The organism is Clostridium sp. X, assembly GCF_055755365.1.
The window spans coordinates 2,417,302-2,647,987 of sequence record NZ_CM146912.1; the positions used below are offsets into that span (position 1 = coordinate 2,417,302).

Genomic DNA, 230,686 nt, shown 5'->3' on the forward strand with positions numbered 1-230,686 from the left:
CTTAAAAGAATGGAAGATGGAAAACAATTTGAAGTGAGTTTAAATAATTTAGATGAAATAGTGAATATAATTAATGGCTAGTATTTATAAAAAACGAGGAGGACGAAAATATGGGAGAAACATTAGCTGGACTTAAAAGAACCGTAATGTGTGGAGAATTAAGAGAAGGTAACATAGGTGAGAAGCATGTTGTAATGGGATGGGTTCAAAGAAAAAGAAATCTTGGAGGATTAGTTTTTATAGATTTAAGAGATAGAGAAGGTATTCTCCAAGTAGTATTTGGAGAAGAAATAAATAAAGAAGCTTTTGAAAAAGCAGACTTAGTTAAATCAGAATATTGCATAGCTATTGAAGGTGAAGTAATAAAAAGACAATCACCTAATGAAGCATTACCTACAGGAATGATTGAATTAAAGGGAGAAGGAATTAAAATATTATCTGAATCTGAAACACCTCCTATATACATAAAGGAAAATTTAGATACTGATGAAACAATTAGAATGAAATATAGATACCTTGATCTTAGAAGACCTGATATGCAAAAAATACTTAAGGTGAGACATAAAGCTTCAAAAATAGTAAGAGACTTTTTAGATGAAAATGGTTTTCTTGAAGTAGAAACTCCAATACTTACAAGAAGTACACCAGAAGGGGCTAGAGACTATCTTGTTCCTAGTAGAAATTATTCTGGAATGTTCTATGCATTGCCACAATCACCACAATTATTTAAGCAATTATTAATGGTTTCAGGATACGATAAATATTTTCAAATAGCAAAGTGCTTTAGAGATGAAGATTTAAGAGCAAATAGGCAACCGGAGTTTACTCAAATTGACATGGAACTTTCATTTGTTGATATGGAAGATGTTATTGGATTAAATGAAAAATTGATTCAAAGAATGTTTAAAGAAATAATAAATGTAGATGTTCAGCTTCCTATTCAAAGAATGCCTTATAAAGAGGCTATGAATAAATACGGTTCTGATAAACCAGACCTTAGATTTGGTATGGAAATAAACGATATAAGTGAAGCGGTTAAGAATGCCGATTTTAAAGTGTTTAAAGATGCTTTAGAGGCTGGTGGAAGTGTAAGAGCTATAAAAGCTCCAAATTGTGCTGATATGGGAAGGAAACAAATTGATAAGTTAACAGAATTTGTTAAAACTTTTAAAGCAAAAGGACTTGCTTGGATATCCTATAAAGAGGATGAAATAAAGTCACCTATATCAAAATTCTTAAAAGAAGAAGAAATAAATGATATAGTTAAAACCATAGATGCTAAGTATGGAGATTTAATACTAATTGTAGCGGATAAAGATAGTGTAGTATTGCAAACACTTGGAGCGTTAAGACTTGAAATGGCTAAAAAGTTAGAACTATTAAAAGATAGTAGTGAATTTAGATTTGTGTGGATTACAGAATTCCCACTAGTTTCATTTAACGAAGAAGAAAATAGATATCAAGCAGAGCATCATCCATTTACGGCCCCTATGGATGAGGATATTCAGTATCTTGAGAGTGATCCAGGAAAGGTTAGAGCAATAGCATATGATATAGTTCTAAATGGAGAAGAACTTGGAGGAGGAAGTGTTAGAATACACGATACTAACCTCCAAGAGAAGATGTTTAAAGTGCTTGGTTTCACTAAAGAAAGTGCTTGGGAGAGATTTGGATTTCTGCTTGATGCATTTAGATTTGGACCACCACCACATGCAGGATTAGCTTATGGATTAGATAGGATTATTATGTTCTTAACTGGAAATGAAAACATAAAAGATGTTATAGCATTTCCTAAGAATCAAAATGCTTTCTGTCCATTAACGGAAGCTCCAAACCTAGTAGAAAACAAACAGTTAAATGATTTAGGATTAATTTTACAAGAAAAACAATAGTTTCATATTATATTTTTTGAAAGAATGTAGCATAATATAATTATAAAAGTTCCTACTATATATGTAATGCAAGTGTGTATTGACCCAACATTTTATTTGAAAGGGAATCTAACTCTTTTTGCGTAATGAAACTTTTAAGTACATTAGTACAATATAAAGGACGTGAAACAAAAAGGAGATACCCACCTGTTGAAAACAGGTTCAATTATTACTTGTAAAACGATATGGTGGGAGCTTTTTATATAAAAATATAATAATATGTGATGAATTTACTGTGTTGAATATATAAATTATTATTGATATAATTACACTACGGGGTATAGGTATAAATGAGCATTCGAGAATGGGAGAATTGTATATGGATAAGAAAAAAGATCCTAAAAAGGATATACAAGTAAGACTAAGGAAAATAGAAGGTCAAGTTAAAGGAATCGAAAAGATGATTGATAGTAATGCTTGTTGTAAAGATGTATTAGTGCAAGTTGCAGCAGCAAGAGCAGCTATGAATAAGGTAGGTGCATTAATATTAAAGAATTATGCTAAAGAATGTATGGCTAATGAAGAAAAAAATTATGAGCATGATATGAAAATGGATGATTTAGTTGAAACGTTAACAATGTTTATAAAATAGGCAATCTAAATTATAGTTTAGATTGCCTATTAATATTTTCTAATATTTGATTTTCTATTTTTTAAAGCAATTATAACTTTTATAGTTGATGAAACTAAAACTGTAGCTACGGCAATAGCCCCGGCACTACTTATGGTTTCAATGCCTAAGATTATAGATTTATCTAAATTTCCTTTAATAGTCTCAAACATTGTGTAATACATTCCTGCACCTGGTACTAGTGGAATTATTGCACAAATCATAAAGACGGTAACGGGAGATTTTAGTACTCTGGCCATTATCTCAGAATATATGCTACAAGCTAGAGAACCTATAAACAGAGCAAATAGAGCGGAAAAGCCATGATTTATAGAAAAAGAATAGAAAAACCAACCTAATGATCCTCCTAAAGCAGCAAAAAAAAGATTTTTACCTCTTATGTTAAATATAATCCCAAAAAATAAGCTAGCCAATAGAGCGTAGAGTGAACTTAGTATCATTATATTACTCCCCCTATATACATAAACCAAAGTTTCATAACTATACCACTTCCGATTGCTATTGCAACGGCTACAAAAATTGCTTCTATGGCTCTGGAAATTCCTGAGATTAAATCACCGGCTATAGTATCTCTTATAGAATTAGTAATAATAAGTCCTGGAACAAGAAGCATAATAGAACCTATAATAATCTTATCTTCGTGATTGCCTAAATTTAATCTAACACTAATTAAAGCTAGTAAAGTTGCAACAGATCCACCAAGTGAATTAATAAAGAAGTCATTAAGTTGCATATTATTAAGAGTAATGGAAATGATTTTAATTATAATACCAATAAAAATAGATACTACAAAGTCCTTAAAAGTTCCTCCGAATAATAGTGTGAAAAAAGCTGCAATAAAAGCTGATGCTATTATTAATGTATTATTACTATAACCAGGTGTAGTATCAATTTCTATTAATCTTTGTTCAACTAGCTCTAGAGAAATAGGATTAGTGCTAATTTCTCTAGATAAATTATTTACCTTTGAGATTTTTTCTAAATTGACAGTTCTGTTATTTATTCTTTTTATTAAAGAAATAGTTTCGTTATTCTTATCTATTAAAGATATCATTATTCCAGTAGGGGTAACAAAGCTATCCGCATGTTTTACTTTAAAAGCATAGCAAATTCTGAGCATTGTTTCTTCGACCCTGTATGTCTCTCCGCCGCTTTGGAGAATTATTCTCCCGGCCTCTGCTGCAATATGTAATATTTTATGACTTTCATTCATATTGTAAACCCTCTCTTAAAATCATCAGCTATTCTCATACCTTATTATATCATAGATTAATTTAATAATTTATTATAAATTTAAAGGAAAAAAATTTTTATTATTGATATTTATGATACAACACTTTATAATTTAGTAAACAAAAGTGAGGAGGGGCATAAATGAAATTTCTAAACTTAAAGAACAATGATCCAGATATATTCTCCCTAATAGAGAGAGAAAATAGTAGGCAAAACAATAATATTGAATTGATTGCTTCAGAAAACTTTACTAGCAAAGCTGTAATGGAAGCTATGGGGACTCAGCTTACTAATAAATATGCTGAGGGTTATCCAGGAAAAAGATATTATGGTGGATGCGAAGAAGTAGATAAGGTAGAAGCTTTAGCAATTGAGAGACTTAAAAAATTATTTGGAGCTGAACATGCTAATGTTCAACCACATTCAGGTTCTCAAGCAAACATGGCAGTATATCTTTCGGTTTTACAGCCAGGAGATACTATACTTGGAATGGATTTAAGTCATGGAGGACATTTAACTCATGGTAGTCCGGTAAATTTTTCGGGAAAGCTATTTAATTTCATATCTTATGGGGTAGATAATGAAACAGAGCTTATAGAGTATGAAAAATTAAGAGAATTGGCATTAGAGCATAGACCTAAAATGATTGTTGCAGGTGCTAGTGCATACTCAAGAGTAATTGATTTTGAAAAGATAAAATTAATTTGTGGTGAGGTAGATGCATATTTTATGGTAGATATGGCTCATATAGCTGGTCTTATTGCTGCAGGAAAGCATCCATCACCAGTAGAATGTGCAGACTTTGTTACAACTACTACTCATAAGACTTTAAGAGGTCCAAGAGGTGGAGCTATACTATGCAAAGAGAAATATGCAAAAGAAGTAGATAAAGCAATTTTTCCAGGAATACAAGGTGGACCATTGCTACATATAATTGCTGCTAAGGCTGTTTGTTTTGGAGAAGCTCTAAAGGATGATTATAAGAGTTACATTAATCAAGTAGTAAAAAATGCAAAGGCTCTTGAGGAAGAACTTAAAAAATACAACTTTAGGTTGGTTTCAGGGGGAACTGATAATCATCTTCTTTTAATAGACTTAACCAATAAAGATATTACAGGAAAAGATGCAGAAAAATTATTAGACAGCGTGGGGATTACTGTAAATAAAAACACTATTCCTTTTGAAACTAAAAGTCCATTTGTAACTAGTGGAATAAGAATTGGAACGCCTGCTGTTACAACTAGAGGCTTCAAAGAAGAGGAAATGAAGAAAATTGCATACTTGATTAATTATGTTATAGAAAATAAAGATAGAGACTTAAGTGAGATAAAGGATAAGGTTAGAGAAATTTGTTCTAAATACCCTTTATACGAAAAAAAATATGTAGAAATTGAATAAAAAGATTTTTTTTGATAAAACCAAGTAATTCAGCGGATTTACTAGTAATTCGTAGTATATTAATGATTACTTGGTTTACGAAATATTTGACAAAGAGTATAACAGATTAATATAATATATGTAACAGATTAAAAATTTATAGTAATATTAACTGTTGCATGTATTATATGATTTTTTAAACTATGTCCAAGCCTTCTTGAATAAAGAAGGTGCTAAAATATCTAATAAATTGACTTGCTATAAAGTATAGTAAAGTTAAACATTATTATAGAAAGAAGGTATATAAATGGCAAAGATGAAAACAATGGATGGAAATACAGCTGCTGCACACGTTTCATATGCATTTACAGACGTAGCGGCTATTTATCCAATTACTCCTTCCTCTCCTATGGCTGAACATGTTGATGAATGGGTAGCTGAAGGAAGAAAAAATATTTTTGGACAAACTGTAAAGGTTATGGAAATGCAATCAGAAGCAGGAGCGGCTGGTGCTGTTCATGGTTCATTACAAGCTGGTGCCTTGACTACAACATACACAGCGTCTCAAGGTCTTTTACTTATGGTTCCTAATATGTACAAAATTGCTGGAGAACTTTTACCAGGAGTACTTCACGTATCAGCAAGAGCTCTAGCTGCAAACTCACTTAACATATTTGGTGATCACCAAGACGTTATGGCAGCAAGACAAACAGGTTTTGCAATGCTTGCAGAAAGCTCAGTACAACAAGTTATGGATTTAGGAGCAGTTGCTCATTTAGCTGCAATAAAGGGAAAAGTTCCTTTTGTAAACTTCTTTGATGGATTTAGAACATCTCATGAAGTACAAAAAATTGAAATTTTAGAATATGAAGATTTAGCAAAATTACTTGATATGGATGCTGTTAAAGCATTTAGAAAAAATGCTTTAAATCCTGACCACCCAGTAACACGTGGTACTGCTCAAAATCCAGATATATACTTCCAAGAAAGAGAAGTTTCTAACCCATACTATGAAGCACTTCCAGAAATTGTTGAAGGCTACATGGCTGAAATAACTAAATTAACAGGAAGAGAATATCACCTATTCAATTATTATGGAGCTCCAGATGCTGAAAGAATGATCGTAGCTATGGGATCTATAACTGATACTATTGAAGAAACAATAGACTACTTAATGAGCAAGGGTGAAAAAGTTGGTTTATTAAATGTTCATTTATACAGACCATTCTCACTTGAGCACTTCTTAAAATATATACCAGAAACAGTTAAGAGCATCGCTGTTCTTGATAGAACTAAAGAACCAGGATCACTTGGTGAGCCTTTATACTTAGATGTTAAAAATGCATTCTATGGAAGAGAACATCAACCAGTAATAGTTGGTGGAAGATATGGATTAGGATCAAAAGATACTGTTCCAGCTCATATTTTACCAGTATTTGAAAACTTAAAGAAAGATACACCGAAAAATGGATTTACTATAGCTATAGTTGATGATGTAAGTAATACTTCATTACCAGTTGGAGAAGATATAGATGCTACACCAGCAGGAACTAAAGCTTGTAAATTCTGGGGTCTTGGATCAGACGGTACTGTTGGAGCAAACAAGAGTGCTATAAAGATTATTGGAGACCATACAGATATGTATGCACAAGGATACTTTGCATATGACTCAAAAAAATCTGGTGGTATAACAGTTTCTCACTTAAGATTTGGAAAGAGCCCAATTAAATCACCATACTTAATAAATAAAGCTGATTTTGTAGCTTGTCACAATCAATCTTATGTTTATAAATATAACGTATTAGAAGGATTGAAAAAAGGCGGTAAATTCTTATTAAATACTATCTGGAGTCCAGAAGAAGTAGAAGCTAATTTACCAGTTGCATATAAGAAGTTTATAGCTGAAAACAACATTGAGTTCTATACATTGAATGCTGTTAAGATAGCACAAGAAATCGGTCTTGGTGGAAGAATTAACATGATAATGCAATCAGCATTCTTCAAGATTTCAGAAGTTATTGAAGTTGCAGATGCTATTAAATACTTAAAAGATGCAGTTGTAAGTTCTTATGGTAAAAAGGGACAAAAAGTTGTTGATATGAACAACGCTGCTATCGATAAGGGTGTTGACTCAATAGTTAAAATAGAAGTTCCATCATCATGGAATGAAGTTGTAGAAGAAGCTGCTGCAACAATTGAAGTGCCAGAATTCATAGATAAAATCGTTAATCCGATGAATAGACAAGATGGAGATAAACTTCCAGTAAGTGCATTCGTAGGAATGGAAGATGGTACGTTCCCACATGGAACTGCTGCATATGAAAAAAGAGGAGTAGCAATAAACGTTCCAGAATGGCAAATAGATAAATGTATACAATGTAACCAATGTTCATATGTATGTCCACATGCTACTATAAGACCAATTCTTACAACTGAAGAAGAATTAGCGAATTCACCAGCAACATTTGAAGGTAAAGATGCTATAGGAGCTAAAGGACTTAAGTATACAATGGCTATTTCACCACTTGATTGTACAGGATGTGGAAACTGCGTTGATATCTGTCCAGCTAAGGAAAAAGCAATTGTAATGAAACCACTTGATACTCAAATAGAAAAGACTGAAGCTTGGGATTTTGCTATGACAGTATCACATAAAGAAAATCCAATGAATAAATTCACTGTAAAGGGAAGCCAATTCGAACAACCATTACTTGAGTTCTCAGGAGCATGTGCAGGATGTATGGAAACTTCATACGCTAAACTTGTAACTCAATTATTTGGTGAAAGAATGATGATAGCTAATGCTACTGGATGTTCATCAATTTGGGGAGCATCAGCGCCATCAACTCCATATACTAAAAACCACAGAGGACATGGACCAGCTTGGGCTAACTCATTATTCGAAGACAATGCTGAATTTGGTATGGGAATGTACCTTGGAGCTCAACAAATAAGAGAAAGATTGGCTATGAAAGCAACAGAAGCTATAAACGCTGGCGTTAGTGAAGAAGCAAAAACAGCTCTTCAAGAATGGATAGACAACTTTAATCTTGGAACAGGAACAAGAGAAAGAGCAGATAAAGTAATAGCTGCAATTGAAGCTGAAAAAGCAAATAATTCATTATTAAATGAAATTTACGAAGACAGAGACTTCTTAGTTAAGAGATCTAACTGGATCTTTGGTGGAGACGGTTGGGCATATGATATCGGATACGGTGGACTTGACCACGTTCTTGCATCAGGAGAAGATGTAAATGTATTTGTATTTGATACAGAAGTTTACTCAAATACTGGTGGACAATCTTCAAAAGCGACTCCAACAGCTGCTATAGCTAAATTTGCAGCTAGTGGTAAGCAAACTAAGAAGAAAGATCTTGGAATGATGGCTATGAGTTATGGATATGTTTATGTAGCACAAATATCAATGGGTGCTGACAAGAACCAAACATTAAAAGCTATAGCTGAAGCTGAAGCTTATCCAGGTCCATCATTAATAATAGCTTATTCACCATGTATCAACCACGGATTAAAGAGTGGTATGGGCAAGACTCAAGAAGAGGGTAAGAAAGCTGTTGAAACAGGATATTGGGCTATGTACAGATTCAATCCAACATTAAAAGAAGAAGGAAAGAATCCGTTCATTCTAGATTCAAAAGAACCAACTGGAAACTTTAGAGAATTCTTAATGGGAGAAGTAAGATACGCTTCACTTGCTAAGGAATTCCCAGAAACTGCAAATGCATTATTCGAAAAGACTGAAAAGGATGCATTTGAAAGATTAGAAACATACAAGAGATTAGCAGCAAACTAATTATAAATAATAAGAAAGAGGCATTTCTAAAAAGAAATGCCTCTTTTTTATTGGGAAAAAGGATATATACTCACATAATTTTCTTCTATTTATAAAAAAATTACAAAAAACTCTTTTAATATTTAGAAATAAGGTTTAAAATAATAATAATAATGTAATAATACATTAATGAAAGACTTAACTTATAGGAGGTTATATCATGGATAACGAAAAATTACATGATTGTGGTTGTGAAGATGAGGCTTGTGGAAGTAATTCACAAGAAGAGCATTGTGGATGCGGATGTGGATGTGACGATCATGGCCATGAAGCAGTAATTGTTGAATTAGAAGATGAAAATGGTAATGTAGTTCCATGCGAAGTTGTTGATGGATTTGAGTATAAAGATAATGAATATACACTTGTTCAAAACCCAGAAGATGGATCGGTTTATTTATTTAAGGTAGTTGGAGAAGGTGACGATTCAGAATTAGTTGTTCCAGAGGACAAAGAGTTCGAAGAAGTTACTGCTTATTATGATAGCTTAGTGGAAGAAGAAGAGGAATAATTTTAACCTCAAAAAAGTCGTTGCTTATGCATCGGCTTTTTTATTAATCATAAAACTTTTTTATTTATTGGAGTGATTTTATGGAGAAGTTAGCTATATTCGATATTGATTATACATTAACAAAGAGGGAAACCTTTATTGAATTGTATTTATATATGTTAAGAAAAGATTTGAGATTGCTTAGATACATTCCTAGAGTAATGATATCAGGAATTTTATATGGACTTAAGGTCTATAACGAAACCCAAACTAAAGAAACATTTTCAAAGTTTTTATGTGGAATAAAGGAAAATGATATGAAAATTTTAGTTAAGAAATTCTATGACGAAAGATTATCCAAAATATTATATAAAGATGCTATAGAAACCATAAGAAAATTTAAGTCAGAGGGATACAAGATATATCTAATTTCTGCATCTCCAGAAGTATATATAAATGAATTCTACAATATAAAGGAAATAGATAAAATTATAGGAACAAGACTTAGATTAGAAAATGGAGTATATAGAAATCTTATTGAGGGTGAAAATAATAAAGGAAAAGTTAAGGTGAAAAGATTAGAAGAAGAGCTTAAGAAGGAAAATATAGAAGTTGATTTTAAGAATTCATATATGTTTTCAGATTCCTTATCAGACTCTCCTCTTTTTGATATTGTAGGTAATCCATATTTAATAAATTATAAAAAGAAGCATGATAAAATAAAAATACTAAAGTGGAACTAAGGAGTACTAAATATATGAATGAATGTTTTTGCGAAAAGTTTATAGTGAATAATAAGGTGATGGATTGCAAAGAGTTTGATAATACCTTAATCCAGCAAGGGAAATCGGTATATGAGGTTATTAGAATTATAGATGGAGTACCTTTATTTATAGAAGATCATTTAGATAGGCTTTTTCAATCAGCTAATGTTACAGGAGTAAATATATGGCTGGAGAAAGAAGAAATTAAATATTCTATTAAGAAATTATCAGAGATTAATTTCATTAGAGATGGTAATGTGAAAATTATTTTTAATTTTAATGAAAAGACAGAAAATACATTTCTTATTTATTTTATTAAGCACAATTACCCTACAGAAGAAATGTACTTAAAGGGGATTGAGGTAGCTTTATATAATGCTGAAAGAGAAACTCCGAATGCAAAAGTAATAAACATGAGCCTAAGAGAAATAACAGATAAAATAATAAAAGAAGAAAATATATACGAAGTTATCTTGGTAAATAGTAGTGGAAAGATTACTGAAGGTAGCAGAAGTAATATTTTTATGATTAAAGAGAATAAAGTTTATACTGCACCAAAGGAAGATGTTTTACTAGGGATAACTAGAAAATATGTATTTAAAGCTTGCTACAATTTAGGATATGAAATTATAGAAGAAAAAACTAATTCGAATGATATTAAGAAATTAGATGGAATATTCTTATGCGGAACATCTCCTAAGGTTTTACCAATCTCAAAAATAGATGATGTGGAGATTACTATTCATAATAAAATACTCCAAGAAATAAAAAATGAATATAATAGATTGGTAGAGGAATATGTAAATGCTCATAAATAAATGATAAACACAGGTTTAAAATTTATTTATGGCTATGTTTAGTTACTTAAAATTAAAAATATTATAAAGTAAGCTTGTAAAATAACGATAAGATAGTAAAGTGATTCATTAAAATATGATATACTCATTATAAAACTATATTATATAGGGGGAGTGAGTTTTTATGAATAAAAAAATTTTTACAGCCAAAACATTAGATGAGTGTTTAGATATGGCTACTTCCCAATTAAAAATAAAAAAAGAAGAAATAAAATATGAAATCATAGAGTGTAAAAAAGGACTCTTTAATAAAAAGGTCTCAATATCAGTAGGAATTGAAGGATCAATAGAAGAAAATAGAAATGGAACGATTAAGGTTAAAGATGGTAAGATTATTGTTAAAAATCCAAAAGAGGGAGGAATACCTGCCTTTATCAAGCCATTTAAAAAAGCAAGAGTAGTGGTAAATCAAAATGAAATAAAATCAAAGATTGAAGTTTTACAAGATACTATTATAGAGATAATTTTTGAAAGTAACAGAGCAGAGAGAAGACTTAATATTAGTATTACTCAAGACAACATGGAAGCTTACGTAAGTATAAAATATATTCCTGAAAACACGTACATTCTGAAAGATACTGAAGAGAGCAATGAATTAGATATTGAGATAGAAGTAAAAGAACAAGTATTTCCACAAGCCTATACTAAAACGGAGATTTTAGAACAATTAACTTTGAGTGGAATTAAATATGGCATAAAGGAAGATGTTTTAGTTAAGTTAACGGAACAACAGGATTTTGATAATATATTAGTTGCAGAAGGAATACCAGCTATTAATGGAATAGATGATAAAATAGAAATAAAGTTTAGTGAAAAAACAAATAGTAAAAAATTAGTTGAGGATGAAGAAGGAAAAGTAGATTATAAAAGCATAGGTCGTGTTGAAGCTTCAAGAAAGGGAGATATCTTAGTAGTAAGAAGAGAAGGAAAAGAAGGAAAAGACGGTATAGATGTAAAAGGCATACCTAAAAAACATAAAGTATTAAAGAAAGTTCAACTAAAAGCTGGTGAAGGTTGCGAACTTAGAGGTGAAAATATTGCTGTTGCATTAATTGAGGGTAAGCCCTCTTGTAAAGGAAATGTGATATCAGTACATAAGCTTCATGTTATAGATAACGATGTGGATTTAAAAACAGGGAATATTGATTTCGTTGGTGATGTAGTTATTTATGGAAATGTAAAAGAAGGAATGAAGGTTAATGCAGGTCATAATTTAATTATACATCAAAATGTTGAAAGTGCTATTGTAAATGCTAAAGGGGATTTAGAAGTAACAGGAAACATAATAAATTCACATGTTAGTGCTGGGGGAACGGATATAAATAAGTTAAATAAGGTGAAAAACTTAGAAAAGCTTTACTCATTTATTTCTCAGCTTATAATTACAGTAGATCATATTAAAAAATTCAGCCTTTTAGGAAAAAAAGTTCATGATGGTGAAGTTGTAAAAGTATTGATAGAAAATAAGTTTAAGGGTATAATTCCCACAGGTATTCATTTTATGGCTTCTGTATTAAAGGAAGATTCAGATGAAGAGATAAATCTATCAAATACTATTAAAGAAAAATTAATTGGATTTGCCCCTCTTAATATTAAAACTTCAGATGAATTGAGGCTCTTAATGAATCAAATAGAAGAAGTTAAAACAAAGTTATCAGGAGAACTTTCAGAACCAGTTGATATTAAGATGAATTATTGTCAAGATTCCACAATAAATAGTTCAGGTAATATTATAGTTGTAGGTAAAGGGGAATATGTATCACATTTAACTGCTTACGAGAGTATTGAGTTTATTAACCCAAATAGTTTAGTAAGAGGTGGTGTTATAAAAGCTGGAAAAGATATAAAGTGTAAGCATGTCGGAAGCGAAGGTGGAGTCTCTACTAAACTAATAGTAGAAGCTTCAGGAAATATTTCGGTAGATGTGGCATATCAAAACACTTGTTTCATGGTAGGGGAAAGAGAGTATGTACTAGAATGTCCTAGCAAAAACGTACATGCCTATTTAAATAATGAAGGGGAACTAATAGTAGACAAATTTATACTTTAGAGTATTATATAGGAGGAAATATAACGTGAGTGAAAAAGAAATAAAAGTATTAATATTTAATATAAATAGCCAATATTATGCTACGGATATTATGGAAGTAGAAAGAATTTTAGGGTACGAAGCACCTACACAACTTCCTGACTCACCAGAGTTTATTGATGGGGTTATAAATTATGAAGGAAATATTTTGCCTATAATGAGTTTATCTAAAAAATTCAATATTCCATATGGGGAAGTTAAAGAAGAAACTAAAATTATAGTTTCTAAACAAGAGAAAAATAAAGTAGGAATAATTGTTGATGTGGTTTCAGAAGTATGTGATATACAAGTTGAAAGTATAGAAGAAGCGCCAGAAATTGTAGCAGGGATATCAAAAAGATATATTAAAGGATTAATAAAGAGAAATGGAAAGATAATAACATTCTTAAATTTAGGTACAATTCTTACCAATGAAGAAAAAGAATTGATATTAAAGTAAGGAGTTTCCTATGTTAAATGGTGAAATAAGAGTAGGGATTGCAGATTTAAATATTGCTGAGCCACCGAAAAAACTTATAACTGTTGGATTAGGTTCATGCATTGGGATTGCTATATATGATGCAGTTACTAAAGTTGGTGGACTTGCGCATATTATGTTGCCTGATAGCACTCAATTTAACAACGTAACTAATCCAATGAAATTTGCAGATCTTGCTATCCCTTTATTGCTAGAAAAGATGCAAAAAGAAGGTGCCTCAAAAAGAGGCTTAAAAGCGAAAATAGCAGGTGGAGCATCAATGTTTAATTTCTCAGATAAAAGTATGATCATGGATATTGGAAATAGAAATGGAATCTCAGTTAAAAATGTTTTAAAAAGTATAGGAATTCCCATAATTAGTGAAGATGTTGGGGGCAATAAAGGAAGAACTATGATTTTTGATACTGCAACCGGAATAGTACAAATAAAAACTGTAGGTATGGGAATAAAACAAATTTAATGGAGTGATATAAACTTGAAAAAAATTAAAGTTATAGTAGTAGATGATTCAGCTTTAATGAGGAAAATAATTTCTAATATTATTAATTCTATGGATGATATTGAAGTTATATACACTGCGAGAAATGGAGAAGATTTGCTTGAAAAAATCATTAATTATATACCTGATGTTATTACTTTAGATGTAGAGATGCCTAAAATGGATGGTATAGCTACTTTGAAAGAGTTGAAAAGCAGAAATTATAACATACCCGTAATTATGTTAAGTAGTGTATCAAAAACAGGAACAGCGCTTACTATAGAGTGTCTAGAAAAAGGAGCCTTTGATTTTATATCAAAACCATCAGGGGCAATATCATTAGACATCGAAAAGGTTGCAGAGGAATTAATTGATAAAATAAGATTAGCATGTAATAAAATTAGTTTTATTGATAAGAGTAATGTATATAATAAAATAGAAACTAAGCATAAAGTAACGACTAATTCATTTAGAAACAAGGGTAAAATTAATGCTGTTGCAATTGGAGCATCAACAGGTGGACCAAAGGCGCTTTATAAAGTTATAACAGTTCTTCCAAAAGATTTAGAGGTACCAGTATTTGTAGTGCAACACATGCCGGTAGGATTTACAAAGGCTTTTGCTGAAAGACTTGATTCAAATAGTAAAATCAAAGTTGTTGAAGCAACAGATGGGGAAATAGTAGAAAAAAACGTTGTGTATATAGCACCTGCTGGATATCATATGGAAGTTGGAATAGATAAAAAAATACATTTAAATATGGAACCGGCTATGTGGGGAGTTAGACCAGCAGTAGACAAGCTATTTAGCTCAGTGGCAAAGGTCTATGGAGCTCATGTATTAAGTGTTGTTCTTACTGGTATGGGACGAGATGGAGCACAAGGTACTGTGGAGATTAAAGATAGTGGAGGGATAACTATTTCTGAAGATAAGTCAACCTGTACCATCTATGGTATGCCAAGAGCTGCCTTTGAAACAGGGAAAGTAGACGAAGTATTACCCTTACATGATATATCTGATGCTATCATAAGAAATGTAAAGGCTATAGGGAGGTAGGGTATGGATTTAGAAGACTTTAAAAAATGGGCACTGAAAGAATTTAAAATAGATTTATCAGCTTATAAGTCCAATCAATTGCATAGAAGAATTTTAAGTCTTATGACTAGAGTTGGTGTTAGTTCTGTAGATGAATATATAACACTTCTTAAAAGAGATGAAAGTCAGAGGCAAAAGTTTCTAGATTTTATAACAATTAATGTATCAGAATTTTTTAGAAATCCTGAGATATTTGATGAAGTTAAAAAGAAAATAGAGACAGAACTAATTCTAAATGAAAGTAATCTAAAGATATGGAGTGCAGCGTGTTCAATAGGAGCTGAACCTTATTCTTTAGCTATGATATTAGATAGTCTTAAAACTAAAGGAAGACATAGTATCCTAGCTACAGATATAGATAGTAGCATAATTGAAAGAGCGAGGCAGGGAGAATATGTAGCAAGTGAAATAAAAAATGTAAAAGATGAGTATTTGCAAAAGTATTTTACAAAAGTTAACGATAAATATATAATAGATTCTAAAATTAAGAGTTTAGTTAATTTCAAGAAACATGATTTAATACTAGAAAATTATGAAAAAGGATTTGATTTAATAGTTTGTAGAAATGTTGTAATATATTTTAATCAAGATATAAAAAATGAAATATATAAAAAGTTTAGTGCTTCGTTAAAAAAAGGTGGACTTCTTTTTGTAGGAGCTACGGAAAGTATATACAATTACAAAGAATATGGTTTTGAGAAAGCTTCAACTTTTATTTATAAGAAGCTATAAGGAGGAAAATGGTCATGGATACATCACAATATATGTCAATGTTTCTTGAAGAATCAATGGATAATCTTCAAACTTTAAATGAATCTCTATTACAACTAGAGCAAGAACCAGAGAATATTGACAAGCTAAATGAGATATTTAGAGTTGCTCACACAATTAAAGGTATGGCTGCGACAATGGGATTCAATGAAATGGCAGAACTAACTCATAAAATGGAGGATGTATTATCTCAATTTAGAGAAGGAAAGTTAAAAGTAACTCAACAAGTTGTGACTGTATTGTTTAAGTGTCTAGATACTTTAGAACAAATGGTTAATAATATTTCTGAGGGTAATGATGGAAATATGCCTATAGAAGATATAATAGAGAGTTTAGGAGCTATAGTAGATGGGAAAAATACAGACAAGCCCCAGGCTATACCAACATACTCAGATGAAGATATAAGTAGAGAGTCTAAAACAAGTTTAATGGAAGAAGTTGTAGAAGAGAGTATTTTGTTATCACAAATGAATGATTATGATATAAACATAATTAAACAAGCGGAAGAAAAAGGGTACTATGCTCAACAGATAAAAATCACATTAGATGAAAATACCTTATTGAAATCAGCAAGAGCTTTTTTAATATTTAAGGGTTTAGAGGAATTTGGTGAAATAATTAAATGTATACCAGCAGCAGAAGACTTAGAAAGTGAAAATTTTGATTTTGAAATAGAAATGATCTACTTGAGTCATAAGAGCAAAGAAGAGATTCGTAACATTTTAATTGGCGTATCTGAAGTTACAAATGTGCAAGTTGATAAAGTAGATTTAAATTATAATAAAAATGTAATAAATAAGGCAACATATGAGATAAAAGAAAACACAGATATCGTATTAAAAGAAATTATAAAGCCAGAGAATAAAGTAATATCTAAATTAAACGAAAATACAATAGAACCAAAAGATGTTGAAAAAAAGGCTGAAGGAAAAAAACAAAAGAAAGCTCATCAGTCTGTCAGAGTTGATCTTGAAAGACTTGATAAGTTTATGAATATGGTATCAGAACTTGTTATACACAGAACAAGATTAGAACAAATAAGCACTAACTATAAATCAACAGAACTCAATGAAACCTTAGAGCAAGTAGCAAGAACAACTTCGGATCTACAAGATCTTGTAATGAAGATTAGAATGCTTCCACTTGATACTGTATTTAATAGATTTCCAAGAATGGTAAGAGATTTGTCAGTAGAGTTAAATAAAGAAATTAACTTTATAATTAAAGGAGAAGACACAGAACTTGATAGAACAGTAATTGATGAAATAGGAGAACCACTTATTCATTTAATTAGGAATGCTGCTGATCATGGAATAGAAAGACCAGAAGTAAGGATGGACAGAGGCAAAAATGCAATAGGAACAATTAAACTTATAGCTTATCAAGAAGGAACAAAAGCTATAATTAAGGTAGAGGATGATGGTGGAGGAATAGATGTTGAAAAAGTGCGTGCTAAAGCAAACAAAGTAGGTATAAATACTGAAGGTATGGATGATAATGACATTAGAAATCTAATATTTGATCAAGGCTTTAGCACGAATGAAGTTGTTACAGATATATCTGGTAGAGGAGTGGGAATGGATGTTGTAAAAACTAAAATAAGCTCTCTCGGAGGAACTGTAGATGTTATAAGTGAAATGGGCAAAGGTTCTTCATTTATAATAAGACTTCCTTTAACACTACAAATAATTCAAGCCTTACTTATTAAGGTTGGAAATGAAACCATGGCTATTTCTCTTGGATATATTGATAGAGTGATAGACTTTGATGAAAAGAAAGTGATGAAAACTGACAATAAAGAGGTTATAATATATAATGAAAGTGTAATCCCTCTTATAAGAGTCTATCAGAAGTTAGGACTTGAAAAAGTCAATAATAGCAACAAAAATTATATAGTTATTGTTAAAGTAGGAGAAAAGACAGTAGGCCTTTTAGCAGATGGATTATTAGGACAGCAGGAAACAGTAATTAAACCCTTAGGAAAAACATTAAAAAGTCTTAAAGAGTATATAGGTGCAACTATTTATGGTGACGGACTTGTTACTTTAATACTTGATGTTGCGGCCCTAATATAAGGAGGAATTTGAATGAGTATTCTTGATATGACTCCTATGCAACTAGATGCCCTAAGAGAAGTTGGTAATATTGGTGCTGGTAATGCAGCCACTGCTTTATCACAATTATTAAATAAGAAAGTTGATATGACAGTTCCAGCAGTAAATATTATACCTTTTGAGGATGTTTTTGCTGGAGATGGTACAGAAAGAATAGTAATAGGGGTTATTGTTAGAGTATTAGGTGATACACCAGGAAATATACTTTTTGTTTTAGAAAAAGATGAAGCAATGCAGATTATAAAGGAATTAACCGGAGAAGAATCAGAACAGCTTTCTGAAATGGGTTATTCAGTAATTTGTGAAATAGGAAATATAATAGCTTCTTCTTATATGAATTCTATTGCAAGATTTACAAACTTAGTTATAACACCTTCCGTACCAGCAGTTAGTTATGATATGTTAGGGGCTATATTGTCTACTACATTTATAGAGTCAGGTCAATTTGATGATCAAGTTCTAGATTTAGAAACTAGATTCTTAAGAAGTAATGATAAAGAATTAGGTGGGCATTTTTATTATATTCCCATGCCAGGATCATTAGAAAAAATATTGAATACATTAGGTGTAAATTAATGGAGGTTATAAACACATGGCTAGAGTATTAATTGTTGATGACGCAGCTTTTATGAGAATGATGATAAAAGATATATTAGAGAAGAATGGATATCAAGTAGTAGGAGAAGCTAGTAATGGAATTAAAGCAGTAGAACTTTATAAAGCTGAAAAACCAGACGTAGTTACGATGGATATAACAATGCCTGACATGGATGGAATTGAAGCTGTAAAAGAAATAAAAGCTTTCGATCCTGCAGCAAAAATTATTATGTGTAGCGCTATGGGTCAGCAAACAATGGTTATGGATGCTATAAGATCAGGAGCAAGAGACTTTATTGTTAAACCGTTTCAGGCTGATAGAGTTTTAGAAGCTATTAGAAAAGCTGTAGGTTAATAGGAGGAATGAAAAGTGCAAGTAGTTATATTTAGACTTGGAGACGAGCAATTTGCTGTAGAAACTTCAAAAGCTCAAGGTATAAATGATACTATGAAGATAACAGAGGTACCTAATTCTCCAGAATATATAAGGGGATTGATTAATCTAAGAGGAAACATAATTTCTCTCTTAGATATAAATTTATTATTAAATATATCAAAATCTAAAGAAGAAACTGAAAGTAATATAATTATCTTAAAAATGGAAGATGAGCAAGTTGGGATTACAGTAGACCAAGTAGATGAAGTTTTGGATATAGAGGAAACCATGATAGAAAAAGTTGATGATCAGAGAAAAGCTTACATTAAAGGGGTTATTAACTTTAAGGATAGAATAGTAACTTTAATTGATATTGATAAACTATTTTAAATTGGTTATAGAAATGAGGGACAAACATGGCAGACGTTTTATCACAAGGAGAAATAGATGCTCTTTTATCTGCCTTGGACTCTGGTGAATTAAATCCTGATGAACTTGAGAAGGAAGAGGAGAAGCATAAGGTTAAGCAGTATGATTTTAGAAGACCACAAAAGTTTTCAAAAGATCATATTAGGACTTTAGAGCTTGTTCATGATAATTTTGCTAGAATTATTTCGAATTATTTGACAGCTCAAGTGAGAAGTAATGTCAAAGTAAAGATAGAAACAGTTCAGCAGATAACATATGAAGAATTTATTCATTCAGTGCCTAATCCTACTATTTTAACTGTGTTTAAAATGCCTCCATTAAGTGGCTCTATATTATTTGAAACAAATCCACAGTTTGTTTATCAAATAATAGATATTCTTCTTGGAGGTTCTGGATTAGGACAGTACAAGAGTAGAGAATTTACTGATATTGATAAAAATATAATTAAACAAGTGAATAAAGGAGTTATTGCTAACTTAAAGCTCGCTTGGGAAGATGTGCTAGAGGTGGAACCGGAAATTGAAGGGTTAGAAACTAACCCTGCTTTAAATCAAACTTTGGCTCCAAATGAGCCTGTGGCACTCATAACCTTCTCAGTGGAATTGGGAGGGAACAGTACATTTATTAACATTTGTATTCCTTATTTAAGCATTGAAAAAGTATTAGATAAATTAGTAATTCAGTACTGGTTTAGAGAAAATGATGAGAGTGTACTAGAAGATTCTAGAACTAAAATAAGAAAGAGAATAGATATAGTAGAACTACCTGTTTCAGCATTATTAGGCACTACTAATATACTAGTAGGAGATTTCTTAAATCTTTCTGTAGGGGATGTAGTAACTTTAGATAACTTAACTACTGACCCTGTAAAAATTTTAGTAGGAGATCAATCATATGTTTATGCTAAACCGGGTACAATAGGAAAAAATAAGGGTATACAAGTACTAGATATTATTGATAAGGATGTGGAAAATTATGAGTAGCGATAACGGATTCCTTTCACAAGACGAAATAGATGCACTATTAAATGGTGGAGGAAGCAGTAGCGAATCAAAAGATTCATCCTCAACAGATGAAATAGAATCTAATATACCTGAAAGTAATTTGAGCTCTAAGGAACATCAATCAATCTCTGACATTGAAATAGATTTATTAGGGGAAATAGGAAATATTTCCATGGGTTCAGCATCTACAGCCCTTTCAACTATCATAGGTCAGCAGGTTAATATAACTACTCCGAAAGTTGAAGTTACAAGCTTAAGAGAGATGAGAAATACATTTTATGTTCCCAATATAGCATTAGAGGTTAAATATACAAGTGGAATTGTAGGGGGAAACCTACTTATAATGAAGCTTCCTGATGCAGCTGTAATTGCGGATCTTATGATGGGTAAGGATGGAACGGATATTGTTGAGAAAAAAGAATTATCTGAGATTGAGATAAGTGCAGTTTCGGAAGCTATGAACCAAATGATTGGATCAGCTGCTACTTCCATGGCTACTATGTTTGCAAGAGAAGTAAATATATCTCCTCCTACATCTAAGGTTTGGGATGAGTTAGGTGGCCCTTTAGCAGATACTATAAGTGAAGATGAGGAAATAATAAAGGTATCTTTCAGGCTTAATATAGGTGATTTAATAGATAGTACCATGATGCAGGTGCTTCCTATTGCTACGGCTAAAAAAATAGTTTCTATAATGATGGGTCAAGAAGAAATTGTGGAAGAAAAAGAGCAGCCTAAACAAGCACCACCTGCTGAAGTGCAACATCAGGCTGGGGCTATTCAACCGCAATATGTACCGCAACCACAACCTCAGATTGAGCCAAAACCAGCTGAGACATATTATTATGAACAACCATTTATTCCACCACAACCACCTGTAAATGTACACCAAGCATCTTTTCAACCACTTAAACAGATGGCTGTACACGATGCTCCAAAGAACATCGATTTAATTTTAGATGTACCACTTGAAATTTCGGTTGTACTTGGAAAATCTAAGCTAAGTATAAAGGAAGTTCTGGCTCTTGGAACAGGGTCTTTAATTGAACTTGATAAGCTAGCAGAAGAACCAGTAGAAATATATGTTAATGGGAAAAAAGTTGCTTATGGAGAAGTTGTTGTTGTTGATGAAAATTTTGGTGTTAGAATAGTAAGTATTGTAAGTAGCGAAGAAAGAGTAAAAACGTTAAAAGGATAAGATGAGGGCATATAGTGTTATTATTGGAAAGAAAAAGTTTTTCTAATAAATAAGCGTCTATATGTCTTTTGACTTTGGGAAAAATTCATATAGTATTATGTTAAAATTTTATAAAGAGTATAAACTTTATTTAAGGTAAGTCGATAATGAATGTATATAACAATGGAATTGCGAGGAGTGTTAGAATGAAGGTAACAGGGACATCCGTAAATAATATAGTTAATATTTACGATAAGAATAAATGTCATATTGAAAAGAACAAAGAAGTTACAAATAAAAAAGATTATATAGAAATTTCTCAGCTTGGCAAAAGCTTAAGTGCCTTTGGAAACGAAGAAATCACAGGGATTTCAGCTGAAAAGATTGAGCAAATAAAGATGGAAATCTCTAAGGGAACATATAATGTGGATGCTAAACTAGTAGCGGAAAAAATAATAGATGTTATGAAGGGAAGAAAAGTTTAGGAGTGAGCCTATGTATATAGAAAAGTTAATACCACAGTTACAGGCTTTAATGAATTCACAAATTGATCAGATAAGGGTTCTTCTAGAAATGCTAGAAGAACAACATAAATATATAGTAAAAGATGATGTATTTAATATGGAAGCTATGGTTGAAAAAATACAAGTATGTAATCAGCAAATAGCAAATCATGAACTTAAAAGAAGAGAAATAACAAAAGGATTACTTGAAGAAAAAACTTTTGTAAAGCTTATAGAAGATTTAATGGATGATGGATTAGAAAATAGCTTAAGAAGCCTAAGAAAACTTTTAGAAGAAGTAAAACTTCAAAAGGATACCAATGAACTTCTAATAAAGCAAGGTTTAAGCTTTACGAACAAAATGCTTATAATGCTAAATCCGGATAGACAAGCAAAAACATATAATGGATACGGGAAAATACAGAGATAAAAGGGGTGTTACAGTGTCGGGTTTATTTGCAACCTTTAATGTGGGTAAAAGAGGATTGTTTGGCCAACAGCAAGCCATAAATACAACAGCCCATAATATAGCTAATGCTAATACAGAAGGGTATTCGAGACAAAGGGCTATAATGGAAACTACAAGACCTTTTGGTATGCCAACTATGAATAATCAGGTGGGACCAGGACAGATTGGTACTGGAGTTGAAGTATCTTCTATTCAAAGAATAAGAGATAATTTTATGGATTTTCAAGTTAGAAGAGAGAAAAGTACTCTTGGTCAATATGAAGCAAGAGATAAATATTTGAGCGAAATAGAAAGTATTTTTAATGAACCTTCTGATACAGGAATCTCAACTCTTGTAGGAAAGTTCTTTGACTCATGGGAACAATTATCGAAACAAGCTGAAACCTCAAATGCCAGAACAATTGTAGCTCAACAATCAGCTGCACTAGCTGATGCATTAAATCATACATATAATCAGTTAACAGAAGTTAAAAAAAATGCTCAAGAATCTATAAAACAATCTGTCTTCGATGCTAATGGAATGCTAGAAAGAATAGACAAATTAAATCAACAAATCATAAGTGTTAAGGTTTCAGGGATGGAACCTAATGATTTAATGGATTCAAGAGATTTACTTTTAGATCAACTAAGTCAAAAGTTTAATATAAATGTAGAACCTGATAACTTCTATTCTATAAATTTAAAACCAGATTATACACTTACACCTGACCAAAACGGAGAAATACAAAATCCGCTACTTGTTAGAAAGAATCCTAATGATTCAGTTAGAAGATTTTCTTATGTAAAGAGCATGAAACCACAAGATGGACAAAAAGAAGGTGAACCTGGAGTATATACAATAACTTACCTAAGAAATGGAGATAAAGATCAAGAAGCTACATTTAAGATAACAATTAATAGCCCAGAGGAATATAAAAGATTAGAACAGTGTAGAGTAATCTGGGGGAAAAGTGATAAAAATGATGATTCTAAAGATGGATTAGCTATTGATGTTAATGGTGCAGTGATACCAAATGGAAGTGCCACTCCAATAGGTTTTAACAAGCTTGGTATTTTTGAGCTAGCAAATGACAACAATAGAGGAGAATTTAAAGGATTCATGTCAGTACAGAAGGATGTAGATCAATATATTGATCAGCTTAATAAACTGGCAAAGGCAGTAGCTTTTTCTGTTAATGCTATTCATAGTGGGGTTCCTAATGGAGATCCTAGTGTTAAGGTATCAAGTGATTTTATGCCATTCTTTGTTAATAGTGATATAGCTGAATATGATTTATCAGGAAATAAACATACCATGAGTAATTTACCAGATATACTTTTGAAAGAAATGGAAATAACAGCTGGAAATATAACGGTTAACAAGCAAATTCTAGATGATGTAATGCAAATAAAGACAAGAGTTAATGATGATAAATATGCACTTGCTACGCAAAATCAAGAAGATGGAGAAAAAGATGGTAAAAGAGCATTATCTATTGCCTCACTTCGTAACACATTACTTCAAATTCAAAATATAGATAGTAGTACTGATAGGAATGAATTCATAACTACCATGATGGGTGGCTTACAATTAGATAGCAATATAGGTATTAATACTATAAAGAGTGATATTAAAGGTATGAAAGTAGACAGTTACTTTAAAGATACAATTGACAAACTTGGCATACAGGGGCAAGAAGCTCAAAGAATTGTTAAAAATCAAGGAGTTCTTCTCCAAGGTTTTCAAGAGCGCAGAGATTCTATTTCAGGAGTATCCCTAGACGAAGAAATGGCAAACCTAATCCAATTCCAACATGCATATCAAGCAAATGCAAAAATAATATCTACAGTAGACGAGCTTTTGGATGTAGTAGTTAATGGTTTAAAGCGCTAGAGTGCTTTAAGCTAGTGACCAGTAGCCGGTAACCAGTTTTCAGTGAAAAATAGATATTTACTGATTATTGGTTACTAATAATGGTTTTATTATTGCTAATAATTTTACTTAAAATCTTTATTATTTCTATTAAAGATTTTTGTATAGAAGCTACGGAAGAGATATCTAATATGTTGCTAGCGACTAAAAGCTTTAGCCAGTATTCACATTCACCAGCTTCTTTTAATGAAATATATAGTTTTGAAATTAAGTCTTTTTTACTTTGAGCATTAAAGCTTTCACTAATGTTAGCACCTATACTTGTTCCACAACGTAATAGTTGTTTAGACATAATAAATTCTTTTTTTTCAGTAGTTAAATATTTATATAAGTTTATTATTTCAATTGCAAAACTGAAAGATTTATTATATATGATACTATTTTCTTCAAATCTCATTACGAAACCTCATTTAAGTTTAATTTTGTCTATAAGTATTGACTAAAAACGGTTTTGTATTCAAGATAAATTAATAAAATATAGTTAACTTGTAATTAAGCATGGATAACTGGTTTCTAATACTGGTTACCGTAAACTGGTTACTGGTTACTAAAAAACGAACGGAGTGAGTTTTTTATGCGTGTTACAAATAAGATGTTATCAAACGGTTTCTTAGCGGATATGAGAAGTAATCTTCAAAATATGAGAAAGATACAAGAGCAGATGACTTCAGGTAAGGAAATTAGAAGGCCATCAGATGATCCTTTTAAGGTTGCTCGTGCAATGCAGCTTCATACAGATATAAGTACAAATAAGCAATATAATGAAAATATAAGTGATACAATAAATTGGTTAGACACTACGGATACAGCACTAGGTCAAGTAGGAGATGTGTTGCAAAGAGTTAGAGAACTTTTAATATCATCAGGTAATGCTGGGTATAGCGAAAATGAAAGACTAGCTATAAAGGATGAAATAAACGAAAAAGTTGGAGAAGTTGCACAAATACTAAATACAAACTTTGATGGAGCATATATATTTGGGGGGACGAGAGGAACTACTAAACCATTAGAAACTACTATAGATACAAGCACTGAAAATACTAAACTTACATATTACAATAAATTAGGTGGAGAATTAGACTCATTAGACCCTAATCATACGAATCAATTGAATCAAATTGGATCAAAGCTTAAAGTTCAAATTTCACAAGGTGTTGTTATGGATTACAATGTGACTGCTACAGATGTTTTACAGTTTAAAACATCTAAAGGTAAGGATTTAGACTTAAGAGAAATCTTCACATCCATCACAAATCATCTTGATGGAAAAGATTCAAATGGTACAGCAGCTGATGCGGATGCGGTAAAACATCTTGTCAATGAAGATTTACAAGATATAACTGATACCATATCAAACCTTTTAAAAATCCGTTCAGAAGTTGGTGCAAAGCAAAATAGAATGGATAGTGCATTGGAAAAGAATACTGATGCTACATTTAATATGACGGAAATACTATCTAAAACTGAAGATATAGATATAACTGAAAAAACTATGGAATTTGCAAATATGCAAACAGTATACCTAGCATCACTACAAACTAGTGCAAAAGTATTACAACCATCTTTAATAGACTACCTATAAGAAAAACTCATAAGTTAAGCTAGTTAGAGGTTAGAAAGTATTTAGCAATTTAGTTTTTAACCTGTTACAAAAAATCACTAGTCGCTAATCACTAATCTCTAAAAGTTTTCCTAGTGACTAGAGACTAGCGATTAGAGATTATAATAGCGGGGTGACAAATTTGATTTTACAAACAAAGTATCATGGAGCACGTGAATACGAAGAAAAAGATATAATAGAATTTCAAAAGGGCTTACCAGGTTTTGATAAGTTGAAAAGTTTTATAATCTTTCCTGTAGAGGATAATGAAGTATTTAGTGTATTACACTCATTAGAGGATGAGAGCATAGGATTTGTTATAGCTTCCCCTTTCGATGTAATTGATAATTATGAATTCAAACTAGAGGATGATATTATACAAAAATTAAAAATTACTAAAAATGAAGATGTGTTAGTAGTTAATACAGTTACTTTAAGCTCCAAGGTTGAAAATATAACTATAAATTTAAGAGCGCCAATTATTATTAATATAAAAGAAAAATTAGGGGAACAAATAATCTTAAGTAATGAAGAATATTTAATAAAATATCGACTATTTAAGGAGAAGGTATAATGCTTGTAATAAAGAGAAAGCAAGGAGAAGCATTATTAATTGGCGATGATATTGAAATCAATATAGTGAGTATAGATAATGGTTCAGTAAAAGTTGCAATAAGTGCCCCTAAAAGTGTTACAATTTTAAGAAAAGAACTATACAAAGAAGTAGAAGAAGAAAATCAAAATGCCATAAGTACAGATTTATCAGTGCTAAAGATGTTAAAGAAAAAATAAATATTAATAGATTACATATATAAATTAAAGGATTGAATTATATATGTATCTTAAAAATTTAGAGGAGTGTTTAAAATGGATGTTAGTCTAATTGGTCAAGGAAGACATTTTCAGGTGGACAAAATATCTAATAATGTAGGAAATCAGCAGAAAAGTCATGTTCCTAGTAATGAAAACACTATGCCTGTAGTAAAAAATGAATCAACAAGTAAGAAAATGGAACATGGACAAAAAGAAAGAGAAATAAATGAAGAAGAAATTAAAAAAGCTGTAGATAAGCTTAATAAATTTCTCCAAGGGGAAATAACTCATGTAGAATATGAAAGACATGATGTTTTAAAAAATCAATTTGTAATTAGAATAATAAATAACGAAACAAAAGAAATCATAAAAGAAATACCTCCAAAGAAAATACTAGATATGGTAGCTGAATTATACAAGCTTGCTGGGGTAATAGTAGATGAAAAAGCCTAACAATACAGGTGCTAGGTACTAGGAAAAGACCTTATCTTTATCATTTAGAACCTAGAACCTAGGACCTTAAAAAGGTGGGGGTGTTTCTCATGGAATTCAGATTGAATAAAATAGACACTGAGCTTCGCAAAATTGTAAATGAAGCTACAAAAGAGGGGAAGGTACACGGAAATAAAGAAATATCTACTATAGATAAAGACGGTAAACAGAGCAAACAAGAGAGTAAAAATGATTTTAAAAAGCAGTTAGATGAAAAAAAAGAAAAGAAAATAGTTGTTGAAGCAACTAAGGTGAAAGAGATAAATATAGAAGCTTCAAAAGAAAGTTCTATAGGGGATTTAACTTTTGGAAGATTTTTAGATATAAAACGATGAAGTTAGGCATGCAGCAGAAACTAATACTGCATGCTTTAATTTTTTAGTTTGTGAATTATGATTTATTGAAATATAAAGTTAGAATAAACAACTACGATATAATAGATAAATATATAATTAAAGATATATAGTAATAGGAGGTCTTTAAATGTACGCACAAAATGCTTACAATGCTTATAAACAAAATAGTGTAAATTATGCTTCAAAGGATCAGTTATTATTAATGCTTTTAGATGGAGCAGTTAAATTTTCAAAAATAGGTAAACAAGCTATAGTAGATAAAGATATTACTAAAGCACACACAAATATAATAAAAACTCAAGATATATTCTATGAATTAATGGCTTCATTAGATGTGAAACAAGGTGGAGAATGGGGACAACAGTTAATGAGCATTTATGAGTTTATAGTTAGAAGGCTTGGAGATGCAAATATAAAGAAGAGTATAGAAGTGATGGATGAGGTTATTCCTTTAATAGAAGATATAAGAGATACTTGGAATGAGGCTTATAAATTATCTAAGAGATAATTTATAATGGTCAGTTAACAATGGACAATTGACAGTTAAGAAGGATTTAAATGTTTACTATCTGTCAATTGTCCATTGTCCATTGAAAAAGGATGGTGTCTATGGGAATACAGGATAATGCTACGGTATTGTTAAAAGAAAATCTTATGGAGTTTAAAGCTTTAACAGAAAAATTAATAGATGCAATTAATAATGAGTTATCAGAGGAAATTGATAGACTTTTTATAGATAGACAAGTAATAATAAATAATATTGGAAAGCTTGAATATAGTAAAGATCAGTTTACAATAATTTGTAGTGAATTAGATATTACTAATGTTTCAAAAGCATTAGGTGAATTAGTTCTAAAAAAAAGAGAAGAGCTTAAAGAAAAGATGAATAGTTTAAAAGAAGGAAATATTGCTAATAAAAGTTATGCTAACAGCGCTAATATTAAAAGAAGTTTTTTCAGTACTAAAATTTAATATTAATTTAATTGTCAATTAATAAAGGGGTGTGAATAATGAATGTAGGTAGTTCAATCAGTTCAGGTGCGGATTATAGCAGGATAACTGGACTTGCTACAGGTATGGATACAGATGCTATGGTAAAGCAAGCAGTTGCTGGAGATCAAGCGAAGATAGACTCAGCAAATCAAAGTAAACAAACTTTACAATGGCAGCAGGAAGCTTATGTGGATATTATTAAAGATTTAAAGGGATTTTATGATAGCTATATAGATATTTTAGGTTCTAATGATACTAGTATCATGAAAAGCAGTACCTATGCTGGAGTTACAGCTATAAGCAGTGATACTGCTAAATTAACGGCTACAGCTGCTGGTGGGGCCGTTAAAGGTGTTTATTCTGTAACTTTAACTACAAAGGCTTTAGTAGCTAAAGATCAAAGTAGTGTTTATGAAAATGCTACACAAAGTAGTACTTTATCAAGTTTAGGTTTTACAAATGGTAAGACACTTAATATTTTAGTAAATGGTGAAGCTTTCACTTTTACTGTTGATAATACTAAAAATGTTAGTGAGTTTGTAACGAGTTTAAAAGCTACAACTAATACTAATGGAAAAACCTTAGGTAACCTTGCAAACATAAGCTTTAGTGAGCTTACTGGAAAGTTCAGCATTGAAACAAAGGATACTGGTGCAGCTCAAAGACTTACAGTTTCAGGGGATGCTGCAACGGAGATGGGTTTTTCAGTTGTTGAAAAATCAGGAAATGATGCAACCGTAAAGATAACAGCTTCAGGAGAAGCAGAAGTTACAGTGACTAAGTCATCAAATAAATTTTCAATAGATAATATATCCTATGATTTATCAGGTGCTAGTAATGGAGATACTGCAACATTAACAGTAAAAGCAGATGCAACAGCTCAAGTAGACAAGTTTAAAAATTTTGTAGAAAAATATAATGAGTTAATTGAAAAAATAAATACAAAAATTACTGAAAAGAAAAAGTACAACTATAAACCTCTTACGGACACTCAGAAAGAGTCAATGAAAGATGAAGAAATTACAAAGTGGGAAACAGAAGCGAAAAAAGGTTTGCTTGCAAGAGAATCAAATTTATCTAATCTGCTGATTCAAGTTAGACAAACTTTTTACTCTACTGTTGAGGGGGCAGGTATTAGTCTATCAGAAGTAGGTATCAGCACTACCTCTAACTATAAAGATGGTGGAAAGCTTCAAATAGATGAAACTAAATTAAAGGATGCCCTTGAAAATAAAGGGGATTTAGTTCAGAAACTATTTACTCAAAGCGGTAGTAATGTAAATGAAAAAGGTATACTTCAAAGAGTAAAGGAAACTTTAAATAATTATATTGGCAATGATGGGCTTCTTATAAAAAAAGCTGGATATACAAATTCAAGATGGGCATATAATAATCACTTCAGCAAAAGTATTGAAAGTAAAAATAGTACAATTAAAGAAATGCAAAACAGATTATATGATAAGCAAGAACGATATTACAAAATGTTTGCTGCACTTGAAAAGAATATGAATAATTTGAATTCACAGAGTAATTGGTTATATTCTCAGTTAGGTACTGCATAAAAAAATAAAAGATTTTTTGAAATATATATAAAGTATATAAAGATTACATCGATATAATAAATACAAGTACTTAAGTGGTAACAAAATTTAACTTAATGCAAAAATGACGGCAGAAGGTTGCCGAACTGTTGAAAGTCAACATGGTGTTGAAAATGCCTTCAAAGCATTGATATTACTGAATGATGAAATTCAACAAAGTAGCAACATGATGTCAACAAGGACAAGCTGAAAAGCAACAATTTAGCAACATTTTAAATTAAAAGGGGACACAACTTTAGATGTGTCGCCTAACAGATTACGGTAGTAGGCTCAAAGAGCTTAACTATATATATTAAAAGGGGTAAGACCTTCAGGTCTGACGCCTATCATATTAATAGTGGAAAAGGATGTCCACTTTAAAAATCAAGGAGGGAATTTATTATGATAATTAATCACAATATGAATGCTATGAATGCTCATAGAAGTATGAGTACAAACACTGTTAACAGTGGAAAGTCAATGGAAAAACTAAGCTCAGGTTTAAGAATAAACAGAGCTGGAGATGACGCTGCGGGACTTGCTATATCAGAAAAAATGAGAGGACAAATCAGAGGTCTTGACCAAGCTTCAAGAAACTCACAAGATGGTATTTCTTTAATTCAGACAGCTGAAGGAGCTTTAGCTGAAACTCACTCAATTCTTCAAAGAATGAGAGAGCTAGGTGTACAATCTGCCAATGACACTACTACAGATGCTGATAGAGCTAACATACAAAAGGAAGTAAATCAGTTATCAGATGAAATTAATAGAATAGGAAATACAACAGAATTTAATACAATAAAACTGATTAATGGTAATGTATCAACTAATATTGCTGAAGGTGCAAAACTTGTTGGTGGAGATTTAGGAAGTTCAGTAACACTTATATCTGCAGCAACAAAAGGTACAGCAACGGGAGGAGCAATTACTGGAGCTGTTAATATTCATGGAGATACTAGTGGAAAGCTTACTGGTAGTTTAGATTTAAGTAATGCCGCTAATAATAATATTACTGCAAGTAACAACGAGTTAACTTTTACAGTTGATGGAGTTGAAAAAACTATAGTATTAGATGTAGTTGATTACGCTGATACTGCTGCTGGTGCTCAACTTTTAGTTGATAATATCAATGCTAAACTTACTGCAGGAACTATAGCTGCAACTGCTTCACTTGGTGCTGGAAATAAACTTGTTCTTACAAGTAATAGCACAGGTGCTAATAGTAAGATAGCTGTTTCTGGTGGTAATGCTGTAGGCACTATTGTTGGTACAGGCACAGCTGAAAATGGTACAGTTGCAAATGATACATTAACATTTAATGTTGATGGAGTTGCTAAATCTATAACATTAACTCAAGCAGTATATAATACACCTGCTGATTTAGTAACACAGATAAATACTAAACTTACTGCAGGAACTATAGCTGCAACTGCTAAACTTGATGGTAATGCTCTTGTATTGGAAAGCAATGGAACAGGTTCAACAAGTAGTATTACTAATATTGATGGAACAGCATCAGCAGATTTAAAACTATTTGGTTCAACTTCTGTTGTTGGTAAAGATGTAAATAATCAGTTTGAGATAAATATTGATGGAACTACAGCAACTATTACTGTTGCAGCAGCAACTTATACAGATATGGATGTATATGCAGCAGCTGTACAAAGTGCAATTAACAATAATGCAACTATCAGTGCCGCTGGAAAGCAAGTTTCAGTTGAAAATTCAAACGGTAATTTGGCAATAACAGACTCAAAGACTGGTAGTACAAGCTCCCTTACTATAACAGATGGAACAGGAGCTACTGCTGCGTTAAGGGCAGGAGCTGCTGCACTAGGTTTTACTAATACTACAGCGACTAATACTTCAGATACTGGAATTAGTGGAACTGACCAAGCATTAAAGATGCAAATTGGAGCAAATAAGGGTCAAGAAATGGCTGTAGCTATTAATGATATGAGGGCAGCTGCATTAGGAATCACAAGCACAAGTTCTTCAAAATCAGGTGTTACAGCACAAGATGGTTCGACCTTGGATGTAGCTTATGGAAGTTCAAGTAAAGTAACAAATGGAAGCACTACTGAGTATGTTATAAATGTTAGTACTCATGATGCAGCTAAAAATGCTATTTCTGTTATAGATAATGCTATAGCTCAAGTTTCTACTGAACGTTCAAACTTAGGTGCATACCAAAACAGATTAGAGCATACAATAGCTAACTTAGGAACTTCATCAGAAAACTTAACATCAGCAGAATCAAGAATTAGAGACGTAGACATGGCTAAAGAAATGATGACGTTCTCAAAGAACAACATCCTTAGCCAGGCTGCACAAGCAATGTTGGCTCAAGCCAACCAACAACCTCAAGGAGTTCTTCAATTACTAAGATAATTGATAAACTAATAAAAGTAATAATAAGGAGTCAGGGTGAAAGCTCTGGCTCCTTTTTACCATAAAATGCTTTAAAAAATAAGGTGTATTTTTGTGTATATATTCCAAAGTTTAAAGAAATATATAGAGTAGCAGGAAAAATGTTAACAAATTAAGCTATATAGAGGGGATGAGTCTCAGTGAAAGATAGAATAAGAATCGTATTACAACCTGATTATATGAAAAACTTCAAATGTATTGGGAACAATTGTGAAGATAGTTGCTGCATAGGGTGGAGCGTAGATATTGATAAGGAAACATACTTTAAATATAAAAAGATTAATAATGAAGAACTTAAAGATAACTTTGATAAAATGATAAATAGAAAGCATAATAAAAAGAGTGACGATTCATATGCCAAAATCAAAATGGATAAAAATTTACGGTGTCCATTTTTGAATGAACAAAATCTATGCAAAATCCATGGAACTATAGGTGAAACATACCTTTCAGATACCTGTGCACTTTATCCAAGGTATTTAAGCCTAATAGATGGAAAATATGAAAGAGGTGCTACTCTGTCATGTCCTGAGATATCAAGATTAGCGTTATTAAACTCGAATGGAATATGTTTTGAACAGGCTGAAGAAAATGCTGATATAAGGATAAAAATTCATAGCAAGTTTGATACAGAAGGACATCTTTATATAAATAAAGCACAAAGATACTTTTGGGATATAAGAGTGGTTAGTCTTTCATTACTACAGAATAAAAATTATAATCTAGATGAAAGACTGATTATTTTGGGAATTGTTTATAAGAAAATAGAAGAACTAGAAAAAAATAAAAAAACCAGTGATATTCCTGCAATGTTAGAAAGTATGAACAATATAATTGTAAATGGTACCCTAAAAGAAGAATTGAAAACCATTCCTAAGAACGCACAAATACAAATGAGATTAGCAAAAGAGATGACAGATGAGAAAGTTATACGAGGAATTACCAGTCAAAGGTATATTGAATGTCTGAAGGAAGCTTTAGTTGGGATAGATTGTATTGATAAAGTAGATTATGAAGTTATGTTGCAAAAGTATGAAGGGAATTATAAAGAGTATTTAGCACCATATTTAAAAGAAAAAGAGTACATGCTAGAAAACTATTTAGTTAATGAGTATTTTAAAGAACAAATGCCATTCGGTTCTTATAAGTCTATGTGGGATTCATATATTTTCTTATGCATACTTTATAGTATGATTAAGCTTCATATGATTGGAATGGCTGGATACCATAAAGGATTAAATGATGATTTGACATTAAAATTAATTCAATCCTTTTCAAAGGTTGTTATACACAATACTAACTATATCCAAGGAATTATTAAATTAATAAAGGACAATGGATATGATAGCTTACCTTATATGGCAATATTAGTTAAAAACTAATTAATTAAAAGGAGTTCTTCAATTACTAAGATAATTGATAAGCTTATAAAAGTAATATTAAGGAGTCAGGGTGCAAGCTCTGGCTCCTTTTAAATAAAAAGATAGTAGGAGGTAATTGTATGGATATAGGAGCATTATCAATAGTAATGAGTCAATCAAAGGTGCAGCAAGATGCAGGAATAGCAGTAATGAAGATGGCTATGGATACTGGTAAGGAAACTGCTGCTCAAGTAACAGAAATGATAAAGAGTGCTGCAGTAGACCCTAATCTTGGACAACATTTGGATGCAAGAGTATAGGAATGGATGAAAGAGAAGAACTAAAGCAAGAGCTAGAAGATGAACTTCAATGGGTGGAGTACAGGCAGAAGATGCTGGATATCATTGAAGAAAAACTATTTCTAATGAAGCAGATAGCTGAGCAGGCAAAAGAGGATAATCTAAGTCCTGAAGAAGTAGAGGTCGTGAATGATAGACTAAATGACTTAGCAGAACAGGTCAGAGCTTTGGACAGTGAAAGCAGAAGAATAGAAGATAAGAAAATACTTGAATGAGTATCAGTGGCTGGAATAATGGCTGCTGATGCTCATTTCTCTGTATGCTATATTTTTTGGCAGGGAAAACAGGGCACAGTTTCGGCCCTACTAGTCCTCGAAAATTGAAGTAGACAGCACCGTTTACTGCAAAACTATGTGAAAATTCACTGCAAAAATATTCTGTAGCAAATACAGCAGCAAAAGCTATTGTAGCATAAGGACTAACAGAAAATCAGCCACAAATCTTTCACTGCATAATCTAAATAATGCAGTGAAAACTGTAAAAGCCTAAGATGGAGTAAAATCTGTCTTAGGCTATTTTTGTACCTGTAATCAAGGAATAATCAAATATATATTATTACCTTGAATAATAGAAATAGAATTCAAGGAGGAGAAAACCATGATAAGGATAGTTCATAAAAGAGAAGAAGGACTTCTGAAAAATCTACCAGCAGAGGTAGCAGCAAAAGCATTGGAGATTGTAACTATATTGGATGAGAACTACGGAGCAGAAAGAGATGTAGTTCATGACCTAGGAGGATATGTTCTAATAGCAGAGAGAGCAGAAGATGTGCAAGCTATTAGAGAGCAAATAGACTTGGAGAGTACTCTACCAGAATATGTTGAGCTAATAACTTGTGAAAATGGTGACAGCTACACTAATTCTCTAATGCTTCTTAGCAGTGACTACAGCATAAGCCTACTGATACCGCTGGAACTAACACCTAAAGAGCTACTAAAGTATTTGGAGGAATAGCAATGGATGCTAATACTACTATTGAAGATGTAGCTGAACAAATAGTAACAGAATTTGAAGAAGCATTAGCTGCAGATGGTAAAGCTGCTAAGACCTTAGAAAGCTATGTAGGGGACATTAGAGCATTTTTACAGTGGCTGGAATCCAAGGGAAACAGTTTCACAGGAAACCTAAAAAGGTTTCACATAACTTCCTATAGGAACTACCTAGTTCAAGAAAGCTATGAGATTAATACTATTAACAAGAAAATTAATAGCTTGCAATCCTTCAATCAGTTTCTAATGGACAAGAAATACCTTACAGAGTATATAGTTGACCTAAAGAAAGATAAGGTAAAGGTAGCAGCAGGCAGTGAAGTAGAGGTAGAAGTATTCACAGATGGAGAGATTGAAAAGCTACTGTTCTACATTCAATCAGAAGAAGTATACTCAAGAGATAGATTGATAATCCTGATGCTTCTGTACACTGGTATAAGAGTATCAGAACTGGTGAATGTAAAGATAAAGGATATAGATGTATTAGCTATGAATCTAACTGTTGCTTGGGGAAAAGGGGGAAAAAGAAGAGAAGTTCCTCTAAAGGGCGAAGTCATTGATGCAGTGAAGGAATACCTTGAAGGAGAAAGAAAGGGGAATAAATTTGCAGATAGTGAGTACCTAATACTAACCAATAGGTCAGCAAAGATGGACAGAGATGCTATAAATAGGCTTCTAAACAGGATGGAAAGCAACCTGGATATAAGAATGCACCCACACAAGTTCCGTCACACATTCTGTACCAGATTACTAAAAAGAGGAGTAGAGCTGACTACCGTTGCAAAGCTTGCTGGTCATGCTTCTATTCAGACCACTGCAAGTTTCTACATCAATACCTCACAGAAGGACAAGAGGCAGGCGGTAGAACTGTTGTAGGAATTGCTATTGAAGTAGATGTACTAGACATAACAGAAAATGTAGGGAAAAAAGGGCGGAAAAAATGCCCTCTTAGCCCTGCAAAATTGAAGCATAGGAACAATTGAAAAATGAAAAAGGAGATGTTGGAAAAATGAGGATAATTAAAACTATGAAGGACATTCAACTACTAAAGGGTTCAAAGGCATTGAAAGCAGAAATACTAGGAGAAATAGAGGAACATTTCAATCACATCTACAATAACCTTGGAGAAGGAATACTTATTGAAGAATTCTCTCTAGTAGATAGTGGGATAATAGTATTTCTTGAACCAGGAGACAATGTAGAAGACCTACCTGAAATAGGATTGAATCCAGAGGAAAAAGGGCTACTAGGAACTATACCAGAATTCATAAATGAACAACAGTTAGAGGATTGCACACTAATCACTGCTTGTATACTTTGCAACAATGAATATGCATTAAGTATATTCTTAGAAAGAGGGAAGTTTGGTCAAGAAGTAGAAAACTGGATAAATGAAAATATGTAAAGCACCTAATCTCAAAATGAATGAGGTTAGGTGCTATTCTTGTGTCCAAAATTAAAATGAAAGGAAGTTGATAAAGTGTTTGATAATGATAGGTACTTGACTATAGGAATACAGCAGGAGATACCAATAGAGCTACAATTGTTTCTGTGGAATTGTATAGATACACTAAAGGAGCAAAGACAAGAATTGGATTACTTGCAGATATTTGAACTAACTAGGGAAAGAGCAGATGATGTATTCTTTCAGAAGGTAGAACATAGGCAAGAAGTACCAGAATACAAGAAGACCTATAACATATTTTCTAAGGAAATGGTAGAGGCAAAGTTATTGGTAATAGATGATGGAATCTATTCTACCATGATGATGGCGGAAGAATACTAAAGGGGGATGTATAAGTAATGGCGGAAATATTGGTACTAATAGCAAGAATAATACTAATCATAGCAGAGGGGATGAGTGCTACTTTTGCAACTTCAAAAGTAGCAAAGGAGGCGGGAATAGATTTCGATACTTTGTGGGACTTCCTGCCTAATAAGTGGAAGTAATAACAGAAGGCAGCTCATAGTAGGCTGCTCTTTTTTTTTTTTACATAGCAAAGTTTCTTACCTTTTGAAATTTAGGAGGGAACGGAGGGCAGAAAAAAACGCCCTGAAAGCCCTTCAAAAAAGATTAAGAGCAGTGAAGAAGGAGATTTATATTAGAAAAAGGCTGATTTTTTTGAAAAAAGATAAAAAATTTTTTTCGAGAATTGGAAAAAGTTTAAATTACATATATTGGGATTATACATGACAAATAGGCATTTTCGTCGTATGTGATAGGACATCAAGCATCAAAGGGTTGTATAAACTTATCCCATAGGAGAAAGAGGGGGTAAGTCTAAAAATGATAAAAATAATCGCTAAAAATGAATTTTGATACATATATTATGAATAATTATAGAAAAACAAAATGGCAAAAGTGAGTTATATCAACGTTTGACAAGCATTTTGGATGGTGGTATTATGAATACACGATACAAGACAAGCGCTTTTTATGCAGTGATTTGAGTGTCAAAAATTAGTGAAGTTAGAACAAAAAGGGTTCTTTGAAAACTTAATAAGGATGTGAGGTAAAATGGAAAAAAGCAATGAAAAAACATTGGGACAAAATGCTGTTGTATCTGCTATGCTACATTACATTGATTTAGAATTACCTATTATTCCATGTAAAGGCAAAATTCCTTTGATTAAGGAATGGCAGACTAAGCAGCCACCCAATAGTGAAGAAGTAGAAACTTGGGCACAAACTTGGTCAGAGATGAATGTAGGACTTCCACTTGGAACTGTTTCAGGAGTGATAGGAATAGACATTGATGGAAAAGCAGCAATTTTAAGGCTAAAGGAACTTAGCGGTGGAGATTTACCAGATACTTGGAGCTTTCAAACTCCTGGTGGTGGAAAAAGGCTACTTTACAAGCTTCCAGAAGGAGTAGTAACTAAAAAATACTCTGAAACCTTAGAGGGCAAGCATAATGAGATAGCCTTGCTAGGTGATGGTCAGCAGACAATTCTTCCTCCCTCTATTCACCCTAATGGTGGAAAATACAAATGGTTTAAGGGGAAAAGCTACAAGGACATAGAAATTGCAGAGGCACCTAAATGGATGCTTGACTTAATGACAGGTAAAGTACCTAAAAAGGCTAAGGAAAAAAAGCAAGAACCTAAAGAGGACAATGACAATAGCTCAGATGTTCAAGAGGTTTTTGAAAGGCTATTCAAAAGGTGCTCAAGCTACAAAAAAGCATTAGCGGTTCAAAAAGCAAAGGGACTTCCAGAAGACGATTGGTTCAGATGGTCAAGGCTATTAGTTTCAGCAGGGCATGGTGATGCTGCAATGGAGTTTTCAAAGTTGTCTACTAAGCATGATGCAAGAAGTGAGGAAAGAATTTTTGAACTCATAGCTGAAATGCCAGAAGGTGGAGCAATGATAAGATGTACTACCTTTGGTTGTGATGAGTGTGACGTTGAAAAATGTTTCTGTAAAGTCAACGAAAATGATGAAGGGGACATAACCAATAGTCCAGGAAGCTTCATTAAGGATATGACGGCAATACTTCCTCCATCAGATGCAATCTACAAAGAGTATGTAGAAGCTCTTGAGGATGTACCAGACTATGATGTAGATGAAAGTGGTAATCTTTGTGGCTACGATAAAAAAGGAAATCCCTACACTATTGCTAATTTTGTAGCCAAGCCTGAACTTGAAATCATCCGTGATGATGGTGTCAGTGAAGAAAGAACCTTTAGAATTTTAGGGGTTCAAAGAGGACAACCTCTGCCAGCAGTTGATGTATCTGCCACAGATTTTCTTACAATGAATTGGGTAATGAAAGCTTGGGGAATAGGAACATCAATCAGAGCAGGTATGGGAAGGAAAGACCAATGCAGAGACGCTATTCAGAACATGGCTTTAGACATTAAAAAATTCAGAATCTTCACTCATTTAGGGTGGCAAAGGTTAGTGGACAAAAGATGGGTGTACTTACATTCTAATGGATGTGTAGGAGCAGATGACATTACTGTAGAGGTGGAAAAAGGACTTGAAAAATATGTGCTTCCACCAAAGGTCAATGACTTAAAGAATGCTGTACTTGCAAGTAAGGCGTTGTTAGAAATAGCGCCTAAATCAGTAACGATTCCTCTTCTAGCCCTTATCTATTTAGCACCATTAAATGATGCATTAAAAAGAGCTGGAATAGAGCCCAATTTCTTAATCTGGGAATATGGAGGAACAGGTACTAGAAAGACATCTACCGCATTACTTTTCCTCTGCCACTTTGGAAACTTCAATGGAAAGACACCGCCTGCCAGCTTCAAGGATACTGCTAATGCCATTGAGCGAAAAGCTTTTGCAACTAAGGATGCAGTGTTATTAGTAGATGATTACTATCCTGAAATCACCAGAAGTGAATCAGACAAAATGGCACAGATTGCCCAAAGAATACTCAGAATGTATGGAGATAGGATAGGTAGGGGAAGATTGAAGTCAACTATTGAATTTCAAAAGGAATTTCCACCTAGAGGAATGGGACTTGTAACTGGAGAAGATGTTCCTGTAGGACAATCCTCTGTTGCTAGATTCTTGGGAGTAGAAATACTTCAAGGAGATATTGATTTAGAAAAGCTAACCGAAGCTCAAAGAAATTCAAACTTGCTTGCTGAAGCAATGAGAGGATACATTGAATGGCTGATACCTCAGATGGAAGAACTGCCAAATATTCTACTTGAAAAGTTTGTAGAGAAAAGAGATTATTTTCAGAAGTCAGCAGCACATGGAAGACTTGGAGAAGCAGCAGCTTGGCTTGATGTAGCCCTTGAAATGATGCTGAAATACTTTGAGTTTGCTGGGGTGTGCAGTAAAGAAGAGAGTGAAATGCTAAAGAAAGAATCCGAAGAGGTTCTAATAACACTAATACTAAAACAGAATTCCCTTGTAAATGAAGAAAAGCCTGTAGAAATCTTTGTGAAGATACTTAAAGAATTAATGATTTCTGGAAAGTTTAGAGTTGAACCTATGAGGCAAATCAATTCACAGGATACGCTATTTGCTACAGGGGAGACCATAGGATGGAAGGATGATAACTTCTACTATCTAAGACCAGAGGTTACCTATAATCAAGTAAACAAGTTCCTTGCTTCAAGAGGACAAAAATTTCCAGTGCTAGAAAGAACTTTATGGAAACAGCTAGACGAAGCAGGATTGATACAAGTAGAGAAATCAAGTGATGGAAAAGTTCAAAGATGTCCAAAGAAAGCTGTACCTAAAAAGACAGGACAGAAGGAAACAGAACGTCTAAGACTTCTACACCTAAAAAGGGTAGCATTAGATGCAGAAGAAAAATAGAGAAAAGTACTCGCCAAAGTACTCTTCTCCTTTGATTTAGCAGGGCTATTAGGGCACTCCAGCCCTCTTTGCCCTCGAAAATTCAGCATAGGCAGTCACGGGTGGTGACACTATGCTATTAACACAAATATTCTTGTTCTTATTATAACACGAAAATTGAAAGGATGATAAAAATGATAAAAAAATTAAAAGGAAAAAGCAATGAAATAGATACTACAAAGGAATTTTCATTTGAGGAAGAAATAGACGAAGTAGAAGAGTTTGAAGAAAATATTGAATCAGTGGATTTTGTAGATGAAATTGAAGATGAAGAAGATATTGATGACGTAGGGGATGAAGTAGATTATTCAGATGATGATGAATCTGAGGAAGAGATAGAAGAAGAACCAATAGACGATGATAATAGTTTTGATGTTTTAGAAGACGAAGATAACGAGGAAGATGCAGAACCAGATGATGAGGATGACCTCTTCACTGTTAAGAAGAAAAAGAGAAAACCTAAATTAGGAGAGGGTGACCTCACTGGTCTAATTACAGAAGTTTTAGCTGAAAGAAAGCTCTCAGGCAAGTTTGGAAAGCCTTGGATAAATATTGGGTTGAAGTTTAAAGCTAAGAATCTAGATACTGGAGAATACGGCGAAGTGACCTTCAATGCTAATAAAAGCTTAGACCCTAAAAGCAGGTTGTATCCTGTAGTAAAAGGGATATTAGGAAGAGAACCTGGAGACAATTTCAATTTAAAGGAACTCAAAGGTAAGAAAGCTATAATATCAATAGAGCACAGAACAGATAGTGAAGGAAATGTTTGGGAGAACATTGTAGCTGTAAGAAAATACATTCCAAAGAAAAAATAGTTTGAAGGATACCATACTAAAAAATGAGGGAGAGTAGGGCGAGTTTTTCAATGCCCTCTTTGCCCTACAATTTTTCATATTGTAATGGGACTGTAGCTAATGTAGTTTCAAGAATATATTATTACTTTGAATTATCTAGAAGGTATTGTATCAGAAACAATGAGGGATACCTATTTCTGGAAAAAACATCTAAGGAGGAATGAGCAAGTATGCTATTGAAAAAATCATTACATGAATATGAGAACTATCTGAAAAATACAGGAAAGAGTCCTAAGACAATTAAGGGTTATATCTATGAGCTTACAGCATTCAACGATTACCTAGTTAAGAAGAACAATATGCCTGCAAGTGTTGGAGATATAACACCCAAAGCAATTAATGACTATGTGCTATACCTACTAACTGATAAAGAATATGCACCTTATAGTAGAAGAAGAATAGTCATAATCCTAAAAGCCTATTTCACCTATGCCTATAATGAAGAACTCACAAGAGACAGGCTATCAGAAAAGATACTATCAGTGAAAACACCTAAGAAGGAGAGAAAATTTCTAACTGTAGATGAAGTACAAGAGTTCCTTTCTAATATAGAAAATAAGTTGATTAGGTTAGCCGTTGAAACTATGTACTACACAGGAATGAGGGTATCTGAGTGCTGCAACCTGAAGCTGGAGGATGTAGATATGAGGAACAGAATCATCCATGTGGTCAATGGCAAGGGAGGAAAGGATAGACCTATTCCAATCTGCAATAAGCTCTACGATATTTTCACCGACTACATCACCAATTGGAGAATAGATTCCGAGTTGTTCTTTGCTACAGAAAAGACAGGAGCATTAGCGGTTCCTACGGTAGAACACACTGTAGCAGCAGTGAGAAATGAGCTTGGATGGAAAAATGTTACACCACACACCTTTAGACATTCCTTTGCAAGTTCCCTTGTAGAAAAGGATGTGAACCTATTGAAGATATCGAAACTCTTAGGACATTCTAGTCTCAAAACAACGCAGATATATATTCACACCAACATATCACAGCTAGCAGATGCTGTTAATCTGCTATAGATTTAATAGTAGGAGGAGATAGAGATGGTACAATTAGCAGTGAAAGAAATGTCAAATACTCAAAAGATTACTTATATTATAGATGGTCTAGCTAAGGAGATTAGTAGGGATGTTTTAGCTGATGACTTAGGTTACAGCAACTACAAATGCATGGACATTTTCCTCAACAGAAATGGCTACAAGTGGAACAAACAGAAGCAGAACTATGAATGTCAACAACCAGTGAAGAATACTAAGCTTTCAATAGTACCACAAAGCAAAGTAGAACAGGTAGTACGATTCATTGCTGCAGGAAATGATACCAAAGAAACTGCTGTACTAACAGGATTTGGGGAGGCTCAGTCGCTTGGCACCTTTATGCTAGCTAAAGGGTATGTATGGGACGAAGAAGCTGACAACTATGTCAAAGGAACTGATGTGGAGGATACTTCTGCTATTGATGACGAAGCTATTTTAGAAGAGGCTACAGAAACAGTTCCTACAGTGCCTAGTGGAACAGCTACAGGTATAGCACTAAACCTTGAAGAACAATTCCTACTGAAACAGGCATTACCGCTCCTGCAGCAACTATTAGAAAATAAGGATACATTGGAGCAGTTGATGGGGTCAAGTACTGCAGATGAGGAAGCAACTCTGCCTAGATTCAATATTCCAGGAAGGTACATGACAAAGTGTGTACACATGACAGACCTAATGGACCAAATGGTGAAGGATTACAGTGTACAAAATAATGTGAGTCAGAAAGTTATTTTTACGGTGGCACTAGTGGAGTTTTTCCGAAAGCATGGATTTTTAAATGAAATCAATACGTTACTAGGTGTGTGACCTTAGTGGATTTTGTAGGGCAAAGAGGGCGTCAACTGTGCCCTACTAGCCCTACAAGATTAGTAGGAACATTCCCAATAGACGTAGATATCGGCACTACTGGTAGTATTGTCATCCAAATCTTTATAGTGTCAGTAGTGCCGATATTATAGGTGGAGAAATAGGTTACAAATTTGGTAGCAAACATTTAAATAGTTTGTTAGAATATATAGTAAGAAGGGAATGATTATATGGATAGATTAAAGCCTTTAAATGATTTTGTGTTCAAAAAGACTTTCGGAGAAGAAGAGTCCAAGGATAATCTAATAGCATTACTTAATGCAATTTTAAGCAAAAAAGATAGAGATAAGCTAGTAACACTTGAAATAGTTGAAAATAAAGAGTTAACGCCTGAACTAATAGAAGATAAAACGGGCATAATAGATGTAAGAGCTAAAACGGCAGATGGTACACAACTTGAAATAGAAGTCCAATTGACTAATCATCATAATATGGAAAAAAGAACCTTATGGTACTGGGGAGAGTTATTTTCAGAGGGAATCAAAAAAGGTGAAGATTATAAGACGGTGGCGAAGGTTATAACTATAAACATATTAGATTTTGATTATATTAAAATACCTGATAAATTTCACACAACCTTTCATCTATGGGAGGATGATGTTAAAGATTATATGTTAACAGATGTAATAGAAGTTCATTTTATAGAGATGGAGAAGTTTAGAAAGCTTCAAAATAAGAATCTAAGGGAAGATAAGCTACAAAGGTGGCTGTCCTTCTTTAGAGATGATATAAGTAAAGAAGAGCTAAAGGAGTTGATGGATATGGATGCTGATATCAAAAAAGCAGAAGAAAAAATAGAATATCTAAGCAGTGACCCTAAAGCATTAGCACTTTACAAAGCAAGAGAAAGGTCATTACATGAGAGAGCAAATATGATTAGTTCAGCTAAAGAAGAAACTAAGGTAGAAGATGCTATTAATTTTCTAAAGCTTGGGGTAAGTGAAGAAATAGTATCTAAAGGAACTGGATTACCAATAGAAAAAGTTATAGAACTTAAAAATGGAATGACAAACTAATATTAGAGGAATGGTGTAAAAGCTATTCCTTTTGTATTTTTTGGTTATAGGGATTTCGTTCAAAATAGTAATAGATATAGGAAATATCGACAGTGCCGATATTTATACCTTATATATTAGGAAGGAATTTTTCAATGGTAGTCTTTGCGACTACTATTTTTTTGCCGTTTTTTAACATTATCCATATGGAAAACCAATGATTTTCATATGAAGATTTCCGCTAACTCCATATGATTTACATATGTAACTATTCCAAAACCATATGATTTCCATTCCTAATGCAACAGGAATTTTCCATTCATATTAGTTTTTCTAATGATACAAAATTTGTAAGCCCTGAACTCCTTGATTTTACTGGGTTTATAGCAGTTTGACTTTATTTGTCGAATTGTGTCGATTTTGATGGCAGAAGGTTGACTAACTGTTGAAAGTCAGCATGGTGTTGAAAATGCCTTTAAAGCATTGAAAACACTCAATGATGAAATTCAACAAAGAAGCAACAAGAAGTCAACACTTGTTCAATGTGGACAAGTTGAAAAGCAACATTTTTAAAAGGGGACACAACTTCAGATGTGTCGTCTAACAGATTTTCATGCTAGTAGGCTCAAAGAGCTGAACTATAAATAAGGACAAGGATGTCCTAAAAACAAAATTCAAGGAGGAACACATTATGATAATCAATCACAATATGAACGCAATGAATGCTCATAGACAAATGGGTACAAACACAGTTAATGCTGGAAGGTCAATGGAGAAGCTTTCTTCAGGTCTAAGAATAAACAGAGCTGGAGATGATGCTGCAGGTCTTGCTATTTCAGAAAAGATGAGAGGCCAAATCAGAGGTCTTGACCAAGCATCAAGAAACTCACAAGACGGTATTTCTATGATTCAAACTGCTGAAGGTGCTTTAAATGAAACTCATAGCATTCTTCAAAGAATGAGAGAGTTAGCAACTCAAGCAGCGAATGATACTAATACTGGAGATGACAGAGCAGAGATTCAAAAGGAAATCAATCAATTGACATCTGAAATTAACAGAATTGGTAATACTACTGAGTTTAATACTCAAAAGGTATTAGATGGTGGTGAAGCTCAAAGAGCTGCGGCTGGTACAGGGACAACAGGAACATCTACAGGAACTGCTGCAACAGCGGCAACACAAACAGTAGGTGGAACAAATACATTCTCATTTGATGCTGGAGCAGCAAATGGTGACTTGGGTAATTTTACTATCCAGTTTGCTACTGGAGCAGCAGAATCAGCTGCATTTAGTGCTGATGGTTCAACTTTAACTTTAACTCTAGATGAAACAAATGCTGCTTATACTGCATCTGATATTCAAACCTTAATTCAAGGAGCTGATACTGATGCGAACAAGCCTACAGGGCTAGACTTGACACAGTTTACTGTAACAGCAGATGGAACAGATGTTATAGATGCAACAGGAACAGTAAATGAAGCGGTTGCATTATCAGGTGGAGTAGCTGCATCAACAACTTCATCTACTTCTGAATTTTCTGCTACATTACAAATAGGAGCAAATAATGGTCAAGCCTTCCAGGTAAATGTTGCAGATATGAGGTCTGTTGCTCTTGGAATATCATCAGCAAGTACAGGGACAACAGGAACATCTACAGGAACTGCTGCAACAGCGGCAACACAAACAGTAGGTGGAACAAATACATTCTCATTTGATGCTGGAGCAGCAAATGGTGACTTGGGTAATTTTACTATCCAGTTTGCTACTGGAGCAGCAGAATCAGCTGCATTTAGTGCCGATGGTTCAACTTTAACTTTAACTCTAGATGAAACAAATGCTGCTTATACTGCATCTGATATTCAAACCTTAATTCAAGGAGCTGATACTGATGCGAACAAGCCTACAGGGCTAGACTTGACACAGTTTACTGTAACAGCAGATGGAACAGATGTTATAGATGCAACAGGAACAGTAAATGAAGCGGTTGCATTGTCAGGTGGAGTAGCTGCATCAACAACAACAACGGGGGCATTTACATCAGAAGCTGGTGTTTCAAATGGTACAACAAATGATTTAAGTGAATCTGCACTTGATGTATCAAGTCACGGGAATGCTACAAGTGCTATTGAAGTATTAGATGAAGCGATTGCTAAAGTTTCTGCAGAACGTTCAAAACTTGGTGCTTACCAAAATAGATTAGAGCATACAATAGCTAACTTAGGAACATCAAGTGAAAACTTAACAGCAGCAGAATCAAGAATTAGAGACGTAGACATGGCTAAAGAAATGATGAACTTCTCTAAGAATAACATTCTTAGTCAAGCTGCTCAAGCAATGCTTGCTCAAGCTAACCAACAACCACAAGGAGTTCTTCAATTATTAAGATAATTGAAACTATAAATATAGAACCTATAAGGAGTCAGAGTCAAAACTCTGGCTCTTTTTTCAAATAAAAGACGTTAGGAGATAATTATATGGATATAGGAGCATTATCAATGGTGATGAGCCAATCAAAAGTACAAGAAGTAGCTGGAGCAGCGGTAATGAAGATGGCTATGAATACAGGTAAGGAAACAGCTAATCAGATGACAGAAATGCTAAAGAGTGCTGCAGTAGACCCTAATCGAGGACAAAATTTGGATGTTATGGTATAGTGATGGATGAAAAAGAAGAGCTAAAAAAGGAGCTACAACAAGAACTGCAGTGGGTGCAGTACAGACAGAAGATGCTGGACATCATGGAAGAAAAGCTTCTGCAGATGAAAGAACTGGCTCAACAGGCTAAAGATAACAATCTTAGCCCAGAAGAAATTGCAGTCCTAAATGCTAAGCTAAATAGGTTTGCAGCACAGGTTAATGCATTGGATGAAGAAAGTAGAAAAATTGAACTTCAAGGAATAGATGAATGAGCATTGGTAACTAATAAAATAGTTGCTGATGCTCTTTTTGACGTTCATACGAATAAAATACCGACACTACTGTCACTGTAAAAAATAGTATGCCCATAGTGTTGATAGTGCCGATTTCTACGGCAGAAAGCGGAGTTCACTGCAAAACTATGTGAAAATTCACTGCAAAAATATTCTGTAGTTGCTGTAGTAGCAACAGCTATTGAAGTACAAGGACTAGCATAAATATAGCTACAAATCTTACACTGCATAATCTAAATAATGCAGTAAAACGGTAAAAGCCTAAGATGGAGTAAATTCTGTCTTAGGCTATTTTTTTACCTGTAATCATAGAATAATCAAATATATATTATTACCTTGAATAATAGAAATAGAATTCAAGGAGGAGATAACCATGATAAAGATAGCTCATAAAAGAGAAGAAGGACTTTTGAAAAATCTACCAGCGGAAGTAGCAGCTAAAGCAATGGAGATTGCAACTGTTTTGGATGACAGCTATGGAGAGGAAAGAGCTGTAGAGCATGACTTAGGAGGCTATGTTTTAATAGCAGAGGTAGAAGAAGATGTTAAAACTATAAAGGAACTAATAAACCTAGAGGATATTTTACCAGAGTATGTAGACCTAATAACCTGCTCCAATTGTGGCAATTACACTAATTCTCTAATGCTTCTTAGCAGTGATTACAGCATAAGCCTACTGATTACCTCTAAGCATAACACCTCAAGAACTGCTAAGACACATGGAGGAATAGCAATGGATGCTAATACTACTATAGAACCTTTAGCTGAACAAATCGTAACTGATTTTGAAGAAGCATTAGCTGCAGATGGTAAAGCTGATAAGACATTAGAAAGCTATGTAGGAGACATTAGAGGGTTTCTTAAATGGTTAGAATCTAAGGGAACTATATTCACAGGAAATCTAAAGAGATTTCACATTACTTCCTATAGAAACTACTTAGTCCAAGAAGGCTACGAGATTAATACTATCAATAAGAAAATCAATAGCCTGCAATCCTTCAATCAATTTCTAATAGACAGGAAATACTTAACAGGGCATATAGTAGACATAAGAAAAGATAAGGTTAAGGTAGCTGCAGGTAGTGAAAAAGAAGTAAAAGTATTCACAGATGTAGAGATTGAAAAGCTCCTATTCTATATTCAATCGGAAGAAGTATCTTCAAGGGACAGACTGATAATTTTATTGCTTTTGTATACTGGTGTAAGAGTATCGGAGCTGGTGAATGTAAAGCTAAAGGATATAGACGTACTATCAATGAATCTAACTGTAGCTTGGGGCAAAGGAGGTAAAAGAAGAGAGGTACCTCTAAAGGGTGAAGTCATTGATGCAGTAAGGGAATACCTAGAAGGAGAAAGAAAGAATAATAAATTTGCAGATAGTGAGTACGTAATCCTAACCAATAGGTCAGCAAAGATGGATAGGGATGCTGTAAACAGGCTTCTAAACAGGATGGAAAGCAAATTGGATATAAGAATGCACCCACACAAATTCCGCCACACTTTCTCTACCAGATTGCTGAAAAGAGGGGTAGAGCTAACTACAGTTGCAAAACTAGCTGGTCATGCTTCTATTCAAACAACCGCTAGGTTTTACATCAATACATCACAGAAGGATAAGAGAAATGCCATTGAATTGTTGTAAGAATTGTTGCTACCACTAATACAAACCTAAAATATCAACATTGTGAGCAATATAAAATCGCCCTGACGATAATGTCGATAGTGCTGATATTCACAGGTATTTTAGGAAAATGAATCTATAGTAAGTACAAATATATATTATATTCATAGAAGGTACTTTCATACATGATGAAAAGTACCCTAGGAACATAGGAGCATAGAAAAGAAATGGAGGAAGGAAAATGAGAATAATTAAGACTATGAAAGACATTAAGTTACTGAAGGAGAAATCAGCAGTAAAGGTAGGAATACTAACAGAGATAGAAGAACACTTCAAGCATATCTTCAATAACCTTGGAGAAGGTACTGCAATTGAAGAATTCTCTCTAGTAGATAGTGGAATAATAGTACTTCTTGAGCCTGGCGATAATATAGAAGACTTAGCAGAAATAGGACTTAATCCAGAGGATAAAGGACTGCTAGGAGCTATACAAGAATGGGTAGGAGAAAAGAAATTAGAAAATTGTACACTAATCACTGCTTGTGTACTTTGCAGCAATGAGTACGCACTAAGTATCTTCTTTGAAGGCGGTAAATTTGATGAAGAAGTAGAAAATTGGATAAGTGATAACAAATAGCACCTAATCTGAAAATGAATGAGATTAGGTGCTATTTTTATGCCTAAAAATAGGAAAGGAACGATAAGAATATGATTTCAAATAGAAAAAATGAACCAGCTAAAAGAGTAAATATAGTATCCATCAAAATGGTAAGGGAAGGAAGTATTCTTTATAATGTAAGAAAAATAAGTAGTCCATCAGATGCAGTAGAGCTTGGTAGAAGATTTCTTGAAGAATGTGATAGAGAGCAGCTCATAGTGTGTTGTCTTGACACTAAAAATCAACCTCTATCTGTATAGTTTTCCCTAAAGTGACAGGTACTTGTAAAACAATGTAAAAGAATATGAAAGAATATAGAATGGAGGCAATCTAATGGATATAGGAGCACTATCAATGGTAATGAATCAATCAAAGTTACAAGAATCAGCTGGTTTATCAGTAATGAAGATGGCTATGAACATAGGGAAAGAAACAGCTAATGGAGTAACAGAAATGCTGAAAAGTGCTATTGTAGACCCTAATCTAGGCAATCATTTAGATACAAAAGCGTAGTTTTGATGAATAATGAAAGAGAAGAACTAAAAAAAGAATTGGAGCAGGAACTACAGTGGGTTCAGTACAGACAGAAGATGCTGGACATTATGGAGGCGAAGCTACAGCAAATGACACAACTAGCTGAACAGGCTAAACAAGGTAATCTTTTTGCAGGTGAACTAAAAGAATTAAATTTTAAGCTAAATGACTTAGCGGCACAGGTCAGAGGCATAGATAGTGAAAGTAGAAGAACAGAAGAATGGAAAATACTAGAATGAGCATCAGTGGAAAGCGTAAATGCTGCTGGTGCTAATTATGTTTATACATATGTGCTAATGAAATTTTTAGGCTGTCTATTATTTATATTCTGTATATTTAAATATAGCTTTTGTGGGTTAAAGGTTGAGATAAATTCCCGAGTAGTGTCTTGTAATTTTCTACTGGTATCAACTACTAATGCTAAATTTAAGTAATCCATTGATGCATTTCCTTGGTCTCTAAAACTAACGATTGGGGGATAAGGATTTATAGCAGAAATCATAGAACACCTCACTATAATTGTATATAATAATTATAATAAAAAATGTATATATTATCAATAATTTCATTTAACCTCTTTAATTTACAAAATCAAAATCAGTCAATTCAAGTACCACAAGGTATAAAGCAATAAAGAAAAATTATATGGAAATCATTATAAAGAAACTCACATAATAGTCGATAATATATATTATTATGATTGCGGAGTGATAAATATGAGATTAATGCATAATTTAGAATCTCTAAATGTATTTAGAGAACATTCAAAAGTAATAAGTAGACAAAGTAAGGCCGTAGAATCAATATCCTCAGGTTATAAAATAAATAGTGCTAAAGACAATCCTAATGGTATGGCAAGCAGTGAAAAAATGAGAATTCAAATTAGAGGACTTCAAATGGCCCAAAGAAATGCTCAGGATGGAGTTAGTATGCTTCAAACTGCAGATGGGGCACTTGATAATGTGACATCTATGCTGCAAAGGGTAAGACAATTAACTATTCAGTCTGGGGGAGCAGTTACTGAAGAGGATAAACAAACCATACAGACTGAAATAAATGAGATAATTGAAGGAATGGATGAAATTGTTAATAATACTGAATTTAATGGTATAAAACTAATGAATGGAAGTCAGACAAAAAATCTATTAATGCCAGTAGGTGCAAATGTCAAAGAAAGCATAACTATAAATGTTTATAACCTTAATAGTAGTGAGTTAAAAGATATAAACGGAGATAGTCTTAGTAGTTTAAATACTAAAGTAAGTGTTGATGGAGGTATAAATAAATTAGGAATAGATAAGTCGCTTTCAATAATAGATGGAGCTTTAAATAAAGTTATTCAGGTTAGAAGTAAATATGGTGCCCTGGAAAACAGATTCAGTAGCACATACGAAAAAATAGGTGAAATACATGGAAGTATAGTAGGGGCAGAGAGCAAAGTAAGAGATGCAGATATTGCAGAAGAGATTATGAAATACACGAGAGACAATCTTTTGATAGATTCAGGTCATGCTATGATGGTTCAATCAAATAAGATGCCACAGGAAATTTTAAGAATTTTAGAAAATGTTAGATCAAGATAAGACTAAGAATACACTGAATTCAATATAAGGATTTAGGTGTATTTTTTTTTGTTATTCATAAAATGTTTATAATTAGACAAATAATTATAAAATTATACTTGTTTATAAGAATAATTTTATATTATACTATAATTCTAAAGAAAACGTTGTCATATAATTGAACGTTGTTAAATGTAAGAATACTGCTAAAAATATGGAAAATTGTGAATTATTCATTAAATTTGAAAGAATTTTTTAATTTCTAATAAAGTTTAGATTAAAGTTGTTCCAAAACGAAAAAAAATAGTATATAATGGTATTAATAGAATGTGTTTATAAAAAGTTAATAAAGAATATTTGTTGAACCACATCAAAAAAAAATGTTTACGTACAAATATGTTTTACTTAGGGAAAAATTTGTAAATTTATAACTAATATATATGTAGGAGTTGATGTTTTGAATATACATAATATGTCTAATAATGAAAAAATATATTCATTATTAAAAAAGTCATTGAATGCTTCCGTGGAAAGAGGAAGAATTATAGCGAATAATATTGCAAATGTGAATACTAAGGAATATAAAAAGCATTATGTAACCTTTGAAGAAAATTTACAAGAAATTAGGGGGAGAATTGAACTTAGTACTACAAATGCAAAACATATATCAAATAAAGTAGAATATGGAGAAGTAGAAGTAAAACGTGACGAAGCAACCAGTATGAGAAAAGATGGTAACAATGTAGATATAGATAACGAAATGACAAATCTTGCGGCTAATACATTAAAATATAACGCACTAATTACTGAACTTAATTCACGAATGTCCTTAAAAAAATATATAATATCAGGAGGAAGATAGTATGAGTGCTTTTAGTTCAATGAGAATAAGCTCCAGTGGTTTGACAGCTGAAAGATTAAGAATGGATACAATAGCTTCTAATATAGCAAATGTTTCAACAACAAGAGGAGAAAATGGACAACCATATAGAAGGAAAATAGCTGTTTTTGAGGAGAATTTAATTAGTGAAATTAATAAAAATACAAGTTCTACAAAGGAAAAGTTAATGGGAGTAAAGGCAGTAGGTATTGAAGAAGATAATTCCGAGCTAAGAAGAGTATATGATCCATCACACCCAGATTCAGATCCTGAAGGATATGTGTTAATGCCAAATGTTAATATATTAAATGAAATGGCAGATATGATTGCAGCCACTCGTGCCTATGAAGCAAATGTAACTGCAATAAATTCAGAAAAAAGTATGTTTATGAAAGCATTAGAAATAGGTAGATAGGAGTTATAACGATGAAAATGAATGAATTTATACCAAGTAGATATATATATTCTAATTTAGAAAGTATAGGTACTAAAGATAATAAAAGTAAAGTAAATAATGAAGAAAAAAGTACTCCATTAGGATTTTCTGATATATTAAAGAACAAATTAGATGAAGTTAATGATAAACAAGTAGAAGCAGAAGTAACAACAGAAAGCTTTATTAAAGGCGAAGATACAGACATCCATGAAGTCATGATAAAAACAGAAGAAGCAAAGCTTACTCTCCAACTTGCAGTACAAATGAGGAATAAACTTGTGGAGGCATACCAAGAAATCACTAGAATGCAAGTATAGTTAGGAGTGCTAGATAAATGGACAAGATTAAGGAAAGATTAGGTAAGTTATTTGAAAAACTTAAAGGTCTTAGTAAGGGAAGAAAAATAGCCTTCTCTGTACTTACTGTAGGAATAGTTTTTGGAATTATATATATGATAGTATTTTTTAATACTACGAAATTTGGGGTATTGTACTCTGATATGGATCCAAATAATTCACAAGTAGTATTAGCTAAGTTAAATGAGAAGAAGATTGAATTTAAGGTAAGTAACAATGCTATAAGTGTCCCAGAAGAAAAAATTGCAGAACTGAGAATGGAGCTTGCTCCAATACTTCCAGGTGGGAATAAAGGATATGAAATATTAGAGGATAGCAGTGCTTTTGGAATGACAGATAAGGAACGAAGTTTAAAATATAAAATGGCACTTGAGGGAGAACTAGCAAGAAATATAGAATCTTTTCCAGAAGTTAAAAGTGCAAAGGTTCTTTTAGTTATGCAAGAGGATAGCAACTTTTTCAGAGAGGCAGAAAAATCAAAGGCATCTGTTACGTTAGAATTTAATGTAGGTAAAAATATTACAAATGAGCAGATAGAGGCTATAGTCTCCTTATTAACAGGTAGTGTTAAAAATCTCGCAAGAGAAGATGTAAAAGTTATTGGAGTCATAAATGGAAGAACTTCAGAATTGACTGAAAAGTTAGGTAATAAAGAAAATGGTGAATTTTCTTCGGCTATGGATAAGCAACAAGCCCACAAAAAAGAATTAGAGAAAGAGTTTGAGAAAAAGATTTTAACAGTATTATCTCCTAAGTATGGAAGTGGTGTTAAGGCAACAGTAGCTGTAGATGCTGATTTTGATGCTAATGAAAAAACTTCAACTACCTTTGATCCAAAAAGTGTAGTAAGAAGTGAAGATATAACAAAGGAAACCTCAAACACAGCGGGAGGAAATACAGCTGCGGGTCCTGTAGATAATAATATGGGAAATACCACTCCTGTTAATGGTGGTAATGTAGAAACTAGTAAAGAAAAAGAAACTAGAAACTATGAGATAGGAGAAATGGTAGAGACAACTGTATCTGCTCCAGGAAAGATAAAGAAGGTTTCAGCTTCAGTAGTTGTTAATAATGAAGAAATTACTGAGGAAGAAAAGGCAAGAATAAATAATTTAGTTTCTGCTGCTATAGGATATAGCCAAGCTAGAGGAGACATTATTAGTATTGAAGGAACAAGATTTACTAATGGAAATGATAATGTAGCTGCTGAAGAAGCTGCTAGACTTGCACAAGAGGAAGAAGCAAATAGGAAGAAACTTATGTATTCATACATAGGCGCTGGAGTTGCTGCATTACTATTACTATTTATTATTCTTAGGGCATTAAGAAAAGCAAAGAAAAATAGAATGCAAAATGAAGAAGAAATTCAACCAGGTATTGATATGATAATCGGAGATAATGTAGCTCCAAAAGAAGTATTCTCGCCTCTTGATTTTGAACATGAAAGTGAAAAGACTCACATAGAAAAAGAAATTAAGAAATATGCCACTGAGAAACCAGATCAAGTAGCTGAAATTATTAAGGCTTGGATGACAGAAGATGAGGGGTGATGTGAATGGCAAAAGATAATAAGTTAACAGGTGTTCAAAAAGCAGCCATTCTATTTATAACTCTAGGACCAGAGGCAGCTTCAGGGATTATAAAAAAGTTATCAGATGCAGAAATTCAAAAAATAACCTATGAGATTGCTAACATTACATCGGTAAAGCAAGAACAAAGGACAGGCATCTTAGAAGAATTTGTAGAAATGAATAAGGCAAAGGATTATATTTTAGAAGGTGGATTTGAGTATGCAAGAAACTTACTTGGTAAAGCACTAGGCGCTCAAAGAGCTAAAGAAATTTTGGAAAAAGTTAGTGAAGCTACTCAACAATATAGGCCTTTTGCTATTGCTAGAAAAGCAGATGCTCATCAATTGTTAAATGTAATATCAAATGAGCATCCACAGACAATTGCACTTATTTTATGTTACCTTCAACCAGATAAAGGTGCACAAATACTATCAGAACTTTCTGAAGATATACAAACTGAGGTTGCATATAGAGTAGCATCTATGGATAATACTTCACCGATGGTTATTAAGGAAATAGAAAAGGTACTAAACACTAAGTTGTCTTCAGTTGTTAGAACAGATATGACTACTATAGGTGGAGTAGAAACACTTGTTGATATTTTAAATCAGGTGGATAGAACTACGGAAAAAAATATTACAGAAGGTTTGGAGAGAGAAGATCCAGAACTTGCAGAAAAAATCAAACAATCAATGTTTGTATTCGAAGACGTTGTTTCTTTAGACGATGTATCTATACAAAGAGTGCTTAGAGAAGTGGAATCAAAAGATCTTGCTCTTGCCCTTAAAGGTTGCTCAGAAAGTGTGGCAAATGTTATATTTAAAAATCAATCAAAGAGAGCTGCTGCTTCATTAAAAGAAGATATAGAATTCCTAGGTCCTGTAAGACTTATGGATGTTGAAAAAGCTCAACAAAAAATTGTTAGCATAATAAGAAGACTTGAAGATGCTGGAGAAATAATTATTTCAAGAGGTGGAGAAGATGCTATCGTCGTATAGAGTAATAAAGAGCAATAGTGTTGTAACAAATGGTAATGTTGAAATAAATACTGATCTGGTAAACACATCTTCTAATAATAAAGATAAAAAAGAGTTAGGAGAAAAAAATGCTAAAGATTTCATAGAAAGCTATGAGGTTCTTGCAAGAACAATGCTTGAAAATGCTAGAAGAAAAAGTGATGAAATGTTAGCTACGGCATATGAAGATGCTAGAAAGCTAGAACAAGAAGCTTACGAAAAAGGAATGGCAGAAGGATATAATGCTGGTTATGAAAAAGGTTCTAAGGAAGGTAGTGTATATTACGATAATATGGTAAAAAAAGCACAACTAGATGCTCAGGGAATAGTTACTAGAGCAGAAAATCTTTTGCTAGACAGCAATGACCAGTATTTAAAATATTTAGAAACAAAAAAGGAAGAAGTAAAAGGATTAATTACATCAATTGCAAAATGTGTATTAAAGAGGGAAGTTAAAGATAAAGATGCCATTACAAATATGGTACTAGATGCTATGGAAATAGCTTCAAAATCAAAAACAATAGTAGTAAAGACAAGAAGCAATTATGTACAGCATTTAAAAGAGAGTATAGATAACTGGAGACAACAATATATATTTCAGGGAGAAGTTTTTGTAGTAGCTGACGATGAAATGGAAGAGGGAGCAACAATTATTCAAAAAAATAATGGTAAAATTACAGTTAGTATTAATGATGCAATAGAAAAAGTTAAAGAAATTATTTCATTAAATAGTTAGGGTAGCTTTATTATAATTTGAAAGTTGGTGAGGCTTTGGAACTTTCATTAGATTTTGGGATGCTAAAAGAAAAGGTTCAGGAATATGATTTTAGATATATTGAAGGCATGGTTAAACAAGTTATAGGTTTAACCATAGAAGTAGAAGGAATAAAGGCATTTGTAGGCGAAGTATGTACAATATATAATGAAAAGAACCATCCTATAGACTGTGAAGTGGTAGGTTTTAAAGAAGATAATGTAATACTTATGCCACTAGGGGAATTAAGTGGAATATCTCCAGGATGTAGAGTTATACCTACTAAGAGACCTTTAAGTATAAGTTGTTCTGAAGAGTTGTTTGGAAAAGTACTAGATGGACTTGGAAGACCACTTCGTGGAGGTGCAGTTAGGGGAAAGGCAGATTACCCACTGGATACTTCACCACCCGACCCTTTAAAAAGAAGAAGAATAATAGATGTATTACCTACAGGGGTAAGAGCTATAGATGCATTTCTTACTTGCGGAGAAGGACAAAGAATAGGTATATTTGCAGGAAGTGGTGTTGGAAAGAGTACTACTCTTGGGATGATAGCAAGAGAAGCTAAGGCTGATGTAAATGTTATTTCTCTTATAGGAGAAAGAGGGAGAGAAGTACTAGATTTTATTGAAAGAGACCTAGGTGAAGAAGGATTGAAAAAGTCAATAATAGTTTGTGCCACCTCAGATCAACCAGCCCTTGTTAGAATTAAAGGAGCCTTTACAGCAACAGCTATAGCGGAATATTTTAGAGATAAAGGTAAGAAGGTTATTCTTATGATGGATTCTGTAACTAGATTTGCTATGGCACAAAGAGAAATTGGACTTGCAATCGGGGAACCACCAGCCACTAAAGGATATACTCCATCAGTATTCGCAATGCTACCTAGACTTATGGAAAGGTCTGGAATGTCTGATAAAGGCTCTATAACAGCTTTTTATACTGTTCTTGTAGATGGAGACGATTTTAATGAGCCAATAGCTGATGCGGTTAGAGGTATACTGGATGGGCATATAGTATTATCAAGAAGTTTAGCCGCCAAAAATCACTATCCAGCTATAGATGTTTTAAATAGTGTAAGTAGACTTATGGCAGAAATTGCAGATGATGATCATAAAGCAGCTGCATCCTTTGCAAGAGATATGATGGCAACTTATAATAATTCAGAAGATCTTATAAATATAGGAGCTTATGCAAAGGGTAGTAGTAAAAAGGTGGATCTTTCTATTAAGTATATTGATGAGATAAATAAATATTTAAAACAAAGTGTTGATGAGCATATTGATTTTAATACTAGTATAGTTGCATTAAAAAATATGTTTAGATAGATGAGGATTAATTATGGAAGGTTTTAAATTTAGATTAGAGAAAGTTCTAGATATTAGATATGATAAAGAAGAAGAAAGTAAGCGAGTATTTACTGAAGCTCAGAATTCAAAAAATCAAGTTGAAGAAAAATTAAATACTTTAACAGAAGGGTACGATAAATATTCTAAAGTAGATGTTAGTTGCAGTATGCTTGAGAGGAAAATAAGACAAAATTATTGCAATGCACTTCATTTTAATATAAATGAAACCAAAGTAGAACTTACTGAGAAAACAAATGAATTAGAGATTAAAAGAGAAGAATTAAAGCAAAGACAAATAGAGAGAAAAACAGTGGAAATTTTAAAAGAGAATCAAAAACAAGCTTATATTAAAGAGCAAAATCAAATAGAACAAAAAGCCAATGATGAATTTGCTCTTTATGCATTTATAAGAAATCTAAAAAAATAATATGAAAGGAGGTAAGATTTTGAATAATGGTGTGCCTAATATTCCTGTAAGTAGTAAGGAGCTTAATAGTCTAGAAGTTAGAAACAAAACTAATAATTATTCTAATACTTTAAAAAACAAAAGTAGTGTTGAGAGTAATTTCAAACAAGTATTAGATAAGACTTCTAAGTATGACAATAAAAATAATAGAGAAGATACTTCTAATATTGAAAAATCTAAATTAAAAGAAAACATACCATACTCAAAAAGGAGTGAAACTAGTAAATCAGAGAATACAGATAAAGAGATAACTAGTTCTGATGATAAGAAAGTTCAAGCAAATAACCAAGAAAATGACTTGATGCTGTTACTTCAACAATTACTACAAGGGAAAATATCTTTTGAAGAATTTGCTGAAAAAGCAGTGCAAGGAGAAGGACAACTAGAGAAATTATCTCTAGAGTTAACAAATATTGGACTTGAAGGGATTGAAGGAAAGTTTAGTTTAGATCAAGGTACTTTAGAAGAACTACAAGAAAAGATTTCTAGTGATTTAACACAAATTATTAAAAATATGCTATTAGAAAATTCACAAGAAAATAAGTCTTTTGAACTATTAATGAGTGAAGCAATTAATAAGGCTTTGGAAAAACCATCCTCTATAGGTATGCAAGAACAGATTATGAATAATATTAAGAATAAATTGCAAGAGAATAATCTGAATAAACAAACAGATGATTTCACTAATGAATTAAATAGCAATATAACTGTAAATTTACAAGATAATATAGTTAATAAATTACAAGTTACAAGTAATAATAGTAAAGATTTTTCAAAAGAAAGTAACAGTGAAGATAAATTTCTTAAGGATTTAGTAGCTGGAAATAAAAATGATATTACAAATAAAGTAGATAAGTTAGTTAATTTTATGAGTACCTTTAATAAAGCTATAGACACAAGCAATATAAGTGAAGTAGGACAGGCTGTAACTATAAATAAAAATACATTTATCCATGATATTATTAAATCTGTAAAATTTATGGAGCAAAATGATATGAAAGAGATGACAGTAAAGCTAATGCCAAGGGAACTTGGAGAAATTGTAATTAAGCTAACTATGCAAAATGGTTTAATGAAGGCAAGTATTACTGCTAATAATAAAGAAGCTTATAATTTACTTAACTCAAATCTTCAAGATATAAATAAGTTAATAGGAAATGAAGAGATAAAAATTCAGAATGTTACAATTAATATTTATAATGAAGATACAACATTTTTCAGTAGAGAAAATAGTAAAGAACAAAATAAACATTCTGGAAGCAGAAATGGTAGTAGGACAGGTATTTCAAAATTAGATATTGAAGAAGAAGTAAATGATGTATCTATTTTTGAAGATGGTAGTGTAAATGCTTTTGTATAGGAGGAAGGTAAATGGTAGATCCAATTTTAGCAACACAAAGTGCAACTGAGAAAGGCACGAGAATAGTAAAAAAAGGCCAAGAGATGGACAAGAATGCCTTTCTAAGAATTCTTACAGCTGAGCTTACAAATCAAGATCCTTCAAATACTAAGGATTCCACTGCATATGTAAGTCAATTAGCTCAATTTGCAAGTCTTGAACAAATGGCTAATTTGAATAGCACAATGAGCTTTAACTCAGCAAGTACATTGGTGGGAAAAGTTGTAGCATTAAATGCCTTTGATGATTATGGTAAGCAATATGGAGGAATAGTTACAAATGTTAATAAACAAGGAGATACAATTAAATTAACGGTAAATGTAGCTAAGTATAAAGGTGATGAAGTTATAGGATATGAGGAAAAAGAGTTTGCACATAAAGACCTCTCAGACGTGCTTGATTTGCCAGACGATAAATCTCAATCTCTTACTTATATAACTGAAAGTATGAACTACTTAAATTCTAATATGAGTTTTATGGCAGCTTCAGGATTAATGAATAAATCTGTTGAATTGACATCTGCGGAAGACAAACAAACTTATTCGGGAAAAGTATTAGAAGTATATAAAATATCTGAAGGTATAAAGATGAAAGTAGCTCTAGATGACGGTACAGAAAAAGAATTTTTCTACAGCGAAATTACTAAGGTGAAGAATAGTTAGAATTAATAGGTGATGTAAATGGGATATAGAATTATAAATGGGAACTTTTATCCTGTAGGGGATTTTCCACAGGTGAATAATAAGATACAACAAAGTGTAAATAAAAAGAGTGATATCTTTGAGAATATACTTAAAGATAAAATGAACGCTAAAGCTAATTTCACTATATCAAATCATGCAGCAAAAAGGTTGCAGGATAGAAACATAGAGTTTAATGAAATAGATATAAATAATATCAATAAAGGAATAAACATAGCAAGTGAAAAAGGCTCAAAAGATTCTCTGATTATATATAAGGATGTTGCTCTAGTTGCAAGTATAAAAAACAGAACAATAATAACTGCAGTAGATAAAAATGAGAACAAAGAAAATGTATTTACTAATATTGATAGTGTAGTTATGTTATAGGCTGGACCGAAAGGAAGCCAAGCTCCGTTGAACGACAGAAACGGATAAAAAAATTGGGGGTAGTAAAATGTTAAGATCATTATATTCTGGAATTAGTGGAATGAAAGTTAATCAAACAAAGCTTGATGTAACTGGTAATAATATAGCTAACGTTGGAACTACAGCATTTAAAGGCTCAAGAGTTAGATTTCAAGATATGTTAAGTCAAAATGTATCTGAAGCTTTAGGGCCAGGAAGAAATACTGGAGGAGTAAATGCAAGACAAGTAGGTCTTGGAGTACAAGTTGCAGGTATAGATACAGTTGTAACACAAGGTATGATGCAACCTACAAGTAGAAATCTTGATGCAGCTATAGATGGAACAGGCTATTTTTTAGTAGCTAAAGGAGTAATACCGGGATCTAATGCGGAAGGCATTACAGTTAATCCAGCAGAACATTCTATGAGTGGCGGAAATCTTGAAATGAATTATACAAGAGATGGAGCATTTACTTTAGATTACTCAGGAAATCTTTTAACTTCTGATGGATACAGAGTGATGGGATATGCATTAAAAGAGCAAGGGGGACCAAATGCTGCTACAAATAGCGTAGATTATGACGAGAATGGAACAGTAAATTTTATTGATTCAGATAGTAAGAATGGGCTAATTTCAACAGGAATTTTAGTGCCATTGAGAATACCAGATAGTGTACATGTAAAACCGTCAAATATAGCAATTGCTGATGATACTGCTACTCCACCTATATTGCCAGTTAATATGGATTATACAGGAACAGGAAATACTAAGATGATTGATGGTACAAATGATTTAATTCCTATAAATATAGATACTAATAGTAATAAATTTGTATCAAATACTGATGTAAACATAGAAATTAAGTGGGTAAAAGATGCCACGGATCCAACAACAGGAACATGGAGAATTTTTGCAGGTGGAAAAGATATTCAAGAAGCGGATGGATCTACACCTATATATGTATCAAGAGAAGGGGAAGTTAGCACTACAGCAGGAACAAATGAAGGTATAGATTTTACACAAATTAATATATCAGAACCAGACACTAATATACAACCTGGTACAGAAGATAAGTATACATGGGCATTCACTTTGAGCGCAGAAAAAGATAAAAAAATTAGAAGCTTCTCAATGGAGAAAGATGGAATAATTAAAGCAGTTTTAGATGATGGAAGTGTTAGTGCTCTTGGACAAATAGCAATGACTTCTTTTAAAAATGAAGGTGGACTTAAAAAGTTAGGTAAAAATCTTTATCAAAATACTGCAAACTCAGGTGAACCTATTGTAAGAAGTGGAATTGGTGGACCAAAAGACTCAGATAACAGCGATGGATATGGTGAAATTCTTCAAGGTATGCTTGAAATGTCAAACGTTGATTTATCAGAACAATTTACAGATATGATAGTAACAACAAGAGCTTTTCAAGCAGCTGGTAAAATGATAACAACTGGAGATGAAATTCTTCAAGATATTATTAATCTAAAGAGGTAGACATTAAAAATAATCGTTAATTCCTAGTCGCTGATGGCTAAAATGAGTAGAGATTAGTGACTAGGAATTAGCAACTTATAAAAAGGTGGTTTTGACTTATGATAAGTTTAATTGGTTTAAATAATAAGCAGATGTATTTAAATGCTGATCATATTGAAAAAATGGAACAGGTTCCAGAAACGTTGATTACATTAACCAATGGGAAAAAGTACATTGTGCTAGAGACACCAACAGAGGTTATTGATAGGGTAATAGAGTACAAAAGAAAGATTTACTTATTGGGGTTATAGGAGGCAATTTATAATGAAAAGACAAGATATGCTAACTTTTGTAGGACTCTTAGCTGGGGTTGGACTTGTGGTTTTCGGTATGCTGAGTGGCGGTGGAAGTATTATGATGTTTATTGATCCCGCATCTCTAGCGATAACTGTAGGAGGATCCTTTAGTACTCTTTTAATCAACTATCCTGTAGTAGAATTTAAAAGAATGGTAAAGGTAATAGTACAGACATTCAAAGAAACAAGCATGGCAGGTCTAGATATTATTAATGAGTTTGCAGAATTATCTAAAAAGGCAAGAAGAGAAGGATTACTTTCTCTTGAAGAAGATATTGATAAAGTGGAAGACCCTTTCTTAAAGAAAGGACTTCAAATGGTTGTTGATGGTATTGAGCCTGAAACTATAAGAGAAATACTTGAGCTTGAAATAGGTGAGATGGAAAAGAGACATAAGGATGCAGCTGATATGTTAAAAGCATGGGCAGCATATGCTCCAGCTTTCGGTATGCTCGGAACTCTTATAGGATTAATACAAATGCTTGCAAACTTAAATGATCCATCAAGTCTTGGACCTGGTATGAGTAAAGCATTAATTACCACATTCTATGGTTCTTTAATAGCCAGCATGTTTATGAATCCTATGGCTGGAAATTTGAGTTATAAAAGTAGCAGAGAAGCTACTATTAGAGAAATGATGGTAGAAGGAATACTTGCAATTCAATCTGGTGTTAATCCAAGAATTGTTGAGGAAAAGCTAGTATCATACTTAAATCCTACAGATAAGAATAAATACTATACTATACAGGCTGCAGGTGAGGTGGGAGCAGATGTCTAGAAAAAAGAAAAATAGCGGAGGAGAAGTTAATGGTGAGGCATGGCTTGCAACCTATGCTGATACTATAACATTAATATTAACCTTTTTCGTTTTACTTTACTCATATTCAACTGTTGATGCTGTAAAGTTTCAACAAATGTCCTCAGCTATGCAATCAGTTTTAACTGGACAAGATGCAACATCTATACTTGATTTTAATTCAGCAGGACAGGTTCCAATTGTTGGCCCTCCTCAAGATTTAGGACCTCAAGCAGGTGGTCCACAAGAAGAAATGTTTTCAAAAGTTAAAAATTTTATTGATACAAATAACTTAGAGGATACAGTTGAAATTAAAAGAGATAGTAGAGGCATTATTATGGAGCTTAAAGATAATATACTTTTTGATATTGGAAAAGCTGACATTAAAGAGCCTAGTAAAGCGATTCTAGATAAAATTGGAGTATTAATTTCTTCATTCCCTAATAATATAATTGTTGAGGGACATACAGATAATGTGCCTATAAGTACCTATAAATTTCCAAGCAACTGGGAATTATCTACTCAAAGAGCAGTTAATGTATTAAAGTACTTTGTGCAAACTAAGGGTATGAATCCTATAAGATTTGAAGCAGCTGGATATGGGGAATACAGACCTATAGCATCAAATGATACTTATATTAATAGAGCAAAAAATAGAAGAGTTAATATACTAATTACAGCAAGTGCAGGTGTAAAGGAGAAGAATTAATATGGCTGACAAGCAGAAAAAAGCAGTTAAAGATAAAGAAGGATTAAAAGGAAATTTATTTAAAATTCTTATTATTATTTTATTAGTTGCAGTACTACTTGGTGGTGGTGTCTTTGGGGGATATTTTGTTGCTACTAAAATGAAGCCAACAACCACTACTGTAATTAAAACTGACAAAGTGCTAAATCCTAAAAGTTTTTCTTTAGGGGAGGATTTTTTAGTAAATTTAAAATCAGATAAGTCTAGTGGGTTTTTGAAAACTAAAATATATATTGGTTATGATGGCGAATCAAAAGACCATAAAGAATTACCAGCTGAACTAGAAGAAAAAAAACCAATGATGAGAGATGCTGTTAATGCTATTCTTAGAAGTAAAAAAACAGAAGATTTTGATGGAACAAAGGATGCTCAATTAAAAAAAGAAATTAAGGATAAAATAAATACATTGCTAACTAAGGGAAAAATAGAAGATATTTATTTCTATGAAATAATAGTTCAAGAACAGTAAGGAAGATGAAAATTGGGAGCAAAAGAAACAATTGAAATGTTCATAAAAATTGTAGTTTTTTTACCTTTTATTATATTTCTCATATATTCATTCTTAAAGTATGGAGGAACAAAGCTTCAAACTATACAAAATGGTAGATATATGAAGGTAGTTGATAGATTATCCTTATCTAAGGAAAATAGTTTACTTGTAATTAAAATTGGAGAAAAAGGATATTTAGTTTCCACAGTTCAAGGAAGAGTAGAAATACACATGGAGATTCCACAAGAAGAACTAGCTAATATTGAAACTACAAAAACTATACCCCAATACGAAAGTATAAAGGATTTAATAATAAAACTAAAAAAAGTTAAGGAAGATAAACTATGAGAAAAAAGAAAATTACTTTAGTGTTTTTAGTGCTGTTTAGCATTTTGCTACTACATGGTATTAGAGCTTATGCAGCACCTGAGACTATACCTATTCCGAATATTAATATATCTGTAGACCAATCCCAAACACCTAAAGATTATGTGGACAATATTAAATTGTTAATTATGTTAACGATACTTTCATTATTGCCTTCATTTTTAGTTATGATGACTAGTTTTACAAGACTTATTGTAGTTTTTGGATTTGTGAGAACTGCTATTGGAACGCAGCAGGCTCCTCCTAATCAAGTTTTAGTTGGACTAGTTCTATTTTTAACTATATTTATAATGGCACCAACCTATACTACAATAAATAAAGAAGCTATACAACCATTTTTAAAAAATACTATTAATCAAGAACAGGCTATAGAAAAAGCAGCAGCTCCCATAAGACAGTTTATGTTAAGGCAAACAAGAGAAAAGGATCTAGGTTTGTTTTTAGATATAGCAAAAGTAGATAAGACAACAATAACTAAAGATAATGTTCCTATGCATATCGTTATACCTTCATTTATTATTAGTGAGATGAACACAGCTTTTAAGATAGGATTTCTAGTTTATATACCATTTTTGATAGTTGATATTGTAGTAGCAAGTGTGCTGATGTCCATGGGGATGTTTATGTTACCACCTGTTATGATATCCCTTCCTTTCAAGCTTTTATTATTTGTTATGGTAGATGGATGGTACTTACTTGTAAAATCATTAGTAATGGGATTTTAGTGAGGTGATATAGATGAGTGAAGATATGGTAATTGGAATATTAAAAGATGCTATTTATACTGGAATTCTTACATCAGCTCCTATTTTAATTGTTTCTATAGTTGTAGGTTTAGTAATAAGTATATTTCAAGCTACAACTCAAATTCAAGAACAAACGTTGACTTTTGTACCTAAACTTATAGCAGTTGGATTAGTGGGACTAGTAGCAGCTAAATTTATGACTCATACCGTTGTAGGATTTACAGAAAGAATTTTTCAAATTATTGCAAATATAACGCATTAGGTGGGATTAAATTGATTGAATTGGGATTTTTTACTGCAATTATTCTAATATCTTTAAGATTATTTGCATTTATTCTTGTTGTACCCGTATTTTTTCCGAAGGGAACTCCACCAATTTTAAAAGTTATGTTTACTGTAATTTTAGCTTATATTATTGCGCCCGGTTTAGGTTACGGAAATTTAAATAATATAAATAACAATTTTCAATTAATTATATATGCTGTAAGTGAATTTACTACAGGTCTTACCTTAGGTTTTATAACAAGTATATGCTTTGATTGCATAAGAATTGCAGGGTCTCTAATAGATATGAATATCGGTTTATCTATGCTTTCTATGTTTGATCCAAATGCTAATAGTAATGTTACCTTTATGGAAAGACTTCTATATTGGTTTAGTTTAGTTATATTTTTTATTGTTGATGCACATCATGTTTTGATTAAAGCCTTGGTTGAAAGTTTTAATACAGTAAGTCTAGGTAGATTTATAATATCTCAAAATAGTGCAATGCACATAGTTGAAGTTTTTATTAATTATTTTGAATTAGGTTTGAGAATTGCAATACCAATTGTATTGATTATTATATTAACAGATTTAACATTAGGACTAGTAGCTAAAACTGTACCACAGTTAAATGTGATGATTCTGGGTCTTCCAATAAAGATATTGTTAGGTTTAAGTGTAATATCACTATCTTTACCATTTTTTTACGAGATTATAGGTGTAGCTTTTAATAATATACCAGCTAGTATAAGGCAACTATATAAGCTATTACCTCTAGTAATTATATTTTCTTCAGATGATAAAACAGAAGATCCAACTCATCACAAACTAAGTGAAGCAAAGAAAAAGGGACAAGTTGCAAAAAGTAAAGAAATTGGTTCAGCTATAACACTATTAACTTCGACCATTATTTTAATAACTTTAGGTAAAACTGCAGCAAATTCATTTGCATCTAATATTGTTGAGTTTTTTGGAGTATATCTAAATATTCAATTAAATGATAGTACTTTACAGGGAATAATAGTTACTATACTTTGGAGAGTGGCTATTGTGGTTCTTCCGCTTGCTATTCCTATAATGATTCTGGGTATAGGAGGAAGTATTATGCAGACTGGATATATTAATTCAACAGAACCACTTAAACCTGATTTTTCTAAGTTAAATCCAATAAGTGGATTTAAAAAGATATTTTCACTAAGAAGTCTAGTTGATCTAGTAAAAAACATATCAGTAATAATTATTGTTGCTTCTGTGGGATATTCTTTTTTAAAAAATAATTTTAGACAAGTTCTAGTGATAAGTAATTTAAGATTTTCGGTGATAGTTAGTACAATTTTTGAATTGATAACTAGTATATTTCTTAGAATAACCTTAGTAATTGGAACTATAGCATTGGTTGATTTTATTTATCAAAAGTATCAATTTAAAAAAGATATGAGGATGACAAAGCAAGAAATTAAAGAAGAATATAAACAAATGGAAGGAGATCCTCAGGTAAAAGGTAAAATCAAACAAAGACAAAGAGAGATGGCTACGGGAAGAATGATGCAAAATGTTCCAAATGCATCAGTTATTATAACCAATCCAACTCACATAGCTATAGCGCTAAAATATGAATCTGGAAAAAGTAATGCACCTACTCTTGTAGCTAAAGGAAGTGGGTATGTAGCAATAAAAATCAAAGAAATTGCAAAAGAACATGAGATACCTATTATTGAGAATAAACCATTAGCAAGACTAATGTTTGATAAGGTTGATATAGAGGATGAAATTCCATCGGAAATGTATCAAGCAGTGGCAGAGATTTTAGCTCTTGTATACAAAATGAAAAAGAGAAAGTAGAGGGTGAGTGCTTTGGAAAACGGAAGAAGACTAAATATAAGAAGCTATACGGATATGATAGTTGCTTTTGGTGTTATTGGGATAGTTCTTATGATTATTATTCCAATGCCAACAATAGTACTAGATATGTTCCTTGCACTTAATATAACAATAGCAATAGTAATTATGCTCCTTACAATGTTTACTACAGAGGTTCTTCAATTTTCTGTATTTCCAACATTGCTTTTAATAACAACACTTTTTAGATTAGGACTTAATATTTCATCTACAAGACTTATATTAACAGACCATAATGCAGGAGATATTATAGAAACCTTTGGTAACTTCGTTGTAGGTGGAAATTATGTAGTTGGAGTTATTATATTTTTAATTATAACTATTATACAATTTGTTGTTATTACTAATGGTTCAGGTAGAGTATCAGAAGTTTCAGCTAGATTTACACTAGATGCTATGCCAGGAAAGCAAATGAGTATAGATGCAGATTTAAATGCAGGACTTATAACAGAAATTGAAGCTAGAGAAAGACGTTCTAAGATTCAAGAAGAAGCTGGATTTTATGGAGCTATGGATGGTGCATCCAAGTTTGTAAAAGGAGATGCTATAGCTGGTATTATAGTAACTATTATAAATGTAATAGCGGGTATTATAATAGGTGTAGTTATGGAGGGTATGCCAGCAGGAGAGGCTGTAACCACCTACGTAAGACTTACTATTGGAGATGGACTAGTAGCTCAAATACCATCACTATTAATATCAACTGCATCTGGTATATTAGTAACAAGATCTGCAACAAAAGATAATTTTGGTAATGTACTTTTAGGACAGTTAACTGGATTTCCAAAGGTTTTAGCAATTGCATCAGCTGTACTTCTATTCTTTATGTTTATTCCAGGAATGCCAATTCCAGTTTTTCTTGTTTTGTCAGTAGCTACAGGGATAAGTTCTTATTTTATGTACAAAGAAGAAAAGGAACAGGTTATTATGCAAATAGAAACTGAGCAACAAGAAATTAGTGAAACAGAAAAAAGAGAGCCTGAAAATGTTACTAGTTTAATTGCAGTTGAACCAATGGATATAGAAATAGGATATGGAATTATACCACTTGCTGATGAAGCCTCAGGAGGAGATTTGCTTCAGAGAATTGCATCTGTAAGGAGACAATGTGCAATTGAAATGGGAATAATTGTTCAACCTATTAGAATAAGAGATAATCTTCAACTTAAGACTAATGAGTATGTAATTAAAATAAGAGGAACTATTATAGTTAAAGGAGAATTAATGCCTAATATGCTTCTATGTATGGACCCTAGTGGTGATGAAATAGGACTTCAAGGAATTAGGACTATAGAGCCAACCTTTGGGCTTCCAGCTATTTGGATAAACAATGATCAAAGAGAAGAAGCAGAGATTAAAGGTTTAACAGTTGTAGATCCTACAACTGTTATGGTAACTCATTTAACTGAAACAATAAAGGCACATTCTTATGAGCTACTTGGAAGACAGGAAACTAAGATAATTATAGACACAGTAAAAGAGAAGTACAGTACAGTTGTAGAAGAACTAATTCCAGATTTGATGACAATAGGAGAAGTTCAAAAAGTTCTACAAAATCTTTTAAAAGAAAAAATATCTATAAAAGATATGGTTACTATACTAGAATCTCTTGCAGATAACTCTAGAACTACTAAAGATATTGAACTTCTTACAGAGTATGTTAGGTTTTCTCTTGCAAGAACAATATGTAATCCATTAATTAATGAGAATAGAATGATTACAGTAGCAATACTTGACCCAGATTTAGAAGAGTTAATTGGTAATAACATTCAAAAATCAATGCAAGGATCTTTCCCAGCTGTGGATCCTGAAACTACAAGTAGAATATTCGATTCTATAAAGAATGTTTTAGACACTGTTCATTTTTATGAAAATCAGCCTGTTATATTAGTTTCTCCTAAAATCAGACCTGCATTTAGAAGACTTACTGAAATGGTATTTTCTAATTTGAACATAATTTCATTAAATGAAATACCAAATGATGTAGAAATAAGAACTGAAGGAGTTGTAACTTATAAATGATTATTAAGAAATATATAGTTAATAACATGAATGAGGCCATGAACAGAATAAGATATGAATTAGGGAAAGATGCAGTTATAATAAGTCAAAGAAAAATTAAGAAACCTGGTTTTAGAGGTATTTTTTCGCCAAAAGTAATGGAAGTTACGGCGGCTATAGATAATAATAAAGCTAGTATAGAAACAGATATGCAAAGTAGTATAGATGCGATAAAAAAGGCTATGGAAACAAAGGTTCCAATAAAAGATAAAGAAGAAAATAGCTTTGAAAATCTTTTAAAATCAAGAGAATCATCTAATAATGATCTTTTTAAGGAAATGCAAGAAATGAAGGAAATGATTTTAAAAATAAATAATAGTTCAAATGAAAATATATCTCATAAAAGCGAAATAGAGTTGAATTTGGAAAAAAATGATTTAAATGAGGAATTAATAAAAACAATTATATCTAGAGCTAATGTTATAGAGGAAAACTTAAGTGAAGATGAAAAGATTAAGAGGGCTATTGAGGACATGATTTCATTAGCGGATATTAAAATGGAAGGAGTTATAGTTTTAGCAGGACCTACAGGAGTAGGCAAAACTACAACTATTGCTAAAATGGCTGGTAGACTTGCACTCATTGAAAGAAAGAGAGTAGGACTTATTACAATAGATACCTATAGAATAGGAGCAATAGAGCAATTAAATACTTATGCTGATATAATGAACATTCCTTTTAAGAGTGTATTTTCTGTAAAAGAGATGGAGTCAGCTCTTGAAAGCATGAAGGATTGTGATGTTATATTAATTGATACAACAGGAAGAAGTAGTAAGAATGTGATGCAGATTGCTGAACTTAATTCTTTTATACAAAAGATTAGTACAAATAATATACATCTTGTTATAAGTGCTACAACGAAAGATAAAGATATTAGCTCAATTGTGCAAGGATACAATACATTAAACTTTAATAGCGTTATAATAACTAAACTAGACGAAACTACAACTTATGGTTCTATCCTAAATATATTACAATGTGCTGGTAAGCCGCTGAGCTTTGTAACCACTGGTCAAAATGTACCAGATGATTTTAGAAAAATTAATGTAGATGAAGTTATTGACCTTATTTTAGGAGAGGAAATAATATGTTAGATCAAGCTCAAAGGCTCAGACAATTAGCTAGAGAATCAGAATTAAATATAGATAATGATGGAGATAAAGCTAAAATCATTACTGTAACCTCTGGAAAGGGTGGAGTTGGTAAAAGTAATTTTGTTGTAAATTTAGGAATTACTCTTCAGCAAATGGGAAAGTCAGTACTGATTTTTGATGCTGATGTAGGTATGGGCAATGATGATGTTTTGATGGGATTTTTACCTAGATATAATGTATATGATATTATATTTCAGAATAAGGAAATGCATGAAGTAATAATAGAAGGTCCTCATGGAGTAAAGTTATTACCTGGTGGTTCAGGAATAAATAAAATTGATGAAATAGATGAGCTAAAGAGAAGCGAATTTTTGAATAAATTAGCATCATTAAAAGGATTTGATTATATACTTATGGATACTGGAGCAGGTATAAATAGAACAGTATTAGGATTTATACAATGCTGTGAAGAATTAATAGTTGTAACAACTCCGGAGCCTACATCTCTTACTGATGCATACAGTTTAATTAAAGCTGTAAATCACTTTAATATAAAATCATCAGCACAAGTTATTATAAATAGAGTTCTGAATGATAAAGAAGGAGAAGTTACATTTAACAAGTTTAAGAATGCTTCTGAAAGATTTTTAGACATGAAGTTAGAACATCTTGGGAATATTTCAGAGGATAGAAGACTTATTCAATCTGTTAGAGAGCAGAGACCTTTTGTTATTAATTATCCAAACTGTGAAGCTGCTGTAGATTTAAGAAAAGTGGCATTAAGATTATCAGGGAGTAGTAATAATAAGGGACAAGGGGTACAAGGATTATTTAAAAAGATTTTTAGCATCTTTTCATAGGGGGGATTTATTATGGCAGAAATAAAATTCAAAATTAATAATAAAATAGAAATAATTTCAGATGAAGAGATATACTTATGTGATGTTCAGGATGTTAAAGATGGGTATTTAGCTATAAGTATACCAATTAAGGATAGTGGATATTTGCCATTAAGAATAAATCAAAGAATAGAAGTGTTGTACTATGATGCTAGTAATATATATAAATTTTCGTCTATAGCCGTAAAAAGAACTAAATCAAATATACCTCTAATTTGGATAGTTATACCTGATGAAGATAAAATTAAGAAAATTCAGAGAAGAAAGTTTGTAAGAGTACCTGTTTTATTGGACTTAAGATGTGCATTAATAGATAGGCAACAAAAACTAAGTAAAGAAGCTCTAATAGGACTAAAGTTTATAAAGGGAACACTTCTAGATATAAGTGGGGGTGGGGTAAGACTAAAAGCTGAATTAGAGGTTAATAAAGACAGCACACTTGCTATGATTTTGCCAGTGGAAGAAGGAAGTATATTAGTTAAATGTGAAGTTAAAAGAGTTACTTTAAATGAATTAGGGGAAAAAATTTGTGGAGTAAGTTTTGTTGAATTAAAGGTATCTGAGGAAGATAAAATAATTAAACAAGTTTTTGCAATTATGCGTGAACAAATGAAGAAAGGACTAAAGGAGGACTAAACTATGGCTATAGCGAGTAACTCAAGTTTAAAAGAAGAAATTGTAAAAAAGTACATACCCTTAGTTAAATATATTGCCTCAAGAGTTATAATAGGGAAAAGTAAATATATTGAGTTTGAAGATTTGATTAGTTATGGTATGATTGGACTTATGGATGCTCTAAGTAAATTTGATGAAAGTAAGGGAATGCAGTTTTCTACCTATGCTTCTATAAGAATAAGAGGTTCTATGATAGATGAAATAAGAAAAAATAGTCCTATTTCTAAAGGCGCTATGGATAAGTTAAATAGGTATAATAGTGCTATTGAAACTTTGCAAAGAAAAAATTTAAAAGAACCTAGTACTAAAGAAATTGCAGAAGAACTAAAAATAGATTTATCAGAAGTTGGAGAGATAGAAAACTTTATAAATTATATTTCAATTATATCTTTAGAGGATCTAATTTTTTCGGAAGATGATGATATGTCACTCAAAGGGACCATTCGAGACGAGAAAAGTCCTAACCCAGAAAAGCAATTAGAAGAGAGGGAGCAGGTTGAATATTTAACAAAAGCCCTAGCAATGCTGAATGAAAAGGATAAAACAGTTTTGACGCTTTATTATTATGAATCTATGACTCTAAAGCAAATAGGAAATGTATTAAGTGTTTCTGAATCAAGAGTATGTCAGCTACATAGTAGAGCTATTTTAAATGTTAAAAAAATGATGAGTAAGCTTAAGTACTCCGTATAGTTATTAGGATGGGTAAAATTTATATTTACATAACATTAAGAGGTGAGTAAATGGTAACAACCATTGCATTATTAATTCTTGCAACTGTATTGATAGTATTTAACTTAAAGGCTATATCAAAGGAACAAGGATCTTTTAAGGGTGTTTTAAATAATGCTGAAAATAATATGGAAGAGTTTCAAGTAGAGATAGGGAAACTTAGACGGGAATTTGCAGAAACATTATTAGAGATTCAAACACAGTTGGTTGATTTAGAAGAAAAAATAGAAAATAGTAATTATAATATAAATATAAAAAAAGATGATATTCTTAAAAATGAGAATGCAAAAGATACAAATGCTTATCAAGAAATAGTCAAATATAACGATAAAATAAATGACGTAGTAGATATAGATTTTAATAATACTAAAAAGAGTGAAAAAAGTGCAACAAAAATAGAAATGGATGATGCTAAGGAGTCGCTTAACAATAATATTAAGGTAAAAGAAATACAAAAAATGTTAGATGAAGGACTAAGCATAGAGGAGATATCTAATAACCTTAAGATTGGTAAGGGGGAAGTATTATTAATAAAAGAATTATATCTAAAATAAAATATATAGTTGATTTTATATGTGATAGAAAAGTGCTAGTAGGCATAGGGATTGGAATGTTAATAGCAACCATATTTATGCTAAATGTTAAAATAAATATAAATTTATCTAGATCTCAAATTGAAATGAGGGCTAGAGATTATGGTATGGAATATAAAGGTGAACATATGGTTATAGAAGGTGAAACCATAAAGAACGACGAAAGTAAGGATGTGAAAAAGTGATAAGAGGAATTTATACAGCAGTATCAGGACTTATATCGCAGGAAGCAAAACAGGGTGTTGTAAGTAGTAATTTAGCTAATGCTAATACAGTTGGATATAAAAAAGACAATCTAATTACAAAAAAATTTGATGATGTTTTAATTCAAAACTATGATAAAGTAGTTAATGGAACTAATGTTAGAAATGTAATTGGAAGCTTATCAATGGGGAGTAAAATAGATGAAACTTATGTAGACTTTCAGCAAGGAATTATGGAATCTACAGGTAAAGATACAGACTTTGCATTACAAGGAAGAGGTTTTTTCGCAGTAGCGAGAGATAATGGCATTAATTCTGAAAACTATTACACTAGAGATGGGCATTTCCATGTTAATAGTTATGGATTCCTCACAAATAATAGTGGAGATAAAGTCTTAGGAAGAAATATAAATACGGGAAACATTGAACCTATTAATGTAGTTAGAAATGGAAAAATCTCCACAATTAAATGTAATGAAAATGGAAATATTAGTTTAAATGATGTTCCTAGTTATGAAATGTATATTGCAGATTTTGAAGATTATAGCTTACTAAGAAAAATAGATAGTAATCTATATTATGGTGAAAATCTTATAGAAACTGAAGGAGTTAAGATACAGCAAACATCTTTAGAAAAGTCTAATGTAGATATTATGAGTGAAATGGCAGATATGATGATGGTTATGAGAAGTTTTGAAAGTAATCAAAAGGTTGTCCAAGCATTAGATGAAACTTTAGGTAAAACTGTAAATGAAGTCGGAAGAGTATAAATATATTAAGGCGGTGTTTTTGTGATTAGGAGTATATGGAATTCTAGAAGTGGTATGTCAGCACAGATGGATAAGATGAATGCTATTTCTAATAATTTAGCTAATGTTAATACTGCTGGCTATAAAAGAATAGATGTAAGTTTTGATAACTTAGTACAAGAAACACTGAAGAGAAAAGGTTATCCCGTAGAAGGAAATGTTGGAGGAGAAAATAATCCTCCCTATACTGGAACTGGAGTAAAAGCTTCAGAATTTCAAAAGGATAATTCACAAGGAAATTTAATTCAAACTAATAATAATACAGATTTAGCTTTGGATGGAGAAGGATTTTTTAGGTTAATAGATGCTAATGGAAATGAAGCTTATATAAGAGAGGGTTCCTTTAGTATAGATAGTAATGGAACTGTGGTAGATAATAACGGAAATAGGCTTGTTATATTAAATAATAATGGAGAAAATATAAATGTTTCAGGAATTGGATTTACGAAAGAAACCTTTATAGTAGATCATAAAGGCAATCTTCAAGGGGAAGGCTATGCAAACTTTAGAATACCTATATATAATGTTATTGGAGATAATTCAATGAGAAGTATAGGAGAAAATCTTTATATTCCAGGAACTACTGTAAATGCAGCAGGAAATGAAGAACAAATAGCTGTATTTGAGAGTAGTAACACTAATATTCTTCATGGATTTGTTGAAAATTCAAATGTTGATTTAGGAAAAGAAATGGCAGACATGATTATAACTCAGAGAGCTTTTCAGCTAAATTCAACTGCACTTAGAACTGCAGATGAAATGTGGCAAATGGCAAACAATTTAAAAGGTAGATAAATTTATTATATTAATTTTAGAATTAATTATAATAATATGAACTAAAATCTAAACTTCTTACATAATATATTGTAATAATATATTTGTAGGAAGTTTTTTATTTGGGGGTGGATAATATTGGGATAGGTTATGGCATAGGGTGTTTGTTAAGTATTTTAGCATGGAAATTTGATAGACAAGCTTTGATTAAAAAAATTGATGACAGGTTAAGTAAATTTATTAAAAGCGTAACATTAATTCAACTATTTTATTTAATAATTGGAATAGCAATTAGTTTTGTTCTAACAAGATTTTTTCACAAAGAGATTTATAATGCAATTGTGGCTTTTATAGTAATAGACATAAGTAGCACCGAGAGAAACAATTTAAATTTAAAAGAGAAGCCAGATTTTTATAATACAATAACCACAATAACAAGATCTAATATATGTGGATTTATTGCACCTTTACTATATGTATTATTATTTGGTAATTGGTTTGCTTTAATATATACATTATTATATAACTTTAGTTACATAAGTAAGTATAAATTATTTATAAGAATTTGGACGATTCTTACTATTGTACCATCTATGATATTGCAGCTAGTTTTATATGTAATTTATATAGTGAAAAATAAAGAGTTATATGTAGATTATAAAGGGGAATACATAGAAAGCTTATTTAGTACACCACTATTAAACGCATATATATTAGCTGCATATGTAGAAGAAGTTAACTTTTATTATTATTTTAAGATTAAAAATATTGATTATATAAAAAGTTATGGAAAGTATAATAGAAAAATAAATTATTCACATATAAAAAATTATTTATCTCTTTCATATTTTATATGTATACTTTCTTTATTGATTTTCTTAAGCTCCTTTATAGCTTTTAAAACTTATTAAAAATGTAAAAATACAAAAAATGCGATGCAATTCTTGTTTATTGCGTCGCATTTTTCTATGTTATTTAATTGACTCAATAGCTGCTGTAAGGGGTGGTATAACTTGTTTCTTTCTTGATAATAAGTCAGGAACGTAAGCCGAGTTATCTGATAAGGTTACATTGAATGCTTTATTTACTAACTCAATTTCCTCACCTACTGCTATAACTTCTGATCCGTTTTGAATTATATCAGTTAATAGTAAAACAAGTAAATCATATTTACCAGCTTCACATTTATTATTCATATAATCAAGCATCTCAGCCTTTAAAGGATCAAAACCACTTAAGTCCATAGTACTTACTTGAGCAACTCCTATTTTATAATCGCCTAAAGTGAATGGCTTAAAGTCCGTATTGAATATTTCATCTACACTTCTACCAACTAGAGAAGTTCCAGCTTTAAACATCTCTTTTGCATATTCCTCAACGTCTATATCAGCTATTTTTGCAAGTTTATTTAGTATAGTTTTATCGAACTTAGTTGAAGTTGGTGATTTAAATAGTAATGTATCAGAAATAATAGCACTACAAAGTAAACCAGCAGTTTCTTTAGAAGGAACAATGTCATTTTCAAAGAACATTGAACCGATTATTGAAGAAGTACATCCCACTGGTTCATTTCTAAAATAGATAGGACTTCCAGTTTGAATATCAGCAATTCTATGGTGATCAATAACTTCTACTATTTCAGCATCTTCAAGTCCGTCAACGGATTGAGCTATCTCATTATGGTCAACAAGTATTACTTTTTTGCTAATTTGAGATATTAAGTGATATCTAGAGATAGTACCTATCACGTTTTTATTACTATCAAGTATTGGATAACTTCTAAATCTAGTTTTACCCATTATTGCTTTTACATCTTCAACATAATCTGTATTTTTAAAGCTGACTATTTCATCAGCAGTCATTACATATTTTACAGGAATACTTTGTATTAGCATTCTAGCTGCAGTAAATGAATCATAAGGTGTATTTAAAATTGAGCATCCTGTTTTTGATGCTGCATCAATTACTGATGAAGAAACATCATGACTTCCTGTTACAATCATAAGGGAAGCTTTATTTCGGATTGCTGAATTTTGAGTATCTTCTCTATTACCGCAAATAACTATATCACCTGATTCCATAATCTTTGACATACTTTCAGGTTCCATAGCAGCAACTAAAATTTTCCCCATAAAGCTTGTTGCATTTTTATGTTTATATATAGATTTTCCGGAAAGGGTATCAACTATATTTTCAAAAGAAGTGTTGCTTTTACCTAAAATATAATTATCCCATATATCCATATAAGTTGAAGTTAAATTTGATAAACTTACGATACCAAGAAAAACATTATCGCTATCAACTACAGGTACAGTTTTAACATTATTTTCTTTCATAATGTTCCAAGCTTTTTTTAGTGATGTTTCTGGATATACAGGGGTTACCTTATCCATATTTAAATCTTTTACCTGAAGTTTTAAGCTCTCTACATATTTTGGTTTTCTTACTTTAAAATAGTCCAATACGAATTGAGTTTCTCTACTAATTTCTCCAAGTCTTATTGGGATAGCATTTAAATCATCAGATTTATTTTTAAATTCAGCATAGGCCAAAGCAGCACAAATGGAATCAGTATCCGGATTCTTATGTCCTGTAATATAAATTACATCTTTCATCTAGTAGTACCTCCTACAAACAAATAAAAATTTTCCTTTACTATTTTACCATAAAATCAATGAAGTTTATTAATTTTATAAAAAAATATAAATTTCTCATAAGATAGTAGGTATTACTCATATATTGTTTTATAGGTAAATTTAATAGATAAGTACAGTATTGCTTATAAGGATAGGGGGAAGAACATGGGTAGTGAAAAAAACATGATGAGAGGACTTACAAATGATGAAGTTGAAAGAAAGTTAAGAGAGTATGGAAATAATGTACTTCAGAGGAAAAAGAAAATATCACCTTTAAAAATATTTATGGAGCAGTTCAATGACTTTATTATTTGGGTATTAATCGCAGCAACCATCTTATCGGCATTTATGGGAGAAAAGGCTGATGCAATAACTATTATTATTATAGTAGTTATGAATGCAATTCTTGGGTTTATTCAAGAATATAAAACAGAGAAGTCTCTAGAAGCGCTTAAAAATCTCGCGGCACCCACAGCCAAAACAATTAGAGATGGTGAAGTAAGGGTTATAAATGCAGAGTTCCTAGTTCCGGGAGATATAATTATTATAGAAAGTGGAGATAGAATACCAGCAGATTGTATGCTCCTAGAAGGAAACAATTTATTAGTTGATGAATCACTACTTACAGGAGAATCTGTGGGTGTTGAAAAAAGTTGTGAAGGTAAAAATAATAATGTATACATGGGAACTATTTCATTAAGAGGAAAAGGTATTGCTAAGGTTCAGAATACAGGGATGAAAACAGAAATGGGAAAAATAGCAAATATGCTAGATAGCATAGAAGTAGAAAAGTCACCTCTAAAACAGAAGTTGGCATCTTTAGGTAAGGTAATGGTTGTTATATGTATTGCTATATGTATTATAGTAACACTTATGGGTATATTAAGAGGACAAGATAAGTATCAGATGTTTTTATTAGGAGTTAGTCTAGCTGTTGCTGCAATACCTGAAGGAATGGCTGCTATTGTAACTGTTGCATTAGCATTAGGAGTATCAAGGATGCTAAAAAGAAATGCTTTAGTAAGAAAACTTCCAGCAGTTGAAACTTTAGGATGTACCTCTATAATATGTAGTGACAAAACTGGAACCTTGACTCAAAATAATATGACGGTTGAAAAAATATGCTTTAATTCTACTGTGTATAACATAAATGAGATCGGGAACATAAAACATGATCTTCTAAAAAAGGCTTTTGTATACTGTAATGATTGTGGATATGATTTTAATCAAAAAAGTTTCGATAAGGTTGTATTAGGAGATCCTACTGAAACGGCTCTTATAAAAGCATTTTTTAATGAAGGGAAAGCAATAAAAGCTTTTTCAGAAAGAGCTAAAAGAATTCATGAAGTACCTTTCGACTCAACTAGGAAGATGATGTCTGTAATTATGGAAGATGAGGGCAAAAAAAGATGTTATGTAAAAGGCGCTCCAGAGAAAATTATAGATAGATGCAAATATATTTTAATTAATGATAAGGTAATGGAATTTAGTTATGAGGCTAGGAAAAGGATATTGAAACAAGTAGAACAAATGTCCTATAATGCTCTAAGATGTATTGCTGCAGCTTATAAGGATGACAATGTAGTAAAGGGAAGTAGTCTTGAAGAAAATCTTATACTTATTGGAATAGCTGGGATGAAAGATCCAGCAAGACCTGAAGCTAAAGATGCAGTATTAAAGTGCAAAATGGCAGGGATTAAACCAGTAATGATAACAGGAGATCATAAAAATACAGCTTTTGCTATTGCTAAAGAACTAGGAATATGTAAAAGTGAAGAAGAGGTTATGGTTGGAGAGGATATAGAAAATTTATCAGACAAGGAGCTTATGAATAGGATTCAAACCCTGTCTGTATTTGCAAGGGTTAGTCCTAAACATAAATTAAGAATTGTTCAAGCTTTTAAGAAAAAGAGTAATATTGTAGCAATGACTGGGGATGGAGTAAATGATGCCCCAGCAGTTAAAGAGGCCGATATAGGAGTTTCAATGGGTATATCCGGAACAGATGTTACTAAAGAAGCTTCATCAATGATACTTTTAGATGACAATTTTGCAACGATTGTATCAGCTGTTGAAGAGGGAAGAGTAATATACGATAATATAAGAAAATTTATAAGATACTTACTATCTTGTAACTTAGGTGAAGTTTTAACTATGTTTTTATCTTCTTTATTTTATATGGATACTCCATTACTTCCAATACAAATATTATTTGTAAATTTAGCTACTGATGGACTTCCGGCAATAGCTTTAGGTGTTGATCCTGCTGATAAAGATATTATGCTTAGAAAGCCAAGAGCAAAAGATGAAAGTGTATTTGCAAGAGGGCTTAAAGAGAAAATCATGCTTAGAGGAAGTTTAATTGGTGTATGTACAATACTAGCTTTCTTAGCTGGAAAATATTATGGTATGGATGTAACTACATGTAGAACATTAGCATTAGGTACTCTTGTTATGTCTCAGCTACTACATGTTTTTGAATGTCGCTCAGAAAATCATTCAATATTTGAGATTAAGCTTTTTACAAATATGTATTTAGTAGGAGCAGTACTAGTTTCTATAGCAATGTTATTGTCAATTGTGTATATTCCATTTCTTCAAGGGGTATTTCATACAGTACCTTTAAGTTTAGCACATTGGACTATAATTATATTTTTCTCAGGAACCATATCATTTATGAATAGTTTGTACTTATTTGCTAGAAGAAAATAGAAAAAACGTTGACATTGTCAACGTTTTTTTATCTATATTTAATTTTTTGAGCTTGCTGAATCTTTTTGAGTGTATCTCCTTCAAGTGGAACTAACTGTTCGCTATTACTTAAGTTAATAACATTCATGATTTGAATCATCTCTCTATCAGATGATCCTTTTTCTCCTTTTAGACCTTGGATGAGTAATGAATGTCCTTGAGAGATAGAAATAAATTCAGGTTTTTTAAACCATCTATTTTTTTTGTAAGAACATTTAACTATATTCTTACTTCTGTCAGGTTTTATAACTATTGAAACAGTTAATTTATGAAAAATCCATAGTATAACTTTTTCCTGAATTTTGATTGACATTACTTTACCTTGAGCTTGAGTAAGTCTATCACCGTATTTGCTTAAATAGTTACTTGTATATTTCTCAGTTAATTTTTGCTTTAAACCCATATGAATAACTCCTTTACATATAATTTCTATTATTAATAAAAAAATGACAATTATAACAACGTTATTATATCATATACTTATTTGTTTTAAAACAGTTAATTATAGTTTAGCCTATTGTGCACAAATCATGTAGTAACAATTAAAATTGGAAAATAATTATGTTAAGTTGTTCCTAAATTTAATAATAAAGAATATTAATATAATAAGTCTATAAAAAAGGGAGGGATTGGGTTATGGAGCTATCATCCCATGATATAATATATAACTTTGATTTTGACAATAATGATTTAAGGTTAGAAAAGCTTAGTTTGCTTGAATATGTTGAAGAAGTTTATGATAATATAAGAACAGCCATAGATATAGATGAGGAAGGATATAATGTTTATCTTATAGATGATTTTTCAAAAACAAAATTAGAAGATTTAAAAGATTATATAAATGAAATTTTAAAGTATAGAGATAATCCAAAAGATATATGTTATGTAATTAAAGAAAATGCCAATGTACCTTATGCTTTATATGTTCCGAGTGGAAAGGGAAACTATTTAAAAGGGCTTATAGAGGAATTACAAGAAAGCTATTATAAGATTATATATAACTTTTATAACGGATCTAGTTGTAAAGAAAAGGAAGATATCTTAGAAAAGATAAAAGAGAAAAGAAGTGATCTTATTACTGACTTGATGAATAATGCTCATGAGTGTGGATTTGAGATAAGATCTACAAGTAAAGGATTTACCTTTATACCTGTTAAAAATGGAGAAATAATGACAGAAAAAGAATACGATTCATTGAATGCAGATGAAAAAGAAGAAATTTTAAAAAATGTTAGTGGATTAAAAGATGAGTCTGAAAAAATACTAGAAGTTTTAAAAGATGTTGAACTAAAAGAAAACGAAAATATAAAAGAAGTTTTTAGGGATTATTTACTTAATGAAGCTTCTAGTTTGAGAGAAAAATATAAAATAGATTTTTTAAGTGATTTAGACATAATAAAATTTTTAGATGAAATGTGTGAAGAAATTGAAGAAGATATTATAGATAACTATTCTATGAATTATGAAGATGATGAAGAAAAGATTAATGAAATAATTGTGAGATATGATGTAAATGTATTAGTGGATAATTCAGACAATCTTTGGCCACAAGTAATATACGAAGAAAATCCTAATGTAATAAATTTACTTGGAAGTATAGAGTATAAAAATCAAAATGGAACGTATGTAACTGATATGTCACTAATAAAAAGTGGATCAATGCTAAGAGCCAATGAAGGGTGCTTAATTCTAAGAGCTGGTAGTCTCTTAACAAACCCAACTGCATATCACAATTTGAAGAAAGCAATGATGAGTGGCAAAGTAGATTTTAATTATAACAGAGGATACGTTGAGTTAATGTCAATAAGTAGCTTAGATCCTGAGCCTATTAAAATAAAAGTGAAAATAATTATGATAGGGGATTATGAAACCTATGATGCTCTCTATAATTATGATGAGGATTTTAGGAAGTTATTTAAGATTAAAGCTCAGTACAATCCAGTAGCTTCATTAAATGACAATACAAAAACTATTTTTGTGAATAATATACTGTCTATTTGTAAAAAAAATAAATTAAAACCTCTAGAGCAGGATGCAATTAAAGAAGTAGCCAAATTTTTATCTAGAAAGGTTGAAGATAAAAATAAGATACTGATTGATAGTGAAGAAATAAGTAAAATATTAATGATTTCAAATAATAATGCAGTAAGAAATAAAAGAGATAGTATTAGTAGAAAAGACATTATAGATGTAGTGTACAAAGAAGATCAAATTGAAAAAAGTATCAGAGAATATTATGAAGAAAATAAAATACTTTTAGATGTTAGTAGTGAAAAAGCAGGTCAAATTAATGGATTATCAGTAATCGATGCTGGATACTATAGTTTTGGAAAACCTATTAGAATAACTTGCTCATGTTATAAAGGAGAAGGTCAAATAATTGATGTTCAGAAACAAAGTGACCTAAGTGGAAATATTCATAGTAAGGCAGTAAATATATTAAAAGGATTGATAAGTGAATTATTTGGAAAGTATAGTAGGTTACCTGTTAACTTTCATTTAAGCTTTGAACAAATATACGGGAAAATAGAGGGGGATAGTGCTTCGGTTGCTGAACTTGTAGCTATGTTATCTTCTGTGAGCAATATTCCTATAAAACAGAATATTGCAGTGACTGGTTCCATAAATCAATTTGGAGAAGTTCAACCTATTGGAGGAGTAAATGAGAAAATTGAAGGCTTCTTTAAAATTTGTAGAGGTATGGGTGGAGTTCAAGAAAAGGGAGTGCTAATTCCGTATTCAAATAGAAATGATTTAATTTTAAATGAAGAGGTTGAAGCTGCAATAAAAGAGGGAAAATTCCATATATATACTATGAAAACAATGAAAGATGCTGTAAACATTTTAATGAAAGATTATGATGAAGTTTTAGATAGTGCAAAACAAGAATTAATTAAGTATGAAGGAAAAGAATAATTTAAAACGGAAAACAGAAGTCACTTTCTGTTTTCTGTTTTTTACTGTTTACTATACATTAAATCTAAAATTTACTATATCACCATTTTGCATTATATAGTCCTTGCCTTCAAGTCTATATACTCCTTTTTCTTTAGCAACACTTTCAGAACCACATTCTACTAATTTATCAAAGCTTATAACTTCTGCTCTTATAAATCCTCTTTCTATATCAGTATGGATTTTACTTGCTGCTTTAGGTGCTTTTGTACCTATTGTTATAGTCCAAGCTCTAATTTCTTCTTTACCAGCAGTTAAGAAGCTCATTAATCCTAGTAAAGAGTAGCTTGAACGGATTAATTTGTTAAGTCCAGGTTCTGTGAGCCCATATTCAGATAGTAATTCATCTCTTTCTTCATCAGTTAGAGAGGACAATTCTTCTTCGATTTTTGCACATATTGTTATTACTTCAGAGTTCTCTACTTTTGCATATTCTTTAACTAATTTAACTAATTCATTATCTGTATTTCCAGATATAAGATCATCTTCAGACACGTTTGTTACATAAAGAATAGGCTTAGAAGTAATTAAAAACAAATTCTTAACAATTACCTCTTCTTCTTCAGTAAACTCAAGTGTTCTTACTGGATTATTTCCTTCAAGGTGAATTTTTATTTTTTCCATAATCTCAAGCTCAGCTTTGGCTTCTTTAGATCCACTACGAGCAGTCTTAGTTGTTTTTTCTATTCTTCTTTCTAACATTTCAAGATCGGCAAAAATTAATTCTAAATTTATAGTTTCTATGTCGCGAATAGGATCTACTGAACCTTCTACGTGAACAATATTATCATCTTGAAAGCATCTTACAACATGGACAATAGATTCAACTTCTCTTATATGAGATAAAAATTTGTTTCCAAGTCCCTCTCCCTTGCTAGCACCTTTAACAAGACCGGCTATATCATAAAACTCTACCATTGCATAAACTTTCTTTTTTGAGTTATAGATTTTTTGAAGTGTATCTAGTCTAGTGTCAGGAACACTTACAACTCCAACATTTGGCTCTATAGTACAAAATGGATAATTTGCAGATTCAGCTCCGGCTTTAGTAATAGCGTTAAAAAGTGTACTCTTTCCAACGTTTGGTAAACCAACGATTCCTAATTTCATCTATGTACATTCCTTTCTTTTGTTTCTATATTATTTTTAGTGATTTATTTAATAGTCTAATAAATTATACTCTAGATTCTATAGGATTTCAAGAAAGTATACAGGTATGTTAAAACTATGAAAAATATTAATTTCACTAAATATTATATAATTATTAAAATTTTCATTAAAAACTTAAATTCATAGAAGGAATTTCACATTATATATAGAATTATAACAATTAGTGGAGTAAAGTGGAGCGAAGTGGAATGAAAAAACTTGATAGGGGTGCAAATCGTGCTTATAGGTGAATATAACCATTCATTAGATATTAAAAATAGAATGATAATCCCTGCAAAGTTTAGAGAAGAATTAGGAGATACTTTCGTAGCTACTAAAGGATTAGATGGATGTTTGTATGTTTATCCTATGAGTGAATGGAGAATACTAGAAGAGAAATTAAAAAAGCTTCCATTGACTAGTAAAGATGCTAGAGCATTTGTTAGATTTTTTTATTCTGGAGCAAATGAAATTAATATAGATAAGCAAGGTAGAGCGTTGATACCTCAAAATCTTTTAGAATATGGACAAATAAATAAGGAAATAGTAGTTATTGGAGTCATGACTAGAATTGAAATATGGAGTAAGGAAAAGTGGAATGATTACAATGACTCAGATATAGATTTCGATGAAATAGCTGAAAAAATGAGTGAACTTGGAATATAAAAGAAGGAGAATTGGTAAAAATATGGAATTTAAACATGTACCAGTATTATTAGATGAAGTAATTAATGCATTAGATATAAAAGAAGATGGAATATATGTTGATTGTACTTTAGGTGGAGCTGGACATTCAAGTGAAATATTGAAAAGGTTATCTTCAAAAGGAAAACTAATAGGTATTGATCAGGATATAAATGCACTTAATGCAGCTAAAGAAAGATTAGCTGGACATAATAATGTCATATATGTTCATGACAATTTTTACAATATAGATAAGATTATGGAATTGATTTGTATAGATAAAGTTGATGGTATTCTTATGGATTTAGGTGTCTCTTCTCATCAACTTGATACAGCTGAAAGAGGATTTAGTTACATGAAAGAGGCCCCACTAGATATGAGAATGGATAGAGATAATCATATATCTGCCAGTGAAGTTATAAATAACTATAGTGAAGAAGAAATTTATAAAATCATTAGGGACTACGGAGAAGAAAAGTTTGCTAAACGAATAGCAAATTTTATAGTAAATCAGAGAAGTATAAAACCTATAGAAACAACCCTTGAATTAGTAGATATTATCAAAAAAGCTATACCGATGAGATTTCAAAAAAATGGTCATCCAGCTAAAAAAACATTCCAAGCCATTAGAATAGAAGTTAATAGAGAACTATTTATATTGGATAAAGCAGTTGAGGATAGTATAAGAAGGCTAAATAAAGATGGGATATTGGCAATAATAACCTTTCACTCTCTTGAGGATAGAATAATAAAACAAAAGTTTAAGGAATTAGAAAATCCATGTACTTGTCCTAAGGAATTTCCGATATGCGTTTGTGGAAAAACTTCTATTATAAAGATTATTAGTAAAAAACCTATTGAAGCAACTGATATGGAAAGAGAAGAAAACTCAAGAAGTAAAAGTGCCAAACTAAGAGTAGCAAAGAAAATATAGTTCTAAAAAAGGGATGGAGGGAATAAAGTGATAATAACAAATAATAAAAATATGGTAAATGGTAGTAATGCTTTAGCACCCCAGAGCATACCTAGCAAAGATAGAGATACACAACAACACAGAGACTTAGAAAAATTAAAAAAAGAGCACCAAAGAATTAGTAGAGAAAAATCCATAAATAGAAAAGCTAAGGTTTTAAGAAATATTTTATTATTGTTTGTTATTGGAATAGCCTTAGTTCATAGATACTCCATGATCTATAATATGGAAAAAAACATAATAGATGTAAAGAAACAAATTTCTAATTTAAATGCTGAAAATGAAAGTTTAAGAATTGATTTACTAAAGTATAATAATATACACTCATTAGAAGAAGAAGCTTTAAAGAATTTAAATATGATTCCTAAGAGTAGGATAAACGCTATATACATAAACTTTGATAAAAATAACTTTAAAAATAACTTGGAAGAAGGAGAAAAAGAGAATAATGGGATATTTTTTAAAATAAAAAAGATTCTTTACTAACGGAGGTATATTAGTGTGGCTAAAAGGGAATATAGAGATAAAGTTATAGTGAAGCGAAGGATGCTAATAGTTTTCGGCATACTTTTGCTTTTGTTTTTTGGTCTATCAGGAAGGTTATCTTATCTTATGGTGGTTGAGTCACATAGATATAAAAGCATCGCGACAGATCAGTGGACAAGTGACGTAAAGATTGAAGCAAGAAGAGGAAAGATACTTGATAGAAATGGACATGAACTTGCTGTAAGTGCTAATGTATATAGAATTGACTTAGATATGAACACTTTAAGACAAATTAAAAATGATTATAAAATTTCTGATGAAGATATAGCTATAAGGTTAGCAGAAGCTGTTAAGATGGAAAAAGAAGAAGTTCTTAAAATTTTAAAGAAGACTCTTCCAGGAGGATTACCTCTTGGATCAGCTACACTAGCAAGAAGAATAGAAAAGGAATCAGCGGATAAAGTAAGAAGTATTGAAATTGGTGGAAAAAAACTAAGAGGAGTTATTGTATCACCGGATACAAAGAGATACTATCCTAATGATAATTTTTTAGCTCATGTTTTAGGACATACTAGGGCTGATGGTGCTGGACTCACAGGAGTAGAGCTTAGCTATAATGAGTATTTATCAGGTGTTCCAGGGGTTAAAATTGCAGAAACAGATAATAAAAGTCAGGAACTTCCTTATACAATATCAGAGTACACAAAACCTATACCAGGTAAGGATGTAGTTCTTACTATAGATGAAATGATACAGCATTTTACAGAAAAAGCAGCTGAACAAGCTATGAAAGATAATAAAGCTAAAGCTGTCAGTATTATAGTTATGGATCCAAAAAATGGAGAAGTGCTAGCTATGGTAAATAAACCAGATTATAATCCTAATTTACCTTGGGAAGAAGGAAAGACCTTTGAACAGCTTCAAAAGGAATGGAGAAATAGGATGGTGAGTGATACCTTTGAGCCAGGCTCTGTATTTAAAGTAGTAACTGCGGCGGCGGCTATGGAAGAGAAAGTTGTAGATGAGGAAAATTACCAAATATCTTGTGGTGGAAGTACTTCAGTAGGTAAAAGAACAATACATTGCTGGAAAAGAACAGGTCATGGACAAGAAACCTTTGTTGATATTTTAAAGGATTCGTGTAATGTTGGTTTTATGGATTTAGGCAGAAAACTTGGCGCAGAAAAGCTAACTAAACATATTGAATTATTTGGGCTAGGACAAAAAACAGGAATAGATCTTCCAGGAGAGGCAAAAGGGATAATCAAGAAGGCTAGTACCATTACCGAAACAGATCTTGCTACCATTTCGTTTGGTCAAACAAATACTTTAACTGGAATACAGTATATATCAGTTCTAAATGCTATAGCAAATGGAGGCTATCTTATAGAACCACATGTAGTAAAAGAGATAGTCCATTATGATGAAAATAATGAACCGGTTAGGGATAAAAGTTTTAATAGTATTGAAAAAAAACAAGTCCAAAATGCAGAAGTAATGAAGCGACTTAGAGGGTATCTTGAAAAGGTAGTTTCAGAAGGCGGAGGACAAAAAGCATATGTAGAAGGATATTCTATTGCAGGAAAAACAGGTACAGCACAAAAAGTTGTAGATGGGAAATATGCAACTGGAAAATACATAGCTTCTTTTGGAGGGATGGCACCTGCAGAAGATCCTAAAGTAACAGTATTTATTTCAATAGATGAACCAGATCCTTCAAATTATTATGCTGGGCAAATTGCAACTCCAATTGCAAAACAGGTATTTACAGATATATTTAATTATTTAGCTATAACTAGTAATGAAACTGATAAGCTAATATTAAAAAATGTTGTGATTCCAGAGGTGAGAGGTCTTAAGAAAGAGGATGCTATAAAAACTCTTAAGGATGCAAAACTAAATTATGAAATAGATGATAAGGGTGGAAATGTAGTAGATATAACTCCGAAACCAGGGTATTCAATAAATGAAGGGGGTAAAGTAATACTTTACACTGGAGATTCACAAAACTATAATAAAGAAGTGGTTGTGCCTAATCTTAAGGGATATAGTAGAGAACAAGCAGTTACACTTTTAAATAAATTAGGTATCGAGGCTAAGACCATAGGAACAGGACTAGTTTCAAATCAAAGTATTAGTCCGGGACAGAAAGTAAATAGGGGAACTGCTGTTATAACTCTTAATCTTGTGGAAATTGGAGATTAGTAATAAAACTTGCTTCAATAAATATAAAACATCCTATTTTGAAGTAAATGTGATTAGCAAAACTTTGCTAATCACATTAATTTATTAATTTGAGAGGTGATAATAATGATACTTTCACAATTGTTAAAAGGTTTAGATTATAGAATTATTAATGGGAGTTTAGATTTAAATATAAATAATGTTCAGTATAATTCACGAAAAGTTACTCCAGGTGATGTTTTTGTATGTATAGAAGGGTTTAGTGCTGATGGACATGATTATGTATTAAATGCTATAGAAAGCGGAGCCATAGTTGTAATATGTAAAAAGGATCTAGACATAGATGAGAATATTACTGTTATAAAGGTAAGTGATACAAGAAAAGCTTTAGCGATTACAGCATCTAACGTACTTGAAAATCCAGTAAATGATATTAAACTTATTGGAGTAACAGGAACTAATGGGAAAACTACTTCTGCTTTTATGGTTAAATCTATTTTAGAGAAGGCAGGATATAAAACAGGATTAATAGGTACAATAGCAAATTATATAGGTAATTCTAAGATTAAAGCTGAAAGAACTACTCCAGAATCTTTAGAACTACATAAACTTTTTAAGGATATGAGAGATGAAGAGGTTAAATATTGTGTAATGGAGGTATCTTCACATTCTTTAGCTCTAGATAGAGTTTATGGAATAAGATTTTCACAAGGAGTTTTTACAAATTTAACACAAGACCATTTAGATTTTCATAAAACTTTTGAAAATTACTATGAAGCAAAATTACAATTATTTAAAAATGCTACTAGCTCTATAGTTAACATTGATGATAGTTACGGAACAAAAATAGTTAAAGATATTCCAGCAGATAGTATAATAACAACTTATTCTATAGAAGGAGAAGGTGATTTAGTAGCCAAAAATATTTTAAATCACTCAAGAGGAGTAGAATTTGATCTACAGTATAAAGAGGAAAAAATACATATAAATTTATGCATCCCAGGAAGATATAATGTATATAATGCACTATGTAGTGCAGGAGCTTGTATTAGTGAAGGGATTTCATTAAAATCTATTAAGCTAGGATTAGAAGATGTTGTAGTACCAGGAAGATGCGAAATAGCTACTAAAGAATATGATTTAGGATTTGATGTAGTTATTGATTATGCTCATACTCCAGATGGTTTAGAAAATATATTAAAAACTGCTAGAGAATTTACTAAAGGAAGACTTATAAGTGTATTTGGATGTGGAGGAGATAGAGACAAAGGAAAGAGACCTATAATGGGAAAAATAGGCTCTAATTTATCAGATATAGCTATAATAACCTCAGATAATCCAAGAACAGAAGAACCTTTGGATATAATTAAAGATGTTATTTCGGAAATGCCTAAAAAGAACTACACTGTAGTTGAGAATAGAAAGGCAGCTATAAAAGAAGCAATTAGAATAGCACAAAAGGGAGATGTTATTGTAGTTGCAGGAAAAGGACACGAAGACTATCAAATTTTAAAGGATAAAATAATACATTTTGATGAGAGAGAAGTAATATCTGATGTTATAAAGGAGTTGTTTTAGATGGAAGTACTGAGCTTTAAAGAAATATTGGAAGCAGTAAATGGGAAAGTGTACATAAATGCTAACCATCATAAATATAATAGTTTAAGTACAGATACAAGAAAAATATGTGAAAACAGTATATTTATAGCTCTGAGTGGTGAGAATTTTAATGGACATGATTTTATTAAGGAAGCTAGTAGTAATGGAGCTGTTTTATGTATTGTAGAGGAAATTAAGTTTCAAGATTCTGACTTACAAGATAGGACTTCAGTTATTTTAGTAGAAGATACTAGAGAAGCACTTTTAAATTTAGCGGAGTACTATAGACAAAAATTAAAAATGAAGATAATAGGAATTACAGGATCTACTGGAAAGACCTCTACTAAGGATTTAACTGCTGCAGCTCTAAGTTCAAAGTTGAAAGTTTTTAAAACAAAAGGAAATTTTAATAATGATATTGGATTACCACTTATGATTTTTCAAATAGATAATACTTATGATATAGCAGTGCTTGAAATGGGAATGAGTAATTTAGGAGAAATTCATAGATTGGCAAAGGTTGCTAGGCCGGATATTGCATTAATTACTAATATAGGCATATCGCATATAGAGAACTTAAAAACAAGAGAAAATATACTTAAAGCTAAAATGGAAATTACGGATTATTTTAAAAAGGATAATGTATTAGTAGTTAATAATGAAAATGATTTGTTAGCTCAAATATCTAGTGGCGAATATAGAATTATTAAAATTGGTTTTGATGAAAAATCAGATTTAATAGGTACTAATATCATAGTGGATGAAGAACATGTAGAGTTTAGTGTAAATTATGAAAATCATAGGTTTAATATACCAGTGCCAGGAAAACATAATATTTTGAATTCGCTTTTAGCAATCGCTACGGCTAGAGTTTTGGGTATTAAGGACAAGGAACTGCAAGATGGTATAAAAAACTTGGCTGTTACATCTATGAGATTAGATATAGTTAAAGGCAAGCTATTTACTATTATTGATGATTGCTATAATGCTAGTCCAGATTCTATGAAAGCGGCTATTGATGTACTGGATACCGTGAAAGGAAGCAGAAAAATTGCTGTTTTAGGGACTATGAAGGAACTAGGAGAAAAATCTTTTGAATTTCATAAAGAAGTAGCCGAGTATGTTAAAGAGAAAAATATAGACTTACTAGTTACAGTAGGAGAATTTAGCCAGGCTTATAAAGATGGTTTTGGATCAGAGAGTTGTATTAGTTTTGATAATTTAGAAGATGTAACTAATTATATGCTAGAAAAAGTAGAGACTAATGATGCTATATTGGTTAAAGCTTCTAGAAGTATGAAATTTGAAACTATAGTAAATAAGCTAAAAGCTAAAAATTGCTAAAGGAGATAGAACTATGAGTTTAATGATTTATTCAGTATTGGTAGCATTTTTTATATCAATTCTGCAAGGGCCTGTGCTAATACCATTACTTCATAAACTAAAGTTTGGTCAAAGTATTCGAGATGAGGGGCCAGAAAGCCACAAAAAAAAGTCAGGCACTCCTACTATGGGAGGAATAATATTTATAATTTCGTCTATAATTACTGTATTTATAATACTAAAAAAACCTGGTAATGAAACTATGCTTGCTATATTTGCTTTTGTAAGTTTTGGAGTTATAGGAGCTATCGATGATTTATTAAAAATAACTAGGAAGAAAAATGAGGGGTTAAAAGCATATCAGAAAATGTTATTACTGCTTATAGTTTCAGCTATAGTTGCATTTTATGCATATAATGATCCTAAAATTGGAGGAAGTATACTAGTTCCCTTTACACATAAAACATGGGATTTAGGGATTTTTTATGTACCATTTATAATGTTTTATTTTGCAGCTACAACAAATGCTGTAAATTTAACAGATGGATTAGATGGATTGGCTACTAGTATAACACTTCTTGTAATGACATTTTTTGCTGTGGTTAGTTATGCAACAGGTTATTATACTTTATCTATATTTTGTGCAACAATAGGGGGAGGCCTTTTGGGATTTTTAAGGTATAATGCTCACCCTGCACAAATTTTTATGGGCGACACAGGGTCTCTAGCATTAGGTGGAGCTGTGGCTGTAGTAGCTATGTTGTTGAAGCTTCCTTTAATAGTAATAATTGTTGGAGGTATCTATGTGTCAGAAACTTTATCAGTAATAATTCAGGTTATATCTTTTAAAGTATTTGGCAAGAGAGTTTTTAAAATGAGTCCCCTTCATCATCATTTTGAATTAAGTGGATGGCATGAAACAAAAATAGTTTCAGTTTTTTCTATAATTACTGTAATATTATGTTTAATAGGATTTTTATCATTGATGCAATTAAATAGTTTTTCCTTATAAGTAATTTAAAAAGGAGGATAACTTATGGAACAACCCAAAAATAAAATTGGGAAAGTTGACTTTGTGTTATTTGCAACTATAATGGCGTTAGTTGCAATAGGAGTTATAATGGTTTATAGTGCTAGTTCATATGCTTCATTACATAGTAAATCATACGGATATGATGATATGTACTTTTTAAAGAAACAGGGATTGTGGGCTATAATAGGTATTACATTTATGGTTATTGCAGAAAAAATAGATTATCATAAATATAAAAAGCATATTTGGCTTTTAATGATTATAACTATAATTTTACTTTGTGCAGTTTTTGCATTCCCTGCAAATCATGGAGCTAGAAGATGGATATATCTTCCGGGAGGAGCATCAATTCAACCTTCTGAGATAGCTAAGTATATGGTTGTACTATATTTAGCTAAAAGTATAGAGCAAAAGGGAGAAAAGATTAAAAGTTTTAAGTATGGAGTTTTTCCATATCTGCTGGTTTCAGGTTTTTTTGCAGGATTAGTATTATTAGAGAAGAATCTAAGTATAGCATCTGTAATAATGATTGTTACAATGATAATATTATTTTCAGCAGGAGTAAGAATGAAGCACATAACTATAGTATTTGCTATGGTATTTTCTGCAGGCGTAATCTTTACTATTCTAGAACCCTATCGTATGGAAAGATTTGTAAGCTTTTTAAACCCGTGGGCAGATCCGAGAGGAGATGGGTATCAATTAATTCAATCTCTTTTAGCTCTTGGTTCTGGTGGAATATTAGGTATGGGTATTGGTCAATCTAGGCAAAAGTGCTATTATATACCGGAACCACACAATGATTTTATTTTTTCCATTATTGGAGAAGAACTAGGGCTGATTGGATGTATGACTATAGTTTTATTATTCCTTATATTTATTTGGAGAGGAATTAGAACAGCTATTAGGGCTAAAGATATTTTTGGTACTTTATTAGCAATAGGAATTACTGGTGTAGTTGCTATTCAAGCTGTGATAAACATTGCTGTTGTAACTGGATCTATGCCTGTTACAGGAGTTCCATTACCTTTTATAAGCTATGGAGGCTCATCTTTAGTTTTTAATCTTATAGCAATGGGAGTATTGCTTAATATATCAAGACAAACCAATTAAAATAAAGCATTGCTAAAGGCAATGCTTTATTTTAATTTATGAGCATCTTAATTTAATTAAAAAAACTATTAAACAAGTTTAATTAAAATCTACAATGTGATATTATATAATTAATTAATTAGCTAGTGGGGAGTAAAACATGGGAAAAGATTTGCATAATACTAAAATTGTAAATAATGAATTTATAGAAAAGAGAAGGAAAATAAAAAAGATAAGAAGAAGTTTTTTATTAATTTTAATTCTAATATCAACAAGTGCTACACTGTTATTAAAGCTTCCGTATTTTAATGTAAAAACTATTGAAGTTACAAATAATAGAAATATACCATCTCAGGAAATAATAAACCTTTCTAATTTAAAGGTAGAGAAGAATATTTTTTACTTAGATTTAAAAAAATCTAAGACAAATATTTTAACTAATTCGTATATATTAAATGCGCAATTAAAACGAAAATTACCAAATCAAATTAAGATATTTGTAGAAGAAAGAACTGCTGTATTTTATATAAAAAAAGAAAATAAATATTTGATTGTAGATAATGAAGGTATAATATTAGAAGAAAAAGAATTAATAAATAATATGAGGCTTATTAAATTAGAAGGATTTGAGAAAAGTGTATACGAGGTAGGGAAAAAACTAGAAATTAAAGAAGAGCAATTACGATTAATTAAGGAAATTACGAATCTTATTAAAAATTTAAATGAAGGTGTGCCTGAACCAACTATAGTTAATTTAATGGATATTATGGATATAAAGATAATATATACGAATATGATAATTAAAATAGGGACAAGTTATAATCTAGAAGATAAGTATAATAAAGCATTAAATGTTTTAATACAAAATGATCTTTTGAAAAAACAGGGATATATAGATGTTAGTTTTAAGGGAGAACCAGTATTTTTTGTAAGTGACTAGGAGGATACGTTAAATGAAAAAGTTACATTCTCAAGTTTTAGTAGGAATGGTTTGCATTCTGCTTGGCTTTATGATTACTTATCAATTAAAAGCAGTTATGAATAAAAATAAACAGTTGGATGAGAATAAGCCTGTAGCACAGATTACGCTTCAAATAGAGCAATTAAGGAATCAAAAACAAGATCTTGAAAACAAAATAAATGAACTTCAAGCACAAATTAAGAGTTATGAGAATGCAGCTGCAGAGGGCAATACAATAACTAAAGAAATAGTAAAAAAGCTTGAGGATACTAGAGTATTAACAGGGAGTGTTGACGTTCAAGGTGAAGGAGTTGTGATTTATATAACACCACAGAGTGAATTTTTTGGCAATAATTCAGATGCCCCTATAATTCTTGACACTGATTTAATTAAAATAGTAAATGAATTAAATGCTGCTGATGCTGAATCAATATCTGTAAATGATATAAGGGTTAGTGCTAGGACTGGAATAAGAAGTGCAAGTAACTATATTACTATTAATGAAGAAAGAATTTCTCCATATAAGAGAATAACTATAAAAGCAATAGGTGATAAGTTGAAACTTAAAAGTGCTTTAGATTTCCCTGGGGTACTTGGTATTGATGGATGCACCATAACTTATGAAGTTTTAGAGGATATTAAAGTATACAAATATAACAAAAGTTTAGAATTTAAATATGCTAAACCGATAAATAAAGACTAGAGGTGTTTATATGATTATTTTTATTGGACTTTTAATTGGAATAATAGTAGGATTATTTTGGAATATAAATAATCCTATGAAATTTTCTCCATATATTTCTGTTGCCATATTTGCTTGCTTAGATTCGGTTTTTGGAGCAATGAGAGCTACAATTGATAAAAAGTTTAGAGCAGATGTATTTATATCAGGTTTTTTTGGAAATGCAGTCTTAGCTGCAGCACTAACTTATTTAGGAGATAAACTTGGAATGCCAATATATTTAGCAGCAATAATTGTATTTGGAGAAAGAATATTTAATAATTTTGCATCTGTAAGAAGATTGCTACTTGAAAAAGCAAAATCCCATCAATGAGGTGATTAAATGAAAACAAATGAAGCTACTATATTTGTTTTTATTGCTTGTATAATAATAGGAATATTGATATCTTCTAGTATGGATTTTCAAAAAATAAATGATGGAATATTTTTAACTCCAGCGGAGTATCAAGAAGCTTATGAATATAACAGTAACTTAAACAAAGATATTGATGATTTAACAGAAAAATATTATCAATACTATACAAAACTTCAAAGCTATAAAGATAATCAGAATAATAAAAAAAGTGTATTAGAAGAAATAAATAAAGAAATAAACAATAATTATATGATGTTAGGTGTTACAGATGTTGTAGGTGAAGGAATTGTAATTGATTTAATAGATGATGCTAGTGGAGAGTATTTTGGAGAAGTGATTGATCCTAATGAGTGGTCGTCTAGAATTATTCATGATACTGATATAGTTAATGTTATTAATGAACTTAAAATTGCTGGAGCAGAAGTTATATCTCTAAATGGTCAAAGAATTACAGATAAATCAGATATTTTTTGCTGGGGAGTATTTATAGAATTGGATGGTGTGAAAATTCCAGGACCGTATAATATAAAGGTTATAGGCAATAAAGAAGAAATATATAGTTATATGTTGTCAGAAGGAGGATACGTATCATTCCTAAAAATCAGAGGTATAAGAGTTGATGTTTATAAGCAAAATGAAGTTAAGATTATGGCTAGTGATAGGAAGATAAATTATCAATATATGAAGGAATTTAAGAAGGAGAAATAGATTATAAAGGGAGGAGAATAGTTGGATATTAAAGAAAATATTAAAAAAGTAAAATCTGAAATTTCAAATGAAACTACATTAGTGGCAGTATCAAAAACTAGGGCTTTAAGTGAGTTAGAACAGGTTTATGAATCTGGAATAAGAGATTTTGCTGAAAATAAAGTTCAAGAGTTTATAGAAAAACATGAACTTTTCCATAATGATGTAAAATGGCATTTTATTGGACATCTTCAAAGGAATAAAGTAAAATATATAGTAGGTAAAATTTATCTAATACATACTTTAGATAATCTTCAATTATTAGAAGAAATAGAAAAGAGATATTCCACAGAAGGGCAAGTGGCTAATGTTTTAATACAAGTTAATATTGGAAGAGACGAAAATAAATCAGGAGTCTTATTAGAAAATCTAGAAGAACTTATTGATGCTTGTGAAAAATGTAGTAGTGTTAAAGTTAAAGGGCTCATGACTATTTTACCTAAAGTAGATGATGAACTTACTAGAAAATATTTTGCAGAAATGAAGAATTTATATGACTGTTTGTCAAAAAAGAGGTATAATAATGTATTGATGGAATATCTTTCAATGGGAATGAGTAGCGACTATAAAATTGCTGTTTTAGAAGGAGCAAATGTTATTAGGGTCGGTGAAGGAATATTTGGCAAAAGAAGTTATAATAATTTTTAGGAGGGACACATATGGCAGGGAGAATTGTTAACAAAGTTATGGATTTTTTAGGTTTAGAAGAAGAAGTTGATGAAATAGAAGAAGTGAGTAATGAAGAAATTGAAAAAAATGATGAAGAGATTGAGAATGTCTTTAATCACACCAATTCAAAGAAACAGAAAGGCAAGGTAGTAAGTATACATACAGCTTCAAGTTCGAAAATCTTGATTGTTAAACCTTCAGATTATGATGAAGCTATAGAAATATGTGATAATTTAAAAAGTAGAAAAATATTAGTAATTAATATGACAAGCCTTGAGTCGAAAATAGCTCAAAGATTATTAGATTTTATAGCAGGTGCTAGTTATGCATTAGGTGGTTCTCTGGAGGAAATTGAAAAGGGAGTTTACATAATATCACCATCAAATGTGGAAATGTCTAATGAACTAAAAAATGAGTTATCAACTAAAGGACTTCTTAATTGGACTAGATAAATTGGAGGAATGTTATGTTTGTTTTACAACGTGCTCTACTTATGTTAATTGGATTTTTAGAAACCCTAATAATTATTCATGTTATATTATCTTGGATTTATAGAGGTAATAATGAGCTAGTTAGAATTATAAATATATTCACGGAGCCATTATTGTTGCCAGGAAAAAAGATACAGGAAAAAATAATTCCAGATGTGCCTGTAGATTTTTCACCTATTATAGCGTTCTTTATACTGGGTATTTTAGAAAAAATTGTAGTAAATATATTATAAAAAGAATAGGGAAAAGTATAAGATGAACAAAAAACAATTTCTAGAAAGAATTGGTTTTGAAGATAAAATATTTTTATCAAATATATTTGATAAAATTGAAATTTTTAATAAGATAAATAGATCTATTTATTTAGACGAATTTTATCCACCAGCTATATGGAAGTCTTTAGAAAAATTAAGCTGTGAGATAGGATGTAAAATTGGTAGCTTTGGAATATTTGAGGAATGTGATAGAAAAATTGTTTCAATTTTACCAAATGAAGAGGATGAGGACATCTATAAGTATAAAATTAGTCTCATTAAAATTATAAATAAATCTGCTTTTAACAAACTTAAACATTCGGATTATTTAGGTGCTTTAATGTCTCAAGGAATAAAGCGAGAGAAGTTTGGAGATCTTTTAGTAGATGGTGATATCTGTTATGTTCCTATATGTTCAGATATTGTTAGCTTTATAAAAGATAATTTAAAAAAAATAGGAAAAGCACCTTGTTTTGTTGAAGAAATAGATATAAAAGAAGATACTCTTCCAAAAGTTAAGTATGAAGTAAAGACCATTGTGGTTTCTTCTTTAAGACTTGATTGCGTTGTTTCAGCGTTATGTGGTATTTCAAGAAGCGTCTCTGTGGATTTAATAAAACGGGGATTGGTCTTATATGATTATGAAAAAAGTTGTGAGAAAGATGAAGATGTTTATTTTGATACTACTATAACTATTCGAGGATATGGAAAATTTAAGATAGAACAATTTATAGGTAAAACACAAAAAGATAAAGATCGAATTATTGTGAAAAAATACATATGATTATGAGGTGATTAATATGGTAATTACATCAATGGATATTAATAATAAGGAGTTTAAAAAATCACTTAGAGGATACGACTGTGGTGAAGTTGATGAGTTTTTAGATAAAGTTTCGGAGGATTATGAAGTTTTATATAAGGACAACTCATCATTGAAAGAAAAGATAGAACTTTTAGAGGAACAGATAAAGCATTACTCTAAAATTGAATCTACAATACAACATACTTTAATTCTAGCTCAAAATGCCGCAGAACAAGCAAAGCAATGTGCAAAAAGTGAGTCAGAGATGATACTTAAACAATCGAATGATGCAGCTAAAAAGATAATAGATAAAGCGCATAACGATGTTGTAAAAATAAATGAGGATTATGATGGAATTAAACAAGAATTTTTAAGGTTTAGAACTAAATTTAGAAATTTTATGAATTCACAGGTGGATACTTTTAATGAACTTGAAAAAGAATTCATGAAAGAATATAATATTGGTAACGCTTTGGAAGCTAATCATATTCATAATAAAGAAGTTATACATAAAGAAGAAACAACGTTAGATTTAGATAGTACTAAATTAGACACTATAAAAGATTTTAATAATAGTGAGTTAGATTCAATAAAAAGTTTTTTTGTAAAAGAAAGCTAAAAAAAGTCTCACCAAAGTGTGAGACTTTTTTCTGATTATATACTTATATAATCAGAAAAAAGTATTTTTATATGTTATCATAATTATTAGTGTAAATATTTATTATATGGAGGTAGTAATATGACAATAGGAATTATTGGGGCCATGGATGAAGAGGTAAAGATATTATTAGATAATATTGTTTTAGATAATAAAAACGAAAAGGCAAAGATGGAGTTTAATTTAGGAATGCTTTGGGGTAGGGATGTAGTAATTGTAAGAAGTGGTATAGGAAAAGTAAATGCAGCAATTTGCACCCAAATATTAATTGATGATTATAAAGTTGACAAAATAATTAATGTAGGAGTTGCAGGTGGAATAGGAAAAAAAATTTTTCCAGGTGACGTTGTTATTGCAGATACATTAGTTCAACATGATATGGATACTTCGGTTTTTGGAGATAAACTTGGTCAAATACCTAGACTCGACACTTATGATTTTAAATGTGACCATAGTTTGATAGAAATTGCTAAAAGAATTTGTGAAAAAGCAACAGGACATAAAAGTTATATTGGAAGAATTGTATCAGGAGATCAATTTATTGCAGATGTTGAAAAAATAAGATGGTTAAATAAGGAGTTTGATGCTATGGCATGTGAAATGGAAAGCGCTAGTATAGCTCAAGTTTGTTATCTTAATAATATTCCATTTATAGTAATTAGATCTATATCTGATAATGCCAATAACGGTGCACATATAGATTTTGAAAAATTTATTCCTATAGCTGTAGAAAATTCTACAGAAATAATAAGAAATATGCTAAAACATATGTAAATTAAAAATTGTAGAACTCTTTAAGTTTGTAATAAAATGCTCCTCTTTAGAGAAACTACTAGTATATATAAATTATTAGTTACTAAAAAGGAGTTGTATCCATGAATAATAATAAAATGCAATACTATAAAGATAAGTTGATAAGAGAAAAGACTAGAGTATTAAATTTAATCGATAAAATTAAAGAATTTGAAGGAGTTGATTCTGACAGTATGTTATCATCAGAACTCTCACTTTATGATAATCATCCTGCAGATAATGCTCAAGAATTATATGATAAAGAAAAAGGTGCAGCACTACAAAAGAATGAAATAGAAATATTAAACTCCATAGATGATTCATTAAAAAATGTAGAGGATGGAACCTATGGAAAGTGCAAAGCCTGTGGTTCAAGTATTCCTGAACAAAGGTTGGAGGCTATTCCCTATACTCAATACTGCATAAACTGTAAAAAAGAACAGAATAAATCTATGCCTACGGACGAGCATAATGATCCTCCAGAAGAAGATGTTATTAAAGCACCTTTTGGCTATGGAAACAAGGATTTTAAAGATTTTACAGGATTTGATTCTGAGGATAGTTATCAAAGTGTAGATAGATTTAATACTATGGAAAAAGTATATGATTATGGGGATTACAGTGATGATGAGAATATGGGATATGTAGAAGATGTTGAGAAAATAAGTAACGAGTATTATAAAAATCAATTACCAAATTAATCTATCGATTATGGGGGGAGAATATGATTTTTTTTATAATAGTTTGTGGGATTTTATTAGATAGAATAACTAAGCTATGGGCTTTAAGGCGGTTAGTTCAAGTCAATGACATTGTAATAATTAAAAATTTGTTTTCTTTTCAATATTTAGAAAATAGGGGAGCAGCTTTTGGTATTTTTCAAGGGAAAGTTAGTTTGCTTGCTATAGTAACATTATGTATAACCATAGGAATGTTATATTATTTAATAAAGTATACTCCGAAATCTAAAATAATGAAAATAAGCTTTGGACTAATAATAAGTGGAGCTATTGGAAACTTATATGATAGAATTGCTTATGGATATGTAGTAGATTTTATACTGATACATTATAAGGATATATATTATTTTCCGACTTTTAACATAGCCGATATGTTAGTTGTGTTTGGGACAGTTCTTTTGTCAATCTATATATTAAAGGAAGATAATAATGGATAAATTTAAATTTAGTGTTGAAGAAGAATCAGTTAATAAAAGACTTGATGTTTTTATAGCAAATAGATTTCAAGATAAGTCAAGATCATATATTCAAAAAATTATAGAAGAAGGAAATGTTACAGTAAATGAGCAGCCTAAAAAAAGTAATTATAAACTAAGATTTAACGATGAAATAGTTGTAGACATTCCTCAGGTTGAAGAATTAATTATAAAAGGAGAAGATATCCCACTTAATATTTTATATGAGGATAACGATGTAATTGTTATAGACAAAAAACAGGGGATGGTAGTTCACCCGGCTCCTGGAAATTACAATGGTACTCTTGTTAATGCGTTACTATATCATTGTAAGGATCTATCAGGAATAAACGGTGTTGCAAGACCGGGAATTGTTCATAGAATTGATAAAGATACATCAGGTGTATTAGTTATAGCAAAAAATGATAAAGCTCATAAAAAACTTGCAGAACAATTAAAAGATCACTCAATGAAGCGTGAATACATAGCGTTAGTAGAAGGTTTAATCAAGAAAGAAGAAGGAACTATAGACAAACCTATCGCAAGACATCCTAAAGATAGATTAAAAATGGGAATAGTTGAAGATGGAAGAAGAGCAGTTACCCATTATAAAGTTATAGAAAGATTTAATAAATATACTTTAATTAAATGTATATTAGAGACAGGCAGAACTCATCAAATAAGAGTTCATATGGCACATATAGGATATCCATTAGTAGGAGATCCAATATATGGTTTTGCAAAACAAAAGTTTAATTTAGAGGGACAAATGTTACATGCGAAAAAGTTAGGTTTTATACATCCTTCTACTGAAAAGTATGTTGAATTTGAATCAGAATTACCTGAGTATTTTAAAAAAGTTATAAGTAAGCTATAGATACAATTGACTTTTTTTATTAGCTATGGTACTATTTCAAATATATGTAAAAGGCCTTTAATTAACTTATAGGGAGGAAAATAGATGGATTTTAAATCAGTACTTCTTGATGAGAAGGCTATTAAAAGAACTTTAACCAGAATATCACATGAAATTATAGAGAAAAATAAGGGTGTAGATAATATAGTGATGATTGGAATACAAAGAAGAGGTGTTCCTATAGCGCAGAGGATTGCTAGATTAATTGAAGAGTTTGAAGATTCTAAAGTAAAGGTTGGAAGTGTTGATATAACTCTTTACAGAGATGATTTAACAGAATTAGGAGAGCAACCAATTATTAATGATAGTAGTATAGATGTGGAAGTTAAGAATAAAAAAATAATACTAGTTGATGATGTACTATATACAGGAAGAACTGCAAGAGCTGCTATGGAAGCTATAATAAAGCAAGGCAGACCAGAAACTATCCAACTTGCAGTGCTCGTAGATAGAGGACATAGGGAATTACCTATTAGAGCAGATTATGTTGGAAAAAACATACCTACATCTAAAAAAGAATTAATTTCTGTTAAAGTTACAGAAATAGATGATGAAGATTGTGTAAGAATATATGAAGCTTAACAAAAAAACAACCTTAAATCAGGTTGTTTTTTATATTAACAAATACTTAATCGTTTATCAATTTTAAATTTGGAGTTAAAGGTGTTATATATATAGTTTGATTAGTTGAATAAATAACCATACCTGGTTTTGCACCATTTGGTTTTTTTACATTTTTTACTTCTGTATAATCTACAGGCACATTAGAAGAATTTTGAGATTTACTATAATATGCTGCCAAATTTGCAGCTTCTTCTAAGGTTTTTGTAGGTATATTACCAAAAGCCTTTATAATAACATGAGATCCAGGGATATTTTTTGTGTGAAGCCAAGTATCGTTTTTATTAGCAAATTTTAAGGTTAGATAATCATTTTGTATATTATTTTTGCCTACATATATATGAATCCCATCACTTGAAATATAATGAATAGGATTAACAGGTTTTGATTTAGCTGTTTTATGAGATTTTTTGAATTTAATATATCCGGTTTCGATTAATTCTTTTTTTATCTCTTCAATCTCTTTATAATTATCTACATTTTGAATATTTGTAAGTACTGAATATAAGTACTTTAATTCTTCGGCGTTTTGAGCTATTTGTTCTTGTGCCGATTCTTCTGATTTTTTCAACTTATTATATTTTTTATAGTAATGTTGAATGTTTTGAGAAGGTGTCTTATTTTTATCTAGAGTTATTTTAATTTTATCAAGGTTTTCACTGTAATAGTTATCTAAGGTAACTTCATCTAACCCCTTTTCTAATAGATATATATTAGCGGTTAGAAGTTCGCCAAAAAGTTTGTACTTTTCTTTATCATCACATTCTATTAATGTATTTCTTAAAATTTTATCTTTTTTTATACATCTATTTATATTATTTGTAATAATTTTTTGTAAATCAGAGCTTTGAGCCTTGAGTCTATCAGCTTTATCTTTTGTATAATAAAAATTTTCTAATAAGTTTGAAGGAGAATTATAAGCGAATTTATCGCATTCTTTCATAATATCTAAATCTAAGCAATAAAAATCTATAGGATTTAAATCTTTTTTATATGAATAAAATTCAAATTTATTATTTAGAACATCAGTGATCTTTGATTTAAATAAAGTTAGTATTTTATCTAAAGAGTTCAATGTGAGGGGATCAGCATCCTGTTTAAACTCATTAATAATATCATTTGAAAAAAATTTACCTATGCCTGTAAAGACATTAGATATAAGATTATCATTAGGTTCTATATCATTATTTTTAACAAAATCATAAGCCTCTTCATAAGTAAAGTTAAATGGATTTAACTTATTTGAAGTAGGTGGATAAATATATTTAATACCCGGAAAAACACTTCGGTAGCTATTTTGGTCAGGTGTTATATGTTTTATACTGTCCATTATAATGCCATCCCTATCTCGAATTAGTGTAATGTTACTATGACGGCCCATTATCTCTATAATTAAAGAATAGGAACTATTAAAACCTAATTCATCTGTATTCTCAAAATTAATAACTAAAACTCTGTCTAAATCAATTTGATGAATATTTATTAATTTAGCATTATTAAGATATTTTCTAAGAACCATACAAAACATAGGTGCTTTTAGAGGATTAATCTTACTTGCTTCAGTAAGATGGATTCGAGGATAGTTAGAGCTAGAACTTATAAGTAATTTATGAGTAGATCTCCCTTGTCTAATATTTAGAATTATTTCATCTTTTTCTGGTTGATTTACTTTATCCACTTTTCCATTAATAATACTACTCTTTAATTCGGTTATTACACTATATAAAAAAACTCCATCTAGTGACATAATTATCATCCTTTCTGAATAAAACAAAATACTAATTAGAAACTTAATCCAATGTAACTCCTTATAGTATAGTATTAGCATATAAAATTATCAATAAGCAAAAGAACATAATATTGACTCTATAACATAATTAAAGTAATATATTTATTAAAGTCTTTGGAAAGAATTGTGTAGGGGGTATTATATTGAATTTTACTAAGATGCAAGGTACTGGAAATGATTTTATAGTTTTAGAAGATTTAAATGGAGAATTAGAAAAAAAACAGGATAAAATAGCATATAAGCTTTGTCAAAGACGATTTAGTATTGGTGCGGACGGAATCTTAATTGTTAGAAATAGTTCTATTGCTGATATAAAAATGGAGATTATTAATGCGGATGGTTCTTATGCTGCAATGTGTGGTAACGGTATAAGATGTTTTGCTAAATATGTATTTGATTCTGGTATAGTTAAGAAGGATATTATGAATATTGAAACTGGAGATGGGATAAAAGTAGCTCATTTAGATATAGTAGATTCTAAGGTAGTTAATATTACTATAAATATGGGAACTTATTCATTTAATCCTATAGATATACCGGCTAAGGTTGATGATAAAATAATTGATAAATTATTGAATATTAATGAAAAAGATTATAAAGTAACCTCTATGCTTATGGGAGTACCCCATTCAGTTATAATGTGTGAGCTTGATGAAGTAGATATAGAGGAAGGCAAGTATATAGAAAAGTATGATATTTACACACAAGGAACAAATGTGAATTTTTGTGAAGTTATAGATAAGACCACAGTAAAAGTAAAAACCTGGGAGAGGGGCGCAGGACCAACTTTAGCCTGTGGAACAGGTAGTTGTGCATCTGTTATTGCGACAAATATTTTAGGTTATACAGAAGATGAGGTTAAAGTTATTGTGCCGGGTGGAGAGTTATATATTAAAATTCAAGATCAAGAAGTTTTGATGACGGGACCAGCAGTTACTGTTTTTAAAGGGGATGTAAATATTTAAAATATCAAGAAAATCTTACTTAATAAATAAGATTTTCTTTTTTTTATGCATAAATGATTAAAAATGTAAAATGTGTCAAAAATAAAAAATAGTATATACATAAATTAGGTTGGTGATCATTTTGATAAATAGACTAGCTAATATATTGATTAAGGAAGAAAATATAGCACAATATGATTATAATAATCTAAATTCAAATCAATCTTTAGAAGAAGTTTTTATCAGTAGTGGAATTGTGGATGAAGGTACCCTTTTAAAAATCTTAGAAGAAAAGTTCTCTATAATTAAAGTAGATATTTTAAGCAAAAATATAGCAGAAGATATTACTAATTTATTGTCTAAGGATGATGTAAGAAAATACTCTGCAATTCCTTTTGATATAAAAGGAGATAAATTATGTATTGCTATGAGTAATCCTTTAGATATAGATGCAGTTGAAGATATATCTTTTATCACAAACAAAAAAATACATGCCTACTATGATAAGAAAACTAATATATATTCTGCAATGGAAAATCATTATAGTAAGCAGATTACTAATGAAGCACTTGAAGATTTGAAAAATAGTTCATATATAAAAAAGTCTAAATTAAAAATTATCAGTAATTTTGTTCAGGAAGCGCCTATAGTTAAACTTACTGATTCAATTATAACTCAAGCTATTAATAAAAATGCAAGTGACATCCATTTAGATCCTTTTCATAGTGGAACTTTAGTAAGATTTAGGCTTGATGGAATACTAAAGGAACATATCATAATACCTAAAGATATATATCCAGCAGTAGCAACTAGAATAAAGATAAAATCTAGCATGGATATTTCTAAAAAGATGACACCTCAGGATGGAAAAATTAATTATAAGTATGAAAATAGATATTTAGATTTGAGAACATCTTCAATTCCTACTCTATATGGAGAAAAAATCACCATAAGGATACTAAATAAATCAAATGAAAATATAACCATAGACAATATTATTTATAATGATATGCAAAAACAAGAACTGAGAAATGCACTCAATAATCAAGGGGGTATTATTCTAGTTACAGGACCTACTGGCAGCGGCAAAACAACAACCTTGTGTGCTCTTTTAAATGATATAAATTCAAAACAAAAGAACATTATTACAATTGAAGATCCAATTGAATACAATATGCAAGGAATAAATCAGGTAAATGTTAATAATAAGTCAGGACTAACGTTCTCGATAGGACTTAGAAATATTTTAAGACAGGATCCAGATATTATAATGATAGGTGAAATACGTGATGAGGAAACTGCTGAGATAGCAATAAAAGCGGCTATTACAGGACACTTAGTATTATCTACACTTCATAGTAATAATACTTTTAGTAGTATATCTAGACTTTTAGATATGAAAATACCAAGTTACTTAGTAGCAGACTCTTTAGTGTTAGTAGTTTCACAAAGGTTAGTTAGAAAAATATGCCCTTTATGTAAGCAAGCATATGATCCAATAGACAGTGAGTTGAAAGATATAGAATTATATAGTTTAGATAAACTTTATAGAGGGAAGGGGTGTAAGGACTGTAATGAAACTGGTTATAAAGGAAGAATAGCAATTCTTGAAATTATGAAAGTAAATGAAGATTTTAGAGAAATGATAAAGAATAAAAAGTCTTCTATGGAATTGAAAAACTATAGTCTTAAAAATGGAATGAGTACATTTAGAGATAGAGCTGAAGAATTAGTTAAAAGTGGAATAACAACTATTGAGGAGATAAAGAGAGTATTTTATGAATTTTTATAGATATAAAGCAATAAATTCTCAAGGAAAGATTATTAAGGGAAGTTATTTAGTAGATACAGAAGCTCAATTAATTAATACATTAAATGACAAAGAACTTTACTTAATAACTTATAAATTAATTAAAGCTAAAACTCTAACAAAAATAATTTATAGAGTAAAAGATAAAGATTTGGCATTAGTATGTAAACAACTATCTCAAATACTAAAGTGTGGAATTAATATATCTGAGGGACTTAAAATTTTATATAATGAAAAGTTAAATTCTATGATAAGAGATGCACTATATATTATAAATGGGGATGTTCAAAAGGGAAAAGATATATTTGAGAGTTTTAGCAGATTTCCGAATATATTCCCAAAGTTTATGTTGCAACTAATATATATAGGTGAGAAGAGTGGAAACTTAGATCAAGTCTTTGAGGAATTGTCGGAATATTATGCCAAACAATATGGTTTAAATAGGAAGATAGGATCTATGTTGGTATATCCTTTAGTAGTATTGGTAGCTATTATTATATTTACGATACTTGTGATTATGAAGGTAATTCCAGAATTTTCAAAAACATTAACTGATTTTGATCAAGAGATACCAAATAATATAAAAAAACTCCTCTTCCTAAGTAGTTTATTTAATACGATTTATTTTAAGATCTTTTTAATTTTAACAAGTGCTATCTGTTATTATTTTGTTTTGAAAGGACATCATAGGAAAATATTTGATAAAGTTAAATATAGAATTCCTATATTTAAAAGAATTTTTATACAAATAAATGAAATTCAATTTGCAAGAAACTTAAATTTACTAATAAACAGTGGAATTACTATTAGTACTTCTCTTGAAACTATCATTGATAGTGAATCGAATATATATATAAAAGATACAATGAGTAATGTTATTGATAGTATGAAGTCCGGTACAAAGTTATCTAATGCATTATATAACTCGAAAATTTTTAGTAATATGTTTGTATCAATGCTAGCTATAGGGGAAGATACTGGTAGTCTAGAGGAGATGTTAAATAATGTAGCAGAAATATATGAAAACAGTGTTGATGAAACTATATCAAGAATAACAAAATTAATAGAACCAATGGTTGTAATTTCTTTGGCTATAATAATTATTGTAATTATTTTAAACCTGGTATTACCTCTAATTAATACTATGTATTCATTTGATTCTATTAATTAATTTAGGAGGCTATGATTTGGTGAATGATATTAAAAGAAAGGGATTTACATTAATAGAATTAATAGTAGTTATGGCTATAATATTAATTTTAGGTAGTTTATTAATTCCCAGGTATAATGGCTACAGGACAAAGGCACAAAATTTAAAAATTGTTGATACAGGAAGACAAATTTATTTAGCAGTAATTGAAAGTTATTCAGAAGGAAATGAGGAATTTTTAGAAGATAATATAAAAGAAATTACACAACAACTATTAGGAATTAATGATATAGAAGTTACTCATAAGGATACAGAAGAAGAGACAAGTATAACTTATAGTGTTGATAATAAAAAATATCTATTAGAATTTAATGATATAGGTAGTGGATTTGTTATAAAAGAAAGCTCAGGAGGAAAGCAGCTTCATCCTAGAGGAAATATCAAAGAAACAGAATAAAATGAGAAAAGTAAAAGGTGTTTCTTTAATAGAACTTATTATTGTATTATCTATATTGGTAACTATTGTAAGTTTCGGAAGCATAAACTTCATAAATCTATATAGGGGTATGAGCAATAGCACCAATATTAGTTACTTTGATAATAAAATTCTACATATAATAAGTGAATCGACATTGTATTGCAAGTCCAAAAATAAAAGTGGATACTTGTTATTTAGTGATGATTATCGAAAGATTAAGTTCTTCTGTAATAATTTAAAAGTAAAGGAGTATGAGGTTCCAGATAAGTTTATGTTTATAAATACTGATAGCTTTAATAAAAGAATAGGAATAAATAATTTAGGTTCAGTAACACAGGCTTGCACTATTAATTATAAAGATGAGAAAGGAAAAACTCATATAATAACTATAAGAGTAGCAACTAGATATGTCCAAATTAAATAAATCTAAAGGAATTACTTTATTAGAAGTTATATGTAGTTTATGTATATTTACTATTATGTTTCTTTATATTATGAACTGTTATATAAGAAATGTAAGGTTAAGCAAGTACAATGATGAAATGAATCAAACAATACAATTTGTAGAAGCATTGAAAAATAACTTAATTTATAAATGCACATATGAGGAGATTAAAAATATATTTTATTTATATACAGATGAAAATGCAGTAGAAGCATTTTATATAAACAAAGAGAATATAAATATAGATATTTTATATCATAAGGAGTTTAAGGAAATAATCTCAAGAGAGCACAATGATCCTATATTCTTAGAATTCAGAGCTAAAAGTATAGATGAGAATGTAATAAATATAAATCTAAAAATTAATATAAGATCATTTATAGGAGATCAAACTATTGAAACTGAAATATATAAAGGAGATTACTAACTTGAAAAAAGGGGTGACTCTAATAGAACTGATAATATCTTTATTCATAGTAAGTGTAATAGTTACTATAGAGTTTGGTTCATTTTCAAATAGTATAAAGAATTATAAAGAAGTTATTTTAAACGATAGAGAAGAAGTATATTCAAGAGAAGCTTTGAGGTTTATAGAGAGTGAAATTATAGATGTAAAGAATAAGATTATAAAAATAGAGAATAACAAACTAGTTTTAAAGAAATATAATGGAGATATGAATATTATTAAAGTAGCTAAAAAATCAAAGGATGAATTTAAAATAGTAATAGAGTATGACAAGGTAACAAGCAATATAAATACAACTGATACTATTGTTGAAGGAATTGGAGGATTTAAAGTGAAAGAGGACAAGAATCTAATATATATTGAAATCAATACAATCTACGGAGATGAGTATAAAAGATGTTTAGGGTCAAACAAAGTAGAAATGGATATGTACTAGTATATACTTTAATAATATTAAGTCTATTATTTAGCGTCACTATTCTTTCATTTAAGATAGAATTAATGAGAAAAAAATACAATGATTTATCTATAGAGACTCAAATACTTGATAATAAGTTTCAAAAAGAAAGATCATATCTTTTAAGTAAAACAAGTAATGAAATACAAAACATTTTAGGAAGCAAAGAGTTGAGTAAAGATGAAATACATAATGCATTAATTGAGCTTAATAAATTATATTTCAATAGTTCATTTATGGAGTATAACAAAAACAGTAAAAAGATAGTATTAAATATAGTTACTATTGAAGGGATAAAAAAAGTAGAGTATTACAATTATGTAATAGAAAGTGAAAGTAATAAAATTAAATTTATTACTACAGTACCATAATAAAGGGGTTTGAATTAATATGAAAAAAGATATTATACTACAAATATCCAATAATATTATACAAAAAATTCAATATAAGAGAAAAGGTATACTTAAGCCTAACTATACTATTGATAAATCTATTATACACTCAATAGATGATTTTAAAGTGGTAGTTAAAAATAGAAAATTATTTTTACTAATAGAAAATGAAGAAATCTATATTAAATATTTAAGGGTTCCTAAAATAGAAAAAAGTGATTTGAGTTGTATTATAAAAAATAGATTAAAATACTTATATGGAAAAAAGTCAGAAGAAATATTGTACACTTACACAATATATAAAGAGGAAAAAAGTGAAATCGAAATTCTGATTTTTTGTGCTAATTGCGATAGATTTAATATTTTATTTAATTCTAAAGATAACTATAAGTTAAATAAGATAACTTTAATTCAATTATGGTTTTTTGATCACTATGAGAAGCTTATATCAGATAAAGATTGCTTATTTGTTTTCAGATATAATAAAAATATATATTTATTATCTATAGTAAATAAAAAAATTGTAGGAAATAAAATTATACAACAAGAACTCATTTCTTCAATTACAGATAATATTGAATACATACTCCATAAAAGTAATAGTTATGATGGAAATATAAAAAGGATATATAGTGTGAATTTAAGCAATGATGAAATCTCAAAGTATATCCTTAGTTTTTATAAGTATGAATCTATTAATTTAGGATTCATAGAGGATGAAAGTGTTTTAGAACATTTTGCTTTTAGTAGGAGATAAATAGCTATGGAAAAATATAACTTTTTACCAATGTGGTATAGAGATGATGTAGAAATAAAAAGTAAAAATAAACTCAGAATATATATAATTGTACTACTAGCGCTATTGAGTGTTTCTATAATAAAATATTATATTAATATCTCTTATATAAGTGCGTTAGATAAAGCTATAGAAGAGAATATCTATGGAAGGACAGAAAATGAAAAAAACAATAACCTTTCTTATAAAGATAAAAATGAAACTATTTATACTTTTAATAAATTTAAAGATGGTATTCTCAAAAATTATAGTATAGAAGATGTATTTATAAATAAAAAATCTATATTATTAGAAATTGAATTCTTAAATATAGATAATTTGACTAAATTCATAAAAGATTTAGAAGGAAATCAAGAATATAGAATAAAGAAATTAGAACTTCAGAATATAGAAGAAAGTAATTTGAGACTTAAGGTAAGTTTAGAGAGGAAAAAGAATGATACAAAATAGTAAAATAAAAAGAAATGTAATTATCTATGCTTTAGTTAGTATTTTTGGTACTATACTTACTTTAAATTTTCTCCAATTTAAAGAAATAGAAAGAAAAGGAATTGAGTTAGATAAACTTTATTCTCAAGAAGTTGTAGCAGTTAAAACATCAAAAGGATATTTCTATGTATTGGATTATTTAAAAAGCAAAAAGTACTTAATAATAAAAAATATAACCAATGATGTTGAAAATAAAAATGTTATACATATAGATATAGAATTTAAAGGCAATTTAGTAACTTTAGACGATTTTTTAGATTCATTAAAGAAAAATGAAAGTTTTATCAGCTTGGATGAAATAAGATTAAAAGATCAAAAAAATGAAGTGTATATAGGAGAATTAAGTATAGCTTTCTATATTTAAATTTAAATATTAATACAATAAATTTTATGTAATTAATAAATATATTTGCAAATATTCGCAAGTTTTGATAAAATATCATTGGCTACCATGAAGTATTTGTTAAATAGATATAAATATATTATTTTAGTCAAGAAACAACCTCTGAAGACAATTAAACCAATTATAGTTGGTATTAATGTGGATTTTAGGGTTATAATAAAACTATAAAAGATTAGTGGAGGGATACATAATGATTTCAGCTGGAGATATAAGAAAAGGAATTACTTTTGAACTAGATGGACAAGTTTTTGTTGTAATTGACTTTTTACATGTTAAGCCTGGTAAAGGAGCAGCTTTTGTTAGAACAAAGCTTAGAAATGTTAAAACAGGTGGAGTTACTGATACAACATTTAACCCAACTGCAAAACTTCAAGAAGCGGTAATTGAAAGAAAAGAAATGCAATATCTATATAGTGATGATCAATTATACTATTTCATGGATCAAGAAACTTTTGAGCAAGTTCCTTTAAACTTTGACCAAGTAGAAGATGCTATTAAGTTCTTAAAAGAAAATATGTTTGCAGTAATTAAGTTTTATAAGGGAGAAGCTTTCTCAGTTGAAGCACCTAACTTTGTTGAGTTGCAAATAATTGAGTGTGAACCAGGAGCAAGAGGTAATACTACTTCAAATGTATTAAAACCTGCAAAAGTAGAAACAGGTGCTATAGTTCATGTTCCATTATTTGTAAATGAAGGCGAAGTAATAAGGATAGACACTAGAAGTGGAGAATACATGGAAAGAGTATAGTAATAACTACCCTAAAGGGAGTGTTAGAATGAATTCACTTATGTCAGAGATTGATTCAATAAATAAATCTATTAGCGGACTAGATTTAATAAATATTAATAAAGACGTAAAAGATATTTTGTTTAGTCTAACTAAAATAGTAACTGAGTTATCTAATAAGATTGAAAAAATTGAAGAAATTCAAGAAGAAATTAATGAGTATGTAACAGTTTTAGATGAGAACTTAGGGAATATCGAAGATGAACTTTATGGTTTTCAGGAAGAGGACGGAGAATTTAACAGTTTTGATTATATTGATGTGTGTTGTAATAACTGTAATGAAACTTTAGCAGTGGAAAAGACACTAGTAAATAATGAAAATGAAATTCTTTGCCCAAATTGTCGTACTTCTATAAATTTATAAATTGCTTAAGAAAGTATATGGATTTTAAATAATCTATGTACTTTTTTATTTTTTTGAAAAATAATTGGAATAATTAAGAGACAATAGAAATAAAAATTTATTAAGAGAGGAGGATGAGATATATGAATACGAAAGAAGTTTTTAATATATTGCCAAATACAATAATTAGTATTATTGAAAAGAGTAACAGAATAGATAACCTACAAGAGTTAAGGATAAAAGCAGAAAAGCCATTATTAATATATTCTGGTAATACAGAAATAATAAGCAATTACATAGTCACTAAGGAAGATATTAAAACTATACTTCAAAGAGTCAGTAATTACTCAATATATGCCTTTGAAGAGGAGATAAAGCAAGGATATATAACTATTAGAGGAGGACATAGGGTTGGAATATGTGGTTCTTGTGTTATTGATGGTAGTAAGATTAGAACTATTAAAAATATAGCATCATTTAATATAAGGATTTGCAGAGAAGTACTAGAATGCTCCCAAGACTTAATGAAATATATTATCCAGAATAAAAAAATTCTAAATACTATAATAATATCTCCTCCCAAATGTGGTAAAACAACATTAATTAGGGATATTAGTAGGAATATTTCGGATGGATTAATATTGAATGGGACAAACTTTAGAGGAGTTAAGGTCTGTATAGTAGATGAAAGAAGTGAAATCGGAGCTTGTTATAATGGCATACCGCAGATGAATATTGGGGTAAGGACAGACATATTAGACAACTGCCCTAAGAGTGAAGGAATTATGATGGCTATAAGGAGTATGTCTCCAGATGTGATTATTTGTGATGAAATAGGTACTCATAAAGACATTGAAAGTATAATAATGGCCATGAATTCGGGAGTGAAGTTAATTACAACAATCCATGGTTATGATATAGAAGATTTATATAAAAGACCTGTATTTAAGGATATATTAGAAAATCATGTATTTGAAAGAGCAATAGTGTTAAGTGGAAGACAAGGAGTAGGAACAGTAGAATATATTTATGATTTTAATAAAAAAGAAAAACTTTGGAGGAGACAAATAGCGTGTATTTAAGAGTTTTAGGATGTATTTTAATAGTAGCGGGATCTTCTCTTATGGGATTTTACTTTGGAGAAAATCTAAGAAAAAGAGTTTTTCAATTAAAAGAAATTGAGCAAGCACTCTATCAATTGCAAAGTGAAATTGTATATACTCATGTTGTTTTGCCAGATACTTTAATGAATATATCTAAAAAGTGTACAAAACCAATAAGTCATATATTTTCAGAAGTATCTAATCTATTATATGAAAATAAAGTTGATAGTGTTAATAACGGGTTTCAAAAGGTTATAGAAGAAAATAGGGAAAGTTTAAATCTAAAACAATATGACATAGATATTCTTATAGATTTATCTAAATCACTTGGAGAATCTGATATTGAAGGACAAAAGAGTATTATGACACTAACCATGAAAAACATAAGAAGTCAAATAGATGACGCTGAGCTATCCATGAAAAAGAATGTAAATATGTATAGATATTTAGGTTTTTCTTTTGGAGCTATAGTGGCAATTGTTATCATATAAATAGTTAAGTTTATAAATTATTTTATTATAAACATATATAAATAAAAGGAGGTATATTTTATGTTAGATGTTAGTTTGATTTTTAAAATTGCTGCTGTAAGTATATTGATTATTATATTAGATAAGATACTGGAGAGCACTGGTAAGAAAGATTATGCAATAATAGCAAATTTGGCAGGTATAGTTATTGTATTAATGATGGTAATTAACTTAATAAATAAATTATTTAGTACAGTAAAAACCATGTTCCAGTTTTAGGAGGATAATATGGAAATAGTAAAAGTTGTAGCATTCGCTTTTATCACATTATTCGTAGTGCTTGTCTTTAAAAATAAAAGAGATGACTTAGTTGTTCATATAAGTATCGTGTCTGGTGTAGCAATATTTTTATTCATGATAGATAAGATAACATCAGTACTTCAGCTTCTTCAAGAATTAGCACTAAAGGCTAATATAGATTTCATTTACCTAAATATAGTATTTAAAATTTTAGGTATTGCATATCTTTCATCCTTTTGTGCAGAGATTTGTAAGGATGCAGGACAAGGTAATTTAGGATCAAAAGTAGAATTTGCAGGTAAAATATTAATACTGGTAATGGCAATACCTATACTAATGGCAGTATTGCAATCAATAGTTAAAATAATGTAGATAAGATATAGGAGTAAGCAGTATGAAAAAGTTTATAGTAGCTTTCATTATATTTTTACTAGTTCCTTTTTATGTACAAGCGTATACAGAAAATACAACTCTAGATAAGGAGCAAACACAAGAAGTTCAACAATTATATAATTACATAACAAGTATGAAAACAGAATATGAAATATTAAATGATATTGATATAGAAACCTATGTTAAGCAATATATAAAAACTGGAAATGGAGATGTTTCAACAGAGAGAATCGGGAAGGCATTAGTATCATATGCTTTTAGAGAAGTTATAGCTTGTGGGAAATTAATGTCTATGATAATAATTATCTGCATAATTTGTGCCTTAATAAATAATTTAGAAAGTGCATTTAGTAATGGCAATCTATCTAATATAGCTTATTTTGCATGTTATGCCCTTTTAATAGTATTAATTTCAAGAACCTTTTATATAGGTGTTACAACAGCAAAAGAGGCTATTATAGGTATGACTGATTTTATGGCTGCACTAATGCCAGTTTTACTTATGTTATTGGCTTCAGTAGGTGGATTTACTCAAGTTGCAGTTATGGATCCGTTAGTAATTGGAGTAACAAATATAAGTGCAAGGATTTTTATAGACTTAATTATACCTGTAATTAGTATTACATTTGTAATTCAATTTGTTAATAACATCTCTGAGGAGTACAAGATAGACAAGTTAGCAAAATTAATAAACAAGTCAATCCTATGGGTACAAGGAACTATAATGACAATATTTATAGGAATTATAACTATAAGAAGCATGACCTCGGCAACTATAGACGCAGTAGCAGAGAAGACTATGAAGTTTGCTGTGGATAGTTTCATACCAATAGTGGGAAAAAGTTTATCAGATGCAATTTCAACAGTTGCAGGATATTCCCTGTTACTTAAAAATGCTTTGAGTAGTGTTGGATTAATAGCTCTTATCGCAATAATAATTCTACCTCTGATAAAGATGATATCAATGTCATTTATCTATAAGCTAACAGCCGCTCTAATGGAACCTATAAGTGATAGTAGATTGATTAAGTGTATAAGTGCAGCAGGTGAATCACTAGTCCTAATAACTGCTTGCTTAATTAGTGTATCTGTAATGTTTTTTATAATGATATCAATAGTAGCAACAGCAGGTAAAAGCATTATAGGAGTATAAAAAGGAGGCAGAGTATGTTAGGAGCTTTTAGAGAATGGATAATTAACATTTGTACTGCTATATTCTTTATAACAGCAGTAGAGATGATACTTCCCAGTAATTCTATGAAGAAGTATACAAAGTTTGTATTAGGACTGATTCTAATAACTGTACTTATAAATCCTATTGTTAAATTATTTGATAAGAATTTCAATATAGATAGTTATATAAATACGGCCACTGAATACTTCGAAGAAAAACAATATAAGCAAGATTATGATAAGTATAAAAATGATAATATTAATAATACAGTACAAGTGTTTTCTGATAATTTAGGTAAAATGTGTATGCAAAAGTTGCAAGAGAAGTTTCCAAAAGATAGATATGAGGTATTTCCTAAAGTGAAATATGATTCCAATGAGGAAAAGTTTATTGTAGACTCAGTAAAAGTGGAGGTGAATGAAGGAAAAGTTAGAAGTATTAAAAAAGTTACTATAAAGAATGCTAAAGAGGTTAATGTTAAAGAAGTACTTAATGAAGAAAAAAATAGAGAGATTACTGAATATTTAAGTGAAGTATTAAATATATCTAAGGATAAAATTAAAGTTTATAAAATATAGGTTAATAAACTGATTATTCAAAGTTAAAGTAAGGGGTGAACTTATGGATTTTAAAAAGCTGTTTGATTTAGAAAAACTAAAAAGAAAAACCGCTGACAATAATTTTAAAAAGATGAATCTAGGGAATTTATCCATTTTAGTACTAGTTGGTATTTTGTTGGTAATTTTAAGTACTACTTTTAAGAACGACACTATTGCTACATCTAGTAAGATGATTGGTAATGATAAAAATTCGTTAACATTGGAAAGCACATCAACTGATGATGAGAAAAATAAGTTAATGAGAACAGAAGAACAAGAAGTAGAAAGAAAATTAAAAGAAACTCTAGAAAATATTCAAGGAGTAGGGAAAGTGCAAGTAATGGTCTATTTTAAAGGGGGTGAAGAACAAATTCCAGCAATTAATATAAATGACTCTACTAGTCTAACAGAAGAAAAAGATATAGATGGGGGAACAAGAAAAATAACTCAGAAGAATGATGGAAGAAGTATTGTAATGATGAACACCCAGAATGGAACAGAGCCTTTTGTAGTAAAGAAGTACAAACCAGAGGTTACTGGAGTTTGTGTAGTATCAGAGGGAGCAGAAAATAATTTAACTAAACTTGAGATTCAAAAGGCTGTAGTTAACTTATTTGATTTAAAGGAAAATCAAGTAAATGTTTATGCGATGAAAAAGTAACATATCTATCATAAGATAGGCATATAAATTCTCTAGAAAGATTAAAATAAAAATTATATGGGGGGTATTAAAATGAACAAGAAACAAGGAGTTATTATTGTAGTGTTATTAGCGCTTATTGTTTGCGCTGGAGTGTTAGCGACAAAGCTAAATTCAGATTTAGAGTATGTAGCTGGCAATGAGATTTCAAACGGAAAGAGCACTATTTCATTCAATGACAATAGTACACAAAGTAATGAAAGTAACTTTTTTAAAGAATCTCAAATTATAAGAGATAATAATTTATCACAAGCATTACAAAGTTTAAAAGCATTAATAGACGATGAACATACTTCTAAGGAAGATAGATCTGAGCTTTCTAAAAAATATACTAACTTAGCGTTAGCAAGTAGTAATCAATCACAAATAGAAACTTTACTTAAAAGCAAAGGGTATGCTGATGCTTTATGTTATGTACAAGATAGCAAAGTAACTATAATCGTTAAAACATCAGAAAAGCTTACAGATGTTCAACAAAAACAAATACAAGATGTAGTTATGGATGTTACTCATATTAGAGATGTTGAAATTCAATTAAATCAATAAATATATTTGTAAAGTTCTAAGGCTTTTGATATAATAATCTTAAGATTAATTTGTTTTGGAAAATCCAAGCAAAGGGGGCACCGAAATGGATGAAAATTTAAATAAAGACGTTGAAATGGGAATTGTTAAAATATCTGATGAAGTAGTTGAAGTGATAGCAGGATTAGCAGCTTCAGAAATTGATGGGCTTGAAGGCATGAGTACTACTTTAGTTGGAGGAATAACTCAAATATTAAGTGGTAAAAAAAATGCTTCAAAGGGGATCAAGGTTAACGTAGAAGAAGATAAAGCTATAATAGATTTGTATGTTGTAGTAAAATATGGAGTAAAGATACCGGAAGTTGCTAAGAAGGTTCAAGAAAATGTAAAGAAATCAGTTGAGTCTATGACAGGACTTAATGTATCAGGCATTAACTTGTATATTCAAAGTATAGTTCTGCCTAAGGAAGAAGAAAAGGTTAATGAAGAAGAGTAGAATTACACCCTCTGAAAACAGAGGGTGTTTCCTTGTTTAAAAATGTATAGTATTAATACAATTGACGATAATTAAATTATAAAGTTTATATAAAAGATTAGTAGGAGGAAGTTATGAACAGAAGAAAATCTAGAGAAATTGCGATGAAGTTACTTTTTGAAATGAGTATAAATAAAGAAGTGTATGAGGAGATATTAGTAAATTTCAAAGAAAATACTGATATTAACCTAGATGATATTGATTTTAACTATTTAGAAAGAGTGGTTAATGGAGTACAAAAGAATATAGATGTTATAGATAAAAAAATAGAAGAAAACCTAAAAAATTGGAAATTTAACAGACTATCTAAGGTAGATCTATCAATACTTAGAATAGCAATGTTTGAGATTTTATTTAGTGAAGATATTCCAGATAAAGTTGCTTTAAATGAAGGGATTGAACTTGCTAAAAAGTACTCAGCAGACAATTCAGCAACTTTTGTAAATGGAGTCCTTGGAAATATTGTAAAACTATAATAGTATTACGTGGAGGAGAAAGATGGGCATAAGATTAGAGGGGAAGAAACTTGCAGAAAAATTTAGAGAAGATTTAAAAGTATTAATAGAAGAAAAGTGTGAAGAAGGACAAAGACCTCCATGCCTAGCTAATATTTTAGTAGGGCAAGACGGAGGATCTATTTATTATGTGAATAATCAAAATGCATTATGTGAAAAAATGGGTGTAAAAGTAAAGAGTATTGTTTTGGATGAAAGAATTAAGGAAGATAGTCTTATAGAAACAATTATAAATCTTAATAATGATGAAAATGTAGATGGGATAATTCTTCAGCTACCATTACCTAAGCATATAAATGAATCTAAAGTTACATCTGTAATATCTTATGAAAAGGATATTGATGGACTTAGTGCTATTAGTGTAGGAAAGTTATATAAAGGAGAAAAATGCTTTAATCCTTGTACACCTAAAGGTGTAATAGAACTTATAAAAGGTACTGGTGAGAATATTGAAGGAAAAAATGCTGTTATTATAGGAAGAAGTAACATAGTAGGTAAACCATTAGCACAATTACTTTTGAATGAGAATGCAACTGTAACTATATGCCATTCTAAAACACTTAATCTTAAGAATATATGCTCAAATGCTGATATTTTAATAGCAGCAATAGGAAAACCAAGCTTTGTTACAAAGGAATTTATTAAGAATGATGCTATAGTTATTGATGTGGGAACGACTTCAGTTCAAGGAAAGCTAACGGGAGATGTATGTTTTGATGAAGTTATTGAAAAGGCTAAGTATGTTACACCAGTTCCAGGTGGAGTAGGAGCAATGACAACAACTATGTTAATAAAAAATCTTTGTGAGGGATTGAAGTAGGATGCAACTAAAAACTTTAACTGTTTCTCAACTTAATAGCTATATAAAAAAAATATTAGATAATGATTTTATATTAAAAAATTCTTGTATTAAGGGTGAAATATCTAATTTTAAAGTCCATAGTAGTGGTCATATATATTTTTCTTTAAAGGATGAGCAAAGTAAAATTAATTGTATAATGTTTAAAGCTTTTGCAGAGGAGTTAACTTTTGTTCCAGAAAATGGAGATAGTGTAGTTGTAGTAGGTAGGGTTTCAGTATATCAAAAAGATGGGTCATATCAGTTTTACTGTGAAAGTATTGAGAAACAAGGTATAGGAAATTTATTTATTGCCTTCGAAAATTTAAAAAATAAGCTTTTAAAAGAACGCATTTTCGATGAAGAGCATAAGAAAGAAATTCCAAAGTATGCAAGGAAGATTGGAGTTGTTACATCTCCAACAGGAGCGGCAATTAAAGATATTATTAATGTTGCAAGAAGAAGAAATTCTAAGATAGAAATCTTGATTTACCCTTCTTTGGTTCAAGGAAAAGATGCTTTGGAACAACTAATAAAAGGAATAAAATACTTAGAGAGTAGAGAAGATGTTGATGTAATAATTTTAGCTAGAGGGGGAGGGTCTATTGAAGAACTATGGTCATTTAATGATGAGAAACTAGCTTATGAAATATATAAGTGTAGTAAACCCATTATAAGTGGTATAGGACATGAAACTGATTTTACAATAGCTGATTTTGTTAGTGATAAGAGAGCATCTACTCCATCTGCAGCATCAGAAATAGCAGTTTTTAATTTAGAAGAATTACAAGATAGAATAAAAGAAAAACAATTTAAATTATATAAACATATTAAACATCAAATTAGAATTGAGAATATTAATATACAAATGGCATTACAAAAAATAGGGAATAATAATCCCATGAATCTTATTGCAAATGAATATAGTAGAATTGATAATATAAAAGAAAGATTTAAATATATAATAAGCCGTAATATAGACAAAGAAAAAGAGCGGATTAAAAAAATGAATTCATTATTATGTGCTCATAACCCTTTAAATGTATTAAATAAGGGTTATGCAATAGTACAAGATGAAGATAGTAATATAATTACAGATATAGGTCAAATTAGACTAAATGAATGCATAAAGATTACTCTAAAATCAGGTGAAATTAAGCTACTAGTAAATAAATTTAAATAATATATTAAATAAAAAAGCTTTATGGAGGAATTATGGTAAAGAAAAAAGATTCTTATGAGGCATTACTTAATAGATTAGATAGTATCCTAAGTGATATGGAGAATGAAGGACTGGATTTAGAAAAATCTATGAAGAATTATGAAGAAGGCATCAATATATGTAATAAAATGTTTAAAATTTTAAATGAGGCAGAGACAAGGGTTAAGGTTTTAACAGAAAACGGAGAAAAAGATTTTATTGAGGGCGATGAATGATATGGATATGGAAAAGCTGAAGATAGAAGTAAACACATGGTTAGATGAGGCATTTAAAGATAGGGGTACATATAATAAGTTAATTTATAATGCCATGGAATACAGCATTAAGATTGGAGGGAAAAGAGTTAGACCTCTTTTAATGCTTTATACATATAGAATATATAAAAATGACTATCAACATATTATACCTATAGCTGCTGCTGTTGAGATGATACATACATATTCTTTAATACATGATGACTTACCATGCATGGACGATGATGATTTAAGAAGAGGAAAACCTACTAATCATAAAGTTTTTGGAGAGGCAATATCGGTTCTTGCAGGAGATGGACTTTTAAATTGTGCAATGAGCATAATGCTGAATTTCTGTTTAAACAGTACAATAAAAGAAAATTCATTAGAAGCTTGTTCTTTAATTGCTCAAGCAGCAGGTGTAGAAGGTATGATAGGTGGTCAAGTAGTAGATATTTTAAGTGAGAATAAAGACATAAGTGATGAACAGCTTTATTATATGCATAAGCACAAGACTGGAGAATTAATAAGAGCTTCAATAGTATCTGGAGCTATTTTAGCAGACGCACCAAGTGAAGATATAGAATTACTTAATAAATACGGAGAAAAACTAGGACTTATTTTTCAAATTAAAGATGATATACTTGATGTAATTGGTGATAGTAATATTATGGGAAAAATGTCTTGTAGTGATGAAAATAATAATAAAATTACTTTTGTATCTAAGTTTGGATTAGATAAGTGTATTGATATGTGTGATGAATTAACACAAGAATGCTTAAATCTCTTAGGAAAAATCTCTAAGGATTGTACTTATTTAAAAGATATGACACGATATCTTACTAAGAGAGAAGCTTAATGATGAGGAAAATTCTTTCTTAGTTTCTGGAATGAATAAGCAAATATTATAGAATTACATATCTTTAGATAAACTTTAAGGTTTTAAGGTGATTTTGAAATAAGTAAATCTGTATGATATAATTCCTATAGATGGACTCAGTCATGATTAAATATAAAAGTTTTATTTAAGATTGTATAGGTTAGCGTATGTCGTTTAAAAAGGAAGATAACATTATGAATAATATACTAGATACTTATATAGATAGTGATCAATTAAAGAAGATGACTTTTTCTGAAATAGCACAGTTTGCACAAGAAATAAGAAGTTTTTTAGTTCATAAGGTTTCGAAAACTGGAGGACATTTATCATCGAATTTAGGTGTAGTAGAACTTACATTAAGTTTATATAAGGTTTTTAACATAAATTATGATAAATTTGTATGGGACGTAGGTCATCAGACTTATGTACATAAAATATTAACAGGTAGAAAACATAACTTTGATGGTTTGAGACAATTGGGTGGAATAAGCGGATTTCCTAAAAGATGTGAAAGTAAATGTGATGTTTTTGAAACAGGACACAGTAGTACATCTATTTCTGCAGCTTTAGGAATGGCTAGAGCTAGAGATTTAAAAAAAGATGATTACAGTGTTGTAGCAGTTATTGGAGACGGAGCTCTAACAGGAGGAATGGCTTTAGAGGCATTAAATGATGTAGGATATAGAAAGACAGACTTAATAATTATCTTAAATGATAATCAAATGTCTATTGGAAAAAACGTAGGGGGATTATCTTCTTATCTGAGTAAGATAAGAATTGATCCTAAGTATAATAAATTAAAGGATGAATTTGAAGAGTTATTAAGAAAAACAAATATAGGAAGTGGATTTGCAGATTCTTTAAAAAAGGTTAAATCAGGTATTAAACAAATGTTAGTCCCAGGTATGTTTTTTGAAGACATGGGTATTAAGTATTTAGGTCCAATTGATGGACATAATATAAGAGAACTTACAGAAGTTTTAACTAGAGCTAAAAAATTAAAAGGACCTGTTTTAATCCACACTATAACTCAAAAAGGGAGAGGCTATACATTTGCTGAAAAAAACCCGGATAAATTTCATGGTATTTCTGCTTTTGATTTAGTTACGGGAAAAGTTTCAAAAATTAGTGAGCAAAACTATTCAAATACTTTTGGAGATGCTTTGATTGAATTAGCAGAGGAAAATAAAAATATAGTAGGAATTACAGCAGCTATGCGGGATGGAACAGGTCTAAAGAAATTTAGTGAAAAGTTTCCAGATAGGTTTTTTGATGTAGGTATTGCTGAACAACATGCAGTAACACTTGCTGCTGGTATGGCAGAAGGTGGTTTAAGGCCAGTATTTGCAGTATATTCAACTTTCTTACAGCGCGCATATGATCAAGTGATTCATGATGTATGTCAACAAAATCTTCCTGTTATTTTTGCAATAGATAGAGCAGGGATAGTAGGGAATGATGGAGAAACGCATCAAGGAGTTTTTGATCTATCTTATTTATCGCATATGCCAAATATAACTATTATGTCACCTAAAGTTATGGAAGAGCTAAAAGGAATGTTAGAATGGGCTATTAAGCAAAATGGGCCAGTAGCTATTAGGTATCCTAGAGGTGGAGATAGTAATAAAGTAAGGTTAACACCGCAACAAAACTTTACTAAAGGTAAATGGGAACTAATTAGTGATGAAGGTAAAGTTGTTATTATAGCTACAGGAAATATGGTAGCATTAGCCGTAGAAGTTAAGGAAAAAATTAAGACTTTATTAGGTGTTGATATATCTATAGTAAATGCATGTTTTGTAAAACCTATTGATAAAATACTTCTAAATGAATTAATATTAAAAGACTATAAAATAATAACTATTGAAGATAATGTAGTTCATGGGGGATTAGGATCGCTTGTTTTGGAATACATAAATTCATTAGAAAAGAATACAGAGATATTAAATATAGGATTTGAAGATAAGTTTATACCACATGGAGAATCAAAAATACTATATAAACTAAATGATATGGATATTGATGGAATTATTAAAAGAATACAGAATATTATTTGAATTTGTAAAAAAGGAGAAAGAATATGAATGTGTCAAAATCTAAAAGATTAGATACACTTTTAGTAGAGAAGAATATGTTTGAGTCAAGAGAAAAAGCTCAAGCAAGCATAATGGCTGGAGATATATTTGTTAATGGTCAAAGAGTAGACAAATGTGGTGAGAAGATTAAAGAAACAGCTGATATAGAATTTAAGGGTAAAGCTATGCCATATGTAAGTAGAGGTGGATATAAGTTAGAGAGATCTATTAAAAGCTTTGACATTAATTTGAAAGATAAAGTATGTCTTGATATTGGAGCATCAACTGGTGGTTTTACGGATTGTATGCTTCAAAATGGTGCAAAGCAAGTTTTTGCAATAGATGTAGGATATGGACAATTTGCTTGGAAGTTAAGAACAGATCCTAGAGTTGTTTGCATGGAGAGAACTAATGCAAGGTATTTAAAATATGATGATTTAGGAACATATGCAGATTTTGCTAGTATAGATGTTTCTTTTATTTCTTTAAAAAAGATAGTTTTGCCTATAATAGATTTACTAACTGATAAAGGTGAAGTAGTGGCATTAATTAAACCGCAATTTGAAGCAGGTAGAGAAAAAATAGGCAAAAAAGGTGTGGTTAGAGAAGCAAGCACACATAAAGAAGTTATAAATAGTATTTTAACATTTCTTATTGAGAATAATGTAAAGATTATAGGGTTGGATCATTCGCCTATAAAGGGTCCTGAAGGAAATATAGAATATTTAGTATACTTTACTAAAGATAAAGATTATGATAAAGATTTTGACTGGAATCTGGTAGATGCAATTGTTGATTTTTCACATGAGAATCTATAATTGGAGGAAATATGAAGAATATAGGAATAAATATTAACAGCAGTAAGTTTATAAATAATAAAGTTATTGATGATATAATTTTTAAAATTAATAAGTATATAAAAGAGGCTAATATAAAAATATTTAAGGATTCTACAGGTTTAAATGAGATAACGTCATCAAAACTAGATATATTAATAGTTTTAGGTGGAGATGGGACAATGTTAAGAGCTGCACGGACTATAGCAAAATTTGGAGTTCCAATATTAGGTATAAATATGGGGCATCTAGGCTTTTTAACAGGTTCTGAAGTTTCAGATATAGAAAGTGTCTTTCAAAGTTTAAGTGAAGGAAAGTATAATATAGAAGAGCGAATAATGTTAGAAGGAAAGATTACTGGAAATAATGATAGTAGTGATTTATGTTGTTTAAATGATATTGTAATTTCAAGAGGAGCACTGTCTAGAATATTAAACTATGATGTGTATGTAGATAATGCACTATATACGTCATTTAATTCTGATGGATTAATAATTTCAACACCGACTGGATCTACCGCTTATGCATTATCAGCAGGAGGTCCTCTTTTGTATCCTACATTAGATGTAATTTCATTAACGCCTATTTGCCCACATTCCATGAATTCAAGAAGTATTATAATAGATGGAGAAAGTGAAGTTTTCATTAAAATAGATAAAAAGAATGCTAGTGTATATTTAACATTAGATGGTCAAGAAAGTATAAATTTGCAGGATTCTCAAGATATTTTGATAAAAAAATACAATTATAAATGTAAACTGATTAAAATAAATGGATATAATTACTTCGATGTATTAAGAAGGAAGCTTTTTTAAATCATACTTTTTTAAGGAGATGAAAAATGAAATTACAAAGGCATGCAAAAATTCTAGAGATAATAAACAGAGAAGATATAGAGACACAGGAAGAATTGGCTGATGAGCTGAAAAAGAGTAAAATGGATGTCACACAAGCAACAGTATCTAGAGATATAAAAGAATTAAAACTTATTAAAGTGTTATCAGAAAAAGGGACATATAAATATGCAACTATATCTCAGAGTGAAGGTTTCTTATCAAGTAAATTAGCTAGTATTTTTGAAAATACTGTTATTAATGTTGAAAATGTTCAAAATTTTGTTGTGGTAAAAACTCTTTCAGGTTCAGGATCAGCAGCAGCAGAGGCTATTGACTCCATGAACTTTGAGGGGATTGCAGGAACTATTGCAGGGGATAATACTATTTTTATTTTAACTTTAAATGAAGAAAAGGCTCAAGAAATAGTGAAAAAGTTAAAAAAGATGCTTTCAAGCAAATAGGAGAGTATATATGCTATTACAATTAAATATTAATAATTTTGCTCTAATAGAAACTTTAACTATTAATTTCGAACAAGGACTTAATATATTAACTGGAGAAACAGGTGCAGGAAAATCTATATTAATTGATGCGATAAATTATGTACTTGGAAATAAGTTTAATAAAGGCTTAATAAGAACTGGTGAAGAAAAGACACTTGTAGAAGCGATTTTTGAAATTGAAAATAGTGAAACTATTAGCATGTTGAAAGATATGGAAATAGAATTTGAAGATATACTTATTATAAGCAGAGAGACTTTTAAATCAGGAAAAAGTATTGTTAAAGTAAATAATAAATCTTTATTAGTATCCGATGTAAAAAGACTCTCAAATACTCTTATAAATATACACGGTCAGCATGAAAATCAACAATTACTTAATCCTTCTACTCATATTTATTATCTTGATAAATTTGGAGATGCTAAGTTAAAAGAACATATTGATAAATATAGAGTAAAGTTTAGAAAAATATTAGAAATAGATAATGAAATACAGAAGTTAGGCTTAAATGACGGAGAAAAAGAAAAATTAGTAGATTTTTTAAAATATCAATTAGATGAAATTAATAATGGAAATCTAAAGATAGGAGAAGACTCTGAGTTAGAAGAAAAATACCAGATATTAATGAATTCAGAGAAAATAAATAATTGTTTATTAAGTAGCTATAATACTCTTTATAATAGCGAAGATAATTTCTTATCGGTATATGATCTTTTAAACAGAGCTATTAAAGAACTCAAATTAGTAGAAAATCATATGGATAAACTTACTGGTATTATAAAGTCTTTAGAAGAGTCATATTTTGATATTCAGCAAAATATAGCTGAGATTAGAAATCTTCAAGAAAATATAGTCTATGATAAAACTGAATTAGAATTTATAAATAGTAGAATTTTTTTAATAGATTCATTTAAAAGAAAATATGGAATTACTATAGAAGAGATTTTAGAATATAGAGATAAAATTTCCAATCAATATGATGAACTTATAGATAGTAGTAGAATAATAGAAGAACTAAAGAAACAAAGAGAAGATCTTACTAAACAGATTTCAGAAGAAGCTAATATAATACATAATTTAAGATGTAATATAGCTAATATCCTAGAAGATAATATAAAAAGAGAATTAAACTATGTAGGATTAGAGAAAAGTATTATAAAAATAGATGTAAAGCTAGATAATAACTTATATAGTAATGGAATGGATAAAGTTCAGTTTATGATTTCCACTAATCCAGGAGAACCATTAAAGCCATTAGATAAAATTGTTTCTGGTGGAGAATTATCTAGAATAATGCTTAGTTTAAAAGCAGTATTTGTTGATAAAGATGAGATTCCTTCTGTAATATTTGATGAAGTCGATATAGGTATAAGTGGTAGGATAGCTCAAAGTGTAGCAGAAAAAATGTATCTAATTTCAAATGCGCATCAAGTGTTTTGTGTAACACATTTACCACAAATTGCAAGTATGTCAGATACTCATTTTTTAGTTATTAAAGAAACTAAATTTGAAAAGACGTATACTAATATTAAAAAAATAGATGAATTTGAAAAAGAATATGAGATAGCTCGAATGATTGGAGGTTCCAAAATAACGGAGTTAACACTGCAACATGCTAGAGAAATGATAGGGCTCGCATTAGATAGAAAAAAGGATTTAATTTTAAATAAATAAATTCATAATCATTAAATGATTATGAATTTTTTTTATTTAAATAAATTTCATATATTTGTTTTATTATAAATAAATTACTTTCTAGACAATGATACGATAGAATAATTAAATTTTAAAGGGGTAAATTAAACTTGAATAAAGTATGTTATGCAGGAGGTGGAAAAATGAAAAACAGAAGGAAATGCATAATATGCTGGAGTTTAATTCCGGTGATAATATTAATTATGAGCTTATATTGGAAAACTCTAAGTATACCAAATACAATTTTTTTAAGAGAAGGTCAAGAATTAAAATCTAACTACATTGTAAGACTTAATAAAAATTTTAATTCTAGACAATTGATAAAAAATACTACGATGCTTAATGTTAGTATTTTAGGAGTTGTTCCAATAAAGTCTGTATCAGTGACATCTGTACCTCAAATATATGTTTATCCTGGAGGAACACCAGTAGGAGTAAAATTAAATACCAAAGGTGTTCTTGTAGTAGCACTTTCGGATGTTAAAAGTTCTAGAGGAAAAGTTATGAGCCCCTCTGCTGAAGGTGGAATACAAGTAGGAGATATTATAGTAAAAGTTAATGGAAAAAGCATTAATAGCTCAGAAGAGTTAGTTAAGATTATAGATAGTAATAAGAATAAGAGTTTGAAAGTTATTTTAGAAAGAAATGAAAAAACAATAGAAAGAGAAATTATACCTGTAAAAGATAAAGAAAATAATAGCTATAAAATAGGATTATGGGTGAGAGATTCTACATCAGGCGTTGGAACTTTAACTTTTTATGATGAAAAAAATAAAAAGTTTGGAGCATTAGGACACCCTATTACTGATGTTGATACAGGAACTATACTAAGTGTTAGAGAAGGCGAAATTGTTGAATCTTCTATTATATCAATTAGAAAAGGAGAAAAAGGAAATCCAGGAGAATTAAGAGGGATTTTTATAAATGAAGATAAATCATTAGGTAAGGTATATAAAAATACCATTTGTGGAATTTATGGAACTGGAGATTTAAATATCAAGAATAATAAGTTTGATAAACCTATACAAATTGCATTAAGAAATGAAATTAAGGAAGGTCCTGCAAAAATACTAACTACGATTGATGGAACTGAACCTAAATTATATGATATAACAATAGAGAAGTTATTAACACAAGATAAACCTGGTCCTAAAAGTATGGTAATAAAGGTAACTGATGAAAGGTTATTAAATAAAACAGGTGGAATTGTTCAGGGAATGAGTGGAAGTCCTATTATTCAAAATAATAAATTAGTTGGAGCAGTTACACACGTTTTAATTAACAAGCCAGATGTGGGTTACGGAATCTATATAGAATGGATGCTTAAGGATGCTGATATTTTAATTAAATAACTAGCATTTATTAACAAACAATAGTAAAATAAAAGATAGCAGATGCTATCTTTTATTTATTTAATTTATCCAAATTTTAGAAAATAATTCTAAATAAGAAGGAATAATTATGGTTTTGTCGAATAAGTAATATATGTAGTAAATGGAATAAATTTCAAAGGGGAGATAAATATATGGAAAATAATAAAATAAGCGTGATTATAGCGGATGATAATAAGGAATTTTGTAATATTCTAAATGATTATTTGTTAAATCAAAGAGATATAATAGTTACAGGAGTTGCAAAAGATGGTATTGAGGCAATAAAACTAATACAAGAAAAAAAGCCAGACCTAGTAGTTCTTGATATAATTATGCCACATCTTGATGGACTTGGAGTGTTAGAAAGACTAAACACTATAAATATAGATCCTATGCCAAGAATAATAGTTTTATCAGCAGTGGGACAAGATAAAATAACTCAAAGAGCAATAACACTTGGTGCAGACTATTATGTGGTTAAACCATTTGATATGGATGTATTTACAAAAAGAATAAGACAGATGTTTAATAATACTATTTCAAGTGATCAAGTTAAAAAGTCAGTATCTGTAGCTGAAACAGAAGAAGTTAAAATGAAAAGAAATGAACCATTAGATTTAGAATCAGAAATAACAGGTATAATTCATGAGATTGGTGTACCTGCACATATAAAAGGATACATGTATTTAAGAGAAGCAATAGGTATGGTTGTGAATGATATTGAGCTTTTATCAGCAGTAACTAAAGAGCTTTACCCATCTATAGGAAAGAAATTTAATACTACAGCAAGTAGAGTTGAAAGAGCAATAAGACATGCTATTGAAGTTGCATGGTCAAGAGGACAAGTAGAAACAATAAATAAAATATTTGGATATACAATACATAACGGAAAAGGAAAACCTACTAATAGTGAATTTATTGCTATGGTAGCTGATAAATTAAGATTGAAAAATAAAGTAAGTTAGTATATAAAATACTTCAATATTAATATAATTCATGCATATAACTTCTCTTGTAATCATAAATATTAAAAAGATGATAACAAGAGGAGGAGTGTTGTATGAAAGACAATAAAATAACTCATAACCTAAAAAATCATATTAGAAAGAATTTGTTTATATATATACTAACCTTTTTATTTTTATGTATAGGAATTGTTATAGGAATGTATGCAGTTAAATATATGGGAAGAGTTGAAAAAGATAATTTAGTTGGATGGTTTATTAATTATTCTAAAGATACAGCAGTAAACTCAATTGATAAAAAGCAGATTCTACTTACAACTATAAAGAATAATATCTCTATTATAATTGTAATTTGGTTTCTAGGACTTACCATGTTAGGGACACCTTTAATATTAATTATTAATTTGATAAAAGGATTTACTATAGGATTTACGTCTAGTTTTGTTATAAATGGATTAGGAAGTAAAGGCATTTTATTAAATTTACTAGTTGTATTTCCTCAAAATATTATATATATTCCCTGTATAATTATATGTTCTGTTCTAGCTATAGAATTTTCATTGGTTCTATTGAGAACTAATTCAACTCAAGTATTAAATAGAAAAAATATGCTACTTGAAGCAACTACATATTCAACTGTTTTTATTTTTGTTATTGGATTTATGTTTATTGGATTTTTTATAGAAGGTTATATAACACCATCTATGTTAAAACTTATAGTTGGTAATTTGGGAAGTGCTTTAACATGAGTACTTCAAAAACAAAGATGGATTTTATAATTTTAATATTAAAGTGTTATCTTATAATATTGACTTTAGGACTAATTTTGCCTAAAGTTATAGATTTGATTTTATGTTTTGTTATAAGTAACTATACTAATTACAGAGATAGTACATTTGTACTTAGTACTATAGCTAAAAATGAGCTACTAATATATAGATATATTTATATATTTAATAGTTTTTTTAGGTTATAGATATTAAGTACTAAAACTATTGGGAGAAGAAAATATGAGTAACTATTTAATTGACTTTGTTAATGAAATGGGAAGAAAAGAGCTTAGCAGAAATACTATAGAAGCTTATAAAAGAGATGTAAATAGATTTATTAAATTTTTAGATCAACGAGAAGAAGAATTGTTGAAAATTGATATGATACCTATTATGGCTTATGTGCAAGATTTAAAAAAGAATAGGAAAGCTAATAGTTCTATAATAAGAAACCTAGTAGCCATAAGAAGCTTTTATAAATATTTAATAAAGTCAGGCAAGATTACAGAAAGTCCATTAATTAATTATGAAGTTCCTAAAAATAAAAGAAATATTCCGGAAATACTAACGGTAGATGAAATTAATAAATTTTTAGATACTCCTGATTGTAGTGATTATAAGGGAATTAGAGATAAAGCTATGATAGAACTTATGTATGCAGCAGGTATAAAAGTTTCTGAGTTACTAAGTCTTAGAATTTTTGATATAAATTTAAAATTATCTTATATAAAATGTAAAGGACTTAAAGCTAAAGAGAGAATAGTACCTATTGGAAGCTTTGCTGTAAATTGTTTAGAAGAATACATTCAAATCAGAAACAAAGTTAATAGCTCTACTTCAGAATTATTATTTTGTAATCTGAGAGGGGAAAAGATGACAAGGCAAGGTTTTTGGAAGATGATTAAGGGGTATGCTACTGAAGCTAAAATAGACAAGGTAATTAATCCGTATACACTAAGGCATTCTTTTGCAGTACATTTACTCCAAAATGGTGCAGATATGAAGGCGGTACAAGAACTTTTAGGTCATAATACTCTTTCTACAACACAGATATATTCAAGTATATCAAAACAAAGTAAAATAGTTGATATCTATAAAAATGCACATCCTAGGGCTTAAAGTACCTAAGGATGTGTTTTTCTTTTTAAATATAAAGTTTATATATAAAAAATTTGTGATAATCTTATTTAAAATGGTAAAACTAAATTTATAAATCATAAATTAGTAGAAAGGGGATACATATGAAAATAAAGAGTAAAAAAATAATAAGTATATTTTTATTAGCTATTTTTGCGAGTAATATGATGTTTATACAGGCAAAGGGAGCTGAGACTAATCTAGATGTAGATGCTAGATCAGCAGTGTTGATGGAACCATCAACAGGTAAGATAATCTTTGAAAAGAATGTACATGAGAAATTTGCACCAGCATCAGTTACTAAAGTTATGACAATGCTTTTAACAATGGAGGCTGTAGATTCAGGTAAGATAAAGATGGATGATAAGATTATAGTAAGTGAAAATGCTAAAAAAATGGGTGGCAATGGCAGCAGTAGTATGCTTCTAGATACAGGAGAAGTTAGAACTGTTGAAGAATTAATTAAAGGAGTAGCAATAGCATCAGGAAATGATGCAGCAGTTGCATTAGCTGAATACTTAGGCGGAAGTGAGAGTGCTTTTGTTGATTTAATGAACAAAAGAGCGAATGAATTAGGAATGAAAGATACAAGTTTTAAAAACTGTCATGGTCTTTCTACAGAAGGTCACTTATCTAGCGCTTATGATATTGCACTTATGTCAAGAGAACTGTTAAAGCATGAAAAGATACTTAAATACACAGGAACTTATATGGAGACTATTTCTGAAGGAAGAAAACAACCTATTGGATTAGTTAATCATAATAAATTAGTTAGATTTTATAAGGGTTGCGATGGATTAAAAACAGGTTTTACAAATGAAGCAAAATATTGTATATCTGCAACAGCTACTAGAGATAATCTAAGAATGCTATCAGTTATAATGGGAGCACCAACCTACAAAGTAAGAAATAGAGATACTAGCATGCTTATGAATTATGGATTTTCTAAGTTCGACGCAAAAAAAGTTGTAACTAAACATGAAGATGTAGAAAAAGTAACTTTAAATAAAAAAGGAACTAAATTTTTCTTTGCTAAAGCAAATGAAGATTTAACTGTAATACTTGAGAGAGGCACTCAAAATAAAATTACAAAGAAGTGTGTAATAAATACAGATCAAAAGGAATATAAGAAAAACGAAGTAGCAGGATACTGCGAAGTTTATATTAACGAAAAATTGTATGGAAAAGTTCCAGTGTATAGTGATAGAGATGTAGTAACTTCTGGAATACTAGATAACATAAAATATAATTTAATGAATTTATTTGATAGTTCAATATAAATATAAAAGGTCTGCAGTGTAACACTGTAGACTTTTTGTATTTCATATTATAATATTAACTGAGTATAGTATAATGGGGTACTTTAAATGAATATTTTAAATAAGATTTCAAAACAATATAGAGATATAATAGAAATGGTATTTGAAGAGTGTATTAATCAGCAGGTTAAAGTATATTTAGTAGGGGGAATGGTAAGAGATATTATTTTAGATATAGAGCCTAGAGATATAGATATATGTGTAGATACCGATCCTATTAATATTATAAAAAATTTAAAAGAAGTTAAAAGCTATAATTACTATAAAAAATTTCAGACGAGTAATGTACTGTTTTTAAATGGTATAAGCATAGACATTATAAGGTGTAGAAAAGAGATTTATAAGTTTAATGGAGCACTTCCTGAAGTAATACCATCCCATATATATGATGACTTATATAGAAGAGACTTCACTATAAATGCAATTGCATATGATTTAGCAAATAATGTGTTTATAGATAAATATAATGGGATAGAAGATATAAATAAAAAATTAGTAAAGGAAGTTCATAGTAATAGTTATTATGAAGATCCTACTAGAATATTTAGAGCTGTTAGGTATGCAAGTAGATATGGATTTTCTTTAAGTGATGAGAAGAAAATAAAAAAATGTTTAAGTTCAGATATATTTAAACTCATTAGTAATGATAGGTTTATTAAAGAACTAAAGCTTATATGTAGTGAAGAATCTTGGCAAGATAGTATTCTCACAATAAATAATCTTAAAATATTATCAAGTAACAATGAAATAATAGGTGTAAAAAATGAATTATGTAATTATGATGAAATTAATAACAGATTACTGAATTTATTTATTTCTATAGTTGATGAAGAACAGAGATATAAATTTGTTAATAATAGTATATTGGATAGAGAAATGCGAATTGCTTTTAAAAATTATAAAGATTTAATAATTAATATGAATAAGAATTTAACTGACAGTGTAAGTAATTTTAAAATTTTTAAAAGATTAAGTAATCTTAATAGGTATGAAATAAGTATAATTAGCTTTGAAGCTTTATTTAAGTATAAGATTATTAATTATTTAAAAAATTTCAAGAATGCTTCATTACAGATTACTGGAGATGACTTAAATAGTGTAAAGATAAAAAAAGGAAAGCAGTATAAACTAATTATAGATTATTTGTTAGAAATAAAACTAAATACAGGTATACTTAATGATAGAGAATACTTTTATAAAAATATAGAGGAGATTTTGAATGTCGTTAAATATAAAGATTGAAAATTTTCAAGGACCATTTGATTTGCTTTTGCATTTAATTAAGAAAAATGAAATGGATATATATAATATTAAGATATATGATATAACTACGCAATATTTAGAATACATTGAGGATCTAGAAGAAATAGATTTAGAGGTTACTTCAGAATTTATAGTTATAGCAGCTACTTTACTAGAAATAAAATCTAAGCTACTTTTACCAAAACAAGATAAAGAGACTATAGAGGAAGATGAGGATCCGAGGAAAGAATTAGTTAATAAATTATTAGAGTATAAAAAGTTTAAATTAGTAGCGAACTTCTTAAAAGAAAAAGAGGAAACAGCTGCTATATTATTTTTAAAGAAACCGGAGATAGTTGAGGAGAAAAAAGAATATAAAGAAGATATGTTAAAAGGTATAACTATATTAATGTTATTTAATATATACAATGAGTTAATAAATAATTATTATAATAAAATGAATACTGAGAACACTATAGACAGGGAAATCCCAGTAGATAAGTTTAAAATTGAAGATAAGATGAAAGAAATAACTTTGAGGTTTAGTGGAAACCTTAAGTTATGTTTTTCTCAAATCATTGAAGAATGCGAAAGTAAAATAGAAATGGTTGTTACCTTTTTAGCTCTACTTGAGTTAATTAAATTAAAAGTTGTAACAGTAGTGCAAGAGGATAATTTCAAAGAAATATACGTAGAAGAGGTAAAAATACATGAAGGATAACAATATTAATCACGTAGAAATTAATCAAGTATCTAGTAAATTTAGATATTTTTCTATAATAGAATCTCTATTATTTGTTAGTGGAGAAGCATTACATATTAAGGAACTTTCAGATTTTATAGAGTGTAGCCAAGAGTATACACTTGGATTATTAGAAGAACTTAAAGAAAAATATGAAAAAGATGATAGAGGAATAATACTAATTAGTACAAATGAGAAGTATATGTTGGCTACAAAAAGTGAAAATAGTCATTATGTTCAAAAGCTATTAAAAACAAATTCAAGACAATCATTATCTAAAGCGGCATTAGAGACCTTAGCTATAATAGTATATAGACAACCTATAACTAGAATAGAAATAGACGAGATTAGAGGAGTAAAAAGTGATAAAGCTATCCAGACTCTTCAAGAGAGAACTTTAATTAAAGAATCTGGTAAAAAGAAAGTTCCGGGAAGGCCCTTAATGTATGTTACAACAGAAGAATTTTTAAGATATTTTGGATTAGAGAATTTAAATCAAATGCCATCTTTAGAAGAATTTATTAGAGAAGAAGTTCAATATGAGAGTGAAGAAGAATAAGACTATTCTTCTTCACTCTCATATTTTTTAAAACAAACTTCTTTTTCATCAATATCTTTATCTTCTGTACTTTTAAATAAATTGATGATATTAGGGATTTGATCTAAGACTTTGTCAACTAGATTAACATTTTGTTGATCTACTGGAAGAAGTTTAACAAGATCATCTTTGATTATTAAAAAGGCAACTGGTTTTACAGAAACCCCAGAACCAGATCCACCACCGAAAGGGTAATCATGTTGATCTTCTCTAGAATGGTTTTTGTTAAACTCGCTTCCACCTGATGCGAAGCCTAAGGATACTTTGGAGATTGGTATAATAAGTGTACCATCCTGTGATTTTATAGGATCACCGACAACCGTGTTTACATCTATAATTGTTTTTAAATTTTCTAAAGTGCTTTTCATCAAGCTCTCAATAGGGTGTGTGTCCAATTAAATTACCTCCTCGGGTTTTAGATATTTTTTTGCTCCTCTTCTAAATGAAACATATATTAATAGGATTATATAGATAATTTTAGCTAAATTTATAAAAATTATACTTTTAATTTCAAATTCAAATACTGATTTATTAAATACTGGTGTTATGCTTACGTTAAAATTTTTAACTTTAACTAAATCAGAAAAAAGAATATACAAATACTCTGATACACTATGAAAGATACCATATAGGATAGCTGTAGTACATGGGTCATCAAATCCATAAGAGATATGCGATTTTAATCTTAAGGTTGATTTAGATAAAGCAGCATTAGAATATATATATATATGTCTTATAGTTTTTAGGTAAGCTAATTTAGGATATAGAGTTTTGGGTTTAGGTTCTTTCACAGCGTCTATAGTTTTTTTTGTAGGATATATTTTTATGTTATATACATACACATTAAGTTTATTATTTTTATACCTACAGGTTAAAAATAAGGGCAATGGAATAAATATAATTACAACTACTATACAAATTATTATTAACCAAGTCACGGATATTTCCTCCACAAAACATATTATCTAGTATTATTGCCAAATTTATTTATTAATATAATCTATTTCATGATTATTTATTTTATTTTTGAAAACAATAACTATGAAAGGTAGGTGTAGTGTTTATTATGAAGAATAAACAAGTTACATCCATATGTTTCAGTGTGGTAATTATACTTAGCTTATTATGTAATACTGCAAAAGCTAGACCAGAAAACATATATGTAGATGCAAGAAGTGCTATAGCAATTGATAGTAAAAGTAAATGTGTATTGTTTGAAAAGAATGCAGAAATGTTAATACCAATTGCAAGCACTACAAAAATAATGACTACTTTAGTTGCTTTAAAGTATGGAGATTTAGATAAGAAGGTAGAAATTTCAAGTAGAGCATCTAATATACATGGTTCAGAAGTTGGATATAAAAAAGGAGAAATTGTGTCTATTAGAGAATTACTATACGGTCTTATGCTAAGATCAGGTAATGATGCAGCAATAGCAATTGCAGAAGGAATTAGTGGAAGTGTAGATGAATTCTTAAAACTTATGAATGAATATGCAATACAAATTGGGGCAATTAATTCTCACTTTGAATCACCACATGGACTAGATAGTCAGTACCATTATTCTACAGCATACGATTTAGCTTTAATTACCGCAGTTGCAAAAGAAAATGATATGTTTAACAAAATTGTAGGAGTAAAAACTGTTGATGGAGAGCAATATGGATTTAATAGAAGTTATCAGAATATAAATAAAATATTATATCAAATTCCAGGAGCAAATGGAGTAAAAACGGGGTATACAGGTAATGCAGGAAAATGTTTAGTTTCGTCAATTGCAAATAAAGACAGTGATATAATTATAGTTGTATTAAATTGTACAAAAAGATGGAATGAAACTAAAAAAATATATGATTATGTAAAAGAAAAATATGATTTCAAAAAGGTAGTTTTAAAAGATGAAATTATTGAAAGTGTTAATTATAACGATAATATAAAAGTTGACTTATTTTGTGATGAAGATATAGTCATTCCTCTAGGTAAAGATGAAAGTTATGAAATTAAAACTATATATCCTAAGGAATTACCTAAATCAGTAGCTAAGGAAAGTAATTTTGGGAAGGTTTGTATTTATAAAAATGGAAATTTAATTGTAAGTAAATGCTTAAAAAATAAAGAAGAGATTAGAGTAAGAAGCAGTACTATAAAGGATTTTATAAATAAATATCTAAAATAAAAAGAAGCAATTGCTTCTTTTTATTTTAATAAAAAACTACTTACCACCATTTTATCTTTATCATTTATAGGTTTCCATATTTCTACTTTATTTATTTTTGATAGTATTTTATAGTTATTTTCGGCTACAAACATACAAGCCTCGTTATATTCTTCTTCTGTCCATTTGCGTAGTGAAAAATTAGTATTAGCAAGAGAGATATGAAGATCCCAATCACTAATATTTTCTCTTACACTAAAACCATTTTGTTTTAGTGTATAATTCAATTTGTACACGAGCCTTCTAATTATATCTTTATTTTGAATTTTTAAATTAACTGATTTAAAAGGAGGATTAAAGCAAATAGCACCATCAATTTTAATAGAGAAGCTTTTAAATTCATTTAAGATAGAATTAACTATAGTACAAAGTTCCTCTAAGTTATTAGGATTTTCTATAATCTCTAAAGTTACATGAAGAGTAGGTAAATCTGTATATAGATGATATTTTTTAGATAGTGATTTTTGTATCTCTTCAATATAATTATAAGAATCTATATCTAATAATCCAACTACATAGTAAAGAATGTAATCACCTTATTTCTTTATATTATTTAATAAAATTATAACATTATTCCTATTAGTTATCAAAGTTTACAATATAAAAGTATTAAAGCAAGTATTTTTTATATTTATTAGAATATAAATTATAATATAGTATTTATTATGGAGGGGGATTTGTGAGACTAGCACTAAATTATAAAAATGGCAAGCAAGAAGTGCTAAGTGAAGAGAACACTAAGAAGGTTATAGGAAGTATAAATTACTTAAAACTTATCAAATTCTTAATGAGTTCAAAACAAGTAGAACCAACAACTATTAAAATCTTAGATAGAGAAATAAGTACAGAAGAACTGAAATCAGTGGAAGCAATGTTTTAACATTAAAAATTAATTTAAAAACCAACCAATGCTTAGAAAAGCTATTTTTCTAAGCATTAGTTATTATATTAAGAAGTAATAAAATTTTATATAATACTAATTTTGTATAAAAGCATACAATTATAAATAGTTTATTGATATAATTATTTAAATGAATAAAAGCTTACATATTATAAAAAAACTCTATTTATAGTGCTGTAGTAAATTTATAAAAAGGAGATTTAACATGAGAGTAGGAATCGATTTAGGAGGAACAAATATTGCAGCTGGCTTAGTAAATGATGATGGAATTATTTTAAGTAAGATAAGTACTAGGACTAATGCAAAAAGAGGAGCTAAGCCGATAATTAGCGATATGATGAAGTTGGTTGGAGATTTATTATTAAAAAATAAAATGAATATAAGAGATGTAAGTTTAATTGGAATAGGCGTTCCGGGATTAGTTAACTATGATAATGGTATAGTAGAGCAGTGTGTTAATTTATATTGGGAGAACATTTCCCTTAGAGAAGAAATTATAAATGAGATTAACAGAAAAGATATTTATAATTCTAATTTAAAAATACTTATAGAAAATGATGCTAATGCAGCAGCTGCTGGGGAGTATTTATTTGGAAGTATGAAAAACAGTGAGAATTCAATGCTTATAACCTTAGGAACAGGTATAGGAGGAGGATTGATTATAGATGGTAAGTTATTTAGAGGAAGGGGAGCAGCATTAGAAATAGGGCATATGATAATAGGAAAGAATTTCTATGATTGTTCATGTGGCAATAATGGATGCTTTGAAACATTTGCATCAGCTACAGCTATAATTAAATATACTAAAGAGTTAATTATGAGTGGAGAACAAAGTGTAGTTTTGGATAAAGTAGATGGAGATATGGATAAAATAGATGCAAAGATAATATTTGAGTGTGCAAAACTAGAAGACAAAGTAGCGATAAAATCTCTTAATAGATTTAACAAATATCTTGCAGTAGGTATAAATAATATAATCAATTTTCTAGATGTAGATTTAATTTCTATAGGTGGAGGGGTTGGAGCAGGTAAGGATATTTTCATGAATAACTTAATAGAAGAAGTTATGAAACATAAATTATATAAGAACATAAGATTATGTAAGATAGAAACAGCTATTTTAGGCAATGATGCAGGTATAATAGGGGCAGCTATGCTAGACAAAATATAATAGTGTATTATTATATAGAATAAATTCTACTAAATTTAAGGAGGAATTTATGTTAGACAATAAAAAACTACCATCAGTTGCATATTTCTGCATGGAGTACGGACTTCAATCAGATTTTAAAGTATATGCAGGTGGTCTTGGAATTTTAGCTGGAGATTATTTAAAGGGTGCAAAAGACTTAAATGTACCCTTAATAGGTATTGGAATCAAGTGGAAACAAGGCTATGGTGAGCAGTATATAGGAGAAGATGGAAAAGTTTATGATGCGTATCATAATTATGAATATGATTTTTTAGAAGATACAGGAATAAAAGTGAATGTTAAAGTAAGGCAAAGAAATGTAGTTTGTAAGGTATGGAAAATTGACAAATTTAATAATAATCCTATTTATCTTTTAGACACTGATATTTCAGAAAATAGTGGGGAAGATAGATGGATAACAGGTCAACTATATGCCTGGTTTAAAGAAGAGAGAATAGCGCAAGAAATAGTTCTAGGTATAGGTGGAATTAAGTTACTTAGGGAACTTGGCATAAAAATAGATGTATATCATTTTAATGAAGGTCATGCTGTTCTTGCTGCATTAGAACTTATTAAGGAGAAAATGGAATCAGGATATAGTTTTGAAGAAGCCTGGAAAGAAACGCTTAAAGAAATAGTATTTACAACGCATACTCCTATTATTGAAGGAAATGAGTCTCATACACTAGAAACTCTTAAATATATGGGTGCATTTAATAATTTAACTATGGACCAGATGGTGCGATTAGGTGGAAATCCATTTAATATGACCGTAGCAGCATTAAGACTATCAAGAAAATCAAATGCTGTAGCAGCATTACATTCACAAACATCAAACAAAATGTGGCATGCTACATCAGGGAGAAGCGAAATTATAGGTATTACAAATGCTATTCATGTTTCTACTTGGGTAGATAAAAGAATAACTAAAGCATATGAAGAAAATGCAGATCTATGGAATACACATATGGAAATTAAGGAAGAGCTAATTAAGTTTGTTGAAGAAAGAACTGGTGCTAGATTAGATAGTGAAAAACTATTAATTGGTTTCTCAAGAAGAGCAGCTCCGTACAAAAGGAGTAATTTAATTTTTACAAAACTAGAAATAATAGAACCTCTTTTGAAAGAGGGTAAAGTTCAGATCATATTCTCAGGAAAGTCTCATCCTCTTGATGATGAAGGCAAAGAAATTGTAAAGAATTTAGATAAGATGAGCAAGATTTATCCAAACAGTATAGTTTTTTTACAAAATTATGATATGACTATAGGAGTTCATCTCACTAGAGGTGTTGATGTTTGGTTAAATAATCCTAGAAGGCCCTTAGAAGCAAGTGGAACATCAGGAATGAAAGCAGCAATGAATGGAGTATTAAACTGTTCAATACTTGATGGATGGTGGCCAGAAGCCTGTGAGCATGGTATAAATGGATGGCAATTTGGAAATGGTATTGGATTACAGGATATGGATGAAGAAGAATTAGATAGACATGATTTAGAGTCATTATATGATGTGCTTCTAAATGAAGTTATACCAACTTATTATAATAATAAGGGAAAATGGTATGATATGATGAGAGAAAGTATAAGAAGTACTAGAGAGTACTTTTCTATTAATAGAATGATAAAAGAATATTATGAAAAGCTTTATATAGAGTAGATATATTATAAACTTTTTTAATATATGTAAATTATATAAAACAAAAATAGAATATTGTGTATAAATTATTAAAGAAAATATAATTAATAAAAATTAAAAGATTTGTAATATCTACAAGTCTTTTAATTTTTATTGTTATGTGTGTAACAAAAGGGGTGGAAATAAAATATTTTAGTAATATAGTGGTTAAGGAGGCATGAGAATGAAGTACGAGATTATTGATTGTATAGATGCTGGAACTGAATATTGTCCTTGCCATTTGGCAGAAACCGGGGACTGTATTTTATGTTCAGAACTTTGTAATAAAACCTTTTGTGATTGTGTTAATTGGAAAGGAACATGCATATATCAGGAATTCATTTGGAATGGAGGTAAGGCAAAAGAGGAAAGAAAAACTTATCTATGTGAAATTGTAGATAAGAAAAATATAGAAGATGACTTAATAATATTGACGTTAAAACTTCCTTATGATTTATATCAATCTTTAGTTCACCCTGGTAGTTATGTTTTCCTTAGAAATCCAGAGTATAAGGAATATTTTGATGTTCCTATATCAGTTTTAGATTTAAATCCACATAACAGTACTATTGACTTTGCTATAGAGGTACAAGGAGTTAAAACTAAAAAAATAAATAACTTAAGTATAAATGATAATATATCAGTAAAAGGGCCTTATTGGAATGGAGATTTTGGGTTGAAACATATATTAAATGCTAAAGGTGGAAACTCAATAATTATTGCAAGATCAATAGGGCTTGCTCCAATGTTGCCAGTATTAAAAAAGTTATGTTCAAATGAAAATAAAGTAACTCTAATACTAGATAAAGGTGGATATAAAGAAAACTTTGTTGAAGAATACTTGAAAAGATATCAAGTAGATATAATAGAGTGTTCTACTTTTGACTGTGGAGAACTTACGAATGAAGTAAAAGACTTATTATCTAAACTAATAGAAGAAAAACATCCAAATATAATACATTGTGCTGGGGCTGACATTTTAATTTATAAAATCTTAGAATATATAGGAGATGATTATAACTTTTCTTGTTGCAATAATGCTAAGATGTGCTGCGGAGAAGGGGTATGTGGTGCATGTACTACCAGATTCAAAGGGCATGTTGTAAAAAGGTTATGTAAGCTTCAAGTGGATCCTAAATATATTTTTGAAGGGAGAAGACTAATATGAAGGTTATAGTAATTGGAGGAGGATGGGCTGGATGTGCAGCAGCCATTACAGCTAAAAAGGCTGGAGCAGATGTAGTATTATACGAAAAAACAGACATGTTATTAGGATTAGGTAATGTTGGTGGTATTATGAGAAATAACGGAAGATTTACTGCTAGTGAAGAACTTATAGCACTAGGAGCTGGAGATTTAATTGAGTTAACAGATAAAAACAGTAGGCATAAGAATATAGCCTTCCCAGGTCATGAACATGCATGGCTTTATGATGTAAATAAGATAGAGGTAGAGGTTAAAGATTATCTAATAAATATGGGAATAGAACTAAAACTGATTTCTAGAGTAGTAAATGTAGATAAAAAAGATAATAAAATAAGAGGAATTTACCTAAGTGATGGGAGATATCAAGATGGTGATGTTTTCATAGAAACTACAGGGACAACTGGGCCAATGGGAAATTGCTTAAGATATGGTAATGGATGTTCCATGTGTGTATTAAGATGTCCTGCTTTTGGTCCAAGAATAAGTATAAGTCAAAGAGCTGGTATTGAAGATCTAAGAGGAGAAAGAGCTGATGAAGTATATGGGGCATTTAGTGGCTCTTGTAAGCTATCCAAAGATAGTATAGATGAAGAAATTATTAAAGAATTAGAAGAGAAGGGTGTAGTAATTTTAAAGATACCAAATGAAGATGTAAACTTAGAGAAGTTAAAAATAAAAGTATGTCAACAATATGCTTTAAAAGAGTTTGCTGAAAATGTTGTACTTCTTGATACAGGACACGTTAAATTAATGACATCATATTATCCTTTAGATAAATTAAGAAAAATTAAAGGATTAGAACACGTTAAATATGTAGATCCTTATGCTGGTGGCAAAGGTAATTCAATAAGATATCTTGCAATCACTCCAAGGGATAACGCAATGAAGGTTAAGGGAATTGATAATTTATTCTGTGCTGGAGAAAAGGCTGGACTATTTGTAGGTCATACTGAAGCTATCTGTACTGGGGCTCTTGCAGGACATAATGCAGTTAGATATGGAATAGGCAAAGAACTATTACTTCTTCCTAAAGAAACAGTTATTGGGGATATAATTGACTTCTCAAATAAGATGTTTATGGAGGAGAATGATAAAAAGAGTAGGTTTACCTTTGCGGGTTCTGTATATTTTAATAGAATGAAAGAACTAGGTCTGTATATTATGGATATAGATGAAATTAAACAGAAAATATCTAAATTAGGATTAGAGAATATTCTTAATAAAAAAATAGTTTAAAACAAGAGAAAATGTATTTTTATGTACATTTTCTCTTGTTTTAAATAAAGTGGTTGGATAAAAGCACAAGAATAAAGAAAACAAATCAAAATAAAAGAAATAACATCTGCTGAACCTATTTAGTTTACTTTTTATTATGTAAACTAAATAAAAAGTAAACTTTAATATATATTTATTTAATACGTTAAATTTATTAATTTATACTGCATATAAATATATAGGAGGGGAGAAAAATGAATTTTTTTAGCTTAATTATAATCTCAATGATTGGTGAAGCAGTATGGGAAACTTTAAAAATGTTATGGCAAAAAGGAAAAGTGAATTTTGATAGAATTGGTGCATTAGCGGTAGGATTATTACTAGCTATTTCAACTGGAATGGATATACTTGTTTTTGTAGGTATAAATTCAAAGATTCCTTTTGTTGGAATCATATTAACAGGGATTTTAATTTCTAGAGGTGCAAATTTTGTACATGACTTACTAGCTTCTATTGATAATATACATCAAAATATTAAAACTACACCGCCAAAATAATAAAGATATTCATACTTATGAGGATATTTATGCACATATTTTTTTTAACCTAGGACACAATAATGACAGAAAGGTGGGTTAAAAATGAATGCAGAAAACAATGAAAAACGTATAGATAGAGATGAAAGAAAGAATGTTCTTGAACAAAGATTAAGAGAAAGCTATGAAGGACATGAGCGAGAAGCAACACTTTCAGATTATGTAGGTCAAATAGTAACATAATAAATGCTTGGAGAAATCTTTCTCCAAGCATTTATTTTTTCACTGTAATTGATTTATTACTTTTTAAGATATACTTATTATCATAGATTACTAATTCAGTTTCACTATGACCTTCATTTTTAATTATAATATTGTCTTTAGAAATACTTATTTTTAATAAAGAATTTCTAAATATTATTTTAAAGGAATATAAAGTCCAATGATTAGGAATAAATGGATCAAGCTTAATTTTATTATCTTTTATTCTTAGTCCAGCAAATCCTTGTACAACGGACATCCAAGTTCCAGCCATACTAGTAATATGGCATCCATCACTTGTATCATTGTTATAGTTATCTAAATCAAGTCTAGAAGTTCTTAAGTACATTTCATAGGATTTCTTGTAGTCACCTATTTTAGCAGCTAAAATAGAATGAATACAAGGAGATAATGAAGACTCATGAACAGTTCTAGGTTCATAAAATTCGAAGTTTCTTTTAATAGTTTCCACATCGTAGTTGTTCTCAAAGAGATATAAGCCTTGAAGTACATCTGCTTGCTTTATAAAGCATGAACGAAGTATTCTATCCCACGACCATTTTTGATTTAATGGTAAGTCTTTTTCATCTAAATCTTTTACTAAAACCTGTTCTTTATCCATATATCCCTCTTGCTGTAGAAATATTCCTAACTTTTCAGCTGAAGGATAATACATATTATTAATGATATCCTTCCATTTATGAATTTCTTCAAGAGATATATTAAGTTTATATAGTAATTTTTCTAATTTATCAGGTGTATTTTCTTTAAGGTAGGAGATAACTTCGGTAGTATATTGTAGTGTCCAAGTTGCAAGTTTATTGGTATACCAATTATTATTTACATTATTTTCATATTCATTTGGTCCTGTAACACCAAGGATTACATATTGATTTTTAGCATTAGAAAAGCTAACTCTTTGGGCCCAAAATCTAGATATAGCAATAAGTACTTCTAATCCATAATCAATTAAATAGGTATTATTGCCAGTATAATTAACGTAGTTGTAAATAGCATAGGCAATAGCGCCGTTTCGATGGATTTCTTCAAAAGTAATTTCCCATTCGTTATGACATTCCTCTCCATTCATAGTTACCATGGGATATAGTGCAGCACCATTATTAAAGCCGAGCTTTTTTGCATTTTCAATTGCCTTGGATAGCTGATTATATCTATAAATCAATAAGTTTCTTGAGACTTTCTCATGTGAAGTACTTAAATAAAATGGGATACAATAAGCTTCTGTATCCCAGTATGTACTCCCTCCGTATTTTTCACCTGTAAATCCTTTAGGACCTATATTTAATCTTTCATCGTCACCAGTATAAGTTTGATTTAATTGAAAAATATTGAATCTTATCGCTTGTTGAGCAGCAAGATCACCTTCGATTATTATATCGTTTTGTTTCCACTTATTAGCCCAAGCAGTTCTTTGTTCCTTAAGCAATTTATCAAATCCATCTGTTGAGGCTTTTAGTGCAATTTGCTTAGCTATACTAGTGAGTTCATCTACATTATAATACCTAGAAGAGGTAGTAGCTACGTACTTATATATTGTAATCTCCTCATCTATTAAACAATTAATAGAAATTGAATTTGCTACGTACTTTTCTTTTGTTATTATTTTAGGAATAGTAGCAATTTCATTATTGTTCTTTCTTATATTAAATTTCATATACGAAGATATATAGAAATCTAATTTTTTAGTTTTTAACATTATATATCCTTCATAAGGATGGCTTTCTTTAGATATTTCATTCCAGAACTTTTCTTCATAGTTAGAATCTCTATTAACGATATCTCCATCTAAACAGGGAGTTATATTTATAATTCCATTAAAATTTAAAGGGGTTATAGAATATTTTATAGCTCCAACTTCAGGTCTGATCATACTTAAAAAACGTTTAGCTAGCACTTTTATTTCATTGCCATTAGATAAGAGTGCTTTAAAACTTCTTTCTAAATAACCTTCTTTCATATTAAGAACTCTTCTAAAATCATTTATTTTACATTTTGATAAATCTAAAACTTTACCATTGACTTCAATATTTATTCCAATCCAATTTGTAGAGTTTAGAACTTTGGCAAAGTATTCTGGGTAACCATTTTTCCACCATCCAACTCGAGTTTTATCAGGATAATAAATACCAGCAATATAACTTCCCTCGAGAGATGTACCGCTATAACTTTCTTCAAAGTTAGCTCTTTGCCCCATAAATCCATTACCAAGGCTAAAAATACTTTCAGAGACTTCATTATTATCAGGATTAAAATTTTCTTCAATTATGCTCCATTCATCTAATTTAAGATATTGCTTCATTGAGAATATCATCTCCTATATAAAAATTTATTTGAGTATCCGTAAATAATATATAATAAATACAAGTATAATTAACTAATATTAGTTAAATGGCCTAATGAGCTAAGCATTTCTAATGTCATTTTATCAAGTCCGTCTATTACTAAATCTGCGTCTTTTAAACTATCTTTTGAGCCAATGCCTATTACAAATATATTAGCATTTTTTGAAGCTGTTATTCCAGCGATACCATCCTCAAAAACTACACATTCTTCAGGTGCAACACCCAAAGAATGTGCACATTTTAAAAATACTTCAGGATTTGGTTTAGCATTAATAACTTTGGTTCCATCAATTATTGAATCAAAATAATGAGTTAAGCCTAAGTTATTAAGTATGATCATAGAATTTTTACTTGAAGAGCCTAGTGCAATTTTGTAATTATTTTGTTTTAATAATTCTAAAAACTCTATTACACCTGGTAGTATTTCGATAGCAGTAATTTTAGAGATATAATCTACATACCAATTATTTTTTTTATCCGCTAATATTAGTTTCTGAGATTCATCTAACTGAAGTCCACCTATTTCTAAAATCATATTGAGGGAATCTAATCTGCTTAAACCCTTTAATTTTTCATTATCTTCTACAGTAAATTTAATATTAAGTTCATCTGCAAGTCGTTTCCATGCTAAGAAATGATATTTTGCTGTATCAACTATAACACCATCAAGGTCAAATAAACATGCTTTTATAAATGCCAATTTGATTACCTCCAGTTATACATATTGCTAACCTTAATAAACAGAGTTCTTGGCTTCAGGTGGAGTTTTTCGCTCTACCTGGAGCTTAGAAATCGTTATCCAGGGACGTACCTGGATAAAAATAAAACTATAGAAAAATTTATATAAGTAATAGTTACTAGGTATGGATTATGCTTTTTTTGGTGGATAAGGAGTAATATATTGATAGTAATAACATTGAATTCTTCCATTATATAATTTTCTATTTTTATCTGATTTTTTTCCGAAATAATCTTCGAACTTATCATAAGAAGTAATGATATAATATGACCAATTTTCAAGTCTTTTAAAGCTTTGACCCATTTCCTTGTATAGTTTTTGAACCTCAGCTATTTCATTTAATCTCTCACCATATGGAGGATTACAAACAATAGTCCCGTATTGTTTATTAGAACTTAAGTCAGATACGGGCTGTGTTTGAAAGTGTATACAATCATCTACTCCTGCTTTTACAGCATTTTCTCTAGCTATTGGTATAACTCTACTATCTATGTCATATCCAAAGATTTTAAACTCTTTATCATAGATTATTGCTTCGTAGGCTTCTTTTCTCACTTTTTTCCAAGTTAAACTAGATATTATAAAATCCCAGTTTTCACAAACAAAAGATCTATTAAGTCCTGGAGCTATATTTCTAGCTATTAAAGCTGCTTCAATAGGAATGGTTCCAGATCCACAGAAGGGATCAATAAAGTTTCTGTCATATCTCCAATTACTAAGCATTACTAGAGCTGCTGCTAGAGTTTCTTTTAATGGAGCGGCACTACCTTTTTCTCTGTATCCTCTTTTATGTAGAGCATCTCCGCTAGTATCTAATAATATTGTAACAACATCATCTAGTATTGATACTAAAATTGGATATTTACTTCCAGTCTCTTCAAACCATTCAATGTTATAGGATTCTTTTAATTTTTCTACAATAGATTTTTTTACAATAGATTGTATATCGGATAAGCTAAAAAGTTGTGACTTTACTGATTTAGCATTTATAATAAAGTTTGAATCCTCAGGTAAATAATCATCCCAAGGGATAGCTTTAGTTCCTTGAAATAGTTCTTCAAAGCTAGTTGCTTTGAATTCTGCTAGCTTTATAAAAACTCTATCTGCACATCGAAGCCAAAGATTAGATTTACATATACTCTCTTCATCACCAAAATAGGTAACCTTTCCATTTTCAATCTTTAAATCTTTATAACCTAGACGTTTTAATTCTTTTCCAACAATAGATTCTAGGCCAAAAGCTGCAGTAGCAATAAGTTCGTATTTAGACATTTATTTATCTTCCTTCCCAAATGTTATATTTCCTTCTAATATAACATTTGTCAATTTAAAAGACAATAAACCTAAAATTTAATAACTTTTTATTAGATAGATATTAATGGAATAAGAAATACTATATAATCGGAAAGTTTTATATATTAAAATAATATATAAAGAGTATATGTATTTAGGAGGAAAAGATGACTAAATGTATTATCTGCGGTGAACTAGGAGAAAGACATCATATTGTATATAAAAATCAGGGAGGAATAGATATACCCCTTAATTATATATATCTATGTGATGTACATCATAGAGGAGAAGATGGACCACATAAGAACAGAATATTTGATTTAAAGCTTAAAAAGGATATGCAAGAAAAATTACTAACTATACTTGTAGAAGATTACTATAATTTAGATGAAATAGCTAAGCTTGTACAAATTAATCCAATGCAAATAAAATTGATAGCTTCAGAGATACGTAAATATAAGCTAGGATACAAAAAAATAGATATAATAAAGAGGATTATGGGAAGAAGGATATATTAAAATACTAGTATATCCTTTATTATAGTTTACATAATAATTATTATGTAAACTATATTTAAATGTAAACCTTAAATATATTATAAAAATTTGATTAAACTAAAAAAAGAATATATAATTATTTCCATAAACAGAGTTTGAATCGATAAATATGCTTTTTAACATACCTAGATTAAAACATAGGAGTAATTGAGTATTAAAACAAATACTTCAACAAAGGGGATTAAATATGGAAGAAAGACTTCAAAAATATATGGCTGCATGTGGCGTGGCGTCTCGAAGAAAATGCGAAGAAATTATACAAGAGGGTAGGGTAAGGGTTAATGATATAAAAATAACTGAGTTAGGTTTTAAAGTTGATCCTACATTAGATAAAGTATGTATTGATTTAAAGCCAATAACTTTAGAGAAAAATAAGGTATATATAGCTTTAAATAAACCAGAAGGATATGTATCTACAGTAAAAGATGAAAAAGGAAGAGAAACAATATTAGATATAGTTAAAGTAAAGGAAAGGGTTTTTCCTATCGGTAGATTAGACTATAATACATCTGGATTACTTCTTTTAACAAATGATGGTGATATATATAATAAAGTAATACATCCAAGAGAAGAAATTAATAAAGTGTATATTGCCGTTATTAAAGAGGTTCCTAGTGATGATGAAGTTAGAAGATTTTGTAATGGTGTTGACATTGGAGACTATATTACTGCTAAAGCAGAGTTTAAAATAATAGATACATTAGATGATAAATGTAAGGTATCTATTACTATACATGAGGGCAAAAATAGACAGGTTAGAAAAATGTGCGAAGCGATAGGTCATCCTGTATTATCTTTAAAAAGAATTTCCGTTGGAAAGATTACTTTAGGAAATTTAAAAAAGGGATCTTGGAGATATTTGAATGAAAATGAAATAAATTATTTAAAAAACTTATAATTTTAATGTTTTAATATCGTTTTACATTATATATTCATATAAATATGCACTTTATATTGATAAAAATTGTAGTTGCTGGTAAAATGAAATAAAAGTTTCATTTCGTTGCAAGATAAGAAAGGATTGAACATAATGGATGACAGTACTCAGGATTTGATGAGAACAATACAGATGAAATTTCCAAGATTGAGTAAAGGACAAAAGCTAATTGCTGAATATATATTAAAGCATTACGATAAAGCAGCTTTTATGACTGCTGCAAAACTTGGAACTAGTGTAGGAGTTAGTGAATCTACTGTAGTTAGATTTGCAAATGAACTTGGATTTAGTGGTTATCCTAAATTACAAAAGGCTCTTCATGATTTAATTAAAAACAAACTCACCACTGTACAAAGAATTGAAATATCTAATAACTTAATAAATCAAGAAAATGCTTTAAAAGGTGTTTTGAAGGCTGATATGGAAAACATAAGATCTACTTTGGAAAAAATAAATCATAAGGATTTTGAAGACATAGTAGATAATATTTTTAAAGCAAAGAGTATATACATAATTGGGCTTAGAAGTTCTACAGTTTTAGCTGAATTTTTTGGTTTTTATTTAAATATGATTTTAGACAATGTAAAAGTTGTAAAACACGGAATAAGTGATGTTTTTGATCAAATGATAAATATAACAAAAGAAGATTTAGTAATAGGGATTGGATTTCCAAGATATGCTGCTAGAACTATTGAGGCTTTATCTTTTGCTAGAAGTAAAGGAACAACGGTAGTTGCAATAACTGATAGTTTATTGTCCCCATTAGCTACAAAAGCAGATTATACGTTAATTGCTCAAAGCAATATGGCATCTTTTGTAGATTCTTTAGTGGCTCCTTTAAGTGTAATTAATGCACTGATTGTTGCGGTTGGATTAAGAGAAAAAGACAATATATCAAATTTATTTAAAGAACTTGAAAACATATGGGAAGAATATCAAGTATATTCATATAAAAGTGAAGGTTAGTTATTATAAAACAAAGTAAGAAGTTATTGGATAATTTCTTACTTTATTTATATATTAAGTAGATTTAATATACTTGAATAAAGTTATTTACTATATTAAATTATAATACTGAAGGTTTAAGATAATATAAAGATGTATAAAGAGGTGCACTAATGAATAAAGTTGTAGTTATTGGCGGAGGTCCCGCTGGCATGATGGCAGCCATTTATGCTAGTAAGAAAAATAAAGTTGTTCTTTTAGATAAAAATGAAAAACTTGGTAAAAAGCTTTTTATTACTGGAAAAGGAAGATGTAATGTTACTAATAATAAAGATATAGGTGATTTTTTTGACAATATACCTGTAAACCCTAGCTTCTTATATAGTAGCTTATATTCTTTTACAAATGAAGATACTAAAAGTTTTTTCAAAGATTTAGATGTTGAATTAAAAGTAGAAAGAGGCGACAGAGTATTTCCTAAATCTGATAAATCTTCTGATATAATAAAAGCTTTTGAAAAATCACTTCGAAATAACAATGTAGATGTGATGCTAAATGCGAAAGTTAAGGATTTAGTTTATAAAGATAAAGAAATAGTTAAACTTATTCTTGAAGATAATAGAGAAGTTAAGGGAGACTATTTTATTTTTGCAACAGGAGGAGTATCCTACCCTCTAACTGGATCTACAGGTGAAGGACTAGATTTTGCTAAAACTTTAGGACATAGTATAGTAAAATTAAAACCAGCTTTAATTCCTATTGAGGTTAAAGAGGAATGGATAAAAAACTTGCAGGGCTTATCTTTGAAAAATGTTAATTTTCAAATTAAAGACTCAAAAAATAAACTATTATATGAAGAATTTGGTGAAATGATTTTTACTCACTATGGTATTTCTGGACCAATTGTTTTAAGTGGAAGTAGAGTTGTAAATAGCAACTCAAATCTAAAAGCAGTAATTAACTTAAAGCCAGCACTAACAAGTGAGGACTTAGATAAAAGAATACAAAAAGATTTTAAAAAATACTCTAATAAAGATTTTAAAAACGCGTTAGATGAGTTATTTCCTCAAAAGATTATAGCAACTATAATCTCCTTAAGTAATATACCGGAAGATAAAAAAGTAAATTCTATTACTAAAGAAGAAAGAAAAGTATTTGTTAATTTAATTCAAAACTTTGAACTAAATATTAAAGGATTAAGACCAATTAAGGAAGCTATAATAACTTCAGGAGGAGTAAATGTAAAAGAAATTGATCCTTCTACAATGAAGTCTAAGTTAATAAACAATTTATATTTTGCCGGTGAGATGATAGATGTTGATGCCTATACAGGTGGATTTAATATACAGATTGCATTATCTACAGGATATTTAGCTGGCATAAATGTGGGAGAATAACAGTCACTAGCTATAATGACATAATTCTAATTAAACTTTAAGAAAAGAGTAGAATATAGTCTAGTTTGGAAAGGCGGTATCAAAAAATTGAGAATAACTGTTGCAATAGATGGCCCAGCTGGTGCGGGTAAAAGTACAATAGCTAAAATGGTAGCTGAAAGGTTTAATTTAATGTATATAAATACTGGCTCAATGTATAGGGCTATTACATTAAAATCTATGGAACGTGGAATTAATCCAGATAATGTTATAGGAATATGTAATTTAATGAACGATTTAGAGATGCATTTTGAAGATAATGATTTAATAGTAAATGGCGAAAACGTAAATCATTTACTTACGATGCCAGAAATAAGTAACACTGTCTCCATGTATGCAGCTATACCAGAAATAAGACAACGACTAGTATATCTTCAGAGAAAGATGTCTGAAAAATACAATGTTATTATGGATGGAAGAGACATAGGTACAGTTGTATTAAAAGATGCACCATTTAAGTTTTATCTAACTGCTTCTCCAGAGGAAAGAGCAAATAGGAGATATAAAGAGTTGGTGAGAAAAAAACTAGATGTAGATTATGATAAAATCTTACAGGAAATAAAAGATAGAGATTATATAGATTCTAATAGAGAAGTTGATCCTTTAAGAAAAGCAGATGATGCTATAGCTTTAGATACTACCTTCTCAACTATTGAGGATGTAGTTAATCAGATATGTAATTATATTAGTAAAGATTTATAAAAATAATTAATTTTTTAAGGTAGTGATTAAATGAGAAATGTAATTTTAGCAGATAAATCAGGATTTTGTTTTGGAGTTAAAAGAGCAGTTGAAACAGCTCTAAATAATAGAGAATCATCAAATAAAAGGATTTATACATTAGGTCCATTAATACATAATAATGATGTTGTAGAGTTTTTGGAATCAAAAGATATTCAAGCTATAGAAATTGATAATATTGATTCCCTAGAAAAAGACGATACTATAATTATAAGGTCACATGGCATATCTTCTAAAATATTTAATAGCATCAAATCTAAAGGTTTAGTTATAGCAGATGCTACATGCCCATATGTATCTCATATACAACAAAAAGTGGAAAAGTATCATGATATGGGTTATGCCATAGTAATAGTTGGAGATAAAAATCATCCAGAGGTTATTGGAATTAATGGTTGGTGTAATGATGAGGCTATTGTATCTAAAGATGGGAGTAATATAGAAAAACTTCCACCTAAGGTGTGTGTAGTCTCACAAACTACAGAAAAACAAGAAAACTGGGAAAAAGTTATTTCTATAATAGCTAAAAAGTGTAAAGAGATACTTGCATTTAACACTATATGTAGTGCTACTGAGGTCAGGCAAAAGGCTGCACATGAACTATCGAAGAAAGTAGATACTATGATTGTAATAGGTGGACGTCATAGTTCAAATACAACTAAACTATATGAAATTTGTAAAGCTAACTGTGAGAATACAATGCTTATTGAAAATTCACAACAAATAAAGAAAGAAATGATAGATAATAGTCGGAATATAGGTGTTACAGCAGGAGCTTCTACCCCAAATTGGATTATTGAAGAGGTAATAAGAAAGTTGCAAGATTAAGTTTAAGCATATACACATGTTAATAATCGCTATTCCCAAACACAAGTTAGTATAGCTACCTTGTGTTTTCCTATTATTAATTATATATAGTAATATTTTTTTTAATAAATAATATATAATAAATAATAGTGTTTAGGGGGAGTTAGTAAGTGAGATATAATACTATAAATTATCAGGATTTTTCAAGTAAAGAGAGGGAAGTCCTTAATAAAGTTTTATATATGTATAATTTTAATGTAATATCTGTTGAAAAGGCTAGAAGTGTATATAAAGTTAATACGAGCTTAGGAAGTATATGTCTTAAAAAGCTTAGACATGGTAAAAACAAAGCGGAAAATGGTAATATATTAGTAGAGCAACTTTACAACAATAACTTCTTTAACACTCCTAAATATATAAGAACTAAGAATAATAACCTATTTGTTAAATATAAAAAAGTTTTTTTCTACGCAACTGAATGGATACAGGGAAATGAATGCCAATTAGATAGTATAGAGGAAGTTATAAACTGTACTAAACTTCTAGCTAAATTTCATGTCTATGTTAATGAAATAAACACTAAAAGATTAAAGATAAGAAATAATTTAAAGAATTGGCCTAAGGTTTATAAGGAAATGATGTATGAACTATATAAGTTTGACAAAGTTATAGATGATAAAAAGATTAAAGGAAATTTTGATATAGACTATAAAAGTAATATAGATTATTTTTTTAATAAAGCATTATTTTCTATTAAGATTTTAAATGAATCTGAATATTTTAGATTGTCCGAAAATGCTAGTAGAAAACAAACTATTTGCCATAATAGTTTTTACTATCAAAATATTATCAAAAAAGATGAGGATTATTATATAATCGATTTAGATAGTATAATGATAGATTTACAAATAAACGATTTAGGAAAGTTTATAAGAAGACTAATGAGTAAAAAAGATTATGCATGGGATTTTGAAAAAGCTAAAAAAATTATTGAATCATATAATTCTGTAAATAAACTAACTATAGAAGAATTAGAAGTTATGTTAGCCTTAATAATATTCCCACATAAGTTTTGGAAACTTGGAAAAAAGCGATATGTAAAACATAAAAATTGGAATGAACAGAAGTATTCCAATAAATTAAAAAAGATATTAGGTGAAAGTATATTACAACAAAAGTTCATAGAAGAATATATTGAATATATTACTAACTATATCTAAAATTAATTTATATAAAGAAGGTTTATAATGATGTATGAACTATGCAACTTAAATAAGTATAATTTAGCGGAATTTAAAAAGTTAGAAAGCTTGAAACATAAATTCAACAACTTAAATAGAGACTTATGGAATGAATACTATAAGTTAAATAAATTCCTTCAATATTTAATGTGTAAAAAAATCAAGCTTTTAAAATATGATAATTGTTATGTTGGTTACATTTGGATAGAAAAAAAAGGACCTTATATATGTACTATAAAATCTATGTATATACTTGAGACTATGGATTTAATAAAATCTTATTCATATTTAATAAATTCTATTAAGGGATGTACGAGGATAACTTACGATTGCGAAAAGAATTATTACAACTTCTCACTTTTAAGAGATATAGGATTTGAAATAAATAAAAGTACAATAGATATGGAAATTTCTCTAAAAGATTATACACTAATAAATGTCCCTAGGAATATACATTTTCAAAGAGTTACTATAGGTAAAGATGAAAAATTAAGATGTGCTTTACAAAATCAAATTTTTAATAGTAAAGATAGAATTCCGTTAAAGATAGATGATATATACTATGATGAAATACAAGATTATTATTGTGAAGATGGAGCTATATTTTTAAAATTAGATAAAGAGTATATTGGTTATGGGCAAATAATAATGCGCCATAAACAGCCCTATATTGTTAACTTTGGTATTCTGCCAACATATCGAAATAATGGATATGGCAAATTACTATTAATCTATCTTTTAAATATAATTTATTCTAAAGGGAAGAGTAAGGCAAAGATTAAAGTAGATGCAAATAATAGCTCTGCATTAAATTTATATAAATCAGTGGGATTTAGAGAAGTATCAGAAGATGCAAAATGGTTTTTAAAATCATAAGTAAGAAGAAAAGAGAAGTTCCTGCTCTTTTCTTTTTGATTTCTTATTAATATTATATATGTAACTTAAAATATCATAAAAGTTCTTTTAAATTATAGATAAATTATATATAATTAATTAATGTAAATATTAAATTAAATTAAATTTATAATTACTAAAGTTAAATTATAGAAGGAGAATAATACATATGAGCAATTTAAATCAAAGATATTATATAGATACTTGGGGATGCCAAATGAACGAAGAGGATTCTGAGAAAATATCGGGAGTCTTGAAGGGCATAGGATATTTAAGAACTGAAACTAAAGAAGATGCGGATATAATAATTTTTAATACTTGTTGTGTTAGAGAAAATGCTGAACTAAAGGTTTTTGGACACATAGGAGCTTTAAAAGCATTAAAAAAGAATAATCCAAATTTAGTAATTGTTATTACTGGATGCATGATGCAACAAAAAGATATGCCTGATAAGGTTATGAAAAAGTACTCACACATAGATATTATTGCAGGAAGCTATAATTCGTATAAGCTACCTGAATATATTGAACGTGTTAAAACAGAAGGTAATTCAATAATAGAAATATGGGATAAAGAAAAAGATATTGTAGAAGGGTTACCGGTAGATAGAAAAAGTGATGTAAAAGCTTTTGTTACAATTATGTATGGATGCAATAATTTTTGTTCTTACTGCATAGTTCCCTATGTAAGAGGAAGAGAGCGAAGCAGAGAACCAGAAAATATTATAAGTGAAATTAAAGATCTAGTTTCTAAAGGATATAAAGAAATTACTCTTTTAGGCCAAAATGTTAATTCTTATGGAAAAGGACTAGAACGGGAAATGGATTTTGCTGATCTTCTAAGAGAAGTTAATAAAGTTGATGGTCTTGAAAGAATTAGATTTATGACATCTCATCCAAAAGATGTATCTGAAAGATTAATAGATGCTATGGCTGAATGCGATAAAGTTTGTGAACATGGTCATTTTGCGTTACAATCTGGTTCTACTAGAGTTCTTGAAAAAATGAACAGAAAGTATTCAAGAGAAGATTACTTAAACTTAGTGCGTAAATTAAGAAAAGCTATGCCTGATGTGGCAATTACAACAGATATCATTGTTGGGTTTCCAGGAGAAACTGAAGAGGATTTTGAAGAAACGTTAACGCTAGTTGAGGAAATCCAATTTGACTCAGCCTTTACCTTTATCTATTCTCAAAGAGAGGGAACTCCAGCAGCGAGTTATGAAGAGCAAGTTTCAGAAGAAGCAAAACGTAATAGATTTAATAATTTAATTAAGATTATTAATGAGAGTATGGCAAATAAAAATAAAGCATATGAGGGTAAAATAGTAGAAGTTCTAGTTGAAGGACCAAGTAAAAATGATGAAACAAAGCTTATGGGTCGAACAAGAACTAGTAAGTTAGTTAACTTTGACGGAAACTCAGATTATATAGGTAAGTTAGTTAATGTTAAAATTACTAAAGCGAACTCATTTTCACTTGTAGGTGAGATAATATAAAAAGCTCTATATAGAGCTTTTTATATTATTTTTTAAAAAAAGGAGGAATATTTATGGCACTTACACCTATGATGCAGCAATACTTCAAAATAAAAGAAAATAATAAAGAGTGTATTTTATTCTTTAGGTTAGGTGACTTTTATGAAATGTTTTTTGAAGATGCTGAAATTGCCTCAAGGGAGCTTGAGTTAGTTCTTACAGGCAGGGATTGTGGATTAGAAAAAAGGGCTCCGATGTGTGGGATACCTTATCATGCTTCAAGCTCGTATATAAATAGGTTAGTAACTAAAGGTTATAAGGTGGCTATATGTGAGCAACTAGAAGATCCTTCTCAAGCAAAGGGAATTGTAAAGAGAGATGTAACAAAAATTATAACACCAGGAACTTTTATAGATTCGGCTTTTTTAGAAGATACAAAGAATAATTATATAATGAGCCTTTTTATAGAAGAAAATAAAGTCTCTGTATGTTTTGCAGATATTTCTACTGGTGATGTTCAATGTACATCTTTGAACTATGCAATTTCATTAATACTTGATGAAATATCAAAATTTGAACCAAAAGAAATATTAATACAGGATGATATTTATTTAGATGTAATAAATGCTATAAGTGAACGCTTTGAGGTGACTTTGACAAGAAGAAAAAATGAATTTTTTACTTGTGATAATAAAGAAGAGCTAATAAAACATTTTAGTAATACTGATGTTAAGGAGTTAGATGAGGTAGTTATTAAATGTTGTGGGGGATTACTAAGTTATATAACAGAAACACAAAAGATGACATTAATACATATTGATAATATAGAATATTATCATATTATTGACTATTTAAGTATAGATATTAATTCTAGAAGAAACTTAGAGTTATCAGAAACGTTAAGAGATAAAACTAAAAAAGGATCGCTTCTCGGAGTAATAGATAGAACTAGCACAGCTATGGGAGGGCGACTTTTAAGAAAGTGGCTAGAGCAACCATTAATTCATAAAGAGTTAATACAAAATCGCCTTGATGCTGTTGAAGAGATAGTATCTAAATTTTCTTTATATGAGGACTTGAAGGGGAGTTTAAGAGAGGTCTATGATATTGAAAGGTTAGTAGGCAAGATTTCTTCTAAAAATGTTAACGCAAAAGAACTTTTATCCTTAAAACAATCTGTCGGAAAAATTCCTTACATAAAAGATATATTATCTAATTTCCAGAGTGACTTATTAAAAAGTATTTGCACTAGGATGGACTCATTAGAGGATGTATATGAAATACTAGAAAGTGCAATATCAGAATCTCCTGCTCTATCATTAAAAGAGGGTGGGATAATAAAAGATAAATTTAATAAAGATATAGATGAGTTAAGAACTGCAAAATTTCATGGTAAAGAATGGATTGCATCTCTTGAACAAAATGAAAGAAATGTCACGGGTATAAAGTCACTAAAGGTTGGATACAATAAAATATTTGGCTATTACATAGAGATAACGAAATCAAATTTAAGTATGGCTCCTGAGAATAGATATATAAGGAAACAAACATTAGCTAATTGTGAAAGATATATAACACCTGAATTAAAGGAAATAGAGGAAAAGATATTAGGAGCTCAAGAAAAGTTAATAGAACTAGAATACAACATTTTTGTGGAAATTAGAGATGAAGTAGAAAAACATATTGATAGAATGAAAGTTACAGCTAAATTAATTTCAGAATTAGACTGTTTAAGTTCACTTGCTATAGTTGCTCTTGAAAATAATTATTGTAAACCTGATATTAAGGAAGATGGGGAGATATATATAGAAGAAGGCAGGCATCCAGTTGTAGAGAATGTGATATCAAGAAATACTTTCATATCAAATGATACTTATATAAATGATAAAGATAAACAGTTAATACTAATTACAGGACCTAATATGGCCGGAAAATCAACCTATATGAGGCAGGTAGCACTAATAACATTACTAGCTCAAATTGGAAGTTTTGTCCCAGCTAAAAAAGCATCTATATCAATTTGTGATAAAATTTTTACAAGAATAGGAGCATCAGACGATTTAGCTAGAGGAAAAAGTACTTTTATGGTTGAAATGTGGGAAGTTGCAAATATATTAAATAATGCTACTTCAAAAAGTCTTATTTTATTAGATGAAGTAGGAAGAGGTACTAGTACATATGACGGATTGAGTATCGCTTGGTCTGTAATAGAATTTATATGTAATAATCCAAAGCTTAGAAGTAAAACTTTGTTTGCTACACATTATCATGAATTAACTTCTTTAGAAGGAAAGATATCTGGTGTGAAAAATTATTCTATAGCTGTGAAAAAGCTCCGAAATGAAATTGTTTTTCTAAGAAAAATTATTGAAGGGGGCGCAGATGAGTCCTATGGAATTGAGGTAGCAAAATTAGCGGGAATACCAGATGAAGTTATAGTAAGATCACGAGAAATATTAGATACTCTTGAAAGTAAGAATGATAAAAAAAATTTATCTAGTGAAATCACTACTAACAAAGAAACTAATTTAGAAGTTAAAGCTGATTTGATAAAAGAAATAGCAGTTGCTAAAGAAGATTCTAAATCAAAGCAAATTGGTTTTAATGATATAGGAAGAGAAAATTTTATAAAAGAAATATGTTCTATTGAAGTATTAAGCATGAATCCTATGGAGGGATTTAATAAGTTATATGAGATAATTAATAAAGCTAAATCTTTGTAAAATAATAGGATGTGATCTGTTGAAGAGAATCAATTTATTAAATCAGGAAATTTCAAATAAAATTGCTGCTGGTGAAGTAGTTGAGAGGCCTGCCTCTGTAGTAAAAGAGATTATTGAAAATAGTATTGATGCTGAGAGTAAGAATATAACTGTAGAAATTCATAGTGAAAATGATAAATCTATGAAAATAATAGATGATGGTATAGGAATTCATAGTGAAGACATACATAAAGCATTCATGACTCATGGTACTAGTAAAATAATTAGTGCTGAGGACTTGTTTACTATTAATACTTTTGGATTTAGAGGGGAAGCTTTGCCGAGTATAGCAGCTGTTTCAAAAGTAGTTTTAAAAAGTCGTACTGCAGATGCTGATTTTGGAAAAGAAATATATATAGAAGGTGGAAATACTGAGTATATAAAAGATGTTGGGTGTAATGTAGGAACATCTATAGAAATTAGAGACTTATTCTTTAATGTTCCGGCAAGACAAAAATTCTTAAAATCGGATCAACGAGAATCTAGCTTAATATCAAATATTGTTAGTAGATTGGCTTTGGCTAATCCTGACATAGCTTTTAAATATTATAATAACAATAAACGTTCACTTGCTACGTATGCTTCTAGTGATGTAAAAGATACGATTCGATCTATTTATGGGAAAACCATTTATGATAATATAATCGGTTTTGAAAAACATACTGATATTATATCAGTACATGGATACATAGGAAATTCTGATATAAGTCGAGGAAGTAGAAATAATCAAAGTATATTTGTAAATAAAAGATTTATTAAAAGTGGACTTATTACTGCTGCTGTAGAAAATGCTTTTAAGTCTTTTTTAACAATAAACAAACATCCGTTTTTTGTTATCTTTTTAGATATATACCCTGAGTTTATAGACGTAAATGTTCATCCAACAAAATCAGAAATAAAGTTTGAAGATGAGAGAGTAATATATAAATCTGTTTTTAATGCAGTCCATGAAGCTATTGGAGCAAGCGTAAAAGCATATTTTCTTACGAATGACAATGGTTTAGATAATGGTGAAGAAGCGAATGCTAAAGTGTTAAATACTAAGATTGCGTCTGTCCAGTTGCCTATTGATTTGAAAGAAGAGTGCATATATGAAAGAAGAAAAACCATTGATTTAGAAAGTGATAATTATATGAAAAGTTTAGTTAAAGAAGTGCATGATTCAGAAATAGGTAAAAGTAATATTTCTTATGATATTGAATGTAACTATTTAGATAATGATAAATTATCTATGGAAAGTAATAATCTATTTATAAAAGAGGATCCTCTCTCTACTGCCAAAGAGGAAAAACAAATTAAGACTCAAGGAGAATTACCTAAAGAAAATGAAGCAAAATTCCCTTTGTTAAATATTATAGGTCAATATAATAATACTTATATATTAGGTGAGAGTTCAGGTACATTCTATATGATAGATCAACATGCAGCTCATGAAAAAATATTGTTTGAAAAGTTTAAACAGCAAATTGAAAATAGCAATGTTATTTCTCAAATATTATTGACGCCATTAGTTGTAGAATTGAATTCAGAGGAGTTTGTTTATTATAATGAAAATACTAGAATTCTTAATGAGGCTGGTTTTATAATTGAGGATTTTGGCGATAATACAATAAGTATAAGAGAAGCCCCTATGCTCTTGGGTAAAGTAAGTGTTAGAGAATTTTTCTTGGAAATATTAGATAATATAAAAAATCTAGGTTCAGGTAAGATTACAGAAGTAAAGTATAATATGATTGCTTCTTTAGCATGCAAAGCTGCTATAAAAGCAAATCATTCTTTATCTCATATGGAAATGTCATCTTTAGTAGATGAATTAAGATATATAGAGGAGCCTTTTAATTGTCCACATGGAAGACCTACAATAATAAAAATGTCATTAATGGATATAGAAAAAAGGTTTAAAAGAATTTAATAGAGTGGTTTCTTATTAGGAAATAAAGGAGATTACAAATGAAGAAAGATTTATTCGTATTAGCAGGGCCTACTGCTATAGGAAAAACTAAAATATCTATACAATTGGCTAAAGAATTGAATGGAGAGGTTATTTCGGCAGACTCTATGCAGATTTATAAATATATGGATGTAGGTTCTGCAAAAATTACTGAGGAAGAAAAGCACGGTATTCCTCATCATTTAATTGATTTTGTTCATCCTCTTGAAGACTTTAGTGTAGCAGAGTTTAAACGAAAATCTATAGAAGTTATAAATAAAATTAATGAAAAAAATAAATTACCACTACTTGTAGGCGGAACAGGATTTTATATTGATTCACTAATTTTTAATTATGACTATGCACAGTCACATAAGGATGAAGAATATAGGGAACACTTGAAGTTGTTAGCGGAAGAGAAAGGTAATGAATTTGTTCATGACTTACTTAAAGATATAGATGAAGCATCTTTTAATAGGTTATATCCAAATGATTTAAAACGAGTTATAAGAGCACTTGAGGTTTATAAACTCACAGGAAAGACAATTAGTGAATATAACTCAGAACAAGATATTTATGATATACCTTATAATGTATACTACTTTGTGTTAACCATGAATAGGAAAGATTTATATGCTAGAATCGATGAAAGGGTAGATCTGATGATTGAACAAGGGCTAATAGATGAAGTTGTGAAATTAAAAACTATGGGATGTACAGAAAATATGCAATCAATGAAAGGGATTGGATATAAAGAAATCCTTTATTATCTAGATGGAAAGCTTACGTTAAATGAGGCTGTAGATATGATAAAAAAGGGTAGTAGAAATTATGCTAAACGACAATTAACTTGGTTTAGAAAAGATAAGAGAGCAATATGGATTGATAAAGACAACTATAAAAATGATGATGATGTATGCGATGTCATATTAGAACAATTTAAAAAGATGTATAAAGACAATAATAAATCACTTATAAAAGGATTTTAAAAAATAAAGGATTTTAGTTATTTTTATAGAATAACTTATGATATAAAACGATGGAGGTAAAATTTATGAATAAGCCAACAAATAATCTTCAAGACTTATTTTTAAACAATGCTAGAAAGAATAAAACTCATGTTATTATATATTTAACAAATGGATTTCAACTTAAAGGTAATGTTACGGGTTTTGATAATTTCACTATAATCTTAGATAGTGAAGGAAAACAGATGATGATATATAAGCATGCAGTATCTACCATATCTCCAGCAAAACCAATACTCTTCACAAAAGAGGATAGTAATTAGAGAATAGGCGATTAGTTTGCCTATTCTTTTTTTATGTGATAATATAAATACTAGTCAGGAGTGCCTTGACTAGTATTTATTTTCGGGGGTTTATACATATGATTAATGAAATGAAAGAGTATCTAATTAATAAATATCATATTAATAGTAGAGTTTTAGAATTGTACGAAAAAGCAATAAGTGATGTAAAATTAGAGTTTGAAGCTTTAGATGAGATAAGAGAATTTAATCAAATAAAAGTGTTAAATGCTATGCAAGAAGAGAGGATAAGTGATGCACATTTCACGAATTCCAGTGGATATGGATATGGAGACATTGGAAGAGATTCTTTAGATAAGGTATATGCTAGAATATTCAACTGTGAGAGTGCACTGGTAAGACCACATTTTGTAAATGGGACTCATGCACTTGGAAGTGCATTGTTTGGAAATTTAAGACCAGGTGATACTATGCTTTCTATATGTGGGAAACCTTATGATACTCTTCATGGAATCATTGGATTAGATACCGAGGAAGGTATGGGGTCGCTTAAAGAATTTGGAGTAAAATATAAACAAGTTGAACTTAATGAATTAGGAAAACCGGATTTAAATAAAATTAAGAATGTTTTGAAAGAGGATGATACTATAAAATTAGTACACATCCAAAGATCTACAGGATATGGGTGGAGAAAAGCTTTATTAATAGAAGATATTAAGAATGTAATTAGCTTTGTTAAAGGTATTAGAGAGAATATAATTTGCTTTGTAGATAATTGTTATGGAGAATTTATAGATATAATCGAACCTACTGATGTGGGTGCGGATTTAGCAGCAGGATCATTAATAAAGAATATAGGTGGAGGGATTACTCCAACGGGTGGATATATAGTTGGAGCTAAACAATGTGTGGAAAGATCCGCTTATAGACTTACTGTTCCGGGAATTGGTGGTGAGTGTGGTTCTACTTTTGGAGTTATGCGTTCTATGTATCAGGGTTTGTTTTTAGCGCCACATATAACTATGGAAGCTTTGAAAGGAGCTATCTTTTGTTCTAGGATTATGGAGTTAGCTGGCTTTGAGGTGTTGCCTAGTTATACAGATAAAAGAAGTGATATAATTCAGGCTATAAAATTTAATGATAAAGATAAATTAATAGAGTTTTGTAAGGGAATACAAATTGGATCTCCTATAGATTCTTTTGTTGCTTGCGAACCTTGGGATATGCCTGGATATACAGACCAGGTAATAATGGCAGCAGGAGCGTTTATACAGGGATCGTCAATAGAATTGTCGGCCGATGCTCCGATTAGAGAACCATATATAGCCTATCTGCAAGGTGGACTTACTTTCGATCATGCAAAGATAGGGATATTGATTGCTTTAAGCAGAATTTTAAAATAAAATATAAATTAAAAAAAGAATAAATGACTGAGTTTAATCAATCATTTATTCTTTTAATATCTTCTAAAAATACCAACTAATTTTCCAACTATTGTGCAGTTCTTTACTAATATAGGAGTCATAGTTTTGTTCTCGGGTTGTAGTCGTATGTAGTCTTTTTCTTTGAAAAATCTTTTTATTGTTGCTTCACTGTTGTCTATTAGTGCCACGACTATATCACCGTTTGATGCATAATTAGTTTTTTCTATTATAGCTAGGTCGCCATCGAATATACCGGCATCGATCATGCTTTCACCTGAAACATTTAAAATAAATAGATCTTTATTGCTAGGCATATAATTTAAAGAAATAGGGAAGGTGTCTTCTATATTTTCAACAGCTAAAATAGGTTCGCCGGCCGTTACTTTTCCTACAATAGGTATGTCAATCATTTCTTTGTTTATAATAGGATCCTTTAGTATTTCTATAGTTCTAGGTTTTGTAGAATCTCTTCTAATCATACCTTTCTTCTCTAGTCGTTCTAAATGACCATGTACAGTAGAAGTTGAACTAAGACCAACTCCTTTGCAAATTTCGCGAACGGAAGGTGGATATCCTTTTTCGCGTATTTGACTCTTTATAAACTCAAATATTTCAGTTTGTTTATCTTTTTTATCCACATTCATTTTATACACTCCTTATCTTATATTTTGAATTATATCATAGATTTTTATCAATATCAAACTAATGTTCTGTGAAACTTGATTATTGTGGTATAGTTTGATATAATGTTTGAATAAATATGGAAGAGGGGAAAAAAATGAAAAAAACTTGTATATTTCAAGAAGGTATTCCATGCAGCGACTGTGGAGAGTGTGCTAAATGTGATATAAACGAAAATAAAAAATGTAATAATTGTGCTAAGTGTTTAGAATTACAAGGTTTTGATGTTCGTGCAATTAATATTGAAGAGATTATAGATGAAGAGGATATAACTTTTGCGGATGAAGGGGAGAGTAATTCTGATATAGATATTGAAACTTTAGCTGAATTAAATAAAGATTTGAACGAATCAGATATAAAGATAGAATACATAGATGATATTGATGGATTATCTGAAATTCTAGAAAATGAGAATTCTGGAAAGTATATAAGTGAAGTGTTTCCGGGCATAATGGTTATAAATAAGAATATTAAATAGTGCTTTTGCTCAATTTATAAAACGATAATTTTCTATTGATTAATATTCACTATTAATTAATGGAAATTTATCGTTTATTTATTAGAACTTATTCTTCGCTAAGCGGGTTTAAACTAACTGCATGCCTTAGAGTTTCGTCATCCACATGGGTGTATATTTGTGTAGTAGATATGTTTTCGTGGCCTAATATTTTTTGTAAACTACGTATATCTACATTTCCGTATTTGTACATTAAAGTAGCTGCTGTATGTCTTAATTTGTGTGGAGAAAACTTTTGGTTTTCTAGACCAGCTTTAACTATGTATTTTTTTACTAATAGCTCAACACTTCTTTTATTGATTCTATTATAATTTCTGCTGATAAATAAAGCGTCTTTATCTTTTTCTGCTACCTTAGAGTTTTTGTGTTGTCGTATAGGTAGATAAGAATTTATGGATCTCAAACATGCGCCATTTAAATATATTGTTCGTTCTTTATTTCCTTTACCTATTATAGTAAGGGTATCTTCTTTTATTCGAGAAATATCTATACTGCAAAGCTCAGAAAGTCTTAAGCCGCAATTTAAAAATAATGTTATTATACAGTAATCTCTTTCTTTATTTTCTCCATCTATAGATGAGAGGAGCAATTTGCTTTCGTCAAGTGTAAGGTATACTGGGTTTCTTTTATTTGTTTTAGGGGACTCCAGTTCAGAAGCGGGGTTTTCATCTAATATCTTTGATTTTCCGTATAAATATTTAAAGAATGATTTTAATGCAGCAACTTTTCTGGCACGAGCAAAATTGCCGTTGTTTCTGTAATTTTCGGCAAAAGATATAAAAGCGTATAGGTCTGATAAATTTATTTTTCTTATAAAAAACTTATCTATATCATTTATGATTATTTCGTCGAAGTTAATATCCTTTGAAACTAATCCTTTATACAATTTTAGAAATTTAAAAAACATAGTTAGATCTAATTTATATCCTAAAATTGTGTTAGGTGATTTTCCTTTAATTGTTCCGAGATAAGTTAAAAACTCGTTTAGATGTTCTGGTAAAGATGGATTGAACATATTCGAAAGCTGATATTCCATAGTCTCCTCCTTTTTCAGTGTACCAACTTCGCTAAATATACATTTAGCGAAGTTGGTAATGTTATTTTTTTACTAGTGTTATCTTTTTTAGCACTATAGTTGTATTATACTACAATAGTTTAAGTTTGGCATTAACATACAGTTGAGAAACAATGTTTATGTAATACGGTTTTATACAAAAATATTATTTTTAAAATTATATAATACTTGTAAATGTACAGTTGAATAATTTTTAAAATTAATTTTTGCTTAAAATTAAAATCCAACAATTATGTATATATACATAATTGTTGGATAAATATACATTATAAAATATTCTTATACATTTATAGATACATCGATACCTAATATATCTTTATTTTCATCAAGAATAGGATTAATGCTATATTTTATAAATTCTTCAACTTGACCTGGAGCTCTGCCAGTGAATTTTTCAGGATTTATTATAGATAATATCTCTTCTTCGCTCATGTAAAAAGATTCATCTTTGATAATTCTTTCGATTAAATCATTGTTAAGACCCTCTTCTTTCACTCTTTTACCTGCTTCCATAGAAAGAATTCTTATTTTTTCGTGTAACTCCTGCCTATCCCCTCCTCTTTTTACGGCTTCCATAAGTATATTTTCGGTAGCCATAAAAGGAAGTTCGCTATCCACGTGGGATCTAATAACTTTTTCATATACAACCATACTTTCAGTTATATTTATATATAAATTCAGAACCCCATCTAAAGCCAAAAAGCATTCCGAAACTGATAATCTTTTATTAGCTGAATCATCTAGAGTTCTTTCAAACCATTGAGTTCCAGCAGTTATAGCAGGATTAAGAGAATTAACTATTACAAATCTACTTAAAGCACTAATTCTCTCCGATCTCATCGGATTTCTTTTATAAGCCATAGCCGATGAACCTACTTGATTCTTTTCAAAAGGCTCTTCCATTTCCTTCATGTTTTGCAATATTCTTAAGTCATTGCTGAATTTATAGGCGCTTTGAGCAACTTCTGATAGAGTATTTAATACAATAGAATCAACTTTCCTTGGATAAGTTTGCCCAGTGACTTCGTACGCCTTATCAAAACCCATCTTTTCTACTACTAAAACTTCTAATTGTTTTACTAACTCCTCGTTATCGTTAAACAACTTCATAAAACTAGCTTGAGTTCCTGTTGTTCCTTTAACCCCTCTTAACTTTAAGTTATTTATTGTAAAATCTAAGTTTTCTACATCAATTAATAAATCTTCAATCCAAAGTGTAGCTCTCTTACCAACAGTAGTAAGTTGAGCAGGTTGCAAGTGAGTAAAACCTAGTGTAGCGAGACTCTTGTATTTAATTGCAAACTTAGATAAATTACTTATTACATTTAAAATCTTTTTCTTTATTAAAACAAGAGCCTCTCTCATAACTATTAAATCTGTGTTATCGCCTACGTAGCAACTTGTTGCTCCTAAATGTATAATACCTTTAGCCTTAGGACATTGAAGTCCATATGCATATACATGACTCATAACATCATGTCTAATTTCTTTTTCTTTTTCTTCTGCATCTTCATAATTTATATTTTCTATGTTCGTTTTTAATTCATATATCTGTTCGTCAGATATATCTAATCCTAATTCTTTCTCACTCTCAGCTAAAGCTACCCAAAGTTTGCGCCAAGTTTTAAATTTCATTTCTTCTGAAAATAAATAAGACATCTCTTTAGAAGAATATCTACTATTTAGCGGTGAATTATAAGTATTTTTTTTCATAGTAAACCTCCATACATATGTTATGCATATTTTTAATATATTTATTCATATTATAACATATATTAATCATGTTGATAAGTCATTCGTTCGTTAATTATAATACTTATATAGTTTCTGCAATTTTTTTAATTAATATTATAAAGTAAAATTAGGCTAATAAATAAAGGGCTTTTAAGCCCTTTATTTATTAGCCTAGAGATTCGATTAATTTAATCATTTCTTCAGCAGCTAAAGCTTCATCATCGCCGGAAGTAATTATAGTAACAGTAGAATCCTTAGTTACTCCAAGGGAAAGAACGCCTATCAAGCTTTTAACATTTGCTTTTTTATCTTTATATTCCATCTGGATATCAGACTTAAAGGAAGAAGCCTTTTTTACTAGAGTTGTTGCCGGACGTGCATGTAGCCCTGTTGATGCTTTAACAATAGCTTCTTTTTTAATCACATCGTTCACCTCTTTAAAATATATTTTATTAATAATCGCAATACTATTTTTATTTAAGATAACTTTAAATTTAATATTACTCTAAAACTATTTGAATTTAGATATAAAACCTTCAATTCTATTTAAGCCTTCAGTAATTTTTTCCATAGAGGTAGCATAAGATAATCTTACATATTCATCTAATCCGAAAGCGATACCCGGAATAACCGCCACCTTTTCTATCTCTAGTAGTAATTCTGAAAATTCCAGGGAATTGGTTGGTGATTTGTCAGCTATAGTTTTACCAAATAAGGCAGAAACATTCATCATAATATAAAAAGCTCCTTCGGCATTTATACATGATAACGAATCTATGGAGTCTATTCTAGAAATCATATAATCTCTTCTAGATTCAAATTGTTTAATCATTTGGTGTAATTCATCTTGAGAACCACTTAATGCTTCTAATGCTGCATATTGAGAGATAGATGTAGGGTTAGATGTTGTATGACTTTGAATGCTAGACATTAATTTTATAACCTCTATTGGTCCGGCTGCATATCCTATTCTCCACCCAGTCATTGCATATGATTTAGAAACTCCATTAATAACAATTGTTCTTTTATATGCATCTTCGCTTAAGCTAGCGATACTAATATGTTGTTTAGAACCATATATTAATTTTTCATATATTTCATCTGATATTATTATCAAATCATGTTTTTGACAAAATTCAGCTATCATTAACAACTCGGTTTTATCGTAAACAGCACCAGTTGGATTGTTAGGACTGTTTATAATGATAGCTTTAGTTTTCGAACTAACAGCTTTTTCTAAAGAATCTAAACTATACTTAAAATTCATTTCTTTTTTAGTGTCTACAATTACAGGAACACCATAGGAAAGTTTTATTAATTCAGGATAACTAACCCAATAAGGCATCGGAATTAAAACCTCATCCCCAGGATTAATTATAGCTTCAAAAACATCAGCTAAACATTGTTTTGCACCTGTAGAAACAATTATTTGCTCTGGTAAATATTCTAAATCATTATCCATCTTAAATTTATTAACGATAGCATGTTTCAATTCATTTATTCCTGACGCTGGAGTGTATCTTGTTAATCCACTTTCTATTGCTTTAGTAGCCGCCGATTGAATATGTTTAGGTGTATCAAAGTCAGGTTCGCCAGCTCCGAAACTAACAATATCTATTCCTTCTGATGACATTTGCTTTGCTTTAGCAGTAATAGCCAAGGTTAAAGAAGGTGTAATCTGTTTTGCTTTTTGTGATAATATCATTGCTTTACCTCCATTGATAAATTTATTTTATCTGATTTTATTTTATGCATATTTTATTTAATTATATATAATATAAAGAGCTTGATTCTATATTCAAGCCCTTTATATTTATAATATTAGAATTATATTATTATTTTGGCTGAATGATCAATTTTATAGCTGTCCTTTCTTCACCTTCAATTAGTACATCAGTAAATGCAGGAATACATATTAAATCTATACCGCTTGGAGCGACAAATCCTCTAGCGATAGCAATAGCTTTAACTGCCTGGTTTAAGGCACCTGCACCTATGGCCTGAATTTCTGCATTGCCTATTTCTCTTATAACACCAGCTAATGCCCCTGCTACAGAATTCGGATTTGATTTTGCTGAAACCTTCAATAATTCCATAATTAACCTCCTAGTTATTCCTCATTGCTATCTTGTTATGAAATATAGTGTTTTATTACTATATTCTACAAAAAAATCAAAAATCCTTTTATATCTTGTAAAATATAAAGGGATTTTGATTTCTAATTTTATTTAGCATATTCTATAGATCTAGTTTCTCTTATAATATTAATTTTAATTTGACCTGGATATTCTAATTCTTTTTCTATTGTTTTAACAATATCTCTTGCCATTTGAATACATCCAAGATCATCAACAATCTCTGGTTTAACCATAATCCTAACTTCTCTTCCGGCTTGTATAGCGTATGACTTCTCTACACCCTCATAAGAGTTGGCTATTTCTTCAAGTTTTTCTAATCGCTTAATGTACGCTTCTAAAGTTTCTCTTCTTGCACCCGGTCTCGCTGCTGAAATAGCATCTGCCGCTTGAACAAGTATAGACTCGATTGATTCAAATTCAACATCGCCGTGATGAGCGGCAATAGCATTGACTATTATCGGTGATTCGTGGTATTTTTTAGCCATTTCTGCACCAAGTAAAGCGTGAGGTCCTTCCATTTCATGATCTATAGCTTTACCTATATCATGAAGTAATCCTGCTCTTTTTGCTAGAGTTGGATCGATTCCCAACTCAGAAGCCATTAATCCAGCTAAATAAGCAACTTCTATAGAATGTTTTAAAATATTCTGACCATAACTCGTACGATACTTTAATCTTCCTAAAAGTTTTATCAATTCTTGGTGAAGACCATGAACTCCGGTCTCGAAAGTTGCTTGTTCGCCTTCTTCTTTAATATCGTTTTCAACTTCTTTTTTAGCTTTTTCTACCATTTCTTCAATTCTTGCAGGATGAATTCTTCCATCAATTATAAGTTTTTCAAGCGCTATTCTAGCAACCTGTCTTCTAATTGGATCAAATCCAGATAAAATTACAGCTTCTGGTGTATCATCAATAATAAGATCTACTCCAGTTAAAGTTTCTAAAGCTCTTATGTTTCTACCTTCTCTACCGATTATTCTACCTTTCATCTCATCATTAGGTAGTGAAACTACATAAACAGTACTTTCAGCAACATGATCAGCAGCGCATCTTTGAATAGCACATGATATAATTTCTCTTGCTTTTTTATCAGCTTCTTCCTTAGCTTTGTTTTCCATTTCTTTTACCATTACTGCAATATCATGCTTAACTTCTTTTCTTGTTTCCTCTAGCAATAATCGACGTGCTTCTTCAGATGATAAATTTGATAATCTTTCAAGCTCTTGTCTTTGCTTTTCGAAAAGTTCGTCTATTCCCGCTTCTTTTTCACTTACATCTTGGTATTTTTTATTAAGAGCATCTTCTTTCTTTTCAATTGCCTCACTTTTCTTGTCAAGTAGTTCTTCGCGTTGAATAATTCTTCTTTCGAGTCTTTGAATTTCATTTCTTCTTTCTCTTGATTCTTTTTCAAAATCGTTTCTTAGTTTGTGTACTTCTTCTTTTGCCTCTAAAATGGCTTCCTTCTTTAATGACTCCGCACCTTTCTCAGCATCTTCAATTGTTTGTTTTGCTTTAATTTCAGCATCTGAAATCTTTGCTTGAGAAATATTTTTTCTAACATATATAATCACAAATATTGATATTAAAACTACAACTAATATTAAAAAAGGTACTATGAAGTTATCTGGCAAATTAACACCTCCTTACATTATTCTTTTTAGAATTTGTAATTAAGCGTCATTTAAGTTTAGAAAAATTTTATATTTACTTATATTTTAATAATGTACATGTTAAACCAGTATTTGTATTAATTTTATATTATTTTTAATTTCGTGTCAAGTTTATGAAAAAAATGCTGCTAATTTTATTTAAAATTATAACGTAGTATTTACTTAAATTGTTATAAGTTAAGTAAATACTACGTTCAATATCTTAATGACCATTTTTATTTTATAGTTTCAACACTATTCTCAATAGAGGCTACTTCTTTAGATTTTATTATATCTCTTATCGGTAAGTCAAATTTAGCTCTTATTTGATTTTCTATTTCTAATAAAATCTGTGGATTCTCTTTTAAAAATTGTTTGGCATTCTCTCTGCCTTGTCCTAATCGGGTGTCTTTATAAGAAAACCAAGATCCACTTTTCTGTACAATTTCATTGTCAACACCTACATCTAGAACATTACCTTCAGTAGATATTCCACTTCCGTACATTATATCAAATTCTGCTTGTTTAAATGGAGGTGATACTTTGTTTTTAACAACCTTAATTCTTGTTCTATTACCTAAGAATTCATCTCCTTGTTTAATGGAATCAATCTTTCTAACATCTAATCGTACAGAGGCATAGAATTTTAGAGCTCTTCCTCCAGGAGTTGTTTCAGGGCTTCCAAACATTACTCCTACTTTCTCTCTTAATTGATTAATAAATATTGTAGAACATCTAGATTTGTTTATAGATCCTGTTAATTTTCTAAGTGCTTGAGACATAAGTCTTGCCTGAAGACCCACATGAGAATCACCCATTTCTCCTTCGATTTCTGCCTTAGGAACTAAAGCAGCAACCGAGTCTACTACTATTACATCAACCGCTCCAGATCTAACCAATGCTTCACAAATCTCTAAAGCTTGTTCTCCGGTATCTGGTTGAGATACTATTAGATTATCTATATCTACACCTAATGCTTTAGCATATACAGGATCTAAAGCATGTTCTGCATCTATAAAAGCTGCTGTTCCACCATCTTTTTGAGCTTCAGCTATTATGTGTAGAGCTACAGTTGTTTTACCAGAAGATTCTGGTCCGTATATTTCAACAACTCTTCCTCTAGGAATTCCCCCTATACCTAATGCTATATCAAGAGACAAACTACCAGTAGAAACTGCCTCTACATTAAGTATTGGATTTTCTCCAAGTTTCATTACAGAACCTTTTCCAAATTGTTTCTCAATTTGATTTAAAGCTGCTTGTAAAGCTTTTAACTTTTCATTATTCATATTATTATCCCCTAAGGGTTCACTCTCCTTCCAAAATCGAACGTTTGTTCTATTTAAAATTATACACTATATTTAGATTAAGGTCAATATAACATACTAAAAGTTCCTAGTATTTATTTACAGGAACTTTTAATGATTATATCCTTTTTTATCAATCCTAATCAGACATTTGTGCTTAATGCTTTTTTATTTTTTATAAAATAATCAATCCCGGAAATTAGTGTTGCTGTTGTTGCAGCAATCAATGAAATATATGCAATATGTTCGATATATACTGATTTATAAAACAAGGTAATTAAGTAAGATATTATAGTAACCATTTGTGTAACAGTTTTTATCTTTCCCCACCAACTAGCCGCAATAACTACTCCTTCTGAGGCTGCTATGGATCTTAAGCCAGTAACAGCAAATTCTCTCCCTATTATTATCATAACTATCCAAGCAGGGATAATATTATACTGTACAAGAGCTACCAAAGCTGATGCTACCAATAGTTTGTCAGCTAATGGATCCATAAATTTACCAAATCTAGTTACTTGATTTCTTCTTCTCGCAATATAACCATCTAACTGATCTGTAATAGCTGCTACTATAAATATTAAAGTAGATATAGCCATGGTTATTGGTGTATTAAAAGATATAAATACTAAAAATATTGGTACTAAAGCTATCCTTAATAGTGTAAGTTTATTGGCAAGATTCATTACAAACAACTCCTATTAAATCGTATTCCAAGGCATCAGTTATAGTAACTTCTATAAAATCCCCTATATTTAATATTTTATCATATTTAAACAATATTTCACCATCAATTTCAGGGGACATTTCATAACTTCTTCCATAATAGTAATCATTATCGATACCTTCAACTATAACTTTATAATTTCTTCCAATCTTATTTTTATTTTTTTCCATAGAAATTTGTTGTTGTATGAGCATTATTTCTTCTAAACGTCTTTCTTTTATTTGTTCATTTATTTGATTATCCATCTTAGCTGCAGGAGTATCTTCTTCCTGAGAGTATTTAAATACTCCTAATTTATCAAATTTAATATACTTTACAAACTCTTTTAACTCATTAAACTCTTCATCTGTTTCTCCTGGAAACCCTACAATTAAAGATGTACGCAAACATATGTCTTTAATGCTATTTCTTATTTTACTTATATTATTTAATATTAATTGTTTATTTGATTTTCTATTCATTCTTTTAAGTACACTGTCACTTATGTGTTGTATAGGAATGTCTAAATAATTACAAACTTTAGGATTATTTGCAACCTCCTGTATAAATTCATCTGTAATCTCCTCCGGATAGCAATACATTACTCTTATCCACTGAATACCACTGATTAAAGATACTTTATGTATTAATTCGTGTAATTTATTTTCATTATATATATCTGTTCCATATACAGAAGTGTCTTGAGCTACTAATACTAATTCTTTTACTCCCATTGATGCCAGTTCTTTAGCTTCATTAATAATACTTTCTATACTTCTACTTCTATATTTTCCTCTTATTTTAGGAATGATACAATAAGTACAAAGATTATCACATCCCTCAGAAATTCTTATATATGCTAAATGACCTTGGGTAGTTAAGATTCTTTTTCCTTCATTTATAGATAAATCACTATAATCGCACTTGCAAGCTTTACTATCATTATTTAAAAAATCATCAATATATTTTTGAATGTTTCCATAATCGTTAACTCCTAATAAAATATCAATTTCAGGAATTAATTCGTATAGTTCATCAGAATATCGTTGAGTTAAACATCCTGTAGCAATAATCATTTTACAGTTCTTTTTTTTATATTGTGACATCTCAAGAATTGTATCTACAGATTCTTGTTTTGCACTCTCGATAAAGCCACAGGTATTAACTATAATTATATCTGCTTCATTTGGATTTTTAACTATTTCATTTTTTTCTACCAAATTACCCAAAAGCAATTCAGAATCAATTCTATTTTTGTCACAACCTAAACTCACTAATCCAACTTTATATGTAGTCACTAAAGCTCCTCCTTAATTGTTAAACATTTATATGCTAAAGTTATTTTAAAACTATTATAACATTTTAACAAGTAGTATTATTAAATAATCTAATTATTACTAGATAAAGACTCGTTTTCTAATAATACTTGCCTCGGTTTACTTCCATTTCTTCCTGAAATTACTCCTTTTGCTTCTAGTTCTTCGATTAATCGAGCAGCTCTATTATACCCTATTCTTAGTTTCCTTTGTAAAAGAGAAGTAGATGCTTGACCAGATTCAACAACTATTTGAATTGCTTCATCTAATAATTCATCACCATCTGATTCTTTTTTCTCTAAAACAGTATTGATCTCATCTAAAATATTTTCTTCATAAACAATTTCATTTTTTTGTAATTTTATAAAGCTTACTATTTTTTCAACTTCTTCTTCTGAAATAAATGCTCCTTGAATTCTAATAGGCTTAGATTCACCTACAGGATAAAAGAGCATATCTCCTTTTCCAAGTAATTTCTCAGCACCTGCAGAATCAATTATAGTTCGTGAGTCAATTTGACTCGAAACTGAGAAAGCAATTCTTGATGGGATATTAGCTTTAATCACACCAGTTATTACGTCAACAGAAGGTCGTTGAGTTGCAATAACTAAATGCATCCCTGCAGCTCTAGCCATTTGAGCTAGTCTTGCTATGTACTCCTCTACCTCTCCAGGACAAATCATCATTAAATCAGCTAGTTCATCAATTACTATAACTATCCAAGGTATTTTGCTATCAATTTTTCCTTTATTGAAAAGTTCATTATATCCCTCGATATTTCGTACATTATTTTCAGCGAATAAATTATATCTTCTTGTCATCTCTGTAACGGCCCAATTTAATGCTCCAGCAGCCTTTTTAGGATTGGTAACTACAGGCACCAATAGATGAGGTATTTCATTATATACATTTAATTCTACTACCTTAGGATCTACTAAGAGCAATTTTACATCTTCCGGAGAGTATTTATATAATATACTTACTATTAAAGTATTAATACACACACTTTTTCCTGAACCAGTAGCTCCAGCTATTAGTAAATGAGGCATTTTAGATAAGTCTGCTACTATACAATTACCCCCTATATCTTTTCCGATAGCAAAAGCGATATTTTTATTAAAGTTTATAAATTCTTCAGATTCTATTACTTCCCTCAAATATACAGATGAAACTATGCTATTAGGAACTTCTATTCCAACAGCACTCTTACCAGGTATTGGTGCTTCAATTCTTATTGAAGATGCAGCTAAACTTAATGCAATATCGTCAGATAAATGAGTTATCTTACTAACTTTTACCCCAGCACTAGGTTGAAGTTCAAATCGGGTTACAGATGGACCCTTTGTTACTTGTATAACTTTTGCATCTACCCCAAAGCTATTTAAAGTCTCTTCTAATTTTGAAGCACTGCTAATTAAATCTTTTTTACTATTTTTTGTTGTGCTAGCTGTATGGTTATGATTTATTAAATCAATTGGTGGATATATGTATTGGAACTTGTCCTTAGAATATTCTTCATTTATTCTAGTATTTAACTCTTCATTGATATCTTCTATAGCAATTTCCTTATTTTCATATTGGGAGGTATTTGTTTTATTTGATACAGTCATTTTTTTATGTTCTGCTTGATGGTCAAAAACTTTAATGTCATTTTCTTTCTTTAAATCATCAGTTAATTGGTCATTGCTTTCATTAGATTTCATAAATTTAATAACTTTAATTTTATCGTTTATATTTTTTATAAATGACTCTTGATTTCTCTTGTTATCATCTGAAGTCTTTAAATCATTTTTATCAATAATTTCCGAATCCCCTTTTGATTTAAAAAAGCTTATGAAATCATTAATAGTTATTTGTAACATTAAAATAATAGATATTACGTATATAGCAGTAAAAATTATATAAGCACCCGTATTTCCGAACAAAGTGTAAATTGGGACATCTATTAAATAAGACAAGATTCCTCCATGAGTAATTTTATCTTGATAATATATTTTCTTTATTCCTTCTATTAAGTTGTTGCTAACATAATAATTTTCTAAAGTTAGCATTTGAATAAATGTAAGTGAATTTATTAAAAAGAAAAGTATTCCATAGAATCTTCTATTAAAAGTCATTTTCCCATTTGTGATTATGTAAGTTACTCCAACAAAGATAATTATAAAAGGAAAAAAATAAGACCCTATCCCCATAAGTGCAAGGAACATCTTTTTTATAGTCTTACCTATTATTCCAGATGAATCAGTTAAAAATAGACTCATAAGCATTAATATTCCTAAAGTAATTAATAAAATTCCTTTTATATCACTATCAAATCCTGATTTTATATTTTTATCCTCTTTTAGTTTGCGACTTTTGTTTTTCGTCATTAGAATCACCTCTAAATTTAAAATTCTACACTAGAATTAATTATCCTTTTTTAAGTTATAAATAAAAACTAGCTATAAAATCCTTAGCTAGTTTTATTACTTTCATTTCTTTTTTCATCAATCATTTTTTCTAAGTGATTGATGGCATCACTTAGACCACCAACTTCGTTAATTAAACCATATTCAACAGCTTGTTTTCCAATTAAAATAGTACCCATATCATTTAATAATTCATCTGTTTGTAGCATCAATTTTCTCAAAGTTTCTTTTGGCGTTTTAGATGTACGACAAATAAATTCTACAATTCGTTCTTGCATTTTATTAAAGTATTCAAAGGCTTGAGGAACACCTAATACTAATCCATTCATTCTTATTGGATGAACTATCATAGTTGCTGAAGGAGATATAAATGAGTAATCAGCACTTGTTGCAAGAGGAACACCAATTGAATGGCCACCTCCAATAACTAAAGATACAGTAGGTTTACTTAAACTATGTATCATTTCTGCAATAGCAAGACCAGCTTCCACGTCTCCACCTACAGTATTTAATATAATTAGAACACCTTCTACTGATTTATTAGTCTCTATAGAAACTAACTGAGGTATTACATGTTCATATTTTGTTGCCTTAGACTGAGGTGGTAATACTGAGTGTCCTTCTATTTGACCTATTATAGGTAGTATTTGGAACCTTTGTGCACTTTGATTTGCATCCGGAACACCAAGTTCCTTAATTGAATCAAGTTTATCTTGCTGAGCACATGATGCATTATTTCCTTGATCACTGCCTTGATCATTTTCCTCATTATTTTCTTGGTTATTCAATAGATTACTTTCATCTAATTTAGTATCATAATTCATAATTATTACCTCCTTGAATTATAGTTTCTGCTTAAGAGGCAATGACTATTCATGATACTTAAGTATTTAATTTAAATTCTTGATGTAAAGCTTTTATAGCTGAATTAGCATGTTCGGTTTGCACCAAACACCAAATTGTAGTATGAGAATCAGCAGTTTGTAGAACATTTATTCTATCCTTTATTAAAGCTTTAAGTATTTTAGCCATAATTCCAGGGATTCCTCTCATTCTTGATCCAATAATAGATATTCGACTACAATTTTCAATATAAGAGTATTTTAAGTTTAATTTATTCATAATTGTATTAAATACACTTAAATCCTTATTGTCAATAGTAAATATTTTTTGATTTGGAAATACATTTATTAAATCTATGCTTATTAAATTCTCTGCTAATACAACAAGAATATTATAATAGTTATCATTATCTAGATTTTCATTTACTTCAACTTTTATTTGAACTCTATTATCTATATGAGTTATTCCAGTTATAATATTTGAGGAGCTTACTTCACCAAAATTATCAATTATAGTACCATCGCAATCATTCATTGTATTTTTAATTAATAAGGGTACATTTCCCTTCATAGCTATCTCAACGGCTCTTGGATGGATAACTTTAGCTCCTTGATCCGCAAATTGAAAAACTTCATTATAGCTAATTTCTTTAATTAACTTAGCATCTTGTACAATTCTAGGGTCAGCTGTCATAATACCATCAACATCTGTATAAATTTCAATTCCTTCTGCATTTAAAGCAACTCCAAGTAAAGCTGCAGTTACATCACTTCCGCCTCTACCAAGAGTAGTAAAGAATCCTTTTTTTGTTATACCTTGAAATCCTGTAACAACAGGTACCTTGCCTTGGTTTAAAACTTCTAATATTATATTAGGGTTAACATTTTCAATTAACGCGTTATTAAAGTTATTATCAGTCTGTATTCCGGCCTGTCCACCTGTTAACGGAATAGCGTCTATTTTTTCGGTGTTTAAATCATTACAAAGAGCTACTGAACTTATTATCTCACCACAACTCATTAACAAATCGGAAGATAATGGATTGTTCATCTTAAAATCTTGAGTCAATAATGATAGTAGTGTATCAGTAGCATAGGGTTCGCCCTTTCTTCCCATAGCAGATACTACAACTACTGGATAGAAACCTAGTTCTCTAGCTTTAATTATTTTATTTATAACAAGTTTTCTTCTATTACTAGTAGATACTGATGTACCACCAAATTTTTGAACTAAAATTTTCATATTTATCTCCTTAACAAATTACTTATAAGATCTTTTTACCTGAGTTTCTTCTGCATCTACAATTATAGTTTTTGATCCTATCTTGCTGACACATTCCCAAGGTAATTCTAAATAATCATTACTTCCAAAAAAACTAAAGTGGGATTTATTGTTATTTACTATTAAGAACTTTAAATATCCATCATCGTCAATTATTATATCATTATTTAAGAGAAAATTATATTTTTCTCCGTTACTTATATTTATTATTTCATACCTTTCCATTTCGCTATAAAGTTTTGTTCTATCTTCCATAGATTAGCACCTCCTATTAACATACATCATAGATATATGTATGTTCTATATTAATTGGTTATTCTTATTAATTAATATAGAATAAAATAAAAAGGCATCTCTGCCTTTCTACTTTTCGTCAGTATTATCTTGTTGTTCTTCAACTTCTGAGTCTTTAATAGCATCTTTTCTAGAAAGATTAACTCTTCCCATAGAATCAATTTCAGTTACCTTAACTAATATTTCATCACCTACAGCTACTACATCTTCAACTTTATTTACACGTTTAACATCAAGTTTAGATATATGAACTAGGCCTTCTTTTCCAGGTAATATTTCAACAAATGCTCCAAAAGCAGCTATCTTAGTAACTCTTCCTAAATAAATCTCACCATCTTTTATTTCTCTAGTATAACCATCTATCATATCTAAAGCTTTTTTTCCAGATGCATAATCTTCAGCAGTAACAAAAACTGATCCATCATCTTTAATATCTATTTTTACTCCGGTCTCATCAATAATTTTATTTATTGTTTTACCACCAGCACCTATTACATCTTTAATTTTAGCAGGATTAATTTTCATTGTGAATACTTTTGGTGCATATAACGAAACTTCATTTCTTGGTTCGTTAATACAACTATTCATTACTTTCAAAATCTGTAGTCTAGCTTTTTTAGCATCATCTATAGATTTTCTTATGCAATAACTTGATAATCCTTCAATTTTAGTATCAACTTGTATTGCAGTTATTCCTTTTTCAGTTCCAGCAACTTTAAAATCCATATCACCAAAAAAGTCTTCTATACCTTGTATATCAGTTAAAATTTCTTCTTGAGATAAATCGTCACTTGTTACTAAGCCCATTGCTATACCAGCAGCAGGTCGTTTAATAGGTACTCCAGCATCAAGTAATGCTAATGTACTAGCACAAACACTGGCTTGAGAAGTAGACCCATTTGAGCTTAAAACTTCTGATACTAGCCTTATAGCATAAGGGAAATCTTCTTCATTTGGAATCAATGGTTCAAGAGCTTTTTCAGCTAAAGCACCATGACCTATTTCTCTTCTATTAGGACCTCTCAGAGGTCTAACTTCTCCAACACTATATGATGGGAAGTTATAGTGATGCATATAGCGTTTAGATGTTTCTTCGCTTATTCCATCTAATACTTGAACTTCACTTATAGATCCTAATGTAGCTACTGTCATTACTTGAGTTAATCCTCTTGTAAATAATCCACTTCCATGAGTTCTTGGTAAAATTGAAACTTCAGATGAAATTTTTCTTACCTCGTCAACTCCTCTGGCATCAGGTCTTCTTTTTTCATTTAATATCGCATTTCTTACAATTTCTTTCTGAATTTGATAAACTGTTTCTGATACATCTGCCATATTATCTGAATACTTTTCAACAAATTGTGCTTTTACTTGTTCTTTAACCTTACTAATAGCGTCATTTCTTAAATCTTTATCAGTGATATACATAGCTTCTTTTAGCATTTCAAAAGAGAAGTCTCTTACTTCTTTTGATATTTCAGGATTCAGCTCATATATCTTAGCTTCTGCTTTTGGTTTTCCATATTTATTCATTATTTCTTCTTGGAATAAAGCAATTTTTTGACATTCTTCAAATCCAAACATAATTGCATCATACATAGTATCTTCAGGAATTTCCTGACCACCTGCTTCAATCATCATTACTCTATCTTTAGTAGCACATACTGTTAAGTCCAATATACTTTCTTCTCTTTGCTTTGAAGTTGGATTTAGTATGAATTCGCCATTAATTAAACCTACAGCTACTGTTCCTACTGGCTTTGTAAATGGTATACTTGATAGACATAATGCTAATGAAGCACCATTCATAGCTAATATATTTGGTAAATTATCTTGTTCTACAGATACTACAGTACATACGATTTGAACATCATTTCTATATCCTTCTGGGAATAAAGGTCTTAATGGTCTATCAATTGCTCTAGCATTTAAAATAGACTTATCAGAAGGTCTACCTTCCCTCTTTATAAAGCCTCCAGGTATTTTTCCAACGGCATATAATCGTTCTTGATACTCAATACTTAATGGAAAAAAATCAATACCTTCTTTTGGTTCACTTGATGCATTGGCATTTATTAAAATTACAGTATCTCCATAGCTTATAACTAAAGCACAATCAGATAACATTCCTACCTTACCAATTTCACCTTTTAATTTTCTACCAGCTATTTTTGTCTCAAATACATTTACTTCTCTATTTTGATCATCGTTCATTAGTTTACCTCCTTTGAACATGCTATATATTACTATTATTGCCTGTTATATGCTTTTTAATGATAAATTAATTAAAATAATAGAGCGGTACTAGCCCGCTCTTAATTATTTTCTTAATTGTAGTCTTTTTATTAAAGTACGATATCTTTCAATCTCTTGATCTTTTAAGTAGTTTAAAAGACCTCTTCTTTTACCAACCATCATTAGAAGACCTCTTCTTGAGTGATGATCTTTCTTATGTTCTTTTAAATGTAAGTTTAAATGATTGATTCTTTCTGTTAGTAATGCAACTTGAACTTCTGGAGAACCTGTATCTCCTTCGTGTGTTGCATATTCTTTAATTAATTCTTCTTTTCTAGCCTTTTCCATGTAAAGCCACCTCCAAAATTGTAATCCCCTATATTCCACGAATACCGCCGGCCAGTCAGTATTCATAGGATAAGGTTCAAATGTATTATAACAAATAACCAATAGAAAGTAAATTATTTTTTAGGATAATTTGTTAATAGTTAAAAATTTGCTTTTCAGCATAACTTTTGTCTTTTTTTAATTGTTCAGTTAAATATTCAATTGAATCAAATTTCTTTTCATCTCTTATTCTTTTGTGAAAATATACTCTCACAGATTCACCATATATCTCTTTTTCAAAATTAAGTATATGTGTTTCGATACTTAATTTTTTATCATTAACTGTAGGATTATATCCAATATTAGTAATCCCCTTATACTGTTTATTATTATATTCAACTATAGTATAATAAACCCCTCCACGAGGAAGTACAAACTTTTTATCATAATCTAAATTTATTGTTGGAAATTGTATTGTCCGACCTAATTGCTTTCCTTTTATAACTTTACCTTCTAACATAAATGGTTTATCTAAAAAATAATTAGCTTTAGTTATATCACCTTCAGATATTAAGTGTCTTATCTTAGAACTACTAATAATTTCTTCATTAATTTTAACTGGTTTTACAACATGCACTTCAAAATTAAGTTTCTTACTTAGATTATATAGTAATTCCACATCTCCTAGATTCTTATATCCAAATCTATAATTAAATCCAACAACAATTCCCTTAGCGTTATAATATTTAATTATATTATAAATGAAGTCTTCAGCTGATATTTTCATAAATTTTATATTAAATTCTGCGAAATTTAATATATCTATTCCTATATTCTGAAGTAATCTACTTTTTACATCATTAGAAATAATTAATCTAGGAGCTATCTCTTCATTAATAACTGTTAATGGATGATTTTTAAAAGTAAATACCATACTCTTTGCACTATTCAGCTTAGCTAACTCTAATGTCTTATTTATAAGACTCATGTGTCCTAAATGAAGACCATCAAAACTACCTAATGCTATATAGGTTTTGTCAATCAACTTAGTATTAAAATTATCCTCATATATTAACATTTATTCAACTCCTAAAGTAATAGTTTTTCTATTTTAAGTCCAATATCATTTCTACTACCTAGTCCTAAGAAAGTATCATTCTCATTATAAATCCGGTACATAATATTTTCTTTGGCATTATTTATTAGATGTTTATTTGAAACCCTAACCCCGTTAATTAGCAATTTCTCTGCTGTAGTATTAATTACTAATTTATCAAAATTATTGAAAATTCTATCAATAGGAATTAAATACTCAATCAAGTTATCGGTACTTATACTATCAATCTCTACAGCGGTATCTTTATTAAAAATGCCACTTTGAATTCTTTCAAGATTCCACATAGTTCCACCGCAACCTATTTTATTTCCAATATCATAGCATAAACTTCTTATATATGTTCCTTTAGAACATTTAACTTGGAATGTAACAAAAGGAATATTAATATCTAATATATCAATATCATAAATAGTAATAGGCCTAGGTTCTCTAGGAATTTCAACACCTTTTCTTGCAAGTTCATATAATTTTTTACCATTTATCTTTATAGCAGAATACATAGGTGGAATCTGAAATATATCTCCAGTAAAAGATTTAATACATTTTTCTATCTCTTCTTTTTGAATATCTATGCTACTGGTATCTAATATCTTTCCTTCACGATCATAAGTATCAGTAATTACACCAAGTTTCAGTTCAGCTTTATAGACTTTATAGTCGTTCATAATAAGGTCTACGGCTTTAGTAGCTCTACCAAGGCATATTGGAAGAACTCCTGATGCTAAGGGATCTAAGGTGCCTGTATGACCTATTTTTTTAGTATTACAAACTTTTTTTAAACGTCTTATAACATCAAAAGAAGTTATTCCAACAGGTTTATATATATTTAATACTCCATCCATTACATCAACTCTTTTTCTAATTTGTTAATTAATATTTGTTCAATTTCTCTTAAAGGTTTATTAACAGAGAATCCAGCTGCTCGTGTATGTCCTCCGCCACCAAATTCTTCTGAAAGCTTTCTTACATCAATAATATTTTTAGATCTTAAGCTAACCTTTAAACCATCTTCTGATTCTTTTAGCAGTATAGTTACTTCAACTGAATCAATTTGAGTTCCAAAAATCAGTATATCAGATGTATCACCCTTGCCAATATTAAGTTCATTGAACAAGGCATCAGTAATTTTCATTATACATACTTTAGAATTCAAAACTAACCTCATATCTTCAATAACTCTACCATATAATTTTACTCTTTCAAATTGTTTGTTTTCAAAAATAATCCTATGAATTTCTGTAAAATCTATTCCAGTATCAATTAAACTCCCAGCTATCTCATGCGTTAGTTTTGTAGTATTAGAATGTCTAAAAGAACCTGTATCTGTAATTAATGATGTATATAAACAAGTTGCGATGTTTGCATCTATATATACATTCAAAAGCTTTAGTATATCAAATATTATTTCTGCAACAGCAGCTGAAGAAGTATCCACATAGTTTATATCTCCATACATATCATTTGATATATGATGATCTATATTTAGTAATATATATTCTCTATGATCTAAGTCTAGATTTGAATTTATTCTATCTATATTTCCGCAATCAAGAACAATAACAGTGTCTGTTCCTTCTAAAACAAAGTCAATATTCTTTACTATCTCATTTGAAAAAGGCATATATTCGAAAGTTTTAGGTAATGAATCCTTAGACATTACATAAGCTTCTTTTCCTAATTTTAAAAGTCCTTGAAGTAAGCCTAAGACACTTCCAAGAGAGTCGCCATCAGGTGAAGTATGACATGTAATGCCTATTTTTTTACTTTCAATTATTCTAGCAACAATACTATCTATTGTCATCCTTATTTTTTCTCCTTTAAATTAGATAAAAGACTATTTATATGCATACCTCGTTCTATACTAGTATCTAATTCAAGAATCATTTCAGGAGTATATCTTAATTGTACTCTATGCCCAATCTCCCTTCTAATAAAGCCAGCAGATCGTTTAAGAGCATCTAAACTTTCCTTTTTTGAATCTTCATTTCCAAATAAACTTACAAATACTTTAGCATATCTTAAGTCACTAGTTACCTCAACTTTAGTTACACTTACCATAGCTGTAAGTCTAGGATCACTAATATCATCACGAATTATATTGCTAATTTCCTTTTTAATTTCTTCATTGATTCTACCTATTCTGTGTTTAGCCATATAGATTCCTCCCTTATAGGATAAGCTTAAAGACTTTTACGTTTAATTTCTTCCATTGTGTAAGCTTCGATGTGATCTCCCTCTTTAATATCATTGAACTTTTCAACAGTTATACCACATTCATATCCTGTTGCCACTTCTTTTACATCATCTTTAAATCTTTTTAAAGAAGAAAGAGTTGATTCGAATATTACTATACCATCTCTAATAATTCTAACACTACTATTTCTAACTATCTTTCCATTTAATACATAACAGCCTGCAATAGTACCTACACTTGATATTTTATAAGTAAGTCTAACCTCAGCAGTTCCTAAAATAACCTCTTTAAACTCAGGATCTAACATACCAAGCATAGCTGCTTTAATATCATCAATAGCATCATATATAATTCTATAACTTCTTATATTTACGCCTTCTTTTTCAGCTAATGCTGAAGCGTTACTAGCTGGTCTTACATTGAATCCAATAATTAGTGCATTTGATGCAGTAGCTAAAGTTACATCAGTCTCAGTAATTGCTCCTACAGCTCCATGAATAACTCTTACTTTTACAGAGTCAGTAGATAATTTTTCAAGAGACTGTTTAACGGCTTCTACTGATCCTTGTACGTCAGCTTTTACAATGACATCAAGCTCTTTAACTTTTCCTTCTTGAATCTGACTATATAATTCTTCTAGCGAAACTCTATTGCTTGATTTCATATGATCTTCTCGAATTTTTTCTTTTCTACTATCAGCCATATTTCTTGCAGTTTTTTCATCTTTTACTACATTGAATCTATCACCAGCCTCCGGAACCTCTGAAAGTCCAAGAATTTCAACTGGTATAGATGGTCCTGCTGATTTTATTTTATTTCCCTTATCATCAAACATAGCTCTAATTCTACCGTAAGTTGATCCTACAATTATAGAATCTCCTACTCTAAGAGTACCATTTTGAACTAAAAGTGATGCTACAGGTCCTCTACCTTTATCTAACTTTGCTTCAATTACCGTACCCTTAGCTTTTCGATTTGGATCAGCTTTAAATTCTTCCATTTCAGCAGTTAGTAGAACCATTTCAAGAAGTTGATCAATACCTTCCTTAGTATGCGCAGATACAGGAACAGTTATAGTAGTTCCACCCCAATCTTCCGCTAATAAATTATATTCTGTCAACTCTTGTTTTACTCTATCAATATTTGCTCCAGGTTTATCGATTTTATTAATAGCCACGATTATAGGAACATTAGCTGCTTTACAGTGATTTATTGCTTCTCTAGTTTGTGGCATTATTCCATCATCTGCTGCTACTACAAGTATAACTATATCTGTAATTTGAGCTCCTCTTGCTCTCATTGTTGTAAAAGCTTCATGACCTGGTGTATCTAAGAAGGTGATCTTTTCACCATTAAGTTCAATAGTATATGCACCTATATGCTGAGTAATTCCACCTGCTTCTGTTGAAGTAACTTCTGATTTTCTTATAGAATCAAGTATGGACGTTTTACCATGATCAACATGGCCCATAACAGTTACAACAGGAGGTCTTTTTATAATATCATCACTCTCTGAGCTATCATCTTCATTTTCTTCAGCAACTCCAGAAGAATTTTTATCTTTTGTTGCAACTAACGCGCCGAATTTCTCTGCTAGTTTCTCAGCAGTACTTAAATTCAACTCTTGATTTATAGCAGCCATAACCCCCATAAACATTAATTGTTTTATAACCTCAGTAATTGGCTTCTTTAGCTTTTCTGAAAATTCTTTAACTGTTATAGTTTCATCCATTTCAATAACTATTTCTTCAGTAAATTGTTCTTCATTTTCTTCAGTTTGATTTTCAGCTTGCTTTTTGTTACCTCTTTTTTTGATTTTTACATTAAGCGCACTATTAACTTCTTCTTCATATTCATCAACTATGCTTTGTTTTGAGTTGTTTTCGGAGTCTTTACTTGCATTTTCTTCATTTTCACGAAATAATTCTTTTATAAGTTCAGAATCTTCCTCATCAAGCACACTCATATGATTTTTTACTTTAATGCTAAATTCACTTAATAAAATGTCAATTAACTCTTTACTTGATATGTTTAATTCTTTTGCTAATTCATATACTCTTGTTTTAGCCAAAACATTCACCCCCGACAATTCTTCTAATAATTTTTAATTTTCAACTTCACTTTCAAGTATTTCATTTTTTAATCTTTCATAAACTTCTTCACTAATTTTAACACCAAGATTTCTTTCGAGACGCTTTGTTTTAACAGCTTCCTTAAGACAATCATTATTTCTACAGATATAGGCTCCTCTTCCAGGTTTCTTCCCAATTAAGTCTATAGATACATCATCATCTTTACTTTTAACAACTCGTATTAACTCTTTCTTAGCTTTCATCTCAGAGCATCCAGTGCACATTCTCTGAGGTATCTTCTTTAATTTCATAGATAGAATTACCGCCTTTCTTAAAAGTTACCTAGAAATCTGTGATTGAGTTTTTATATCAATTTTCCATCCAGTTAACTTAGCAGCAAGCCTAACATTCTGACCTTCTTTGCCAATAGCCAAAGATAACTGACTATCATCAACTACTATTTTTGCAACTTTATTATCTACATCTATTTCTACATCTAGTACTTTTGCTGGACTCAATGCATTAGCAATGTACTTTTCTGGCAACTTATCCCATTTAATTATATCAATTTTTTCATTTTTTAATTCATTAACTATATTTTGAACTCTCATTCCTTTGGGACCTACACATGCACCAGTAGCATCTACATTTTCATCATTGGAATGAACGGCTATTTTTGTTCTTGATCCTGCTTCTCTAGAAATACTTTTTATTTCAACGACTCCTGTATATATTTCAGGTACTTCTAACTCGAAAAGTCTTTTCACTAAGCCAGGATGAGTTCTAGATACAACTATTTGAGGACCTTTTGTAGTATTTTTAACTTCAACTATATATAATTTTAATTTATCATTAAAGTTATATTCTTCTCCTGGCATTTGCTCAGTTGGCCCTAAAACAGCTTCTATTTTTTCTAAATCAACAAAAACATTACCTTTATCTTTTCTTATAACAGCACCTGTAATTATGTCATATTCTTTAGATACAAACTTATTGTATATTACTTTTCTTTCTGCTTCTTTTATTCTTTGAATAACTACTTGCTTTGCAGTCTGTGCAGCTATTCTTCCAAAACTTTTTGGTGTAACCTCGATATCTACTATATCCTCGAATTGATATCTAGGATCAAGTTCTCTAGCATCTTCTAATGAAATTTCATTTACACTAGACGGCTCCTCAGTTACCTTTCTTTGAACGTATACATGTAGTTCACCATTTTCTCTGTTTATAGATACTTTTACGTTTTGTAGATTTCCACCTACTTTAGCGTAATTTTTCTTGTATGCTGAAACCAATGCATCTTCAACTGTTTCAAATAATAAATCCTCACTTATGCCTTTTTCTCTAACAATTTCTTTTAAGGCTTCAATAAATTCTGCATTCATATTTAGACCTCCCTAAAACTCCCCTTTTAAGATAATTTTGTTTATCACATCTCTTGGAATGTTTATATTTAAATTTTCATACTCAATGACTATCATATTATCTTCAAAGCTTAATAATTTTCCTTCATACTTTTTACTACCATTAAGCAACTTAGACAATTTAATGACTATGTTATTATTTATGTATTTTTGAAGATGTTTATCATTATATAGTATCCTTTCAATTCCTGGTGAGGATACTTCAAGATAATAGCTATCTGTTATTGGATCGACTTCATCTAATAATTCACTGGTCTTTCTACTCACTTTTTCGCAATCTTCTAGAGATATACCTTCTGGCTTATCTATATATATCCTAAGATAATATTCCCCTTGTTCTTTTACATATTCTATATGATATAGTTCATAGCCTAGTGTTGTAGCTATTGGTTCTATCAAAGATGTCAATTTATCTATTAAAAAAGTATCTTTCATTATTTAACCTCCTTAACTATTAGTTTCCCTAATTTATTATTAAATAAACAAAACATTAATGAAAAACGCAACAAAATAGTTGCGTTTAAACAAATACAAAGAGTGGGTTTAAACCCACTCTTCTGCTAAAATTTATCTGCGAAATAACTCTATTTTATTTTAGCACACAAATAAAGCTATTTCAAGTGATTACCGGAAAACATTTCAGAGAATGGATATTTTAAAACAATGATAACTGATTTGTATCAGGTAAATCTTTTAAACATCCATGGTCATTTAATGTTTCTATAACAGGTTTTGATACTTTACTTCTTAATCTCATATCTTCTTTTGATATAAATTCTCCTTCAGATCTTGCAATAACAATACTCTTGGCTGCATTAACCCCTACTCCAGCTAAAGAACAAAGAGGAGGTCTTATAGCATTATCTTCAACTAAAAACTTTGTTGCATCTGATTTATATATATCCACTTTTAAAAATTCTATTCCTCGTTTATACATTTCATAAGCTAATTCAAGATTTGTTAAAAGACCTTTATCTTTTTGGGAAGCATTATTACCTAACTGGTTAATCTCATCCATTTTCATTTTGATAGCATCTTCTCCTCTAACTATAAGATCAGCATCAAAATCATCTATTCCTCTTACAGTAAAATATGCAGAGTAATATGCAAGTGGAGAATAAACCTTGTAATACGCAATCCTTACGGCCATCATAACATATGCCACGGCATGACCCTTTGGGAACATATACTTTATCTTTTTACAAGATTCTATATACCAATCTGGAACTTGATGTTCTCTCATAAGTTTTTCATGATCTTCAGAGACACCCTTACCTTTTCTTACCTTTTCCATTATATTAAAAGCATCTTTAGGTTCCAAACCCTTATATATAAGATAAACCATAATGTCGTCTCTTGTTGAAATACAGTCTTTTAACGTTGTATACCCTTCTTTAATATAATATTGAGCATTATTAAGCCATACATCTGTCCCATGAGATAACCCAGATATTCTAACTAAATCAGAGAAGGTTTTTGGTTGAGTATCTACTAACATTTGTCTTACGAATTTTGTTCCAAACTCTGGAAGTCCATAACTTCCAACAGCACAGTCTAAATCTTCCTCACTTATACCTAATGCATTAGGCGAAGTAAAAAGACTTAAAACATTTTCGTCACCAAGAGATATAGTAGCAGGATCAAGTCCTGTCAAATCTTTAAGCATTCTTAAAACTGTTGGATCATCATGTCCTAGTATATCTAATTTTAATAATCTACCACTTATTGAGTGATAATCAAAATGAGTGGTTATAATATCAGTATTAACATCATCCGCCGGACGCTGTATAGGACAGAAATTAAATATTTCGTTATCACTTGGAACTACCATTATACCGCCTGGATGTTGTCCAGAAGTCCTTTTTACTCCGGTGCATCCAAGAGTAAGTCTTTCAATTTCTGCTTGAGAAACTACTAGATTTTTTTCATCTAAATACTTTTTAACAAATCCATAGGCTGTTTTATCAGCTATAGTTCCAATAGTCCCTGCTCTAAAAGTATATCCCTTACCAAAAAGAACTTCTGTGTATTTGTGAATATCTCCTTGATTATCTCCTGAAAAGTTTAAATCTATATCGGGTTCTTTATCTCCATCAAATCCTAAAAAGGTTTCAAAAGGAATATCATGCCCATCTCTTATATACTCTTCCCCACATTCTGGACAATTTTTTAATGGTAGATCTGCCCCTGATGAAACAGATCCATCTGTAAAAAACTCACTTCCTTTACAACTAGGACATACATAATGAGGTGGTAATCCGTTAACCTCAGTAATATTACACATAGTAGCTACTAATGAAGATCCTACTGAACCTCTCGATCCTACTAGATATCCATCAGATATTGATTTAGCAACTAATTTGTGAGCTATTAAATACAATACAGCATATCCATTACTTATTATTGAATTTAATTCTTTCTCTAGTCTTTTTTGCACTATTTCTGGCAGAGGATTTCCGTATAGAGAATAAGCTTTGCTTAGAGTCATTTCTCTTATTTCATCATCAGCACCTTCAATTTTCGGCGGAAAGGTTTCATCTGGTATAGGTTTAATATTATCAATGACATCTGAAATTTTTTGCGGATTATATATAACTACCTCTTTAGCTTTTGCTTCGCCTAAATATTCGAATTCTTTAAGCATTTCACTAGTAGTTTTAAAATATAAAGGTGGCTGATTTTCAGCATCAGAAAATCCTTGTGCTTTCATTAATATTTCACGGAACTTAGCATCATGAGAATCAACAAAATGTACATCACCAGTGGCAACAACGGGTAATTCATTTTCCTCCCCAAGTTTGCATATTCTTTTATTTATCTCTCTAAGTTGATCCTTACTCTTTACATTTCCTTTATGTAGTAGAAACTCATTATTAGCTATTGGCTGTATTTCTAAATAATCATAAAAGTTAATTATATCTTTTAAATCTTCATCACTTTTCCCTTCTAATATAGCTTTATACAATTCACCAGCCTCACATGCTGAGCCAATTATTAAGCCTTCTCTATATTGTTCAATTAAGCTTTTTGGCATTCTAGGCTTTCTATAAAAATAATCAAGGTTTGAATATGAAATCAACTTATATAGATTTTTTAGACCTACCTGATTTTTTGCAAGTATTATAAGATGATAAACAGGCAACTTTTTTATATCTATATTCCCTAAAAACTCTTTATTCAAATCAGATAATGAAGTTAGATTTTTCTCTTCTAGCAATTTAAAGCATTTAGTAAGTATTTCGGAAGTAGCTTTTGCATCATCTATAGCTCTATGATGATTTTCAAGTGAAATATCTAGATGCTTAGCTATAGTATTTAATTTATACTTATTTAATTCCGGAAACATAAACTTAGCTAATGGAATAGTATCCATAATAGGATAATTAAATTCAATATTATATTCACAACACTTTTTTCTAATAAAAGATGTATCAAAATTTGCATTATGAGCTACTAGTACAGTTCCTTTTACAAATTCCATAAACTTAGGCAGTATCTCATAGATAGATTCTGAATCTTTAACCATATCATTACTTATACCTGTAAGTTCAGTGATATTATAAGGGATCTTTATTTCAGGATTTACAAATGTACTAAATACATCTATTACTTCTCCATTATGTATCTTAACAGCTCCGATTTCTATGATTCTATCAAAACTACTAGAAAAACCAGTTGTTTCTAAATCAAATACTACAAAAGTATCATAAATAGTTTGATCATTAACATTTGTAGTAATAGGAATTCCATCATTAACAAAATAAGCTTCTACTCCGTATAGTACTTTTATATTATGTTTCTTAGAAGCTTCCATAGCGTCCGGAAAGGCCTGAGCTACGCCGTGATCAGTTATAGCTACCGCTGGATGTCCCCACTTGGCAGCACGAGCAATCAAAGATGATGCAGAGGATAATCCATCCATAGAACTCATTTGTGTATGTAGGTGGAGCTCTATTCTCTTTTCTTCACATGTATCCATTTTTTCAATTTTTGTGGTTTTAATTATATCTCTAGCCATTAGAACTACTTCTTTAGAAAAAGAATCATAAACAGCCTCTCCTCTAATCTTACAATATAGTCCTACTTTTAATTCATCTATTAATTCCTCAGTTTCTTTTGGTTTAGGAAAGCACTTAACAGTTATCGAACTTGTAAAATCTGTAATATATATAGAAATTATTTTTCTGCCCGATTTAGTTTCAACTATTTTTATCTTAAATATATCTCCACAAACAGTTACAATTCCAGAAGTATCATCTATAGAAAGTATATCGGTAATTTCTCCAGAAGCATCTTTACCAAATATAGCATTAGGATTTTTTGCAACTTTCTTTTGTGTAAAATCAGTTTCAGAAGAATTATTTCTTTGTTCTTTTTTCTGAGAATTAGATATTTCTTCATTTCTATTAAGTATCTTCTTTTCTTTTAGTACAGATTTTATTATTGCATTTTCTTCATTGTCTTTATTTTTAAAGTAATTGCTTTTCTTTAACTGAGCATCATAACTTAGATTTATTATGGACTTAAGTCCGAACATATCTTCAATAGTATTTTTCAATAAAATTTCAATCTGTTTATTTTTAAGTAGTTTACAAAGAAATTCATCTCCAATATGTAGTTTAATAACATTTTGTTCAATATACTTATGACAATTATTTAATACTTGTTTAGATATTGGAACTATTAATGAAACACTTTCTACTATTACATTCCAGTATTCATCTATAACTTCTCTAAGTGTTACATTAGAGAGGTCTCTGTAACACACTAAATCGATATTTTCAAAGTGGCTTAACTTTTTTAGGATAATATTTTTTATAGTTTGTTTTGTATCGCCACTTAATTCATCAATAGATTTTAATATAATTTTTAATTTATTACTTTTAGTCAAATATTGAATTCTAAGTATCTCTATATTTTTTTCGAAAATGGTTTCATCTTGTCCTATCTCATTTTTTAATATTTGAACTAAACTTACATTCATATAGGTTCCTCCCAATACACTGGATAAGTTTGTAAAAATACATAAGGCTATGAAGATTCATAGCCTTATGTATTTTCAATTTCATTAATTAATTCGTCTATTAACTCTTCTTCTCTTACCTTTTTTATAATTTTACCCTTTTTAAAGATAAGGCCCTCTCCAGTACCAGCTGCAATACCAAAATCTGCATCCTTGGCCTCACCTGGCCCATTTACAGCACAACCCATAATAGCAATTTTTAAGTTTTTGGTACAGTGTTTAAGTCTTTCTTCTGCTTCATGAGCTAAACTTATCAAATCAACCTTAGTTCTTCCACAGGTGGGACAGGATATAAATTCTATTCCTTCGTTATAATATCCTAGAGACTTTAATATTTGTTTTCCTACTTTAATCTCTTCAATAGGATCACTCGTTAAGGATACTCTTATAGTATCACCTATGCCCTCAGCCAAGAGAGCTCCTATACCTACGCTTGACTTTATTGTGCCTCTCCATAGCGTCCCCGATTCGGTAACCCCTATATGTAGAGGATAGTGAAGTTTTTCAGATATAAGTCTATAACTTTCTATCATTTGAACAACATTAGAAGATTTTATAGAAATTACAATATCATCGAAATTTATACTTTCTAATATATTAACATGCTTTATTGCACTTTCAACTAAAGCATCTGCGCAAACTTTACCATATTTTTCGAGTAAATCTTTTTCCAAAGAACCCGAATTCACCCCTATTCTAATAGGAATTCCTCTATCTTTTGCAGCATTTGCAACTAATTTTACCTTTTCAATACTTCCGATATTGCCAGGGTTTATTCTTAGTGCGGCAACCCCATTCTGTATAGATTTAAGAGCAAGTTTATAATCGAAATGTATATCTGCAACTACTGGAATATTTACACTTTTTACTATTACTCCCAAAGCTTCCGCTGCTTCATCATCAAGTACAGCACATCTCGTTATATCACAACCAGCTTTTTCAAATTCTTTAATTTGATTAACTGTTTCAATAATATTTCTAGTATCAGTATTATTCATTGATTGAACACTAATAGGTGAATCTCCCCCAACATAAATATTTCCGACTTTAATCTTTTTTGTTTTTCTTCTATCCACAAAAGCCATCCCCTAAATTTTAAAGTTTTATTGGATATAATACATCTTTAATCGTTACTAAAATCATTAAAAGAAGAAGTAACGCAAATCCAATAGTGTTAATTACTCCAATTTTGTCTTTATTGATTTCTTTTCTGGTTATAACTTGGTATAAAGATACAGTTATCCAAAATCCATCTAATGCCGGAAAAGGCAATAGATTAAAAATAGCAAGTTGAATACTAATAAAAGCTGAAAAAGATATTAAATTTATTATTCCAGCTTGAGAAACGGCATATGTAACTCTCATTATTGTAACCGGTCCCCCAACATCATCCTTTGTAGCTTTCCCTTTAAAAATCATTCCTAAAGACAAAAAAGTTTGTTTAATTGTAGAACTTGTTTGTTTAAATCCGTACTTTATTGATTGTGATATTGGAGGATCAGAAATTAGTGTTGGTGCAACTCCAATCATATAGGTATTACTTTTATTATCTAACATAGGTAATAAGTTTGTAGATATCTTCTGATTATCTCTAATAAGTGTCATATTTAATGGGCTTCCTTTAGACATTGCTATCTGTGTTACTAAATCATCCCAAGTAGATATTTGAGTATTATCAATTTGTATAATATTATCTCCAGGTTTAATACCGGCCTGCATAGCTGGGCTTTCCTTTACCACATCACTAACAATTGGTACTAAATATCCTCTTAATGAACTTACAATAGAAAATAGTAGTATAGCTAAAATAATGTTCATTATAGGTCCAGCAGCAACTATACTTAATCGTCTTATAGGAGGTTTATTAGAAAAAGCTCGAGCATCAATACTCTCTCCTTCTTCACCCAACATTTTTACATATCCACCAATAGGTACTGATCTTATGGAATATAGTGTCTCTTTACCTTGAATTCCAAACAGTTTAGGCCCCATACCTATGGCAAATTCCTCCACCTTTACTCCGTTGATTTTAGCTAAAGTAAAATGACCTAGTTCATGAATTATAACTAGTATACTAAAGGCTAATACTACAAAAATGATATTTAAAATAACACTCAATATTTACCCCTCCATTTATATAGCATATTTATCTATAATAAAATTTCTAACCATCTTATCGGTTTCTAGTATGGTTTCTAATTCTAAAATAGGATTATTTTCAAATTTATTTAAACTCTCTTCTATTATATCTATTATTTGCAAGTAACGTATTTTATTATTCAAAAATAAATCTACAGCAATCTCATTTGAAGCATTAAAAATTACTGGCATTGTTCCACCAGATATTCCTACATCATACGCCAGTTGCAATCCTCGAAAGTTTATTTTGTCCGGTTCATAAAAAGTTAACGAATTAATTTTAGAGAAATCTAATTTTTCTATTATAAGACTTTCTCTTTTAGGATAATTAAGTGCATATTGAATTGGTAATCGCATATCAGCATTTGCAAGTTGAGCGATTATACTTCCATCTTTATATTCTACCATAGAGTGAATGATACTCTCTGGATGTATGATAACATCAATATGATTATATTCTAATCCAAATAGCCAATGAGCTTCTATAACCTCTAAACCTTTGTTTATTAATGTAGATGAATCTATAGATATCTTTTTACCCATATTCCACTTCGGATGTTTCAAAGCAATTTCTGGAGTAACATTAATTAAATCATCCTTGTTCATTCCTCTAAAAGGTCCACCAGAAGCAGTTAAGATAATTCTATCAACAGATTTAGTTTCATTACCTTGAAGACACTGAAAGATTGCTCCATGTTCAGAATCTACTGGCAATATATTCACTCCATATTTTTTAGCCTCATTCATAACTAGTTCTCCACCAGCTACTAGAGTTTCTTTATTAGCAAGAGCTATATGTTTTCCCGCTTTTATTGCTTGTAGCGTAGGAATAAGACCTACCATACCCACAACAGATGTTACTACCATATCTACTTCTGGATGAATTGATATTTGAATCAAACCTTCCATACCTTCAAGTATATTGATTTTTATTTTATTTTCAATACAGTACTCTCTAACTTTACTATAGGTTTCAGGATTAGTTATAGCTACACATTCTGGCAGGAATTCTTTTATAATACTAACTGTAGTATTAAAATTACTATGTGCTGAGAAAGCTACTAATTTAAAATTCATATTTTGGTGTCTTATTATATCAAGTGTTTGAGTTCCTATGGAACCAGTAGCTCCTAAAATTGCAATATTTGTCATATGATTAACTCCTATCTCAAGTTGAAAATATTATTTCCTTTGTTACTATAATAAAAAGAGGTGCCATGAATATTCCTATAAATCCAAAGCTAGTTATACCAATGTATATCGCTAAAATAAGTATTAAAGGATGAATCTCTAATTTATTGCTGAGAAACTTTGTTTCTGCTATTTGTCTGGTTATCTGCAGTAATATATATAATAAAATTAAACCAAAAGCAATAATTTTGTTATTATTTATAATATTATATATAATTAGAGGAATAAAGACTATTATATTTCCTATATACGGTACAATATCTAATATTCCACTTATTATTGCTAAGAAAAAAGCATTATTTATATTCAAGGCAATTAATCCAAAAAAGATTTCTAGTGTGGTTGCTATCACCAAAATCAACTCTATTTTAAATATATTATTAATTTGACTAATTTTATTTCTAATTTTTAATAAATAATTATTAGGGAAAACCCGTTCTATGGTATTAACTATAACATAACTGTCTACCAAAAGAAAATAAACGGTTATATTACTTATAAAGTATGATATTATACCCTGTGTTGTATAAATAGCTCCTTTTTTTATATATGTATTGTAAGAAATTTTAGAATAAAGATGCTTCATTTCACTATTAAAACTTAAAATATCAATCTTAAAAAAGTCATTAATACTATAAAATACATCTTGAATTTGTTGTACTAGCAATGAATAATTCTCTCTTACAAAATAACCAACATTATTTATAAATAGTTTCCCAATATAAAATATAATAAAAAAAATAAGTAAATTAATAATCAGTATACTCAATGCAGCACTGACATTTTTATTAAAAATTCTATATTTACATAATAAATTAAATATAGGTTTACAGGTTAATAGCATGAAGATGCTAATAACGATAGGTACAAAATAATATTTAATTATAATTGTAAATACCATAAATGCTAGCAAGACTATAAGACAATAGATAATTTTTGTATACGTATTTTGAACTTTAACCACTTATTACATCCCCATTATAAATGTTATATAATAATATACTACAAAGGATGCAAAAAGTATGCTATCAAATCTATCTAAAATCCCTCCATGTCCTGGAATAAGATTGCTATAATCTTTTACATCTACGTATCTTTTTATAGATGAGGCTACTAAATCACCTACCTGACAGAAAATACCACTAAACAGTCCGATCAATAAAAAATTAAAAACATAGATATCTATTCCTATAGAGTTTAAGATTAATCCATAGATTCCACAGGCAATAGAACTCCCTATAAGCCCTCCTATAGCCCCTTCAATAGTTTTCTTAGGACTTACTCTACTACAGAGTTTGTTTTTGCCAAAATGCTTGCCTACATAATATGCTGTGGTATCACATACCCAAGCCGATATAAATATAATCCAAATTAAATAATTTCCATATTCTTTATTATTTATTAACACTATAAAACTAAAGAAAATAGGCACATAAATATATCCCAAAATAGTTACAGATATATCTATAAAATTATATTTAGGATTTATAACAGGAACACTTAACATTATAAAAACAGCAAAAACTATCATTAAGAAAATCAAACTAAAATCTACTAATCCTCTAATTAAAAATATATAGTAAATAACACAAAGTATATATGTAAAGCTACTTAAAGGATTGATTCCTTTCTTTTTAACCGCATCATAAAACTCATACATTCCTAATATTGAAAGAATCATAACGAGTATTTCTAAATATAGTCCTCCTAGAAATAATACCATTATCAATGGTGATAAAGTCAACGCACCCAAATATCGTTTATCCATGTTTTCACTCCTATTTTATTCCGCCAAATCGCCTATCTCTATTTTGATAATCATAGATGGCCTTTATTAAAATTTCTTTATTAAATTCAGGCCACTTTACATTAGTATACCAAAACTCTGAATATGCACACTGCCATAGTAGAAAATTGCTCAATCTTTGTTCGCCTGCAGTCCTTATAATAAGGTCTGGATCTGGAACATCTTTAGTATATAAATATTTTGAAACTATATCTTCGTTCACTGCATCTATATTTAATTTTCCTTTTTCAACTTCTTCATATATTTTTTTCATAGCATTAATTATTTCATCTCTTCCACCGTAATTTAAGGCAAGATTTAAGACTAATCCTTTATTTGACTTTGTCTTATTATAAGCAGATATTAGAGCTTCTTGACACACAACTGGGAATTTACTTATATCGCCAATATGCTTAACTACTACTCCTTGAGAATTTAGTTCATCCAACTCTTTCCTTAAATATTCAAGCAAAAGCTTCATTAAAGCATTTACTTCTTCAGGAGGTCTTTTCCAATTTTCTGTAGAAAATGCATATAAAGTAAGATATTGTACGTTTAAGCTACTACATACTTTCACTATTTCTCTAATTGTCTCTACACCTACTTTATGCCCTAAAGTTCTGGGAAGATTTCGTTCTTTAGCCCAACGTCCATTTCCATCCATTATAATAGCTATATGCTTTGGTGTATTTTCTATGTCTATATTAAGTATTTCTTTATTCTTTTTTATTTTCAGATTAAAAAATCTTTTCATAACCCCTGCTCCATTCAATAAATTTATTAAAGTTTTAAAATACCTGCGTTATCGCAGGTATTTTAAAAATCAATAGTATAAAGTTATATAGACATTACTTCTTTTTCTTTTTCTTCTATAACACTGTCAACTTTCTTTATAAACTTATCAGTTAACTTTTGAACAGTATCTTCTGCTGTTGTAGCTTCATCTTCTGTAATCAGAGTATCCTTTTTTAGATTTTTTATCTTATCATTAGCATCTCTTCTTATAGATCTTATAGCTACTTTTGCATCTTCGCCTGCTTTTTTTACCTTTTTAACTATCTGTTTTCTTGTTTCTTCCGTAAGTTCTGGAATAATAAGTCTAATGACACTTCCGTCATTTGAAGGATTTAAACCTAAATCTGATTGTAGTATTGCTTTTTCTATACTTTTTAAAGATGTTTTATCCCAAGGCTGAATTAAAAGAACTCTCGGTTCTGGTGATGAAACTCCTGCTACCTGGCTTATAGGACTTTCACTTCCATAATACTCTATAGTTATTCTATCAAGCATACTTGGATTAGCTTTTCCTGCTTTCATTGAAGCAAAGTCCTTTTTTAATAAAGAAAGAGTTTTATCCATTTTTTCTTCAGATTTCTGTAAAATATCTTTAATCATTGTATTACCTCCCTATTATTTAGATACTATAGTCCCTATTTTTTCTCCCATTATTACTTTTTTTATATTATTAGGAGCATCAAGCCCAAATACTATTATAGGAATATCGTTATCCATACATAAAGATGTTGCAGTTGAATCCATTACTTGTAATCCCTTCTCTAAAACCTCTATATATGAAAGTTTATCAAACTTTTTAGCATCATTATATTTATTAGGATCTTTATCGTATACTCCATCTACTTTCTTAGCTAATAAAATTGCATCAGCTTCTATTTCAGCAGCTCTTAACGCTGCTGTAGTATCAGTAGAAAAGTAGGGGTTTCCTGTTCCAGCAGCAAATATAACAACTCTCTTTTTTTCTAAATGTCTCATAGCTCTTCTTCTTATAAATGGTTCAGCCACTTCATGCATAGCAATAGCTGTTTGTACTCTAGTCTTAACTCCCATATTTTCTAAGGAATCTTGTAGAGCTAGAGCATTTATACAAGTTGCTAACATACCCATATAATCTGCTGTTGTTCTATCCATCTCTTCACCATTTCTTCCACGCCATATATTTCCGCCACCAACTACTGCACCAACTTCAATACCCATATCTACTATTTCCTTAATTTCTTCAGCAATCCTCTGTGTTACACTAAAATCTATACCAAAGCCCTTTTCACCACTTAAAGCCTCTCCTGAGAGTTTTAACATAATTCTTTTATATTTTGATGAACTCATAATATTATTATACCTCCAAAATTCCAAAAATTACAGATTTTCATACACGTTACTTGTCTTAACTTTAAAAAAAGAGAACACCTAGTGTTCTCTTTATTAACTTTTACTCATTATATTTTGTTAATTTGTCTTTGAACTTCTTCGGCAAAATTTTCTTCTTTCTTTTCTATTCCTTCTCCTCTTTCAAATCTTACAAATTTAGAAAGAGTTATAGGTGCACCAACTTCTTTTGCTTTTGCATTAAGCAATTGAGTTATAGTTAAGTCAGAATTCTTAACCCAAACTTGATTAACTAAGCACACTTCTTTAAGATATTTTTGAACTCTACCTTCAACCATCTTATCAACTATTTTTTCTGGTTTTCCTTCGTTAAGAGCTTGAACTCTATATATCTCTTTTTCTTTATTAATTTCTTCTTGATCTACATTATTCTCATCTAAGAATAATGGGTTCGTTGCTGCAACTTGCATTGCTATGTCTTTAGCTAAATCAAATAATATAGCATCTTCTTTTTCACAATTTAATTGAACTAATACACCAATTCTTCCTTCTCCGTGTATATATCCATTAATTGCTCCACTTTCTAATGAAAGCTTTTCAAATCTTCTAATATTCATGTGTTCGCCAAGTTTTGCAACTAAAGCTGTCAATGCTTCTTTTACAGTAATTGAAGCATCTTCTATAAATTTGTTTTCTAACAACTCATCAACACTTGAAACATTGCTTTGAGCTACTTGTTTTGCTATAACATTTGCAAATTTAACAAATTCCTCATTTATAGCAACGAAATCTGTTTCACAATTTACTTCTAGTACTGCAGCTGTTTTTTTGTCATCAGATATGTATGTAACTACGATACCCTCTGCAGCTACTCTTCCTGATTTTTTAGCAGCCGCTGCTAACCCTTTTTCTCTTAAGTATTCTATAGCCTTTTCTTCATCACCATTTGTTTCAGCTAAGGCTTTTTTACAGTCCATCATTCCTGCACCAGTTTTTTCTCTTAAATCTTTAACCATTTTTGCAGTAATCAAGCTTATTCCTCCTAACATGTTAATTTTAAATTATTCAGCTAATTGTTCGCCTTGTCTTCCTTCTATTATAGCATCAGAAATTTTTGCAGTAATTAATCTTACAGCTCTGATAGCATCATCATTTCCAGGGATTACATAATCAACTTCATCTGGATCGCAATTTGTATCAACTATAGCTACAACTGGGATTCCTAAATTTTTAGCTTCAGAAATAGCATTCTTTTCTTTTCTTGGATCTACAACAAATAATGCACCTATATTGTTTGCGTCCATATCTTTGATTCCGCCAAGATTTTTTTCTAATTTCTCTTTTTCTCCTCTTAGCTTTATAACTTCTTTCTTTGGAAGCAATTCGAATGTTCCATCTTGTTCCATAGTTTCTAATTGTTCTAATCTTCTTATTCTAGTTTTTATAGTTTTGAAGTTTGTAAGCATTCCACCTAACCATCTGTTGTTAACAAAATGCATATTTGCTCTTATGCTTTCATCTTGGATAGCTTCTTGAGCTTGTTTTTTAGTACCTACAAATAAAACATCTTTTCCGTCTAGAGCAACACTTCTTATAAAGTCATATGCTTGCTCAACTTTCTTTACAGTTTTTTGTAAGTCAATGATATATATACCATTTCTTTCTGTAAATATGTATGGAGCCATTTTAGGATTCCATCTTCTTGTTTGGTGTCCAAAATGAACGCCCGCTTCTAATAATTGTTTCATTGAAATTACTGCCATTAAAAATACCTCCTATTGGTTTTTTTCCTCCAAAGTCTTCTTATGATAAACCCTATATCAAGGCACCATATCATAAATTAGACAATGTGTGTTTTTCTTCCTTATGTAGTATAGCACATGGTTTATTGGCATTCAACAAAAAATAATATTTTTTTTGTTTTTAATAGATAAAGAATAGGGATAATCCCTATTCTTTATCTATATAATTTACTATTTTATCTTTTTTAATTCATCTAACAACTTTTTATTTAAAATTTTTATGTGTGTTCCTTTCATACCTAAAGATCTAGACTCGATTACTCCTGCACTTTCAAATTTTCTTAAAGCATTCACTATGACAGAACGAGTAATTCCTACTTTGTCAGCTATTTTTGATGCTATTAAAAGTCCTTCAGTTCCATCTAGTTCATTAAATACATGCTCTACAGCTTCAAGTTCAGAGTAGGACAACGTGCCAATAGCTAGTTGTACAACAGCTTTTTTTCTAGCCTCTTCTTCTATTTCATCATTTTTAGCTCTCAAAATTTCTAATCCCACAATAGTAGCACTATACTCTGCTAAAACGAGATCTTCATCAGTAAATTGTTCATCAAATCTTGTAAGATATAATGTACCAAGTCTTTCCCTAGTACCAATTATAGGAACAATAGTCGAAAGTTTTCCTTCGATTTCTGCTGGCTTTGCTTCATCAAAAGAAGATTTGCCGTCATTTTCATAATTAGCTAATGTTTCGTGAATAGCAAGAAGTTTAGAATTAAAAATTTCAGGGAATTTCTTTTCAGATAACACTTTCTGTTTGATACTATCACATTCTACTCCGTTGAAAAATCTATGTTCTAATATTTTACCTCTTCTACTTATTATATATACATTAGATTCTAATACTTCACTTAGTGTAGCACATATAGTATCAAATGCAACTGGTTCAGCCCCTGTAGTTTGCAGTATTTTGTTAAGTCTTCGTATTTTATTCAATAATTCTGAGGCCATTTTTATCTCTCCTTTTAAACTATTATCAATAAAAATATTTCTAATAGTATTACTAAAATTACTATTGTTAAAATATTTAGAATTGTTTTAATCCTTAATTTAAGGATAGCATAGTAATAATAACATTTCAACAACATAATCCTTTAATTCGACATACTTTTTAAAAAAATAGATTAAGATTTATTTTATATACAATATATCTATAATAAAATACTATTGAATCTATTTTGCTATTTTAATAGTATTTTATTCCTCTAAAATGACATTTTTACACTCTTTATTTGAGCATTCTAAAAATTTACCCTTTGTTTTATTTTCTTTTTTAACCATAAAACTATCACATTTGGAGCATTTTTTTTCAGTAGGCTCAAACCAACTTACAAATTTACACTCTGGATAATTTCCGCAACCATAAAATTTTCTTCCTTTTTTGCTCTTTCTTAATATAACTTTTCCACTACACAAAGGACATTTAACATCAATCTCATCTAGCATAGGTTTTGTGTTTTTGCATTCCGGATATCCTGGACAAGCTAAAAAATCGCCAAATCTGCCGTGCTTTACTACCATAAAGTTTCCACATTTATCGCACTGAATATCAGTGGGTTTATCTTCAATAGTTATTTTAGCTATTTCTTTTTCAGCAATTTCTATAATTTCAATTAGTGGAGAATAGAATTCGTCTACTACTTGTTTCCAGTCACCTTTTCCTTCTTCAATATAATCTAGCTTATTTTCCATTTCAGCTGTAAATTCTACATCTACAATTTTTTTAAAGTATTCGCTTACGATATTATTTACTATAAATCCTAATTCTGTTGGAATAAGAGTCTTTTTTTCTCTCTCAACATATTTGCGATCTAAAAGTGTAGATACTATAGGTGCATAAGTACTAGGTCTACCGATTCCATTTTCTTCTAGCGTTTTTACTAAACTTGCTTCAGAATATCTTGGAGGTGGTTGAGTAAAATGCTGTTTTAAATTAATATTTTTATTTTTTAATAATTCTCCATTTGTTAATTCAGGCAATATCGTCGATTCTTCTTCTTCATCTAAAATATAATCATAGACTTTCATAAAACCTTCAAATTCGATAGTAGATCCACTAGTTTTTAAGATATAAAGTCCATTCTTTACATTTACCGTTACAGTATTCATAACACAATCTGACATTTGACTTGCAATAAATCTCTTCCAAATTAAACTATATATCTTATACTGCTCAGGTCTTAAGCTATCTTTAATCTCTTCAGGAGTTAACTCAATATAAGTTGGTCGTATAGCTTCATGAGCATCCTGAATATTTTTTTTTCCTTTATAATTGCGCTCAGATTCAGGTATATACTTATCTCCAAATTTACTTGTAATATATACTTTTGCATTGTCTTGTGCTTCCTTTGATATACGAACTGAGTCTGTCCTCATATAAGTAATAAGACCTATAGTTCCATGTCCTTTTATATCTATACCTTCATACAATTGTTGAGCAATAGACATAGATTTTTTAGTTGAGTAGTTTAATTTTTTATAGGCATCCTGTTGAAAAGTACTCGTTGTAAACGGCGGCAGAGGTTTGCGATTTTTTCTAGACAACTTTATGTCTTTTATTATGAAATCATTTTCCAGAAGTTCGTTCTTTATTTCATTACTAACTGATTCATTTATTATCTCTATTTTTTTATTATCTTTTGAATGAAGCTTTACAATAAAACTTTTAGCTGCTTTTGCACTAATAAGTTCGCAGTCGATTGTCCAATATTCCTTTGGTTCAAATTTTTGTATTTCATCTTCTCTGTTGCATATCATATGTAGAGCAACTGATTGAACTCTTCCAGCACTTAAGCCCCATTTAACCTTTTTCCATAGAATTGGACTTATTTTATATCCAACCAGTCTATCTAAAACTCGTCTAGCTTGCTGCGCGTCTACTAGACCCATATTTATCTGCCTTGGACTTTTTATAGCAATCTTTATAGCATTTTTAGTTATTTCATTAAATTCAATTCTACATTTATCACTTTGATTTAGTTTTAAAGCCTCAGCAAGATGCCATGAAATTGCTTCGCCTTCTCTATCAGGGTCTGTTGCTAAAAACACTTTTTCACTTTTTTTAGCTTCTTTTCGTAGCTCATTAAGCAAGTCACCTTTACCACGTATTGTTATATATCTAGGATTATAGTTATTTTCTATATCAACACCTAATTGACTTTTAGGTAAATCTATTATATGTCCCATCGAGGCTTTTACAACATAATTTTTCCCTAAGTATTTACCGATTGTCTTAGCTTTAGCTGGAGATTCTACTATAACAAGTTTCTGTCCCATCTTATCCCCTCCCACAAAATTAAAATAATTAATGTTTCCATTAATATATTAACTTTAAATCTGTTTATTATTCCTTACATAATAGTTTCCACTCAAACTCATTATTTCATTTTTTAGCTGTAATTCAAATAATACCTCATATAATTGTTTAATGTCAATCTTTGTTAGCCTTAAAACATCATCAAAATGTATTGGATTGTTACTTATATGCTTATATACATTTTTTTCATTAGGTCTCATTTCTGAAATATTTAAACTTATTTTACTCATATTTTTAAAATTTAATAGTTCAAAAACATCTTGAACATCTGTAAATATGTAAGCACCGTCTTTTATTAGCCTATTTGTACCTTTACATTGATCTGAAAAAACATTTCCTGGTACTGCAATGACATCTTTACCTTGATCTAATGCAGCACTGGCAGTTATTAATGAACCGCTCTTTATTCCAGCCTCAACAACAATTAAAATATCACATAAAGATGAGATAATTTTATTTCTTATAGGAAAATGAAAGGGTAATGGCTCTATACCTGGAAAAAATTGCGAAATTACACACCCGTTATTTATTATACTATTAAATATCTTTTTATTTTCTTTTGGATATATAATATCTAATCCAGATCCTAACACTGCGCAATTATATGCGTTATTGTTAACAAATGCTGAATGAGCTATAGTATCGATTCCTTTTGCCATTCCGCTTATTAAATTAATATCATTTCTATATAACTGTTCACAAATTATATTAGTAATATTAACTCCATAATTTGTACAATTTCTTGATCCTACAATAGCAACATTATATTCATCATTTAATTTTTGAATATTACCCTTATAAAATAACATATAAGGAGAATCTTCATATTGTTTCATTCTTTTAGGATAGTTTTCATCTGTAATTACAGCAGTTTTAATATCTTTTTTAATAATATCATTCTTAATATAAGAAATCATTTCCTTATCCCAGGCTTTTCTGAGAATTACTTTCATTTTCTCATCTATAAATTCATTATTTTTATCATGTAAACTATGATACCATATTTTTTCAACACTTTTAAAATTATTTATTAATTTGTTTTTTGTTATATAATTTAATTTTGATATTGCAAACCATATTTCATAATCATTCATGGGAATCTCCTCTTATTCTTTACATCTTATTTAGTGCTTTAAACTTAGTTATATAATATTTTTTTCTAAGAATTTTCTATACTGCAGTGCCTCAATTAAATCTTCTTGTTGTACTTCTTGACTCTGTCTTAGATCAGCAATAGTTCTTGCTACTTTTAGTATTCTACTGTAACTTCTCGTGCTTAAGTTAAACTTTGTATATATTTTTTCTATTATCTTATTAGTATTAAAATCAACTTTACAATATTTTTTAATATGTTTTTCATTCATCTGAGCATTACAGTAAATACCGGCATCATTAAATCTTTGTTTTTGAATATTTCTTGCCATTTCCACTCTTAAACGTATATCTTTAGAACTTTCCCTTTGGGTTTGTATATTTAAATCTTTGTATGATACCGAATTTACATATGTAAAGATATCAATCCTATCCAGTATTGGACGTGATAATTTGTTTAAGTATCTGTTTCTTTCATATTCACTACAAGTACAATCTTTTATGTTACTTCCATAAAAGCCACATTTACATGGATTCATAGCTCCAATTAACATAAAATTAGCAGGATAGGATATACTCCCTGTGGCTTTACTTATTTTAATTCTTCTATCCTCTAGTGGCTGTCTTAGAACCTCTAAAGTCTTCGTATTAAACTCTAATATCTCATCTAAAAAGAGAACTCCATTATGTGCTAAAGAAATTTCCCCTGGCATTAGTTTATTTCCACCTCCAACCAATGCTATCTGAGACGAAGTATGATGAGGATTTCTAAAAGGTCTTTCCTCAATCAGGCCTTTTATTCCCTCTAGATTACCAGATATACTATAAATCTTAGTAACTTCTAAGGATTCGTTATAATTTAGCGCCGGAAGAATAGTTGATACTCTTTTAGCTATCATAGTTTTGCCACATCCAGGCGGACCAAACATAAGCATATTATGCCCTCCTGCCGCAGCAACTTCCATTGACCTTTTACAACTTTCTTGACCAATGACATCACTAAAGTCTTCTTCATATAAACTATTTCTTTTATTTTTATGAACAACTTTATAAGGTTGTAAATCTTCATACTTAAGGAAATTTACTACTTGGTTCAAATTATCAAATGCATATACACTAGCACTCTCTATAACTGAACATTCATCAGCATTTTCAGTAGGAACTATAAACTTTACAACTTCACATTCTGTACTATCAATAACAATAGGCAAAGCTCCTTTTACTCTTTTTAGTTCTCCAAATAAGGATAATTCCCCCATGAGTAAATATTCCTTCATATTATATGTACTTATTTGATTAGTAGCTAATAGTATTGCAATTGCAATAGGAAGATCAAATAAAGATCCCTCTTTTTTCAAGTCACCAGGAGCTAAGTTAACAGTTATCCTACTATTAGGAAATTCAAATCCAGAATTAATTAGTGCAGATCTAACCCTATCTTTAGACTCTTTAACTGATGTATTAACAAGTCCCACAATATTAAAGTTTGGCAATCCACGAGTTACATCTACTTCTACACTTACCATATTTCCATTAATACCTGTAAAAGTAGCAGAATTAATTTTGACAGCCATTATAATCACCTCTATAGGCATTATTGACATATTAAAATTTTATATAAGTAGAGTATAAAATTTTTGTTTACATTTATATTTGGTTTACATAATCAAAATTATGTAAACATTTCTACTTAATACTATAATTATACTATTATGGCTATACTATTAGATATTCTTAATTAGGAGTGGATATAATGAGCCGATATAATAAAATTATTGGAAATTATGGAGAAAATATTTGTGAAGAATACTTAATTAAACATGGTCACAAAATACTTCATAGGAATTTTAGATGTAAATTAGGCGAGCTAGATATAATAAGTAAAATTGAAAGTTCAAATTGTATTTGTTTTACTGAAGTAAAAAGTCGTTATACTCATACTTATGGAACTCCTTGTGAGTCAATTACTTATAAAAAAATTCTTCGAATCAGAAATATTGCTCAGTATTATATAATAAAAAATAATTTAAATAATTTTAATTTTAGATTTGATGTAATAGAAGTTCTATTTAATATAGAACATAATAACTACTCTTTAAATCTAATAAAAAATGCTTTTTAAACATAAAGACTAACTACGAAAGTAGTTAGTCTTTATGTTTAAAAAGCATTTAATATATTTTTTAAAAAACTTATTCTATGTAACTTTGTATAGCCATAGCTTTTAATTGCATCTATGTGTGATTTTGTGCCATATCCTGAATTTTTATCGAATCCATACTGAGGATAAATATTACTGTATTCTGTCATTAAATTATCTCTATAAACCTTAGCTATTATAGATGCACAAGCTATGCTAGCGCTTTTTACATCTCCTTTAATAACAAATTCATTTTCTATAGTACAATCTTTAATTGCGTATCCATCTGATAGAACCAATGAGGGTTTAACATTGAGGCCCATAACTGCTCGTCTTAGAACCTCATTATTACACCAAGCAATACCTTTTAAATCAATTTCTTCATTACTTATTTCAGCTATATTATAACAGAGTGCTTTCTCTTTAATCACTAAACTTAATTCTTCTCTCATTTTTATAGAAAGTTTTTTTGAATCTTTAATTTTTAAAATTAAGTCTCTATCATCTATACAGTTTAAATTTAAGATTACAGAAGCAGCCACAATAGGTCCTGCTAGAGGGCCTCTTCCAACTTCGTCTACACCTGCTAAATATGTGTACGTTTTGAATTGTCTATCAAAATCATACATACCTGTAACTCTTGATAATTCCTTTTCTCTATCAATTAAAAATTTATGTATAACACTACTTAAATTTTTTACGGTTTGTCTATTATCATTTTTTAGAGCTTCTAAAATTAGCTTATAGTCATCTTCTAAAATATCTTCTTTTAAAATATTTTTTACCCAGTCTTTTACTTCCTGAGATTTCATTTCTTTTAAATCAACTTTCACTATTTAAATCACGGCCTTTCAAGGGATATTGGACCTAATTTACCACCCCTGAACTCATCTAAGATTAGAACTGAAACTCTATTATAATCTATATTTCCTCCAGACATAACAGCCCCTCTTTTTTTAGCTATATTATCCATATTCTCTAATGCATCTTCACTTAAATCTTCTAATTTATATCTTTCTTTAAGTCTCTCTGGATAGAATTCTTGAAGTCTTTGTATCAATTTAAAAGCCAGAGTTTCTATGTCCATTATTTCGTCTTTTATAGCTCCTGTAAATGCTAAACTTAATCCGACTTCCTCATCTTCAAATTTAGGCCATAATACCCCAGGTGTATCAAGAAGCTCTATCCCTATATTTGTTTTAATCCATTGCTTACTTTTAGTAACTCCTGGTTTATCTCCAACCTTAGCCCTAGCATTATTAGCCATTCTATTTATAAAAGATGATTTTCCTACATTTGGTATACCTACTACCATAGCTCTAGTAGTGATATTCATTATACCTTTAGCTTTTAATCTATCATGTTTTTCTTTCAATAAAATATTCAAAATATTTTTTATGTTATTTAAACCTTTCCCATTTAAACTATTTACATTTGTTACTTTTACTAATTCCTTTGAAAGTAAAGATATCCATTTTTGAGTTACATTTTCTTCAGATAAATCACTTTTATTTAATAGTATAATCCTTGGTTTATCCTTACAAATTTCATCAATCTCTGGATTTGCGCTTGACTTTACTATTCTTGCATCCCTAAGCTCAATTACTGCATCTACAAGCTTTAAGTTCTCTTTAATTTCTCTTCTAGTTTTAGCCATATGTCCCGGAAACCAATTTATTGACATATAAAACAACCTCCTTTACTTCTTAAGTTTACACAAGTTAATTTTTTTATACATAAATAAAAAAAAGGACTCTTCAGTCCCATTTTTTATCTAATTAATTCTTTAACTTTTGCTGCTTTACCCACTCTGTCTCTTAAGTAGTAAAGTTTAGCTCTTCTAGTTTTACCTCTTCTTACTACTTTTATTCCTTCAATCACTGGCGAATTTATTGGAAATGTTCTCTCAACTGCAGTACCGTAAGCTACTCTTCTTACAGTAAAAGTTTCTCTTATTCCACCATTTTGTTTCTTTATTACTGTTCCTTCGAAAGCCTGAATTCTTTCTTTCGCGCCTTCTTTGATTCTTACATCAATTCTAATAGTATCTCCTACATTGAATGGTGTTAAATCACTTTTAATTTGTTCAGCTTCTATTTCTCTTATTATATCTAACATGTGCATTCCCTCCTTTAAAGTATTTTCGACGTTCATATCCTATTTAATCATTTGATAGAGGACCGTCCGTACTAGCACAAAGCATATTTTATCATAGTTTTATTCTTCGTTCAATAGATTTATATATTATTCTACTATATATATTATAAAATAAACTTTTCTCTAATCTTTTAACAATTTTTCATCTTGTTTAGACAAATTTAATAACTTAAATAAATCTGGTCTTTTTAACTTAGTGAGAAGAAGAGATTGTCTTCTTCTCCATTTATTAATATTTTCATGGTGTCCTGAAAGCAATACCTCTGGAACTCTATCACCTTCAAAGATTTCTGGACGTGTATATTGAGGATACTCTAATATTCCATTATAAAAAGATTCTTCTTCGAAACTCTCACTGCAGGCTAACACACCAGGTAGAAGTCTACATATGCTATCTACAATAGGAATACAGGCCATTTCCCCTCCAGTAACTACAAAATCTCCAAGAGAGATCTCCATGTCTATATGCTTATAAACTCTCTCATCTATCCCCTCATAATGGCCACACAAAAATATCAATTCACTCCCCCGAGAAAGCTTTTTTGCTATATCTTGTGAAAATTTAGTTCCTCTAGGTCCTAAAAATATTATTGGTCCCCTATTAGATTCTTTAACTTTCCTTATAGAATCTACTATAGGCTGGGGTGTCATAACCATACCAGCTCCTCCACCATAAGGGTAGTCATCCACCTTTTTATGCTTATTTAAAGAAGAGTTTCTTATATTATGTGTATTAATATCTAATATGCCTTTTTCTGAGGCCCTACCTATAATACTATGATTAAGCACTTCAAACATTTCTGGAAACAAAGTTAAAATATCTATCTTCATTGCCATACATCTACAGGCTTAATAATTATTTTCTTATTTTCCATATTTATATCTATAATAATAGTTTTAAGTGCTGGAATAAGAAGCTCTTTTTCACCTTTTATCCAATAAACATCATTGCTACCTGTGTAAATTATATCATCTATATTTCCTAAACTTTCTCCTGTTTCATCAAAAACTTCACAGCCAATAATATCAGCAGAATAATAAGAGTCTTTAGGAAGCTTTGCTGCATCTTCTCTTTTTACTTCAATATTTTTATTCTTAAGTTTTTGTGCATCTTCTATACTATCTATTCCATCTATTTTTAATATTACTTTCCCTGGTTGCAATTTACATCCTGCTATTATTATTTCATTATTATCTATATAAGCCTGCTTTAATTTTTTAAATCTACTTAAATCATCAGTATATGCCTTAACCTTGACTTCTCCTTTAATACCATGAGTATTTATTATTGTTCCTACAGTTAAAAACTGTTCCATAATACCTATACTCCTTTTTTAAAATATTTTAAAAGAGTTAGGTTCACCTAACTCTTTTATTTATACTATTCAGTATGTAGCTAAATTATTTCAACAACAACTCTCTTATCTGCCTTTACAGCTGCTGCCTTTACAAGCGTTCTTATAGCCTTAGCTATTCTTCCCTGCTTGCCAATTACTTTCCCCATATCATCAGGGGATACTTTCAATTCAAGAATTATTGATTGTTCACCAATAATTTCATTAACACTAACCATATTTGGGTTATTAACTAATGCTTTAGCTATAATCTCTAGCAAATTCTTCATTTACTACACCCCCTGGTTACTACTTAGAAAGTTTTTCAACTATCCCAGCTTGTGCAAATAATCTCTTGACAACATCTGTTGGTTGTGCACCATTTTTCATCCATTGAACAGCTTTATCTTCATCTATTTTCACTGTCTTTGGTTCTGAAACTGGATTATAATAACCTATTTCTTCAATAAATCTTCCATCTCTTGGAGATCTTGAATCTGCAACAACAACTCTATAAAATGGAGCTTTCTTAGCACCCATTCTTCTTAGTCTTATTTTAACTGCCATTAATATCACCTCCTTAAAAGTCTTATCTATTACATGAATGGAAATTTCCCAAACATACCTTTTTTCAATGATTTCTGTTGATTTTTCATTTGCTTCATCATCTTCTTCATTGCTTGAAAGTCTTTCAATAATTTATTAACTTGCTGAACTGTAGTACCTGATCCATTAGCAATTCTTTTTTTTCTAGAGGGAGAACTACTAACTAAAGAAGGATCTTTTCGTTCCTTTTTAGTCATAGAGTCAATCATAGCTTCTATTTTTTTTAGTTCTTTTTCACTTTGACTTAAATCAAGTCCTTCTAATTGTTTTGTATTAACTCCAGGAATCATCTCTAAAAGTTTTCCCATTGGTCCCATCTTTTTAAGTTGAGACATAGACTCTTTAAAATCTTCTAAGTTAAATTCTTGATTCATCATTCTATCACTAAGCTCTTTTGCTCTTTCTTCATCAATAGATTCTTGAGCTTTTTCTATAAGTGATAGTATATCTCCCATTCCTAGTATTCTAGAAGCCATTCTATCTGGATAAAATACTTCAAGATCATTCATCTTTTCTCCAAGCCCTACATACTTAATAGGTTTCCCTGTAATGGCTTTAATAGATAAAGCTGCTCCGCCTCTTGTATCTCCATCTAATTTAGTTAAAATAACTCCACTAATATCTAATGTTTCATTAAAACTTTCTGCTACATTCACAGCATCTTGACCAGTCATTGAGTCTACTACTAATAATATTTCATTAGGATTTACTGTGGTTTTTATATTCCTAAGTTCATCCATTAAACTTTCATCTATATGTAGCCTACCAGCTGTATCAACTATAACAACATTCAAATCATTATTTTTTGCATATTCAATAGAAGCATTCGCAATATCCACAGGATTAACTTTATCTCCCATAGAAAACACTGGTACATCTATCTGTTTTCCAACAACTTGAAGTTGTTTTATTGCAGCAGGTCTATAAATATCACAAGCAACCAGTAGTGGTCTTTTATTTCTTTTTCGTAAATCAAGAGCTAATTTACCACCCATAGTTGTTTTACCTGCACCCTGTAGTCCAACTAACATAATTACCGTTAGACCCTTTGTTGAAAATTCTATTTTACTTTCACTATCTCCCATTAATGCTTTTAGCTCATCGTTAACTATCTTAATAACATGTTGTCCTGGAGTTAAACTCTCCATAACTTCTTTACCAAGACACTTTTCACCTGTGCTTTTTACAAAATCTTTAACTATTTTATAGTTAACATCAGCTTCTAGTAAAGCTAACTTAACTTCTCTCATAGCTTCTTTAATATCTTTTTCGGATAGCTTACCTTTTCCTTTTAACTTTTTTAAGGTTTCTTGAAGTTTAGATGCTAATCCTTCAAATGCCATCTTATTCCTCCTAAATAAACTCAACTATATTATTTTTTATCTCTTGTATTAAGTCTATAAATTCTTTCTTATCGATACTATCTTCAAGTATAGAAATTTTCTCTATAATTATTTTTTTACTCTTCTTTACTTCATTGCTTCTTTCTACAAGTTTTAGCTTACTTTCATATTCTGTAAGCAACTTAGTACATCTTTTAATTATATCAAATATCGCTTGCCTACTTGTACTCGTTATCTCAGATATTTCAGCTAAAGACAAATCTTCATTAAAGTATAGTTCCATAATATATTTTTGCTTTTCTGTTAGTAACTCTTTATAATAATCCATCAGAAAAGATATCTTTATTCTATCTTCCACAAAATCACCAACTCATGAAAATATAATAACAAATTAATTTTATGGTGTCAAGTATTTTTACTTAACACTATAAAATTATCTAAAATAGTGCCTCTACAAAGTCTTTTGCTCTAAATTCTTGTAAATCTTCAATACCTTCTCCAACTCCAATAAGTTTAACAGGAATATTAAGTTGATGTTTTATAGCTATAATTACTCCTCCTTTAGCAGTACCATCCAACTTGGTTAATACTATTCCATCAATAGGACAGACCTCTGTAAATTGTTTTGCTTGTTGAAGTGCATTCTGACCCGTTGTAGCATCTAGGACTAATAGAGTTTCTTTATATGCTTCTCCATATTCTCTATCTATTATTCTATTTATTTTTTCTAGCTCATTCATTAGATTCTTTTTGTTATGAAGTCTTCCAGCAGTGTCACATATTAATACATCTGATTTTCTAGCTTTTGAGGCCTGTATGGCATCAAAAACTACAGATCCGGGATCAGATCCTTCTTGATGTTTAATAATGTCCACTCCAGCTCTACTACTCCAAATCTCTAATTGATCTATAGCAGCTGCTCTAAATGTATCTGCTGCTGCCATTATAACTTTATGCCCCTTGCTTTTAAATTTATAAGACATCTTTCCAATGGAAGTAGTTTTACCAACTCCATTAACTCCTATAACTAATATTATTTTAGGAGTATTATTTAGAATCTCTTCGTCTCCTTCACCTAGCATAGCAATAAGTACTTCTTTTAAACATGAATATATCTCTTGTGGCTCTTTAATCTTCTTTTCTTTGACGCTTTGTTTTAATCTCTCAATAATTTCTAGAGATGTTTCTACCCCAATATCTGATGTTATTAAAATTTCTTCAATCTCCTCGTACAATTCATCATCAATTTTTACCGCTAACTTTAATACTTCTGAAACTCTTTCTGTAAAATTACTTTTAGTTTTTGTTAATCCACTTTTAAGTTTGTTAAATAAATCTCCGAACATCTTTCCAACTCCTTCTTACTTAATAAAAATATTATTTCTCTAAATCTACTGAAACTATTTTCGATACACCTTTTTCTTCCATAGTGATACCATAGAGCACATCACCAGCTTCCATAGTTCCTTTTCTGTGGGTAATAATTATAAACTGAGTGTTAATTGAAAATCTCTTTAAAAATTCTGCATATCTTGTTACATTAGAGTCATCTAATGCTGCCTCTATCTCATCAAGTATACAAAACGGTGTAGGTTTCATCTTAAGAATAGCAAATAGTAAAGCAATAGCAGATAACCCCTTTTCTCCTCCAGACATAAGATTAATGTTCTGAAGTTTTTTGCCTGGGGGCTGAACATTTATCTCTATATTTGCAGTAAGTTCATCACCTTCTTCAATTATTAAATCAGCGTTACCACCTTTAAATAATTCTCTGAAAGTCTCATTAAAATTCACTTTAAGTTTATTGAAATTTTCATTAAATACTGTTCTCATTTTATCAGTCATATTTTTTACAACATTAAGCAATTCTTCTTTAGCTTTAACTAAATCATCTTTTTGAGCCTTCATAAAATTATATTTTTCTAGAAGTTCCTTATACTCTTCAATAGCACCTAGATTAATAGTACCCAGTTGTGTTATCTGGCTTTTATATTTAGCAATATCTTTTTTACACTTATCTATATCCTCTTGTACCCTAAGCTCTAATGCCTCTGCATATGTTAATTCCATTTCTTCATTCAATTTAGAATACATGGACTCTCTCTCAGCTTCAAATCTAGCGGAAGATATATGTAAATTATTTTTAATACGATTGTTTTTATCATATAAAAGTAAAATTTCTTCTAATTTTTCTGTATTAATTTTTATATTTTCTTTTACCTTAATTATTCTTAATTCTATTTCCTTAAATTTATTTTCAAACTCCTCTATCGCACTCTCTATTTTTTTCACGTTCTCTTCATTATTAACTATATTATTTCTACATTTAGTTATTTGTATGTTAGATTCATCTACTTCTTCTTCAAAAGTTTTTACTTGGTGATTTAATTGATAAATTTCAGAGTTAAATCTGATTAATTCTTTGTTCTTATTAGATACACTCTCATCTATTTGCGCTTTTTTTACTTTTAATTCTGTAATTTTATTAACTGTGTCATTAATGTCCCTATTTTCTTTTTCTAAGTTAGTCTCAAAGTTTAAAATCTCAGAAGAATTTTCTTCTTCTTCTTTCTCTAAAGTACATACTTTATGTTTAAGGTCATCTAAATCTTTTATATTTTTTCTAATCATTTCACTAATTATTGTTTCTTCACTATTAGATACTTCTATACTTCTTTTAAGTTTCTCTGTTTCACTATTAAGCGCAATTATTTTTTCATCAATTTTAGTCCTTTCGATATTTTCATAATGAATCTGATCTTTTAACTTCAAAGAAGCATTATCTATATTTGTAACACTTTCTTTAATATCATCTATCTGTTTAGTTAAATCATTTATTTCTTTTTCATATATTTTTATGCTTAATTTTAATTCCTCTATTTCTCTCTTTCTGCCTATAATATTAACATTTTTATTATGTAAACTTCCTCCTGTTAATGCCCCACCCGGATTTATAACTTCGCCGGTTAGCGTTACAATTTTATAATTATAGCTTGAATGCTTAGCTATAGTTAGCGCACTTTCCATATCTTTTGATATTATTGTTCTTCCTAATGTATACTCAACTGCAGCAACATATTTAGTGTCTATATCTATAATTTCACTAGCTATACCAATATATCCATCAATATTTTTTATATTTAATGGTACTGATATTTTTTTACCTTTTATAATTGTTAAAGGTAAAAATGTAGCTCTTCCTAAATTGTTAACTTTAAGGTGTTTTATAAGATCTTTTGCAATATCCTCGTCACTAGTAATAATATTTGAAATAGCCGATCCCAGTGCTACTTCTATAGCTATTTCAAACTCCTTTTTTACTTGTATTATTTCTCCTAGTATCCACGTATTATTAAATGCCTTAGGTATTTTTCTTTGATCAATATTTTGCATGATTATCTTTACAGCTTTATTGTATCCCTCATGATATTTTTCTAAGTTAGTAAGAGCATCTTTGCTAGCCTCTGCCTTATTATACATAATGCTAATCTTTTTAGCTTTAGCTTCACTATCTAAGATTACATGTGTTTTATTCATTACATCTATTCTATTTTGTCTAATAATTTCCTCATGTTTATTTATTTTATTATTTATATTTATAATTTCATCTTTAAGCATTTCTTTAGTAGATGCGTTGATTTTAATAGAATTCAGATAGGTTTTACGATACTCTTTAAGTTCTTCAAGCTTTTTTTCCATATTATAAACATCTTTTGTAATTATAGTAATTTCACTTTTATATCGAGTTATTTCACTTATTAATTCAACTTGCCCTTTTTTTAACTCTTTTATTTTGTTTATCTCATCATCTATAAACTTATTTTTTTCGTTAATTAATATATTATTTAATTCTATATTTTTATTTAAAGATTCCTGTTCTCGTTCTAACTCTTTTAGTTTAAAAGAATGATTTTTTCTCTCATTAATTGTTTCTTCAATCTTTTCTTCAAGTTGTTCTTTATTCTTAACTGACTTAAGAATGTTATTAGATAAGTTTTTTACTCTTTCATTTAATAAATCTATTTCTGATAATAATCTTTGGTGATCACTTTTACTTTCATAATATTTCTTTCTTTCCTCACTATTCTCTAATTCAAATTGTTCTAACTCAATTTTTAAGCTTTCAATTTTTTTATTGTATATATCTTTCTCAGTCAGTATTTCTTTAATAACATGATCATTTTCATTTATTTCATTCGTTAGGTTGTTAAGTTTATTATCTAAATTATCGATATTATTTAATATTAATGTTACTTCTTTAGCTTTTAGCTTTTGTGAGATTTCTAAAAAAAGCTTAGCTTTTTCATTTTCTTTTTTAAGAGGTTCTATTCTATCTTCGTATGTGCTAAATATATCATTTATTCTTTGTAGATTTTGTTCTGTATTTTCAAGTCTTCTTTCAGCTTCTTCTTTTCTTGTTTTAAACTTTACAATACCAGCAGCCTCTTCTAATAGACTTCTTCGCTCTTCCGGCTTTCCACTTAATACTGCTTCAATCTTACCTTGTCCAATTATAGAATATCCTTCTTTTCCTATACCAGTATCCATGAAAAGTTCTTGAATATCTCTGAGTCTACATTTTGTATTGTTTATTAAATATTCACTTTCACCAGATCTATATATTCTTCTCATTATTATTACTTCATTATAATCAATAGATAATTCTCCATCACTATTATCTAATACTAGTGAAACCTGAGCCAAACCAACTTGTTTTCTGTATTCAGTTCCTGAAAAAATGACATCTTGCATTTTTCCACCTCTCAAATTTTTAACACTTTGTTCTCCTAAGACCCATTTTACTGCATCTGATATATTACTTTTGCCACTACCATTGGGCCCTACAATTGCTGTAATTCCTTTCTTAAAAACTAATTCAGTTTTATCTGCAAAGGATTTAAAGCCTCTTATCTCAAGTGACTTCAAAAACATAATATCTCTCCTAATTTTAGCTATGTATTTTTATATTATAAATAAATTTAAAACTAGTAATTAAAAATTTATTTTTTATCTTTTTAATTTTAAAGCATATTATACCAAATATCAAATATATTATAGCGTATAAATAGAGTTTTAATTTTTTGATTGAGAATGTTATGTAAAATGTTCATAATATAAAATAAAAACCGTGCTTCGCACTTCTAGTGTTGCATTAAAGAAAAAAGTTTCTATTGACAGATTTTAATTGGTAAAAATTTAATAATGAAAAAGAAAACCTCCCTGTGTTTAAATGGAAGTGACCAAACAGCCATTAACAAGGAGGTTTTTTTATGGTTTATACTAAAAATAATAAACTAGTTTTTCATAAATTAATAGCGGAAATCGGAGGAAGTTTTATTAATAACACTATAAAGAAATATAATGGTGATTACAGGAGTCAGCATTTTGATACAAAATCTCATATAAATTCAATGATTTATTTAAATATAAGAGGTTGTAAAAGTTGAAGGGAAGTTGAAGGAGAGATTTCATCTAATAAAAAACTTAGGAGTCTCATTAATGTGCCAAGTGTATCTCAATTTTCAAGAAAAAATGCTACCAGAGACTATAGAATTTTTGAAGATATATTCTATCACTTAGTTAACAAGGCCAAAAGAAGATTTGGAGCCGTTAGGCTGCTGAAAGATATTCCTCCTATCAAAATTGTTGATTCATCTGTAATTCTAATTGCTTTAAAACTTGCCCCATATTTCCAAATGGATAGCGGTCGAGCTGGTATAAAGATAAATACATTATTCAACGGTGAATTTCCAGAGAAAATTAATGTAGTTAAAGGCGGCATAAATGATAGAAAATGTATTAATGGCCTCTTCGAAGATAGAGGCTGTATCTATGTCTTTGATAGAGGATATTATGATTATAAATGGTATGACAAGCTTAGTGAGGACAAGATAAGGTTTGTTACAAGAGGTACTAAGAATGCTATAGTTATGGAAGAACGTATGATATCTTCTAAACCATATGAAGATATATATGATACTGAAGTAATCTTAGGCACAACTTATTCTAAAAATATTACATCTAAAAGCTATAGAGAAATATTGACCTTTGACGAAAAAGGCGAAGCCGTTACATTTATAACTAATATATTTGATATGCCAGCCTCAGATATAATAAAAATTTATAAACATAGATGGGAAATAGAACTGTTCTTCAAGTGGATTAAGCAAAATCTTAGAATAAAAAAGTTTATTGGCTACAATGAAAATGCTGTGAAAATTCAAGTGTTTTCATCACTTATTTCATATATGCTTGTATACTTATCTTGTAATGTTACTGTTGCTAAGTATTCAATGCTCACGCTAACTCGTATTGTTAGGTATAATTTACTTGAGCTAATCGCTGAATATAACATCGGTTATTTTCAGACAAGCTGACGCTTTAAAAAAATTATTCTGGGGAGGGGGAAGCTATATATACCTTGTGTGTATAATTTACCCATAAACTCTTCTTAAATTATATAAAGGCAACTGATAGAAAATATACTTCCATCAGTTGCCTTTATAATTTTGTCAAGTATTTAATTATTACATAAATGCAACACTAGAAGCTTCGCACGGTTTTGTATATTATCTAGGTTCTACTATAAACTTTATAGCTGTTCTTTCTTCTCCATCAATAGATATTTGTGAAAATGCAGGTACAACTACTAAATCTATTCCATTGGGGGCAACGAATCCTCTTGTAATTGCTAGTGCTTTAACAGCTTGATTTACGGCACCCGCACCGACAGCTTGAACTTCAACAATTCCGTTTTCTCTTAGGACTGCCGCTAATGCTCCTGCTACAGATTTTGGTTGTGATTGCGCTGATACTCTTAATATTTCCATTTTCTATCCTCCCTACAAAAATAATTATTGCATATTTTATAGAGAATATATTCTATGTAATATCCAAATCTCCTTCTTTATACATAAACTGTAAGTATCTAGCTATATCTATCATATTACATTGTTCTTTGTTTTTTAACATAAAAGTATTCCTTTGTATTGAATCATTTTGTTTTACTAATAATTTATTCGGAATAATTTGTAGTTTCATGTCATTGAAAAATCTCTTCTTGCTTGCATATAATTTTGATATATCTTTACTATTTATATATAATTCTACTTCTTCGTTAATATAATTATTCATAAACTTTAAAATTATATCACAATATATACTTCCTTCTACTAATTCTCTAAAGGATGGGTGAAACGGTCCTGCTACTAAATCCTTACCATAGTTAATTTCTTCTGTAGGTTGAAGCCCAATTCTTATAACATTAATATTATTAGCTACAAACATTGAGTAGATAATCTTACTTACATAGACTGCGTCTTCTAAAGTATAAGGATTATATTTTTTTTCATTATACATTATTTGCATTGGTGTGTTTTTTACTACTAATGCAGGATAAATTCTGGTTATATCAGGTTTCATATCAATAATCTTCTTAGCAGTATCTATATCTTTTTGAAAATCATCCCCTGGTAATCCTATCATAATTTGGTGTCCTAATATAAAACCATACTTTTTTATAATATCTGATGCTCTATAAACATCTTCCACTGTATGACCCCTACTTGATTTTAAAAGCACTTCATCATTTAAAGATTGAACGCCCAATTCAATTATATCAACAGAATATTTTTTTAAATTTAAGAGGATTTCCTCATCTATATAATCAGGTCGAGTAGATAAATGAATGTAGTCTATTAACTTACTATCTTTATAACTTTTCGCTATACCAAGAAGTTCTCTCTGCTTTTCTATATTTATCGCTGTAAAGGTTCCTCCATAGAAAGAAACTTCTACAATAGCTTTACTATTATTTATAGTTTTTAAATATTCTTGTATTGTATTTTCTACAGTTTCAGCTGTAACTGTAGTTGTAGCTCCTGTAATACTATTCTGATTACAGAAAACGCACTCATGTGGACAACCTTCATGTGGAACAAAAATAGGTATTATATAATGAGCTTTACTCATATTCTATCACCTAAATTCTCTAAAGCCTCTTTTGCTGCACTTTGCTCTGATTCCTTCTTGCTATACCCTTCTCCTACACCATTAACAAGAGGTTCTACGACAACCTCTGTATAAAACTTTCTTCTATGAGGAGGTCCCTCATACTTAAGCAAAGTATAGTCTATAGTGTACTCTCCAAACTTTTGAATAGTTTCTTGAAGCTTTGTTTTATAATCCATTATAATACTGTCACTGTCAGATCTTTCAATTATTTCTTTAAAGTTAGCTAAAATAAAATTTTTAACATTATCAAATCCCTGATCCATATATATAGCCGCAATAATTGCCTCTATACAATCGGCAAGTATTGATACTCTACTTCTTCCACCTGTCATTTCTTCGCCTTTACTCATGTTAATAAATTCTCCAATGTTAAGTTTAACTGCAACATCGTAAAGCGAGTTTCCACACACTATCTGAGCTCTCTTTTTGGTAAGAAAACCTTCTGGCTTATTCTTGTACTTATGAAATAACATTTCAGATATACATAGTTGTAATATTGAATCTCCTAAAAACTCTAATCGTTCATTAGATTGTAGTCTTTTATTTTCATTTACACAGGAACTATGCGTCAGTGCTGCATCAAGAATTTCTATATTATTAAACTTTATATTAAGTTTATTTTCTAAATTATTAAGAATCTTTTCTCTATGTTCGTTCATTTAAACAACTCCTATATTTTAAATAAATTTAAAGTCCCGTTTAATTACGGGACTTAGGATTATTCATCAATATGAGAGCTTATATATTCTACTACATCTCCAACCTTAGTTGCTTTCTCTGCTTCTTCATCAGGTATCTCAATTTCAAATTCCTCTTCTAAAGCCATTATAAGTTCTACTACATCTAAAGAGTCAGCTCCAAGGTCATCTATGAATAATGAATCCATTTTTACTGTATTCTCATCAATACCAAGCTGGTCTGCAATAATTTTTTTAACTTTATCAAAAACCATTTCTTCACCTCCCATAAAAATTCTACAATATGATAATATTACATAACTTATACATCGTCAATAAGATAATGAAAATTTGCCAATTTCTTTACTACATTTTTGATTCTATGTGCCCTTTAATTTTTTCAATTATATCATTATTATAAAAATTTACAGCTTGACTGATAGCATTTTTAAAGGCTTTACTATCTGAATTGCCATGTGCTTTAATGCATATTCCATCTACTCCCAAAAATGCAGCACCACCATATTCTTTATAATCAAAGTCCTTTTTAAATTTATCAAAAACAGGCTTTAGTAATACTCCACCTAATTTTGTTCTAAAAGATGACATAATTTCCTCTTTTAAAGTTGAAAATATTGTAGACGCAACTCCTTCATACATTTTAAGTACTGTATTTCCAATAAATCCATCACAAACTAGAATATTTACATCACCTTCTGGAATCTCCCTAGGTTCTACATTTCCTACAAAGTTTAGCGAAGCATCTTTTAACAATTTATAAGTTTCCTTTGTAAGTTCATTTCCTTTTTCTTCTTCTGCACCAATATTAATAAGACCAACTGTTGGATTATTTATTTTTAGTATACTTTGAAAATAAGTTTGCCCCATTAATGCAAATTGAACTAAATTTAGTGGTTTACATTCAGCATTAGCTCCACAGTCGATTACCATAAATGGTCCTTTTTTACCTGGCATTATTGGAGCCAGTGCAGGTCTGTTTATTCCCTTTATACGTCCTATAACAAAAGTTGCTCCTGCGAGGAAAGCCCCTGTACTACCTGCTGAAATTATAGCATCCGCTTCTTTATTCTTTACTAATTCTAATGCTTTATATAAACTGGAATCTTTTTTACGTCGTATAGCCATTACTGGATGCTCATTATTAGTGATTATCTCCTTAGCATCTAGTATAGTTATTTGTTCATTATTATATTCATATTTGCTTAATTCCTTAATAATTAAATCTTCCGGTCCAGTTAGTATTATATTTATACCTTTATATATTTTAAGAGCCTCTACACACCCTTTAACTACTGCATGTGGCGAATAGTCCCCTCCCATTCCGTCAACAGCAATTTTCATATTTATAACCTCTTTCCATTAATATGATAAACTTATATATTAATATTCAAATATAATAAACTGAAATTCAAAAAAAGAAAGTCATACGACTTTCTTTTCTTAGTTTTCTTTAGCAACTACTTCTTTACCATTGTAGTATCCACATTCTTTGCATACTCTATGAGAAAGCTTCATTTCGTGACATTGAGGACATTCAACAATGCCTGGTGCACTTAGCTTAAAAGTTTGAGCTCTTCTTGAGTCTCTTCTAGCTTTTGACGTTTTTCTTTTTGGATGTGCCATGTATTTTCACCTCCTTAGTTATTTGAGAAAAGTTCTCTTAACTTTGCAAGTCTCGGGTCAATATCACTCTTTTCACAATTGCAATTGGAATGATTTAAATCTGTGCCACATACCGAACATAATCCCTTACACTCTTCATCGCAAAGCTTTTTCATTGGTAGTGACAATATTAGATTAGTCTCAATGATTGGCAAAAGATCTACCTTATCACTATGTATAATGATTATATCATTATCTTCATCATGAGTTACTTTTGAGAACTTTTCATCGATAT

General features: G+C 29.9%; 244 protein-coding genes, 1 other RNA gene and 1 pseudogene (2 of these 246 running past the window's edge). 175 read left to right on the plus strand and 71 right to left on the minus strand.

Annotated features, from left to right (window positions below; genetic code table 11):
- From hisS to ACX0KU_RS12160, 4 genes are all read left to right on the plus strand, one after another.
- Positions 1 to 81: the final stretch of a histidine--tRNA ligase gene (hisS, locus tag ACX0KU_RS12145; RefSeq protein ID WP_472990207.1), read on the plus strand. The gene continues 1,170 nt to the left of window position 1, outside the view; the window shows 81 of its 1,251 coding nt (coding positions 1,171-1,251); its start codon lies off the left edge, out of view; the stop codon is at positions 79 to 81.
- A 29-nt stretch (positions 82 to 110) separates the two neighbouring features.
- Entirely contained in the window at positions 111 to 1,892 is a 1,782-nt protein-coding gene (gene aspS / locus ACX0KU_RS12150) for an aspartate--tRNA ligase (protein WP_472990209.1), read from the plus strand.
- Between the two features lie 46 nt (positions 1,893 to 1,938).
- Positions 1,939 to 2,130: non-coding RNA, 6S RNA (gene ssrS, locus ACX0KU_RS12155), on the plus strand.
- A gap of 120 nt (positions 2,131 to 2,250) precedes the next feature.
- A complete protein-coding gene (locus tag ACX0KU_RS12160; RefSeq protein ID WP_472990210.1) occupies positions 2,251 to 2,523 on the plus strand; it encodes a metal-sensitive transcriptional regulator in 273 nt (90 codons plus the stop codon).
- Positions 2,524 to 2,552: 29 nt separating this feature from the next.
- Here ACX0KU_RS12160 and ACX0KU_RS12165 read toward each other — a convergent pair whose 3' ends face one another.
- Both ACX0KU_RS12165 and ACX0KU_RS12170 read right to left on the minus strand, forming a co-directional pair.
- Positions 2,553 to 3,002, minus strand: coding sequence for a threonine/serine exporter family protein (locus ACX0KU_RS12165; protein ID WP_472990211.1), 450 nt, complete (start codon positions 3,000 to 3,002; stop codon positions 2,553 to 2,555).
- Positions 3,002 to 3,775 carry a threonine/serine exporter family protein gene (locus tag ACX0KU_RS12170; RefSeq protein WP_472990212.1) on the minus strand — a complete coding sequence of 258 codons (774 nt, stop codon included), beginning with the start codon at positions 3,773 to 3,775 and terminating at the stop codon, positions 3,002 to 3,004. Before ACX0KU_RS12170 ends, ACX0KU_RS12165 begins: the two co-directional genes overlap by 1 nt.
- Before the next feature lie 161 nt (positions 3,776 to 3,936).
- On the opposite strand from ACX0KU_RS12170, the gene ACX0KU_RS12175 reads away from it, so the two are divergent.
- The 19 genes from ACX0KU_RS12175 (at position 3,937) to flgK (ending at position 24,583) form a co-directional block, all read left to right on the plus strand.
- Positions 3,937 to 5,193, plus strand: a complete 1,257-nt coding sequence (locus ACX0KU_RS12175; protein WP_472990214.1) for a serine hydroxymethyltransferase — start codon at positions 3,937 to 3,939, stop codon at positions 5,191 to 5,193.
- A gap of 286 nt (positions 5,194 to 5,479) precedes the next feature.
- Complete coding sequence (nifJ, locus tag ACX0KU_RS12180) at positions 5,480 to 8,983, plus strand: pyruvate:ferredoxin (flavodoxin) oxidoreductase (protein WP_472990215.1); 3,504 nt, start codon at positions 5,480 to 5,482, stop codon at positions 8,981 to 8,983.
- 199 nt (positions 8,984 to 9,182) lie between these two features.
- Positions 9,183 to 9,530 carry a DUF1292 domain-containing protein gene (locus ACX0KU_RS12185; protein WP_472990217.1) on the plus strand — a complete coding sequence of 116 codons (348 nt, stop codon included), beginning with the start codon at positions 9,183 to 9,185 and terminating at the stop codon, positions 9,528 to 9,530.
- A gap of 80 nt (positions 9,531 to 9,610) precedes the next feature.
- Positions 9,611 to 10,252: an HAD-IB family hydrolase gene (locus ACX0KU_RS12190; protein ID WP_472990218.1), complete on the plus strand. Its 642-nt coding sequence runs from the start codon at positions 9,611 to 9,613 to the stop codon at positions 10,250 to 10,252.
- Between the two features lie 14 nt (positions 10,253 to 10,266).
- Positions 10,267 to 11,091, plus strand: coding sequence for an aminotransferase class IV (locus ACX0KU_RS12195; RefSeq protein WP_472990219.1), 825 nt, complete (start codon positions 10,267 to 10,269; stop codon positions 11,089 to 11,091).
- A gap of 163 nt (positions 11,092 to 11,254) precedes the next feature.
- Entirely contained in the window at positions 11,255 to 13,180 is a 1,926-nt protein-coding gene (locus ACX0KU_RS12200; protein ID WP_472990220.1) for a flagellar assembly protein A, read from the plus strand.
- A 25-nt stretch (positions 13,181 to 13,205) separates the two neighbouring features.
- On the plus strand, positions 13,206 to 13,658 hold the full coding sequence (locus tag ACX0KU_RS12205) for a chemotaxis protein CheW (protein ID WP_472990221.1): 453 nt from the start codon (positions 13,206 to 13,208) through the stop codon (positions 13,656 to 13,658).
- 10 nt (positions 13,659 to 13,668) lie between these two features.
- Positions 13,669 to 14,157, plus strand: a complete 489-nt coding sequence (locus ACX0KU_RS12210) for a chemotaxis protein CheD (RefSeq protein ID WP_472990222.1) — start codon at positions 13,669 to 13,671, stop codon at positions 14,155 to 14,157.
- Positions 14,158 to 14,172: 15 nt separating this feature from the next.
- Complete coding sequence (locus ACX0KU_RS12215) at positions 14,173 to 15,231, plus strand: protein-glutamate methylesterase/protein-glutamine glutaminase (RefSeq protein WP_472990223.1); 1,059 nt, start codon at positions 14,173 to 14,175, stop codon at positions 15,229 to 15,231.
- Between the two features lie 3 nt (positions 15,232 to 15,234).
- Complete coding sequence (locus tag ACX0KU_RS12220) at positions 15,235 to 16,002, plus strand: CheR family methyltransferase (RefSeq protein ID WP_472990225.1); 768 nt, start codon at positions 15,235 to 15,237, stop codon at positions 16,000 to 16,002.
- 14 nt (positions 16,003 to 16,016) lie between these two features.
- A complete protein-coding gene (locus tag ACX0KU_RS12225; protein WP_472990226.1) occupies positions 16,017 to 18,116 on the plus strand; it encodes a chemotaxis protein CheW in 2,100 nt (699 codons plus the stop codon).
- 12 nt (positions 18,117 to 18,128) lie between these two features.
- Positions 18,129 to 18,731, plus strand: coding sequence for a chemotaxis protein CheC (locus ACX0KU_RS12230; RefSeq protein WP_472990227.1), 603 nt, complete (start codon positions 18,129 to 18,131; stop codon positions 18,729 to 18,731).
- A gap of 16 nt (positions 18,732 to 18,747) precedes the next feature.
- Positions 18,748 to 19,107 (plus strand): response regulator, encoded by a 360-nt coding sequence (locus ACX0KU_RS12235; protein WP_472990228.1) that lies wholly within the window; start codon positions 18,748 to 18,750, stop codon positions 19,105 to 19,107.
- A 15-nt stretch (positions 19,108 to 19,122) separates the two neighbouring features.
- Entirely contained in the window at positions 19,123 to 19,518 is a 396-nt protein-coding gene (locus tag ACX0KU_RS12240) for a chemotaxis protein CheW (RefSeq protein ID WP_472990229.1), read from the plus strand.
- Between the two features lie 26 nt (positions 19,519 to 19,544).
- Positions 19,545 to 20,540: a flagellar motor switch protein FliM gene (gene fliM, locus ACX0KU_RS12245; protein WP_472990230.1), complete on the plus strand. Its 996-nt coding sequence runs from the start codon at positions 19,545 to 19,547 to the stop codon at positions 20,538 to 20,540.
- Complete coding sequence (gene fliY / locus ACX0KU_RS12250) at positions 20,533 to 21,759, plus strand: flagellar motor switch phosphatase FliY (RefSeq protein ID WP_472990231.1); 1,227 nt, start codon at positions 20,533 to 20,535, stop codon at positions 21,757 to 21,759. The genes fliM and fliY overlap by 8 nt, the downstream gene beginning before the upstream one ends.
- Positions 21,760 to 21,905: 146 nt before the next feature.
- Positions 21,906 to 22,223: a flagellar biosynthesis anti-sigma factor FlgM gene (locus tag ACX0KU_RS12255; RefSeq protein ID WP_472990232.1), complete on the plus strand. Its 318-nt coding sequence runs from the start codon at positions 21,906 to 21,908 to the stop codon at positions 22,221 to 22,223.
- Positions 22,224 to 22,233: 10 nt separating this feature from the next.
- Positions 22,234 to 22,671, plus strand: a complete 438-nt coding sequence (locus ACX0KU_RS12260; protein ID WP_472990233.1) for a flagellar protein FlgN — start codon at positions 22,234 to 22,236, stop codon at positions 22,669 to 22,671.
- Positions 22,672 to 22,684: 13 nt separating this feature from the next.
- Positions 22,685 to 24,583 (plus strand): flagellar hook-associated protein FlgK, encoded by a 1,899-nt coding sequence (gene flgK, locus ACX0KU_RS12265; protein ID WP_472990234.1) that lies wholly within the window; start codon positions 22,685 to 22,687, stop codon positions 24,581 to 24,583.
- Positions 24,584 to 24,647: 64 nt separating this feature from the next.
- Here flgK and ACX0KU_RS12270 read toward each other — a convergent pair whose 3' ends face one another.
- Positions 24,648 to 25,019, minus strand: a complete 372-nt coding sequence (locus ACX0KU_RS12270) for a four helix bundle protein (protein WP_472990235.1) — start codon at positions 25,017 to 25,019, stop codon at positions 24,648 to 24,650.
- Positions 25,020 to 25,196: 177 nt separating this feature from the next.
- Here ACX0KU_RS12270 and flgL point away from each other — a divergent pair, with 177 nt between their 5' ends.
- From flgL to ACX0KU_RS12420, 30 genes are all read left to right on the plus strand, one after another.
- Positions 25,197 to 26,204: a flagellar hook-associated protein FlgL gene (flgL, locus tag ACX0KU_RS12275; protein WP_472990236.1), complete on the plus strand. Its 1,008-nt coding sequence runs from the start codon at positions 25,197 to 25,199 to the stop codon at positions 26,202 to 26,204.
- A 160-nt stretch (positions 26,205 to 26,364) separates the two neighbouring features.
- Positions 26,365 to 26,796 carry a flagellar assembly protein FliW gene (gene fliW / locus ACX0KU_RS12280; RefSeq protein WP_472990237.1) on the plus strand — a complete coding sequence of 144 codons (432 nt, stop codon included), beginning with the start codon at positions 26,365 to 26,367 and terminating at the stop codon, positions 26,794 to 26,796.
- Complete coding sequence (gene csrA, locus ACX0KU_RS12285) at positions 26,796 to 27,014, plus strand: carbon storage regulator CsrA (protein WP_472990238.1); 219 nt, start codon at positions 26,796 to 26,798, stop codon at positions 27,012 to 27,014. Before fliW ends, csrA begins: the two co-directional genes overlap by 1 nt.
- Before the next feature lie 75 nt (positions 27,015 to 27,089).
- Positions 27,090 to 27,488 (plus strand): flagellar protein FlaG, encoded by a 399-nt coding sequence (locus ACX0KU_RS12290; RefSeq protein ID WP_472990239.1) that lies wholly within the window; start codon positions 27,090 to 27,092, stop codon positions 27,486 to 27,488.
- A gap of 89 nt (positions 27,489 to 27,577) precedes the next feature.
- A complete protein-coding gene (locus ACX0KU_RS12295; protein WP_472990240.1) occupies positions 27,578 to 27,862 on the plus strand; it encodes a hypothetical protein in 285 nt (94 codons plus the stop codon).
- 148 nt (positions 27,863 to 28,010) lie between these two features.
- Complete coding sequence (gene fliS / locus ACX0KU_RS12300; protein ID WP_472990241.1) at positions 28,011 to 28,391, plus strand: flagellar export chaperone FliS; 381 nt, start codon at positions 28,011 to 28,013, stop codon at positions 28,389 to 28,391.
- Between the two features lie 101 nt (positions 28,392 to 28,492).
- Positions 28,493 to 28,855: a flagellar protein FliT gene (gene fliT, locus ACX0KU_RS12305; protein WP_472990243.1), complete on the plus strand. Its 363-nt coding sequence runs from the start codon at positions 28,493 to 28,495 to the stop codon at positions 28,853 to 28,855.
- Positions 28,856 to 28,893: 38 nt separating this feature from the next.
- Entirely contained in the window at positions 28,894 to 30,438 is a 1,545-nt protein-coding gene (gene fliD, locus ACX0KU_RS12310; RefSeq protein ID WP_472990244.1) for a flagellar filament capping protein FliD, read from the plus strand.
- Between the two features lie 420 nt (positions 30,439 to 30,858).
- On the plus strand, positions 30,859 to 32,847 hold the full coding sequence (locus tag ACX0KU_RS12315; RefSeq protein ID WP_472990245.1) for a flagellin N-terminal helical domain-containing protein: 1,989 nt from the start codon (positions 30,859 to 30,861) through the stop codon (positions 32,845 to 32,847).
- A 179-nt stretch (positions 32,848 to 33,026) separates the two neighbouring features.
- Complete coding sequence (gene fliB, locus ACX0KU_RS12320; protein ID WP_472990246.1) at positions 33,027 to 34,268, plus strand: flagellin lysine-N-methylase; 1,242 nt, start codon at positions 33,027 to 33,029, stop codon at positions 34,266 to 34,268.
- Positions 34,269 to 34,387: 119 nt separating this feature from the next.
- Complete coding sequence (locus ACX0KU_RS12325) at positions 34,388 to 34,567, plus strand: YjfB family protein (protein ID WP_472990247.1); 180 nt, start codon at positions 34,388 to 34,390, stop codon at positions 34,565 to 34,567.
- A 2-nt stretch (positions 34,568 to 34,569) separates the two neighbouring features.
- Complete coding sequence (locus tag ACX0KU_RS12330) at positions 34,570 to 34,821, plus strand: hypothetical protein (protein WP_472990248.1); 252 nt, start codon at positions 34,570 to 34,572, stop codon at positions 34,819 to 34,821.
- 382 nt (positions 34,822 to 35,203) lie between these two features.
- Positions 35,204 to 35,560, plus strand: a complete 357-nt coding sequence (locus ACX0KU_RS12335) for a hypothetical protein (RefSeq protein WP_472990249.1) — start codon at positions 35,204 to 35,206, stop codon at positions 35,558 to 35,560.
- A gap of 2 nt (positions 35,561 to 35,562) precedes the next feature.
- Positions 35,563 to 36,471: a tyrosine-type recombinase/integrase gene (locus ACX0KU_RS12340; RefSeq protein ID WP_472990250.1), complete on the plus strand. Its 909-nt coding sequence runs from the start codon at positions 35,563 to 35,565 to the stop codon at positions 36,469 to 36,471.
- Between the two features lie 133 nt (positions 36,472 to 36,604).
- The gene (locus tag ACX0KU_RS12345) at positions 36,605 to 37,000 is read left to right on the plus strand and encodes a hypothetical protein (protein ID WP_472990251.1); all 396 of its coding nucleotides are present in this window, start codon (positions 36,605 to 36,607) and stop codon (positions 36,998 to 37,000) included.
- A gap of 75 nt (positions 37,001 to 37,075) precedes the next feature.
- On the plus strand, positions 37,076 to 37,381 hold the full coding sequence (locus ACX0KU_RS12350; protein WP_472990252.1) for a DUF960 domain-containing protein: 306 nt from the start codon (positions 37,076 to 37,078) through the stop codon (positions 37,379 to 37,381).
- A gap of 17 nt (positions 37,382 to 37,398) precedes the next feature.
- The gene (locus ACX0KU_RS12355; protein WP_472990253.1) at positions 37,399 to 37,545 is read left to right on the plus strand and encodes a hypothetical protein; all 147 of its coding nucleotides are present in this window, start codon (positions 37,399 to 37,401) and stop codon (positions 37,543 to 37,545) included.
- A gap of 568 nt (positions 37,546 to 38,113) precedes the next feature.
- A complete protein-coding gene (locus tag ACX0KU_RS12360) occupies positions 38,114 to 40,882 on the plus strand; it encodes a bifunctional DNA primase/polymerase (protein ID WP_472990254.1) in 2,769 nt (922 codons plus the stop codon).
- Between the two features lie 173 nt (positions 40,883 to 41,055).
- Positions 41,056 to 41,736: a hypothetical protein gene (locus ACX0KU_RS12365; RefSeq protein ID WP_472990255.1), complete on the plus strand. Its 681-nt coding sequence runs from the start codon at positions 41,056 to 41,058 to the stop codon at positions 41,734 to 41,736.
- 209 nt (positions 41,737 to 41,945) lie between these two features.
- Positions 41,946 to 42,800: a tyrosine-type recombinase/integrase gene (locus tag ACX0KU_RS12370; RefSeq protein ID WP_472990256.1), complete on the plus strand. Its 855-nt coding sequence runs from the start codon at positions 41,946 to 41,948 to the stop codon at positions 42,798 to 42,800.
- 24 nt (positions 42,801 to 42,824) lie between these two features.
- Entirely contained in the window at positions 42,825 to 43,625 is an 801-nt protein-coding gene (locus tag ACX0KU_RS12375) for a hypothetical protein (RefSeq protein ID WP_472990257.1), read from the plus strand.
- Positions 43,626 to 43,855: 230 nt separating this feature from the next.
- Positions 43,856 to 44,701 (plus strand): Rpn family recombination-promoting nuclease/putative transposase, encoded by an 846-nt coding sequence (locus ACX0KU_RS12380; protein WP_472990258.1) that lies wholly within the window; start codon positions 43,856 to 43,858, stop codon positions 44,699 to 44,701.
- Between the two features lie 670 nt (positions 44,702 to 45,371).
- Positions 45,372 to 47,069 (plus strand): flagellin N-terminal helical domain-containing protein, encoded by a 1,698-nt coding sequence (locus tag ACX0KU_RS12385; protein ID WP_472990259.1) that lies wholly within the window; start codon positions 45,372 to 45,374, stop codon positions 47,067 to 47,069.
- Between the two features lie 86 nt (positions 47,070 to 47,155).
- Positions 47,156 to 47,335 carry a YjfB family protein gene (locus tag ACX0KU_RS12390; RefSeq protein ID WP_472990261.1) on the plus strand — a complete coding sequence of 60 codons (180 nt, stop codon included), beginning with the start codon at positions 47,156 to 47,158 and terminating at the stop codon, positions 47,333 to 47,335.
- Positions 47,336 to 47,337: 2 nt separating this feature from the next.
- Complete coding sequence (locus ACX0KU_RS12395) at positions 47,338 to 47,589, plus strand: hypothetical protein (RefSeq protein WP_472990263.1); 252 nt, start codon at positions 47,338 to 47,340, stop codon at positions 47,587 to 47,589.
- Positions 47,590 to 47,983: 394 nt separating this feature from the next.
- Complete coding sequence (locus tag ACX0KU_RS12400) at positions 47,984 to 49,252, plus strand: tyrosine-type recombinase/integrase (RefSeq protein ID WP_472990265.1); 1,269 nt, start codon at positions 47,984 to 47,986, stop codon at positions 49,250 to 49,252.
- A 220-nt stretch (positions 49,253 to 49,472) separates the two neighbouring features.
- Positions 49,473 to 49,868, plus strand: coding sequence for a hypothetical protein (locus ACX0KU_RS12405; RefSeq protein WP_472990267.1), 396 nt, complete (start codon positions 49,473 to 49,475; stop codon positions 49,866 to 49,868).
- A gap of 71 nt (positions 49,869 to 49,939) precedes the next feature.
- Positions 49,940 to 50,149: a hypothetical protein gene (locus tag ACX0KU_RS12410; protein WP_472990269.1), complete on the plus strand. Its 210-nt coding sequence runs from the start codon at positions 49,940 to 49,942 to the stop codon at positions 50,147 to 50,149.
- 73 nt (positions 50,150 to 50,222) lie between these two features.
- The gene (locus tag ACX0KU_RS12415; RefSeq protein ID WP_472990271.1) at positions 50,223 to 50,402 is read left to right on the plus strand and encodes a YjfB family protein; all 180 of its coding nucleotides are present in this window, start codon (positions 50,223 to 50,225) and stop codon (positions 50,400 to 50,402) included.
- A gap of 5 nt (positions 50,403 to 50,407) precedes the next feature.
- Entirely contained in the window at positions 50,408 to 50,662 is a 255-nt protein-coding gene (locus ACX0KU_RS12420; RefSeq protein ID WP_472990273.1) for a hypothetical protein, read from the plus strand.
- Positions 50,663 to 50,703: 41 nt separating this feature from the next.
- On the opposite strand, the gene ACX0KU_RS12425 is transcribed toward ACX0KU_RS12420, so the two are convergent.
- Positions 50,704 to 50,925 (minus strand): hypothetical protein, encoded by a 222-nt coding sequence (locus tag ACX0KU_RS12425; protein WP_472990274.1) that lies wholly within the window; start codon positions 50,923 to 50,925, stop codon positions 50,704 to 50,706.
- A 214-nt stretch (positions 50,926 to 51,139) separates the two neighbouring features.
- Between ACX0KU_RS12425 and ACX0KU_RS12430 the strand changes: the two genes are divergently transcribed.
- The 31 genes from ACX0KU_RS12430 to ACX0KU_RS12580 all read left to right on the plus strand — a co-directional run bounded on the left by ACX0KU_RS12430 (position 51,140) and on the right by ACX0KU_RS12580 (position 77,208).
- The gene (locus tag ACX0KU_RS12430) at positions 51,140 to 52,006 is read left to right on the plus strand and encodes a flagellin N-terminal helical domain-containing protein (RefSeq protein ID WP_472990276.1); all 867 of its coding nucleotides are present in this window, start codon (positions 51,140 to 51,142) and stop codon (positions 52,004 to 52,006) included.
- A 436-nt stretch (positions 52,007 to 52,442) separates the two neighbouring features.
- Positions 52,443 to 52,847 carry a flagellar basal body rod protein FlgB gene (flgB, locus tag ACX0KU_RS12435; protein ID WP_472990278.1) on the plus strand — a complete coding sequence of 135 codons (405 nt, stop codon included), beginning with the start codon at positions 52,443 to 52,445 and terminating at the stop codon, positions 52,845 to 52,847.
- A gap of 1 nt (position 52,848) precedes the next feature.
- Entirely contained in the window at positions 52,849 to 53,280 is a 432-nt protein-coding gene (gene flgC / locus ACX0KU_RS12440; protein ID WP_472990280.1) for a flagellar basal body rod protein FlgC, read from the plus strand.
- Positions 53,281 to 53,291: 11 nt separating this feature from the next.
- Entirely contained in the window at positions 53,292 to 53,618 is a 327-nt protein-coding gene (gene fliE, locus ACX0KU_RS12445) for a flagellar hook-basal body complex protein FliE (protein WP_472990282.1), read from the plus strand.
- Between the two features lie 17 nt (positions 53,619 to 53,635).
- Positions 53,636 to 55,207, plus strand: a complete 1,572-nt coding sequence (fliF, locus tag ACX0KU_RS12450; RefSeq protein WP_472990284.1) for a flagellar basal-body MS-ring/collar protein FliF — start codon at positions 53,636 to 53,638, stop codon at positions 55,205 to 55,207.
- Between the two features lie 5 nt (positions 55,208 to 55,212).
- Positions 55,213 to 56,226, plus strand: a complete 1,014-nt coding sequence (gene fliG / locus ACX0KU_RS12455; RefSeq protein WP_472990286.1) for a flagellar motor switch protein FliG — start codon at positions 55,213 to 55,215, stop codon at positions 56,224 to 56,226.
- Entirely contained in the window at positions 56,210 to 56,980 is a 771-nt protein-coding gene (locus ACX0KU_RS12460; protein WP_472992446.1) for a FliH/SctL family protein, read from the plus strand. The genes fliG and ACX0KU_RS12460 overlap by 17 nt, the downstream gene beginning before the upstream one ends.
- 59 nt (positions 56,981 to 57,039) lie before the next feature.
- Complete coding sequence (gene fliI, locus ACX0KU_RS12465; RefSeq protein WP_472992447.1) at positions 57,040 to 58,326, plus strand: flagellar protein export ATPase FliI; 1,287 nt, start codon at positions 57,040 to 57,042, stop codon at positions 58,324 to 58,326.
- Between the two features lie 13 nt (positions 58,327 to 58,339).
- On the plus strand, positions 58,340 to 58,774 hold the full coding sequence (gene fliJ / locus ACX0KU_RS12470; protein WP_472990288.1) for a flagellar export protein FliJ: 435 nt from the start codon (positions 58,340 to 58,342) through the stop codon (positions 58,772 to 58,774).
- Between the two features lie 19 nt (positions 58,775 to 58,793).
- The gene (locus ACX0KU_RS12475; RefSeq protein WP_472990289.1) at positions 58,794 to 60,173 is read left to right on the plus strand and encodes a flagellar hook-length control protein FliK; all 1,380 of its coding nucleotides are present in this window, start codon (positions 58,794 to 58,796) and stop codon (positions 60,171 to 60,173) included.
- A gap of 11 nt (positions 60,174 to 60,184) precedes the next feature.
- Entirely contained in the window at positions 60,185 to 60,874 is a 690-nt protein-coding gene (locus ACX0KU_RS12480) for a flagellar hook capping FlgD N-terminal domain-containing protein (RefSeq protein ID WP_472990290.1), read from the plus strand.
- An 18-nt stretch (positions 60,875 to 60,892) separates the two neighbouring features.
- Positions 60,893 to 61,282: a TIGR02530 family flagellar biosynthesis protein gene (locus ACX0KU_RS12485; RefSeq protein ID WP_472990291.1), complete on the plus strand. Its 390-nt coding sequence runs from the start codon at positions 60,893 to 60,895 to the stop codon at positions 61,280 to 61,282.
- A 67-nt stretch (positions 61,283 to 61,349) separates the two neighbouring features.
- A complete protein-coding gene (locus tag ACX0KU_RS12490) occupies positions 61,350 to 62,792 on the plus strand; it encodes a flagellar hook protein FlgE (RefSeq protein ID WP_472990292.1) in 1,443 nt (480 codons plus the stop codon).
- A 98-nt stretch (positions 62,793 to 62,890) separates the two neighbouring features.
- On the plus strand, positions 62,891 to 63,082 hold the full coding sequence (locus tag ACX0KU_RS12495) for a flagellar FlbD family protein (protein WP_472990293.1): 192 nt from the start codon (positions 62,891 to 62,893) through the stop codon (positions 63,080 to 63,082).
- A 13-nt stretch (positions 63,083 to 63,095) separates the two neighbouring features.
- The gene (locus ACX0KU_RS12500) at positions 63,096 to 63,905 is read left to right on the plus strand and encodes a motility protein A (RefSeq protein WP_472990294.1); all 810 of its coding nucleotides are present in this window, start codon (positions 63,096 to 63,098) and stop codon (positions 63,903 to 63,905) included.
- Positions 63,898 to 64,632 carry a flagellar motor protein MotB gene (locus tag ACX0KU_RS12505; RefSeq protein WP_472990296.1) on the plus strand — a complete coding sequence of 245 codons (735 nt, stop codon included), beginning with the start codon at positions 63,898 to 63,900 and terminating at the stop codon, positions 64,630 to 64,632. The genes ACX0KU_RS12500 and ACX0KU_RS12505 overlap by 8 nt, the downstream gene beginning before the upstream one ends.
- Position 64,633: 1 nt before the next feature.
- Positions 64,634 to 65,140, plus strand: coding sequence for a flagellar basal body-associated FliL family protein (locus ACX0KU_RS12510; protein WP_472990297.1), 507 nt, complete (start codon positions 64,634 to 64,636; stop codon positions 65,138 to 65,140).
- A 12-nt stretch (positions 65,141 to 65,152) separates the two neighbouring features.
- Positions 65,153 to 65,509 (plus strand): flagellar biosynthetic protein FliO, encoded by a 357-nt coding sequence (locus ACX0KU_RS12515; protein WP_472990298.1) that lies wholly within the window; start codon positions 65,153 to 65,155, stop codon positions 65,507 to 65,509.
- Positions 65,506 to 66,273: a flagellar type III secretion system pore protein FliP gene (fliP, locus tag ACX0KU_RS12520; RefSeq protein ID WP_472990299.1), complete on the plus strand. Its 768-nt coding sequence runs from the start codon at positions 65,506 to 65,508 to the stop codon at positions 66,271 to 66,273. The genes ACX0KU_RS12515 and fliP overlap by 4 nt, the downstream gene beginning before the upstream one ends.
- A 13-nt stretch (positions 66,274 to 66,286) precedes the next feature.
- Positions 66,287 to 66,556 carry a flagellar biosynthesis protein FliQ gene (gene fliQ / locus ACX0KU_RS12525; protein WP_472990300.1) on the plus strand — a complete coding sequence of 90 codons (270 nt, stop codon included), beginning with the start codon at positions 66,287 to 66,289 and terminating at the stop codon, positions 66,554 to 66,556.
- An 11-nt stretch (positions 66,557 to 66,567) separates the two neighbouring features.
- The gene (locus ACX0KU_RS12530) at positions 66,568 to 68,400 is read left to right on the plus strand and encodes a fused FliR family export protein/FlhB family type III secretion system protein (RefSeq protein ID WP_472990301.1); all 1,833 of its coding nucleotides are present in this window, start codon (positions 66,568 to 66,570) and stop codon (positions 68,398 to 68,400) included.
- A gap of 54 nt (positions 68,401 to 68,454) precedes the next feature.
- Complete coding sequence (gene flhA / locus ACX0KU_RS12535; protein ID WP_472992448.1) at positions 68,455 to 70,479, plus strand: flagellar biosynthesis protein FlhA; 2,025 nt, start codon at positions 68,455 to 68,457, stop codon at positions 70,477 to 70,479.
- Positions 70,476 to 71,612, plus strand: a complete 1,137-nt coding sequence (gene flhF, locus ACX0KU_RS12540) for a flagellar biosynthesis protein FlhF (protein ID WP_472990303.1) — start codon at positions 70,476 to 70,478, stop codon at positions 71,610 to 71,612. The genes flhA and flhF overlap by 4 nt, the downstream gene beginning before the upstream one ends.
- On the plus strand, positions 71,606 to 72,472 hold the full coding sequence (locus tag ACX0KU_RS12545) for a MinD/ParA family protein (protein ID WP_472990305.1): 867 nt from the start codon (positions 71,606 to 71,608) through the stop codon (positions 72,470 to 72,472). The genes flhF and ACX0KU_RS12545 overlap by 7 nt, the downstream gene beginning before the upstream one ends.
- A gap of 12 nt (positions 72,473 to 72,484) precedes the next feature.
- Positions 72,485 to 73,147 (plus strand): flagellar brake protein, encoded by a 663-nt coding sequence (locus tag ACX0KU_RS12550; RefSeq protein WP_472990307.1) that lies wholly within the window; start codon positions 72,485 to 72,487, stop codon positions 73,145 to 73,147.
- A 3-nt stretch (positions 73,148 to 73,150) separates the two neighbouring features.
- Positions 73,151 to 73,879: a FliA/WhiG family RNA polymerase sigma factor gene (locus tag ACX0KU_RS12555; protein WP_472990309.1), complete on the plus strand. Its 729-nt coding sequence runs from the start codon at positions 73,151 to 73,153 to the stop codon at positions 73,877 to 73,879.
- A 50-nt stretch (positions 73,880 to 73,929) separates the two neighbouring features.
- Positions 73,930 to 74,472 carry a DUF6115 domain-containing protein gene (locus ACX0KU_RS12560; RefSeq protein ID WP_472990311.1) on the plus strand — a complete coding sequence of 181 codons (543 nt, stop codon included), beginning with the start codon at positions 73,930 to 73,932 and terminating at the stop codon, positions 74,470 to 74,472.
- A 32-nt stretch (positions 74,473 to 74,504) separates the two neighbouring features.
- A complete protein-coding gene (locus ACX0KU_RS12565; RefSeq protein WP_472990313.1) occupies positions 74,505 to 74,696 on the plus strand; it encodes a hypothetical protein in 192 nt (63 codons plus the stop codon).
- Complete coding sequence (locus ACX0KU_RS12570; protein ID WP_472990314.1) at positions 74,693 to 75,484, plus strand: flagellar hook-basal body complex protein; 792 nt, start codon at positions 74,693 to 74,695, stop codon at positions 75,482 to 75,484. Before ACX0KU_RS12565 ends, ACX0KU_RS12570 begins: the two co-directional genes overlap by 4 nt.
- 21 nt (positions 75,485 to 75,505) lie before the next feature.
- Positions 75,506 to 76,318 (plus strand): flagellar hook-basal body complex protein, encoded by an 813-nt coding sequence (locus tag ACX0KU_RS12575; protein WP_472990315.1) that lies wholly within the window; start codon positions 75,506 to 75,508, stop codon positions 76,316 to 76,318.
- 107 nt (positions 76,319 to 76,425) lie between these two features.
- Positions 76,426 to 77,208: a hypothetical protein gene (locus ACX0KU_RS12580; protein WP_472990317.1), complete on the plus strand. Its 783-nt coding sequence runs from the start codon at positions 76,426 to 76,428 to the stop codon at positions 77,206 to 77,208.
- 60 nt (positions 77,209 to 77,268) lie between these two features.
- Here ACX0KU_RS12580 and ACX0KU_RS12585 read toward each other — a convergent pair whose 3' ends face one another.
- Positions 77,269 to 78,912 (minus strand): putative manganese-dependent inorganic diphosphatase, encoded by a 1,644-nt coding sequence (locus ACX0KU_RS12585; RefSeq protein WP_472990319.1) that lies wholly within the window; start codon positions 78,910 to 78,912, stop codon positions 77,269 to 77,271.
- Positions 78,913 to 79,098: 186 nt separating this feature from the next.
- Here ACX0KU_RS12585 and ACX0KU_RS12590 point away from each other — a divergent pair, with 186 nt between their 5' ends.
- Positions 79,099 to 81,645 carry a calcium-translocating P-type ATPase, PMCA-type gene (locus ACX0KU_RS12590; protein WP_472990321.1) on the plus strand — a complete coding sequence of 849 codons (2,547 nt, stop codon included), beginning with the start codon at positions 79,099 to 79,101 and terminating at the stop codon, positions 81,643 to 81,645.
- A 28-nt stretch (positions 81,646 to 81,673) separates the two neighbouring features.
- On the opposite strand, the gene ACX0KU_RS12595 is transcribed toward ACX0KU_RS12590, so the two are convergent.
- Positions 81,674 to 82,087 carry a hypothetical protein gene (locus ACX0KU_RS12595; protein ID WP_472990323.1) on the minus strand — a complete coding sequence of 138 codons (414 nt, stop codon included), beginning with the start codon at positions 82,085 to 82,087 and terminating at the stop codon, positions 81,674 to 81,676.
- Between the two features lie 233 nt (positions 82,088 to 82,320).
- Between ACX0KU_RS12595 and ACX0KU_RS12600 the strand changes: the two genes are divergently transcribed.
- The gene (locus ACX0KU_RS12600; RefSeq protein ID WP_472990325.1) at positions 82,321 to 84,600 is read left to right on the plus strand and encodes an AAA family ATPase; all 2,280 of its coding nucleotides are present in this window, start codon (positions 82,321 to 82,323) and stop codon (positions 84,598 to 84,600) included.
- Between the two features lie 51 nt (positions 84,601 to 84,651).
- Here ACX0KU_RS12600 and ychF read toward each other — a convergent pair whose 3' ends face one another.
- The gene (gene ychF, locus ACX0KU_RS12605) at positions 84,652 to 85,749 is read right to left on the minus strand and encodes a redox-regulated ATPase YchF (protein ID WP_472990327.1); all 1,098 of its coding nucleotides are present in this window, start codon (positions 85,747 to 85,749) and stop codon (positions 84,652 to 84,654) included.
- A 276-nt stretch (positions 85,750 to 86,025) separates the two neighbouring features.
- On the opposite strand from ychF, the gene mraZ reads away from it, so the two are divergent.
- The 22 genes from mraZ (at position 86,026) to pyrR (ending at position 104,329) form a co-directional block, all read left to right on the plus strand.
- The gene (mraZ, locus tag ACX0KU_RS12610) at positions 86,026 to 86,454 is read left to right on the plus strand and encodes a division/cell wall cluster transcriptional repressor MraZ (RefSeq protein WP_472990329.1); all 429 of its coding nucleotides are present in this window, start codon (positions 86,026 to 86,028) and stop codon (positions 86,452 to 86,454) included.
- Between the two features lie 22 nt (positions 86,455 to 86,476).
- Positions 86,477 to 87,406 (plus strand): 16S rRNA (cytosine(1402)-N(4))-methyltransferase RsmH, encoded by a 930-nt coding sequence (gene rsmH / locus ACX0KU_RS12615; RefSeq protein ID WP_472990331.1) that lies wholly within the window; start codon positions 86,477 to 86,479, stop codon positions 87,404 to 87,406.
- Positions 87,407 to 87,433: 27 nt separating this feature from the next.
- Complete coding sequence (locus ACX0KU_RS12620; RefSeq protein ID WP_472990332.1) at positions 87,434 to 87,931, plus strand: hypothetical protein; 498 nt, start codon at positions 87,434 to 87,436, stop codon at positions 87,929 to 87,931.
- A gap of 15 nt (positions 87,932 to 87,946) precedes the next feature.
- Positions 87,947 to 90,136: a stage V sporulation protein D gene (locus tag ACX0KU_RS12625; protein ID WP_472990333.1), complete on the plus strand. Its 2,190-nt coding sequence runs from the start codon at positions 87,947 to 87,949 to the stop codon at positions 90,134 to 90,136.
- A gap of 105 nt (positions 90,137 to 90,241) precedes the next feature.
- The gene (locus ACX0KU_RS12630; protein ID WP_472990334.1) at positions 90,242 to 91,693 is read left to right on the plus strand and encodes a UDP-N-acetylmuramoyl-L-alanyl-D-glutamate--2,6-diaminopimelate ligase; all 1,452 of its coding nucleotides are present in this window, start codon (positions 90,242 to 90,244) and stop codon (positions 91,691 to 91,693) included.
- Positions 91,694 to 93,058 (plus strand): UDP-N-acetylmuramoyl-tripeptide--D-alanyl-D-alanine ligase, encoded by a 1,365-nt coding sequence (locus ACX0KU_RS12635; protein ID WP_472990335.1) that lies wholly within the window; start codon positions 91,694 to 91,696, stop codon positions 93,056 to 93,058. It abuts the gene before it with no gap.
- A 13-nt stretch (positions 93,059 to 93,071) separates the two neighbouring features.
- A complete protein-coding gene (mraY, locus tag ACX0KU_RS12640) occupies positions 93,072 to 94,049 on the plus strand; it encodes a phospho-N-acetylmuramoyl-pentapeptide-transferase (RefSeq protein WP_472990336.1) in 978 nt (325 codons plus the stop codon).
- Positions 94,050 to 94,073: 24 nt separating this feature from the next.
- A complete protein-coding gene (gene spoVE, locus ACX0KU_RS12645) occupies positions 94,074 to 95,183 on the plus strand; it encodes a stage V sporulation protein E (protein WP_472990337.1) in 1,110 nt (369 codons plus the stop codon).
- A gap of 139 nt (positions 95,184 to 95,322) precedes the next feature.
- Positions 95,323 to 96,102, plus strand: a complete 780-nt coding sequence (locus ACX0KU_RS12650) for a cell division protein FtsQ/DivIB (protein ID WP_472990338.1) — start codon at positions 95,323 to 95,325, stop codon at positions 96,100 to 96,102.
- A 13-nt stretch (positions 96,103 to 96,115) separates the two neighbouring features.
- Positions 96,116 to 96,826 carry a DUF881 domain-containing protein gene (locus tag ACX0KU_RS12655; protein ID WP_472990339.1) on the plus strand — a complete coding sequence of 237 codons (711 nt, stop codon included), beginning with the start codon at positions 96,116 to 96,118 and terminating at the stop codon, positions 96,824 to 96,826.
- Positions 96,827 to 96,836: 10 nt separating this feature from the next.
- Positions 96,837 to 97,178: a small basic family protein gene (locus ACX0KU_RS12660; protein WP_472990340.1), complete on the plus strand. Its 342-nt coding sequence runs from the start codon at positions 96,837 to 96,839 to the stop codon at positions 97,176 to 97,178.
- Between the two features lie 9 nt (positions 97,179 to 97,187).
- Complete coding sequence (locus tag ACX0KU_RS12665) at positions 97,188 to 97,928, plus strand: DUF881 domain-containing protein (RefSeq protein WP_472990341.1); 741 nt, start codon at positions 97,188 to 97,190, stop codon at positions 97,926 to 97,928.
- A gap of 21 nt (positions 97,929 to 97,949) precedes the next feature.
- On the plus strand, positions 97,950 to 98,615 hold the full coding sequence (locus ACX0KU_RS12670; protein ID WP_472990342.1) for a YggS family pyridoxal phosphate-dependent enzyme: 666 nt from the start codon (positions 97,950 to 97,952) through the stop codon (positions 98,613 to 98,615).
- A gap of 11 nt (positions 98,616 to 98,626) precedes the next feature.
- The gene (locus tag ACX0KU_RS12675; RefSeq protein ID WP_472990343.1) at positions 98,627 to 99,088 is read left to right on the plus strand and encodes a cell division protein SepF; all 462 of its coding nucleotides are present in this window, start codon (positions 98,627 to 98,629) and stop codon (positions 99,086 to 99,088) included.
- A 14-nt stretch (positions 99,089 to 99,102) separates the two neighbouring features.
- Positions 99,103 to 99,360, plus strand: a complete 258-nt coding sequence (locus tag ACX0KU_RS12680; protein ID WP_472990344.1) for a YggT family protein — start codon at positions 99,103 to 99,105, stop codon at positions 99,358 to 99,360.
- A gap of 22 nt (positions 99,361 to 99,382) precedes the next feature.
- On the plus strand, positions 99,383 to 100,165 hold the full coding sequence (locus tag ACX0KU_RS12685; RefSeq protein ID WP_472990345.1) for a YlmH family RNA-binding protein: 783 nt from the start codon (positions 99,383 to 99,385) through the stop codon (positions 100,163 to 100,165).
- Positions 100,166 to 100,181: 16 nt separating this feature from the next.
- Positions 100,182 to 100,805, plus strand: coding sequence for a DivIVA domain-containing protein (locus tag ACX0KU_RS12690; RefSeq protein WP_472990346.1), 624 nt, complete (start codon positions 100,182 to 100,184; stop codon positions 100,803 to 100,805).
- 120 nt (positions 100,806 to 100,925) lie between these two features.
- Positions 100,926 to 101,618, plus strand: coding sequence for a 5'-methylthioadenosine/adenosylhomocysteine nucleosidase (locus tag ACX0KU_RS12695; protein WP_472990347.1), 693 nt, complete (start codon positions 100,926 to 100,928; stop codon positions 101,616 to 101,618).
- 101 nt (positions 101,619 to 101,719) lie between these two features.
- Entirely contained in the window at positions 101,720 to 102,337 is a 618-nt protein-coding gene (locus ACX0KU_RS12700) for a TraR/DksA C4-type zinc finger protein (RefSeq protein ID WP_472990348.1), read from the plus strand.
- A 23-nt stretch (positions 102,338 to 102,360) separates the two neighbouring features.
- The gene (gene lspA, locus ACX0KU_RS12705; protein ID WP_472990349.1) at positions 102,361 to 102,813 is read left to right on the plus strand and encodes a signal peptidase II; all 453 of its coding nucleotides are present in this window, start codon (positions 102,361 to 102,363) and stop codon (positions 102,811 to 102,813) included.
- A complete protein-coding gene (locus tag ACX0KU_RS12710) occupies positions 102,806 to 103,708 on the plus strand; it encodes an RluA family pseudouridine synthase (protein ID WP_472990350.1) in 903 nt (300 codons plus the stop codon). Before lspA ends, ACX0KU_RS12710 begins: the two co-directional genes overlap by 8 nt.
- 84 nt (positions 103,709 to 103,792) lie before the next feature.
- A complete protein-coding gene (gene pyrR / locus ACX0KU_RS12715) occupies positions 103,793 to 104,329 on the plus strand; it encodes a bifunctional pyr operon transcriptional regulator/uracil phosphoribosyltransferase PyrR (RefSeq protein WP_472990351.1) in 537 nt (178 codons plus the stop codon).
- Positions 104,330 to 104,375: 46 nt separating this feature from the next.
- Here pyrR and ACX0KU_RS12720 read toward each other — a convergent pair whose 3' ends face one another.
- Positions 104,376 to 106,115: an Rqc2 family fibronectin-binding protein gene (locus tag ACX0KU_RS12720; protein ID WP_472990352.1), complete on the minus strand. Its 1,740-nt coding sequence runs from the start codon at positions 106,113 to 106,115 to the stop codon at positions 104,376 to 104,378.
- Between the two features lie 185 nt (positions 106,116 to 106,300).
- Here ACX0KU_RS12720 and dapF point away from each other — a divergent pair, with 185 nt between their 5' ends.
- The 41 genes from dapF (at position 106,301) to scpB (ending at position 138,654) form a co-directional block, all read left to right on the plus strand.
- Positions 106,301 to 107,122, plus strand: coding sequence for a diaminopimelate epimerase (gene dapF, locus ACX0KU_RS12725; RefSeq protein ID WP_472990353.1), 822 nt, complete (start codon positions 106,301 to 106,303; stop codon positions 107,120 to 107,122).
- A gap of 121 nt (positions 107,123 to 107,243) precedes the next feature.
- Complete coding sequence (locus ACX0KU_RS12730) at positions 107,244 to 108,893, plus strand: GspE/PulE family protein (RefSeq protein WP_472990354.1); 1,650 nt, start codon at positions 107,244 to 107,246, stop codon at positions 108,891 to 108,893.
- On the plus strand, positions 108,880 to 110,082 hold the full coding sequence (locus ACX0KU_RS12735) for a type II secretion system F family protein (RefSeq protein WP_472990355.1): 1,203 nt from the start codon (positions 108,880 to 108,882) through the stop codon (positions 110,080 to 110,082). The genes ACX0KU_RS12730 and ACX0KU_RS12735 overlap by 14 nt, the downstream gene beginning before the upstream one ends.
- A 19-nt stretch (positions 110,083 to 110,101) precedes the next feature.
- A complete protein-coding gene (locus tag ACX0KU_RS12740; RefSeq protein ID WP_472990356.1) occupies positions 110,102 to 110,518 on the plus strand; it encodes a prepilin-type N-terminal cleavage/methylation domain-containing protein in 417 nt (138 codons plus the stop codon).
- A 1-nt stretch (position 110,519) separates the two neighbouring features.
- A complete protein-coding gene (locus tag ACX0KU_RS12745; protein ID WP_472990357.1) occupies positions 110,520 to 110,963 on the plus strand; it encodes a pilus assembly FimT family protein in 444 nt (147 codons plus the stop codon).
- Positions 110,947 to 111,411 (plus strand): type II secretion system protein, encoded by a 465-nt coding sequence (locus tag ACX0KU_RS12750; protein WP_472990358.1) that lies wholly within the window; start codon positions 110,947 to 110,949, stop codon positions 111,409 to 111,411. The genes ACX0KU_RS12745 and ACX0KU_RS12750 overlap by 17 nt, the downstream gene beginning before the upstream one ends.
- A gap of 1 nt (position 111,412) precedes the next feature.
- Positions 111,413 to 111,886 (plus strand): type II secretion system protein, encoded by a 474-nt coding sequence (locus ACX0KU_RS12755; protein ID WP_472990359.1) that lies wholly within the window; start codon positions 111,413 to 111,415, stop codon positions 111,884 to 111,886.
- Positions 111,847 to 112,278 (plus strand): hypothetical protein, encoded by a 432-nt coding sequence (locus tag ACX0KU_RS12760; RefSeq protein ID WP_472990360.1) that lies wholly within the window; start codon positions 111,847 to 111,849, stop codon positions 112,276 to 112,278. The genes ACX0KU_RS12755 and ACX0KU_RS12760 overlap by 40 nt, the downstream gene beginning before the upstream one ends.
- Before the next feature lie 19 nt (positions 112,279 to 112,297).
- Positions 112,298 to 113,056 (plus strand): hypothetical protein, encoded by a 759-nt coding sequence (locus ACX0KU_RS12765; RefSeq protein ID WP_472990361.1) that lies wholly within the window; start codon positions 112,298 to 112,300, stop codon positions 113,054 to 113,056.
- A 6-nt stretch (positions 113,057 to 113,062) separates the two neighbouring features.
- Positions 113,063 to 113,545, plus strand: a complete 483-nt coding sequence (locus tag ACX0KU_RS12770; RefSeq protein WP_472990362.1) for a hypothetical protein — start codon at positions 113,063 to 113,065, stop codon at positions 113,543 to 113,545.
- Entirely contained in the window at positions 113,532 to 113,948 is a 417-nt protein-coding gene (locus tag ACX0KU_RS12775) for a hypothetical protein (RefSeq protein ID WP_472990363.1), read from the plus strand. The genes ACX0KU_RS12770 and ACX0KU_RS12775 overlap by 14 nt, the downstream gene beginning before the upstream one ends.
- 229 nt (positions 113,949 to 114,177) lie before the next feature.
- Positions 114,178 to 114,735 carry an elongation factor P gene (gene efp, locus ACX0KU_RS12780; RefSeq protein WP_472990364.1) on the plus strand — a complete coding sequence of 186 codons (558 nt, stop codon included), beginning with the start codon at positions 114,178 to 114,180 and terminating at the stop codon, positions 114,733 to 114,735.
- Positions 114,736 to 114,763: 28 nt separating this feature from the next.
- The gene (locus ACX0KU_RS12785; protein ID WP_472990365.1) at positions 114,764 to 115,138 is read left to right on the plus strand and encodes a CD1247 N-terminal domain-containing protein; all 375 of its coding nucleotides are present in this window, start codon (positions 114,764 to 114,766) and stop codon (positions 115,136 to 115,138) included.
- Between the two features lie 122 nt (positions 115,139 to 115,260).
- Entirely contained in the window at positions 115,261 to 116,199 is a 939-nt protein-coding gene (gene spoIIIAA, locus ACX0KU_RS12790) for a stage III sporulation protein AA (protein WP_472990366.1), read from the plus strand.
- Positions 116,190 to 116,711, plus strand: coding sequence for a stage III sporulation protein SpoIIIAB (gene spoIIIAB / locus ACX0KU_RS12795; protein ID WP_472990367.1), 522 nt, complete (start codon positions 116,190 to 116,192; stop codon positions 116,709 to 116,711). Before spoIIIAA ends, spoIIIAB begins: the two co-directional genes overlap by 10 nt.
- A 60-nt stretch (positions 116,712 to 116,771) precedes the next feature.
- Entirely contained in the window at positions 116,772 to 116,969 is a 198-nt protein-coding gene (gene spoIIIAC, locus ACX0KU_RS12800) for a stage III sporulation protein AC (protein ID WP_472990368.1), read from the plus strand.
- A gap of 9 nt (positions 116,970 to 116,978) precedes the next feature.
- Complete coding sequence (gene spoIIIAD, locus ACX0KU_RS12805) at positions 116,979 to 117,362, plus strand: stage III sporulation protein AD (RefSeq protein ID WP_472990369.1); 384 nt, start codon at positions 116,979 to 116,981, stop codon at positions 117,360 to 117,362.
- Between the two features lie 22 nt (positions 117,363 to 117,384).
- Positions 117,385 to 118,536: a stage III sporulation protein AE gene (spoIIIAE, locus tag ACX0KU_RS12810; RefSeq protein WP_472990370.1), complete on the plus strand. Its 1,152-nt coding sequence runs from the start codon at positions 117,385 to 117,387 to the stop codon at positions 118,534 to 118,536.
- Positions 118,537 to 118,550: 14 nt separating this feature from the next.
- A complete protein-coding gene (gene spoIIIAF / locus ACX0KU_RS12815; RefSeq protein WP_472990371.1) occupies positions 118,551 to 119,135 on the plus strand; it encodes a stage III sporulation protein AF in 585 nt (194 codons plus the stop codon).
- A 43-nt stretch (positions 119,136 to 119,178) separates the two neighbouring features.
- Positions 119,179 to 119,817 (plus strand): stage III sporulation protein AG, encoded by a 639-nt coding sequence (spoIIIAG, locus tag ACX0KU_RS12820; RefSeq protein WP_472990372.1) that lies wholly within the window; start codon positions 119,179 to 119,181, stop codon positions 119,815 to 119,817.
- 72 nt (positions 119,818 to 119,889) lie between these two features.
- Positions 119,890 to 120,402, plus strand: a complete 513-nt coding sequence (locus ACX0KU_RS12825) for a SpoIIIAH-like family protein (protein WP_472990373.1) — start codon at positions 119,890 to 119,892, stop codon at positions 120,400 to 120,402.
- Positions 120,403 to 120,487: 85 nt separating this feature from the next.
- On the plus strand, positions 120,488 to 120,877 hold the full coding sequence (locus tag ACX0KU_RS12830; protein WP_472990374.1) for an Asp23/Gls24 family envelope stress response protein: 390 nt from the start codon (positions 120,488 to 120,490) through the stop codon (positions 120,875 to 120,877).
- Between the two features lie 113 nt (positions 120,878 to 120,990).
- Complete coding sequence (gene nusB / locus ACX0KU_RS12835) at positions 120,991 to 121,392, plus strand: transcription antitermination factor NusB (RefSeq protein ID WP_472990375.1); 402 nt, start codon at positions 120,991 to 120,993, stop codon at positions 121,390 to 121,392.
- A 22-nt stretch (positions 121,393 to 121,414) separates the two neighbouring features.
- On the plus strand, positions 121,415 to 122,251 hold the full coding sequence (locus ACX0KU_RS12840; RefSeq protein WP_472990376.1) for a tetrahydrofolate dehydrogenase/cyclohydrolase catalytic domain-containing protein: 837 nt from the start codon (positions 121,415 to 121,417) through the stop codon (positions 122,249 to 122,251).
- Position 122,252: 1 nt separating this feature from the next.
- Entirely contained in the window at positions 122,253 to 123,452 is a 1,200-nt protein-coding gene (xseA, locus tag ACX0KU_RS12845) for an exodeoxyribonuclease VII large subunit (RefSeq protein ID WP_472990377.1), read from the plus strand.
- A 32-nt stretch (positions 123,453 to 123,484) separates the two neighbouring features.
- The gene (locus ACX0KU_RS12850) at positions 123,485 to 123,706 is read left to right on the plus strand and encodes an exodeoxyribonuclease VII small subunit (RefSeq protein WP_472990378.1); all 222 of its coding nucleotides are present in this window, start codon (positions 123,485 to 123,487) and stop codon (positions 123,704 to 123,706) included.
- A gap of 1 nt (position 123,707) precedes the next feature.
- Positions 123,708 to 124,583 carry a polyprenyl synthetase family protein gene (locus ACX0KU_RS12855; RefSeq protein ID WP_472992449.1) on the plus strand — a complete coding sequence of 292 codons (876 nt, stop codon included), beginning with the start codon at positions 123,708 to 123,710 and terminating at the stop codon, positions 124,581 to 124,583.
- 215 nt (positions 124,584 to 124,798) lie between these two features.
- On the plus strand, positions 124,799 to 126,661 hold the full coding sequence (gene dxs / locus ACX0KU_RS12860) for a 1-deoxy-D-xylulose-5-phosphate synthase (RefSeq protein ID WP_472992450.1): 1,863 nt from the start codon (positions 124,799 to 124,801) through the stop codon (positions 126,659 to 126,661).
- Between the two features lie 23 nt (positions 126,662 to 126,684).
- Positions 126,685 to 127,497, plus strand: coding sequence for a TlyA family RNA methyltransferase (locus ACX0KU_RS12865; RefSeq protein WP_472990379.1), 813 nt, complete (start codon positions 126,685 to 126,687; stop codon positions 127,495 to 127,497).
- Positions 127,498 to 127,508: 11 nt separating this feature from the next.
- Positions 127,509 to 128,330 carry an NAD(+)/NADH kinase gene (locus tag ACX0KU_RS12870; RefSeq protein WP_472990380.1) on the plus strand — a complete coding sequence of 274 codons (822 nt, stop codon included), beginning with the start codon at positions 127,509 to 127,511 and terminating at the stop codon, positions 128,328 to 128,330.
- A 26-nt stretch (positions 128,331 to 128,356) separates the two neighbouring features.
- Positions 128,357 to 128,812, plus strand: coding sequence for an arginine repressor (locus ACX0KU_RS12875; protein WP_472990381.1), 456 nt, complete (start codon positions 128,357 to 128,359; stop codon positions 128,810 to 128,812).
- 10 nt (positions 128,813 to 128,822) lie between these two features.
- A complete protein-coding gene (gene recN, locus ACX0KU_RS12880; RefSeq protein WP_472990382.1) occupies positions 128,823 to 130,526 on the plus strand; it encodes a DNA repair protein RecN in 1,704 nt (567 codons plus the stop codon).
- A gap of 164 nt (positions 130,527 to 130,690) precedes the next feature.
- Entirely contained in the window at positions 130,691 to 131,899 is a 1,209-nt protein-coding gene (gene spoIVB / locus ACX0KU_RS12885) for a SpoIVB peptidase (RefSeq protein WP_472990383.1), read from the plus strand.
- 173 nt (positions 131,900 to 132,072) lie between these two features.
- Positions 132,073 to 132,885, plus strand: coding sequence for a sporulation transcription factor Spo0A (gene spo0A, locus ACX0KU_RS12890; protein ID WP_472990384.1), 813 nt, complete (start codon positions 132,073 to 132,075; stop codon positions 132,883 to 132,885).
- Positions 132,886 to 132,980: 95 nt separating this feature from the next.
- On the plus strand, positions 132,981 to 133,634 hold the full coding sequence (spoIIM, locus tag ACX0KU_RS12895; protein ID WP_472990385.1) for a stage II sporulation protein M: 654 nt from the start codon (positions 132,981 to 132,983) through the stop codon (positions 133,632 to 133,634).
- On the plus strand, positions 133,631 to 133,861 hold the full coding sequence (locus ACX0KU_RS12900; RefSeq protein WP_472990386.1) for an endonuclease III: 231 nt from the start codon (positions 133,631 to 133,633) through the stop codon (positions 133,859 to 133,861). Before spoIIM ends, ACX0KU_RS12900 begins: the two co-directional genes overlap by 4 nt.
- A 34-nt stretch (positions 133,862 to 133,895) precedes the next feature.
- Positions 133,896 to 134,774, plus strand: coding sequence for a site-specific tyrosine recombinase XerD (gene xerD, locus ACX0KU_RS12905; protein WP_472990387.1), 879 nt, complete (start codon positions 133,896 to 133,898; stop codon positions 134,772 to 134,774).
- 182 nt (positions 134,775 to 134,956) lie between these two features.
- Entirely contained in the window at positions 134,957 to 136,072 is a 1,116-nt protein-coding gene (locus ACX0KU_RS12910; protein WP_472992451.1) for a D-alanyl-D-alanine carboxypeptidase family protein, read from the plus strand.
- 87 nt (positions 136,073 to 136,159) lie between these two features.
- The gene (locus ACX0KU_RS12915) at positions 136,160 to 137,353 is read left to right on the plus strand and encodes a tRNA nucleotidyltransferase/poly(A) polymerase family protein (protein WP_472990388.1); all 1,194 of its coding nucleotides are present in this window, start codon (positions 136,160 to 136,162) and stop codon (positions 137,351 to 137,353) included.
- Positions 137,331 to 138,074 (plus strand): segregation/condensation protein A, encoded by a 744-nt coding sequence (locus tag ACX0KU_RS12920; protein WP_472990389.1) that lies wholly within the window; start codon positions 137,331 to 137,333, stop codon positions 138,072 to 138,074. The genes ACX0KU_RS12915 and ACX0KU_RS12920 overlap by 23 nt, the downstream gene beginning before the upstream one ends.
- Positions 138,064 to 138,654 (plus strand): SMC-Scp complex subunit ScpB, encoded by a 591-nt coding sequence (scpB, locus tag ACX0KU_RS12925; RefSeq protein WP_472990390.1) that lies wholly within the window; start codon positions 138,064 to 138,066, stop codon positions 138,652 to 138,654. The genes ACX0KU_RS12920 and scpB overlap by 11 nt, the downstream gene beginning before the upstream one ends.
- Positions 138,655 to 138,656: 2 nt before the next feature.
- On the opposite strand, the gene ytfJ is transcribed toward scpB, so the two are convergent.
- The gene (ytfJ, locus tag ACX0KU_RS12930; protein ID WP_472990391.1) at positions 138,657 to 139,088 is read right to left on the minus strand and encodes a GerW family sporulation protein; all 432 of its coding nucleotides are present in this window, start codon (positions 139,086 to 139,088) and stop codon (positions 138,657 to 138,659) included.
- Positions 139,089 to 139,631: a DUF2953 domain-containing protein gene (locus ACX0KU_RS12935; protein ID WP_472990392.1), complete on the minus strand. Its 543-nt coding sequence runs from the start codon at positions 139,629 to 139,631 to the stop codon at positions 139,089 to 139,091. It abuts the gene before it with no gap.
- A 128-nt stretch (positions 139,632 to 139,759) separates the two neighbouring features.
- Between ACX0KU_RS12935 and ACX0KU_RS12940 the strand changes: the two genes are divergently transcribed.
- A complete protein-coding gene (locus ACX0KU_RS12940) occupies positions 139,760 to 140,869 on the plus strand; it encodes a D-alanyl-D-alanine carboxypeptidase family protein (protein ID WP_472990393.1) in 1,110 nt (369 codons plus the stop codon).
- 20 nt (positions 140,870 to 140,889) lie between these two features.
- Here the strand turns inward: ACX0KU_RS12940 and ACX0KU_RS12945 are convergent, their stop codons facing one another.
- On the minus strand, positions 140,890 to 141,435 hold the full coding sequence (locus ACX0KU_RS12945) for a 2'-5' RNA ligase family protein (protein ID WP_472992452.1): 546 nt from the start codon (positions 141,433 to 141,435) through the stop codon (positions 140,890 to 140,892).
- A gap of 152 nt (positions 141,436 to 141,587) precedes the next feature.
- On the opposite strand from ACX0KU_RS12945, the gene ACX0KU_RS12950 reads away from it, so the two are divergent.
- The 7 genes from ACX0KU_RS12950 (at position 141,588) to ACX0KU_RS12980 (ending at position 147,876) form a co-directional block, all read left to right on the plus strand.
- A complete protein-coding gene (locus ACX0KU_RS12950; RefSeq protein WP_472990394.1) occupies positions 141,588 to 141,788 on the plus strand; it encodes a hypothetical protein in 201 nt (66 codons plus the stop codon).
- 226 nt (positions 141,789 to 142,014) lie between these two features.
- Complete coding sequence (locus ACX0KU_RS12955) at positions 142,015 to 142,980, plus strand: ROK family protein (RefSeq protein WP_472990395.1); 966 nt, start codon at positions 142,015 to 142,017, stop codon at positions 142,978 to 142,980.
- 49 nt (positions 142,981 to 143,029) lie between these two features.
- Positions 143,030 to 144,658 carry an alpha-glucan family phosphorylase gene (gene glgP, locus ACX0KU_RS12960; RefSeq protein WP_472990396.1) on the plus strand — a complete coding sequence of 543 codons (1,629 nt, stop codon included), beginning with the start codon at positions 143,030 to 143,032 and terminating at the stop codon, positions 144,656 to 144,658.
- Positions 144,659 to 144,860: 202 nt separating this feature from the next.
- Complete coding sequence (locus ACX0KU_RS12965) at positions 144,861 to 145,844, plus strand: sulfide/dihydroorotate dehydrogenase-like FAD/NAD-binding protein (protein ID WP_472990397.1); 984 nt, start codon at positions 144,861 to 144,863, stop codon at positions 145,842 to 145,844.
- Positions 145,841 to 147,118: an FAD-dependent oxidoreductase gene (locus ACX0KU_RS12970; protein WP_472990398.1), complete on the plus strand. Its 1,278-nt coding sequence runs from the start codon at positions 145,841 to 145,843 to the stop codon at positions 147,116 to 147,118. Before ACX0KU_RS12965 ends, ACX0KU_RS12970 begins: the two co-directional genes overlap by 4 nt.
- 233 nt (positions 147,119 to 147,351) lie before the next feature.
- A complete protein-coding gene (locus tag ACX0KU_RS12975) occupies positions 147,352 to 147,654 on the plus strand; it encodes a hypothetical protein (protein ID WP_472990399.1) in 303 nt (100 codons plus the stop codon).
- A gap of 84 nt (positions 147,655 to 147,738) precedes the next feature.
- Positions 147,739 to 147,876 (plus strand): hypothetical protein, encoded by a 138-nt coding sequence (locus ACX0KU_RS12980; RefSeq protein ID WP_472990400.1) that lies wholly within the window; start codon positions 147,739 to 147,741, stop codon positions 147,874 to 147,876.
- 31 nt (positions 147,877 to 147,907) lie between these two features.
- Here ACX0KU_RS12980 and ACX0KU_RS12985 read toward each other — a convergent pair whose 3' ends face one another.
- From ACX0KU_RS12985 to ACX0KU_RS12995, 3 genes are all read right to left on the minus strand, one after another.
- The gene (locus ACX0KU_RS12985) at positions 147,908 to 150,214 is read right to left on the minus strand and encodes a glycoside hydrolase family 65 protein (RefSeq protein WP_472990401.1); all 2,307 of its coding nucleotides are present in this window, start codon (positions 150,212 to 150,214) and stop codon (positions 147,908 to 147,910) included.
- Between the two features lie 71 nt (positions 150,215 to 150,285).
- Positions 150,286 to 150,957 carry a beta-phosphoglucomutase gene (gene pgmB / locus ACX0KU_RS12990; protein ID WP_472990402.1) on the minus strand — a complete coding sequence of 224 codons (672 nt, stop codon included), beginning with the start codon at positions 150,955 to 150,957 and terminating at the stop codon, positions 150,286 to 150,288.
- Between the two features lie 168 nt (positions 150,958 to 151,125).
- Positions 151,126 to 152,268 (minus strand): THUMP domain-containing class I SAM-dependent RNA methyltransferase, encoded by a 1,143-nt coding sequence (locus ACX0KU_RS12995; RefSeq protein ID WP_472990403.1) that lies wholly within the window; start codon positions 152,266 to 152,268, stop codon positions 151,126 to 151,128.
- 188 nt (positions 152,269 to 152,456) lie between these two features.
- On the opposite strand from ACX0KU_RS12995, the gene ACX0KU_RS13000 reads away from it, so the two are divergent.
- The 14 genes and pseudogenes from ACX0KU_RS13000 (at position 152,457) to ACX0KU_RS13065 (ending at position 168,689) form a co-directional block, all read left to right on the plus strand.
- Positions 152,457 to 152,807 (plus strand): HNH endonuclease, encoded by a 351-nt coding sequence (locus ACX0KU_RS13000; protein WP_472990404.1) that lies wholly within the window; start codon positions 152,457 to 152,459, stop codon positions 152,805 to 152,807.
- Positions 152,808 to 153,033: 226 nt separating this feature from the next.
- Positions 153,034 to 153,744, plus strand: coding sequence for a pseudouridine synthase (locus tag ACX0KU_RS13005; protein ID WP_472990405.1), 711 nt, complete (start codon positions 153,034 to 153,036; stop codon positions 153,742 to 153,744).
- 132 nt (positions 153,745 to 153,876) lie between these two features.
- Positions 153,877 to 154,749, plus strand: coding sequence for a MurR/RpiR family transcriptional regulator (locus ACX0KU_RS13010; protein WP_472992453.1), 873 nt, complete (start codon positions 153,877 to 153,879; stop codon positions 154,747 to 154,749).
- A gap of 152 nt (positions 154,750 to 154,901) precedes the next feature.
- Complete coding sequence (locus ACX0KU_RS13015; protein WP_472990406.1) at positions 154,902 to 156,125, plus strand: BaiN/RdsA family NAD(P)/FAD-dependent oxidoreductase; 1,224 nt, start codon at positions 154,902 to 154,904, stop codon at positions 156,123 to 156,125.
- A 78-nt stretch (positions 156,126 to 156,203) separates the two neighbouring features.
- Positions 156,204 to 156,866: a (d)CMP kinase gene (cmk, locus tag ACX0KU_RS13020; RefSeq protein WP_472992454.1), complete on the plus strand. Its 663-nt coding sequence runs from the start codon at positions 156,204 to 156,206 to the stop codon at positions 156,864 to 156,866.
- A 30-nt stretch (positions 156,867 to 156,896) separates the two neighbouring features.
- Positions 156,897 to 157,730 (plus strand): annotated as a pseudogene (locus ACX0KU_RS13025) (4-hydroxy-3-methylbut-2-enyl diphosphate reductase); the annotation flags it as partial.
- A gap of 152 nt (positions 157,731 to 157,882) precedes the next feature.
- The gene (locus tag ACX0KU_RS13030; RefSeq protein WP_472990407.1) at positions 157,883 to 158,932 is read left to right on the plus strand and encodes a CotS family spore coat protein; all 1,050 of its coding nucleotides are present in this window, start codon (positions 157,883 to 157,885) and stop codon (positions 158,930 to 158,932) included.
- 27 nt (positions 158,933 to 158,959) lie between these two features.
- Positions 158,960 to 159,829 carry a GNAT family N-acetyltransferase gene (locus ACX0KU_RS13035; protein WP_472990408.1) on the plus strand — a complete coding sequence of 290 codons (870 nt, stop codon included), beginning with the start codon at positions 158,960 to 158,962 and terminating at the stop codon, positions 159,827 to 159,829.
- 187 nt (positions 159,830 to 160,016) lie between these two features.
- Positions 160,017 to 161,345 (plus strand): tRNA (N6-isopentenyl adenosine(37)-C2)-methylthiotransferase MiaB, encoded by a 1,329-nt coding sequence (gene miaB / locus ACX0KU_RS13040; RefSeq protein WP_472990409.1) that lies wholly within the window; start codon positions 160,017 to 160,019, stop codon positions 161,343 to 161,345.
- 53 nt (positions 161,346 to 161,398) lie between these two features.
- Positions 161,399 to 164,047 (plus strand): DNA mismatch repair protein MutS, encoded by a 2,649-nt coding sequence (mutS, locus tag ACX0KU_RS13045; RefSeq protein WP_472990410.1) that lies wholly within the window; start codon positions 161,399 to 161,401, stop codon positions 164,045 to 164,047.
- Positions 164,048 to 164,066: 19 nt separating this feature from the next.
- On the plus strand, positions 164,067 to 165,998 hold the full coding sequence (mutL, locus tag ACX0KU_RS13050) for a DNA mismatch repair endonuclease MutL (RefSeq protein ID WP_472990411.1): 1,932 nt from the start codon (positions 164,067 to 164,069) through the stop codon (positions 165,996 to 165,998).
- A 38-nt stretch (positions 165,999 to 166,036) separates the two neighbouring features.
- Positions 166,037 to 167,005: a tRNA (adenosine(37)-N6)-dimethylallyltransferase MiaA gene (gene miaA, locus ACX0KU_RS13055; RefSeq protein WP_472990412.1), complete on the plus strand. Its 969-nt coding sequence runs from the start codon at positions 166,037 to 166,039 to the stop codon at positions 167,003 to 167,005.
- 65 nt (positions 167,006 to 167,070) lie between these two features.
- Positions 167,071 to 167,307 (plus strand): RNA chaperone Hfq, encoded by a 237-nt coding sequence (gene hfq / locus ACX0KU_RS13060; RefSeq protein ID WP_472990413.1) that lies wholly within the window; start codon positions 167,071 to 167,073, stop codon positions 167,305 to 167,307.
- 98 nt (positions 167,308 to 167,405) lie between these two features.
- Complete coding sequence (locus ACX0KU_RS13065) at positions 167,406 to 168,689, plus strand: methionine gamma-lyase family protein (RefSeq protein WP_472990414.1); 1,284 nt, start codon at positions 167,406 to 167,408, stop codon at positions 168,687 to 168,689.
- Positions 168,690 to 168,742: 53 nt separating this feature from the next.
- On the opposite strand, the gene lexA is transcribed toward ACX0KU_RS13065, so the two are convergent.
- Positions 168,743 to 169,354 (minus strand): transcriptional repressor LexA, encoded by a 612-nt coding sequence (gene lexA, locus ACX0KU_RS13070; RefSeq protein ID WP_472990415.1) that lies wholly within the window; start codon positions 169,352 to 169,354, stop codon positions 168,743 to 168,745.
- Between the two features lie 134 nt (positions 169,355 to 169,488).
- On the opposite strand from lexA, the gene ACX0KU_RS13075 reads away from it, so the two are divergent.
- Positions 169,489 to 169,869, plus strand: a complete 381-nt coding sequence (locus tag ACX0KU_RS13075; protein ID WP_472990416.1) for a hypothetical protein — start codon at positions 169,489 to 169,491, stop codon at positions 169,867 to 169,869.
- A gap of 88 nt (positions 169,870 to 169,957) precedes the next feature.
- Here ACX0KU_RS13075 and ACX0KU_RS13080 read toward each other — a convergent pair whose 3' ends face one another.
- The 38 genes from ACX0KU_RS13080 to ACX0KU_RS13265 all read right to left on the minus strand — a co-directional run bounded on the left by ACX0KU_RS13080 (position 169,958) and on the right by ACX0KU_RS13265 (position 214,072).
- Complete coding sequence (locus ACX0KU_RS13080) at positions 169,958 to 170,944, minus strand: tyrosine recombinase XerC (RefSeq protein ID WP_472990417.1); 987 nt, start codon at positions 170,942 to 170,944, stop codon at positions 169,958 to 169,960.
- Positions 170,945 to 171,262: 318 nt separating this feature from the next.
- Positions 171,263 to 172,696 (minus strand): adenylosuccinate lyase, encoded by a 1,434-nt coding sequence (gene purB / locus ACX0KU_RS13085; protein ID WP_472990418.1) that lies wholly within the window; start codon positions 172,694 to 172,696, stop codon positions 171,263 to 171,265.
- Between the two features lie 187 nt (positions 172,697 to 172,883).
- Positions 172,884 to 173,141: an HPr family phosphocarrier protein gene (locus ACX0KU_RS13090; protein WP_472990419.1), complete on the minus strand. Its 258-nt coding sequence runs from the start codon at positions 173,139 to 173,141 to the stop codon at positions 172,884 to 172,886.
- 87 nt (positions 173,142 to 173,228) lie between these two features.
- Entirely contained in the window at positions 173,229 to 174,422 is a 1,194-nt protein-coding gene (locus tag ACX0KU_RS13095; RefSeq protein WP_472990420.1) for a pyridoxal phosphate-dependent aminotransferase, read from the minus strand.
- Positions 174,423 to 174,552: 130 nt separating this feature from the next.
- A complete protein-coding gene (locus ACX0KU_RS13100) occupies positions 174,553 to 174,813 on the minus strand; it encodes a stage V sporulation protein S (RefSeq protein WP_472990421.1) in 261 nt (86 codons plus the stop codon).
- A gap of 128 nt (positions 174,814 to 174,941) precedes the next feature.
- Entirely contained in the window at positions 174,942 to 176,486 is a 1,545-nt protein-coding gene (gene rny, locus ACX0KU_RS13105; RefSeq protein ID WP_472990422.1) for a ribonuclease Y, read from the minus strand.
- 254 nt (positions 176,487 to 176,740) lie between these two features.
- Positions 176,741 to 177,793, minus strand: coding sequence for a recombinase RecA (gene recA, locus ACX0KU_RS13110; protein WP_472990423.1), 1,053 nt, complete (start codon positions 177,791 to 177,793; stop codon positions 176,741 to 176,743).
- 161 nt (positions 177,794 to 177,954) lie between these two features.
- Entirely contained in the window at positions 177,955 to 178,497 is a 543-nt protein-coding gene (gene pgsA, locus ACX0KU_RS13115; RefSeq protein WP_472990424.1) for a CDP-diacylglycerol--glycerol-3-phosphate 3-phosphatidyltransferase, read from the minus strand.
- Entirely contained in the window at positions 178,481 to 179,815 is a 1,335-nt protein-coding gene (gene rimO / locus ACX0KU_RS13120; RefSeq protein ID WP_472990425.1) for a 30S ribosomal protein S12 methylthiotransferase RimO, read from the minus strand. Before rimO ends, pgsA begins: the two co-directional genes overlap by 17 nt.
- A gap of 89 nt (positions 179,816 to 179,904) precedes the next feature.
- Positions 179,905 to 182,202 carry an FtsK/SpoIIIE family DNA translocase gene (locus ACX0KU_RS13125; RefSeq protein ID WP_472990426.1) on the minus strand — a complete coding sequence of 766 codons (2,298 nt, stop codon included), beginning with the start codon at positions 182,200 to 182,202 and terminating at the stop codon, positions 179,905 to 179,907.
- A gap of 83 nt (positions 182,203 to 182,285) precedes the next feature.
- Entirely contained in the window at positions 182,286 to 183,065 is a 780-nt protein-coding gene (locus tag ACX0KU_RS13130) for a ClpP family protease (protein ID WP_472990427.1), read from the minus strand.
- A gap of 58 nt (positions 183,066 to 183,123) precedes the next feature.
- Positions 183,124 to 184,326 carry an aspartate kinase gene (gene dapG / locus ACX0KU_RS13135; RefSeq protein ID WP_472990428.1) on the minus strand — a complete coding sequence of 401 codons (1,203 nt, stop codon included), beginning with the start codon at positions 184,324 to 184,326 and terminating at the stop codon, positions 183,124 to 183,126.
- Between the two features lie 18 nt (positions 184,327 to 184,344).
- Positions 184,345 to 184,620 (minus strand): YlmC/YmxH family sporulation protein, encoded by a 276-nt coding sequence (locus ACX0KU_RS13140; protein WP_472990429.1) that lies wholly within the window; start codon positions 184,618 to 184,620, stop codon positions 184,345 to 184,347.
- A 108-nt stretch (positions 184,621 to 184,728) separates the two neighbouring features.
- Positions 184,729 to 186,873: a polyribonucleotide nucleotidyltransferase gene (locus ACX0KU_RS13145; protein ID WP_472990430.1), complete on the minus strand. Its 2,145-nt coding sequence runs from the start codon at positions 186,871 to 186,873 to the stop codon at positions 184,729 to 184,731.
- A 105-nt stretch (positions 186,874 to 186,978) separates the two neighbouring features.
- A complete protein-coding gene (gene rpsO, locus ACX0KU_RS13150) occupies positions 186,979 to 187,242 on the minus strand; it encodes a 30S ribosomal protein S15 (RefSeq protein ID WP_472990431.1) in 264 nt (87 codons plus the stop codon).
- A gap of 133 nt (positions 187,243 to 187,375) precedes the next feature.
- Positions 187,376 to 188,299 (minus strand): bifunctional riboflavin kinase/FAD synthetase, encoded by a 924-nt coding sequence (locus tag ACX0KU_RS13155; protein ID WP_472990432.1) that lies wholly within the window; start codon positions 188,297 to 188,299, stop codon positions 187,376 to 187,378.
- An 11-nt stretch (positions 188,300 to 188,310) separates the two neighbouring features.
- The gene (gene truB / locus ACX0KU_RS13160) at positions 188,311 to 189,180 is read right to left on the minus strand and encodes a tRNA pseudouridine(55) synthase TruB (protein WP_472990433.1); all 870 of its coding nucleotides are present in this window, start codon (positions 189,178 to 189,180) and stop codon (positions 188,311 to 188,313) included.
- On the minus strand, positions 189,180 to 190,139 hold the full coding sequence (locus ACX0KU_RS13165) for a DHH family phosphoesterase (RefSeq protein ID WP_472990434.1): 960 nt from the start codon (positions 190,137 to 190,139) through the stop codon (positions 189,180 to 189,182). Before ACX0KU_RS13165 ends, truB begins: the two co-directional genes overlap by 1 nt.
- A gap of 2 nt (positions 190,140 to 190,141) precedes the next feature.
- A complete protein-coding gene (gene rbfA, locus ACX0KU_RS13170; protein ID WP_472990435.1) occupies positions 190,142 to 190,492 on the minus strand; it encodes a 30S ribosome-binding factor RbfA in 351 nt (116 codons plus the stop codon).
- A gap of 26 nt (positions 190,493 to 190,518) precedes the next feature.
- A complete protein-coding gene (gene infB / locus ACX0KU_RS13175; RefSeq protein WP_472990436.1) occupies positions 190,519 to 192,603 on the minus strand; it encodes a translation initiation factor IF-2 in 2,085 nt (694 codons plus the stop codon).
- Positions 192,604 to 192,636: 33 nt separating this feature from the next.
- Positions 192,637 to 192,915, minus strand: a complete 279-nt coding sequence (gene rnpM, locus ACX0KU_RS13180) for an RNase P modulator RnpM (protein WP_472990437.1) — start codon at positions 192,913 to 192,915, stop codon at positions 192,637 to 192,639.
- A gap of 27 nt (positions 192,916 to 192,942) precedes the next feature.
- Positions 192,943 to 193,989 carry a transcription termination factor NusA gene (nusA, locus tag ACX0KU_RS13185; protein ID WP_472990438.1) on the minus strand — a complete coding sequence of 349 codons (1,047 nt, stop codon included), beginning with the start codon at positions 193,987 to 193,989 and terminating at the stop codon, positions 192,943 to 192,945.
- 12 nt (positions 193,990 to 194,001) lie between these two features.
- Positions 194,002 to 194,463: a ribosome maturation factor RimP gene (gene rimP, locus ACX0KU_RS13190; RefSeq protein WP_472990439.1), complete on the minus strand. Its 462-nt coding sequence runs from the start codon at positions 194,461 to 194,463 to the stop codon at positions 194,002 to 194,004.
- Between the two features lie 220 nt (positions 194,464 to 194,683).
- A complete protein-coding gene (locus ACX0KU_RS13195) occupies positions 194,684 to 199,012 on the minus strand; it encodes a PolC-type DNA polymerase III (RefSeq protein WP_472990440.1) in 4,329 nt (1,442 codons plus the stop codon).
- A gap of 65 nt (positions 199,013 to 199,077) precedes the next feature.
- On the minus strand, positions 199,078 to 200,127 hold the full coding sequence (ispG, locus tag ACX0KU_RS13200) for a flavodoxin-dependent (E)-4-hydroxy-3-methylbut-2-enyl-diphosphate synthase (protein WP_472990441.1): 1,050 nt from the start codon (positions 200,125 to 200,127) through the stop codon (positions 199,078 to 199,080).
- Between the two features lie 19 nt (positions 200,128 to 200,146).
- Positions 200,147 to 201,169, minus strand: a complete 1,023-nt coding sequence (gene rseP, locus ACX0KU_RS13205; RefSeq protein WP_472990442.1) for an RIP metalloprotease RseP — start codon at positions 201,167 to 201,169, stop codon at positions 200,147 to 200,149.
- A 15-nt stretch (positions 201,170 to 201,184) separates the two neighbouring features.
- Positions 201,185 to 202,342, minus strand: coding sequence for a 1-deoxy-D-xylulose-5-phosphate reductoisomerase (gene dxr / locus ACX0KU_RS13210; RefSeq protein ID WP_472990443.1), 1,158 nt, complete (start codon positions 202,340 to 202,342; stop codon positions 201,185 to 201,187).
- A gap of 16 nt (positions 202,343 to 202,358) precedes the next feature.
- Positions 202,359 to 203,345: an AI-2E family transporter gene (locus tag ACX0KU_RS13215; RefSeq protein ID WP_472990444.1), complete on the minus strand. Its 987-nt coding sequence runs from the start codon at positions 203,343 to 203,345 to the stop codon at positions 202,359 to 202,361.
- Positions 203,346 to 203,348: 3 nt separating this feature from the next.
- Positions 203,349 to 204,149 (minus strand): phosphatidate cytidylyltransferase, encoded by an 801-nt coding sequence (locus ACX0KU_RS13220; protein WP_472990445.1) that lies wholly within the window; start codon positions 204,147 to 204,149, stop codon positions 203,349 to 203,351.
- 10 nt (positions 204,150 to 204,159) lie between these two features.
- Positions 204,160 to 204,921, minus strand: coding sequence for an isoprenyl transferase (locus ACX0KU_RS13225; protein WP_472990446.1), 762 nt, complete (start codon positions 204,919 to 204,921; stop codon positions 204,160 to 204,162).
- Positions 204,922 to 205,004: 83 nt separating this feature from the next.
- A complete protein-coding gene (frr, locus tag ACX0KU_RS13230) occupies positions 205,005 to 205,562 on the minus strand; it encodes a ribosome recycling factor (protein WP_472990447.1) in 558 nt (185 codons plus the stop codon).
- A 15-nt stretch (positions 205,563 to 205,577) separates the two neighbouring features.
- Positions 205,578 to 206,288 (minus strand): UMP kinase, encoded by a 711-nt coding sequence (gene pyrH / locus ACX0KU_RS13235; RefSeq protein ID WP_472990448.1) that lies wholly within the window; start codon positions 206,286 to 206,288, stop codon positions 205,578 to 205,580.
- 110 nt (positions 206,289 to 206,398) lie between these two features.
- Entirely contained in the window at positions 206,399 to 207,319 is a 921-nt protein-coding gene (gene tsf / locus ACX0KU_RS13240; RefSeq protein WP_472990449.1) for a translation elongation factor Ts, read from the minus strand.
- Positions 207,320 to 207,349: 30 nt separating this feature from the next.
- Positions 207,350 to 208,051 carry a 30S ribosomal protein S2 gene (rpsB, locus tag ACX0KU_RS13245; RefSeq protein WP_472990450.1) on the minus strand — a complete coding sequence of 234 codons (702 nt, stop codon included), beginning with the start codon at positions 208,049 to 208,051 and terminating at the stop codon, positions 207,350 to 207,352.
- Positions 208,052 to 208,261: 210 nt separating this feature from the next.
- Positions 208,262 to 209,041 carry a GTP-sensing pleiotropic transcriptional regulator CodY gene (gene codY / locus ACX0KU_RS13250; protein WP_472990451.1) on the minus strand — a complete coding sequence of 260 codons (780 nt, stop codon included), beginning with the start codon at positions 209,039 to 209,041 and terminating at the stop codon, positions 208,262 to 208,264.
- A 246-nt stretch (positions 209,042 to 209,287) separates the two neighbouring features.
- Positions 209,288 to 211,366: a type I DNA topoisomerase gene (topA, locus tag ACX0KU_RS13255; RefSeq protein ID WP_472990452.1), complete on the minus strand. Its 2,079-nt coding sequence runs from the start codon at positions 211,364 to 211,366 to the stop codon at positions 209,288 to 209,290.
- A gap of 54 nt (positions 211,367 to 211,420) precedes the next feature.
- On the minus strand, positions 211,421 to 212,500 hold the full coding sequence (gene dprA / locus ACX0KU_RS13260) for a DNA-processing protein DprA (protein WP_472990453.1): 1,080 nt from the start codon (positions 212,498 to 212,500) through the stop codon (positions 211,421 to 211,423).
- 48 nt (positions 212,501 to 212,548) lie between these two features.
- Positions 212,549 to 214,072, minus strand: coding sequence for a YifB family Mg chelatase-like AAA ATPase (locus ACX0KU_RS13265; protein WP_472990454.1), 1,524 nt, complete (start codon positions 214,070 to 214,072; stop codon positions 212,549 to 212,551).
- A gap of 179 nt (positions 214,073 to 214,251) precedes the next feature.
- Here ACX0KU_RS13265 and ACX0KU_RS13270 point away from each other — a divergent pair, with 179 nt between their 5' ends.
- A complete protein-coding gene (locus tag ACX0KU_RS13270; protein ID WP_472990455.1) occupies positions 214,252 to 214,620 on the plus strand; it encodes a YraN family protein in 369 nt (122 codons plus the stop codon).
- A gap of 38 nt (positions 214,621 to 214,658) precedes the next feature.
- On the opposite strand, the gene ACX0KU_RS13275 is transcribed toward ACX0KU_RS13270, so the two are convergent.
- From ACX0KU_RS13275 to smc, 11 genes are all read right to left on the minus strand, one after another.
- Entirely contained in the window at positions 214,659 to 215,450 is a 792-nt protein-coding gene (locus tag ACX0KU_RS13275) for a ribonuclease HII (RefSeq protein WP_472992456.1), read from the minus strand.
- A 29-nt stretch (positions 215,451 to 215,479) separates the two neighbouring features.
- Positions 215,480 to 216,322 (minus strand): ribosome biogenesis GTPase YlqF, encoded by an 843-nt coding sequence (ylqF, locus tag ACX0KU_RS13280; protein ID WP_472990456.1) that lies wholly within the window; start codon positions 216,320 to 216,322, stop codon positions 215,480 to 215,482.
- Between the two features lie 86 nt (positions 216,323 to 216,408).
- Entirely contained in the window at positions 216,409 to 216,756 is a 348-nt protein-coding gene (gene rplS, locus ACX0KU_RS13285) for a 50S ribosomal protein L19 (RefSeq protein WP_472990457.1), read from the minus strand.
- 162 nt (positions 216,757 to 216,918) lie between these two features.
- The gene (gene trmD / locus ACX0KU_RS13290; protein ID WP_472990458.1) at positions 216,919 to 217,632 is read right to left on the minus strand and encodes a tRNA (guanosine(37)-N1)-methyltransferase TrmD; all 714 of its coding nucleotides are present in this window, start codon (positions 217,630 to 217,632) and stop codon (positions 216,919 to 216,921) included.
- Positions 217,623 to 218,111: a ribosome maturation factor RimM gene (gene rimM, locus ACX0KU_RS13295; RefSeq protein ID WP_472990459.1), complete on the minus strand. Its 489-nt coding sequence runs from the start codon at positions 218,109 to 218,111 to the stop codon at positions 217,623 to 217,625. Before rimM ends, trmD begins: the two co-directional genes overlap by 10 nt.
- 80 nt (positions 218,112 to 218,191) lie before the next feature.
- On the minus strand, positions 218,192 to 218,419 hold the full coding sequence (locus tag ACX0KU_RS13300) for a KH domain-containing protein (RefSeq protein ID WP_472990460.1): 228 nt from the start codon (positions 218,417 to 218,419) through the stop codon (positions 218,192 to 218,194).
- 19 nt (positions 218,420 to 218,438) lie between these two features.
- On the minus strand, positions 218,439 to 218,696 hold the full coding sequence (gene rpsP, locus ACX0KU_RS13305) for a 30S ribosomal protein S16 (RefSeq protein ID WP_472990461.1): 258 nt from the start codon (positions 218,694 to 218,696) through the stop codon (positions 218,439 to 218,441).
- A 29-nt stretch (positions 218,697 to 218,725) separates the two neighbouring features.
- Positions 218,726 to 220,078 (minus strand): signal recognition particle protein, encoded by a 1,353-nt coding sequence (ffh, locus tag ACX0KU_RS13310; RefSeq protein WP_472990462.1) that lies wholly within the window; start codon positions 220,076 to 220,078, stop codon positions 218,726 to 218,728.
- 10 nt (positions 220,079 to 220,088) lie between these two features.
- Positions 220,089 to 220,436 (minus strand): putative DNA-binding protein, encoded by a 348-nt coding sequence (locus ACX0KU_RS13315; RefSeq protein ID WP_472990463.1) that lies wholly within the window; start codon positions 220,434 to 220,436, stop codon positions 220,089 to 220,091.
- A 79-nt stretch (positions 220,437 to 220,515) separates the two neighbouring features.
- Positions 220,516 to 221,424 carry a signal recognition particle-docking protein FtsY gene (ftsY, locus tag ACX0KU_RS13320; protein ID WP_472990464.1) on the minus strand — a complete coding sequence of 303 codons (909 nt, stop codon included), beginning with the start codon at positions 221,422 to 221,424 and terminating at the stop codon, positions 220,516 to 220,518.
- Between the two features lie 31 nt (positions 221,425 to 221,455).
- The gene (smc, locus tag ACX0KU_RS13325; protein WP_472990465.1) at positions 221,456 to 225,010 is read right to left on the minus strand and encodes a chromosome segregation protein SMC; all 3,555 of its coding nucleotides are present in this window, start codon (positions 225,008 to 225,010) and stop codon (positions 221,456 to 221,458) included.
- Positions 225,011 to 225,348: 338 nt separating this feature from the next.
- Between smc and ACX0KU_RS13330 the strand changes: the two genes are divergently transcribed.
- Both ACX0KU_RS13330 and ACX0KU_RS13335 read left to right on the plus strand, forming a co-directional pair.
- Complete coding sequence (locus tag ACX0KU_RS13330) at positions 225,349 to 225,525, plus strand: DUF4372 domain-containing protein (protein ID WP_472990466.1); 177 nt, start codon at positions 225,349 to 225,351, stop codon at positions 225,523 to 225,525.
- Positions 225,526 to 225,579: 54 nt separating this feature from the next.
- Positions 225,580 to 226,455: an IS4 family transposase gene (locus ACX0KU_RS13335; protein WP_472990467.1), complete on the plus strand. Its 876-nt coding sequence runs from the start codon at positions 225,580 to 225,582 to the stop codon at positions 226,453 to 226,455.
- Positions 226,456 to 226,647: 192 nt separating this feature from the next.
- On the opposite strand, the gene ACX0KU_RS13340 is transcribed toward ACX0KU_RS13335, so the two are convergent.
- From ACX0KU_RS13340 to ACX0KU_RS13370, 7 genes are all read right to left on the minus strand, one after another.
- Positions 226,648 to 226,908, minus strand: a complete 261-nt coding sequence (locus ACX0KU_RS13340) for a stage V sporulation protein S (protein ID WP_472990468.1) — start codon at positions 226,906 to 226,908, stop codon at positions 226,648 to 226,650.
- A gap of 52 nt (positions 226,909 to 226,960) precedes the next feature.
- Complete coding sequence (locus ACX0KU_RS13345; RefSeq protein WP_472990469.1) at positions 226,961 to 228,049, minus strand: elongator complex protein 3; 1,089 nt, start codon at positions 228,047 to 228,049, stop codon at positions 226,961 to 226,963.
- Entirely contained in the window at positions 228,046 to 228,750 is a 705-nt protein-coding gene (rnc, locus tag ACX0KU_RS13350; RefSeq protein ID WP_472990470.1) for a ribonuclease III, read from the minus strand. Before rnc ends, ACX0KU_RS13345 begins: the two co-directional genes overlap by 4 nt.
- 59 nt (positions 228,751 to 228,809) lie before the next feature.
- Positions 228,810 to 229,043, minus strand: coding sequence for an acyl carrier protein (gene acpP / locus ACX0KU_RS13355; protein ID WP_472990471.1), 234 nt, complete (start codon positions 229,041 to 229,043; stop codon positions 228,810 to 228,812).
- Positions 229,044 to 229,134: 91 nt separating this feature from the next.
- Positions 229,135 to 230,130: a phosphate acyltransferase PlsX gene (plsX, locus tag ACX0KU_RS13360; protein ID WP_472990472.1), complete on the minus strand. Its 996-nt coding sequence runs from the start codon at positions 230,128 to 230,130 to the stop codon at positions 229,135 to 229,137.
- Between the two features lie 99 nt (positions 230,131 to 230,229).
- On the minus strand, positions 230,230 to 230,412 hold the full coding sequence (gene rpmF, locus ACX0KU_RS13365; RefSeq protein WP_472990473.1) for a 50S ribosomal protein L32: 183 nt from the start codon (positions 230,410 to 230,412) through the stop codon (positions 230,230 to 230,232).
- Positions 230,413 to 230,426: 14 nt separating this feature from the next.
- Positions 230,427 to 230,686, minus strand: partial view of a YceD family protein gene (locus tag ACX0KU_RS13370; RefSeq protein WP_472990474.1) — the 3' portion only. Its footprint extends 241 nt past the window's final position; only the last 260 of its 501 coding nucleotides appear in the window; its start codon lies off the right edge, out of view; its stop codon occupies positions 230,427 to 230,429.

Excerpts from the sequence above, each read along its gene's own strand:
- nusA (WP_472990438.1), bottom strand. The coding sequence starts at position 193,989 with ATGAATGCAGAATTTATTGAAGCCTTAAAAGAAATTGTTAGAGAAAAA.
- fliD (WP_472990244.1), top strand. The coding sequence starts at position 28,894 with ATGAATGTAGGTAGTTCAATCAGTTCAGGTGCGGATTATAGCAGGATA.
- ACX0KU_RS13195 (WP_472990440.1), bottom strand. The coding sequence starts at position 199,012 with ATGAATGTAAGTTTAGTTCAAATATTAAAAAATGAGATAGGACAAGAT.
- ACX0KU_RS12380 (WP_472990258.1), top strand. The coding sequence starts at position 43,856 with ATGGATAGATTAAAGCCTTTAAATGATTTTGTGTTCAAAAAGACTTTC.
- dxr (WP_472990443.1), bottom strand. The coding sequence starts at position 202,342 with ATGACAAATATTGCAATTTTAGGAGCTACTGGTTCCATAGGAACTCAA.
- ACX0KU_RS13330 (WP_472990466.1), top strand. The coding sequence starts at position 225,349 with ATGGTTTATACTAAAAATAATAAACTAGTTTTTCATAAATTAATAGCG.
- ACX0KU_RS12720 (WP_472990352.1), bottom strand. The coding sequence starts at position 106,115 with ATGTCACTAGATGGAGTTTTTTTATATAGTGTAATAACCGAATTAAAG.
- ACX0KU_RS12165 (WP_472990211.1), bottom strand. The coding sequence starts at position 3,002 with ATGATACTAAGTTCACTCTACGCTCTATTGGCTAGCTTATTTTTTGGG.
- rpsP (WP_472990461.1), bottom strand. The coding sequence starts at position 218,696 with ATGGCAGTTAAAATAAGACTAAGAAGAATGGGTGCTAAGAAAGCTCCA.
- ACX0KU_RS13220 (WP_472990445.1), bottom strand. The coding sequence starts at position 204,149 with ATGGATAAACGATATTTGGGTGCGTTGACTTTATCACCATTGATAATG.
- spoIVB (WP_472990383.1), top strand. The coding sequence starts at position 130,691 with ATGAAAAACAGAAGGAAATGCATAATATGCTGGAGTTTAATTCCGGTG.
- miaA (WP_472990412.1), top strand. The coding sequence starts at position 166,037 with ATGAAGAAAGATTTATTCGTATTAGCAGGGCCTACTGCTATAGGAAAA.
- rimP (WP_472990439.1), bottom strand. The coding sequence starts at position 194,463 with ATGAAAGATACTTTTTTAATAGATAAATTGACATCTTTGATAGAACCA.
- ACX0KU_RS12650 (WP_472990338.1), top strand. The coding sequence starts at position 95,323 with ATGGGAAAAGATTTGCATAATACTAAAATTGTAAATAATGAATTTATA.
- ACX0KU_RS12965 (WP_472990397.1), top strand. The coding sequence starts at position 144,861 with ATGAAGTACGAGATTATTGATTGTATAGATGCTGGAACTGAATATTGT.
- flgC (WP_472990280.1), top strand. The coding sequence starts at position 52,849 with ATGAGTGCTTTTAGTTCAATGAGAATAAGCTCCAGTGGTTTGACAGCT.
- ACX0KU_RS13265 (WP_472990454.1), bottom strand. The coding sequence starts at position 214,072 with ATGGCTGTCAAAATTAATTCTGCTACTTTTACAGGTATTAATGGAAAT.
- ACX0KU_RS12390 (WP_472990261.1), top strand. The coding sequence starts at position 47,156 with ATGGATATAGGAGCATTATCAATGGTGATGAGCCAATCAAAAGTACAA.
- rplS (WP_472990457.1), bottom strand. The coding sequence starts at position 216,756 with ATGTTAGATATAATAAGAGAAATAGAAGCTGAACAAATTAAAAGTGAT.
- ACX0KU_RS12680 (WP_472990344.1), top strand. The coding sequence starts at position 99,103 with ATGTTTGTTTTACAACGTGCTCTACTTATGTTAATTGGATTTTTAGAA.
- ACX0KU_RS12635 (WP_472990335.1), top strand. The coding sequence starts at position 91,694 with ATGGAAGTACTGAGCTTTAAAGAAATATTGGAAGCAGTAAATGGGAAA.
- ACX0KU_RS13340 (WP_472990468.1), bottom strand. The coding sequence starts at position 226,908 with ATGGAAATATTAAGAGTATCAGCGCAATCACAACCAAAATCTGTAGCA.
- pyrR (WP_472990351.1), top strand. The coding sequence starts at position 103,793 with ATGGATTTTAAATCAGTACTTCTTGATGAGAAGGCTATTAAAAGAACT.
- xseA (WP_472990377.1), top strand. The coding sequence starts at position 122,253 with ATGCAACTAAAAACTTTAACTGTTTCTCAACTTAATAGCTATATAAAA.
- ACX0KU_RS13165 (WP_472990434.1), bottom strand. The coding sequence starts at position 190,139 with ATGACAATAGATAGTATTGTTGCTAGAATAATTGAAAGTAAAAAAATA.
- ACX0KU_RS12420 (WP_472990273.1), top strand. The coding sequence starts at position 50,408 with ATGAATAATGAAAGAGAAGAACTAAAAAAAGAATTGGAGCAGGAACTA.
- pyrH (WP_472990448.1), bottom strand. The coding sequence starts at position 206,288 with ATGAGTTCATCAAAATATAAAAGAATTATGTTAAAACTCTCAGGAGAG.
- ACX0KU_RS12700 (WP_472990348.1), top strand. The coding sequence starts at position 101,720 with ATGAATAATAATAAAATGCAATACTATAAAGATAAGTTGATAAGAGAA.
- ACX0KU_RS13345 (WP_472990469.1), bottom strand. The coding sequence starts at position 228,049 with ATGAGTAAAGCTCATTATATAATACCTATTTTTGTTCCACATGAAGGT.
- ACX0KU_RS12955 (WP_472990395.1), top strand. The coding sequence starts at position 142,015 with ATGAGAGTAGGAATCGATTTAGGAGGAACAAATATTGCAGCTGGCTTA.
- ACX0KU_RS12595 (WP_472990323.1), bottom strand. The coding sequence starts at position 82,087 with ATGGGTTTAAAGCAAAAATTAACTGAGAAATATACAAGTAACTATTTA.
- trmD (WP_472990458.1), bottom strand. The coding sequence starts at position 217,632 with ATGGCAATGAAGATAGATATTTTAACTTTGTTTCCAGAAATGTTTGAA.
- hfq (WP_472990413.1), top strand. The coding sequence starts at position 167,071 with ATGAATAAGCCAACAAATAATCTTCAAGACTTATTTTTAAACAATGCT.
- ACX0KU_RS13145 (WP_472990430.1), bottom strand. The coding sequence starts at position 186,873 with ATGAACGATGATCAAAATAGAGAAGTAAATGTATTTGAGACAAAAATA.
- dxs (WP_472992450.1), top strand. The coding sequence starts at position 124,799 with ATGAATAATATACTAGATACTTATATAGATAGTGATCAATTAAAGAAG.
- plsX (WP_472990472.1), bottom strand. The coding sequence starts at position 230,130 with ATGAAAATTGCTGTTGACGGAATGGGAGGGGACTATTCGCCACATGCA.
- mutS (WP_472990410.1), top strand. The coding sequence starts at position 161,399 with ATGGCACTTACACCTATGATGCAGCAATACTTCAAAATAAAAGAAAAT.
- ACX0KU_RS12220 (WP_472990225.1), top strand. The coding sequence starts at position 15,235 with ATGGATTTAGAAGACTTTAAAAAATGGGCACTGAAAGAATTTAAAATA.
- csrA (WP_472990238.1), top strand. The coding sequence starts at position 26,796 with ATGCTTGTAATAAAGAGAAAGCAAGGAGAAGCATTATTAATTGGCGAT.
- nusB (WP_472990375.1), top strand. The coding sequence starts at position 120,991 with ATGAACAGAAGAAAATCTAGAGAAATTGCGATGAAGTTACTTTTTGAA.
- ACX0KU_RS12200 (WP_472990220.1), top strand. The coding sequence starts at position 11,255 with ATGAATAAAAAAATTTTTACAGCCAAAACATTAGATGAGTGTTTAGAT.
- fliP (WP_472990299.1), top strand. The coding sequence starts at position 65,506 with ATGAGAAAAAAGAAAATTACTTTAGTGTTTTTAGTGCTGTTTAGCATT.
- ACX0KU_RS12630 (WP_472990334.1), top strand. The coding sequence starts at position 90,242 with ATGATACTTTCACAATTGTTAAAAGGTTTAGATTATAGAATTATTAAT.
- mraY (WP_472990336.1), top strand. The coding sequence starts at position 93,072 with ATGAGTTTAATGATTTATTCAGTATTGGTAGCATTTTTTATATCAATT.
- ACX0KU_RS12415 (WP_472990271.1), top strand. The coding sequence starts at position 50,223 with ATGGATATAGGAGCACTATCAATGGTAATGAATCAATCAAAGTTACAA.
- ACX0KU_RS12480 (WP_472990290.1), top strand. The coding sequence starts at position 60,185 with ATGGTAGATCCAATTTTAGCAACACAAAGTGCAACTGAGAAAGGCACG.
- spoIIIAA (WP_472990366.1), top strand. The coding sequence starts at position 115,261 with ATGAATACGAAAGAAGTTTTTAATATATTGCCAAATACAATAATTAGT.
- fliI (WP_472992447.1), top strand. The coding sequence starts at position 57,040 with ATGCTAAAAGAAAAGGTTCAGGAATATGATTTTAGATATATTGAAGGC.
- ACX0KU_RS12495 (WP_472990293.1), top strand. The coding sequence starts at position 62,891 with ATGATAAGTTTAATTGGTTTAAATAATAAGCAGATGTATTTAAATGCT.
- ACX0KU_RS13155 (WP_472990432.1), bottom strand. The coding sequence starts at position 188,299 with ATGTTAATATATGAGGATAATTTTAATACTAAGTTGATTGACAAAACC.
- ACX0KU_RS12735 (WP_472990355.1), top strand. The coding sequence starts at position 108,880 with ATGAATTTTTATAGATATAAAGCAATAAATTCTCAAGGAAAGATTATT.
- rpmF (WP_472990473.1), bottom strand. The coding sequence starts at position 230,412 with ATGGCACATCCAAAAAGAAAAACGTCAAAAGCTAGAAGAGACTCAAGA.
- scpB (WP_472990390.1), top strand. The coding sequence starts at position 138,064 with ATGAAGGATAACAATATTAATCACGTAGAAATTAATCAAGTATCTAGT.
- ACX0KU_RS12855 (WP_472992449.1), top strand. The coding sequence starts at position 123,708 with ATGGATATGGAAAAGCTGAAGATAGAAGTAAACACATGGTTAGATGAG.
- fliE (WP_472990282.1), top strand. The coding sequence starts at position 53,292 with ATGAAAATGAATGAATTTATACCAAGTAGATATATATATTCTAATTTA.
- acpP (WP_472990471.1), bottom strand. The coding sequence starts at position 229,043 with ATGGTTTTTGATAAAGTTAAAAAAATTATTGCAGACCAGCTTGGTATT.
- fliQ (WP_472990300.1), top strand. The coding sequence starts at position 66,287 with ATGAGTGAAGATATGGTAATTGGAATATTAAAAGATGCTATTTATACT.
- ACX0KU_RS13100 (WP_472990421.1), bottom strand. The coding sequence starts at position 174,813 with ATGGAATTATTGAAGGTTTCAGCAAAATCAAATCCGAATTCTGTAGCA.
- ACX0KU_RS12870 (WP_472990380.1), top strand. The coding sequence starts at position 127,509 with ATGAAGAATATAGGAATAAATATTAACAGCAGTAAGTTTATAAATAAT.
- smc (WP_472990465.1), bottom strand. The coding sequence starts at position 225,010 with ATGTTTTTGAAGTCACTTGAGATAAGAGGCTTTAAATCCTTTGCAGAT.
- ACX0KU_RS13275 (WP_472992456.1), bottom strand. The coding sequence starts at position 215,450 with ATGAAATCTCAGGAAGTAAAAGACTGGGTAAAAAATATTTTAAAAGAA.
- ACX0KU_RS13300 (WP_472990460.1), bottom strand. The coding sequence starts at position 218,419 with ATGAAGAATTTGCTAGAGATTATAGCTAAAGCATTAGTTAATAACCCA.
- ACX0KU_RS12410 (WP_472990269.1), top strand. The coding sequence starts at position 49,940 with ATGATTTCAAATAGAAAAAATGAACCAGCTAAAAGAGTAAATATAGTA.
- spoIIIAD (WP_472990369.1), top strand. The coding sequence starts at position 116,979 with ATGGAAATAGTAAAAGTTGTAGCATTCGCTTTTATCACATTATTCGTA.
- spoVE (WP_472990337.1), top strand. The coding sequence starts at position 94,074 with ATGGAACAACCCAAAAATAAAATTGGGAAAGTTGACTTTGTGTTATTT.
- ACX0KU_RS12270 (WP_472990235.1), bottom strand. The coding sequence starts at position 25,019 with ATGAGATTTGAAGAAAATAGTATCATATATAATAAATCTTTCAGTTTT.
- spo0A (WP_472990384.1), top strand. The coding sequence starts at position 132,073 with ATGGAAAATAATAAAATAAGCGTGATTATAGCGGATGATAATAAGGAA.
- rimM (WP_472990459.1), bottom strand. The coding sequence starts at position 218,111 with ATGGAACAGTTTTTAACTGTAGGAACAATAATAAATACTCATGGTATT.
- ACX0KU_RS12675 (WP_472990343.1), top strand. The coding sequence starts at position 98,627 with ATGGCAGGGAGAATTGTTAACAAAGTTATGGATTTTTTAGGTTTAGAA.
- ACX0KU_RS12980 (WP_472990400.1), top strand. The coding sequence starts at position 147,739 with ATGAATGCAGAAAACAATGAAAAACGTATAGATAGAGATGAAAGAAAG.
- ACX0KU_RS12910 (WP_472992451.1), top strand. The coding sequence starts at position 134,957 with ATGATGTTTATACAGGCAAAGGGAGCTGAGACTAATCTAGATGTAGAT.
- ACX0KU_RS12335 (WP_472990249.1), top strand. The coding sequence starts at position 35,204 with ATGATAAGGATAGTTCATAAAAGAGAAGAAGGACTTCTGAAAAATCTA.
- ACX0KU_RS12695 (WP_472990347.1), top strand. The coding sequence starts at position 100,926 with ATGACAATAGGAATTATTGGGGCCATGGATGAAGAGGTAAAGATATTA.
- ACX0KU_RS12230 (WP_472990227.1), top strand. The coding sequence starts at position 18,129 with ATGAGTATTCTTGATATGACTCCTATGCAACTAGATGCCCTAAGAGAA.
- ACX0KU_RS13140 (WP_472990429.1), bottom strand. The coding sequence starts at position 184,620 with ATGGAAGATAGAACAAAACTTTATAGCGAAATGGAAAGGTATGAAATA.
- topA (WP_472990452.1), bottom strand. The coding sequence starts at position 211,366 with ATGGGACAGAAACTTGTTATAGTAGAATCTCCAGCTAAAGCTAAGACA.
- ACX0KU_RS12660 (WP_472990340.1), top strand. The coding sequence starts at position 96,837 with ATGATTATTTTTATTGGACTTTTAATTGGAATAATAGTAGGATTATTT.
- ACX0KU_RS12560 (WP_472990311.1), top strand. The coding sequence starts at position 73,930 with ATGGTAACAACCATTGCATTATTAATTCTTGCAACTGTATTGATAGTA.
- ACX0KU_RS12685 (WP_472990345.1), top strand. The coding sequence starts at position 99,383 with ATGAACAAAAAACAATTTCTAGAAAGAATTGGTTTTGAAGATAAAATA.
- ACX0KU_RS12505 (WP_472990296.1), top strand. The coding sequence starts at position 63,898 with ATGTCTAGAAAAAAGAAAAATAGCGGAGGAGAAGTTAATGGTGAGGCA.
- rnpM (WP_472990437.1), bottom strand. The coding sequence starts at position 192,915 with ATGAAATTAAAGAAGATACCTCAGAGAATGTGCACTGGATGCTCTGAG.
- ACX0KU_RS12355 (WP_472990253.1), top strand. The coding sequence starts at position 37,399 with ATGGCGGAAATATTGGTACTAATAGCAAGAATAATACTAATCATAGCA.
- ACX0KU_RS13125 (WP_472990426.1), bottom strand. The coding sequence starts at position 182,202 with ATGACGAAAAACAAAAGTCGCAAACTAAAAGAGGATAAAAATATAAAA.
- ACX0KU_RS13080 (WP_472990417.1), bottom strand. The coding sequence starts at position 170,944 with ATGGAATATCAGCTTTCGAATATGTTCAATCCATCTTTACCAGAACAT.
- rnc (WP_472990470.1), bottom strand. The coding sequence starts at position 228,750 with ATGAACGAACATAGAGAAAAGATTCTTAATAATTTAGAAAATAAACTT.
- ACX0KU_RS12290 (WP_472990239.1), top strand. The coding sequence starts at position 27,090 with ATGGATGTTAGTCTAATTGGTCAAGGAAGACATTTTCAGGTGGACAAA.
- ACX0KU_RS12430 (WP_472990276.1), top strand. The coding sequence starts at position 51,140 with ATGAGATTAATGCATAATTTAGAATCTCTAAATGTATTTAGAGAACAT.
- fliS (WP_472990241.1), top strand. The coding sequence starts at position 28,011 with ATGTACGCACAAAATGCTTACAATGCTTATAAACAAAATAGTGTAAAT.
- ACX0KU_RS12545 (WP_472990305.1), top strand. The coding sequence starts at position 71,606 with ATGTTAGATCAAGCTCAAAGGCTCAGACAATTAGCTAGAGAATCAGAA.
- ACX0KU_RS12995 (WP_472990403.1), bottom strand. The coding sequence starts at position 152,268 with ATGTCTAAATACGAACTTATTGCTACTGCAGCTTTTGGCCTAGAATCT.
- rpsO (WP_472990431.1), bottom strand. The coding sequence starts at position 187,242 with ATGGAAAAGGCTAGAAAAGAAGAATTAATTAAAGAATATGCAACACAC.
- ACX0KU_RS12710 (WP_472990350.1), top strand. The coding sequence starts at position 102,806 with ATGGATAAATTTAAATTTAGTGTTGAAGAAGAATCAGTTAATAAAAGA.
- fliF (WP_472990284.1), top strand. The coding sequence starts at position 53,636 with ATGGACAAGATTAAGGAAAGATTAGGTAAGTTATTTGAAAAACTTAAA.
- spoIIIAC (WP_472990368.1), top strand. The coding sequence starts at position 116,772 with ATGTTAGATGTTAGTTTGATTTTTAAAATTGCTGCTGTAAGTATATTG.
- fliG (WP_472990286.1), top strand. The coding sequence starts at position 55,213 with ATGGCAAAAGATAATAAGTTAACAGGTGTTCAAAAAGCAGCCATTCTA.
- frr (WP_472990447.1), bottom strand. The coding sequence starts at position 205,562 with ATGATTAAAGATATTTTACAGAAATCTGAAGAAAAAATGGATAAAACT.
- ACX0KU_RS13010 (WP_472992453.1), top strand. The coding sequence starts at position 153,877 with ATGGATGACAGTACTCAGGATTTGATGAGAACAATACAGATGAAATTT.
- ACX0KU_RS12485 (WP_472990291.1), top strand. The coding sequence starts at position 60,893 with ATGGGATATAGAATTATAAATGGGAACTTTTATCCTGTAGGGGATTTT.
- ychF (WP_472990327.1), bottom strand. The coding sequence starts at position 85,749 with ATGAAATTAGGAATCGTTGGTTTACCAAACGTTGGAAAGAGTACACTT.
- ylqF (WP_472990456.1), bottom strand. The coding sequence starts at position 216,322 with ATGTCAATAAATTGGTTTCCGGGACATATGGCTAAAACTAGAAGAGAA.
- ACX0KU_RS12260 (WP_472990233.1), top strand. The coding sequence starts at position 22,234 with ATGTATATAGAAAAGTTAATACCACAGTTACAGGCTTTAATGAATTCA.
- ACX0KU_RS13225 (WP_472990446.1), bottom strand. The coding sequence starts at position 204,921 with ATGAAAAGATTTTTTAATCTGAAAATAAAAAAGAATAAAGAAATACTT.
- ACX0KU_RS12375 (WP_472990257.1), top strand. The coding sequence starts at position 42,825 with ATGGTACAATTAGCAGTGAAAGAAATGTCAAATACTCAAAAGATTACT.
- ACX0KU_RS12600 (WP_472990325.1), top strand. The coding sequence starts at position 82,321 with ATGGAGCTATCATCCCATGATATAATATATAACTTTGATTTTGACAAT.
- ACX0KU_RS13075 (WP_472990416.1), top strand. The coding sequence starts at position 169,489 with ATGAAAAAAACTTGTATATTTCAAGAAGGTATTCCATGCAGCGACTGT.
- rbfA (WP_472990435.1), bottom strand. The coding sequence starts at position 190,492 with ATGGCTAAACACAGAATAGGTAGAATCAATGAAGAAATTAAAAAGGAA.
- ACX0KU_RS12400 (WP_472990265.1), top strand. The coding sequence starts at position 47,984 with ATGATAAAGATAGCTCATAAAAGAGAAGAAGGACTTTTGAAAAATCTA.
- ACX0KU_RS12655 (WP_472990339.1), top strand. The coding sequence starts at position 96,116 with ATGAAAAAGTTACATTCTCAAGTTTTAGTAGGAATGGTTTGCATTCTG.
- rpsB (WP_472990450.1), bottom strand. The coding sequence starts at position 208,051 with ATGGCAGTAATTTCAATGAAACAATTATTAGAAGCGGGCGTTCATTTT.
- ACX0KU_RS12775 (WP_472990363.1), top strand. The coding sequence starts at position 113,532 with ATGATACAAAATAGTAAAATAAAAAGAAATGTAATTATCTATGCTTTA.
- ACX0KU_RS12585 (WP_472990319.1), bottom strand. The coding sequence starts at position 78,912 with ATGAAAGATGTAATTTATATTACAGGACATAAGAATCCGGATACTGAT.
- flgL (WP_472990236.1), top strand. The coding sequence starts at position 25,197 with ATGCGTGTTACAAATAAGATGTTATCAAACGGTTTCTTAGCGGATATG.
- ACX0KU_RS13000 (WP_472990404.1), top strand. The coding sequence starts at position 152,457 with ATGACTAAATGTATTATCTGCGGTGAACTAGGAGAAAGACATCATATT.
- ACX0KU_RS12225 (WP_472990226.1), top strand. The coding sequence starts at position 16,017 with ATGGATACATCACAATATATGTCAATGTTTCTTGAAGAATCAATGGAT.
- ACX0KU_RS12940 (WP_472990393.1), top strand. The coding sequence starts at position 139,760 with ATGAAGAATAAACAAGTTACATCCATATGTTTCAGTGTGGTAATTATA.
- ACX0KU_RS12875 (WP_472990381.1), top strand. The coding sequence starts at position 128,357 with ATGAAATTACAAAGGCATGCAAAAATTCTAGAGATAATAAACAGAGAA.
- efp (WP_472990364.1), top strand. The coding sequence starts at position 114,178 with ATGATTTCAGCTGGAGATATAAGAAAAGGAATTACTTTTGAACTAGAT.
- ACX0KU_RS12765 (WP_472990361.1), top strand. The coding sequence starts at position 112,298 with ATGAAAAAAGATATTATACTACAAATATCCAATAATATTATACAAAAA.
- ACX0KU_RS12345 (WP_472990251.1), top strand. The coding sequence starts at position 36,605 with ATGAGGATAATTAAAACTATGAAGGACATTCAACTACTAAAGGGTTCA.
- ACX0KU_RS12830 (WP_472990374.1), top strand. The coding sequence starts at position 120,488 with ATGGATGAAAATTTAAATAAAGACGTTGAAATGGGAATTGTTAAAATA.
- ACX0KU_RS12500 (WP_472990294.1), top strand. The coding sequence starts at position 63,096 with ATGAAAAGACAAGATATGCTAACTTTTGTAGGACTCTTAGCTGGGGTT.
- ACX0KU_RS12185 (WP_472990217.1), top strand. The coding sequence starts at position 9,183 with ATGGATAACGAAAAATTACATGATTGTGGTTGTGAAGATGAGGCTTGT.
- ACX0KU_RS12235 (WP_472990228.1), top strand. The coding sequence starts at position 18,748 with ATGGCTAGAGTATTAATTGTTGATGACGCAGCTTTTATGAGAATGATG.
- ACX0KU_RS12295 (WP_472990240.1), top strand. The coding sequence starts at position 27,578 with ATGGAATTCAGATTGAATAAAATAGACACTGAGCTTCGCAAAATTGTA.
- ACX0KU_RS12325 (WP_472990247.1), top strand. The coding sequence starts at position 34,388 with ATGGATATAGGAGCATTATCAATAGTAATGAGTCAATCAAAGGTGCAG.
- ACX0KU_RS13005 (WP_472990405.1), top strand. The coding sequence starts at position 153,034 with ATGGAAGAAAGACTTCAAAAATATATGGCTGCATGTGGCGTGGCGTCT.
- fliY (WP_472990231.1), top strand. The coding sequence starts at position 20,533 with ATGAGTAGCGATAACGGATTCCTTTCACAAGACGAAATAGATGCACTA.
- ACX0KU_RS12915 (WP_472990388.1), top strand. The coding sequence starts at position 136,160 with ATGAATATTTTAAATAAGATTTCAAAACAATATAGAGATATAATAGAA.
- ACX0KU_RS12665 (WP_472990341.1), top strand. The coding sequence starts at position 97,188 with ATGAAAACAAATGAAGCTACTATATTTGTTTTTATTGCTTGTATAATA.
- ACX0KU_RS12840 (WP_472990376.1), top strand. The coding sequence starts at position 121,415 with ATGGGCATAAGATTAGAGGGGAAGAAACTTGCAGAAAAATTTAGAGAA.
- spoIIIAG (WP_472990372.1), top strand. The coding sequence starts at position 119,179 with ATGGATTTTAAAAAGCTGTTTGATTTAGAAAAACTAAAAAGAAAAACC.
- ACX0KU_RS12330 (WP_472990248.1), top strand. The coding sequence starts at position 34,570 with ATGGATGAAAGAGAAGAACTAAAGCAAGAGCTAGAAGATGAACTTCAA.
- recN (WP_472990382.1), top strand. The coding sequence starts at position 128,823 with ATGCTATTACAATTAAATATTAATAATTTTGCTCTAATAGAAACTTTA.
- ACX0KU_RS12425 (WP_472990274.1), bottom strand. The coding sequence starts at position 50,925 with ATGATTTCTGCTATAAATCCTTATCCCCCAATCGTTAGTTTTAGAGAC.
- ACX0KU_RS13095 (WP_472990420.1), bottom strand. The coding sequence starts at position 174,422 with ATGATATTATCACAAAAAGCAAAACAGATTACACCTTCTTTAACCTTG.
- ffh (WP_472990462.1), bottom strand. The coding sequence starts at position 220,078 with ATGGCATTTGAAGGATTAGCATCTAAACTTCAAGAAACCTTAAAAAAG.
- lexA (WP_472990415.1), bottom strand. The coding sequence starts at position 169,354 with ATGAATGTGGATAAAAAAGATAAACAAACTGAAATATTTGAGTTTATA.
- ACX0KU_RS13130 (WP_472990427.1), bottom strand. The coding sequence starts at position 183,065 with ATGAATTATGATACTAAATTAGATGAAAGTAATCTATTGAATAACCAA.
- ACX0KU_RS12490 (WP_472990292.1), top strand. The coding sequence starts at position 61,350 with ATGTTAAGATCATTATATTCTGGAATTAGTGGAATGAAAGTTAATCAA.
- ACX0KU_RS12690 (WP_472990346.1), top strand. The coding sequence starts at position 100,182 with ATGGTAATTACATCAATGGATATTAATAATAAGGAGTTTAAAAAATCA.
- fliM (WP_472990230.1), top strand. The coding sequence starts at position 19,545 with ATGGCAGACGTTTTATCACAAGGAGAAATAGATGCTCTTTTATCTGCC.
- fliJ (WP_472990288.1), top strand. The coding sequence starts at position 58,340 with ATGGAAGGTTTTAAATTTAGATTAGAGAAAGTTCTAGATATTAGATAT.
- nifJ (WP_472990215.1), top strand. The coding sequence starts at position 5,480 with ATGGCAAAGATGAAAACAATGGATGGAAATACAGCTGCTGCACACGTT.
- ACX0KU_RS12510 (WP_472990297.1), top strand. The coding sequence starts at position 64,634 with ATGGCTGACAAGCAGAAAAAAGCAGTTAAAGATAAAGAAGGATTAAAA.
- spoIIIAF (WP_472990371.1), top strand. The coding sequence starts at position 118,551 with ATGTTAGGAGCTTTTAGAGAATGGATAATTAACATTTGTACTGCTATA.
- ACX0KU_RS12395 (WP_472990263.1), top strand. The coding sequence starts at position 47,338 with ATGGATGAAAAAGAAGAGCTAAAAAAGGAGCTACAACAAGAACTGCAG.
- dapG (WP_472990428.1), bottom strand. The coding sequence starts at position 184,326 with ATGAAAATTTTAGTTCAAAAATTTGGTGGTACATCAGTATCTACTAGT.
- ACX0KU_RS13065 (WP_472990414.1), top strand. The coding sequence starts at position 167,406 with ATGATTAATGAAATGAAAGAGTATCTAATTAATAAATATCATATTAAT.
- aspS (WP_472990209.1), top strand. The coding sequence starts at position 111 with ATGGGAGAAACATTAGCTGGACTTAAAAGAACCGTAATGTGTGGAGAA.
- ACX0KU_RS12210 (WP_472990222.1), top strand. The coding sequence starts at position 13,669 with ATGTTAAATGGTGAAATAAGAGTAGGGATTGCAGATTTAAATATTGCT.
- glgP (WP_472990396.1), top strand. The coding sequence starts at position 143,030 with ATGTTAGACAATAAAAAACTACCATCAGTTGCATATTTCTGCATGGAG.
- ACX0KU_RS12170 (WP_472990212.1), bottom strand. The coding sequence starts at position 3,775 with ATGAATGAAAGTCATAAAATATTACATATTGCAGCAGAGGCCGGGAGA.
- ftsY (WP_472990464.1), bottom strand. The coding sequence starts at position 221,424 with ATGTTCGGAGATTTATTTAACAAACTTAAAAGTGGATTAACAAAAACT.
- truB (WP_472990433.1), bottom strand. The coding sequence starts at position 189,180 with ATGGATGGAGTATTAAATATATATAAACCTGTTGGAATAACTTCTTTT.
- ACX0KU_RS12865 (WP_472990379.1), top strand. The coding sequence starts at position 126,685 with ATGAATGTGTCAAAATCTAAAAGATTAGATACACTTTTAGTAGAGAAG.
- ACX0KU_RS12900 (WP_472990386.1), top strand. The coding sequence starts at position 133,631 with ATGAGTACTTCAAAAACAAAGATGGATTTTATAATTTTAATATTAAAG.
- miaB (WP_472990409.1), top strand. The coding sequence starts at position 160,017 with ATGAGCAATTTAAATCAAAGATATTATATAGATACTTGGGGATGCCAA.
- ACX0KU_RS12175 (WP_472990214.1), top strand. The coding sequence starts at position 3,937 with ATGAAATTTCTAAACTTAAAGAACAATGATCCAGATATATTCTCCCTA.
- codY (WP_472990451.1), bottom strand. The coding sequence starts at position 209,041 with ATGGCCTCAGAATTATTGAATAAAATACGAAGACTTAACAAAATACTG.
- lspA (WP_472990349.1), top strand. The coding sequence starts at position 102,361 with ATGATTTTTTTTATAATAGTTTGTGGGATTTTATTAGATAGAATAACT.
- ACX0KU_RS13015 (WP_472990406.1), top strand. The coding sequence starts at position 154,902 with ATGAATAAAGTTGTAGTTATTGGCGGAGGTCCCGCTGGCATGATGGCA.
- ACX0KU_RS12195 (WP_472990219.1), top strand. The coding sequence starts at position 10,267 with ATGAATGAATGTTTTTGCGAAAAGTTTATAGTGAATAATAAGGTGATG.
- ACX0KU_RS13270 (WP_472990455.1), top strand. The coding sequence starts at position 214,252 with ATGAGCCGATATAATAAAATTATTGGAAATTATGGAGAAAATATTTGT.
- purB (WP_472990418.1), bottom strand. The coding sequence starts at position 172,696 with ATGAAAAAAAATACTTATAATTCACCGCTAAATAGTAGATATTCTTCT.
- ACX0KU_RS12315 (WP_472990245.1), top strand. The coding sequence starts at position 30,859 with ATGATAATTAATCACAATATGAATGCTATGAATGCTCATAGAAGTATG.
- ACX0KU_RS12970 (WP_472990398.1), top strand. The coding sequence starts at position 145,841 with ATGAAGGTTATAGTAATTGGAGGAGGATGGGCTGGATGTGCAGCAGCC.
- flhF (WP_472990303.1), top strand. The coding sequence starts at position 70,476 with ATGATTATTAAGAAATATATAGTTAATAACATGAATGAGGCCATGAAC.
- recA (WP_472990423.1), bottom strand. The coding sequence starts at position 177,793 with ATGAATAATGAAAAGTTAAAAGCTTTACAAGCAGCTTTAAATCAAATT.
- ACX0KU_RS12190 (WP_472990218.1), top strand. The coding sequence starts at position 9,611 with ATGGAGAAGTTAGCTATATTCGATATTGATTATACATTAACAAAGAGG.
- ACX0KU_RS12745 (WP_472990357.1), top strand. The coding sequence starts at position 110,520 with ATGAGAAAAGTAAAAGGTGTTTCTTTAATAGAACTTATTATTGTATTA.
- ACX0KU_RS12590 (WP_472990321.1), top strand. The coding sequence starts at position 79,099 with ATGGGTAGTGAAAAAAACATGATGAGAGGACTTACAAATGATGAAGTT.
- ACX0KU_RS12160 (WP_472990210.1), top strand. The coding sequence starts at position 2,251 with ATGGATAAGAAAAAAGATCCTAAAAAGGATATACAAGTAAGACTAAGG.
- rsmH (WP_472990331.1), top strand. The coding sequence starts at position 86,477 with ATGGAATTTAAACATGTACCAGTATTATTAGATGAAGTAATTAATGCA.
- ACX0KU_RS12825 (WP_472990373.1), top strand. The coding sequence starts at position 119,890 with ATGAACAAGAAACAAGGAGTTATTATTGTAGTGTTATTAGCGCTTATT.
- spoIIIAE (WP_472990370.1), top strand. The coding sequence starts at position 117,385 with ATGAAAAAGTTTATAGTAGCTTTCATTATATTTTTACTAGTTCCTTTT.
- ACX0KU_RS12365 (WP_472990255.1), top strand. The coding sequence starts at position 41,056 with ATGATAAAAAAATTAAAAGGAAAAAGCAATGAAATAGATACTACAAAG.
- fliT (WP_472990243.1), top strand. The coding sequence starts at position 28,493 with ATGGGAATACAGGATAATGCTACGGTATTGTTAAAAGAAAATCTTATG.
- ACX0KU_RS12760 (WP_472990360.1), top strand. The coding sequence starts at position 111,847 with ATGTTTAGGGTCAAACAAAGTAGAAATGGATATGTACTAGTATATACT.
- dprA (WP_472990453.1), bottom strand. The coding sequence starts at position 212,500 with ATGAATGATTATGAAATATGGTTTGCAATATCAAAATTAAATTATATA.
- xerD (WP_472990387.1), top strand. The coding sequence starts at position 133,896 with ATGAGTAACTATTTAATTGACTTTGTTAATGAAATGGGAAGAAAAGAG.
- ACX0KU_RS12370 (WP_472990256.1), top strand. The coding sequence starts at position 41,946 with ATGCTATTGAAAAAATCATTACATGAATATGAGAACTATCTGAAAAAT.
- ACX0KU_RS12550 (WP_472990307.1), top strand. The coding sequence starts at position 72,485 with ATGGCAGAAATAAAATTCAAAATTAATAATAAAATAGAAATAATTTCA.
- ACX0KU_RS12405 (WP_472990267.1), top strand. The coding sequence starts at position 49,473 with ATGAGAATAATTAAGACTATGAAAGACATTAAGTTACTGAAGGAGAAA.
- ACX0KU_RS12460 (WP_472992446.1), top strand. The coding sequence starts at position 56,210 with ATGCTATCGTCGTATAGAGTAATAAAGAGCAATAGTGTTGTAACAAAT.
- ACX0KU_RS13035 (WP_472990408.1), top strand. The coding sequence starts at position 158,960 with ATGATGTATGAACTATGCAACTTAAATAAGTATAATTTAGCGGAATTT.
- ACX0KU_RS12770 (WP_472990362.1), top strand. The coding sequence starts at position 113,063 with ATGGAAAAATATAACTTTTTACCAATGTGGTATAGAGATGATGTAGAA.
- flhA (WP_472992448.1), top strand. The coding sequence starts at position 68,455 with ATGATAGTTGCTTTTGGTGTTATTGGGATAGTTCTTATGATTATTATT.
- spoIIM (WP_472990385.1), top strand. The coding sequence starts at position 132,981 with ATGAAAGACAATAAAATAACTCATAACCTAAAAAATCATATTAGAAAG.
- ACX0KU_RS12850 (WP_472990378.1), top strand. The coding sequence starts at position 123,485 with ATGGTAAAGAAAAAAGATTCTTATGAGGCATTACTTAATAGATTAGAT.
- ACX0KU_RS12340 (WP_472990250.1), top strand. The coding sequence starts at position 35,563 with ATGGATGCTAATACTACTATTGAAGATGTAGCTGAACAAATAGTAACA.
- pgsA (WP_472990424.1), bottom strand. The coding sequence starts at position 178,497 with ATGAATCTTGCCAATAAACTTACACTATTAAGGATAGCTTTAGTACCA.
- ACX0KU_RS12255 (WP_472990232.1), top strand. The coding sequence starts at position 21,906 with ATGAATGTATATAACAATGGAATTGCGAGGAGTGTTAGAATGAAGGTA.
- ACX0KU_RS12975 (WP_472990399.1), top strand. The coding sequence starts at position 147,352 with ATGAATTTTTTTAGCTTAATTATAATCTCAATGATTGGTGAAGCAGTA.
- ACX0KU_RS12555 (WP_472990309.1), top strand. The coding sequence starts at position 73,151 with ATGGCTATAGCGAGTAACTCAAGTTTAAAAGAAGAAATTGTAAAAAAG.
- ACX0KU_RS12985 (WP_472990401.1), bottom strand. The coding sequence starts at position 150,214 with ATGAAGCAATATCTTAAATTAGATGAATGGAGCATAATTGAAGAAAAT.
- ACX0KU_RS12920 (WP_472990389.1), top strand. The coding sequence starts at position 137,331 with ATGTCGTTAAATATAAAGATTGAAAATTTTCAAGGACCATTTGATTTG.
- ACX0KU_RS12385 (WP_472990259.1), top strand. The coding sequence starts at position 45,372 with ATGATAATCAATCACAATATGAACGCAATGAATGCTCATAGACAAATG.
- ACX0KU_RS12360 (WP_472990254.1), top strand. The coding sequence starts at position 38,114 with ATGGAAAAAAGCAATGAAAAAACATTGGGACAAAATGCTGTTGTATCT.
- ACX0KU_RS12785 (WP_472990365.1), top strand. The coding sequence starts at position 114,764 with ATGAATTCACTTATGTCAGAGATTGATTCAATAAATAAATCTATTAGC.
- ACX0KU_RS12750 (WP_472990358.1), top strand. The coding sequence starts at position 110,947 with ATGTCCAAATTAAATAAATCTAAAGGAATTACTTTATTAGAAGTTATA.